169 protein-coding genes, 2 pseudogenes and 2 riboswitches are annotated in these 215,505 nt (G+C 47.4%); of the genes and pseudogenes, 131 read left to right on the plus strand and 40 right to left on the minus strand.

The genetic code is table 11. The features are described 5' to 3' along the window. Positions 1–283 precede the first annotated feature (283 nt). From ACFRAM_RS20145 to ilvA, 19 genes are all read left to right on the plus strand, one after another. Positions 284–1,486 carry an MFS transporter gene (locus ACFRAM_RS20145; protein ID WP_379467441.1) on the plus strand — a complete coding sequence of 401 codons (1,203 nt, stop codon included), beginning with the start codon at positions 284–286 and terminating at the stop codon, positions 1,484–1,486. 228 nt (positions 1,487–1,714) lie between these two features. Beyond that, entirely contained in the window at positions 1,715–2,938 is a 1,224-nt protein-coding gene (locus ACFRAM_RS20150) for an MFS transporter (protein ID WP_379467443.1), read from the plus strand. A gap of 132 nt (positions 2,939–3,070) precedes the next feature. After that, positions 3,071–3,289: a hypothetical protein gene (locus tag ACFRAM_RS20155; RefSeq protein WP_379467445.1), complete on the plus strand. Its 219-nt coding sequence runs from the start codon at positions 3,071–3,073 to the stop codon at positions 3,287–3,289. A gap of 158 nt (positions 3,290–3,447) precedes the next feature. Further along, positions 3,448–3,711, plus strand: a complete 264-nt coding sequence (locus ACFRAM_RS20160; protein ID WP_066379397.1) for a DUF1294 domain-containing protein — start codon at positions 3,448–3,450, stop codon at positions 3,709–3,711. A 53-nt stretch (positions 3,712–3,764) separates the two neighbouring features. Beyond that, the gene (locus ACFRAM_RS20165; protein WP_379467448.1) at positions 3,765–4,199 is read left to right on the plus strand and encodes a universal stress protein; all 435 of its coding nucleotides are present in this window, start codon (positions 3,765–3,767) and stop codon (positions 4,197–4,199) included. Positions 4,200–4,445: 246 nt separating this feature from the next. Beyond that, positions 4,446–4,547, plus strand: a riboswitch (purine riboswitch). A 222-nt stretch (positions 4,548–4,769) separates the two neighbouring features. Continuing rightward, positions 4,770–5,255: a 5-(carboxyamino)imidazole ribonucleotide mutase gene (gene purE, locus ACFRAM_RS20170; protein ID WP_379467450.1), complete on the plus strand. Its 486-nt coding sequence runs from the start codon at positions 4,770–4,772 to the stop codon at positions 5,253–5,255. After that, entirely contained in the window at positions 5,252–6,526 is a 1,275-nt protein-coding gene (gene purK, locus ACFRAM_RS20175; protein WP_379467452.1) for a 5-(carboxyamino)imidazole ribonucleotide synthase, read from the plus strand. The genes purE and purK overlap by 4 nt, the downstream gene beginning before the upstream one ends. Before the next feature lie 6 nt (positions 6,527–6,532). Further along, complete coding sequence (gene purB, locus ACFRAM_RS20180; protein ID WP_066379404.1) at positions 6,533–7,828, plus strand: adenylosuccinate lyase; 1,296 nt, start codon at positions 6,533–6,535, stop codon at positions 7,826–7,828. A gap of 726 nt (positions 7,829–8,554) precedes the next feature. Then, positions 8,555–9,445, plus strand: coding sequence for a phosphoribosylaminoimidazolesuccinocarboxamide synthase (locus tag ACFRAM_RS20185; protein WP_379467455.1), 891 nt, complete (start codon positions 8,555–8,557; stop codon positions 9,443–9,445). Between the two features lie 46 nt (positions 9,446–9,491). Next, positions 9,492–9,737, plus strand: a complete 246-nt coding sequence (gene purS / locus ACFRAM_RS20190) for a phosphoribosylformylglycinamidine synthase subunit PurS (RefSeq protein WP_066379412.1) — start codon at positions 9,492–9,494, stop codon at positions 9,735–9,737. 5 nt (positions 9,738–9,742) lie between these two features. Next, positions 9,743–10,432, plus strand: coding sequence for a phosphoribosylformylglycinamidine synthase subunit PurQ (gene purQ / locus ACFRAM_RS20195; RefSeq protein ID WP_066379415.1), 690 nt, complete (start codon positions 9,743–9,745; stop codon positions 10,430–10,432). Then, positions 10,410–12,656, plus strand: a complete 2,247-nt coding sequence (gene purL, locus ACFRAM_RS20200) for a phosphoribosylformylglycinamidine synthase subunit PurL (RefSeq protein WP_379467457.1) — start codon at positions 10,410–10,412, stop codon at positions 12,654–12,656. The genes purQ and purL overlap by 23 nt, the downstream gene beginning before the upstream one ends. Further along, a complete protein-coding gene (gene purF / locus ACFRAM_RS20205; RefSeq protein ID WP_066379420.1) occupies positions 12,641–14,137 on the plus strand; it encodes an amidophosphoribosyltransferase in 1,497 nt (498 codons plus the stop codon). Before purL ends, purF begins: the two co-directional genes overlap by 16 nt. A 786-nt stretch (positions 14,138–14,923) precedes the next feature. Further along, the gene (gene purM, locus ACFRAM_RS20210; protein WP_379467460.1) at positions 14,924–15,964 is read left to right on the plus strand and encodes a phosphoribosylformylglycinamidine cyclo-ligase; all 1,041 of its coding nucleotides are present in this window, start codon (positions 14,924–14,926) and stop codon (positions 15,962–15,964) included. Beyond that, positions 15,964–16,581: a phosphoribosylglycinamide formyltransferase gene (gene purN, locus ACFRAM_RS20215; RefSeq protein WP_379467462.1), complete on the plus strand. Its 618-nt coding sequence runs from the start codon at positions 15,964–15,966 to the stop codon at positions 16,579–16,581. The genes purM and purN overlap by 1 nt, the downstream gene beginning before the upstream one ends. Positions 16,582–17,180: 599 nt before the next feature. Beyond that, positions 17,181–18,728, plus strand: a complete 1,548-nt coding sequence (purH, locus tag ACFRAM_RS20220; RefSeq protein ID WP_175371686.1) for a bifunctional phosphoribosylaminoimidazolecarboxamide formyltransferase/IMP cyclohydrolase — start codon at positions 17,181–17,183, stop codon at positions 18,726–18,728. Positions 18,729–18,754: 26 nt separating this feature from the next. Continuing rightward, positions 18,755–20,020 (plus strand): phosphoribosylamine--glycine ligase, encoded by a 1,266-nt coding sequence (gene purD, locus ACFRAM_RS20225; protein ID WP_379467464.1) that lies wholly within the window; start codon positions 18,755–18,757, stop codon positions 20,018–20,020. Between the two features lie 322 nt (positions 20,021–20,342). Beyond that, complete coding sequence (locus ACFRAM_RS20230) at positions 20,343–21,659, plus strand: SEC-C metal-binding domain-containing protein (RefSeq protein ID WP_379467466.1); 1,317 nt, start codon at positions 20,343–20,345, stop codon at positions 21,657–21,659. Between the two features lie 202 nt (positions 21,660–21,861). Continuing rightward, complete coding sequence (ilvA, locus tag ACFRAM_RS20235) at positions 21,862–23,124, plus strand: threonine ammonia-lyase IlvA (protein ID WP_379467468.1); 1,263 nt, start codon at positions 21,862–21,864, stop codon at positions 23,122–23,124. A 206-nt stretch (positions 23,125–23,330) separates the two neighbouring features. Here the strand turns inward: ilvA and ACFRAM_RS20240 are convergent, their stop codons facing one another. Next, a complete protein-coding gene (locus tag ACFRAM_RS20240; RefSeq protein WP_379467470.1) occupies positions 23,331–24,281 on the minus strand; it encodes a hypothetical protein in 951 nt (316 codons plus the stop codon). Between the two features lie 57 nt (positions 24,282–24,338). Beyond that, on the minus strand, positions 24,339–25,001 hold the full coding sequence (locus ACFRAM_RS20245; protein ID WP_379467472.1) for a DUF1129 family protein: 663 nt from the start codon (positions 24,999–25,001) through the stop codon (positions 24,339–24,341). A 183-nt stretch (positions 25,002–25,184) separates the two neighbouring features. Here ACFRAM_RS20245 and ACFRAM_RS20250 point away from each other — a divergent pair, with 183 nt between their 5' ends. The 3 genes from ACFRAM_RS20250 to ACFRAM_RS20260 all read left to right on the plus strand — a co-directional run bounded on the left by ACFRAM_RS20250 (position 25,185) and on the right by ACFRAM_RS20260 (position 27,253). Further along, positions 25,185–25,385 (plus strand): hypothetical protein, encoded by a 201-nt coding sequence (locus ACFRAM_RS20250; protein WP_379467474.1) that lies wholly within the window; start codon positions 25,185–25,187, stop codon positions 25,383–25,385. Positions 25,386–25,560: 175 nt separating this feature from the next. Continuing rightward, positions 25,561–26,391 (plus strand): alpha/beta hydrolase family protein, encoded by an 831-nt coding sequence (locus ACFRAM_RS20255; RefSeq protein ID WP_066379456.1) that lies wholly within the window; start codon positions 25,561–25,563, stop codon positions 26,389–26,391. An 85-nt stretch (positions 26,392–26,476) separates the two neighbouring features. Next, entirely contained in the window at positions 26,477–27,253 is a 777-nt protein-coding gene (locus tag ACFRAM_RS20260) for a DODA-type extradiol aromatic ring-opening family dioxygenase (protein WP_379467477.1), read from the plus strand. Positions 27,254–27,470: 217 nt separating this feature from the next. Here the strand turns inward: ACFRAM_RS20260 and ACFRAM_RS20265 are convergent, their stop codons facing one another. Next, positions 27,471–28,859: a helix-turn-helix domain-containing protein gene (locus ACFRAM_RS20265; RefSeq protein ID WP_379467479.1), complete on the minus strand. Its 1,389-nt coding sequence runs from the start codon at positions 28,857–28,859 to the stop codon at positions 27,471–27,473. Between the two features lie 177 nt (positions 28,860–29,036). Between ACFRAM_RS20265 and ACFRAM_RS20270 the strand changes: the two genes are divergently transcribed. From ACFRAM_RS20270 to corA, 4 genes are all read left to right on the plus strand, one after another. Continuing rightward, a complete protein-coding gene (locus ACFRAM_RS20270; protein ID WP_379467481.1) occupies positions 29,037–30,131 on the plus strand; it encodes a DUF3048 domain-containing protein in 1,095 nt (364 codons plus the stop codon). A 317-nt stretch (positions 30,132–30,448) separates the two neighbouring features. Next, a complete protein-coding gene (locus ACFRAM_RS20275; RefSeq protein ID WP_066379897.1) occupies positions 30,449–31,066 on the plus strand; it encodes a DUF47 domain-containing protein in 618 nt (205 codons plus the stop codon). An 18-nt stretch (positions 31,067–31,084) separates the two neighbouring features. Continuing rightward, entirely contained in the window at positions 31,085–32,074 is a 990-nt protein-coding gene (locus ACFRAM_RS20280) for an inorganic phosphate transporter (protein WP_066379471.1), read from the plus strand. A 136-nt stretch (positions 32,075–32,210) separates the two neighbouring features. Further along, entirely contained in the window at positions 32,211–33,170 is a 960-nt protein-coding gene (gene corA, locus ACFRAM_RS20285; protein WP_379467484.1) for a magnesium/cobalt transporter CorA, read from the plus strand. A 330-nt stretch (positions 33,171–33,500) separates the two neighbouring features. Here the strand turns inward: corA and ACFRAM_RS20290 are convergent, their stop codons facing one another. Further along, positions 33,501–34,061, minus strand: coding sequence for a tyrosine protein kinase (locus ACFRAM_RS20290; RefSeq protein ID WP_379467486.1), 561 nt, complete (start codon positions 34,059–34,061; stop codon positions 33,501–33,503). Between the two features lie 362 nt (positions 34,062–34,423). Between ACFRAM_RS20290 and ACFRAM_RS20295 the strand changes: the two genes are divergently transcribed. The 6 genes from ACFRAM_RS20295 to ACFRAM_RS20320 all read left to right on the plus strand — a co-directional run bounded on the left by ACFRAM_RS20295 (position 34,424) and on the right by ACFRAM_RS20320 (position 41,370). Next, positions 34,424–34,714 (plus strand): YerC/YecD family TrpR-related protein, encoded by a 291-nt coding sequence (locus tag ACFRAM_RS20295; RefSeq protein WP_066379478.1) that lies wholly within the window; start codon positions 34,424–34,426, stop codon positions 34,712–34,714. A gap of 21 nt (positions 34,715–34,735) precedes the next feature. Continuing rightward, complete coding sequence (locus ACFRAM_RS20300; protein WP_379467746.1) at positions 34,736–35,494, plus strand: sirohydrochlorin chelatase; 759 nt, start codon at positions 34,736–34,738, stop codon at positions 35,492–35,494. A 359-nt stretch (positions 35,495–35,853) separates the two neighbouring features. Further along, positions 35,854–36,744, plus strand: coding sequence for a diacylglycerol kinase (locus ACFRAM_RS20305; protein WP_379467488.1), 891 nt, complete (start codon positions 35,854–35,856; stop codon positions 36,742–36,744). 738 nt (positions 36,745–37,482) lie between these two features. Beyond that, positions 37,483–38,940 (plus strand): 23S rRNA (uracil(1939)-C(5))-methyltransferase RlmD, encoded by a 1,458-nt coding sequence (gene rlmD / locus ACFRAM_RS20310; protein WP_379467490.1) that lies wholly within the window; start codon positions 37,483–37,485, stop codon positions 38,938–38,940. Positions 38,941–39,547: 607 nt separating this feature from the next. Beyond that, a complete protein-coding gene (locus ACFRAM_RS20315) occupies positions 39,548–41,152 on the plus strand; it encodes a TQXA domain-containing protein (protein WP_379467492.1) in 1,605 nt (534 codons plus the stop codon). A 14-nt stretch (positions 41,153–41,166) separates the two neighbouring features. After that, positions 41,167–41,370 carry a hypothetical protein gene (locus ACFRAM_RS20320; RefSeq protein ID WP_379467494.1) on the plus strand — a complete coding sequence of 68 codons (204 nt, stop codon included), beginning with the start codon at positions 41,167–41,169 and terminating at the stop codon, positions 41,368–41,370. A gap of 39 nt (positions 41,371–41,409) precedes the next feature. Here the strand turns inward: ACFRAM_RS20320 and ACFRAM_RS20325 are convergent. Further along, positions 41,410–41,697 (minus strand): annotated as a pseudogene (locus ACFRAM_RS20325) (LOG family protein); the annotation flags it as partial. 167 nt (positions 41,698–41,864) lie between these two features. On the opposite strand from ACFRAM_RS20325, the gene ACFRAM_RS20330 reads away from it, so the two are divergent. The 6 genes from ACFRAM_RS20330 (at position 41,865) to ACFRAM_RS20355 (ending at position 46,764) form a co-directional block, all read left to right on the plus strand. Then, entirely contained in the window at positions 41,865–42,179 is a 315-nt protein-coding gene (locus tag ACFRAM_RS20330; protein WP_379467496.1) for a MazG nucleotide pyrophosphohydrolase domain-containing protein, read from the plus strand. 217 nt (positions 42,180–42,396) lie between these two features. Further along, on the plus strand, positions 42,397–42,732 hold the full coding sequence (locus ACFRAM_RS20335; protein ID WP_379467498.1) for an LPXTG cell wall anchor domain-containing protein: 336 nt from the start codon (positions 42,397–42,399) through the stop codon (positions 42,730–42,732). A gap of 374 nt (positions 42,733–43,106) precedes the next feature. Next, the gene (locus ACFRAM_RS20340; RefSeq protein WP_379467500.1) at positions 43,107–43,679 is read left to right on the plus strand and encodes a GNAT family N-acetyltransferase; all 573 of its coding nucleotides are present in this window, start codon (positions 43,107–43,109) and stop codon (positions 43,677–43,679) included. Positions 43,680–43,931: 252 nt separating this feature from the next. Beyond that, entirely contained in the window at positions 43,932–44,906 is a 975-nt protein-coding gene (locus ACFRAM_RS20345; RefSeq protein WP_379467502.1) for an alpha/beta hydrolase family protein, read from the plus strand. 171 nt (positions 44,907–45,077) lie between these two features. Further along, positions 45,078–46,067, plus strand: a complete 990-nt coding sequence (locus tag ACFRAM_RS20350) for a tRNA dihydrouridine synthase (RefSeq protein WP_379467504.1) — start codon at positions 45,078–45,080, stop codon at positions 46,065–46,067. Positions 46,068–46,194: 127 nt separating this feature from the next. Further along, positions 46,195–46,764 carry an SF0329 family protein gene (locus ACFRAM_RS20355; RefSeq protein ID WP_379467506.1) on the plus strand — a complete coding sequence of 190 codons (570 nt, stop codon included), beginning with the start codon at positions 46,195–46,197 and terminating at the stop codon, positions 46,762–46,764. Between the two features lie 368 nt (positions 46,765–47,132). Here the strand turns inward: ACFRAM_RS20355 and ACFRAM_RS20360 are convergent, their stop codons facing one another. The 4 genes from ACFRAM_RS20360 to ACFRAM_RS20375 form a co-directional block, all read right to left on the minus strand. Continuing rightward, complete coding sequence (locus ACFRAM_RS20360; protein WP_379467508.1) at positions 47,133–48,347, minus strand: restriction endonuclease subunit S; 1,215 nt, start codon at positions 48,345–48,347, stop codon at positions 47,133–47,135. 3 nt (positions 48,348–48,350) lie between these two features. Beyond that, positions 48,351–49,904, minus strand: a complete 1,554-nt coding sequence (locus ACFRAM_RS20365) for a type I restriction-modification system subunit M (RefSeq protein WP_379467510.1) — start codon at positions 49,902–49,904, stop codon at positions 48,351–48,353. Positions 49,905–49,922: 18 nt separating this feature from the next. Further along, the gene (locus ACFRAM_RS20370) at positions 49,923–50,513 is read right to left on the minus strand and encodes a restriction endonuclease subunit S (RefSeq protein WP_379467512.1); all 591 of its coding nucleotides are present in this window, start codon (positions 50,511–50,513) and stop codon (positions 49,923–49,925) included. 158 nt (positions 50,514–50,671) lie between these two features. Continuing rightward, the gene (locus tag ACFRAM_RS20375; RefSeq protein WP_379467514.1) at positions 50,672–53,425 is read right to left on the minus strand and encodes a type I restriction endonuclease subunit R; all 2,754 of its coding nucleotides are present in this window, start codon (positions 53,423–53,425) and stop codon (positions 50,672–50,674) included. A gap of 607 nt (positions 53,426–54,032) precedes the next feature. On the opposite strand from ACFRAM_RS20375, the gene ACFRAM_RS20380 reads away from it, so the two are divergent. The 10 genes from ACFRAM_RS20380 to ACFRAM_RS20425 all read left to right on the plus strand — a co-directional run bounded on the left by ACFRAM_RS20380 (position 54,033) and on the right by ACFRAM_RS20425 (position 66,785). Further along, positions 54,033–54,263 (plus strand): hypothetical protein, encoded by a 231-nt coding sequence (locus ACFRAM_RS20380; protein ID WP_379467516.1) that lies wholly within the window; start codon positions 54,033–54,035, stop codon positions 54,261–54,263. 333 nt (positions 54,264–54,596) lie between these two features. After that, positions 54,597–55,295, plus strand: coding sequence for a nuclease-related domain-containing protein (locus ACFRAM_RS20385; protein ID WP_379467518.1), 699 nt, complete (start codon positions 54,597–54,599; stop codon positions 55,293–55,295). A 17-nt stretch (positions 55,296–55,312) separates the two neighbouring features. Beyond that, on the plus strand, positions 55,313–57,550 hold the full coding sequence (locus ACFRAM_RS20390; RefSeq protein WP_379467520.1) for an MrcB family domain-containing protein: 2,238 nt from the start codon (positions 55,313–55,315) through the stop codon (positions 57,548–57,550). Further along, positions 57,522–59,936, plus strand: a complete 2,415-nt coding sequence (locus ACFRAM_RS20395; protein WP_379467522.1) for a DUF2357 domain-containing protein — start codon at positions 57,522–57,524, stop codon at positions 59,934–59,936. The genes ACFRAM_RS20390 and ACFRAM_RS20395 overlap by 29 nt, the downstream gene beginning before the upstream one ends. 587 nt (positions 59,937–60,523) lie before the next feature. Beyond that, entirely contained in the window at positions 60,524–61,399 is an 876-nt protein-coding gene (locus ACFRAM_RS20400; protein ID WP_379467527.1) for an ABC transporter ATP-binding protein, read from the plus strand. Next, a complete protein-coding gene (locus ACFRAM_RS20405) occupies positions 61,396–63,861 on the plus strand; it encodes a M1 aminopeptidase family protein (protein WP_379467529.1) in 2,466 nt (821 codons plus the stop codon). The genes ACFRAM_RS20400 and ACFRAM_RS20405 overlap by 4 nt, the downstream gene beginning before the upstream one ends. Beyond that, positions 63,858–64,550, plus strand: coding sequence for a hypothetical protein (locus tag ACFRAM_RS20410; RefSeq protein ID WP_379467531.1), 693 nt, complete (start codon positions 63,858–63,860; stop codon positions 64,548–64,550). Before ACFRAM_RS20405 ends, ACFRAM_RS20410 begins: the two co-directional genes overlap by 4 nt. A 26-nt stretch (positions 64,551–64,576) precedes the next feature. Beyond that, a complete protein-coding gene (locus ACFRAM_RS20415; protein ID WP_379467533.1) occupies positions 64,577–65,179 on the plus strand; it encodes an RNA polymerase sigma factor in 603 nt (200 codons plus the stop codon). After that, positions 65,145–66,122 carry a hypothetical protein gene (locus ACFRAM_RS20420; RefSeq protein WP_379467535.1) on the plus strand — a complete coding sequence of 326 codons (978 nt, stop codon included), beginning with the start codon at positions 65,145–65,147 and terminating at the stop codon, positions 66,120–66,122. The genes ACFRAM_RS20415 and ACFRAM_RS20420 overlap by 35 nt, the downstream gene beginning before the upstream one ends. Positions 66,123–66,134: 12 nt before the next feature. After that, positions 66,135–66,785, plus strand: coding sequence for an ATP-binding cassette domain-containing protein (locus ACFRAM_RS20425; protein ID WP_379467537.1), 651 nt, complete (start codon positions 66,135–66,137; stop codon positions 66,783–66,785). 296 nt (positions 66,786–67,081) lie between these two features. Here ACFRAM_RS20425 and ACFRAM_RS20430 read toward each other — a convergent pair whose 3' ends face one another. Then, positions 67,082–67,447, minus strand: coding sequence for a hypothetical protein (locus ACFRAM_RS20430; RefSeq protein ID WP_379467539.1), 366 nt, complete (start codon positions 67,445–67,447; stop codon positions 67,082–67,084). A gap of 171 nt (positions 67,448–67,618) precedes the next feature. Here ACFRAM_RS20430 and ACFRAM_RS20435 point away from each other — a divergent pair, with 171 nt between their 5' ends. After that, a complete protein-coding gene (locus ACFRAM_RS20435; protein ID WP_379467541.1) occupies positions 67,619–68,311 on the plus strand; it encodes a helix-turn-helix domain-containing protein in 693 nt (230 codons plus the stop codon). A 400-nt stretch (positions 68,312–68,711) separates the two neighbouring features. On the opposite strand, the gene ACFRAM_RS20440 is transcribed toward ACFRAM_RS20435, so the two are convergent. Further along, positions 68,712–69,254: a TetR/AcrR family transcriptional regulator C-terminal domain-containing protein gene (locus ACFRAM_RS20440; RefSeq protein WP_379467543.1), complete on the minus strand. Its 543-nt coding sequence runs from the start codon at positions 69,252–69,254 to the stop codon at positions 68,712–68,714. A gap of 207 nt (positions 69,255–69,461) precedes the next feature. Here ACFRAM_RS20440 and ACFRAM_RS20445 point away from each other — a divergent pair, with 207 nt between their 5' ends. Beyond that, positions 69,462–71,381 carry an oxidoreductase gene (locus ACFRAM_RS20445; RefSeq protein WP_379467545.1) on the plus strand — a complete coding sequence of 640 codons (1,920 nt, stop codon included), beginning with the start codon at positions 69,462–69,464 and terminating at the stop codon, positions 71,379–71,381. Between the two features lie 141 nt (positions 71,382–71,522). Here ACFRAM_RS20445 and ACFRAM_RS20450 read toward each other — a convergent pair whose 3' ends face one another. After that, positions 71,523–72,935 carry a PQQ-dependent sugar dehydrogenase gene (locus ACFRAM_RS20450; RefSeq protein ID WP_379467547.1) on the minus strand — a complete coding sequence of 471 codons (1,413 nt, stop codon included), beginning with the start codon at positions 72,933–72,935 and terminating at the stop codon, positions 71,523–71,525. An 844-nt stretch (positions 72,936–73,779) separates the two neighbouring features. On the opposite strand from ACFRAM_RS20450, the gene ACFRAM_RS20455 reads away from it, so the two are divergent. Then, positions 73,780–74,898, plus strand: a complete 1,119-nt coding sequence (locus tag ACFRAM_RS20455) for a slipin family protein (RefSeq protein WP_379467549.1) — start codon at positions 73,780–73,782, stop codon at positions 74,896–74,898. A gap of 52 nt (positions 74,899–74,950) precedes the next feature. On the opposite strand, the gene ACFRAM_RS20460 is transcribed toward ACFRAM_RS20455, so the two are convergent. The 5 genes from ACFRAM_RS20460 to ACFRAM_RS20480 are packed head-to-tail and all read right to left on the minus strand — an operon-like array spanning position 74,951 to position 79,977. Beyond that, positions 74,951–75,682 (minus strand): aminoglycoside 3'-phosphotransferase, encoded by a 732-nt coding sequence (locus ACFRAM_RS20460; protein ID WP_379467551.1) that lies wholly within the window; start codon positions 75,680–75,682, stop codon positions 74,951–74,953. A 22-nt stretch (positions 75,683–75,704) separates the two neighbouring features. Further along, complete coding sequence (locus ACFRAM_RS20465; protein WP_379467553.1) at positions 75,705–76,190, minus strand: GNAT family N-acetyltransferase; 486 nt, start codon at positions 76,188–76,190, stop codon at positions 75,705–75,707. Between the two features lie 23 nt (positions 76,191–76,213). Continuing rightward, positions 76,214–77,077, minus strand: a complete 864-nt coding sequence (locus tag ACFRAM_RS20470; protein WP_379467555.1) for a hypothetical protein — start codon at positions 77,075–77,077, stop codon at positions 76,214–76,216. Positions 77,078–77,104: 27 nt separating this feature from the next. Beyond that, positions 77,105–78,913, minus strand: a complete 1,809-nt coding sequence (locus ACFRAM_RS20475; protein ID WP_379467557.1) for a DUF2201 family putative metallopeptidase — start codon at positions 78,911–78,913, stop codon at positions 77,105–77,107. Positions 78,914–78,915: 2 nt separating this feature from the next. Further along, on the minus strand, positions 78,916–79,977 hold the full coding sequence (locus ACFRAM_RS20480; protein ID WP_379467559.1) for an AAA family ATPase: 1,062 nt from the start codon (positions 79,975–79,977) through the stop codon (positions 78,916–78,918). Positions 79,978–80,209: 232 nt separating this feature from the next. Between ACFRAM_RS20480 and ACFRAM_RS20485 the strand changes: the two genes are divergently transcribed. The 3 genes from ACFRAM_RS20485 (at position 80,210) to ACFRAM_RS20495 (ending at position 82,695) form a co-directional block, all read left to right on the plus strand. After that, complete coding sequence (locus ACFRAM_RS20485) at positions 80,210–80,788, plus strand: RNA 2'-phosphotransferase (protein ID WP_379467561.1); 579 nt, start codon at positions 80,210–80,212, stop codon at positions 80,786–80,788. Beyond that, positions 80,785–81,576 (plus strand): TatD family hydrolase, encoded by a 792-nt coding sequence (locus tag ACFRAM_RS20490; RefSeq protein ID WP_379467563.1) that lies wholly within the window; start codon positions 80,785–80,787, stop codon positions 81,574–81,576. The genes ACFRAM_RS20485 and ACFRAM_RS20490 overlap by 4 nt, the downstream gene beginning before the upstream one ends. 231 nt (positions 81,577–81,807) lie before the next feature. Continuing rightward, entirely contained in the window at positions 81,808–82,695 is an 888-nt protein-coding gene (locus tag ACFRAM_RS20495; protein ID WP_379467565.1) for an MBL fold metallo-hydrolase, read from the plus strand. Positions 82,696–82,911: 216 nt separating this feature from the next. Here the strand turns inward: ACFRAM_RS20495 and ACFRAM_RS20500 are convergent, their stop codons facing one another. Beyond that, positions 82,912–84,108, minus strand: a complete 1,197-nt coding sequence (locus ACFRAM_RS20500) for an MFS transporter (RefSeq protein WP_379467567.1) — start codon at positions 84,106–84,108, stop codon at positions 82,912–82,914. A gap of 197 nt (positions 84,109–84,305) precedes the next feature. Between ACFRAM_RS20500 and ACFRAM_RS20505 the strand changes: the two genes are divergently transcribed. The 3 genes from ACFRAM_RS20505 to ACFRAM_RS20515 all read left to right on the plus strand — a co-directional run bounded on the left by ACFRAM_RS20505 (position 84,306) and on the right by ACFRAM_RS20515 (position 87,207). Beyond that, positions 84,306–85,049, plus strand: a complete 744-nt coding sequence (locus tag ACFRAM_RS20505) for a FadR/GntR family transcriptional regulator (protein ID WP_379467569.1) — start codon at positions 84,306–84,308, stop codon at positions 85,047–85,049. Between the two features lie 72 nt (positions 85,050–85,121). Next, positions 85,122–86,489: a uracil-xanthine permease family protein gene (locus ACFRAM_RS20510; RefSeq protein WP_379467571.1), complete on the plus strand. Its 1,368-nt coding sequence runs from the start codon at positions 85,122–85,124 to the stop codon at positions 86,487–86,489. 52 nt (positions 86,490–86,541) lie between these two features. Continuing rightward, positions 86,542–87,207 (plus strand): isochorismatase family protein, encoded by a 666-nt coding sequence (locus ACFRAM_RS20515; protein ID WP_379467573.1) that lies wholly within the window; start codon positions 86,542–86,544, stop codon positions 87,205–87,207. Positions 87,208–87,344: 137 nt separating this feature from the next. Here the strand turns inward: ACFRAM_RS20515 and ACFRAM_RS20520 are convergent, their stop codons facing one another. After that, a complete protein-coding gene (locus ACFRAM_RS20520) occupies positions 87,345–87,875 on the minus strand; it encodes a nuclear transport factor 2 family protein (RefSeq protein ID WP_379467575.1) in 531 nt (176 codons plus the stop codon). 145 nt (positions 87,876–88,020) lie between these two features. Between ACFRAM_RS20520 and ACFRAM_RS20525 the strand changes: the two genes are divergently transcribed. The 3 genes from ACFRAM_RS20525 (at position 88,021) to ACFRAM_RS20535 (ending at position 90,558) form a co-directional block, all read left to right on the plus strand. Next, entirely contained in the window at positions 88,021–88,917 is an 897-nt protein-coding gene (locus ACFRAM_RS20525; protein ID WP_379467577.1) for a helix-turn-helix domain-containing protein, read from the plus strand. A gap of 213 nt (positions 88,918–89,130) precedes the next feature. Further along, positions 89,131–90,114: a helix-turn-helix domain-containing protein gene (locus ACFRAM_RS20530; RefSeq protein ID WP_379467579.1), complete on the plus strand. Its 984-nt coding sequence runs from the start codon at positions 89,131–89,133 to the stop codon at positions 90,112–90,114. Between the two features lie 45 nt (positions 90,115–90,159). Then, on the plus strand, positions 90,160–90,558 hold the full coding sequence (locus ACFRAM_RS20535; protein WP_066379630.1) for a hypothetical protein: 399 nt from the start codon (positions 90,160–90,162) through the stop codon (positions 90,556–90,558). Between the two features lie 92 nt (positions 90,559–90,650). Here ACFRAM_RS20535 and ACFRAM_RS20540 read toward each other — a convergent pair whose 3' ends face one another. Beyond that, positions 90,651–91,259 carry a nitroreductase family protein gene (locus ACFRAM_RS20540; RefSeq protein ID WP_379467581.1) on the minus strand — a complete coding sequence of 203 codons (609 nt, stop codon included), beginning with the start codon at positions 91,257–91,259 and terminating at the stop codon, positions 90,651–90,653. A gap of 185 nt (positions 91,260–91,444) precedes the next feature. Between ACFRAM_RS20540 and ACFRAM_RS20545 the strand changes: the two genes are divergently transcribed. Beyond that, the gene (locus ACFRAM_RS20545) at positions 91,445–92,611 is read left to right on the plus strand and encodes a DUF4317 domain-containing protein (protein WP_066379635.1); all 1,167 of its coding nucleotides are present in this window, start codon (positions 91,445–91,447) and stop codon (positions 92,609–92,611) included. Positions 92,612–93,156: 545 nt separating this feature from the next. On the opposite strand, the gene ACFRAM_RS20550 is transcribed toward ACFRAM_RS20545, so the two are convergent. The 3 genes from ACFRAM_RS20550 to ACFRAM_RS20560 are packed head-to-tail and all read right to left on the minus strand — an operon-like array spanning position 93,157 to position 97,217. Beyond that, entirely contained in the window at positions 93,157–94,668 is a 1,512-nt protein-coding gene (locus ACFRAM_RS20550; RefSeq protein ID WP_175371612.1) for a sodium:solute symporter family protein, read from the minus strand. A gap of 43 nt (positions 94,669–94,711) precedes the next feature. Next, complete coding sequence (locus ACFRAM_RS20555) at positions 94,712–95,464, minus strand: SDR family NAD(P)-dependent oxidoreductase (protein ID WP_379467584.1); 753 nt, start codon at positions 95,462–95,464, stop codon at positions 94,712–94,714. A 25-nt stretch (positions 95,465–95,489) separates the two neighbouring features. After that, positions 95,490–97,217, minus strand: a complete 1,728-nt coding sequence (locus ACFRAM_RS20560; RefSeq protein ID WP_379467588.1) for a methyl-accepting chemotaxis protein — start codon at positions 97,215–97,217, stop codon at positions 95,490–95,492. 262 nt (positions 97,218–97,479) lie between these two features. Between ACFRAM_RS20560 and yaaA the strand changes: the two genes are divergently transcribed. Both yaaA and ACFRAM_RS20570 read left to right on the plus strand, forming a co-directional pair. Then, positions 97,480–98,232: a peroxide stress protein YaaA gene (gene yaaA, locus ACFRAM_RS20565; RefSeq protein WP_379467590.1), complete on the plus strand. Its 753-nt coding sequence runs from the start codon at positions 97,480–97,482 to the stop codon at positions 98,230–98,232. Between the two features lie 138 nt (positions 98,233–98,370). Beyond that, entirely contained in the window at positions 98,371–101,736 is a 3,366-nt protein-coding gene (locus tag ACFRAM_RS20570; protein WP_379467592.1) for a HEAT repeat domain-containing protein, read from the plus strand. A 109-nt stretch (positions 101,737–101,845) separates the two neighbouring features. Here ACFRAM_RS20570 and ACFRAM_RS20575 read toward each other — a convergent pair whose 3' ends face one another. Then, entirely contained in the window at positions 101,846–103,621 is a 1,776-nt protein-coding gene (locus ACFRAM_RS20575) for an ABC transporter ATP-binding protein (protein ID WP_379467594.1), read from the minus strand. Continuing rightward, positions 103,608–105,383, minus strand: a complete 1,776-nt coding sequence (locus ACFRAM_RS20580; protein ID WP_379467596.1) for an ABC transporter ATP-binding protein — start codon at positions 105,381–105,383, stop codon at positions 103,608–103,610. Before ACFRAM_RS20580 ends, ACFRAM_RS20575 begins: the two co-directional genes overlap by 14 nt. 260 nt (positions 105,384–105,643) lie before the next feature. Between ACFRAM_RS20580 and ACFRAM_RS20585 the strand changes: the two genes are divergently transcribed. Further along, positions 105,644–106,345, plus strand: coding sequence for an ABC transporter ATP-binding protein (locus ACFRAM_RS20585; RefSeq protein ID WP_379467598.1), 702 nt, complete (start codon positions 105,644–105,646; stop codon positions 106,343–106,345). A 13-nt stretch (positions 106,346–106,358) separates the two neighbouring features. After that, positions 106,359–108,842, plus strand: a complete 2,484-nt coding sequence (locus tag ACFRAM_RS20590; RefSeq protein WP_379467600.1) for an ABC transporter permease — start codon at positions 106,359–106,361, stop codon at positions 108,840–108,842. A 33-nt stretch (positions 108,843–108,875) separates the two neighbouring features. Here ACFRAM_RS20590 and ACFRAM_RS20595 read toward each other — a convergent pair whose 3' ends face one another. Then, positions 108,876–109,868: a DUF4003 family protein gene (locus ACFRAM_RS20595; protein WP_379467602.1), complete on the minus strand. Its 993-nt coding sequence runs from the start codon at positions 109,866–109,868 to the stop codon at positions 108,876–108,878. A 227-nt stretch (positions 109,869–110,095) separates the two neighbouring features. On the opposite strand from ACFRAM_RS20595, the gene ACFRAM_RS20600 reads away from it, so the two are divergent. After that, positions 110,096–111,472: a hypothetical protein gene (locus tag ACFRAM_RS20600; protein ID WP_379467604.1), complete on the plus strand. Its 1,377-nt coding sequence runs from the start codon at positions 110,096–110,098 to the stop codon at positions 111,470–111,472. Between the two features lie 176 nt (positions 111,473–111,648). On the opposite strand, the gene ACFRAM_RS20605 is transcribed toward ACFRAM_RS20600, so the two are convergent. Beyond that, a complete protein-coding gene (locus ACFRAM_RS20605; RefSeq protein ID WP_379467605.1) occupies positions 111,649–112,851 on the minus strand; it encodes a DUF5780 domain-containing protein in 1,203 nt (400 codons plus the stop codon). A 385-nt stretch (positions 112,852–113,236) separates the two neighbouring features. On the opposite strand from ACFRAM_RS20605, the gene ACFRAM_RS20610 reads away from it, so the two are divergent. From ACFRAM_RS20610 to ACFRAM_RS20650, 9 genes and pseudogenes are all read left to right on the plus strand, one after another. Next, a complete protein-coding gene (locus ACFRAM_RS20610; RefSeq protein WP_066379689.1) occupies positions 113,237–113,581 on the plus strand; it encodes a YojF family protein in 345 nt (114 codons plus the stop codon). A gap of 23 nt (positions 113,582–113,604) precedes the next feature. After that, on the plus strand, positions 113,605–114,261 hold the full coding sequence (bshB2, locus tag ACFRAM_RS20615) for a bacillithiol biosynthesis deacetylase BshB2 (RefSeq protein WP_379467748.1): 657 nt from the start codon (positions 113,605–113,607) through the stop codon (positions 114,259–114,261). A gap of 134 nt (positions 114,262–114,395) precedes the next feature. Continuing rightward, on the plus strand, positions 114,396–115,481 hold the full coding sequence (locus ACFRAM_RS20620; RefSeq protein WP_379467606.1) for a hypothetical protein: 1,086 nt from the start codon (positions 114,396–114,398) through the stop codon (positions 115,479–115,481). 275 nt (positions 115,482–115,756) lie between these two features. After that, positions 115,757–116,566 carry a DUF427 domain-containing protein gene (locus tag ACFRAM_RS20625; protein ID WP_379467608.1) on the plus strand — a complete coding sequence of 270 codons (810 nt, stop codon included), beginning with the start codon at positions 115,757–115,759 and terminating at the stop codon, positions 116,564–116,566. A 349-nt stretch (positions 116,567–116,915) separates the two neighbouring features. Beyond that, positions 116,916–117,659 (plus strand): annotated as a pseudogene (locus ACFRAM_RS20630) (ABC transporter ATP-binding protein); the annotation flags it as partial. Positions 117,660–117,745: 86 nt separating this feature from the next. After that, a complete protein-coding gene (locus ACFRAM_RS20635; RefSeq protein WP_066379920.1) occupies positions 117,746–118,357 on the plus strand; it encodes an ABC transporter permease in 612 nt (203 codons plus the stop codon). A 77-nt stretch (positions 118,358–118,434) separates the two neighbouring features. Continuing rightward, complete coding sequence (locus tag ACFRAM_RS20640) at positions 118,435–119,793, plus strand: LLM class flavin-dependent oxidoreductase (protein ID WP_379467610.1); 1,359 nt, start codon at positions 118,435–118,437, stop codon at positions 119,791–119,793. 45 nt (positions 119,794–119,838) lie between these two features. Next, positions 119,839–120,666: a DUF427 domain-containing protein gene (locus ACFRAM_RS20645; RefSeq protein ID WP_379467612.1), complete on the plus strand. Its 828-nt coding sequence runs from the start codon at positions 119,839–119,841 to the stop codon at positions 120,664–120,666. Between the two features lie 37 nt (positions 120,667–120,703). After that, on the plus strand, positions 120,704–121,627 hold the full coding sequence (locus ACFRAM_RS20650) for a DMT family transporter (protein WP_379467614.1): 924 nt from the start codon (positions 120,704–120,706) through the stop codon (positions 121,625–121,627). A 271-nt stretch (positions 121,628–121,898) separates the two neighbouring features. Here the strand turns inward: ACFRAM_RS20650 and ACFRAM_RS20655 are convergent, their stop codons facing one another. Beyond that, positions 121,899–122,978 carry a substrate-binding domain-containing protein gene (locus tag ACFRAM_RS20655; RefSeq protein ID WP_379467616.1) on the minus strand — a complete coding sequence of 360 codons (1,080 nt, stop codon included), beginning with the start codon at positions 122,976–122,978 and terminating at the stop codon, positions 121,899–121,901. A 331-nt stretch (positions 122,979–123,309) separates the two neighbouring features. Continuing rightward, positions 123,310–124,251 carry an MTP-1 family protein gene (locus tag ACFRAM_RS20660; protein WP_379467618.1) on the minus strand — a complete coding sequence of 314 codons (942 nt, stop codon included), beginning with the start codon at positions 124,249–124,251 and terminating at the stop codon, positions 123,310–123,312. 144 nt (positions 124,252–124,395) lie between these two features. Between ACFRAM_RS20660 and ACFRAM_RS20665 the strand changes: the two genes are divergently transcribed. The 7 genes from ACFRAM_RS20665 (at position 124,396) to ACFRAM_RS20695 (ending at position 134,906) form a co-directional block, all read left to right on the plus strand. Further along, positions 124,396–125,244, plus strand: coding sequence for a helix-turn-helix domain-containing protein (locus ACFRAM_RS20665; protein WP_379467620.1), 849 nt, complete (start codon positions 124,396–124,398; stop codon positions 125,242–125,244). A 373-nt stretch (positions 125,245–125,617) separates the two neighbouring features. Further along, positions 125,618–126,472 carry an ABC transporter permease gene (locus ACFRAM_RS20670; RefSeq protein ID WP_379467751.1) on the plus strand — a complete coding sequence of 285 codons (855 nt, stop codon included), beginning with the start codon at positions 125,618–125,620 and terminating at the stop codon, positions 126,470–126,472. 11 nt (positions 126,473–126,483) lie between these two features. Next, entirely contained in the window at positions 126,484–127,380 is an 897-nt protein-coding gene (locus tag ACFRAM_RS20675; RefSeq protein ID WP_379467753.1) for a carbohydrate ABC transporter permease, read from the plus strand. A 107-nt stretch (positions 127,381–127,487) separates the two neighbouring features. Then, the gene (locus tag ACFRAM_RS20680; RefSeq protein WP_379467622.1) at positions 127,488–129,110 is read left to right on the plus strand and encodes an extracellular solute-binding protein; all 1,623 of its coding nucleotides are present in this window, start codon (positions 127,488–127,490) and stop codon (positions 129,108–129,110) included. A gap of 157 nt (positions 129,111–129,267) precedes the next feature. Further along, positions 129,268–132,255 carry an alpha-mannosidase gene (locus ACFRAM_RS20685; protein WP_379467625.1) on the plus strand — a complete coding sequence of 996 codons (2,988 nt, stop codon included), beginning with the start codon at positions 129,268–129,270 and terminating at the stop codon, positions 132,253–132,255. Then, positions 132,252–132,920, plus strand: a complete 669-nt coding sequence (locus tag ACFRAM_RS20690) for an SGNH/GDSL hydrolase family protein (protein WP_379467627.1) — start codon at positions 132,252–132,254, stop codon at positions 132,918–132,920. The genes ACFRAM_RS20685 and ACFRAM_RS20690 overlap by 4 nt, the downstream gene beginning before the upstream one ends. Before the next feature lie 360 nt (positions 132,921–133,280). After that, positions 133,281–134,906 carry a hypothetical protein gene (locus ACFRAM_RS20695; protein WP_379467629.1) on the plus strand — a complete coding sequence of 542 codons (1,626 nt, stop codon included), beginning with the start codon at positions 133,281–133,283 and terminating at the stop codon, positions 134,904–134,906. Positions 134,907–135,051: 145 nt separating this feature from the next. On the opposite strand, the gene ACFRAM_RS20700 is transcribed toward ACFRAM_RS20695, so the two are convergent. Beyond that, positions 135,052–137,301 carry a helix-turn-helix domain-containing protein gene (locus ACFRAM_RS20700; protein WP_379467631.1) on the minus strand — a complete coding sequence of 750 codons (2,250 nt, stop codon included), beginning with the start codon at positions 137,299–137,301 and terminating at the stop codon, positions 135,052–135,054. A gap of 304 nt (positions 137,302–137,605) precedes the next feature. On the opposite strand from ACFRAM_RS20700, the gene ACFRAM_RS20705 reads away from it, so the two are divergent. The 3 genes from ACFRAM_RS20705 (at position 137,606) to ACFRAM_RS20715 (ending at position 141,079) form a co-directional block, all read left to right on the plus strand. Next, on the plus strand, positions 137,606–138,511 hold the full coding sequence (locus ACFRAM_RS20705; RefSeq protein ID WP_379467755.1) for an ABC transporter permease: 906 nt from the start codon (positions 137,606–137,608) through the stop codon (positions 138,509–138,511). 32 nt (positions 138,512–138,543) lie between these two features. After that, the gene (locus tag ACFRAM_RS20710) at positions 138,544–139,455 is read left to right on the plus strand and encodes a carbohydrate ABC transporter permease (RefSeq protein WP_379467635.1); all 912 of its coding nucleotides are present in this window, start codon (positions 138,544–138,546) and stop codon (positions 139,453–139,455) included. An 85-nt stretch (positions 139,456–139,540) separates the two neighbouring features. After that, positions 139,541–141,079: an extracellular solute-binding protein gene (locus ACFRAM_RS20715; protein ID WP_379467637.1), complete on the plus strand. Its 1,539-nt coding sequence runs from the start codon at positions 139,541–139,543 to the stop codon at positions 141,077–141,079. 87 nt (positions 141,080–141,166) lie between these two features. On the opposite strand, the gene ACFRAM_RS20720 is transcribed toward ACFRAM_RS20715, so the two are convergent. Together ACFRAM_RS20720 and ACFRAM_RS20725 are read right to left on the minus strand one after the other, a co-directional pair. Further along, on the minus strand, positions 141,167–142,177 hold the full coding sequence (locus ACFRAM_RS20720; RefSeq protein ID WP_379467639.1) for an SGNH/GDSL hydrolase family protein: 1,011 nt from the start codon (positions 142,175–142,177) through the stop codon (positions 141,167–141,169). A 39-nt stretch (positions 142,178–142,216) separates the two neighbouring features. Then, on the minus strand, positions 142,217–143,278 hold the full coding sequence (locus ACFRAM_RS20725) for a GntR family transcriptional regulator (protein WP_379467641.1): 1,062 nt from the start codon (positions 143,276–143,278) through the stop codon (positions 142,217–142,219). Between the two features lie 274 nt (positions 143,279–143,552). Here ACFRAM_RS20725 and ACFRAM_RS20730 point away from each other — a divergent pair, with 274 nt between their 5' ends. The 7 genes from ACFRAM_RS20730 to ACFRAM_RS20760 all read left to right on the plus strand — a co-directional run bounded on the left by ACFRAM_RS20730 (position 143,553) and on the right by ACFRAM_RS20760 (position 149,959). Next, the gene (locus ACFRAM_RS20730) at positions 143,553–144,575 is read left to right on the plus strand and encodes an SGNH/GDSL hydrolase family protein (RefSeq protein WP_379467643.1); all 1,023 of its coding nucleotides are present in this window, start codon (positions 143,553–143,555) and stop codon (positions 144,573–144,575) included. A 300-nt stretch (positions 144,576–144,875) separates the two neighbouring features. Then, a complete protein-coding gene (locus ACFRAM_RS20735) occupies positions 144,876–145,724 on the plus strand; it encodes a methyl-accepting chemotaxis protein (protein ID WP_379467645.1) in 849 nt (282 codons plus the stop codon). 40 nt (positions 145,725–145,764) lie between these two features. Next, on the plus strand, positions 145,765–146,613 hold the full coding sequence (locus ACFRAM_RS20740) for a P-loop NTPase family protein (protein ID WP_379467648.1): 849 nt from the start codon (positions 145,765–145,767) through the stop codon (positions 146,611–146,613). Between the two features lie 187 nt (positions 146,614–146,800). Beyond that, positions 146,801–147,697, plus strand: coding sequence for an AraC family transcriptional regulator (locus ACFRAM_RS20745; protein ID WP_379467650.1), 897 nt, complete (start codon positions 146,801–146,803; stop codon positions 147,695–147,697). A 40-nt stretch (positions 147,698–147,737) separates the two neighbouring features. Next, positions 147,738–148,610, plus strand: coding sequence for a phosphotransferase (locus ACFRAM_RS20750; RefSeq protein WP_379467757.1), 873 nt, complete (start codon positions 147,738–147,740; stop codon positions 148,608–148,610). Between the two features lie 272 nt (positions 148,611–148,882). Then, the gene (locus ACFRAM_RS20755; RefSeq protein ID WP_379467652.1) at positions 148,883–149,461 is read left to right on the plus strand and encodes a GNAT family N-acetyltransferase; all 579 of its coding nucleotides are present in this window, start codon (positions 148,883–148,885) and stop codon (positions 149,459–149,461) included. A gap of 9 nt (positions 149,462–149,470) precedes the next feature. Next, the gene (locus ACFRAM_RS20760; protein WP_379467654.1) at positions 149,471–149,959 is read left to right on the plus strand and encodes a P-loop NTPase family protein; all 489 of its coding nucleotides are present in this window, start codon (positions 149,471–149,473) and stop codon (positions 149,957–149,959) included. A 64-nt stretch (positions 149,960–150,023) separates the two neighbouring features. Here the strand turns inward: ACFRAM_RS20760 and ACFRAM_RS20765 are convergent, their stop codons facing one another. Then, positions 150,024–150,833, minus strand: a complete 810-nt coding sequence (locus ACFRAM_RS20765; RefSeq protein WP_379467656.1) for a pentapeptide repeat-containing protein — start codon at positions 150,831–150,833, stop codon at positions 150,024–150,026. Between the two features lie 305 nt (positions 150,834–151,138). Between ACFRAM_RS20765 and ACFRAM_RS20770 the strand changes: the two genes are divergently transcribed. From ACFRAM_RS20770 to ACFRAM_RS20785, 4 genes are all read left to right on the plus strand, one after another. After that, complete coding sequence (locus ACFRAM_RS20770; RefSeq protein ID WP_379467658.1) at positions 151,139–165,112, plus strand: S-layer homology domain-containing protein; 13,974 nt, start codon at positions 151,139–151,141, stop codon at positions 165,110–165,112. A gap of 172 nt (positions 165,113–165,284) precedes the next feature. Continuing rightward, positions 165,285–167,111 (plus strand): sensor histidine kinase, encoded by a 1,827-nt coding sequence (locus ACFRAM_RS20775; RefSeq protein WP_379467660.1) that lies wholly within the window; start codon positions 165,285–165,287, stop codon positions 167,109–167,111. Next, positions 167,089–168,240, plus strand: coding sequence for a response regulator (locus ACFRAM_RS20780; RefSeq protein WP_379467662.1), 1,152 nt, complete (start codon positions 167,089–167,091; stop codon positions 168,238–168,240). Before ACFRAM_RS20775 ends, ACFRAM_RS20780 begins: the two co-directional genes overlap by 23 nt. Before the next feature lie 35 nt (positions 168,241–168,275). Next, positions 168,276–168,755, plus strand: a complete 480-nt coding sequence (locus tag ACFRAM_RS20785; protein WP_379467664.1) for a riboflavin biosynthesis intermediates N-glycosidase — start codon at positions 168,276–168,278, stop codon at positions 168,753–168,755. A 34-nt stretch (positions 168,756–168,789) separates the two neighbouring features. Here ACFRAM_RS20785 and ACFRAM_RS20790 read toward each other — a convergent pair whose 3' ends face one another. Together ACFRAM_RS20790 and ACFRAM_RS20795 are read right to left on the minus strand one after the other, a co-directional pair. Further along, on the minus strand, positions 168,790–169,614 hold the full coding sequence (locus tag ACFRAM_RS20790) for a WYL domain-containing protein (protein WP_379467666.1): 825 nt from the start codon (positions 169,612–169,614) through the stop codon (positions 168,790–168,792). After that, positions 169,589–170,914 (minus strand): helix-turn-helix transcriptional regulator, encoded by a 1,326-nt coding sequence (locus ACFRAM_RS20795; protein WP_379467759.1) that lies wholly within the window; start codon positions 170,912–170,914, stop codon positions 169,589–169,591. The genes ACFRAM_RS20790 and ACFRAM_RS20795 overlap by 26 nt, the downstream gene beginning before the upstream one ends. 162 nt (positions 170,915–171,076) lie before the next feature. Between ACFRAM_RS20795 and ACFRAM_RS20800 the strand changes: the two genes are divergently transcribed. Both ACFRAM_RS20800 and ACFRAM_RS20805 read left to right on the plus strand, forming a co-directional pair. Beyond that, positions 171,077–171,856, plus strand: a complete 780-nt coding sequence (locus tag ACFRAM_RS20800; RefSeq protein ID WP_379467668.1) for a nucleotidyltransferase domain-containing protein — start codon at positions 171,077–171,079, stop codon at positions 171,854–171,856. Between the two features lie 7 nt (positions 171,857–171,863). After that, positions 171,864–173,090 (plus strand): RtcB family protein, encoded by a 1,227-nt coding sequence (locus ACFRAM_RS20805; protein WP_379467674.1) that lies wholly within the window; start codon positions 171,864–171,866, stop codon positions 173,088–173,090. Positions 173,091–173,287: 197 nt separating this feature from the next. Here ACFRAM_RS20805 and ACFRAM_RS20810 read toward each other — a convergent pair whose 3' ends face one another. Next, positions 173,288–174,052 (minus strand): class I SAM-dependent methyltransferase, encoded by a 765-nt coding sequence (locus ACFRAM_RS20810; protein ID WP_379467676.1) that lies wholly within the window; start codon positions 174,050–174,052, stop codon positions 173,288–173,290. 294 nt (positions 174,053–174,346) lie between these two features. Here ACFRAM_RS20810 and ACFRAM_RS20815 point away from each other — a divergent pair, with 294 nt between their 5' ends. From ACFRAM_RS20815 to ACFRAM_RS20870, 12 genes are all read left to right on the plus strand, one after another. Then, positions 174,347–175,030: an HAD family hydrolase gene (locus tag ACFRAM_RS20815; RefSeq protein WP_379467678.1), complete on the plus strand. Its 684-nt coding sequence runs from the start codon at positions 174,347–174,349 to the stop codon at positions 175,028–175,030. A 19-nt stretch (positions 175,031–175,049) separates the two neighbouring features. After that, complete coding sequence (locus tag ACFRAM_RS20820; protein WP_379467680.1) at positions 175,050–175,445, plus strand: iron chaperone; 396 nt, start codon at positions 175,050–175,052, stop codon at positions 175,443–175,445. Between the two features lie 203 nt (positions 175,446–175,648). Then, on the plus strand, positions 175,649–175,915 hold the full coding sequence (locus ACFRAM_RS20825) for a CD3324 family protein (RefSeq protein ID WP_066379779.1): 267 nt from the start codon (positions 175,649–175,651) through the stop codon (positions 175,913–175,915). 169 nt (positions 175,916–176,084) lie between these two features. Continuing rightward, positions 176,085–177,101: a phosphotransferase enzyme family protein gene (locus ACFRAM_RS20830; RefSeq protein ID WP_379467682.1), complete on the plus strand. Its 1,017-nt coding sequence runs from the start codon at positions 176,085–176,087 to the stop codon at positions 177,099–177,101. Positions 177,102–177,559: 458 nt separating this feature from the next. After that, the gene (locus ACFRAM_RS20835) at positions 177,560–178,414 is read left to right on the plus strand and encodes an AraC family transcriptional regulator (RefSeq protein ID WP_379467684.1); all 855 of its coding nucleotides are present in this window, start codon (positions 177,560–177,562) and stop codon (positions 178,412–178,414) included. A 135-nt stretch (positions 178,415–178,549) separates the two neighbouring features. Then, positions 178,550–179,416: a DUF6923 family protein gene (locus tag ACFRAM_RS20840; RefSeq protein ID WP_379467686.1), complete on the plus strand. Its 867-nt coding sequence runs from the start codon at positions 178,550–178,552 to the stop codon at positions 179,414–179,416. 34 nt (positions 179,417–179,450) lie between these two features. Then, positions 179,451–180,815: an ABC transporter substrate-binding protein gene (locus ACFRAM_RS20845; RefSeq protein ID WP_379467688.1), complete on the plus strand. Its 1,365-nt coding sequence runs from the start codon at positions 179,451–179,453 to the stop codon at positions 180,813–180,815. A 125-nt stretch (positions 180,816–180,940) separates the two neighbouring features. Then, positions 180,941–181,831 carry a carbohydrate ABC transporter permease gene (locus tag ACFRAM_RS20850; protein ID WP_379467690.1) on the plus strand — a complete coding sequence of 297 codons (891 nt, stop codon included), beginning with the start codon at positions 180,941–180,943 and terminating at the stop codon, positions 181,829–181,831. A gap of 82 nt (positions 181,832–181,913) precedes the next feature. Next, entirely contained in the window at positions 181,914–182,750 is an 837-nt protein-coding gene (locus ACFRAM_RS20855) for a carbohydrate ABC transporter permease (protein ID WP_379467761.1), read from the plus strand. Positions 182,751–182,762: 12 nt separating this feature from the next. Further along, positions 182,763–183,620 carry a metallophosphoesterase family protein gene (locus ACFRAM_RS20860; RefSeq protein ID WP_379467692.1) on the plus strand — a complete coding sequence of 286 codons (858 nt, stop codon included), beginning with the start codon at positions 182,763–182,765 and terminating at the stop codon, positions 183,618–183,620. Next, positions 183,617–184,819: a Gfo/Idh/MocA family protein gene (locus ACFRAM_RS20865; protein WP_379467694.1), complete on the plus strand. Its 1,203-nt coding sequence runs from the start codon at positions 183,617–183,619 to the stop codon at positions 184,817–184,819. Before ACFRAM_RS20860 ends, ACFRAM_RS20865 begins: the two co-directional genes overlap by 4 nt. Positions 184,820–184,821: 2 nt before the next feature. Continuing rightward, positions 184,822–185,340 carry a GNAT family N-acetyltransferase gene (locus ACFRAM_RS20870; RefSeq protein WP_379467696.1) on the plus strand — a complete coding sequence of 173 codons (519 nt, stop codon included), beginning with the start codon at positions 184,822–184,824 and terminating at the stop codon, positions 185,338–185,340. Between the two features lie 52 nt (positions 185,341–185,392). Here the strand turns inward: ACFRAM_RS20870 and ACFRAM_RS20875 are convergent, their stop codons facing one another. Next, the gene (locus ACFRAM_RS20875) at positions 185,393–186,580 is read right to left on the minus strand and encodes an MFS transporter (RefSeq protein ID WP_379467698.1); all 1,188 of its coding nucleotides are present in this window, start codon (positions 186,578–186,580) and stop codon (positions 185,393–185,395) included. Between the two features lie 134 nt (positions 186,581–186,714). On the opposite strand from ACFRAM_RS20875, the gene ACFRAM_RS20880 reads away from it, so the two are divergent. The 7 genes from ACFRAM_RS20880 (at position 186,715) to ACFRAM_RS20910 (ending at position 192,888) form a co-directional block, all read left to right on the plus strand. Beyond that, positions 186,715–187,053 (plus strand): winged helix-turn-helix transcriptional regulator, encoded by a 339-nt coding sequence (locus ACFRAM_RS20880; RefSeq protein ID WP_066379808.1) that lies wholly within the window; start codon positions 186,715–186,717, stop codon positions 187,051–187,053. A gap of 88 nt (positions 187,054–187,141) precedes the next feature. Beyond that, entirely contained in the window at positions 187,142–187,984 is an 843-nt protein-coding gene (locus ACFRAM_RS20885; RefSeq protein WP_379467708.1) for a class I SAM-dependent methyltransferase, read from the plus strand. After that, complete coding sequence (locus ACFRAM_RS20890) at positions 187,981–188,562, plus strand: hypothetical protein (protein WP_379467710.1); 582 nt, start codon at positions 187,981–187,983, stop codon at positions 188,560–188,562. The genes ACFRAM_RS20885 and ACFRAM_RS20890 overlap by 4 nt, the downstream gene beginning before the upstream one ends. A 17-nt stretch (positions 188,563–188,579) precedes the next feature. Continuing rightward, positions 188,580–189,509: an aminoglycoside phosphotransferase family protein gene (locus ACFRAM_RS20895; protein WP_379467712.1), complete on the plus strand. Its 930-nt coding sequence runs from the start codon at positions 188,580–188,582 to the stop codon at positions 189,507–189,509. Positions 189,510–189,604: 95 nt separating this feature from the next. Beyond that, positions 189,605–190,042 carry a HEAT repeat domain-containing protein gene (locus tag ACFRAM_RS20900; RefSeq protein ID WP_379467714.1) on the plus strand — a complete coding sequence of 146 codons (438 nt, stop codon included), beginning with the start codon at positions 189,605–189,607 and terminating at the stop codon, positions 190,040–190,042. Positions 190,043–190,201: 159 nt separating this feature from the next. Next, positions 190,202–190,308, plus strand: a riboswitch (TPP riboswitch). 115 nt (positions 190,309–190,423) lie between these two features. Beyond that, entirely contained in the window at positions 190,424–192,217 is a 1,794-nt protein-coding gene (gene thiC / locus ACFRAM_RS20905) for a phosphomethylpyrimidine synthase ThiC (protein WP_379467716.1), read from the plus strand. A gap of 86 nt (positions 192,218–192,303) precedes the next feature. Next, entirely contained in the window at positions 192,304–192,888 is a 585-nt protein-coding gene (locus tag ACFRAM_RS20910) for a hypothetical protein (protein WP_379467718.1), read from the plus strand. 71 nt (positions 192,889–192,959) lie between these two features. Here the strand turns inward: ACFRAM_RS20910 and ACFRAM_RS20915 are convergent, their stop codons facing one another. Together ACFRAM_RS20915 and ACFRAM_RS20920 are read right to left on the minus strand one after the other, a co-directional pair. Then, positions 192,960–193,319 carry a hypothetical protein gene (locus ACFRAM_RS20915; RefSeq protein WP_379467720.1) on the minus strand — a complete coding sequence of 120 codons (360 nt, stop codon included), beginning with the start codon at positions 193,317–193,319 and terminating at the stop codon, positions 192,960–192,962. Positions 193,320–193,394: 75 nt separating this feature from the next. Beyond that, positions 193,395–194,939 carry an acetate--CoA ligase gene (locus tag ACFRAM_RS20920; protein ID WP_379467763.1) on the minus strand — a complete coding sequence of 515 codons (1,545 nt, stop codon included), beginning with the start codon at positions 194,937–194,939 and terminating at the stop codon, positions 193,395–193,397. Positions 194,940–195,488: 549 nt separating this feature from the next. Between ACFRAM_RS20920 and ACFRAM_RS20925 the strand changes: the two genes are divergently transcribed. Beyond that, the gene (locus ACFRAM_RS20925; RefSeq protein ID WP_379467722.1) at positions 195,489–196,211 is read left to right on the plus strand and encodes a stalk domain-containing protein; all 723 of its coding nucleotides are present in this window, start codon (positions 195,489–195,491) and stop codon (positions 196,209–196,211) included. A gap of 128 nt (positions 196,212–196,339) precedes the next feature. Here ACFRAM_RS20925 and ACFRAM_RS20930 read toward each other — a convergent pair whose 3' ends face one another. Beyond that, the gene (locus ACFRAM_RS20930; RefSeq protein ID WP_083205578.1) at positions 196,340–196,468 is read right to left on the minus strand and encodes a DUF4023 family protein; all 129 of its coding nucleotides are present in this window, start codon (positions 196,466–196,468) and stop codon (positions 196,340–196,342) included. 236 nt (positions 196,469–196,704) lie between these two features. On the opposite strand from ACFRAM_RS20930, the gene ACFRAM_RS20935 reads away from it, so the two are divergent. From ACFRAM_RS20935 to ACFRAM_RS20995, 13 genes are all read left to right on the plus strand, one after another. Beyond that, positions 196,705–198,069, plus strand: a complete 1,365-nt coding sequence (locus tag ACFRAM_RS20935; RefSeq protein ID WP_379467724.1) for a NosD domain-containing protein — start codon at positions 196,705–196,707, stop codon at positions 198,067–198,069. After that, entirely contained in the window at positions 198,066–198,593 is a 528-nt protein-coding gene (locus ACFRAM_RS20940) for a nitrous oxide reductase accessory protein NosL (RefSeq protein WP_379467727.1), read from the plus strand. Before ACFRAM_RS20935 ends, ACFRAM_RS20940 begins: the two co-directional genes overlap by 4 nt. Before the next feature lie 24 nt (positions 198,594–198,617). Further along, the gene (locus ACFRAM_RS20945; protein WP_379467729.1) at positions 198,618–199,439 is read left to right on the plus strand and encodes an ABC transporter permease; all 822 of its coding nucleotides are present in this window, start codon (positions 198,618–198,620) and stop codon (positions 199,437–199,439) included. Next, positions 199,432–200,145, plus strand: a complete 714-nt coding sequence (locus ACFRAM_RS20950) for an ABC transporter ATP-binding protein (protein WP_379467731.1) — start codon at positions 199,432–199,434, stop codon at positions 200,143–200,145. Before ACFRAM_RS20945 ends, ACFRAM_RS20950 begins: the two co-directional genes overlap by 8 nt. A gap of 9 nt (positions 200,146–200,154) precedes the next feature. Further along, positions 200,155–200,718, plus strand: coding sequence for a peroxiredoxin family protein (locus tag ACFRAM_RS20955; protein ID WP_379467733.1), 564 nt, complete (start codon positions 200,155–200,157; stop codon positions 200,716–200,718). 154 nt (positions 200,719–200,872) lie between these two features. Next, positions 200,873–202,684, plus strand: coding sequence for a sensor histidine kinase (locus ACFRAM_RS20960; RefSeq protein WP_379467735.1), 1,812 nt, complete (start codon positions 200,873–200,875; stop codon positions 202,682–202,684). 3 nt (positions 202,685–202,687) lie between these two features. Next, positions 202,688–204,214 carry a response regulator gene (locus tag ACFRAM_RS20965; protein ID WP_379467737.1) on the plus strand — a complete coding sequence of 509 codons (1,527 nt, stop codon included), beginning with the start codon at positions 202,688–202,690 and terminating at the stop codon, positions 204,212–204,214. Between the two features lie 176 nt (positions 204,215–204,390). After that, positions 204,391–205,878 carry an ABC transporter substrate-binding protein gene (locus tag ACFRAM_RS20970; RefSeq protein ID WP_379467738.1) on the plus strand — a complete coding sequence of 496 codons (1,488 nt, stop codon included), beginning with the start codon at positions 204,391–204,393 and terminating at the stop codon, positions 205,876–205,878. An 82-nt stretch (positions 205,879–205,960) separates the two neighbouring features. Beyond that, positions 205,961–206,893: an ABC transporter permease gene (locus ACFRAM_RS20975; protein ID WP_175369764.1), complete on the plus strand. Its 933-nt coding sequence runs from the start codon at positions 205,961–205,963 to the stop codon at positions 206,891–206,893. Positions 206,894–206,917: 24 nt separating this feature from the next. Beyond that, entirely contained in the window at positions 206,918–207,835 is a 918-nt protein-coding gene (locus ACFRAM_RS20980) for a carbohydrate ABC transporter permease (RefSeq protein ID WP_175369755.1), read from the plus strand. Between the two features lie 101 nt (positions 207,836–207,936). Continuing rightward, the gene (locus tag ACFRAM_RS20985) at positions 207,937–209,256 is read left to right on the plus strand and encodes a glycoside hydrolase family 125 protein (protein WP_379467740.1); all 1,320 of its coding nucleotides are present in this window, start codon (positions 207,937–207,939) and stop codon (positions 209,254–209,256) included. Then, positions 209,253–212,405, plus strand: a complete 3,153-nt coding sequence (locus ACFRAM_RS20990; RefSeq protein ID WP_379467742.1) for a beta-galactosidase — start codon at positions 209,253–209,255, stop codon at positions 212,403–212,405. The genes ACFRAM_RS20985 and ACFRAM_RS20990 overlap by 4 nt, the downstream gene beginning before the upstream one ends. Positions 212,406–212,428: 23 nt before the next feature. Then, positions 212,429–215,167, plus strand: coding sequence for an alpha-mannosidase (locus ACFRAM_RS20995; RefSeq protein WP_379467744.1), 2,739 nt, complete (start codon positions 212,429–212,431; stop codon positions 215,165–215,167). Positions 215,168–215,505 lie beyond the last annotated feature (338 nt).

Below are 215,505 nucleotides of genomic sequence, written 5' to 3' on the forward strand. Positions count from 1 at the left end.
GTTCTGGGACAACTGGAGTCACAGGAGGGTTGAATCATACTAGCTGGAAAAGATGACATTATTCCGCGCAGAGCAGGAGGATATGAGCAGCGATCCAGGGATGTTGTGGAGCAACTGGAGTCACAGGAGGGTTGAATCATACTAGCTGGAAAAGATGACATCATTCCGTCAGAGCAGGAGGATATGAGGCAGCGGTCCAGGGACGTTGTGGAGCAATGGATGGGGTCTAGGGATAATCATCAGGGTATGGACAGCTTGAGATCTACATTTGGAGGGAAAGAAAATGGGAATAAATTCGGAAGGTTTGCAGCAAAATGCCGGAAGATTGACTCAGCCACGGGCGGTTTGGGCCGTGGCTTTTGCTTGCGTAATTTCTTTTATGGGACTTGGGTTGGTGGACCCGATTTTGCCAGCCATCGGAAAACAACTGCATGCTACGCCGAGTCAGGTATCACTGTTGTTCTCCAGTTATAATCTGGTGACAGGCATCGCGATGTTGGTTACAGGTTTCATTTCCAGCCGGATCGGGATGAAATGGACGATGATGACGGGGACGGCATTGATTGTCCTGTTCGCCCTGCTGGGCGGAATGTCAGGCAGCATTGGACAGCTTGTTGGCTTCAGAGCAGGCTGGGGTCTCGGCAATGCATTATTCATTGCCACGGCGCTTTCGGCCATTGTAGGTCTGTCGGTGCGCGGCTCGGCCAAGGCGGTTATTTTATATGAAGCGGCCTTGGGGCTGGGAATTTCGGTCGGACCGCTGCTGGGCGGTGAGCTGGGTTCGATTTCGTGGCGCGGGCCGTTCTTCGGCGTAGGCGCACTGATGGCAATTGCTTTTATATCCATAGGGCTATTGATGCCGAAGGTTTCAAAACAGAAAAGCCGGGCTTCCCTGGCTGATCCTTTTAAGGCGCTTAGACATCCGGGCTTGCTGGTGCTGGCGATTACCGCGTTTTTATACAACTTCGGGTTCTTCACACTGATGGCGTACACGCCGTTTGTAATGAATCTGGATGAGCATGGTCTGGGTTATGTGTTCTTCGGCTGGGGCTTGCTGCTGGCCTTTACTTCTGTCTTTGTGGCCCCGCGTCTGCAAAAAAGGTTCGGGTCGATCCGCTCCATGTCTGCCGTGCTGCTGCTCTTTGCCCTTACGCTGCTGGTCATGGGGATCTGGACCTCTTCACAAATTACGATGATTCTGGCAGTAATCATTGCCGGAGCTTTCCTCGGAACTAATAACACGCTTATAACAACCGCTGTTATGGAGGCGGCACCTGTAGAGCGGTCCACAGCATCGGCTGCGTACAGTTTCGTGCGTTTCATCGGCGGTGCATTGGCACCTTGGCTGGCCGGCAAGCTGGCGGAATGGTACAACCCGCATGTTCCTTTTTACATTGGGGCATTATTCGTTGTGGTGGCGGTAGCCATCGTCATATTCGGACGTAAGTATCTAACACATGTGGATACGGCATCTGCCGGACACTGAGAGATTATCTGTCGATATAGAGAGAAAGGGACCTGGAGCTCACATGAGCCGGGTAGTTGGAACATTCTTAGCAGCACCGACTTGACTTACTGTAAAATCCGAAGGGTATTAAGAGCTTTGCCCCATCATCTTCCAAACCTGAGAGGGATGTGTTTTACTTAAAGGGCCGAAGACGAACCCTGTGAAACACCAAGCCTTCGGACTATGAAGGATGGAGCAGGTGATGGTATGTCCGATCTGCGGCAGGCAGATCAACTTGCATCGGCAGGAACCTCAAAGCGAGGTCGGAACAGCCGATTTTTCTTTTTGATCATTGTTTATTTCTATTGGTTTTCTTCTTATATTTATGTTCCAGTGCTTTCACCTTATGTGGAGCATTTGGGTGCTTCCTACATGATGGTTGGCATGGTGCTTGGTGTGTACGGACTGATGCAGATTTTGTTCCGTCTGCCAATGGGCATTGGTTCGGATTACATGAACCGCAGGCGACCGTTTATTTATCTGGGACTTATTGCAACGGCCGCGAGTTGTTTTCTATTCATGTGGGGTGCAGCGCCTGGATGGGCACTTGCGGCACGAGCCGTGTCCGGCATTTCTGCGTCGGCATGGGTGGTGTACACGGTGATGTTCACGGGATATTTTTCTAAGGACGAAGCTGGAAAGGCGATGGGCATGCTGCAGTTTACTACAGTGATTGCCCAACTCACCAGTATGATGATAAGCGGCTATATTGTCGATCACTGGGGCTGGGGTGCACCGTTCCTGATCGGCGGTATTGTAGCTATCTTGGCCCTGCTCTTGGCCCTACGTTTGCCGGAGCAAAGGCTGGAGCGAAGCGAGGGCGCTATGCAGGTCAAGGATCTGGCGCTTGTCATCAAGGAACCGCTGCTGGTTAGGGTGTCGCTGTTATCGGCCTTGGCCCACTGTGTGCTGTTCATTACGATGTTTGGTTATACGCCAAATCAGGCGCTGAGCATCGGGGCAAGTAAAGAAAGTCTGGGCTGGCTGACACTGGCCTTCATGGTCCCGCATGCGTTAGCCACTCTCTATGGTTCTCGTATGTTCGGAAAGCTACTGGGTGACCGTGGGACGTTGCTGCTGGGTTTTGTCGGAACGGCATTGTGTACTCTATCCATCCCATTCATGCCGACGCTTGCCGCACTATGCATCACTCAAGTGGGCAACGGGTTTATGCAGGGACTCATTTTCCCGCTGCTGCTAGGTAAGTCGGTCTCGGGCGTTGATCCGTCTAAACGGGCTACGGCTATGGGTTTTTACCAGGCGGTGTATGCTGCAGGGATGTCGGCCGGACCGTTCGTAGCTGGCTGGATGAGCTCGGCGTATGGCCTTGAGGGTGGTTTTTGGCTAGGAGGGATTGCGGCTACGTTGGCTGCAGTGTTGTCCCTAGTGTGGATTGAAGGGAAAGTGCCCGCGAAAAAGGTTTTGCGCTGAGAGATGGCTGGCAGAATGTTAGAACGTAAGAGCTGAATGCAGAGTAGAGGAACAGGGACGTAAGTATACCAGAATGTTCGGAACTCCAGAACTCCAGAACGGTAGAAGCCTGAGAACTCAGAATGCTAGAACATGGAATGGTCGAAATATGAACTCGGAATGCTAGAACATCGTAACGGCCGAAGCATGAGAACGCGGAAAGCCGGAAAATCGGAACAGTCGAAATATGAGCACACGGAAGGCCGGAACATCGAGAAATTCCAGAATGTAAGAACTCGAAATGCCAGAACAACGGAACGGTCGAAACATGAGGACACGGAAACCCGGGACATCGGAATGGTCAGAAGATGAGATCTCCGAAAGTCTAGAGCACAGAAACGGTCGAAACTTGAGGACATGGAAACCCGGGACACCGGAATGTCAGAACGCTGGTGCGGATTATTGGTTTTTTGTGAAAAGGGTAATATAATAAGAAGTAGATAGGTTGCAAGGAGGAGGGGCCGGAAAGAATGGTCAAATTGGTCATGGTGTGGTTTGTGGTGATTAATGTTATCGGGTACGTGGTCATGTCCGAGGACAAGAACAAAGCCCGTAAAAGACGGGATCGGGTGCCGGAAAAGACCCTGTTTCTGTTAGCGGCCATGGGCGGAGCGCTAGGTGTGCTGATCGCAATGTACCGCAAGCGCCACAAGACGCGACATCTGTCCTTCAGGATCGGAATTCCGCTGCTGCTGCTTCTGAATGCCTTGCTCTACAGCTATTTTCTAAGATGATGGCATTATGAATCTCATGATTGCTATACAAAACAGAAAAAGAGGTGGCGTACATGTTATTCTCTAAAATTTTGCTCGCCTATGACGGTTCTAAGGCTTCCAATCAAGCATTGGAGCGCGCAATTGAACTGGCTAAGGTCACACCAGGTTCATCCCTGCATGTCGTACACGCATTTGATTTCCCTCGCTTTTTCATCGGGGAAGCTCTCGCGCCTCTGCCGGCTTCGGTGAATAAGGAATATTATGATCTCGCAGTGCAGACGACGGAAGAAGTGAAGGGACGTCTTGAGGCGGAAGGGCTGAATGCCCATGTAGAGCTGCTGCAGGGTTCACCTGCGGAGGTCATTTTGAATTATGCCAAGGAGAATGGTGCGGATGTTATTGTCATCGGTAGTCGTGGACTTGGTGGGATACGTGAATTTGTTCTAGGAAGTGTCAGCCATAATGTCGTGCAGAGTGCACGTATTCCAGTGCTGGTTGTTAAATAAATAGATTGCAGGGGAGGCCGCTGACGGCTTTCCCCTTTTTTGCGTACAGGTCTGTTCAGACCGTTATGGCCTTACAAACTTGAAGGTGGAGACTATCCATTCCTGTTAGCCTTTGTAAGAAAATAAATCTGTTTTTCAGAATAATAGCCCTTTATTACGAAAGGAAAGATACTCAAAAGCGAACGTTTCAACTTTTGTATTTTACAATGTTCGTGTTTAAGTTGACATGATGTGTAGGGCGTTGTTAAACTAAAGCTATGAACAGCTCGTATAAAGCCGGGGATATGGCCCGGAAGTTTCTACCCGGGAACCGTAAATTGCCGGACTACGAGGAGATGTGATGAAGGATAGCCGCAGCAGCACCGGGTCTGTGTAACATGCCGATGTTGTATGTGCTTTTCCCGCACCGGATGAAGCGTCATTCAGGGGCAGCGGGACCCGCCCTCATGTATTTCCTTGGCAGTCCGATCCTCCCGCAGCAAAATGCGTCTGGAAATCGGGCTTTTTTTTTCGGAATTATGGAAAACTAATGTGTACCCATCTTATTTTTACGGAAGGCAGGGTCAAATCATGTCTGTGCAAGTCGGTGTCATCATGGGCAGTACATCGGATTGGGAAACGATGGAGCACGCCTGTGCAGTGCTTGACGAACTGGAAATATCCTATGAGAAAAAGGTAGTGTCTGCGCATCGTACGCCGGACCTGATGTTCCAATATGCAGAGGAGGCGGTAGGGCGTGGCCTTCGCGTCATTATTGCAGGCGCAGGCGGAGCAGCGCATCTGCCAGGGATGGTGGCAGCGAAAACTGTACTGCCAGTCATTGGTGTGCCCGTGCAATCCAAGGCGCTGAACGGCCTGGATTCGCTGCTCTCGATCGTGCAGATGCCAGGCGGGATTCCGGTGGCGACAGTAGCGATCGGCCGTGCCGGAGCCGTGAATGCGGGCCTCCTGGCCGCGCAAATCATCGGCGCATTCGATCCGCAGGTACAGGATCGAGTGCAGCTCCGGCGGGATGCTATTACCGCCGGAGTGCTGGAAAGCAGCGACAGCTTATGAGGCCGGAGGCACAGAAGCTGCCCGCTGCAGATGTGGCGGGCGGCGCGGGGACGTCCGGATCGGCAGCGGCCCGGACTCTGCTGCCGGGCGCGACTATCGGCGTGCTCGGCGGCGGCCAGCTTGGCCGCATGCTGGCGCTGGCCGGCAGCGCCATGGGTTACCGCTTCGTGGCGCTGGACCCTGCGCCGGATGCGCCCTGCGGGCAAGTGACGCCGCAGATTACAGCGGCGTACAACGACCGGGACGCGGCGCGTGAGCTGGCGCGCCGCTCCGATGTCATCACGTACGAGTTCGAGAACGTCGACGCAGGCGTAGCCGCGCTGCTGGCGGAGGAATCGTACGTGCCACAGGGCAGTGCGCTGCTGTATACGACACAGCACCGCCTGCGTGAAAAAGCTGCGATCGAGGCTGCCGGCGTGCCGGTCGCCCCGTACCGCAAGGTGGGCAGCCTGGCCGAGCTTGAGGCCGCGGCTGCCGAGCTCGGTCTGCCCTGTGTGCTGAAGACAGCCACAGGGGGCTATGACGGCAAGGGACAAGCCGTCATCCGCGAGGCTGCCGAGCTCGAAGCGGCATTCCGGCAGGTAGCGCCGGGAGCCGCAGTGGCTGGCACGCCCGCCGGTGAAGCGGGCGCATCGACCGCAGCAGCCGTGCCGGAGCTGGTGCTGGAGAAATTCGTTGCTTTTCAATGCGAAATCTCCGTCGTTGCCGCCCGTAGCGCGTCTGGCGAGGTGAAGAGCTTCCCGCCTGCGGAGAATATTCACGTGAACAACATCCTGCACCTCTCTATTGTGCCTGCACGGGTGCCGGAAGAAATTCAGCGCAGAGCTTGCGAGCTGGCGGAGAGACTGATCACCGGATTGAACGCTGTAGGCCTGCTGGCTGTAGAAATGTTCGTTACGGAGGATGGTGAGCTGTTCGTCAATGAGCTGGCACCAAGACCGCACAATTCCGGGCATTATACTATGGACGCCTGTGCGACTTCGCAGTTCGAGCAGCATGTACGGGCGATCACCAATCTGCCGCTGGGAGACACGACGCTGCTGACCCCGGTAGTCATGGTCAATGTGCTCGGGCAGCACTTGGAAGGTGCAGTAAATACGGTCAGCGCTTATGATGAAATAGCCAATAAGCTGGGGGTTACCCCTAAGCTTCATATATATGGCAAGACAGAGAGCAAAAATGGTCGTAAAATGGGCCATATCAACCTGCTCTGCAAGGACACCGAAGACGGGCTGTCCTGGGTAGAGCAATCTAACCTTTGGAGGAACTGAAAAGATATGATCGAACGTTACAGCAGACCGGAAATGCGGGCCATTTGGACCGAAGAGAATAAATTTGCCGCATGGCTGGAAGTAGAATTGTGCGCGTGTGAAGCATGGGCTGAACTCGGCGTAATTCCGCATGAAGATGCGGCTAAGCTGCGTAAGGATGCCAAATTCGATATCGACCGTATTAATGAGATTGAGCTGGAAACCCGCCATGATGTGATCGCTTTTACCCGTGCCGTGTCCGAGAGCCTTGGTGCGGAGCGTAAATGGGTGCATTACGGCCTGACTTCTACGGATGTCGTTGATACCGCGCTAGGATATCTGTTGCGCCAAGCGAACGAGATTTTGGAGAAGGACATTATTAACTTTATTGAGATTCTGAAAGACAAGGCGATTGCCTATAAAGATACCCCGATGATGGGCCGTACACATGGCGTTCATGCCGAGCCAACTACCTTTGGTCTCAAAATGGCGCTTTGGTACGAGGAAATGAAACGGAACCTGGAGCGTTTCCGCCGCGCAGCTGATGGTGTGCAGTTCGGTAAAATCTCCGGTGCGGTTGGCACGTATGCCAACATCGACCCGTTTGTAGAAGAGTTCGTCTGTCGCAAGCTGGGCACCAGCCCGGCGCCAATCTCGACACAAACCCTGCAACGTGATCGTCATGCAGAATACATGGCTGCACTGGCACTGGTTGCGACTTCACTGGACAAGTTCGCTACTGAAATCCGCGCCTTGCAAAAGAGCGAAATCCGCGAGGTGGAAGAAGCTTTTGCCAAGGGACAAAAAGGCTCGTCGGCAATGCCGCACAAACGCAACCCAATCGGCTGCGAAAATATCTCCGGCCTGTCCCGCGTGATCCGCGGTCATATGGTTACTGCTTACGAGAACGTGCCGCTCTGGCATGAGCGTGATATCTCCCACTCTTCTGTAGAGCGGATCATCCTACCGGATGCGACCATGTTGCTGAACTACATGCTGAACCGTTTCGGGAACATCGTGAAGAACCTGACCGTCTTCCCGGAAAACATGAAGCGCAATATGAACCGCACCTTTGGTGTACCGTTCTCCGGCCGTATCCTGACGAAGCTGATCGACAAAGGCCTCAGTCGCGAGCAGGCGTACGATACCGTACAACCGCGCGCGATGCAGGCTTGGGAAGAGCAGACACAATTCCGCGACATCGTAGAAGCTACGCCTGAGATCACTAACGTGCTCAGCCCGGAAGAAATTGAAGATGCCTTCAACCCTTCATGGCACTTGAAGCATGTGGATACCATTTTCCGCAAGCTGGAGCTAATTTGATCAAATAGAAGTTATATGGATCCAACTGCTAAGTATCGGTAGGCGGACGCAGTACTACATGGTTTTGCCTACCGGATAGCGGTGGAAATGACGTAGGACTTCATGGGTTGTTTGTTAAGTAGCAGTAGAGAGCGGATGCATTGCTATAAGGTTTTGACTACTAAGCAGTAGTGCGATGAACGTAGGACTTCATGGTTTTTCCAGTCAAGTCGCGGTAGGACGGATACAGTGTCACATGGTTTTGCTCACCGAAAAGCAGTATAACGGACGTAGCGATTGCGAAGGATGCTAGCATTAGCTCGATTTGCAATTAACGGCAATATTGTACCTTATATCCCCTGTTTAGGGCTGAAAATGGGATATAAGAGCATATTTGTACCTTATTTTTGGTGATAAACGCTCCTAAAGGGGAATTTGACAGATTTAAGGTACAAAAATGCCCTTAATCTGAAATTGCCCCCTGGTTGCAACAAATTAAGGTACAAAAATGCCGTTATTTACGCGTCGAACCTGCTTTGTTTGCCGACACGCTGGCACTAATCACTGAAGTCCAAACTACAATTCGAAATGAAGCCCAATCTTCTTCGTAGTGCAATACCGAAATACCGTACATGCGGGTTACAAGAAGCAACGTAGCAGGAGATACTCTTTTTGCAAAGGTACTCTTTTCGCAAAATTACAGGCTTCGCAAAGTTATAGGATCATTCGTTCAAGGGAGGAAAGGTCATGACATCACCGGCCATATCCACAGCCGTGGAACTCATTGATGCGCCGCTGCTCTATAAAGGGAAGGTTCGTGAGCTGTACGATTTGGGGGACAACGTATTAATCGTCGTTACGGATCGCATCTCTGCGTTCGACTATGTGCTGGATCCGGCAGTGCCGGAGAAAGGTAATGTGCTTAACCGGCTGAGTGCTTTCTGGTTCGGCCAGACGAAGAGCTTGATCGAGAACCACGTGGTGCATATTGATGTGGATCAGCTTGGCGGTATCGTCAAGGATCGGGAAGCTTTGCGCAACCGTGTTATGGTGGCCCGCAAGGCGGAACGTATCGACATCGAATGCGTGGTTCGGGGCTGCATCACCGGCGGTGGCTGGAGACAGTACCAGGAGACCGGCAAGGTCAATGGTATTGGGCTTCCCGCAGGCCTGCGCAAGAATGCGCTGCTGGCGGAGCCGATTTTTACCCCGGCAGCTAAAAATGATGTCGGCCACGACGAGGACATTCCCTTCGAGAAGATGCAGGAACTGATCGGAGCGGAGCTGGCGCTTGAGCTGAAGGAGAAAAGCCTGAAGCTGTTCGCTTTTGCCAGAGAATATTGCGCCGAGCGGGGCATCATTCTCGCGGATTGCAAATTTGAGTTCGGTCTGCTGGATGGCAAGGTGATTCTGATCGACGAGATTTTTACACCGGATGCTTCACGCTTCTGGGCTAAGGACAATTACCAGCTTGATATTGAGATTGACAGTATGGATAAGGAGCCGGTACGTTCGTACCTTGCATCCTCTTCCTGGGACAAGAATAGCACGCCTGACCCGCTTCCAAGTGAAGTGGTAGAGGAAACCACCCGTCGTTATCTGGATATTTATCATCGTCTTACCGGCAAGTCTCTATAGATGCTCTACGGTATGCCCACAAACTTTTAGGAGGAACTACAAGCGTATGTTAAAAGCAACGGTCTATGTCACCATTAAGAAAAGTGTGCTCGATCCCCAAGGGGTAGCAGTTCAGGGTGCGTTGCACTCAGTTGGCTTTCAAGAAGTAGAAAGTTTGCGTATCGGTAAATATATGGAGCTGACTTTGGATACAAATGACCGCGCTGAAGCGGAAGTACGCCTTAAAGATATGTGTGAAAAGCTGCTTGCCAACACGGTGATCGAGGATTACCGCTACGAATTGGAGGACTAAAAGTCATGAAATTTGCGGTACTTGTCTTTCCGGGCTCCAATTGTGATATTGACTGCTATAAAGCGGTAGAAGAAAGCCTCGGTGAACCGGTTGATTATGTGTGGCATACGGCGACAGACCTGTCGGCCTATGATTGCATTCTCGTTCCAGGCGGCTTCTCTTATGGAGATTATCTGCGCTGCGGCGCCATTTCCAGATTTGCTCCTGTAATGGCTGAGGTGGCTAAAGCTGCTGAGCAAGGCAAATTCGTATTGGGTATCTGCAATGGATTCCAGATTCTTACCGAAGCTGGACTATTGCCGGGCGCGCTGCGCCGCAACGAGTCGATGAAGTTCCGCTGTCATGATACGGTGCTTAAGGTGGTTAACAATGGGACACCATTTACCGTGGATTACGCCGAAGGCGAAGAGATCGTTGTTCCAATCGCGCATGGCGAAGGCAACTATTACTGTGATGAAGAAACACTTGAGCAATTGAAAGCGAATGGTCAGATCGTATTCACATACAGCGACAATCCTAACGGTTCCGTGGCTGACATTGCAGGTGTTAGCAATATAGCAGGCAACGTGGTTGGCATGATGCCTCACCCTGAGCGTGCAGTTAACAGCCTGCTGGGCTCGGAAGACGGTAAACGGATGTTCACATCAATCTTGAAGACCTGGAGGGATCGTCATGGCGCAGCAAGTATCCGCTAAGGAACCGACCGCAGAACAGATCAAAGAGCAGAAAATTTACAGTCAATTCGGCGTGTCGGACAGCGAGTATGAGCTGATTACGTCCTTCATGGGCCGTTTGCCGAACTACACGGAAATCGGTGTATTCAGCGTAATGTGGTCCGAGCACTGTGCGTACAAGAACTCCAAACCGCTGCTTCGTCGTTTTCCGGTGACTGGACCGCGTGTCCTGATGGGACCGGGCGAAGGCGCGGGTATCGTAGATATTGGTGACAATCAGGCCGTTGTTTTTAAAATCGAAAGCCACAACCACCCTTCCGCGGTAGAACCTTACCAAGGTGCGGCAACGGGTGTGGGCGGTATCATTCGTGATATTTTCTCCATGGGTGCAAGACCAGTGGCGCTGATGAACTCCCTTCGTTTCGGTAAGCTTGAAAGTGACCGGGTAAAATATTTGTTTGAGCATGTTGTATCCGGGATTGCAGGCTATGGTAACTGTATCGGCATTCCGACCGTCGGCGGCGAAATTATGTTCGACGACAGCTATGATGGTAACCCGCTCGTTAATGCGATGTGTGTGGGCTTGATCGATCATGATAAAATCCAGCGCGGTGTCGCTAAAGGTGTGGGTAACCCTGTCTTTTACGTAGGGCCTCCTACAGGCCGGGACGGCATTCACGGGGCAACTTTTGCTTCTGTCGAACTGAGTGAGGAATCTGAAGCTAAACGTACAGCTGTACAAGTAGGCGATCCGTTCATGGAGAAGCTGGTTATGGAATCCTGTCTGGAATTGATCGACAGCGGCATCGTACTCGGTATCCAAGATATGGGCGCGGCCGGTCTGACCTGCTCCAGTGCAGAAATGGCTAGTAAAGCGGGCAACGGTCTGGAGTTGTATTTGGATCAGGTGCCACAGCGTGAAGAAGGCATGACGCCTTATGAAATGATGCTGTCGGAATCCCAGGAGCGGATGCTGTTCGTAGTTGAGCCTAAGGATGAGGCGCAGGCCCAGGAGATTTTTGACCGTTGGGGCGTAATCTGCCGCAAAGTAGGTAAGGTTACGGATGACGGACGTCTGAAGCTGTTCCATCACGGTGAAGTTGTTGGCGATATGCCAGTAACGGCGTTGGTCGATGAGTGCCCTGTGTATGACAAGCCATCTACTGTACCTGCTTATTATGAAGAAAATGCAGCGGTAGATACGCTGCGTTATGAAGAAGTGACGGATCTGGGCGGCGCACTCCGCAGCATTCTTGGATCACCAACCGTAGCAAGTAAAGCATGGGTATACAACCAATACGACTACATGGTACGTACTAGTACAGCGGTTCGTCCTGGTTCGGATGCGGCAGTAGTGACGATTCAAGGTACACGCAAAGGTCTGGCGATGACAACGGACTGTAACGGCCGTTACGTCTATCTTGACCCTGAAGTAGGCGGACGTATTGCTGTCAGCGAAGCAGCACGTAACATTGTCTGCTCCGGTGCAGAACCGCTGGCCATTACGGATAACTTGAACTTCGGCAGTCCGGAGAAACCGGATATTTTCTGGCAAATGGAACGTGCTGTTGACGGTATGGCCGAAGCTTGCCGTGTGCTGGATACGCCGGTTATCGGCGGAAACGTCAGCTTGTACAACGAAAATGCTTCCGGTGCGATCTATCCGACACCTGTTGTTGGTATGGTGGGTCTGATCGCCGATACTGACCATATTACGACCCAAGCGTTCAAGCAGGAAGGCGATGCGATCTTGCTGCTAGGTACGACCAAAGCAGAGCTTGGCGGCAGTGAGTTCCAATATGCGGTGCACGGTGTAACTGAAGGCCGTCCTCCGGCGCTGGATTTGGCAACCGAACGTAAATTGCTGGATGGCGTACTTGGCGCTATTCGCGGTGGATTGGTGACCTCGGCGCATGACTTGTCCGAAGGCGGCCTGGCTGCGGCGCTGGCTGAGAGCTGTATCAGCGGTGGTATCGGTGCTAACGTGAACCTGTCAGCGAATGGGCTTCGCCGTGATGTGGCGTTGTTCAGCGAGAGCCAATCGCGGATTATTTTGACAGCAACACCGGATCGGGCTGAAGAGCTGAAAGCTGCGATTGCTGCGGCTGGAGTTCCTGTAGAAGTCATCGGAACCGTTGGCGGAGACAGATTGCGTGTGAACTTGGACGACGTAGCCGCGCTTGATGAGCCGGTACCTGCGCTGAAGTCCGTTTGGGAGGATGCCATTCCATGTCTTATGAAATAAAGACCGGGAAAGAGCAGACGGAACCTATTCTGTGGACCGGCGACTTTTACAATGAAGGAACGGGCTCGGGAGATATTTTTGATACGTTAAAAGAAGAATGCGGCGTTTTCGGGGTCTTCGGACACCCGGAAGCTGCATCTATGTCCTATTACGGTCTGCATGCCTTGCAGCACCGTGGGGAAGAGAGTGCGGGCATTTGCGTGGCAGACGGACGCGATTTTAACTATCACCGCGGCATGGGATTGGTTAAAGAAGTATTCGACAAAGACAGAATTGCCTCGCTGGTCGGCGACATGTCCATTGGGCATGTCCGTTATTCCACTAGTGGTGACAGCCGATTGACCAACGCGCAACCGCTTGTGTTCAAATACCGTGACGGTGATCTAGCGATTGCCACGAATGGCAATATTGTCAACGAGCCGCTGATCCGGCGTCAGCTGGAGCAAAGCGGATCAATCTTCCAGACCACAAGCGATACAGAAGTGCTAGCACATCTTATTGCGCGCTCACCGAAGGATTTTGTCGAAGCGGCTAAGGATGCTTTGGAGCAATTGGTTGGCGGGTTCGCTTTTCTGCTGATGACCAATGACAAACTGCTTGTCGCATCTGATTCGCACGGCTTGCGTCCGCTGGTGATGGGGCGTGTCGGTGAAGCTTATGTGTTCGCCTCGGAATCCTGCGCTCTGGAGACCATTGGTGCAGAGTTCGTACGCGATATCGAGCCGGGAGAGCTGCTCGTGCTTGATAAAGACGGTCTTCGCGAAGACCGCTTCACTGAGCCGAAGCGTAAGGCACTGTGCGCAATGGAGTATATTTACTTCGCGCGTCCAGATAGCGATCTGAATGGCTCGAACCTGCACGCTGCACGTAAGCGGATGGGCAGCCGGATGGCATTGGAAGCTTTTGTCGATGCGGATATCGTAACTGGCGTGCCGGATTCCAGTATCTCTGCGGCTATTGGCTATGCTGAACAGACGGGCATCCCGTATGAGCTAGGACTGATCAAGAACAAGTACACTGGCCGGACTTTCATCCAGCCAAGTCAGGAACTGCGTGAGCAAGGTGTTAAGATGAAGCTCAGCGCCGTGCGCCGTGTCGTTGAAGGCCAGCGCGTCGTCATGATTGACGACTCTATCGTGCGTGGTACGACCTCACGCCGTATCGTTAATCTGTTGCGCGAAGCCGGAGCTGTTGAGGTACACGTGCGGATCACTTCGCCGCCGTTCAAGAATCCTTGCTTCTACGGAATTGATACGCCTGACCGCCGCGAACTCATCGCCTCCTATAAGACGATTGAGGAAATGTGTGAAGAGATTAACGCGGATTCCCTTGCGTTCCTCTCACCCGACGGGCTGATCAGCTCTATCGGTGGATATAACAGTAATGACTATAAAGGCGGGCTGTGCCTGTCCTGTTTTGATAATGATTACCCGACGCAGGTGGATTTCGGCGGAGCGGAGAAGGATGGCTGCTCCTGCTAGGGTTGTCCATCCCCCTAAATCCCCCTTGCTAAGGGGGACCCCGGAGGGCGCTGCCCTCCGGCCACCCGAAAGCTTGGTGGTAGGTGTTTGGTTTTAACTTGCTAAGGGTGCTGGGGTGCGGGTGCCCGCATTGTCCCTGTTTGCCTCCGGCAAAGGCGGGACAAGCTCTACGGCGTTCCGCCCCCTGGCGGCATGCTGCACGCCGGGGGATGGTTGGCGGCTTGGCTTCGCTCCAAGCGCTTGGGGCTCGAAAAGCTACTCCCTGTTTGCTGCGCAAATGCGGTGCGCTTTTCTCGCCCGTGGGTGGTCAGCGCTTGGCTTCGCTCCAAGCGCCGAGGGGCTCGAAAAGCTACTCCCTGTTTGCTACGCAAATGCGGTTGCGCTTTTCTCGCCAGTGGTTGGTAAGTGCTTGGCTTCGCCTCAAGCACCGAGGGCTTGAAAAGCTAGTTCCTGTTTGCTGCGCAAATGCGGTGCGCTTTTCTCGCCTAGTGAGGTGCTCGGCTTCGCCAGAGCACCGAACCCTTGCTGCTGTGCAAGGTGCGTACTGCGGCTTGCGGGCAGGGTTGCCCGGTGGTTTGGAAGTCATGGAGAGGAATTTTGGAGCTGTAGAAGCGTAGCGTTCGCCTTTATGATTGGATTTCTACCGCGAATAGCGGTTTAAATCAGGAAATCCAATCATAACAGCGATCGGAAGTCCAAACATTCATCGTAATGACGCCTGAAAACCACCTCCTTCCCTGCCGCCCCGCAAACGCACACTAAATTATAAAGATGAGGTGTCCAATAGTGTCGGAAGCTTACAAGAACGCCGGAGTGGATATTGCGGCTGGCAATGAAGCGGTAGAACGCATGAAAAAGCACGTAAAACGCACGTTCCGTCCCGAGGTCATGACTGAGCTGGGCGGATTTGGCGCGCTTTTCGGCCTCAATAAGGATAAATATGAGGAGCCAGTTCTGGTATCGGGAACAGACGGCGTAGGTACGAAGCTGAAAATCGCGTTCGCGGCGGATCGCCATGACACCATTGGTATTGATGCAGTGGCCATGTGCGTGAACGATATCGTGGTACAAGGCGCAGAGCCACTGTTCTTCCTCGATTATCTGGCCTGCGACAAGGTAGTGCCGGAGAAGATTGAAGCTATCGTGGCAGGTATTGCCGAAGGTTGTCATCAAGCGGGTTGTGCCCTGATTGGCGGCGAAACAGCGGAAATGCCTGGTATGTATTCTGAGGGCGAGTATGACATCGCAGGCTTCACAGTTGGGATCGCTGATAAAGCCAAGCTGGTTACCGGAGCAACCATTGCCCCTGGAGATACAGTTATTGGACTGGCTTCAAGCGGCGTACACAGTAACGGATTCTCGCTGGTACGCAAGCTTTTGCTGGAAGAGGACGGGTACGCGCTGGATGAGACGGTTGATGAACTGGGAGCACCGCTTGTAGATGTGCTACTGGCACCGACCAAAATCTATGTGAAGCCTTTGTTGTCGCTTCTGGAACAGCTTCCTGTGAAAGGGATGGCTCATATTACTGGTGGCGGATTCATCGAGAACATTCCGCGTGTGCTGCCAGACGGTGTGAATGTGGAGATCAACTATGGTTCGTGGCCGATTCTGCCGATCTTTAACCTGCTGCAAAGCAAAGGGAACGTAACTAACCGCGATATGTTCACCACATTTAACATGGGTGTTGGTTTGGTCCTGGTTGTTGACGCTGCGAATGGCGAGCAGGCGCTTGAGCTGCTCAAAGCAAGCGGCGAAGAGGCTTATATCATCGGTACTGTGACCGAAGGCGAGCGCATCGTTACCTTTACGGGGGCTGAAGTATAATGCAATTGAACCGCATCGCCGTGTTTGCTTCAGGTCAGGGCAGCAACTTTGCTGCGCTGACTGAAGCGCAAAAGGCAGGCAAGCTTGGTAGCGGGAGCATTGAACTGCTTGTCTCCGACAAGCCGGAATCAGGGGCGGCACAGCGGGCAGTGGAGGCGGGTATTCCGACACTGCTCCTGCGCCCGAAGGATTTTGCCAGCCGGGAGCTGTACGAAGCAGAGATTGTGGCCGAACTTCAGCGCCGGGACATCGGGCTGATTGTGCTGGCTGGATATATGCGGCTTATTACCCCCGTTCTGCTTACGCCATACGCAGAGCGGATTATCAATATTCATCCTTCGCTGTTGCCGGCATTTGCCGGAATAGACGCGATTGGTCAGGCACTGAATTATGGTGTGAAGCTGACGGGCGTGACGGTGCACTATGTGGATGGTGGCATGGATACCGGCCCAGTTATTGCCCAGCGAACGGTCGCTGTGGAGGATAACGATACGGCGGAGACACTCGCTGAGCGGATTCATCAGGTAGAGCATGGCTTGTATGCCGATGTGGTCGCTGCTTTTGCCGATGGGCGGATTGAACTGGTGGGCAGAAAGACGATCATTCGCGAAAAGTGAGTAGTTAAGGCGAATCGGTCGACTCCAAATGACATTTGAAGCTACTCTCCAGCGAGAGTGATATTTCTCGGGAAATATTGCACAAACTGCGAGTGATGTCGCATGGCAGGGGATACCGGTCGATGGTTTAACAGGAAATTCTCCCGTTAATGTGCCTCATTTCCGTGCTTTGGACGATTTAAATGGAAAAATTCCAGTTAATCGGCTCGTTTGTACAGCATTCGATGATATCGGACGAAATAACAGGAGATTTTCCCGGTAAGTTGTCAGAAAAGGTATGCATGGCTAAATTAACAGGAAGAAATCCTGTTAATTGGTAGGTGGTCGCGATTGAAGCTGTTATAACGACTGTTGTAGCTACTATTGAAGCTATGGTTATTGCGTGCGGTTAGCTGAGATCGTTCACCGTTGTAGCTACTGCTACTGGCCGCGACTACAATGCTTATGACAACTTAACAGCCTTTCATTTTCCAGCAAGACAGCTATTCTCACGTATTCAGATTCACCCCGTTTAGATTGTGGTCCCTTATTCTTTTCGTTTATCTTGGCTATTACGGCTTTATAAATTGCACGGAACATCCGGAGGAGGACTATTCAAAGTGAGTATCAAAAGAGCGCTGGTCAGCGTATCGGATAAACAGGGTATCGTGGATTTTTGCCGCGAGTTGTCTGCATTGGGCGTAGAAATCATCTCCACAGGCGGAACTAGCACACTTCTGGCTAAAGAAGGCGTGCCGGTCATCGGCATCTCCGATGTGACAGGGTTCCCCGAAATTATGGACGGACGTGTCAAAACACTTCATCCAGCCGTACATAGCGGCCTGCTAGCTGTTCGTGACAATGAAGAGCACACACGTCAAATGACTGAGCTTGGCTTGGATTACATCGACCTCGTTGTTGTCAATTTGTATCCTTTCGCAGAGACGATTGCTAAGCCGGACGTAACGTATGAAGACGCCATCGAGAACATCGATATCGGCGGACCGACGATGCTGCGTTCTGCGGCGAAGAACCATGCTTTTGTCAGTGTGGTAGTGGATGCCAGCGACTATGCAGCGGTGCTTGAAGAGGTTCGTGCAGGTGGAGATACGACACTGGAGACCCGCAAACGTCTTGCGGCAAAAGTGTTCCGCCATACGGCGGCTTACGATGCCCTGATTTCCGATTATTTGTCAAATGTAACCGGTGATCCGCTGCCGGAGCGCTACACGGTAACTTACGAGAAGATCCAGGATCTGCGCTATGGCGAGAACCCACACCAGAAGGCTGCTTTCTACCGCAAGCCATTGGCTTCGCTGGATACGCTGACAGCGGCAGAGCAATTGCACGGCAAAGAGCTGTCCTACAATAACATCAACGATGCCAACGCTGCCCTGCAAATCGTAAAGGAATTTGAAGAGCCGGCTGTCGTAGCGGTTAAGCATATGAACCCTTGCGGAGTGGGCGTAGGTGCAAGCGTGTATGAGGCTTACCAAAAAGCTTACAATGCTGATCCGACCTCCATCTTTGGTGGTATTGTGGCTGCGAACCGCATTATTGATGCGGATACAGCTAATCTACTGAAGGATATTTTCTTGGAGATTATTTTAGCGCCAGGCTTCACGGATGAAGCGCTCGAAATTTTGACCAAGAAGAAGAATATCCGTCTGCTCAAAATCGGCAATCTAAGTGCGGCAGCTGCGCGTAAGAGCAGCTTTGTCGTGACCTCCATCGACGGTGGTATGGTAGTTCAGGAGAGCGATGTGCACTCCATTAACCCGGATGAGTTGCAGGTGGTAACTGACCGTAAGCCTACGGAAGAAGAACTGAAGCAATTGCTGTTCGGCTGGAAAGTTGTTAAGCATGTGAAATCCAACGCCATCGTGCTCGCAGCTGATGATATGACAGTCGGCGTAGGCGCAGGCCAAATGAACCGTGTCGGTGCGGCGAAGATCGCGATTGAGCAAGCCGGAGAGAAATCCAAAGGAGCCATTCTGGCCTCCGATGCCTTTTTCCCAATGGGCGATACCTTGGAAATGGCTGCAAAAGCAGGAATTACAGCGGTTATTCAGCCGGGCGGCTCCATTAAGGACGAAGAGTCCATCAAGGTCGCTAATGAGTATGGCATCGCTATGGTCTTCACTGGCGTTCGTCACTTCAAACACTAGAGCTGGCTTGGGAGGATTTCATTGTTATGGATATTTTAGTGGTTGGCGGCGGCGGCCGGGAACATGCGATTATATGGAGCCTGTCCAAGAGCCCGCGCGCCGGTAAAATCTACTGCGCCCCCGGCAATGCCGGGATTGCGCAGCTGGCGGAGTGCGTGCCGATCGGCGTATTTGAGTTCGACCGGCTAACGGCTTTTGCGAAGGAGCGGGAGGTTGGTCTGGTCGTCATCGGGCCGGATGACCCGCTGGCTGGAGGGATTGTTGACGCTTTTGAAGCAGAAGGCATTCCGGTCTTCGGTCCGCGCCGCAATGCGGCAGAGATCGAAGGCAGCAAGACCTTCATGAAGGATCTGCTACACAAGTACAATATTCCGACAGCGGCGTATGAGAAATTTGACGATTATGAAGCAGCTGCGGCTTATCTGCAAGAGCAGCCACTGCCGATAGTTATCAAAGCGGACGGACTGGCAGCAGGCAAAGGCGTGACTGTAGCCTACTCCAGAGAAGAAGCAGACAAGGCGCTGGCAGATATTATGGTCAGCAAAGTATTTGGTGAAGCGGGCGCTCAAGTTGTCATCGAGGAGTTCCTGGCCGGGCAAGAGATGTCCATTCTGGCCTTTGTGGACGGGGAGACGGTGCGGCCGATGGCTGCCGCCCAGGATCACAAGCCGGTGTACGACGGTGACAAGGGGCCTAATACAGGCGGAATGGGTACTTATTCCCCACTGCCGCATATTGACGAAGCTATTATCCGCGAAGCGGTGGAGAGTATCATTGAGCCTACGGCGAAAGCCATGGTAGCGGAAGGACGCCCGTTCAGCGGGGTGCTGTTCGCAGGGCTGATGATTTCGCCGGATGGCAAGCCGAAGACGATCGAGTTCAATGCCCGCTTCGGTGATCCAGAGACCCAGGTGGTTCTGCCAAGGCTCAAGAGTGATCTGCTCGAAATCTTTCTGGCTGTAGTGGAAGGGCGTCTGGCAGACATAGAGATCGAGTGGAGCGAGGAAGCCGCAGTATGCGTAGTGCTGGCTTCTGGCGGCTACCCGGGATCTTACCCGAAGGGTGAACCGATTTCCGGTCTGGAAGAGGACGGAGAAGGGCTGGTCTTCCATGCGGGAACGGCCCGTGGTGAGGATGGAAGCTGGTTGACTAACGGCGGCCGGGTCCTGGGCGTCGTAGGACTGGGCGCGGATATTCGCGAGGCTCGCGAAGCGGCTTATGCCCGTGCCGAAAGGATCGCTTTTCCCGGAAAACAAAGCCGTAGCGACATCGCGATGAAGGCACTCGTCTAAGGAAAAAGGACTGTATCTAGCATTTTTTTACGCTATAAGTCCTAAAAAAGGACTGACAAGTGATAGAAAAAGTGCTATAATACAACACGTACGGGGGAAAATGTGCGGATATATACAGATAAAGGGGCCTTTCCGATCATGGAAAGGCCTTTTTTAAACATCAGCTTGTGCAAATTATGCTGTGCCGTTTTCTGGGGGTGCTTGAAATGTCATCTTACAGCACATATGATATAAAGGTTCCGTGCCGGAGATAACATACCAGGGCATGCAGCAGTGCGCTTGATGGCGTACATTCAGTCACAGATTTAAGGGGGAATTGGTTTTGAGTAAGGTTGGAAGAAATGACTTGTGCCCGTGCGGCAGCGGGAAGAAATATAAGAAGTGCTGTCTCGGCAAGGAGCAGGATGCAGTCGAATCCATACTGCGGCTCGTAACAACGGAAGAAGCCGCGGCGCAGGAGATTTCGGCAGTTGCCCTGCAAACAGAACAACCGGCAGCAGCACAGCCCGCAGAACGCCCGGAGAACAAGCTTACCCTGGCCAAGCTTAGAAAAATGGTATCCCGTGACCTAAAATGGGAGCATCCGTCCCATGAGCAATTGGGGTTGCATCTCATAGAGAGCATGAGAAATAAATTCGACAAGGAGCTTATTCAAGAGGCGCTTGTCCTGTGGAACGGCTATTCTCGTCAAACCAAACCTGCGGTCAAGAAGATGGGTTCCTTCTGTGCAGCGATAGAATATTTGCTGTCTGAAGAGTACGGCTTCCTTCTCACCCAGGCGGAACTGGCGATTAAATATGAGGTTACTGCGGCAACGATCTCACGTAAAGTGAAGGAAATGCTGAATTATATCGAAGAGTACGGTATGGGCGAAGCGCCTGACACATTGGCTGAACTGAGCAGCCTGGAAAGTCCGAAGGAGAAGGAGCAGGCGCTACTGGCAAAAGTGATGGAAACCCCGTCGGCCAAACGCCGGGTACAGCTTGCACGTACGATTCTGGAAATTTACCCAGACAGTCCGGACGCTTATCTTGTTCTGGCTGAGGAATCTGAGGATGAGGAAGAGGCCCGTGCTTTTCTAAAAGCTGGGATGGCTGCCGGAGCACGCGAGCTGGGCGAAGACTTTTTCAAGGAGAATAAAGGTCATTTCTGGGGGCTTGTAGAGACACGGCCTTATATCCGTATCTGTAAGAGTTATGCTGATTCCTCTTGGTTCGGCGGAAATGCCGAAGAAGCGGTTAAGACGCTGGAGCACGTGCTGGAGCTGAATCCGGACGATAACACAGGTGCCCGTTATTTGTTGGTAGCAGCCTACCTCTACAACAATAAGCTGGGTAAGGCGGAGCAGATTCTTAAGCTATATGGTAAAAATGATGCCGCGGCTTCCTATGCCTATGGCCGTATGCTGCTGGAGTACAAGAAGAACGGGCTGACTGCCCAGCTAAAAATGCTGTACCGTGTTGCCCGTAATGTGAACAAGCATGTGCCTGAATATCTGCTTGGCACCAAGCGGCTGCCGCATAATCTCCCGGACTATGTTGGGAGAGGCGATGCCAATGAGGCGATCGAATATGTCATCGTGAATTCACGCCTTTGGACAAGCGTGCCGGATCTGCTGAAGTGGATGTTGAAGCAATAGTACAGGAGTGATCGCTGAGGTGCCTATGCTGGCGTTCAGCAACGTATAAGAAGAGGTGTCTCGGGAGTCATGAACAGATGACTGCGGGACACCTCTTATTGTGTTTTCTACCTAAGAAAAACTGGCCTTGAAAAAAGTCTGAGGGAATAGTATGTTACAAGAAGCAAAACGATTAGACAGAGACAGTGAGGCGAGGAGAGTCATGAGAGAAGACGAAGACCGGATCTTGGGGATGGAAGATATTGTACGGGCACATCACGTGCTGCGCGAGGTCATTGTTCGTACGCCGTTGCAGCGTGATGCGGTACTGTCTGCCAAATATGATTGCGATGTGTACTTGAAGCGGGAGGATCTGCAGATTGTCCGCTCCTTCAAAATACGCGGGGCTTATAATATGATTCGTAGCCTGTCCCCAGAGGACAGAGAGAAAGGCATTGTCTGCGCCAGCGCAGGCAACCACGCCCAAGGCGTAGCTTACTCCTGCAAGGCGCTTGGAATTAAAGGCAAGGTCTATATGCCGAGCACCACACCAAGCCAGAAGGTGAAGCAGGTTCGGCGCTTTGGCGGGGAATTCGTAGAGGTCATTCTGAAGGGGGATACCTTTGATGATGCCTATGACGAAGCTTTGCAGGCCTGCATCGATTTCGGGATGACGCTGATCCATCCGTTCGATGAGCCGAGAATTATTGCCGGTAACGGAACGATTGGCATGGAGGTTATGGAAAGTCTGGACAACCCTGCCGACTTTATTTTCGTGACTATTGGCGGCGGCGGCTTGGCTGCAGGCGTCTCAACCTATGTCAAAACCGTTAGCCCTTCTACGAAGGTCATTGGTGTTGAGCCACTTGGTGCGGCTTCTATGAGTGAGGCCTTTAAGCAAGGAAAAGTAGTTACCCTGGATCACATCAACAAGTTCGTAGACGGTGCGGCTGTTAAGCGTGTAGGTGGATTGACGTACGATATTTGTTCACGTTCTCTGGATGATGTTGTTATGGTGCCTGAAGGTAAGGCTTGTACGACTATTCTGGAGTTATATAATGAAAATGCCATTGTTGTAGAGCCAGCAGGCTCCCTGCCTATCGCGGCGCTTGATCAGTACCGTGATCAAATCCGTGGCAAAACGGTGGTTTGCATCGTTAGCGGTGGCAATAATGATATTGACCGGATGCAGGAGATCAAGGAGCGTTCGCTGATCCATGAAGGTCTCAAGCATTATTTCATGGTGAATTTCCCGCAGCGTGCTGGTGCACTTCGCGAATTCCTGGCAGAGGTGTTAGGTCCGGAAGACGATATAACCCGTTTTGAGTATACGAAGAAGCATGACAAGGAGAACGGCCCTGCACTGGTTGGCATTGAGCTGTCCAGTAAGGAATCATATGCCCCGCTGATCGAACGGATGCAGCAGAAGGGCATGGATTATACAGAAATCAACAAGGATATGAATTTGTTCAATATGTTAATTTAATTGGATACGGCTGAGAGAGCTGTATGAGATATAAAAAAGCCCGTCCCACTTTTGAATAGTGGGACGGGCTTTTGCTGTTTGATGCCGCGTTTTATTGTTTTCTGAAGGCTTGTATTGCTCTTTGAAGCTTTGTATTGCTTGCTAAAGGTTTGCATTGCAATCCTGGTTTGTGGAGTCTTCAAGGACTATCTTCACACAGCTATACGCTAAGTTAGAGGGACTTCCTTGGATCTGTACTGCTCTACCTTGTCGTCGAGCAGATAGCCGTTCTCTTTCAGCAGCTTCATGAAGCCTTCGAGCTTCTGTAAAAAGGGGCTATTATCAGGGTTCTTGGCCGATAACAGTCCGGCATAGGCCTTCTGTGCCTCCAAATCCATTTCTAGATTATCGTAATGGAATAGAGGCGTGTTGTTCAGGCCATAGAATGTGCTGGCGATGTACTTCGCGTATAGCTGCTTCGCGGCCGTAATCCGATTTGACTTCGGATAGCTGCGTGTGAACTGCTCTGCCGCCAGAGCGCGGGCGGCTACCTCGGTCCAGGCGATGACCAGCCCGTTGTCCTTGGCAGAGGGAAGGTCAGACTCCGCAGCCATCATCGTTAGATAATCGCTGATGTCGTTCGTGACATAAACTTTGTACTTGCGGTAGGCTGCATAATCAATTACAGGAAAGTAAGTACCTTCTGCCGTCTCCAGCTTATAGCCGCTCTCTCCAGCGGTCTCCAGCAACGTTCGCAGGGCAGGATCTTTAACACTTTCAGCCAGCTTGACCATACTAACCTGCGGTTTATATACGGTAGCCAACTGGCGCTGCACATCACTTCTGCTGAATTTGTTCTCCCATGCCCCAAGAGCGGCCTTATGTAGGTTCTCAAGCTGCAAAGTCATCATTGTGGCCCGGTAAGAAGTCACGGCATACAAGTTGCTGTTCAAATATTTAATAGCCTGCGGAAGCTTGGACGACGACGAGAGCAGGGGCTGGGCAGCCTTGTATATAGCTTCCGAATGACTGTTGTCTGCGCTTGTTGTGGAAGTCTTGCCGGTGCTTTCCTGAGTGCTTGATCCGCTTCCCGCTGCATAAATAGATGCGGTGGGGATGGCTTGTACACCGATGGTAACCGCAAGAACGGCTGCTAACAAATAGGGCTTCTTGTTCATATGTGCTTCCTCCTGTCTATTTGAAATGGAGTAAGAGAAGTAAGAGAAGTAAGAGACTTATTTTTTCAAGAACAGCACTTTCAGGCCGACCGCTCCGGCAGCGAAAATAATCAGGCTGATCCAAGGGGAAATCGAAAAGACGGGCAGCAACGTATCCAGGTACGTACCGACAAATATCACTACAGCGGCTATTGCAATATAGATGCTTAGTCCCTTGAGGTCAAAACCCTTTGTCTGCGGTGTGTCGCTATCAGACAAGGCAGCCATCCACTTCATAAATAATTCAATGACGACAATGGAGCCAATACCTACGGCAATAAGGGTGAAGAGGCTGACCTGATTGAATATTCCCGATGAGCCGGTAGTCCATTGAAACAACAGGCCGAATGCGCCTAATACGCCGAAGAGGCAGGTCAGAGCCGCCCATGGAATCATTAGGTAGTAGCTCAGCTTACTTCTGGCGGGAGCCGGCGGTACACTCTCCACGATTTCTCTGAAATAGTCTTCCGGATGCTCCCCGAAAATTTGTTTGGCGTTCCTGCCTTTGCCTTGTTCTTGAACCAGCAGCTTGGCCGCTTCCAGGAGCAGTTCCTCTGTACGAAGAGCATCAACCCGGCTGGCCCGCATCGCGAGAATCATATCCTCAAAATACGAGCGGTTGAACGGTGTCAGCTGCTCGCGAAGTGCGTTGTTTTCCTTAATCATATCTTTAACTTTCATGGGGTGGATATTACCTCCAATATCATAAATCATGAATACCTTAGCCTAAAGTATACGTTTGACAAGCAGGTCAGTGCAAGGAAATGCGTTTCGACCTGTGATGCATAATCCTTATCAAAGCGTGAACACTGATAAGGTAATGGATTTGAACAAATACAGTACTTGGAAGGGCAGGGCGAGGTTATGGAACATGGTGATCAGAAGGAGCAGGACAGATTCATGGGCGATGGCTTCGAGCCTGAACCGACCCATGGCATGGTTGATTGGGGTGGTTCCGATGGCTTCAGTCTCTGGGATGCTGCCACGGGAACAACCGATAACTGGATGAAGGATTGGGAAGGCAGACAAGAAACGCATGACATGTTCCACAACAGTTACGACTGACGGGCCCTTTCAGCAACGGTGGCCTCTTTTGTTCCCGGTGAACAAGAGAGGTCTTTTCCTTTTCTATTGACAATAATGTTGGATACCGTATAATAAGAATATAATTCATACTAAATTTATCGGAATTACAAAATATATCAGATGCAGATATGTATTTTAGAAGGAGGACACGGCAATGGAACGCGCAATTGTAATCCGGCATAACCGGGAGGAACTAACCGCAAGCATTCATTATCCGACAAAAGAAAAAGGGACCACCGGGCGTTGCAAGGACCGGGTTCCTTTGGCGGTGATTTGCCATGGATTCGTAGGTAACCGGATCGGGGTGGACCGGATTTTTGTCAAAGCTGCCCGGGAGCTGGCTCAGGACGGTTACATGGTTATTCGCTTTGACTATGCTGGCTGCGGCGAGAGCAGCGGGAATTACGGCAGCGAGGATATGGAGTCCATGATCGCCCAGACTCGTGCCGTACTGGATTACGGGATTAGTTCCGCAGATGTGGACCCGCAGCGGGTAACGCTGATCGGACACAGTCTTGGCGGGGCCGTAGCTCTCTTAACAGGGATCCGTGATCGCCGGGTTAAGAACCTTGTCCTGTGGTCGGCGGTGGGCTACCCGTTCAATGACATTGTGAAGATCGTGGGCCGGGATGCATATGATCAAGCGGTGAAGACTGGTTCGGCTGATCATGCTGGCTATTCCTTTACCCCTGTATATTTTAACTCCCTGGCGGCGTTCCAACCATTCCAAGAGGCCGGCAAATTCAGCGGTGATGTGCTGGTCGTTCACGGGACTTCGGATGATGTTATTCCGGTAGACTACGCTTTTCTTTACCAAAAGCTATTCTGGACCCGGCCGGAGGGCCGGTGCGATAAAGAAATTATTTTTCAGGGGGATCATACCTTCTCCACTGGCCCGGCGCAGGAGCAATTGCTTAAGCGGACTCGGGAATGGATGAACGAGCAGGAGCATCTGCAGGAGGAGTGGCAGAACTGGATGATATAGAAAGCTCTTCTCTACTCGCCAAACAGGGGAAGAAGGGGTAAAATAAAGATGCAGGCCATATACTGGGTTAGGAGGTTGGCATCCTATGAAATTACCCGCATTTTTTATCGCGCATGGTTCCCCGTTGCTTGCCCAGGAGGATAACGAATATACCCGGTTTCTGGAGCGACTCGGCCGTGATTTAGGAAAACCCCGCGCTATCGTTGTATTCACGGCGCATTGGGATAGTCCGGAGCAGCTATTGACTGTGGATGTTCAGCATGAGGCGAAGCACGACTTCTACGGATTTCCTGAGGAAATGTACTCGCTGACCTATCCGGCTCCAGGCGATCCTGAGCTGAGCCGCGAGATCTCGGAGTTGTTCAAGGCACAGAACCTGCCGCATCAGCCGGTGCTTGGCCGTGGACTGGATCATGGCGTATGGGTGATCCTGAAGAAGTTGTTTCCGCAGGCAGACGTACCTGTAGTTGCGTTATCGGTAGACTCTCTGCGTTCCCCTAAGGAGCAATATAACATCGGACGCATGCTGGCCCCGCTGCGAGAGCAGGGCGTGCTCATTATCGGCAGTGGAGGATTGGTGCATAATCTGAGACTGCTGAGAGAAGATGATCAGCCCGAAGCATGGGCGCAGGAATTCGATGCCTGGGTCGCTAAAGGCCTCCAGTCTTGGGATCTCCCAGAGCTGTTCGCCTATGAGAAGAAGGCCCCTCATGCCCGAGAAGCTGTCCCCACCTATGGAAAAGAGCATTTTGTGCCCCTCTTCTATGTGATGGGAACCGCAGATGAGGGCAGACAGGCACAGCTAATGATCCAGGCTTATCAATACGGAACTCTTAGCCTGAATTGCTGGATGCTCGACTAGAATTGAATATGAGACCTTGAGAATAAATGAATACAGGGTGCAGTCGGAATTTGCCGGCTGCACCCTTTTTGAGTTGTTTTTATGGATTAACACTGGTGGGGGAGAGAATTGTTAATTTCCAACGCCATGACTATTAATAGTGATAGTCGTTTTTACAGGTTTCTCTGAATCATTGGATGGATTGGGAAGACCAACAACAGCAACAGCGCTAAGAATACTACATGTAGCCAAGAGAAAAGCCAATTTTCTTTTCATTTAACTTTTGCACCTCTCTAATTAGAATAGTATATCTATCTTGAGATTCTGCAGGTGCATGATGCCTGAATTGTTCGTATAATCCCACACATCTCAGTATTGCACTATCACACTTTATTTTAATAGAAGATTCCAAACTTTCCAATACTAGTAATATACCTTTTTGAAATTTTTTGTTGTTTAAATAATAAAGACCTAGTTCAGCCAGCAATCGTGTATGACGATCCATCGTGATCAAACTGTTCACTTCCCCAAAGAGTCCTTCTTGGTCTTTTAATCGAAGATGTGGATCAAAGCGTTCAAGAACAGGGTCTATATTGAAATGGTACGTATTCGAAGCCGCAACGATTCTGCATAATCCGACGAAAACCTCGTCTTGTCTGGTTGAGAGATAGTCAATGTATTCCGGCAAAACCTCAGCTTGCCCTCGCATTAATTTGTACATATAACGGTTTGCTTCAGACCATTCATGGAACTGATATATGATTTGCGCCTCTTCGTCAGAAGGGGAATCCACCCAATCTGCTGTGCCATATAAATCTGCATATTCCAAGGCCGTCTCATAATCTCCATGTTGACTGTAAACATTACCGAGCGATAAGTGAGCGTATAGGACGTAAAACACAAGGGGCTTGTTCGGTTCATTGTACGGATGACTTCGTCCACGGGATTGCTCGTATTGAATCATAGCTTTGTGTCCCATTTTTTGCGATAACAGCTCAACTGCCTGCCAACGATGGAGAGAGATATTCACATTGATCAATTCATTAAGCGCATCCAACTGGTACATTTCGTCCAGCCGGTCAATGTAGGGCTCAAATTGAATAGCAGCAAGCGTATTTAGATCCTGGTCTTCACATAAGTTAATGATGAACAAACGGTAATGACAAAGGGCCAGTCGTTCGGAATGTTGATACTTCTCAGTTTCGGCCAGACTTTCATAGAGAATCAACGCTGCCGCTCTCTTGCCATTCCTAAAGAATTCTTCAGCAGCCTCAAACAGCAAAGGTGCATAAGAGAGTCTGTCCAGCATCAAATGAACGGTCTGCCGAATATAATCCAATTTATTCAATTCTGCACAGCGATTAAGATACGGTCCTAACCTACGCCAATCTGGTGAAGAATGAAAGAAGCAGTCCTGAATGTATAGATCATAAAAATGTCCTTCTTCGAGCCGCATAGCTGACGTGATCTTGTCTAACTGTTGCATGGAGATTGTTTTTTTGTCGTTAAGAATATTGCTTAGTGTTCCAGTATGTAACCCGGCTGCTTCTGCAAACTGACTGACAGTTATCTTTTTCTCTTTTAAAAAGCTTTCTAATTGTGCGGTTATCGTGGTTGTCGGTTCCATATGAACACCACCCTCACTATAAACCAAAAATAGGAAACTTATGTATTCAATTTATATAATATTACTTATAAATACAGCGGTCAATCGTAGAGATCACTAATCCTAGCGAAACCAAGACAAAATGGACAGGCTGTGATTAAATGGAAGAAACGCTTGAAAGAGAGGAACGACCACCTTATGATATTGAACCGTGCTTCTTCCCGTTTGCTGTGCAGTTTTCTTCTTGCCGGGGGGCTGTTGTCCGCTTGTGGAACCGAGGCTGCACTGAATCAGCCGGTAGCAACTACTGAGTCTATCCCCGAGCCGACGGTGTCCAGTGAGCCTTCGCCATCTCCGGTACCTGTCGGAGGGCCAATATCCGGTTTGACGGGACTGCAAGTCCCGGAGGAAACCGCGCTGCCGCGGCCCTTATCCATAATGATCAACAATGCACCAGCCGCCCGTCCACAATCGGGGGTAAGCGAGGCGGATATTCTGTATGAGGTGCTGGCTGAGGGTGGGATTACACGTTTGATCGGTGTGTTCCAGAGTCATACTGGTGTTGTGAAAATCGGCCCGATCCGCAGCATCCGGCCATATCTTATTGATATTGGCGAGAGCCACGGCGGTGTGACCGTGCATGCGGGAGGCAGTCCTGACGCTTATGCCATTCTGCAGAGACAGAAGAAGGAAGACCTCGACGAAATCGGAAGGGCCGGGGCCTATTTCTGGCGGGACAAGGATCGTAAAGCCCCACATAATCTGTACAGCAACACAGCAAAGCTTAGGGAAGGGTCGGAAAAGCTAGGATATGCGCAGGATACGCCAGTGCCCGGTTATCTTTTCAACAATCCTGATGCCCAGCCAACCGGAGGACAAGTCGCGTTCGAATTCAACGTGAATTTTCTATTGAAGAGCTATGATGTCGGGTATAAATATAATGTCGAGCGGGCGACTTACCAGAGATGGGTGAACGGCAAGCCGCATCTGGATCTGAATAATGACCACCCCGTGGAAGCTGCGAATGTTGTCGTAATGGGGAGTGACCATAAGGTGCTGGATGATGTCGGCAGGCTCCAGGTCGATGTGGAACTTGGAGGAGAGGCGCTGCTGTTCCAGCGCGGAGAAATCATTCAAGGCCGCTGGTCGCGTAAGCCTGGTGATATCATTCGTTTTGTGAAGGATGGTAAGGAGGCACTCATGTATCCAGGTGTCACGCATATCCTGATTGTGCCCAATGCACCGTCATTCAACAGTCACATTACTTATCCGGGGGCGGAGAAAACAACTTAGAGAATAAGTTCATTCGTACAGGCGAACAGTAAGGTATGCCCCCAGCCGCTTGGCAGAGAAGGCAAGCTACTTGAAAAAGCGCATAACATAGCCTTTTATCAATCCAGTATGTCCCATTATTTCCGTGAATGTAGAAATATTATTGCTATTCAACGAATTTGTTATCATACTGTAAAAAAGTTGTCGTTTTTTACTTCTATCCCTTCCACTGTTATGTTAAGATAACAGAGTTGTCATTCATTTTCATGCTTTTTCATTTGGATGACTTCGCGTTTAGACCGTTATTTTATGTAATTTATGTAAAGGGGTTTAAAATGATGAAGTTGAGAAAAAAGGACATATTCTTTGAAACGCTGGAAAACATGGCGGATACCATTGTCCAAGCTGCGGATTATTTTGCTCAAAATATTACTAATCTTCAGAATAACGTGGAGAGCTTTGCCGCAGAGATGAAGAAGTACGAATCGCAGTGTGATACTTACACGCACACCGTTATCAAAGAATTGAACAAAACGTTCATTACGCCTCTAGAACGCGACGACATTATGGACCTGATCACGAGCATGGACGATGTCATTGATGGTTTGGAAGCTTCAGCCTCACGTTTCTATATGTATAACTTGCTTGACGCGGATGAATATATTGTGCAATTTGCAGAAATTCTCCGTCAAAGCGCCTATGAAATTCAAAAAGCGGTGCACCTGCTGTCCCAGAAAAAGCTGCTGGCGATCCGTGAGTATACCATTCGCCTGAACGATCTCGAGAACCAGGGCGATGAAGTGTTGCGTACTTGCACAAAAGCCCTGTTCGAAAAAGTGAAGGACCCGATTGAGCTGATCAAGCGCAAAGAGCTGTACGAACGGCTGGAGACGACGACCGATAAATGCGAGGACGTCGCTAACAAGCTGGAATCGATCATCATGCGTAACTCATAATAAGGGGCCTTCAAATATATGGATACATCATTACTGGTGCTTGGCATCGTTGTATTTCTCGCGCTAGCGTTCGACTTTATCAACGGTTTCCACGATACGGCCAACGCAATTGCTACCTCTGTATCAACGCGGGCGCTCCCGCCGCGTACAGCGATCATTTTAGCAGCTACCATGAACTTTGTCGGCGCCCTGATGTTTACCGGTGTCGCTAAGAAGATTGGTGGAAGCATCACAGACCCTACCATGCTGGATAACGGGATTCAAGTCGTTATTGCAACGCTTGTCGCTGCGATCATCTGGAACCTGGTAACATGGTGGTTCGGAATTCCTTCCTCCTCATCACATGCGCTGATCGGTGCTTTGGCCGGTGCAGTATACGTGGGAGCTGGTTCCGATCACATCAAATGGAGCGGTTTTATTGAAATCGTGGAAGGTCTTATCTTCTCTCCACTGATTGCTTTTGTTATTGGTTATATTGTAATGATTATCCTCAAATGGATATTTGCCAAACGTAGTCCGCATACCGTCAACAAAGGCTTCCGGACGATGCAAATTATTACGGCGGCGCTGCAATCCTTCACCCATGGTACGAATGATGCGCAAAAGGCGATGGGGATTATTACTTTTGCCCTAGTGACCTCAGGTCATCTGGACTCCATGGAAGTGCCACTCTGGGTTAAGATCGCTGCAGCGACAGCGATGGCGCTCGGAACCTCTGTGGGCGGCTGGAAGATTATCAAGACGATGGGCTCGAAGATTTTCAAAATCGAACCGATCAACGGTTTCGCGGCTGATATTTCAGCGGCTTCCGTTATTTTCTCAGCCACACTGCTGCATTTGCCTGTAAGTACGACTCACGCCATTACTTCGGCTATTCTCGGGGTTGGATCGGCCAAGCGTTTCTCCGCTGTAAAATGGGGTGTAGCTGGACGGATCGTAGTTACGTGGTTCATCACCATTCCTATCAGCGCAGTGCTGGCAGGACTAATCTTCAAAATTTTCTTCTAAAATCATAAGCAAGTGTTTAGATAAGAGCCTGGTCGACATTGGTCGATTAGGCTCTTCTTTTTTGTAGTTGGGAGGAAGGCCATCAATGCGGTACAATGAACAGAGAGGCTAAGGACAGAACGGAGGATTTCATCATATGATACGTACGATGGCGGTAACCCATCAGGGTGAGGTGCTGACAGGGCTGCTGCTGCAAGAGATCCAAATGGCGGATTACGCCTGGATCTGGGTTGATTTTGCAACACCTACAACAGAGGAGACTTCACTTCTGGATACTTACTTTCACTTTCACCCGCTGGCGATTGAAGATTGCATGCATGTGCTGCAGCGTCCGAAGCTGGACTATTATGAGAATGCGCAGTTCTTCGTGCTGCATGCGTTAAATGAACGCACATTGGAAGCGGAAGAGATTGACCTGTTCCTCAGCAAAAGCTTTCTCGTCTCCTATCATCATCAGGAAAAGACGGAGATGAATGAAGCCTGGGAGCAGGTGAAGCAGGAAATTCATAGCCGCAAAGGCTGGTCGGGCGGACCGATGGCTGCAGCGTATACAGTGATGGACAAGCTGGTGGATAAATATTTTCCAAGTCTATATAGCATCGAGGACGAGCTGGCAGATCTGGAGAGTATGGGCAGTAAGGAGTCAGTGGAGGAGTTAATGAGCCAGGTGTTCGATGTCCGCGGGCGTCTATTGAAGCTGCGCCGTACCATTGTACCCATGCGTGACCTGATGTATCGGATACTCAATTCACAGCATGTGCAGAGCAATGGGGAGGAACGGATTTATTTTGGCGACATCTATGACCACCTGTTGAAGCTGACCGATATGATCGAGGTGGACCGTGAAATGACCGCTGATCTCCGGGATAGTTATATCTCGTTAAACTCCAACCGGATGAACTCTATTATGAAAACACTAACGGTCATCACCACCATCTTCATGCCGCTGACGCTGATCGCCGGGATCTATGGGATGAATTTCAAGATCATGCCCGAGCTGGAATGGAACTTCGGCTATTTCGCCGTCCTGTTGCTTATGGTAGTCCTCACTGTGGGGATGATCGCCTGGTTCAAGCGGAGTGGCTGGTTCAAATAGGCTGATGGAGCAAATAGATGAGGCAGCAGCGTAAATGTCCTGGGACATACGCTGCTGCCTTTTTTGGATAAAGTGTCGGAACTTGGCGAAACGAGTGGTACCCAATAGGCAAGGAGCTAAAGAGGCAGGGTTGAAGTAGAGATAGCGCAGAAAGCATAGAGGGCCAGAGACCATAGAGACCAGCTATCACAGAGACCGCAGAAACCATAGAGACCATAGAGACCATAGAAACCGTAGAGATACTGTAGAGATCGCAGCGACTGTAGAGATCCACGGTGGTTAATACTGCGCAGAGAGTTGCCTCCCCCAGTCAACGATCAGTTATATCTGCTATTTACGACGGCGTTTGCGGGAGGGAGAGGAAGTGGCACGTTTGCTGGTGGAACGTGAAGATTTTTTGCGGCTTCCGGAGGAAGGCGACTTTTTTCTACGACGTTTGGGTCTGTACAGAGCGGCATCCTCTTCAGCGGCTAGCGCTCCGGAGGACCCTTTTCCTTTGCCAAAAGTCCCCATGACCAGCTTCACCATTGGGGCCATCTGCTGAAAGCTCGACATCACCTTCTGGACCTTGCCCATCGAACTCACGATTCCTTCAATGCCACCCATCCGGTCGACAAAGCCTTTGATCTGCTCCATGTTGGCTAGATTCCCTAGATTCCCTAGATTCCCAAGTCCACCGAGAAGTCCTCCTGCTTTGGTAGTGACCGCCTCGGCTGCTGGGGCCAGTGCCGCATCTGCAACCTCTGTTACATCCAAACTGGGTAAGAACCCGGTGTCTCCCAGCTCTGGTGTATGCCCGTAGGGACTGATTCCAGGATAGGGTGATGTATTCAGCGGATCAGCCAGTGAACGGTGACTCCGGCGGGAATGATTATAGTAATGCTCAGGCATAATATCACATTCCTTCGTTATTGGTTTGCTATAATGTATGTCATGGGCGAACATAAGGTATAGACAGATGCCCGGATTACCGGGATAGGAGCGGAAAAGGGCGTATGCCCATATCAGGAGTGTGGAAATGAAAAAACCGTGTCTGCGCTTGATTTTCGACGCTTTTGTAGTACTATAGGGAAGGCGGTTTAAGATCAGGGATGAAAAGGAGAGAGGTCTAGTTCTAAAAAAAACATGTACACCTGGGGTGGACAAATGTCCGTCGATTTCGTTCTTTACAGCGTGAAACCGTTAATGCTTGAAAAAAGCGCTCCAGTACAATATAGTTAGAGGCAGAAGTCACAATAGGGGATGATTAATTAATGCAGCTGAAGAAGCTAAACGATAAAAGTGTGGATCAATTATTCGAGGCTATTTTAACTTTAAAAAATATGGAAGAGTGCTACATATTCTTTGACGATCTATGCACGGTGAACGAGATTCAATCGCTGTCGCAGCGTCTTGAAGTAGCCCGCATGCTGGGCAAAGGCTCTACCTACAACCAGATTGAAGCAGAAACAGGAGCGAGCACAGCGACCATTTCGCGTGTCAAACGCTGCCTGAACTACGGCAATGATGGATATAAAATGACATTGGAACGTTTGGGACGCTAATTCGTGAGACCGGGCGTACTGATGATCAGTCACGGTTCACGCGATGATGCCTGGGTATCTATCGTGGATGAAGCCGTAAACGGCGTATCGCTGCGGGAAGACCTTCCCGTGGCGGTTTCTTTTTTGGAGCTGGTGGAGGGCCGTCTCATTCAGGACGGAATCAATGAACTGGAACAGGCAGGGGTCACGGATATCATGGTGGTACCCTTGTTTGTGTCGTCTGGAAGTACGCATATTGATGAGATAGCGTATGCGCTTGGAGCGAAGCCGGAGCCTGAACGAGAGACCGATCTGGAATGTTTCCAAGTGAGCGCCAAGGTTCACTTCGGCTATCCTGTAGATGATGACCCGGATATTGCCCTCATGATCTGGGACAAAATTCGCGAGCTCTCCAAGCAACCGGAGCAGGAAACGATCCTGCTGGTAGGCCATGGGAGTGTGCATGACGGCTTCCGGCAGCGCTGGGAGCGGGGCATTGCTTCCCTGGCTCAGCGTGTAGCTCGGGTAAGCGGCGTTGCGGCAGCGGATTATGCGCTGCTGAACCCGGACAGTGTGCGCAGCAAAGCAGAGTATTGGCAGCAACAAGGCCACGAGGTGTTGGTGGCGCCACTTTTTTTGAGTGAGGGTTACTTTACGAAGCGAGTGATTCCACAGCGGCTTGAAGGCGTAGGTTATCGCTACTCTGGGCGCACGCTGCTCCCACACCCCCTTTTTCCAAGATGGATTCAGCGGCAGGTAGAGGATTGGTTAGCGTCTGTGCGGGACTGTTCAGGGGAATAATGGGGCTGAGAGCTCTTGGTGATATGTGTAGAATAGCAGCCTAAGTGCTCGCCGAATTGTGGTGAAAAGACCTCTCGTTGCATACACATGTAAGATAGTTATATTGAAGCTAATAAAAGCTACAGCCTGTATATCCGCTTATTTCGCAGCTGTGCTGTGGCTTGCATTTATAATGGAACTTCAGTTTTTCGAAAAATGCGGCAAGTGTTTATGTATATAATAGGTTCTTCAGATGACGTGAGGTTTTTATTTGCCTTAGAGGAAATTTATGTTCGACAGTCGCCGACATTGATTGTAGGGCATTGAATTGGGTATAATCAGTTAGGTTATCTATTAAAAAAACAGGTGGCGTTCCGGTAATGAAAACTGCGAGATTGATTTATAATCCCACTTCTGGACGGGAAGAAATGAAAAAGCGACTCGCCGATATTCTGGACCGGCTGGATGTGGGCGGAATTGAAACCTCCTGCCATGCAACGACAGGAGAAGGCGATGCGACAGCAGCCGCTGCAGACGCGGTTGAACGCGGCTATGATCTGATTATCGCAGCCGGCGGCGATGGCACGCTGAATGAAGTGATTAACGGTATGGCAGAGAAGCCTAATCTTCCTCCGCTTGGCGTACTGCCACTAGGAACGACTAACGATTTTGCACGGGCGATGGGTATCCCGAAGAACTGGGAAGAATCCGTGGATATGATTATCCGCCAGCAGTCGCGGCTGATTGATCTCGGCAAAGCCAATGATCGTTATTTCATCAATATCGCCGGCGGCGGAAGCCTGACCGAGCTGACATACGAAGTACCCAGCAGGCTGAAGACGATGATGGGCCAGCTTGCTTACTATTTAAAAGGTATTGAGAAGATGGCGAGTCTGTCTCCACAGGAGCTGATCATCCGCGCCAATGGCCAGAGCGTCATTCATGACGAGTTCATGCTCTTCCTGATCGCCAATACCAACTCGGTAGGCGGCTTCGAGAAGCTTGCTCCCGATGCCCGGATCGACGACGGTTTGTTCGACGTTATTGCCGTGAAGAAATGCAACCTGGCCGAGTTCATCCGCTTGGTCAGCCTCACCATTCGTGGCGAGCACTTGCAAGATAGACGGGTCGTTTACTTCCGCACCGATGCCATGGAAGTCACCTCTCCGGGGCATGTTCAGCTCAATCTGGACGGCGAGCTAGGCGGTTCGCTGCCAGGGCATTTCCGTATTCTGCCCCAGCATCTGCGGATTTTTGCGCAGAATAACTGAGGTGGATGAGTAGAGTGGGCTGTAGGCTATAGAGGGATTCCAGTCGTTGTATGCACTAGCTTAAGGCTCAAAGCACAAAGCACTTATCTTGTTGTTGCCATAACCTTCATTAACGCCCACTTTTGCGCAGCCTGAGGGTTTGTTGATGAAATAGTGTGCATAACGTAGGTCGACTCTAAGAGCCGTTATGAGTTACGTGTGGATCTATACTTATAGTAACTATTCTAGTCGAGCTGAACGTATCGAATGGCCAAGTATGTGTAATAGTAGGCTGAATCGTTTGCAAATGGCTAACTATAAAAATTTAAACTGGGTGTTGTTAATGAACTACGCGTATGTTGTCTAAATGAATGTACGCTAATGGTAAAATGTTTGGTCGAACAAAACTAATACTCAACATCTGTGTGCTTCATACATCTAGAGTAGGTGAATAACGGGATTTATTCCCGTTAAAACCCTGCAAACTATTGTTTTCTGAGAAATAGCTGGAATAACTCCAGTTATTTCTGTACACATACCCGATTTCACAAGTTATACTCAATAATAACTGGAGCTTTTCCTGTTGTTATCTTCTCATATAAAGTTTAACGGAGCATTAACTGGAGGAATTCCAGTTAAAATTAATTTTACATGGCAGTGTACGGCCTCAGCATGGGGTGTCTTGCTCTAATCCATTTTGTATAACAGATATTTAGCGTCATTAATAATGAAGAATATGAAAGAAGTGAATGTGAACCAATGAGTAGACACCGCAGCGGCCGCAATACAAGCCGCCGGGACGGCACGGCCCAAGTGGCCGGACTGCCTGTGAACAAGAATGACGAGGTTATGCTCGATATCATCGGCATGACCCATGAAGGTGAAGGGGTAGGCCGCGTAGAGGGCTTTACCCTTTTTGTGCAGGGCGCTTTGCCCGGAGAGAAAATTCGGGCAAAGGTGCTCAAGACCAAGAAGCAGTATGGCTATGCCAAGCTGCTGAAGATTGAACAAGCGAGCGGCGATCGTATCGCCCCGCCTTGCGAGATCTATGACATGTGCGGCGGCTGCCAGCTGCAGCACATGGATTACGCCGCCCAGTTGGCCTGGAAGCGCCAACTGGTGGTGGACAACCTGGAGCGGATCGGAAAGCTGCAGGTGACTGGGGGGCGGAACGAAGACGCTCATACTGGCGGCATTATCGTTCGTCCTACCCTGGGTATGGACGAGCCTTGGCGCTACCGCAACAAAGCCCAAGTGCCGATTGGCGACTCTGAGGGCGGCCTAGTTGGCGGTTTTTACGCTCGCGGTAGCCACCGGATTATCGACATGGAGACTTGTCTGATTCAGCATGATGAGAATGACAATGTTGTCCGTCAAGTTAAAGAAATCGGCCGGCGACTAGGGATTACAGCCTATGATGAAGAGACTGGCAAAGGTCTGCTTCGTCATGTTGTCGTAAAAGTGGCTTTTGTCACCGGCGAAATGATGGTTGTTCTCGTCACTAATGGCGATCGCATTCCTCGTAAGGACGAGTGGATCGCAGAAATTCGCCGCGAACTGCCAGCGGTTACGAGTATCTGCCAAAACGTAAACACCCGGCAGACTAATGTGATTTTTGGAGACGTAACCCGCACCCTGTGGGGCAGTGACGTCATTTACGACTATATCGGGGACGTGAAATTTGCAATCTCGGCGCGCTCTTTTTACCAAGTGAATCCGGCGCAGACAGAAGTTCTATACGGCAAAACCGTAGAATATGCCGAACTGACCGGTAACGAGACTGTCATCGATGCCTATTGCGGCATCGGCACTATCTCCTTGTTCCTGGCTCAGCACGCCAAGCAGGTCTACGGTGTAGAGATTGTTCCTGAAGCTATCGAGGATGCGCGGGCTAACGCTCGCCTGAACGACATGAACAATGTAGTGTTCGAGGTAGGTGCATCAGAAGATGTAATCCCGAACTGGAAAGAGCAAGGCATCACGCCGGACGTCATCGTCGTCGATCCGCCGCGTAAAGGCTGCGACGCTCGGTTGCTGGAAACTATCCTTGCGATGAAGCCAGAGAAAGTGGTGTATGTTTCGTGTAACCCGTCCACTTTGGCACGGGATCTCCGCGTGTTGGAGGATGGCGGGTATCGGACGGTGGAAGTGCAGCCGGTGGATATGTTCCCGCATACGGTGCATGTGGAGTCGGTGGCGTTGTTGGTAAGGAAGTAGTTGTAAACATCTTTTAAAGTTCTCCCAAGGCTTATAAAGTTCACCTAAAGCCTAAATAGTCTTCTCACCAGCCGAGCGAAACTCAGGTATCCACTCCTGTTTTCCTCGGCTTCTTTTGTCGTTGGAGCGGGTCGTATGACCCATCAATGCCTTGATAATTCAAGCTTTTCTCCGATTTCCACTCCAAGGCGCTTCCTCTAACTCCATTCATTTCCCTTGTTATTCCCCTGCTTTTTCAACTCTACTTTATTTGCTCGTGTTGAAACAGGGGAGTGGGGTGAGAGGGGTCCAAGCCAAGTGGGAGAGGGTTTTGTGGCAATTTGATGGGAGGGGGGCGTAATAAGACTGTTTGGAAATTGCACAGTAATAATTTAAAGCCACACTTATCTGCAGAACCCAAGCTTTATCGGCTTGGGTTCTTAATCTTTGTATCATTGGAAGTATTAAGGCGGAGAATTGAACTAAGTGTTGGAGCAGCTATGCTACTAAAGAATCATATCCGATAAAAGCATTTAAAAAACGACATCGATACCCGATATAATTAAAAACGGAACACTTTCGAAGAGTGTTCTGTTTTTACTATGATCATAAAAGGGAGTGACCTCAAATGAATAAAATAAAAGTGAAGCTAGCCATATTTCTGATTATTCTGCTAGGTTCGACCTCATTTCAATCTATCCAAGCAGCTCCTACAGTTGTTGAGAAGTTTGAGGTCGTAGATCATTGGTTTCCTAATGTGCGAATGTACCCTATCATTGTTTTAGCAGAATATAATAACGGAGTTTATGAACGAAGGCCGAACAGAGCAGGTCTACCTGATGGTATTTTAGCTTATTGCTTTGACAAGTCGAGACAATATCCACTTACGAAAGATCTTTTCGGTTATCGTGCCGGTGAAGAGTTCTTTTCACCACTTAAAGAAATTAACAACTACACCATTAAAGGAAAGGTGATTAATGGGGATATGTTAAGAGCGATCCTGCTCAATGGTTTTCCAATGAAGAGTGTTGCAGATTTACAAGCGGCCACTGGTATTACAGGTTTGGATGAAGACATGGCACTTTGGGCTACCCAATATGCTATTTGGCATTACACTAATGGCGCGAGTTTGAATGACTGGCGTGGGCAGCATTATCCGCCAACACCAGCGGGAGAGGATTTGTTTAATTACTACATCAGTTTAGCGCCTATAGGGCCAACGTATACAGAAACGGATGTGGATGTATTTGATCAGCAATTATCATTTGATGCGAATGATAACCTTGTTGTATCAGTATCTTATAAAGCAACAGAAAAGAACGATGATGGAACTGTCATTTTACCATCAGTCCAGCTTGATACTGCTACGGAGGCTAGATATCCAAATGCGACTGTCGTTGAATCAACATACACCAATCCAAGTCTTAACAGTAAGACGATCACGATTACAATCGCTGATGGCGATTATGATGATACGGCTTCAAATGTAGATATTGGACTCCAATTTATGATGCGTCAATCTGTCAACGATGTGTTCATCACTTCGTCAGTGAGATATATCAATGATATTCAAGATTTTGGTGCGGTTGCAGCCAATGTATTGGATGTGCAGAGAAATGTTCTATTGAACTTTAAACTTCCCGTGTCGCCAACACCAGCACCAACAGCAACAGCAACAGCAACGCCAGCACCAACAGCAACAGCAACAGCAACAGCAACACCAACAGCAACGCCAGCACCAACAGCAACACCAACAGCAACGCCAGCACCAACAGCAACACCAACAGCAACGCCAGCACCAACAGCAATAGCAACACCAACGCCAACAGAAGAACCAGAACGGGTAGAAGAGCCAACGGCAACGCCGACGCTGACTCCAACAGAAGAACCAGGACGGGTAGAAGAGCCAACGGCAACGCCGATGCTGACTCCAACAGAAGAACCAGGACGGGTAGAAGAGCCAACGGCAACGCCGACGCTGACTCCAACAGTAGAATCAGAATGGCTAGAAGAGCCAACGGCAACGGCAACGCCGACTCTAACAGAAGAACCAGGACGGGTAGAAGAACCAACGCCAACGCCAACGCCACTTGAACCGACAAACGTAAATGAAAAAATAACCGTCCTTCCTAAAACGGGCGAGGAAAGTAAATCTTTATTTTATATTATAGGAGCGGTATTTATTGTCGCCGGTTTGTGGCTATTTAGAAGAGATAGCATGGGTAGAGGTTGAGTAAATGATGTGCTTTGAAAAAAAGGCCGAAAGCTACTCGAAAGAGGGCTGACCATCTAGAGACACTCATTCTGCTGATTTGCCCTACTCTACGTGTCGGAACAGATTATTACGGGGATGGCTTCTCTCTCAAGGATCATCGCGACCTTGCTCGTCTGCTGGCGAATAACAAAAGCAAGGCGATGGTGCTACACAGCTCGGAAAATGCGCTTGATTGAACGCATCGAGATCGAATTGGGTGGTGGAATTATTATCCACTATAATTTCGGAAATCCGTTGTCTACGGGGGCGTAATTCTCCCCTGTATTCACGTCAATATTAAGCACTCCACACATGTGGAATGTACAGTAAGACTTGAAAGAAAAGACACAGTCAATTAGACTGTGTCTTAGTTTTTCGCTAGAGGGTTGCTGGCTCCATGTAAATATTTCGAAAAACTCTTCTAATGTACCGGAACCACCTGGAAGCGCAATAAAGCCATCTGCTAACTCCATCATCTTGCTTTTTCGCTCGTACATGGCCTCAACAGTAATTAATTTTGTTAAGTTTTTTTGTGATATTTCTCATTCCACAAGTAGCCATGCTATAGAAGATCCATTGCTAGATCCACAAAAAAACAGCTATTTTATTCATTTAAATAACCCCATTCCGAAGAATATTATATACTTATAATTGTTGTTGAATTCTGCTTAATTCGTAGGGGGCACATAAATTGGACGTAAATGCATTTCAAGAATGGGTGAAGGATTATTATGAAGCACGAGGTTGGTCAGAACTCGATATTTTCATTCGCATAGGCTTTTTAGCGGAGGAAACGGGAGAAGTAGCACGTGCTATTAGAGCTTTAGAAATTGGTCGAGATCGTCCAGATGAAATCGTCGGGACATACGCTGAAAATAAGCAGGAGTTAATAGAAGAACTTGGTGATGTACTAGGGAATGTTATAGTCATTGCTAACAAGTACGACATTAGCATTGAGGATATATTTAAATCTCATCAAGAGAAGTTATTAAAACGTTATAAGTAGAAGTTCACAGTATTACAGAATTGTAGATTTACATATGAATTGGAATTACCCCGTCACCTTCCGTTATTTTAACGGTTAGCAAGCGGGGTTTTTTAAGGTGTTTTCGATAGACAGGCACAAATCCTTCTTCTATGCAAAACTATATCGCTTACAGCAATCTGGAGATGTTCTAAAATAGCACTAGGGTTGTTTGGGAGGGTACGGGAAAATAACATATGTGAGATATATCGATGATATTCAAGATTTTGGTGCGATTGCAGTCAATGTATTGGATGTGCAAAGAAATGTGCTATTGAACTTTAAACTTCCCGTCCCGACAACGCCAGCACCAACGCCAACAGCAACACCAACGCCAGCACCAACACCAACAGAAGAACCAGGACGGGTAGAAGAGCCAACACCAACGCCATTTGAAACGACAAACGTAAATGAAGAAATAACCGTCCTTCCTAAAACGGGTGAGGAAAGTAAAACTTTATTTTATATTATAGGAGCGGTATTTATTGTCGCCGGTTTGTGGCTATTTAGAAGAGATAGCATGGGTAGAGGTTGAGTAAATGATGTGCTTTGAAAAAATGGCCGAAAGCTACTCGAACCGTTGTCAGTCAAGGCGAAGCCAATGAACGTATTATGCAGCGAAGTCAGGAGCTTTGCAGAGTTACAGATTGATGACGAGAAAGCTTCGGGAATCCGTTGTTTGTGGGGGCGTAATTCGCCCCCTGTATTTACGTCAATATTAAGCACTCCACACATGTGGAGACTGTAATATTGATGGTTCGAAAATGAAGCTGTGACAGTGGTACTCAAAAGCTGCTATTTAGCTGCCGGGCAGATTGGTTTATTAACCTATATAGTGTTATTATTTTCATAAATGTGGTAATTTAATTTCTGATATTGATATCATCAATGGGAAAAGGGAGGAGTAACATGAATTCAGAGTTCGCATTCATTGATTTCCCTCAGTTAAAAACAGAACGGTTCATACTACGGAGGGCAGAAGAAAAAGATCGTTATGATATTTTCGAACTTTATTCAAAAGAAGCCGTTGCGGAATATATGCCATTCATACCATTTACTTCGGTCGAGAATGCGATAAATGAAATGAATTGGTATCAGAAAATTTTCAAGGAACAATCCGGCTTACGATGGATGATTGAAGATAGTGAGTCCAAAAAAGTGATTGGAACATGTGGATTTCTAAACTATGAGAAGATGCACAATCGTATTGAAATTGGTTATGACCTAAATCCTGATTTTTGGGGAAAGGGTATTATGACAGAGGTAGTGAAATGTATCATGCATTTTGGTTTTTTGACTATGAAGGTCAATAAAATTGAAGCGAAAGTGGAAGCAGAGAATGAGGCGTCGATCCGATTGATGTATAAGCTCGGCTTCCATAAAGAGGGTGTCTTAAGGCAACATGAGTTCGAAAAGGGCAAATATGTTGATCTTGCTGTCTTCTCTAGATTGAAAAGCGAATATGAACCTTCAGAGCAATAAAACGGCTTAAGTTGTCTCTTCTATTTTTCCAATATTGTGCATTTTTCACATGTGGAGTGTACAGTAAGATTTGAAGTATATGAATTGGAATTACCCCGTCGCCTTCCGTTATTTTAACGGTTAGCAAGCGGGGTTTTTAAGTTGTTTTCGATAGACCGGCACAAATCCTTCTTCTATGCAAAACTATATCGCTTACAGCAATCTGGATATGTTCTAAAATAGCACTAGGATTGTTTAGGAGGGTGTGAGGGAATGGAATATTATGGTCATTGGAGAAATAGAGCATTTTTTTTGATTCTAGTTATAATTATATTGATTACAGCCACGTTATCCAGCTGTGAAGCAACTGATCCACTGGATAGCGATATAGAGATCATCTCTAAAGAACGAATAGAAGTACCTGGTCAAAATCCGAATATTGATATATACAAGGTATTTTATAAAAGTGATAATATCAAAGTCCTAGCATATCTGACGGTTCCTAAGGCTACCGGAAAATATCCACTGGTAGTTCATCTTCATGGGGGATACGCTCTTGAACGTAAGGAGCTTTCTCATTACGATTTTGGCTTTACGTACGGTTTTAGTTATATGAGTGACGAAGTGGTTTACTTGTACCCCATCTATCGTGGATATTTGGAGAGCGATGGCCATGTGCAAGGTATTGCGGAGAATACACGGGATGCAGAGAATGGAATTAAAGTGGCAATGTCCACCGGAAGCGTAAAACCGGATTCGGTATACCTGCTTGGTGCATCGATGGGTGGCGGTGTGGCTTTAAGATTAGCTTCTGAGCGGCAGGATGTAAAAGCTGTTGTTGGTGTGAGTCCTTTTGTGGGCTGGGATGTCAATTTACGCTGGCTATATGAGCACCCGGACGCAAATTCACCTGAAATTGTAGAGGAAAATAGAAAGACGGGAGAATACGTGAGATTTGGCTTGATTAATGCTAATCCTGAATCAAAAGGGGATTATTCGATACTGGATCGAATTCCCGACATTAAGGCCCCGGTACTTCTGTTGCAAGGGACTGCCGATGAGAGTCTGATTTGGCAAACCGTTCAAGATTTTGCAGGTGATTTGGAAAAGGCAGGTAAAACCGTGAAGCTTGTTCTGTACCCGGATGGTCGGCATGGGTTAGCGGACAAGTATCAAGACCAGAGGAACCAAGAAGTGACGCAATGGCTTCATACGTACGGCATGCCCAAATCATTTGCCCTACAGTAGGAAAACGGGTAAGAATCAAACCAAGACGGGAGAGGGCTGTTCTCATCATGAGAATGGAATCAAATGTATCAACAGCAGCTTGTACACTCATTAGAATCAATTGTAAGATAAGATTAAATAATATTATTACGGGATAAGGATTTATCCTGGTATTTATAGAGAGGGTTTAAGATGATGAATAATTTTTGGCGTGAATTACCACGGCCTTTTTTTATACTGGCGCCGATGGAAGATGTGACGGATGTTGTGTTTCGCCATGTCGTTAGTGAAGCAGCCAGACCGGATGTGTTTTTTACGGAGTTTGCGAATACAGAGAGCTATTGTCACCCGGAGGGGAACCATGCTGTGCGCGGGCGTTTGACGTTTACAGAGGATGAACAGCCCATCGTAGCTCATATCTGGGGAGACAAGCCGGAATTCTTCCGTCAAATGAGTATCGGTATGGCGAAAGAAGGCTTCAAAGGCATAGATATTAACATGGGGTGTCCTGTAGCGAATGTAGCGGAGAATGGGAAGGGAAGCGGCCTGATCTGCCGTCCTGAGCTTGCAGCGGAGATCATCCAAGCCGCCAAAGCCGGCGGACTGCCCGTCAGCGTAAAAACAAGGCTCGGTTTCAGTGACATAGATGAATGGCGCGGCTGGTTAACCCATATCTTGAAGCAAGATATTGTGAATCTGTCCATTCATCTGCGCACCAGAGAGGAAATGAGTAAAGTAGATGCCCACTGGGAACTGATTCCGGAGATTAAGAAGCTTCGTGATGAGGTGGCACCAGATACACTGCTGACCATTAACGGGGATATTCCTGACCGTGAGACCGGCCTCAAGCTCGCTGAAGAGTACGGTGTGGATGGTATTATGATCGGGCGTGGTATTTTTCAAAATCCGTTTGCTTTTGAGAAGGAGCCGAAGGAGCATAGCAGTGAGGAACTGCTGGATCTGCTGCGGCTGCATCTGGATCTCCATGATCAATATTCGGGACTTGAGTCACGTTCGTTCAGACCTCTTCAACGCTTCTTCAAAATCTATGTCCGCGGATTCCGCGGGGCAAGTGAATTAAGAAATACCTTGATGAATACCAAATCAACAAGTGAAGTGCGTGCGCTGCTGAGTGAATTTGCAAGCAAGGCGCAGGATGAGTCAGAAGAGTATGGAGAATAAACTGGCGAAATTGTAGAAATTCGTGTGGAAATAGAAAAAGACGTACAAATTGAGGATCGGATGAATGGAGAGGGGAGCAACCCGGAGCCAACCAGCCTTTCCTCTGTTTGTATATGGAGGGGATCACATGTCCTGGAGCAAATTGAAGCAACAACTGGAGGGCTTTCTCAGTCCTGCGTTAGATGGAAGAGTAGAATATCGCGCACCGGGCTACCGTTATCTGCCTGATAAATCAGGGATTTGTTATATCACGGTGGATAAAAAGAACATTCTCAACATGAGTGATAAAACGAATCCTATCAGATGGTATCAAACAGAGCTGGAAATTAAGAATGATCCAGACATTCAAATTCCTATCACCAGTGACGAAATTGAAGCGGTCAGAAAAGATACCAAGGGGCCAGTGCCGGAGGATCGCCTAATAGTCATTGCCAGAGGCAGAAAAAGTACAGAACATGCGAAGGAGCTCTTGTCAGCACAGGCTGTATTAAGTAAATCGAATTTTACTGTTGTGGCTAATAAATTCCTAACTACTCCTATAGAGGAGAGCTTGGAGAGCAGTGAAATTCTATTGAATGTTTTGGCTTTGGTGGATAAAAGAGTTGGGAAGAAGCGGATTTTGGGTATGGCTGAGAAGATGGAATTGAAGCATCCGGTTGTGCGGTTTTTTTATGGGTTGAGGCGGGGTGGGTTGTGAAGGGAAGATCTTTTACCCGGGAATGAGCTTAGATGGGTAAGGGGGCATCTGGAGAGTGGATAGGGTAGTGATAATTAAGAATCTCACTATTGCGTGGCAAATGGTTGGGATTATTAAACCGAAGACCATTATTATATTCAAGTCGTCAGCTTCTCATTTGTTGGTGCGCTTTGTATCGAGGTTGTTCCCACTGAATGCTTTACACATGTGGAGAGTCTGCCTTTGTTTACCTGGTGAAAATAGCGTATCTTTATTATGAGACGGATGTTGTCAAGCAATTGACAACCATGATTCTTTTTATGATAAGGTGAACCTCTGAAAAACAAAAACAGCACTATTCCAGAATAAATGGAATGGTGCTGTTTAGATTAGATTAACATTTGATGCATGAGAGCATGTTTTTGTAAAATTAATGAGTTTAACTTTTTTTCTTCCCATAAAACTCTCTTTTCGAAAGTAGATAAGAATTCCCCAATTTTATTTTGTTCTTCTATAGAAGGTAAAGGCAATGATTTCTTTAAAAATTCTTTTGAATTTAAAGATGTCATCATTAATGTACTAGTTGTTGAATGCAGTAAAATTTTTTGCATAACTACTTCATTATTGATATATTCTTTAAGGAAATTTTGATTAAATACTTGTTTTGGTTTAAATACAATAAATACATGTGATACAATTCCATCTCCAATATTATTTAACACAAAACGACCGTATTTAAACTTTTTTGACTTATTACCTTCAAAAGCAATTTCGTTTTCTCTTAGAATATTGTAAGTCTTCATGTAGTCGTCACTAGATTCTTTAAGATCTTCCTTAAATCTCATAGAAGCTACAGAAATAATTTTATGTTTATCAAAACAAAGCGTAGTATTTTTGTCAGAGGATTTTTCAAAAAGACTGTTGATTTTTTTAAGCTCCCAATTTGGAAAATCTGATCGATCTTCATTTTTAAATCGTAATTCTTGATTAAAAATCTTCTGTATATAGCCTTTCTTCTGTTTTTTCAGCAAGTCGATTTTTTCTTGATGAAGTTTAATTTTTCTATCAAAATAATCCATGAATTCTGCGATTTTTTGTTGTTCAGTTTTAGAAGGCATAGAAACTTCAATTGAGCTTAAAATTGACTGACTAACATTAAAACGTGTACTTCCTCCTGCCTTAGAACCAATTTGGTGACGAATTCTAGGTGATTCTAAATTAAGCTTTAAAAAGTAAGGCTGGTACTCTCCTTGCTTTTTACCACGAATTACAAACCCACCAAATAAAGCAAACTTATTTTTATCTAAATAAACTGTGCTTTTACCGACATCTTCTCTAGTCTCAGAGCTACGAAGAAATAACAAATCTCCATATTCAACTTTATTAGTATCCTCAACCTTTTGAGAAACAGATACAGAGCCAATAATTTCGTCATATTTAATCGAATTATTATTCAAGATGTCTAATACATTAATAAATTTACGACCATGACCGTAACTGCCTTTGTCAGCGTTGATGCCATTATTAAATGACATTAAATCGCTAAGAAGAGTAATTTTCCAATCGCCATTAAAACCCTCAAATCTCAATTTAGGTGCATTCATACCTTACACCCCCAATTCTTTAAAGTACTTTTCTAGCTCACGATCCACTTCCGCAATTTCATCATCAATTTCTTTGAGACGTTGTTCTACTGCTTTTAAATCAATCGGTTCTTCTTCTTCAAATGTATCCACGTAGCGGGGGATATTTAAATTATAATCATTTTCTTTGATTTCCCCTAATGTAGCTGCGTATGAATATTTGTCGATTGATTCGCGACTTAAGAATGTGGCAAAGATTTTTTCAACATGTTCATCAGATAAAAGGTTTTGATTTTTTCCTTTTTCATATTCATTAGATGAATCAATAAATAATACATTGTCATCATGCTTACGACACTTTTTGAACACAAGGATACATGTTGGAATACTTGTACCGTAAAAGATGTTCGCTGGTAAGCCAATCACTGCATCCAAATAATTTTTTTCTTCGATTAAATATTTACGAATGACTTCTTCTGCTGCCCCACGGAATAGTACACCATGTGGTAATACAACCGCCATTGTACCATTATCATCTAATTGATGGACAAAGTGCTGAATGAAGGCAAAGTCTGCTTTTGATTTTGGTGCCAGTTTCGCATAGGCGCTAAGACGTTCATCGTCTTTAAATTTGTCATCAGCACTCCATTTCGCACTATATGGAGGATTCGCTACGATTGCTTCAAAGCGTTTCTCTAGATGTTGTGGTTCTTCTAATGTATCTGCATTTTTAATATCAAATCGTTGGTACGGAATATTATGGAGCAACATGTTCATTCGAGCTAAGTTATAGGTTGTTGATACCTTTTCTTGACCATAGTATTTGAATACTTTTGCTTCTTTACCTACACGTAATAGCAAAGAACCAGAACCACATGCACCATCATATACATCACGGATTTCTGTTTTCCCAGCTGTTACGATTTTTGCTAAAATTTTAGATACTTGTTGAGGAGTATAAAACTCACCAGCTTTTTTTCCAGCATTAGCCGCAAATTGCGAAATCATATATTCATAAGCATCACCTAAGATGTCGATTTCTACATCATCTTGTAGAAATGGTATTTCGGCGATGTTGATAATTACTTTACTAATTAAAATAGTACGATCCTTCACTGTACGTCCTAAGCGTGAAGAAGTTAAATCCATATCATCGAATAAATTGCGGAAATCGTCCTGGCTTTCAGTCCCTAAAGTAGATGATTCAATTGCCTTTACACCGTTTTGTAGCATCTCTACATCAAAGTCACCATTTGTCCCTTTTTCGATCTCCTCTAGAAAATGTGAGAACAGGAATTGAGGTTCTACTACATAACCTAGTTCATCAATCAGATACTCGGCTAAGTCCTCTCGGTACTCTTCGCTTTCCCATGCTTTTGCATAAGAAATGTTATCTTCCTTTAGCAATTCGTTTGCACGAGATTCTACCTTTTCTGATAAGTAACGGTAGAAGATTAACCCTAAAATATAATCCTTAAATTCGCTGGCATCCATTTGACCTCGCAAATCATTTGCCATTGCCCATAATTTTTTATGCAGTTCAGCTTGTTGCTGGCGTTGTTTTTCACTTGTTGTCATTGTATTTTCTCCTAATATTTAGTTATTGTTAATACTTTGAATTAATTTTTGCTGAATATGCAGCTGCTGTAATTCGCTTTTTTCAGCCATTAGTGATTCTTTTCTTTTTTTTAGCTGTGCGATTTTCCCAATAATAATTTGCTGCTGAAGAGGTGGCAAGTCCATTTCTAAGTCTTTTAAATGGGAGAGCTTCAATAATGAACTGACTATCCCTTCACTTAAAAATGCCAATTGTTTTTGAATAGAAGGGTGTTCATTAAAGTACCATTCAAAAAAAGCGTTATCTACATTACCTTTTAATTGAATTTTAATAAAGTTATTCGTTAATAATAATCCACTATACTTCCCAGGTAACAAAGCAACCTTTTGCGTATGAGTGTGTAGAATCAAACTGTTTGTGTTCGTTAGCAATTGGGGTATTAATTTTTCTTTCGCTACAGTAATTTCAGCATTTTTTTCATTTGAAATCCTATAAGTTAAACCAAGTGTTTCATTAAATTCTTTTAACGAAAGAGATTTAACTTTTACTGTTTCAATATCAGAAGAAAATGTTTCTAAACGATTTGTAAATGCACCTTGTGTAAATTCAGCAATTTGATAAAGTTTCATCGTACACCTCCTTGATATTTTTTAATATATCGTAAGTGATGGGTTTATTTTAAATGATATTTTTAAAAATATCAACAATAAAACAGATTTTTTTATATTTTTAAAAAATAATATAAAAAAAGCGCCGATTAGCGCTCTTTAATCAAATGAAATATAGTTTATGCACCATACTTTTCAGTAAAGTCATGGATAAATGATGTAATAGCTTTAATTGTTTTATTCTTTTTCAAGAAAGATCCGGATAAAGAATCCATAATTGTATTTTTTTCAATTAAATTAGAATACTCATATGTAGATACTTGTTCACGTAATATGTTATCTTCAATATCTACTTCTTTCGCAAATGCTGAGAGCTCTTGCTCACTCATTTTTTCTTCGTAACGATTGTATGCATCGCTGACAGATTCATCAGGCGCTAACGTTGGTGCAACCTTATCTAAGAAACTTTTAATCAGTTCTATTTTGAGACGTAACTTTGGATCGGATGCATGGTCTAATTCTTGTTTGATAAAACGAATCTCTTTGTCACGTTCCTTTTCGTTTTCTGTGTTAAGGCTCGCAATCAGATTTAAAATGTAGCTGACATTAATCTTGTCTGTATGCATAAGCTCTAACTCAAAGTCGATGTCATGCAGAATGGACTCTTTTGACACTTCACTACGTTTAAACTCCTCGTATACTTTGAAGTATTTGCTTTTGTAATCTTCATATGATTGTTGTGAAATCGTCAGTTCAACTTCATTAAATTCAAAATCAGAAAATGACTGTAAACGTTGGAGCATTTTCGTAACATTTTTAAATGCGACGATGAATTTTCGTTTATCTACTTCACGTTCTAGTTCATCTACTTCTTCCGGTATAACTGCAATTTCTCTCAGGTTTTTTACTGCTTCTTTAAAAATTTGTAGATATTCGTCGTAGCTACCCATTAATACAGTATCAACATTATCAGTTCTAGAAAATAGTTTAATTGCATTATCTGTATTGTCTTTTAAATTTCGATAGCAAACAATGGTACCATATGGCTTGGTTGATTTCTCAACTCGATTGGTACGGCTGAACGCTTGAAGTAGGTCATGGTACACCATGTTTTTGTCTACATATAAAGTGTTGAGTGGTTTGCTATCAAAACCAGTTAAGAACATTTTCACAACAAGTAAAATGTCAATCTGTGCATGTTTCACTTTCTTAGAAACATCGGAAAAGTAACGATCCCAGGTTTCTGTTGAATAATCAGTGTTGTACATATTGTTATAATTCAAAATCATACGGTCTAGTGCTTCTCGGGAATGTTCTCCAATACCATCGCTTTCCTCATTTTGTCCGTATGAATAGATACCAGCTATATTTAAATTATGGTTCTTCTTTCTAAAGATATCATAGTACTTAATAAGAGTTGGAATAGAATCGACTGCAAACAAGGCACAATAACCTTTGCTCTTTGAACGTCGAATATGGTTATCTAAGATATGGTCTGCTACAAGGTTAAGGCGTCGCTCGTCATGCCACACTTCATCCGTATTAATTGCTTGTACTTTTGTATCATCATCTTCATTGATATTAGCATTGAAAGTACGAATATATTCAACAGAGAACCCAAGTACGTTGCCATCGCGGATCGCATCTTTGATGAGATAATGATGTATACACTTCTCAAACAGGTCAGCAGTTGTACGTCCATCTTGGCTCTTATTCTCGACAAAGCGAGGTGTTCCTGTAAAGCCGAAGTATTGAGCATTTTGGAAATGACGGTCGATTTCTTTTCGCATATCACCAAATTGACTGCGATGGCACTCATCAATGATAAATACCACATTCTCTTGCTTATATGGGGCCATAACATTTTCGTATCTTGGATTTTTAATAGCGTTGTTCATCTTCTGAATTGTTGTTACAATAAAACGCTTCATTGGGTCTTTAACTTGTTCAATGAGTATTTCTGTTTTGTCTGTACGGTCCACTGCACCTTTTTGGAACCTATTAAATTCAGCAATAGTTTGGCTATCTAAATCTTGTCGGTCAACAAGGAAGAATACTTTTTTAATACTTTCTTCGTCAGCTAGGATTTGTCCAGCCTTAAAGGAGGTCAATGTTTTCCCTGACCCTGTTGTGTGCCAAATGAAACCATTATTATTTGTTTCGGTAGCACGCTTTACAAGTGCTTCTACTGCATAAACCTGGTATGGACGCATGACCATTAACGCTTTATCTGTATCATTAATGACCATGTAACGACTAATCATTTTTGCTAGTTGACACGGTTGTAAGAATGTTCGACTGAAGTCTTGTAAGTTTGTGATTAGTTCATTCCTCTCATCTGACCAGAAAAATGTAAAGCCAAATTGAACATCGTAATCAGAGTTCGAAAAGTATTTTGTATCGACCCCATTACTTACGACAAAGATTTGTAGGAAACGATACAAACCGGAAAATGTGTGACGACGATAACGTTGTATTTGATTGAATGCTTCTTTAAAGTCTAGTCCTCGCCTTTTTAATTCTATTTGAACGAGTGGTAAGCCGTTAATAAGGATGGTCACGTCATAGCGGTTTGTGTACTTACCAGCTATCGTTGTTTGCGTCGTGACTTGAAAAAGGTTCTTACACCAATCTTTTGTGTTTAGCAATTCTATGTATAGTTGCGTACCGTCTTCACGTTCAACTAACAGTTTATCGCGTAAGATCTTTGCAGAATCATAAATGCTCTTTCCTTCGATTAATGTAAGAATTCTCTTGAATTCTATATCTGATATCGGTTGATTATTTAGTTTATGTTCGTTGAATAAATTAAGTTGTTGCTTGAAGTTGGCTAATAATGCGTCATAGTTCGCTATCTTAACCGCTTGGTATCCTTGATTTACAAGTTGTTTATGTAAATTTTTCTCTAATTCTGCTTCTGATTGATACCCCATGTTGCAACCCCCTTAATTCTATCTCTTTCTAGTATACTTAAAATCGTATGGCTGGTCTTATTTTTATGTATTTTTCCATATATAGCTTGTAATTAATACTCTCTTATAAATTCGCTTAGAGTCCTTTCAAGTATAATTGTTACGGACTAATTTCCAATGATACTTCAAAGCTGGATAGAGAGGATAGAAGCCTTTCCGACCCAAATTCGCCTCTATTTAAAGAATGTTTGCCTTTGTGGAAAAGCGGGACCCATTTAAGGCAACTGACCATTACTTAGATGGATACTTTTTCACGTTTCAAGACTATGAGACATTTTTCCCGAAGTATCAAGCTGAGAAGGATCGTATAATTCTCAAAAGGAGAGAAGTTGTTCGTAACAAGTTACTTAAGGTAAATAATTTAATGAAAAACCCTGTGTAAAACATGAATTTACACAATTGGTCTTCGAGAAGAAGACCTGAACTTATAACTTCTCAAATCAGTCCTTCAAAACATAACTACAAGTGTTTACCATGAATTTGCCTTCGTTATGGTAAGCACAGTAAAGATGCATTAATTGGGGGAAGCAAGACAGAATCCCATGAAGGCTTTATTAGGCATGTGTGTATGCAGATATCAGTAGTTAGTAAGGAGGTAGAAATTGGTTTATTACACGAAATTGCTGCTAAAGGCTGTATCGATAGGGATTACCTTAAGGATAATATCGAGCGACTCAAAGATAAAATTCATCATGAAATAGAAAAGTTAAAAGAGGGACAATTTGTATGGCATATATATGTTCCAAGCCAAGATATGTCTGTCCATTCTTTTAATATTGATAAAAGAAGATCCCAATAAGTTTACTGATTTTTACATGAAATGCGACAGTGAAGGATTAGAATTATTTTGTATTTTTCGCATAAATCCAGATGAAGAACATCTTAAGACTCCAGAAAATCTTATTAAGATAGCAAAGATTAAAATAGCAAAGTTATATCCCTTGTATAGGTTAATTACTTGGAGAATAACCATCAGATAAAAAAGTGAGGAAGGGAAGATTCCTTTCCTTTTTTAATTTAAAATGTTGCTCATCCAATAAGTGAGAAGACTTCTAGTCATAATCTTAATAAAGGTAAACCCTACCATATTGTCGAATAACCATACATATTGTAAATCTAGATAGATGAGGTTTTGCTATTTAAAACACTATTGTCTTTCTTCAAGAAATCCGACACTAAGCCGCCACAGGCTGTGCGTAAGGTACTAACTCCCAAATCAAAGCTGAAGGTTGCTGCTACAAGAATTGGAGAACTGGGCGAGCATAAAATCAATATCCAGCTTGACCAGCTACCTAAGGAGTGTAAATCGTTAAGCGATCTATTGCTCCCTAATCCCAAATCTCGAACAGGTTACACTCAAATCGATCATATTGTTATTTCCCCGTACTGCTTATTTGTCATTGAAACGAAAAACTACAATGGAGAAATTAAAGGTGGGCGAACTGATCAGTACTGGTCAGTGAGTAACCGTTACAAAATGTACAATCCGCTTAAGCAAAACTATGGACATATTAAGGCGGTTGAGAGTCTTCTTAAGGGTATTCCTAAGGTGAAATCTGTATCGATTATTTCATTCACAATGAGATGTCGTTTTAGCATAGATCCGGAGCTTCGCCAAATTCAGTCCAATGAGCTTGTCGTTTATGATGTAGAGTTAAGTGAATTTATCTCCAGAAAACTGCTCCGTTTAAAGACGGAAAACCCAGAACCGTTAGTTTCTCAAATGCAAATTCAATCGATCTATGACCAACTGAGCCAAGCTAATATTAAAGACTCAGAGATTCGTAATCTCCATATCGAGAAAATTACATCGACCACTAAAAAACGTTAACAAGCCTGGAGGACAACATGCCATTACCGGAGTCAATCACACAGATTTTCAAGCGAAAACAAAAGTCATACAAGATGGTCCTGATCCTATCCCTAATTGAAGAATTGAGAGAGACCAACCAGGGAAGAGTTTCGTTCGATCGCGTTAAGGAACGGTTTCTTAACTACTTTATAGCTGAGCAAGAAAGAGGTAACCGGGTCGATCAGCCACCAGGGCGGGAGCTATGGAGAGATGCATCCAAAAGTCAGCTTAAAGATATCATTAACAGTCCTGTTAGTGCGCTTTCTCAAGTTTTGTTTGTGAATTCAGAAGATAACACCATAGGTTTTCATAGCCAGATTCAAAGACAGCTAGGAGAAGAGGAGCTTTCGGAATTGGAGAGGCTTGCCAATGATGAACTGGAAGCTTATCACTCTGCTTTGCAGCATTTTTCCTTACAAGGTTACCTTGAAGGGATCATGTCAGAGTATACTTCTGCCAAAAGAGAGACATTTGCGGGGCATTCCCTAGGTACCTTGTTTCGGCAGACTCTTCCTTCTGAGCTTAGAAAGCTACCTTTTTTAGATGAACAATATAAAATTCAAGGATCGGTTGGACAAGGGAATTGGGCAACAGTTCCTTGGCTTGCAATACTGGATAAACGGATCACGGAAACGACTCAACGTAGAGAGTATGTTGTGTATCTGTTCGCTGAGGATATGAGTACTGTCTATCTTACGTTCAACCAAGGGGTGACTGTGCCCATTCAAGAGATGGGACGTAGAGAGGGCTATGCTTATCTGCGTAATCGTAAGCAAGAGATTCGGGCACACCTGCCTCTTACATATATGAATAAGGATGAGGATATCAATCTGGTGAGTAGTGGTCTAGGCCAAGACTATCAGGTATCTACTGTCGCTTATATTAAGTATGAAAGAGGAGCCGTTCCGAATGATGCGCAACTGATTCGAGACCTTGAAAATGTTATAGAGGATTACCGTCTATACGTGGAAACTGTGACCTCTACGAATAATGAAGCTGATGACGAGGAAGTGGAAATATTGCCACGACAAACAGAGCCCCTGAAGGATGAACAGGTAACCAATATCCTCCACCAAATCCAATCCCACATCCGCCGCAAAGGCTTCTTCTTCCCCGAGCACCTCATTGAGAACTTCTACCTCTCACTGAAGACCAAGCCCTTTGTCATCCTGGCGGGCATATCCGGCACAGGGAAGACTCGGTTAGTGAAGTTGTTTGCAGAGGCGCTTGGGGCAACGGGAGATAATGGTCAGTTTACCTTGATCCCGGTGCGGCCGGATTGGAGTGATCCTGCGGATCTGCTGGGGTATAAGGATCTGTCGGGCAGGTTCAAGCCGGGTCCACTCACGGAAGTGTTGGTAGAGGCGCGGCAGCCGGAGAATGCGCATAAGCCTTATTTTATCTGCCTGGATGAGATGAATTTGGCCCGGGTGGAGCATTACTTCAGTGATCTGTTAAGTGTGCTGGAGACGCAGGATTGGCAGGAGGGGAAGATTCGCACGCAAGATCTTATCTCTTCTACACTGCTGGATAAGCCAGAGGATCAAGTGAAGTATGGCAGCCTGGGTATCCCGGAGAATGTGTTCTTGATCGGGACGGTGAATATGGACGAGACGACGCATCCTTTTAGCAAAAAGGTACTCGACCGCGCCAACACACTGGAGTTCAATTACATCAATCTGCAGCAGTATCCGGACATGAGTGAGCAGGAAGAGACGGATGATACCGCTGATCTTGCTGAACTGAACCACCTGTTTTTGCGCTCCGATTATTTGCAGCTGGTTGATGCTTTTGATGTTAATAAGGAGCTTGTGATCCGGACTACGGAAAGGTTGGTTAAGATTAACGCCTTACTGGAGGACATTCACGCTCATGTAGGCTTCCGAGTCCGGGATGCGATTTGCTTCTATATGATTTATAACGAACGGTACAAGCTGATGGGTGAGGAAGAGGCCTTTGACTGGCAGCTGCTGCAAAAGATTTTGCCACGTATCCAAGGCAGTCATTCTTCGGTGCGACGGGTCCTGCTGAACCTGATGAAGGTTGCTCTTGGCACCGGATCTGGTGTTACAGTAGACATCTCTAAACTTATGGACGATGCTTCTCCTCTCTATATGAAATGGGCTGCTGGCCAAACTCCGCCTACGGCTGTACATCCGCAAAGCGCGCGTAAATTGGCTTTTATGCTTAGGAGGCTGGAGGAAGATGGATTCACCTCATACTGGCTCTCTTAAACAGGCGGTGGAATTGCTTCGTGTGGACACGGAGCTTTTTACGCTTTTCATTCAAGGACGGCCCTATCATCCTACGGTAGAGACCTTGCAGCTTCATCGGTCCCCGGATCAGGAGTGGGTGAATGCGCAGCTTGGACTTGTATGGTCCGAACGGCTGGGTGATGTTCAGATCAAAGTCTTTTCCCCTGAAGCTTACGGGATGGTGGAGTGGAGTCCGGGGGAGGCTGCGTTTCCATGTTTCTATGAGACGCAGTCGTATGAGCTGGTGATTCAGAAGAAGACCTCTGTGGACCTTTCTTTCTACCATGATAATGTGCTGCTGCGGCAAGCGCTCAAGCCTTTAGGTGATTCTATCCTTGCGGGTGCGCTGAATTTCGGGAATGAGGTCGGCCTGACGGAATGGGAAATCCGGGGTGAGGGGCAGACGCTGCTGCGGGTAGAGATGGAGATTTTCCCCTCGAAGATGGATTACAAGCTGGATTACCAGAATATTTTGAATGAAGTGAATGAGCAGATTTATAATTTAGCCTTTGATTTTTTGCGCAAAACCTACCAATTAACAGGCCTGCGGGAGACGCAGCATCAGAGCCTGACGGAGTTTTTCACTATCCTACAGCATGTATTTAGACAGCTCTTGGATGCCGTCGAGCGAATTAACAGGAATCCGAATTACGCGCTGCTCCAGGACCGCCGGCTGGTGGATGCCAATCGGGTCAAAAAGGCCGGAAGAGAGAATATCCGCGAGCTCGCCAAGCATCCTGAACGGCTGAGAGAAGACAAGAACCATGGATTCTTAAGCATCGATGGCCGAAGCTACACTGCTACACATTTATTGGAGACGCACAGACGCCTCGCCTATGATACGAATGAGAACCGGTTCATCCGCTGGATGCTGGAACGTATTCATGGGAAGCTGAAGGAGCTTAAGGGTCGCTGGAAGCTAAACAACCGGACCTCAGATGCATTACTCCTTAGAAAAATTGACGCTATGCTTACACAACTGGAGCGGGTGCTTAAGATGGACTTCTTGCGTGAGGCTGGGATGCTGAAGCAGATGTCCATTACGCTTGTGCTGCAGATGGCGCCTGGATACCGCGAAGTCTATCGCTTTTACCTCATGCTACTTAAAGGCCTGTCTATTCAGGGTGAACTATTCCGCTTATCCATGAAGGATGTTGCTCAGCTCTATGAGTATTGGTGCTTCCTCAAGCTGAATCAGCTCCTGGGGCAGAAGTATAAGCTGGTGAAGCAGGATATTATTAAGGTGAACCGGAACGGGATTTTTGTGACGCTGGATCAATCGCGCAGTGCGCAGATGGTGTACGAGAATCCGGTGAACGGAGAGCAGTTTATCTTGTATTACAATGCGATACCTGACTCGGATAAGACACCGACGCTCAGTCAGCGTCCGGATAATGTACTAACACTGAAGAAGAAGGATGCTGGCAAAATCAAAGAATATAAGTATATTTTTGACGCCAAATACCGCTTGAATCCTGCTTATGATGATACTTCTTACCAGAAAAAGTATAGACAGCCTGGGCCTGAAGAGGACGACATTAATACGATGCACCGCTATCGGGACGCCATTGTGTATCAAGAGAAAGGCTCGGGGGAATATGAACGAAGCATGTTCGGCGCGTATGTGTTATTTCCGTACCCTGACGAGGAGCGGTATAAGAGCCACCATTTCTATAAAAGCATTGAGCTGCTGAATATTGGCGCCTTGCCGTTTCTGCCAAATTCCACAAGCCTAGTAGAGCAATTCCTGGATGAGATTATTCAGGATAGTCCGGAAAAAGCTTACGAACGCTCCACACGTCCACGCGGGACGAAAGAGTATTATGCCAATCAGCTTGCGGGCAAAAATGTGCTTGTCGGCTCTGTCCGGGGACCGGAGCAGGTGGAGGCGGCGAGAGAGCATTCTTTTTACCATGTGCCGTTAAAGAACCTTTCGGACGTGAAAATCCTCACCCAGATCGAGTACGTGGCGATGTGCCAATCGCGTAAAAAGTTCTTTGATCCTGCCAAAACGGGCATTCACTTCGTAGGCAAAGTTGCAGATTGGAAGGTGCTGCGGCGTAAGGAGATTAAGGAAATCCCTTGCCGCCCGGGGACGGAGGAAGATTTGTATGTACGTATTAGGGTTGAGGAATGGGAGAAGGTAGCGGTTCCCGTTGCACTAGGAGGACAAGGGATTCTCACGGTGCTGTATACGAGCAAGTACATTCTGGACCGGGCGCTTGAAATTGCGGAGCTTCGCCTGGAGACGGAGGAAGATCTTCGGGAATGGCGGGAGAAGCGCCGCAAGGGCAGAGTGAAGGTGAAGCTGGATCATGAGCAGTATGTAGATTTAGGGAAGGTTGTGGAGGTTCGGAATATTTAAAGCTAGGGGAAATGAATAAGGTTTGCCGATTATCCGAACAACTACGCACCATACACTCAGGATCTACAATCGTAGCCTAGGCAGGCAGATACACCACTAGACCAACGTTATTGATGATCTGCTGTAGGATACGGCGAACCGTATATCAGAAGCGATACTTGCATGTGGAGTCGGTGGCTTTGTTGGTGCTGAATGGTGTCACCACACAATAAATTCATGCTATTCGCAATTGAACAGGAGTAGTATCAGAAAGCCACATATATCTTCTAATAGAAGCTCAGGCGAGTTCAACGCTTGGGCTTTTGTTAGTGCGCTCAGAATGGGCGTCATTTCTAGGGTGAAAATCCTTAAGGGGGGCTGGCGAGCGCCTACTATTAGCCAAGAGCAAAGGTGTCTGCCGTGAGGTGGAATCTGAAGGAAGCCAGCGGCAAATCTCCGGCCTGAGGAATATGGACTTCATCTCAAGCTAGCGTTTTGGAAAAAATGGTTACCTTTTTTAAACTTTTTAGCAGGGAGCGTCGTTATACTGTTCGACAATCTACTCGTGCGCGCGGGAGTTGGCCAAGTACGAATGGGGGCAGCCAATCATGCAAGTAGTAATCCAGCAATTATGCAAAAAATATGGTAGCAAAGAAGTGCTGAATGGTATTAACCTGACACTAGGCACGGGAATGTTCGGCTTGCTTGGGCCCAATGGGGCGGGGAAATCAACGTTGATGCAAATATTGGCGACAGTAATACCGAAAACATCGGGAGATGTACAAATCGGTTCTTGCAAGCTTGGGCGCGATGAACGTGAAATTCGTGGCTTGCTTGGCTATCTGCCACAGGAGTTTGGGGTTTATCGTAAGCTGACAGGGGCGGAATATCTCGATTATGTGGCGTCCATGAAGGGTATTACAAATAGCAAAGTACGGAAGGAAGCAGTAGCTGATATGCTACGCAAAGTCAATCTAGAAGAGAAGCGCCATGTGCGTATAGGCAAATATTCTGGCGGGATGCGGCAGCGTATCGGTATTGCCCAGGCGTTGCTTGGAGATCCGCAGTTCATTATTGTGGACGAGCCGACGGCAGGGCTAGATCCGGAAGAACGCATGCGATTTCGTGATATGCTGGCCGAATTGGGCAAAGATCGAACTGTGCTGTTGTCTACACATGTCGTCGCCGATATTGATAATAACTGTCAGAGTATGGCGATTATGAGCGGGGGGCGCATCGTATTTCACGGTACGCAAGACCAATTGCTCCAGCGTGTGCATGGACAAGTATGGACGGTTCAGGTGGGTGATGAGAAGCTCGCTGAGCTCAAGAAAGCCGCAGCTATCGTGACGGCGAGGCGTTCGGGAGCCGGGTACGAGGTGCGAGTTCTTGCCAGCTCTATGCCGTTGCCTGGAGCAGAACAAGCAACGGCAGGGCTGGAGGACGGATATATCGCGGTCATGAGAGCGGGGAACAGCCAATGAGCCTGATTCACTATTACAAAACCGAGTGCAAGCTGCTACGGCGCGGCCCGGGCTTGTATCTGATGTTGGCAGCTATGGCAGGCATTTTGTATTTGATGATAAAGACCGTCGATGCACAATTGGATCGTGCAGTATACGTGATGGACATTTCTGAGGTGTATTGCCGTGCGGCCATCATTATTTTGCCTTTACTGGCAACGGCCATTGCACAGCGTGACGAAGAATGGAAGACAGCGTCCATGATGGCCACTTTTCCGTATCGGACATGGGAAATGGAGGCTGCACGATTGCTCTGTGCAATAACGCTTCCGTTAACAGCTGCGCTAGTGCCGCTGGGGGCTTATGTATGGCTGGTCGTAAATGATGGCAGCTCATGGGGAATGCGTGAATGGTATACCTGCGCTGTATTGGCTTCCTTTGCTATCCCGATGTTATTGGCAACTGTAATTGCCTACTTGGTAGGCATCCTTATCCGCAAGCGATACAGTTATCTGATCAGCTTCGTTCTGTTGTTGGGGTTGGCAATCATTTTACCGGAATTTTTTAAGACCGATCGTCCTGCTTTTTCATTACCCCCTCATTTGCAGATTTGGTTCGATTATTCACTAGTCAAATATATTGGTAGTTCCTATTCACGTATGTGGGGATTCATCTATGATCCGGCATTTTGGCTGCATCGCAGCATGGTTGCTGCTATAGCGGCAGGAATGGCCTTGGCTGTGCTACTTATAGTATGTAGGCGCAGGCGGGAACGGGGCATGGCATGGCTGATCTACCCCACGATGCTGGTTCTGGGTGCAGCATTGTTATGGGCAGGTAGTGCGATGTATGGACATTTGCAGGAACGGGTCGGTATTGCGGATGCCAATGAACGTTTCTATGGCGAACGTCTTACTTCAGCCAATGAGATAACGCAACAGCGTGAATTGGAGCAATTGTTCGTTGCTGGATTTGCAGCGGGCAAATATACGGAGGCGGATATTGAGAAAATGTCTCGTATCACCATTAATACAGAGGGGATTACCAGCAATCCGCTCTCGGTATCGCATATTAAAGATCTGCTTGTCGGAATGAAGTTCCAGGATCTGCACATTAACAGTTATAAGCTGGAGCTGGAATTACTTCCGCGTCATGGGCTGGAAATACAGGCGACGATGCAAGCGAGAAATGGACAAGCGGATAAGCTAGGGCGATTCCCCATCATGCTACGACATATATTTGACGTACAAGAAATGAAGGTGAACGGTAGTGCTGCTGCCTTTGAGTGGGAAAAGGCTACAGATGTACTATGGATCACTCCTGATACGGACGTTATGCCAGGCGAGCATCTGGAGATCGAGATGACGTATCGCGGTACCCTAAATGATTGGCGGCATTATTATTCCGCTGCTCCTAGCAGGGATCGATGGGAGCAGATCGCTGTTGTCGACGATAACAGGCTGTTCCTGCCAGCCTTCTACGGCTGGTACCCTGTTATCGGCAATAGCCGGCTATCGGAATTGCTTACCGATCACTACGAATGGGGGCGCCACGCTACAGATATTCTGGGCACACAATTACCGCGCCCTATGGCGGGCTTTGAGGTTGCCATAACAGGGCCAAGTGGCTTGAAACTGTTCTCCAACGCCTCTCTCGTTACTAGTGAGAAGGCTGGAGAAAAGGGGGCTTCAGTAACGCGCTTGGAGGTGGATGAAACAAGTGGACTTACATTATTTGGGGGCGATCTGCATCTTGCACAAGCGACAGCAGGCGGCAAGACGTTGCGTCTGCTGACATCCGGTCAATTGCCTGCCCGTTCTGTCGAGGAAGCAGCTCAGCTCGCAGCCAAGCAATACGTCGAAGCAGCGCATACCTTGGAAATGCTGGATGGAAAAGCTGCAACGAGCTTTCCCCAGACGGTCACGATGGCGCTTGCCGATTACCCGTTTTATAGTTTGAATGAGTCTAGTTTGAAAACCAGGGGTATGGTAGATGCAGCAGTGGCAGGTCCGGAAGCTCGCGATACCCATTTTGTATCTATTTCATCTTCTTTTTCCTTGTTCGATTATTTTGGGGCGGAAATTGAACAAGGAAAAAACGGGAACATACAACTGAGAACGGGCCAATACTGGCTTGATTACAGTGCCAAACGCAGAAAGATTAGCAATGCGAGATTGTACTATTTTAACAGCCAATATATATTGAACAACTTTTTTCAGGCCTATATCGAGCGCAAGGTGGCGGGAGAGGAACTGCCTGGTCCATTGCTCGAACCTGGTAACTCAGTTTTAGACGGCAGACCGAATCAGGTTAATGACCTTATGAGCAACATATACAGTCAGTACGGCATCGAAAGTGTATACGAAGTCATCAAGCTCGTCTATAACAGTATCGGCACAGAGCAGCTAGGCGAGGATAGCGATGAGCAAATGGAAGAGCTTCTGCGAAGCTATTTGCAAAGGAAAATGGAGGGAGGAAAATGAAGGTCGCCCTCATCCTGTTGTCCCGTGCAAAATATGCATGGCGCATACTATGGGGAGGCTACTTGATTGCTATAGCTGTTATTGCAGCTTTAATAGCAGCTGGTTGCCTCATACTGCCAATGGTGCTGCGAGCTCCAGGTTTTTATCAAGTCAAAGTGGCTTTTATTTTTGTTCTGCCCTTACTTGCGATTGCCTTGAGTGCGGGCTTGTTCGCCGATGATTTCAGTGAGGGTACTTTTGCCCACCATTTCAGCTATCCGTATTCAGAGGTACTCGTGTTCGCCGAGCGGATAACGGTCGCTGCGCTATTACTTGTCATCTATGAAGCAGCGTTGCTCTGGGCCATTGACCGCTGGGTGATCACTTTAAGTGCGGCACAGCTGGCTTACATAATCAAACATAGTCTCGGTGTGAATATGTTTGTCAGCGGTCTGGCGGCATTAGGTAGTCTGCTCGGGCGCAATATGACTGTCGGGCTGGGAGTGGGGGCAACGGTGTGGCTGCTAGAGTATTTTATGTCCAGTATGCCGCTCAATCGTTATTATTTATTTCAAGCCGTCTGGCCGGTGAGCCGGTTCGCAGATCAATCTCACAATGCCATTGCATTATTTGTGTCAGCTGGAATACTGCTCTTCTGCTGTTTGTTTCTATTAAGGAGAGGCAGAGGTTGGCTCGTGCGCAAGCAATAGTGCCGAGTGAGAAAGGAGGGGGTCAAGTGGACAGCAGGACTGTTGTTACGGATGAGCAACTGCTCGCGCAATACAAGCAAGGGAATACTGCCGTGCTGGAATTGTTCGTCTATCGGTATCATCAGATCATCTATGCGTATTTATACCGTCTGACCAGCAAGCGTCAGCTCGCGGAAGATTTGGTGCAAGAGTGCTTTGTCAGAGTATTCACGGCTTTACAAGCAGGCCGGTTGCCTGAACGGTTTCGACCATGGATTTATCGAATCGCGACGAATCTGTGCCGTGATGTATGGAAGTCTGGGGCTTATCGTTATGAAGTGGCGGCTAAGGATACCGGAGTGTATGATGCGGCTGATGGTGGTAAAGATACGGTAGCGTCTTTTTTAGACAAGCAGTATGAGCGGGAAGCCGTCATTGCTGCCCTTGGCGCTTTACCTGAGGAGGAGCGGCAAATTGTTATTTTGCGTTTTTACGAGGATCTCAAGCTGGATGAAATAGCTGAGCTGCTGGAAATACCGCTTGGGACGGTTAAGTCCAAGCTGTATCGGGCATTCAGGCGGCTAGCTGATACATTGCAGAAAGGGGAGGATCAGGATGAGCTACATTTCCGGAAGCGGGAACGCCAATAACAGCAGTCGCGACAGTCAACTGCATAGAGAATTACAGGAGCAGCGGCGGCTGGAGGAAAAGGGCGAAGCAGCAGCGGATGAATGGGAGCATGACCCGTTCGGAGCCGTATTCAATCAATTGAATCGCTATACCGTTGACGGCCCTAGCGGCCAGCAGACCAAATCCCTGCTGGCGCTAGCCGCTGCATATGCTACACAGCCTGAGCGGAAGATTGCCGGACCCTTATCCAGGCGAGTGGCAAGGCATGACAAACCTGGGCGGCAACCAGTTGTCCAAATGTCTTTGCTTGTAAGACTTATGCAGCGTATGGCAGCCCAGGCAAGGACGATGCATTGGCTGTTCTGGATTATATCAGCGCTTATGGTTGGCACAGGAGCAGCCATCGAGCGGCTGGCTGCAAATGCATGGTTTAATAGCCCGGCCAAACCGGATGTATTCCTCTTTACGATTCTGTTGCTTTCTATAGCCAGTGTGGCCTATTCACTTAGGTCTATGCATACGCCAATGAGTGAGCTTGAGGCGACCTTTCCTGTTACGTCGGTAAAGCTTATGGTGGCCAGAATAGGAACTATACTACTGTATGACCTCCTTCTAGCGCTGTTGTTTTATGGAATACTGGTCATGACAGGTACCAGCAGTGAATTCGGATCTGGTACTGCTGTACTAATTACAGATCTATTACTGCCGATCTGCCTGAGCACGTTCGCAGCGCTGGCTGCGATGCTTCGCTTCGGGACATGGCCTGGTACCGCAGCTGTGCTCGCAGTGGGCGTCATCCAGTTTTCCGCAGGCGAGAGGCTTGGCGTGTTTCAACTGTTCAGCGAATACGGATCTGCTCACTGGCTTGCAAGCAAGCTTGTTGCTGTTAGCCTGGCAGTAGCGCTTGGTGTTTGTACAAGCCTGTTGCTACGCCATCGGCATTATTACAAGCAATATGAATAGGAGGGAAAAGCGGTGCGAGGAGCTGAGCTGAAACTGACGGGGGTCGAACTTCATGCAGATAATGGTCATTTGCTGCTAGGGGATGTGAATCTGACTCTACCGCCAGGCTGGTATGGTCTGGAGGGCGCTAATGGCAGCGGAAAAACAGCATTGCTCAAAACGATAGCTGGCCTATACCAGCCTGCACGCGGCCGGATTATCTATCAGATTCATGGCATGGCGTTATCAGGGAATGCTTTCAAGCCTTATCTAGGCTACAAGCCCCAGCAGGCAGCGTACTATGACAATATGACCGTCGAGGCATACTTGCGTTATGTGGGTGAGATGAAGCTGATGCCACGGGCAATCATTGAGGAGCGATCTCGCGAGCTATGTGAACGACTCGGGCTTTCTGCCGAGTGGAAGACGCTTGTTCAGCGGTTGTCAGGCGGCAACAAGCAACGACTTATGATTGTGCAGGCTATGCTTGCTGATCCTTGGTTTCTGCTGCTGGATGAGCCTCTCTATGGTATGGATATCGAGATTCGTTTCCTGCTGCTAGAGGCGTTGTACGAAATGACACCTGGCACAGTCGCTATCTTTTCAGGCGCATTAGAGGGCCTACAGGGAGATTGGCTGGATGCTGTGATCAAACTGGAAAATGGTACGGCGGCGCTGCACTGATGCAGCGCCGTTTTCTATCTTAAATCATCCTGCTACGGCAGCGAAGCTTACCTGGCGGATAACCGGACGCTTGTCTGAGCCTTTTGCTGAAGACATGGATAAAGTCGGCCTTTAAGTCATATCTACTAATAAACGACAAAAATCTACAACTTTTGACCTATCTCGCCGATATTTAGCATAGAGGGTCTATTAAGGTCAGTGAGTTATGAGCCTGTGGATATCCGAACTGAATTTAGCAAGCACCAATGAAAAAAACCGCCACATCGGGCGGTTTATTCGCTAATGAATATTTTATATTAATTTGTTTCCGGACCATCAAGGTAAGCCTGAGCATCTTCAACAGTATCGAAGAACTTGATGAATCCTCCAAACATCCTTTTCTGTTGCATTCTATAAATTGAGCTAGTTGTGACAGTGGCCCAACTCTTCTCCGTTGAAAGTCCGTACTTTACGACAAGTTCATTGGAGGTGGATAGTTCTTGCGCTACATCTTGGGAGAGAACTTTGGCTTCGGATAAATCACCAATGGCAGTAAATCCAGGTTGTGCTTTTTTAAGGTTGTCGGTAAGTTCATCGACATATTGTTGAGCATTATCCTTGGTAACCGAGTAGATTTTGATATACAGCCTATTCTTTTCTTGATCGTAATTGATTGTGAACATTATGTATTCCTCCTGATTGTCTTATAAATCAACTGAACTAAGTATAGGGTATGAATGATTAATCATTCCACGGACTATAAGTCACATAGATTGAATTTCCCCAAAAGTATTTCAAGCATGCATAATCAAATCTTTATTTTACATATAGAAGAGGCTGTTGGAGGTTGTTGTATGGATATACTTGCTGAGTTTGGAAACAGGGTTAAGGAACTGCGTGCGCGTAGCGGGATCTCGCAAGAACTGCTGGCGCATCGCTCCGAACTGGATCGGACATATATAAGTGGGGTGGAACGTGGTATGCGTAACATCAGCTTAGTTAATATCGAGAAGATTGCAGACGGGCTTAACGTCCCAATGAATTACTTGTTTTCAAGTGAGCGGTTTTCAAGCAATCCTGCTTTTTTAAAGAAAGATGTTGAAGTCCCAATCTCCGAACGATTCAAGTATCATTTGGACTGTGACCAAAAGTTACTTACTATCCAGATACAAGGATTACTAACCGGAGCAAATGTGGATTATGTATCGAAAATATGGAGAGGCATTGTCTCTAACTTTGCGGAGGGAGAATTAAGTGTTTTCGTTGATCACAGAGACATGAAAGCATCGGACGGCGATCCTGTTGTTTTTTCTCCTGAAGTAGTTGAGAAAGCGGTTTTGCTTCAACAGAGTGTGATAACGTGCAGCAAAAAGGCTATAGTACTATGTAATTCGGAATTCATGGTACATCAATTGAATTATATGACAACCAGAAGTGGGGTATGGGATAAGACTAATCCCTTGTACGGCAAGGATAAAGAAATGGTAGGTCAGGCTTACGAATTATTAGATGTTCATGGGAATGAGTTAATTAAACCTATGAAATAAATCGAGTGATTGCTGGCGGTTTATTTTCTGCCTAAATACCAATTTCAGTCATATCAATGCCTAAAAAGTCATGTTACGAGCCGAGCGAGAAGCGGGGATTCCCTCCTGTTTTTCCTCGGCTCTTTCTCTGCTAAAAAGATTACAAGTTCGGAAATACAAAATAAGTGTTTTGTATTAAAAGAAACAAAAGCGTTAATTTGTTTCTTTTAATAGGTTACATAACGGAATAGACTGGAATTGCTCACGGCACAGAATTGTATATTGAACCCATTCGAAAGGTGGAAGACACCCTTAGAAAAGGAGGTAATCAGCCCTTGCGCGTATGATGTGCGGACACAGCAGCTGCGGCCAATTATGTGAAAAATGTCACAATTACAACCATAGAGTAACAGGAACTGAATCAGTTATGTGGTTGTGCAGCTGCATTAAGTCCGCTTTTTAGAATATCAGGCATATTGTTGCAAAGTAACTCTGCTAATTCCTGCGGAGAGAGCTCCATATCCGAATTTACCCAGCTAATGAGGATCTGAACGGTGCCTGCGCAATGATAATCAATTGCGAATTTAAGCTCCGTGGATATTTCTTGAGTTTTGTTTCTTGAAACATAAGTGGCGGTGCAAAAATCCTGGTAATACTTTTGTATAAACTCAATAAATGAGTTTTGTCCTTTGTATTTTATGGCGTTCTGGAAAAAGGGCTTTCGCTCGTAAATGAACTCAGCGGATTTGTTGCATATCTGCTCCCAGCTATCTTCGGAGTGAAAGAGTTCTTCTTTTATATAGGAAGCGTAGTACCAGTTCATCAAATCGTATTTATCTTTAAAATAACGATAAAACGTCGCACGTGATAGATCGCTTTTTTTCAGAATCATGTCGGTGGAGATTTGATCGATGCGGTGATCCTGCATTAAATCAAATATGGCATTATACAGATGCTTCTTCACGTTCATATTGTTTACCTTTACAATTTGTTGGAATTTAAGCCGTGCTGAAATGTCGAATAATGTCACCATTATATTGTGTTTAGGTATGCATTGTAAAGCAGGATAGCAGTCATGACCGTTTATGCTTAATCGAGATCAGGCTCTAGGTAGAGCGCAGCAAAGGGAAACACTAAGACTGTTGTAAATTACATCATAGGAGGCATACTTATGTACGAAAATTTGTTTCAGCCTATTAAAATAGGTCAGGTAGAATTGAAAAACCGTCTAATCGTTCCACCCATGGTGGTAAACTACTGTACCCCGGATGGTATGGTTACTGAGCGCTTTATCCGCTACCACGAGGCTCGTGCCAAGGGCGGCTGGGGCCTGATTACGGTAGAGCAGAGTGTGGTGTGTGTGGAGGGAAAAGGACATCCGGGACAGCCCGGCCTTTGGTCTGACGATCACATAGAGGGACTATCACGATTGACAGAGCGAGTCCATGCAGCCGGTGCCAAAATCTCCATACAAATCAACCATGCCGGTCGGGCGGCAAGCAGTTATATCACTGGCTCCCAGCCAGTAGGACCCTCGCCCATTAAGGGGATCAGCAGTCTAGAAACGCCGCGTGAACTGAGTGTCGCGGAAATTCAGGAAATTGTACGTCAATACGGGGAAGCCGCGCGACGTGCCAAAGCGGCCGGTTTTGACATGATTACCGAACATGCTCATGCCGGATACCTCATTGCTTCATTCCTTTCCTCTACCAGCAACAAGCGCACGGATGAATATGGCGGTACCCTTGCAAACAGGGCTCGTCTTGCGCTGGAGATTCTAAAGGATATGCGCGCCCAGGTGGGGAGTGAATTCCCCATTTTGTACCGGTTTTCGGCTGAAGAATATGTGGAGGGCGGCTTGACCATACGGGATACCGCTGCTCTGGCAAGATTGATGGAAGACGCTGGGGTCGATATGATGGATGTTTCAGTAGCCAATGATGCCCCGCCTTATACCGTGCAGCCCGCAGCGTTGCCACATGGTTTTGCAGCAGAGTTATCCCGGGAGATCAAAAAAGTGGTATCTGTTCCGGTAGCAGTGGCGGGACGAATTAACGATCCGCTTGTTGCAGAGAGCATTCTGGCTTCGGGTGATGCCGATTTAATCTCCATGGGTAGAGCGTCTATAGCTGATCCGGAGTTTCCTAACAAAGTGAGAGAGGGACGGCTGGATGATATTAACTACTGCGTCGCTTGTCTACAGGGCTGTGTAAAAAGCGCCGCTTCCTATTCCCCAGTCTCCTGCTTAGTCAATCCTGTCACAGGACGTGAGGAAGAATTTACTGTAGAGCCGGCTGCGCAGCGTAAAAAAATATTGATTGCCGGCGGAGGTGTGGCAGGCATGGAAGCCGCAATCGTCGCAGCTCAGCGCGGCCATGATGTTCATCTCTATGAGCAGTCTGACAGGCTGGGGGGGCAATGGCTTCTAGCTGCTGTTCCTCCTACCAAAACGGAGCTTAACTATTTTACCATCTGGCAAAAGAACCAGCTAAAAAAGCTGGACGTAAAAATCAGCTACAACGCACTTGTGGATCGCAACCTGGTGTTGCAGGAACAGCCGGATACTGTAATTATTGCCACTGGTGCCAAACCAATCGTTCCTCGCATCAAGGGAGCGGACAACCCAAATGTGGTACTGGCTTTTGACGTTTTAGCGGGTAAGGAAGATGTTGGGAACCGAGTGGCAGTAATCGGCGGCGGTTTGGTAGGTACAGAAACAGCTGACCATCTTGCCTTACATGGAAAACAAGTGGTTCTGATGGATATGCAGGATGCTATCGCCAAAGATGGCTTTGTGTTTAATAACCACTACCTGCTTGAAAGTATTGATAAACATCATGTAGAGGTGATCACCTCCGCGAAAGTGCTGGAAATTACTCCTGATGCTGTGATATATGAAAAGGGTGGCGAACCACTCCGGGTAGAGCAACTCGATACTATCATTCTTGCATTAGGGGCTGTACCTGTCGATACGTTGAGCCAGGAATTTAAGGATATGGGAATTGACGTGATGGTTGTGGGAGACTCCGCAGTGGTTAAACAAGCCATTGATGCGATAAAGGACGGATTTGAAGCCGGATTAGCAGTATAGGTATAGTCGATATGGATAGATAAAAACGAAATTCAGAGAGGTTGCCTCAAAAGAAAAATATGAGGCAGCCTCTCATTTATTAAAATGAGATATTGAAGAAACAGGATGGAAATCACGACTCCATAATAGCTCCTAAAGAAATCATGGAACAATCTCAAAAATAGTGCCTTGGTTAGCATCGGCCACCCTCATCGAACCATACACCCCTAAAAATAGCCGGGATTGATTCAGATTTGTTCCTAAACTAACGTAATAAGCGGTTTGCGATCCGAAATTATAATCCGTTTCAATAATATTGAAATCACTTTGTTTACAATCGGTTCTTACCTTGGTATAAGCTAAAACTCCCCTAATAGGAGGCGCTGATTGTTTTCGGGCAAGATCGATAAACACGACGCTTCCCTTTAAATCGGGGATTTCATTTCCGTTATAGGCCTGAACTCCTGTGAGTGCAGTTCCTGCAAACTTGCCTGGGCGGGGATCTTCATGATAATAACTGATTAAAGGCGGAAGACGAAGCACTGAAGTAGTCACAGCCTCATCGAAATAGGCAATGTTTTTCTCTTTTAAAGTCGTATTTCCAGGGCAGCCTCTCGGTACGGCAGTCGGTAAGGCACCTTCCCACCCTCGCCAGCCAAAGTTAATAAATCCTTCTTGGTCAGGTGCAGACCCCATCATAGAAGCTTGAACAAGCTGAGTCACCGGTATGGGTTGATAATGAGCGAATGAAAAAACCGATTCGACCAGATCCTGTCCGACATTCCCTACGTATTTAATATACTTATTATTAAACCTTTGAAATGAAATTCCTGTTAGATTACGTCCTCCCTTGGCAATGACCGTAAGCATTTCCTGAATAGGTTCGGGCAGCTCATGGAAACGTGTAACAACGGTTGGATTATCAATAAAAGTATGTATGCCTACATCAATTTCAATTACTTTTCCTGCGATTTCCATAATGTCCTGGCTTAGATTAAAGGGGTCATAGGCTGATCCGCCATCTCCGGTCGTTAGAACAAGTTTTCCTGTTTCAGGTGAGAAGTTTAAGGTATTAATGCCATTATGATTTAAAAAGGGCCTTCTTATATTAAGTAATGAGCGCCGTTTTTGAGGTTGACCATTCGATTGTAGAATCCATTCTTCAACGGTATCGATATGATCATATTTTACGTCTCTATTGTCCCACTTTAGATTTAAAGTGCTGGGATCACACGGGTTAGGCTTAAAAGATTCAGAAAAAGCAACTGGACCTTGGCTTCCAGCTACAGAGTAATGGAGATAGAACAAACCGTTATAGTAAAACTGAGGATGAAAAGCTAGACCGATCAACCCTCGTTCATCGTATCCCCCACCGGAAGTGCCTAGTTTTAAGACTCGCTGGCGAATATCTAAAAATGTCCCGATCACTCCGTTCCTAATATAAAAGATCTCTCCGACCTGGGTTACAATAAACAAGCTTTCTACGGAGTCTCCCGGAAGGATAGCTGTCTTTAAAACAGTAGGCATATTTATCCCACTAACAATAGGCCGTAGACTAACTTTTACTTTTTTCAACGAAAACCCTCCCGGTTGTTGGCATCTTTTTAAGAATATGATGTGATCTGTTTTATTAGTACCGGGTCGGGGTTAGAGGGCAGGCTCCGTAAGCTTCATCTTTGTTGGCAGAATCACTGAACAACTCGTCTTACTAGTACCTGAAGATACGGGATTTTAGAAATATGAATCAGATATAAAAATCTATTTGAGCTGACTGATTGTCAACGAATAAGTAACTTTAAATTGGAAAACACCTGTTTTAAAACGGGTGTTTTTTTACTTTTATCGAAGATACCAGCTATCAACTTAAGCAAAAGGGGATCATTCGAAGGGCAAACTTTATCCCCGTCGTAATACTTTCACCATGTTCCTTTAGGTTGAAATGAGCGATTATAGAACCTGCAAGACACATTGGTTCTTATTCGGACGGACGTAACGAGGCAGGGATATCCGATTTATCCCGCAGTGCCGTACATGATATGTTACGGTATCCTGTATGATCCGGATCGGTATGAATCCACTATTCGGGGTTCGATTCCCCAATCGCCTAGGGAGCGATTCTGGTAGAATACTCGACTTCCAATCGAGCAAAAATTGAGCAAAAGAAAGACCAAAGGATAGAATCCCTAGCGGCTAGTTTGAGCGCACTGTAGGCTGGCTTTGTAATCTGTGGATACCGCTGGAACGAAACTCCGGGGAATTCGCTTGGACGGAGGAGAAATAAGGACGACTGAAGTTTGGTTAGGCCTTTTCCCCAATATCCTTGAGGATCACTGCAGGAAAGTCCAGCTAAAACGAGATTCCGCCAAAGCCACAGTGGGATTCTCCATCCAATGGTCGCAACCATTAAGGGGGAACGAAGATGTTAAACAAAGTAACCATTCAAGCTGACCAACGCGGTCTGCTCTTTCATAAAGGAAGTTATGTGAAGACACTCCTTCCAGGAACTTATAACTATTTATCGTGGTTGCAAAGCACAGTTGTTGTACTGAATATCGCCAAACCTTTCATTGTAGAGGGAAAAGACCTGCAGTTGTTCCTTCATGATGAAGACCTAGTGCGGGAGCTTGAAATCGCACGGGTGCAAGACCACGAATATGTTCTGCATTACGAGGACGGGCAATTCGTACATCTGCTTAAGCCTGGTGTCTATGCCTTCTGGAACATACTTAAAAAACATACCTTTTTGCATGTAGATACCAGACAGCCTGAGCTGTCTGCCGAGGTAGATCGTTCCATTTTACCGAAGCTCACCGCCCATGTGCACGCCTTCGAAATCGGAAGTAACGAATCTGGATTTTTATTTTATGATCACGTTCTGCAACGAGAGGTTTCTCCCGGAAAGTATTACTTCTGGAAAGGACCAGTGTCGGTTATGGTCAAAAAGATTGATTTAAGACAACAACAAATGGATCTTATCGGCCAAGAGATCATGACAGAAGACAAGGTTACGCTGCGGTTGAACTTCGTTTGCCAATATAAGATCGTAAACCCGCTGCGCGCTTTGGAAATGAAATCGTTCGACGAGCAAATTCATATCCAGCTTCAGCTCGTGCTGCGGGAGTATGTCGGAACGCTTAAATTGGACGATTTGTTGAAACGGAAGGAGGATGCTGCGTCGTTCATCCTGTCTCGTATGAGCGAGAAGGCTGAAGAGTTCGGCGTACAATTCCTGAGCGCGGGAGTTAAGGATGTTATTTTGCCGGGAGAAATGAAGGAGATCCTAAATACCGTTTTATTGGCGGAGAAGAAGGCCCAGGCTAATCTGATCACTCGCCGGGAAGAGACGGCATCTACTCGCAGCCTGCTGAATACCGCGAAGCTGATGGACGAGAACCAGACATTGTTCCGACTGAAAGAGCTGGAGTTCTTAGAGAAGATCTGCGAAAAAGTCGGAACCATCTCTTTAACGGGTGGTGGGGATCTGCTTGAGCGGTTGAGCTCTCTTATTGGGGAGAGAAAGGCGGCAAGCAAATCATAATAAAAAAAGAGGGGCCATGGCCCCTCTTTTTTGTCAAACTCAGAACACGGATTTATTCCGTCAACCGAACCAACTCCGTAAAGTATTTCAATCCCTCTTCATCAATATCACTGCGCCCATAAGCATCCAAAAACAAATCTCTATACTGATCAGTCTTTAGATTATAGTTCAGCGTCCATATTCCCCAATATAAATCGTAGTGTCTATCGCCAACCCCGCCATATCCCAGATCGATAAACCCGTTAAGCGAAAAGTGATCCATGATGATATTCGGCAAGCAGTAGTCCCCATGAATGATCACATTGTCTGCGGGGGAGTAATTAAACGTATTTAAGAGACTATAGTCACTTCCCTTTACATGCGCCTCATTTAAAATTCCCTTTGTTCTATGGTTGTAAGGACATCCCGAAGTGGGCAGTGAATGCAGCATTCTTAGATATTCCCCGAACACGGATACCAACCGGCGTGGGTCCTCTAGGTGATGTACGGCTGCTCCATCCTCACCGTTTACCGCTTCTGTAAGCAGATAGTCATAGTGAGAATCCGATTCATAAGCTATGGTATCTGGGGCAACATGATGGTTATGTAAAAAAGAGGTCATCGTATATTCGCGTTCAAGCGAGTCTCGTTCGCTTATTTTCAGAAAAGCACGTTCATTGCCCGAAACGAACAGAGTTTTTGCATTTTCGGAAGAGCTGCTGTCATAAAGGGTTGCCCCTTTTAGATATTGCCTGATAGCTGCGGGTACGGTCTCAATATCAAAGGAAATCTCCGTACGTTTCATATTCTAACGCTCCGTTCTAGTCTTATACTCTACCAATCCCATAAATCGCTTGTTCAGCGCCGTATCTTATGACTTTACGATCTAATTTCATGCCAACTCTTTCTAATAGCTTACAAGATGAATGGTTAGCCGTTTGAGTCTCAGCAATAACTCTGCTTAAATTCAATTCATTGAATGCGTAAGTAATGACTTGGTCAACGGCCTCTTTCGCGTACCCATGGCCCCAAGAATGAGGGAGAAGCTCATAGGAGATCTCAGTATCTTGACCGTCAACATGTTGTTCCAAAGAAACTAAACCTATAAATACATTATTGTGTTTCAGCCGAATGGTCCAATAATTTGAATCTGTCTCAGAACGTTGTAATGTATCTAAAAATTTGTTTAATATATGTTCCTCTGGAATTGCTCCACCCAAGTACGTTCTTACTTGTTCGTTCACATAAAGACTTTTCACATCTTGGTAGTCACTGCGTTGTAGTCTGGTTAAATTGCATCTGTGTGTCTCCAAAAGAGTTCGCCTCCGTGAAATCATTAAATTCCTCTTTCTAATCTTTCCTCCCAGTCTAGCCACAGTCTGCTTTCCCAATTTGACCAAACCTCTTTTACTTTGTTGATTAGCCATTCTCCGCCAATAGTTATTGAATTTTCATGGGAGGCGTAGATAACCCAGTCCATTTCTTTACTACACCAGAAACCCTCCCCATTAAATGCATAAGTAGGAGTAAATGCTGAGAGCTCCAGTTCATATTCAGGTGAAAATTCTAATTCCCTTAACTCATAAACATGATTAACCCCATGTTCTTTTAAAAACTTACGGAGTAGTTCGTAGCCAACTTCTGAATCAAAGTAGTCATCCATAAAAGCTAGCGTGAGTTCATTCTGACTACCATCAAGTGGTATCCAGGGCCCTCTCGTTTTTATAGCCCATATATCATTTAGTTGAGTCCAAAGTAATTCAATTTCTGGCACGGATAACTTGCGTCTGTAGAATAACGGTGGTTGGCTCATGACTTTTGCTGCAGATACATTCTCAAGATAAGAAACAAAGCTACTTCTCTCTTCGGACATTGTGTTTCTTGTAACATTATCATCGTCATTTGCTTTTGTCATAAAACTAACAGCTTCATTTATAACTTGAGTGATCTTGACTTTTGCCTTTGAAAAAGAGTCAAAGTCTTCGGGTATATATCTTTCCAATTCAGCTAATATAGCTTTCAAAACAATATATCTGGGGAATAATTTCTTGGCTTCAAGAGAGTGGTCAATTCCGTCGGGTTCCCGATCCCTACCTTGATCGATTAATCTACTATACTTTCTGCCCCAATAATCAATTTTTGTTATGCAATATCTCCTTGCTAACGAATGCAGGCCTCTTGTTAGCGATGCTTCAAGCATGTGTTCACCTCATTAAAATCTCTCATTTCAATCCATACGAAAAACCTTCCCCTTGGGCACAAACGGCAAGCTTTGTCCCTTGGGAATAAGAAAGGCGTGCTCCCGGCGAATGGTGACTCTATCACAGAAGCCGTCTGTGATGATCAGCAAGGGGCCGTTTTTGGGGAAATCCTCTGCACGCTCTAGCAGATCGATTCCCGGTTGGAGGATGGTGCCCCCGCGGCCTTTGACGGATATGCGATCGGCGATGACCTCTGGGGCGAGATACCCTTGGTCGTAGACAGTAGCGTCGCAGAACACTACACGTACCAGTGGAACATCTCTAGATAAGCTATAGCTGGCGATGGCACCCAGAGCTTTGCCAAGTAGCTTGGTATCCATGGAACCGGAGGTGTCTAGTACCACTCCGAACGTACGGCCATCTTCGTCCCCGGCGTCTGGTACCCAGCGAGGTCTGGGAATGTCGGGGGTGGAGGATTGTCTGCGGCTGATTCTGGAATAACTCCGAACCTTTTCCACTGGAGAGAAGTAGTGATCGAACCATTTCGCAAGCTCTATATCCCATAGGATAGGGGGCTGAGACAATGCACGAATTTCTTCTACAAGACCTGCCGGAAGTAGCCCGCGATGCTGATCATAGTGATAATCAAGACCTTGGCTGAGACAATTACGGTAAAAATCATCAAGGGCAAGTCCATCATTCCGCTCCCACCAATCAGGTTTACTCGGCGGTAGGATATCTCCAAGGCCCATTCCCCGAAAGGTAGCGACTTTACGATACAACCTGAGGTCGTTAACGATCCGGTCATAGATCGATTCGGCAGATAAGCCCTTTAATTCTGGATCATAAAGCCCGCCAATTCTAGGGAAAGCACCTAATCCCATCTCCATCAACCACTGATTGATGACATAATCACAGGCCACATTCCATAAATACGGATCACGTCCGTCAGCGCGGGCATGGTGTCTTAACCCGACATGCAGAAATTCATGCGCCAGCACAAACCGGCATTCCTGCTCATCGAGGCCTGCGGCGGGATTCATGTAGATTTCTTTGGCCTCGGCATCTACAGCGGCGACAGTGATGGACAATCTATTGCATAGAATGGGGTCCTCAATAATGGTAAAATCGGCAGCCATCGCTCCCATAAGCGGATAACTGCTGATGAACCAATTGCGGGCTTTTAGGGCGGGCGTGAGGATTTCTTTCTGAGCGCCCAGGTATGCTTCGTATCCTGCGGTCACATTGACTGCACTGGTGACAGCCATGGATAAACCCTTCCCCAGACAATCCTGCCAATTCACTTGACGGTTGCTCCAATAGTAGCCCGTATCGCGGGAATTCAAGAGCATGTCCTGAAATCCGTGCCCGGCAGAGCCGAGGTTGTGGAAGGAAGGAGGGAGCCCCCGCTCCACGAAGGTGTCATACAACTCTTCTTCGCTTTTAGCAGCCAATTCTACTCGTCCGTCCATACCTGCAGGCGGTCGCCCAAGCTTCATGTCATACAGAAATTTTGCAATAAAAGCATCGCATGCCGCATTCCATAGATCCTGACGTTCCATCACCCGGAAATGTCCAAACCCAAGATGAAGCAAGGCATGGGCAAGAATGTACACCCATTCCTCCGGTAGACCTCTTCGCTTAGGATGCACATGAATAAAACCATCACTAGTGGTGACAGCCCAGCCGTGCTCTGGACACTGATTACCTTCCCGGCGAATAAAATGAGCGTGTAGGGCAAGCGGAGCGAACATGGGATGTTCGGTAATGTATTGAAGACCTTCGTTATAGGCTTTGGTAGCGGGATCAAGTTCTCTGGATTTAGGTTTCGCCATAGTTATACTTCCTTCTTCTGAACAAGTCGTGGCAAGTCACGGACAATTTCAACAAGGAACCAATCCGGCAGGCTCTCACCGTTCTCATTTCGCGCAACCGTAAGCTGAGCGATTTCGAGACTGATGGTGCTTAAGTTTTTAATCAGAGCCTTGGAACGGTGGGCAAGTCGCTTGTGATGCTCAGTAAGATTGGACTTGGATTCCGGCAGCTCTTTAATAAGATGTGCACGGAAGGACTGTGCCATAAAGTACAGCACATCCCGATCCTCTGGTTCATGAGGCCAATGGAGTTCACCTTCCAGGATGGCATTCAATTTGTATTTGTTATTCGTTTGTTTGTAGAATGCTTTGAATTGCCCGGCATGATGAGGAGATAGACAACCCGTGGCCAGAATATCCAAAATTTCAGGCTGCAGGCCGTCACCGTATTCTTTTAACGCATCACTTAGCATATGCCAGGATCTTGGTGTGGAGAAGGGTTCTTCGTGTTTCGGAGGTTGAACCCAAAGATGGTCTGGACGAGTCTCTATATATTGGATCACTAGCGGGTGGATTTCATTCTCATAGGCCCACGCTAACCATTCACGGTGAGATACTCTCAATTGCACATGAAACATGCGGTTGATCAGTGCGGATGACATGGGTTTGACGATAGCGCTATCCTGCGCACGGTTTCCCGCACCAATGACGATAGAGCCCTCTGGAAGGTGGTATTCCCCGACACGTTTTTCCAGGATCAAGCTATAAAAAGCTTTCTGAACCTCATGAGTACAGGCGTTGAGCTCATCTAAAAACAAGCAATAAGGCTCGTCGCGAGCGATGATGCTTGGCGGACAGAACCTGCTTTTTCCATCTATAATTTGTGGGACGCCAATGAGATCCTCGGGTGCAAGCTGACTACCCAGCAGTGAGACACAGGGCAGGCCCACCTGATCGGCGAATTGCTGGACTAAGGAGGATTTTCCGATTCCCGGAGGTCCCCAAATAAAAACTGGACGTGCGACGGCGATATTTAATAATAAATCCATGATCTGTTTTGATGAGACTGTTGTAGAGATATTCATTATTGATTGTTGATTCCTTCCATATTTAAACGTTAAAGTAATGATACCACAAGATAATTGTGGACCTGGTGATAAAGAATGGTTATAAATTAAAGATTCATAGGTTAACCTTGCTTAGATACAGGCTGTATTTTCAGCTTTAATCAAAAATTACCGCCCGCTAAGGTGGCATCAGAGTATAATGCGGTTAATGGAAGTTAAAGTGAAAAAGGAATTTAGGAAGTGAAGGTAAATGTTAAATCAAGCTGCAGAAAAAAGCTTAAGCAAGTTAATGACCAAGATTCTCCGTCATACTCCTGGGGAGTTTGGTGTAGTTCTGGATTCTGGAGATGGATCGTGTCGGCTGAGTGTCTTATTAGAGGCGATTCAAGCCCAGCCAAAGTGGTCGGGAGTTACGTTAGCGGATATTGAGCAGGTGGTTTCTCAATCGGACAAACAGCGTTTTGAAATTAAGGATGACCGGATCAGAGCGAGGTACGGTCATAGTCACGATAAAATTCAGTATGCCCCCGGTGAGCCTCCGGTGCTACTGTATCATGGTACGAATCAGAAGGCTCTCCCTGCAATTCTGCAGGAAGGGTTGAGCCCGATGAGCAGGCAGTATGTTCATTTATCGGAAGGGACTCATTTTGCAACATTGGCCGGGAGTCGCAGGGGAACGTTAGTTATCCTTAAAGTGGACACGCAGCGCGCACAGCAGTTAGGCGTTAACTTCTATTACGCTGGAAATGAAGTTTGGTTGGCGGAGCATGTGCCGCCTGTGTGCTGCTCGGTCTTAGAATCTGATGAACAAGAGGTGCAACAATCATGAATCAACCTATCATTGATATCGGCGTCAATCTGATGCACCGTTCGTTTCACCAAGATCGTGAGCAAGTGGTGGAGAGGGCAGCGGCTAAGGACGTTAGTCCGCTTATTATTACAGGAACAAGTCTTAGGAACAGCGTGGAAGCGGCCCGTTATGCTGGTCGTTACCCGGGGAAGCTCTATGCTACAGCGGGTGTGCATCCGCATGATGCCAAGAGCTGCAATGAAGTTACGATTGCGAAGTTAAAGGAATTAGCGGCACTTCCGCAAGTGGCAGCGATAGGTGAATGCGGTCTGGATTATAATCGTGATTTCTCCCCGCGGGATGTGCAGCGAAAATGGTTCAGGGAGCAGGTTAATCTGGCTGTTGAGCTGGACATGCCGTTGTTCCTGCACGAACGGGAAGCAGCTGCGGATTTTAAGGCTATTCTTAAGGAACAGGCAATCAACAAAGCGGTTGTCCATTGCTTTACCGGAACCCAAGCAGAGCTCATCGCGTATCTGGAGATGGGGCTCTATATTGGTATTACTGGCTGGATTTGTGACGAACGAAGAGGGAAACATTTGAAGGAACTGGTGAAGCTGATTCCGCTGGACCGGCTGATGATCGAGACGGATGCCCCATTTTTGACCCCGCGCGATTTAAAAGAAAAGCCGGTGGATGGGCGGAACGAGCCAGTCTACCTGCCACATATCTTGGAGGCCGTAGCGCGTTGTATCGGTCAGCCCGTGGAAGAGGTCGCCAAGGTAACGACAGAGACAGCGGTAGCGTTTTTTAATTTGAAGAGATAGAGAAAGGTTTAATATGGTTGATGCAATGCTAGTGATGAATACTAAATCCAACAAGTAAATCTTGTTGGATTTTTTTGTTGAATATAATTTTCAAACCTTAAAGCGACAAATCCTACCGAGTTGTTTAATACACAACGGAACTGCAATGTTGTTGGTTGATAAACAATAACGCAGACTGATATTATGACAAGTGTATTTTAAATAACAGTTGTTGTTTAAGGAGGAGTAAACATGAGTACGAATTATAAACCCCAAGCTCAAGTTCCTAGCGTTTTTCATAAAAAAATCGGTGGTATTATCGTTACGGTATTATCAGACGGAAATTTGGAATTACCGTTGGATGCTTTCTTCGAACTAGAAAAAGACGAACCCATTCAAATATTGAGAGAACACCTTCAAGCTGTGCCTCCATACATGAATACAAATGGATTTATTGTTAATAACAATGGGAATATTACTTTAGTGGATACTGGATTTGGATCTAGTTTTGGGCCAGGGGCAGGCCATCTAATCGATAATCTAATAGCTGCTGGCTACTCAACAAAGGATGTCGATACCGTACTTCTGACTCATATGCATCCGGATCATGTGAATGGTTTATTGTTGGCAGATGGAACGAGAGCGTTTCCTAACGCCAAAGTCATTGTACATGAGAAGGAATACGGATTTTGGATGAAGGACAATGTTGAGGATCATTTCCAGGACGATTTAGGAAAAATGAGTGTCCAAATGGCTCGATCAGCGCTCGCTCCGTATAAAGGTGATATTGTGACTTTTTCCGATTCCGTTGGTATTCCCGGGATAAGCCCAATAGAGGCCCATGGACACACGCCTGGCCATACCGCATATCTAATAGAATCTGAAGGAGATAGATTGTTAATTTGGGGGGATATCATTCAGAATGCGACCATCCAGATGTCACAGCCAGAATTGAAGTTTGCCATGGATATTGATGCTGACCAAGCGTCAAGAACACGCATTAAATTACTCGATTTTGCATCAGAGGAAAGAATCCGCGTAACAGGCATGCATATGGATTTCCCTGCTTTCGGGTACGTCAAAAAAGAAGGTAGTCGTTATACTTATGTACCAGAGCAATGGAGAGCTAATGACCTATGAGAAGAGTTAGAAGTTAATAACTGACAGTAGCAGTCAGAAGGCTGACGAAAGTATAGCTTCGCTCTAGGGAAAACTTATAGATTAGCGAAGGACCGCTCCGCTAAAACGCTGGACTTGGAATTTCGGCTCCAAGATGTAAAAACATTTTGCTTTTACTTAGTCCAAAATATAAACAGCCTGTTGAGTTTCCTCAACAGGCTGTTTGAGCAATATGTATCAAAGTTTATCGGTGGCTCCGGGTACTTTGATAAACATTGCCGTAATCAGTCCCAAACCCATCATAACGGCAAAGGTGAGAAAAGGGAGGGAGGCTATGCCAGACTTCAGCAGGCGTGCGGTTGCGAGTGGACTTACCCCGGCCCCGGCAAATAGAACAAAGGTATACATGGAAGTGGCGATGGCCCTGTTCCTGCTTCCTATTTCCCCAACCAAAGAGATGATGGCTGGTACAACCAGCGAGATGCCGCCTACAAAAACAACACTCATGAGCATATAGCTGCTTAGCTGTTGAACCAACCCCATGCTCGCTAAGCCCACGATGGCCAGTGTTAGGCCGATGCGCAGCGTCGGAAGTGTGCCCCATTTTCCAAATAGATTACCGGCAAAAGGGCAAATCAGCATACCAATGATGCCGAGTGCGCGCACACCGAATAATTGTATGCTGCTAAGCCCAAATGGTGCTTTCTCAAGAACAGTACCCAGCACGGTATACATCCCTACAAAACAGAACAGGATCAAAGCAGTAATTCCGTAGCACAGCAGCAAATTCGGGTTGGACCACACCTGTTTCCATTGTTTAGCATATGTCCGGGCATTCCAAGAGGGCCGATCCATTTTCTCTCTGGGCAGCAGGGTGATAATAAGCCCCAGGGTCAGCAGATAAGCGAAGCCCAGGACTACAAACACTTGATGCCAGCCCAGCAAATCCGTGAAAAAACTTCCCCATAGCTGTCCGACAATCCCGGCCATTAGAAATCCGGTGCTGACCACCCCGATGGCTGTCCCTCTTTTGGAAGAAGGAAAAACTTCACCAATGTAGGTTAAAGCTACGGGGGAGAACGCCGCAGCAGCGATCCCCTGCACGCACCTCAGGAAGATCAGAAGGTTGAAGCTGGAGATAAAGCCCACAGATAAAGTGGCCAAGGACAAAACAGCAAGCCCGATAGAAATCACTGCTTTTCTTCCTAACCAATCGGATATCGGACCGTGAATTAAGCAGCCAATTGCGTAAAAAAGAGAAAAGGAGCTTCCGAGTACAGCAGCCTTCTCGGACGACAGGTGAAAGCTCTGTGTAATAGTGGGAATCAGCGGTACGGATACATATAACGAAGAAAGAACAATCAACCCTGACCAGAATAGTAAGGCGATAAGCCGCGTGTAATTAGGCTCTCTGATGAGTAAGTTAGTATTCATAGAATCGGCCAGCTCTCCTTTGAAGGGGAAATCCATAAAACAGATCATTCAATAGATCATCTGATGTTTGATTTTGTCTAACATAACTTTTAGGAAGGTGATTTGTCAATAATATATGTAATGTAACATTACATAACTATGAAAAAATAGCTTGTTTTTTACGATATCACTCACTATAATGTGAACCATAAACCGAAATGAATGAAAATGTGTTAGGTAAAATAACATATACAAGAGGCGGTGGTCCTATTAGCACCTATGCAGGTTTTAAAACTGTTCAGCGTCGAAAGCTGGTGGATGAAGTGCTTGACCAGTTACAAATGCTGATTGGCACGGGAGAATATAAAAGCGGCGACAAGCTGCCGGCTGAACCCGAATTGATGCGGCTGCTCGGCGTTGGTCGATCCACCATTCGTGAAGCGGTCAAAATTTTGGTTCACGCCGGACTGCTGGAAGTCCGCCAGGGAGACGGGACGTATATCCGTTCTTCCTCGACAGTCATGAACGGGGTCCGGCAGACACTGGCTCCGCATAACTACGCTCAAATTCTCGAGGTGCGCCGAATCCTGGAAATTGAAGTGTCAGGTTTGGCTGCAGACCGAAGATCGGAGGAAGATCTTGTGCGGATGCGCCAATACCTGAACCAGAGAAACGAAGCTTTGGACAAGGGGCGGTATGCCGAATATGTAGAGGCTGATCTTTCTTTTCACATTGCCGTCGCTGAATCGTGCCACAACGAAGTGCTGCTGGAAATGTACAAGGTCGTGGCTGAAGGGCTCAAGGCGATGCTGAGTCAGCTAATTTTGGATACCCGCCATTATGAAGATAATACGGCCTATCACGAAGCGATTTTTGCAGCGATACAAGCGGGTGACAGTGCTGAAGCCAAACGGCAGACGATCTGTAATCTGGAGGCTGTGGCCCAAATTCGGATTTCCTAAGCTCTAAACATCAGATGATATGTTGAATAAGGATAACTTGTCCCGCCAACCACATCAAAGGAGTGAGAAAGTATGAGTCAACTTCACGAGGAGAACCAGGTTTTGCAGGTGGGCATTGAAGAAAAGCTTTCTTTCGGAGCCAATTTGACTTACGGGTTTCAGCATTTGCTTGCTTTAACAGGTATATTCCTGTTTCCGGTGTTAATTGGACAAGCGATGAAGCTCGAGGCCAGCACCATTGGTTATATGATTCAGGCCTGTTTTTTGACCACGGGGCTGGTTACCATTCTCCAGTCAGGTAAAATGCTGAAGCTCCCTGTCGTTCAAGGACCGACTGCCGCCTTTTTTGTAGCTGTATTATCTGCGGGTACTAGCGTAGGGTTGGGCACTGCGTTTGGCTCTATGGCAGTTGCGGGTGTGATTTTCATGCTGCTGACCATACCGATCCGCAAATTCGGATTGATCGGACATGTTAACAGGTTTATCTCACCACCGATTGTATATGGGACCCTGCTCATTATCATTGGCGCTCAGCTCGCGAACATCGGCCTGAAAAACTGGTTCGGCAGCGCCAATGAGGGAATTAACTTCGCCGCTGCTGGCGTTACCGTGATTTGCGTGCTTGTTCTGATGATTGTTGGCGGTAATACGTTGCTTCGCCGGGGTGCCCTGTTATGGGGGATTGTGATTGGTACCGTATTTTACTCGATTTTCGGAACGGCTAACTTCTCTGCAGTTGGATCAGCCGGTTGGTTCAGCCTGCCGTCGATCTTCCCCTTTGGTTTTGGTATCTCCATTCCTGTAGTGATTCTAATGCTCCTTGCCTTTCTTCAAGCTTCAGCTGAAGCCGTCGGCATGTATACGCTGCTTACCAAATGGGGCGGACAGACCATGGATTCCGAGCGCGTGAACCGTGGGTTGTTCGGCGAATTTCTCGGCTGTACGATAGGCGCTGTGTTTGGTGGGCTGGGTACAACTTCGTATCCGGAAAATATCGGGATTGTGCGGGTATCCGGCATCGGAAGCCGCTTCGTTACAATGACAGCAGGTGTTATGGCGATTATTCTCGGTCTGATTCCTAAGGTAGGGTTGTTCATCGCTTCTCTTCCAGGCCCGGTCCTTTCGGCAGCTTCAACGGTGTTGTTTGGCATTATCGCAGTCAGCGGTATTCAAATGGTCAGTAAGGTCGTTTGGGACGAATTGAATCTGGTTGTCGCCGGTTCTTCCTTCATTATCTCGCTGGGTACGATGTATCTGCCTGCAGAACTGACCTCAAAGCTGCCGCTAGCAGTTCAAAGCATTGTTACCCAGCCTATGCTGGTGGGGGTTGTCCTGCTCATCGGATTAAATACGGTGGTTAACATCTGGATCAGACCGTTAATGGAGCAACGATCCAGCGGGGTTAGAACGAAGACGGAAGTCCCGACAGAGGTTGCCTGACGACGGGTTGTCGTCTATAAATTCAATTTACCCAAGTAGAGGAGCTGAGCATATGAGCTTTAAAAATAAGGTGAGATGGGAGATCAATCCCACTAGAACTGCAGTGATCGTGGTCGATATGCAGAATGTATTTTGCCAGCCGGATGGCGCACTTTATGTTCCCCGCACCGACAATATTATTGGGAATATTCAGGAACTGACTGTAGCCGCTCGTGAGGCAGGGATACCGGTCATTTATCTTCGCCATATCGTACGGGGAGACGGCAGCGATACCGGTAGGATGAAGGATATGTATCCGAATGTGGATGAAATATTGAAAAGAGGCACGCATGGAGTGGAGATTATAGACGAACTGGAGCCGCTTCCTGGTGACATTATCGTGGATAAACTGTTCTACAGTGGCTTTCATGATACCGATCTGGATACTATTTTAAGAAAACATGATGTCGATACGCTTATTATCTGCGGTACAGTGACCAATGTGTGCTGCGAAACCACGGTTCGCGATGGGGCGCATCGGGAATACAAAATTATTTTTCTAAGCGATGGCAATGCAGCAATGGATTACCCGGATATGGGCTGGGGGGCCATTGTAGCCGAAGACATTCAGCGTGTAACGCTGACAGTGATTGCCTATGAGTTTGGACAAGTCTCGCCAACGGGTGAAATTATTCAAGAGATTCGGGAACGAGCCGGGCACTTGATTGCAGGGAAGTAAACCACTATAAATTAAAACACCTGTCAATACTGGGCAATAAGAGTCCGGTATTAACAGGTGTTTTTAGTTGTTGAGGATAAATCGAAGCGAAGTTACAAGTAAATTGAGACTCAGAGGAAAAGGGTCATGCGGGCGATTTAGCTATGTTGAGGTTTAGTTTCAACCCATGCAACCTTGAGATCTCTCTTTTTGAAGAACCAGGTATTGTTAATTTTGACGAACTCGTCGAAATATCTGATCGTTGCCACCATCAAATTTTTGTTATCTCCATCAACGGTTAAATGGTGAGCGAAACAATAGGTTGTCCCAGTTGCTGTATCACCAGACAAGTTAATCTTGCTTTGTCCATTAAAATGCATAGTGGAGGTATAGGTGTTCAGGTTGTCAAAAACAGGGAACAAATCTTGTCTACTATTAATGACTTGATCTGGTTCTGCCTGACGTTCATCCATAAATACTCTAAACAGCGTATCTTCAGTGAATAGAGCCATTTGACCTTCAGCATCTCTCGTGTCTGCACAAAATGCATAGGCATCAACAAGATCGCGGATGGCATCACGGTCAGCAATTTCTTCAAGGGATAGTTTTTTCACAGTTGTCATTTTTCCCACACCTTTTCCTTCATATTTGTGTATCTGTTCTTTCTGCATATATTTTGCTTGTTGCATAACTTCTATCCTTATAGTAACCGGGCTGAAGTTTTAAAGCTTTGTTGTACAGGTCATTTTTGTTGTCAATTCGGCTCATTCGAACGAGCATTGGATTGTCTTGCTGCCTTTGTGTTATCTTTTACTCAGATAAGGAGTGAGGTGAATGGGGTCAGTAATTAGAAAGGCTGTGAAAATGCCTCAGAGTATAGCTAGCGTTAGCATGTTGAAGTTAAAAGGATTATCGGTCATGGGAGCATGCGGCTATTCGGATATCAAGACCGGAAGGATGTATCTGCAGGACCATGTTTTATTGGTTGTTCTGGAAGGGGTCTACATCGTCAGATACGGTGAGCAGAAATATACGGTAAGGAAAAATGAAATGTTACTTTTGCATAAAGGCATCGCCGTTGAGTATGAGAAGTATGGGGAAGAGGATTCGAGGCATGTCTTGGATTATATGATGTTCTTTCTGAAAGATGAGTTGCTTCATGAGTTTATGAAAATATCCAGTTTTCCTTCTTCTGAGCCTGTATCACCTGCTCCGACTGCTGTTCATTCGGTGAATGAGCGCCTGCTAAGCTATGTTGCATCACTCAAACCCTATTTTGAAAAACCGGAGGCCATTCAAGACGAATTAATAAAACTGAAAATGCTGGAGCTTCTATTTGATATATTGGATGCGGACAAAGGGTTATTGAACCAAATTCTGCAGCTCAGGCAGCAACGTCCTACAAGCATTGTAGAGGTGGTGGAAAAAAATCTGCTTAACCCGGTATCGCTTCAGGATCTGGCTTATCTCTCTGGCAGGAGCTTATCGACCTTCAAACGAGAATTTCGGAAGATCTATAATGAGCCTGCCATTCAATGGATTCGTAACCGCAAGTTAGAGAAAGCCAAGGAGCTATTAACCCATTCGGGAATATCCATAACGGAGGTCTGTTACGCCACAGGCTTCGAGAACGTCTCGCACTTCTCAAAAGTCTGGAAGAAGAAGTACGGAATTCCTCCATCCGCCATGAGACAGCGTAACGTTGCCGGAGTTTCTATTGCTGAGGGATAATGTGATATTAGGCACGGAATGGTACTTCCGTGTCTTTTTGCTATTCTATAATGGATTCGAACTTAACTACGCTCTGGCGTGAATTGAAAGAATAATGGCGTGAAATGTCGTTAAAATCGTGTGACCTAAAGGATATAATGTTTAACATAAGGGAAGTTGAATATATAGACGCAATCATGACTAATTGTATCTTTGAAATAGTAGGAGGGATATATGTCTAATAGTAGAGTTGTAATAGATAGGAGATTTGATGATTTAATCGAGAAAATTGGAATATCAACTATAGAGGCCCTGAAAAAATCCGACTTGCCTGAAGATTTATTTACTCGTCCAATATCTTCATTAACAGCTATCGAATATATAAGATTCATGGAAGCACTTAAAGAACTGTCCATTGATGAGTGCGCTCCAATAAAGATTGGTACATTAGAAAGTATAGAAACATTTTCTCCACCTGTTTTTGCAGCTTATTGCAGTAAGAATGCATTAACTTGTATGAAAAGAATAGCAACATATAAAAAACTTACAGGCCCGTTAGTATTTCTAATTAACGAAAATAGAGATTACATAACTTTAGAGATCGTTTTTGAGAATGAAGAACATGAAATACCAGAGTTTTTAACTGCATTAGAAATGGTGTTTTTAGTACAGCTTATGAGAAATGCTACAAAAACTCATATTATACCGATAGAAGTGATGACAAAGCATAAGATAGATCATGATGATTATGAGAAGTTTTTTGGCGTAAGACCTAAAATAGGACCAAGAAACGTACTGACTATATCAAAGCAAGATGCACTTTGTCCTTTTATAAGCCAGAATGATGCCATGTGGGAGTATTTCGAACCAGAATTAAGAAGACGGCTTAATGAATTAGACGTAGATGACACTTATGCAGCTAGAGTTAGAAGTGCACTCACAGAGCTTTTACCGGCAGGAGAAGGAAGTATAGATAATGTATCATCAAAATTAGGCTGCAGCAAAAGAACGCTTCAAAGAAAATTAAATGAAGAAAATACTACATTTCAGAAGCAGTTAAACCATACTAGAGAACTACTGGCAAGGCATTATTTAAAAAATTCGGGGATGTTATCTGATGAGATAGCTTATCTCTTAGGATATCAAGATTTAAATTCATTTGTAAGAGCATTTCATATGTGGACAGGTATGACGATAAGTGAATATAAAAGACAATAAATATATATAGTTTATTTAGAATAATTGAAAAAGGATGAGGTCTCTATGTATACATTTGATAATCAATTACCCAAAACAACTACCTATTGGAAAGAAGGAGGGATTTTTTATATTAAACATGCAAGCTTTCGTGTAACCATTGAGGAAGCATATGCTATTGCGGAATTGTTAAAAGCATCTGTTAAGGATCAAGACACAAAGGCAATTGTGATAGATAACCGTGAAGCAAGTGGGGTTTGGACACCAGAAGTTAATAAAGTTTGGGATGATACAACGGTTGGAATTAGTGATGAAATACCAAAGAAGTTTATTACATTAACGAATAGTGTTACAGCTGCAATGCAGATTAATCGTATTTCTAGAAGAACTGGTAATGAAAATAGGTCTAAAGCGTTTTACAGTGATTTTAATGACGAGGTAAAAGCATTTATAAACGCAGAGTAGAAATCCCAACCTGAGATTTACGCATCCTTACATATACGCAAAAATAAACGGTCTTCATCCTTGATGGATAAAGACCGTTTTTAGGTGGAAAATTATTTATAGCTTCCCTCGAAAACTACTTCGCTAAGCAATTTTCGGCCACTTGGAACCTCTCTCTCCTGAATCGGAGCAGGCAAACTACTCTTATCTCCTTGATAGCCAATGGCAATGACGGCATGGAGATCGTACTGTTCAGGCAAGTTCAAGGCTGCTTTAGCTTGCTGGCGGTCGAATCCGCCAATGGCATGGGTTGCAAGTCCTTTCAGCGTTGCTTCCAGTGCCAAATAGCCCCAAGCAGTTCCTGCATCAAATGCATGTGCTCCATTAGGATCGCCGTTCTCACGTTTGGTATCGGAAGCTACGAGAACGAGCACTGGCGCTGTGGACGCCCAAAGCTGGTTGAACTCGCCCAGAAACTGATGAAATACAGCCAATTGTTCCTCCGTTTTAGCCACTACAAACCGCCATGGCTGATCGTTATATGAGGAAGGTGCCCAATGAGCGGCCCCCAAAATCGCATTCAAATCTTCTTCGGATACTTTACGATTGTCAAATGCGCGGGGGGACCAGCGGTTCAGAAACAATGACGATACACCGTTCTCATCATTGCGGTAAGGCTGAACCTCTGCCGAAATCTCTTCTAAAATACGAGTTGAGCTCATTTAAAACACACCTTTCCTATGCGTATTGTTTGATTTTGTTTTATTGTATCATGTTAAGATAGGCAAGGCAAAAGATTTCTATGCATGGCCTAAAGCCCTTCTAAGTTCGTCTTATATAGCGAAGGTTTGTTATATCATTTATACTGATAAGGCCAATTTAATTCGTAGGAGTTGTTTAACGAATCATGATAAAGAAAGAAGTCGCGCATATACGCAAGCAGTTTAAGTTGGATCACGATTTGCTGAATATTTACGACATTCTCAACGTGTATATTATGAAGGAAAGCAACGAGATCTATCACTGGGAGCGCCAGCCGTTTGGACTGGTGGACAGAGAGAAGCAGGAGCTGTATATGGGCAACTTCAAAAAACTGCTGACCGGCGAATTGGATCAGAAGTTGTTCGAGTTGAAGTTTCAAGCGGAAGCCGAGGAGCCGACGCAGGTAATGCTTCACCAAGCGTTAGTGACAGGTGATCCGGATGAATGGCAGGACTTGATGCTGCTGTTGGTAGATAGAATGATGGCGGATACCCATTATGAACGGGATACGGTGGTTACTTTCGTTCGCGGACAGTATTACCGGCCGACCAAAGAAAGAAACGATGAAGCTGAGGAAAGCGAGAAGAACGAGATGTTCGCGCATCCGTTCATTTTATGTAGCGTGAATTCCACGGAGAAGCAACGGAAAGCTCTCTTATTTGATTATGTGGAGAAGGAATATAAATACAATGTCATTGTAGATCCGATCGTCAAGTTAAGTACGCCGGAGCAGGGCTTCTTTTACCCGAGCGTGACGGACAATTATTCCGATGTGAACCGTATTCTGTATTGCACGGGAAAATCGAACTTTCCAGATCCGCATTTCATCGAGCAGGTCTTGAATGCCGAAAGATCCGTGACGGCACTGGAAGAGAGAGCTATTTTTGAAGACATCGTGAAGGAAGTGGCGGGGGAACAAATTGATGCAACCACCCTCGCACAGGTGTATGAGGAAATCTATCAGGTCATCGAAACTAACGAAGACCAGGAAGAGCCTCCACGGCTCGATTATAAAGATCTGGAACGCGTGCTGACGGTAAGCGGCGTAGAGAATGTGACTTCAGAGAAAGTGGAACGGGCGTTTGAAACGATCGTCGACAATAAGCATTATGAGATGAAGGCGAGCAGCGTGATGCCGAAATTCACTACCAAATCGATTAAGATCGATACAAAGGTAGCCACGATTTCGATCAGTCCACAGGATTTAAAGTACGTGAAGCAGGTGAATTATCAAGGGAGACGCTGCATCTTGATTGAGGTTGACGAAGATGCCGTGATTGAAGGGTTTACGCTCACTACAGAGACGCTGTAAGTTTTGTCGTCAAGGAATGGAGGGGAGAGCTGAGGAAGCGAAGCGCTTGTCTGAAAGCTTTCGGTAGGGAGGTTTGCCCCCATAAGCTGAACTGTCTCCGGATTTGAAGAGCAGGTGTGATTCGGTGAAGTCAGGGCTTTAGAGGCAAATCTAGTTCCTCCTCTCCTCTTTCCTCGTCTTCTTAAACGTGAAAAAGGGCTCAACTTTCCAACTAACAGCATTTTTGTATCTTATATTTATTAGATTGAGGTAAATAATAGAAATAACAGCATTATTGTATGTTAATTTAGGGAAAATCACACTTAAAGGCGTATTGTGGAACATTTAAGGTACAAAATTGTCCTTAGTTACCATTATCTCTTAATTGTTGAGCGTTTAAGATACAAAAATGTCGTTAATTACACTTCAGGAGTCTTTACTAAAAGAGATCACATATCTCGGATCAATAGGAATTAGATTCATCATAAAAGAAGGGCTGTCACCGGATCTTGAAGATTCGGTAACAGCCCTTTTTAGCTGAATTGAACTATGATAACAGGTTTCTGCTAAGCCTTAGCGTGAGTGCTAAAACCGGAATTAATGTCATCTGTACCACTCACTTCATCCAGTGAAGCGTCCTTCTGTTTGTTGAACATTTCGAGGACAGCAGGCGTCGCCGGGAAGATGAAGCTGAACAATACAATGGTAATGCCCGACAGAACCACACCGGAAATGCCCGGCATCATCCAGAGTTCGGTCACCAGACCAAAGAATCCAGTGGATTCGGTAGTCCATCCCGGTACCCCGGTGAAGGAAGTGATGATGTAGTAGAGCAGACCGACGGTGATGCTGGCCCACACGGCAATGGTGGAGACTCTCCGCCAGAATGGACCTAGAACGAGCGGCCAGAAGACCGTGACGAAGATGATATCCCATGCGAGGTAAGCCAGATCAATGATCTGCTGAAAGTTAATCGCCAGGATGAAGCCGATAACGGCACTAACCGCAATTCCGATCCGTGAGACACGAAGCAGCTTCTTTGGTTCAGGGTTTGTATTGATGAAATCCAGATAAATGTTCTTAGTGAACACCCCGGAGGAAGCGACGAAGCAGGCGGCTAGCGTCGACATTCCCATGGCGGCCAGCGCAGTCAGGAAGATCGCGGAGACTAGCGGCGGGAAGTAACCTTGGGCGAAGGCCAGCATGAGGTTCTCCGGATTTTGGCTGCCTGGGTAAATAAATTTATAAGCTTCACCTAGCATGCCAGGAATCCAGCTAATTAGAATTACAATGACACCGGAGATAATCATCCCCCGCTGGGCAATCTTCGGATTCTTGGCTCCCGCTACCCGCTGCCCTAAGTCAGCTGCAGGAATATCACCGAAGGCCAGCACTAGATACAAGCTCCAGAATGTAGCGCCGCCTTTATTGAATAGTGTACTTACGTTCCACCAATCGGGATGGAAGATGTTGTCGTGGTACGAGTAAATGACTGCAACGGTAATCCCCAGGATTCCCACAATGGAGAGAAGGCCTTGGATGACTTCCGTATAAGCAACAGCCCATAGTCCGCCAATGATGGAATATAGCGCCGTCAGAAGCACGAACAACAGTGCAGCCGGGATAAAAGGAAGATCGAAGATCGCTTGGATGATGTAGGTTCCTCCGACCGTCAAAGCCCCCGCATTAAAGAAGCCGAAAGCGACGGTCATTACAGTTCCTGAGTAAGCACCTAGCTTCTTGCTGGCATAGCGCAGGCCGTAATAGTCGGCAATGGTCCAGCCCTTCAATCTGCGCAGAGGCCGGGTCCAGATGAACGCACCCAGTACCATACATGTTCCAAGTCCGGCCATCGTTGCTGTTCCTTCAAAGCCGCCGGTGGTATAACCGGACCCGATAGCGGCGAAGAAGAATGGTGCGGCCAGCATGGCAGCCAGGAGACTGCCGGCTACGACGTAGAGCGGCATGCTCCAACCCGCTACGAGCAGGTCTTCTGCGGTTTTGATTTTTTGGTACCCTTTGAAGCCAATGTAATAAATAAACACCAAGTAAATGAGAAATACAATTATAGCTGTCATGTGTTGCTCCTCCAGTGATTACCGATGAGATGACTTGAGAAAATTAGTTCATAACACTGCCGCCATTGGCACCGAGCACTTGCCCTGTGTAGAAATTGGCATCATCGGAAGCCAGGAACAGAACGGACTTGGCGATTTCCTGCGGCTGTGCCAGACGCTTCAGCGGGTATTTCGCCGCTTCTTCCTCTTCGTAGCCTTCACCGAAGTCAGCTAAGATGTCGGTCAGTGTTCCGCCTGGAGCTACTGAGTTCACGTTAATGTGCGGGGCAAGTTCCCGTGCCAAAGCTTTGGTGAAAGAAGTGATTCCGCCTTTGGCCGCAGAATAATGCGTGAATTCTTCACAACCGAGACTCGCTAAGTCTGAGGAGATATTAATGATTTTGCCGGCTTGGTTATCCCACATGCGGCGGGCAGCTTCCCTTGCATTATAGAAAGTTCCATATAGATGTACTTTGATCATCCGGTCCCACTGCTCATCGGTCATGTCACGGACCGTTACGGCCTGGGCAATCCCCGCATTGTTCACGAGGATATGGAGTGTTCCGAATAGCCGGTCGAATGCCTCGAACATCTCACGTACCTGGGTGGAATCACTGACATCCGCGTGGTGAATCTCGGCCTTAACTCCATATGACTCGGCTTCTTTCTTCACTTCAAGTGCTTCCTGATCATCGCCAATATAATTGATCATCACGTTCGTTCCGGCCTTGGCGAATTCGAGCGCCACTGCTTTTCCAATTCCTTTGCTTGCGCCTGTAATCAGCGCTTGCTTTCCTTTTAGCCCTGCATAACTCATCTATGATCGCTCCTGTCTACTAAAATTAAACTTTGAATTGTTGAATTAATTCCTGAAGTGACTGCGAAGTAAGGCTTAAGGATTCGGTAGCTTGGGCTACTTCCTGGATGAATTGCAGCTGAAGCTCGGAGGAGCTGGAGACTTGGTCGGAGCTCTTGGCAATCTCACCCGAGACATTTCTAAGCTCTGTCATCGAAGCCGTAACCTCTTCAGAAGAGGCGGAAATTTGCTGGGAAGACGCAGAGATTTCTTGCATTTGCATAGATACATTCTTGGTCGATTCGAGAATCTGATTGAAGGACTGAGATGCTTCTTTCATCAGTTCAAGGCCTCTATGAACTTCCTCTTGTCCCTCTTGGGCTATGATCTGGGACTGAGTGGTGCTCTGTGTAATACTTCCCAAATGTTCAGCAATTGTATTTGCAGAGCGGCCTGTTCTTTCAGCGAGCTTTCTGATTTCAGTAGCAACGACTGCAAATCCCCTGCCATGTTCACCCGCACGCGCAGCTTCAATAGAAGCATTGAGCGACAGCAGGTTCGTCTGTTCTGCCACATCGGTAATGAGATTTGTCATTTCATTAATCTCAATAATTTGGGAATTGAGTACTTGAATCACATCGGCAATACGGGTAACGGATTCTGTAATATTATTCATCTGATTCTGCAATCTATCTAAGGAGTCATATCCGTTTTGAGCACTAGCAGCCATTTGTTCAGATTCCTCTGAAGCAGAAGAGGTGGATTCAGCAATACGCTGGATGCCGATCGCGGTCTCCTCCAGTACAGTTACAGTTTCTTCGGTAATTTTAGAATTCATGAGAGTCTTCTCAGCGATTTCTGTCATATCACTGTTCACTTTTACAGAGTAGGATTCAGTTTCCTGGGAACTAGCAGTGAGCTGCTGAGAGGAGGTAGCTACATGCTCTGAAGAGTCCTGGATATTCAAGATCAGAGTACGCAGGCTATGTTGCATTTTGACAATCGCCGTATTAAGCTGGCCGATCTCATCATTTGAATCGTAGCTTAGCGGACTGCTGCTTAGGTCTCCTTCGGCGATACGGTTAGACACATTTACAATAGATTTCAACGGTTTGAGTATCTTATTGATAGCGGCATAGATTACAAGAGCTATAATGATCAGACCAATAATTGTAATTAATAGCTGTTGGTTCCGAGCCTGGTTGGATAACTGATTTATGTAGTCGGCAGAATAGTCTATACCGATTACAGCAATAACTTTTCCATCCTGCTTAATAGGAGAGAATACGGTTCTCCATGTGCCGAACGGATCTTTGAATATATCAGTGACTTCGGATTTTCCGGTAGAGTATACCTTTTTAGCAGCATCTAAGTGGATGGGAGCAAGGTCGGCGAACAAAGCACCTGGCTTATAGATATCATTCAAATTGGAAGTGTACGCTTGAGTGGTCACTTGATCATTCTTTAAGCTCCAAATATAACTCCAGCTCATTACACCTTGATCTTTCTGTATTTGGTCAAGCTGTTTCTGTAGACTTGTGAAGTCAGGATTTCCTTCTCCGTTCTTGCTGAGTAGCTGACTAACCTGATCCGGATTAACCTGCATGCTAGTCAAAGTACCTACACTAAGAAGCTCACTTTTCAAGTCATTCGAAAGGTTGGTTTTAAGAATGTTCAAACTGAAATAGGTGACTCCGGCAAAAATTAAGACAACCATGACAATTACAATCATGGATACCTTATACTTTAAAGATAAATTTCTAACTTTTTCCACGATTTCCTCTCCTTTTAAATGATTTCTCTCTCTTATGTATCGTTTCTCTTTTTAGTTATCGACATTAATCTTCCTAATAATTAGAAAGGTAGGTCTAAAGGTTGAAAATATCCCAGTATTCTTCTTGGAAGGAGAAAAAAATAAGTATATTTAAAATCTCCCTTACTGAACACAACTTGCAGCTCTCAATATGCCTACGAAGATTAAGTATGATACGATAAGATATATTTAAATTCCCCGTGGGGTAAGAAAAGGGAGCATCATGAGAATTATTATTTCGCCTGCCAAGAAGATGAAGAGGGACACGGATTTCTTGGATTGCCGCCAGATGCCGCAATTCATAAGCGGGTCACAGACTCTTCTGGCCTTATTACAAAAATTGAATTATGAAGAAGCCAAATCACTATGGAAATGCAATGATGCCATCGCCACGCTGAATGTGGAGCGGATTCGGGATATGGATGTAACACAGAATCTGACACCGGCTATCTTTTCTTATGAGGGTATCCAGTACCAGTACATGGCACCTGGGGTACTTCAAATGGAGGAGCTCGAATATCTTCAGCAGCATTTACGAATATTGTCCGGGTTCTATGGGATTGTCCGGCCATTTGACGGGGTTGTACCGTACAGGCTGGAGATGCAGGCTAAGCTTAGCGGACCTGGTTTCAGCTCGATCTACGAGTTCTGGAACAGGAAGCTGGCGGATCAGTTATTTTCGGAGAGTGACATTATTCTGAATCTGGCCTCTAAGGAATACAGCAAGTGCATCTCCCCGTATGTTGGCGGAAACGTTCGAATGATTAGCTGTGTATTCGGGCAGGAAATTGGCGGTAAGGTGGTTGAGAGAGCGACTCTGGTCAAGATGGCTAGAGGTGAAATGGTACGCTTCATGGCCGAGCGCCAAATCACCTGTGTGGAGGATATCAAAGGCTTCGACGGGTTTGATTTCAGCTTTGATGATAAGCTGTCGGATGAGAATACGTATGTGTTTATACAAAAAAAGAATGAATAGAGTAAGTAGTACATTAAAGGTAATCTTGAAGGCGGCTCTACAACCAGCTTCAGGGTTACCTTTATTTATAAAGGAAATGTATGGCAGAATAGAGAATAAAGTGTGGATGGAATAAGAACAGGCGTATTAGGAGGACTTATGATTTTTAAAAGAGATCCATTGGACAAACAGAGCTTACTTAAAGAATTGGATTCACTAGGCTATTCCGACAGACTTAAAAAAGTAGCGAAATTAGGCCGTGATCATCTTGGATCTGCCCAGTACTCCCAATTACTGTCCTCTTTGCTGGAGGATGGTGTTTATGAAGCACGTCTAGCGTTAATCGGTGCCATTGCAACACAGGATACCGCTATTGTTCTATCAGGATTGCGTCATCCCATGGCAAGTATCAGGAATACTGCTGCGGGTCTTTTGGCAAAAGTGGCTTCAGATGCTGATATTGAACGTGAGCTTCCCCATTTGTCGCATGATTGCCGCCGCAAGCTGCTGCACAGTATTTCACAGATTAACCGTCAGGAATTGGCGGAACGCTTATTGCCTGTAGTGTACGCCCGTTGGGGCGCGGAGGAGGCAGCAATTGTTCTGCAGGCCTGTAATACGGAAACGGTTAGTAAATGGCTTGCTGATATTGGATATGCCATAAAAGACTGGAAGAAATTATCCAGCAGGCATCTTGACGTAGTTGCGGAATACTTTGTAACCTCTCTAGAAAGTACGCCACCGAGGGAAAAGGGAGCTGTCTGGTGGAGGTTCTCATCTGCTATGGAGCTCCTATGCAATCTGAAGGCGGATTTGGTATTGGGTTGTGCGATGAAGCATGGACCCGTGGGCAGCATACATCCTGCGTTAAAAGAACAACTTGGCACGCTCGTACGCCAAAATCCTAACGAGGTGTATCAGTTGCTGATTCAGACGGAGTCGCGGAGTGATCTGACTACTTATGGTGTTCCTGAAGGGGTTCTAAAAAGAAAAAAATATTTATCCATTGATCAATGGATCGCGATAGCGAAATTACTCGCAGATCACCCTATGCATTTAGCGAATCTGCTTCGTAATATGGCACCTTCTAACCGCAAAGTCATTTTTGATGCCGTATATGAGGAAGATAAACGCCAAGAGCGTATTTTTCCGGAAAGCTTACTCTACGTATTACCACATGCCTTGCGTGACAAGGAAGCCACCCGAATGCTGGGCCTTCGTGAAATCAAGGATGACCCGGATCGAACAATCAGAATTACGGCTTGCCGATCCATTGCTCATTCAAGAGTGGGGCTTGAACAAGCAACACGGGTATCCAGCGCAGATCAACGCGGCACGGCGCTTATGCAGTTGATCAGAAGTACAGTTCTATCGAGACAGGGTATGAATGAGACTTTGGTGTACCTGGGCCGGATTCGAAATGAGCAGGACCCTGTTCGGGGATATGTGTTTAAAGAGCTTTCGGAAAGTCCTGCGTCTGTGTTCACGGATGACCATGTCCAAGAGCTTACTTTGCTAGTTGATAGTGTTATAGATGCCAGAGATACTTCCTATGGTACGAAGTTTTCCGTTCAACAACTGGCCTTTGCTATTCTGCGGCATAACATGATGCATCCTCACAGTGAGCTGTTTAAGTTCTCTATGAATACGATCCAGAAACTGGCCAAGCAGAATGGGCAGCTTTCACTTCCATCACTCGAGAAGAATTTCCCCCGGGGAGTAGAAGAGATTATCTTCGAAGAAATGTATACATTAGCTGTACAAGCCATCGGGAGAGAAGACTACAATCTGGTGCTTAGCCTGGCTAGCTCATTCGGTAAAAGAGGCTATGGCATCATAAAACTTCAGAATCTGTTAAAGGAAGCAACGAGAGCAAAGGCAGATTCTACAGCTATACAAGCGGCCAGACATTGGCTTGCGCCACATATAACGCGTGATGCCAGAGTTAAGGAATTATTGGCTTTGGATAAATCGTATATTACGATCCATGAAGTGTTTCAGCATCTGCATCTGAAGCGTCAAGAATGGCTCGATCCTTTTATTTCGGGGGCTGTTATTAAGGGCAAGTTCCTATCAGGTAAAACGATCTATCCTGTACCGGCTACGGACGGATTCTACAGGTGGCTGCCGCGTCAGCAACAAGCATTAAGCTCCTTATTAGAAAAAATAGCATTCGATGCCAAGCGCAACCTTTGGGAGCGTGCACGAGTGATTAAGATCATGGCAAGGATGCCGGATCTTGTCCCGGATAGGTTACTTGAGCTTGTACAGGATAAGGAAATAACTGTAGTAGAGGCTACGCTTCATGCCCTTTCACTCATGGAAGAACCGGAGAAGGCACTTCCCATTCTAATGGAGAATCTGGATGGGGATCGGGCCCGTGTGGCCATGTACTCGATACCTAGATGCATCCGCAGAGTGAATCCGGTGTTGCTGGTTTCTATGCTTAGGGAGCTGTTAGACCGGGACAAGCTGAAAATCACAGTAAGAAAAGAGGCCGTCCGGTTACTGGGAGCATATAGAAGCGAGGATAGCATTCCGCTATTGATGAACGAGTTCGAGAAACCAAACGCACACAAGGATGTAATCATAGCCATAGGGCATGCTGCGAAACAGCTTTTAGATGATGAACGTGCTTGGGATATTTTAAGCGCAATGGCTTCTTCATCGGAAAGTGACATCGCAGGAAGTTTATTATCTCAACAGCCTAATGCTATTCCGCTAGACTATAGACCGCGCTATCTAGGGTTAATCATTGAAATTGCAAAGAACCAAGATGCGTTTATTAGCAGATATGCTTTCTTTTCTATGATGCGGTGGACAAATGGAAATGAAGGGGTTATTGCAGCTGCCACTGCTCGGGCTATTGCGGATTTAGAAGACAGCACCCGATGGGAATTTGCTATGAACACGCTGATAGAAACATGCCGCGATGGTGAGGTCAATGAGGTTGTAATCGATGTTTGTCAGAGACTGGCAGGTATGGCGATAAATAATGAATGGAATGCAACTACCAGAAGAGATTTGCCTCATCGGCAGCGTCTCTTGAAATTGGTTGATCAGTTGAACGCTTTACCAAAAATCACACGAATGCACTTGATACCTTTGTATACGGGTCTGATTGACTGTCTGGCACCTGATGAGACTTTACAGCAAGCTGTGATGAAATTGTATATAGCAGTAATAGACTGGAATAAGGCGGAGGAATCGGCAGCTTATCTGAATCGGATGATTAACTGTATCTCAGATCAGCCCCAGCTATTAAGCGATGCCTATAAGCAGGTCGCTCATAATTTAGAAGACAGTGTAGGGTACTGGAGTCCGGAGACTTTATTGGAAATTGTAGATGTGCTAGGGTCTGAAGGTAGTTACGAATCTCAGTATATTGGACTTTCGTTGCTTGAAGTTGCCGGAAGTGCGCTATTATGGAGTTCAGAGCCTGCAGAGCGTTTGAGGTTGTACAGAAATCACCCGAACATCGCGGTTCGCTCACTTGCGCTAAATGTTTGGACGGCGATAGATTGACCATCGAGAATGGAACTATATTTTTTCAGGAAAATAGCACAAAAAAGCTCAGGCTGCAAATTAAGCCTGAGCTTTTTTGGTGCTTGTTCAATTAAGTGCCTATCTTCAATTATGCTTCCATCTTCTGCGCCGTATAGAGCCGGTGATAGAGTCCCTGCTTTGCGATCAGCTCATCATGCGAGCCGCTTTCTGCAATGCCTTTGCTTGACACATACATAATGCGGTCGCAGTTTTTTACGGTGGAGAGACGATGCGCGATAATAAACGAGGTACGCCCCTTGAGCAGTTCATTGAGGCCTTTTTGGAGCAAGCGTTCAGTCTTGGCATCAATGGAAGAAGTAGCTTCATCCAGGATGAGAATACGCGGATCTGCCAAAAGTGTTCTCGCGAACGAAATGAGCTGCCGCTGTCCCTGAGACAGCTTGGAGCCGCGCTCGTTAACTTCTGTCATATAGCCTTGCTCAAATTCACGAATGAATTCATCCGCGCAAACGGCCTTTGCCGCGGCGATCACTTCTTCTTCGGTGGCATCCAGTTTACCGTAACGGATATTGTCCAGAATGGTACCGGAGAATATGAAGCTGTCCTGCAGCATGATCCCCATTTGGCTACGAAGGGATTTCAGTGTGATCTGTGAGATATCCTGGCCATCAATCAGAATCTTACCGCTTGAAATGTTATAAAAGCGTGAGATCAGATTGACGACTGTTGTTTTGCCTGCACCTGTTGGTCCTACTAGAGCGATGCTTTCTCCCGCTTTGACCGAGAAGGAAATATTCTCAAGGATGTTGAGCCCAGGGTCATAGGCGAAGGTTACATCGTCGAAAGTGACATGGCCCTGTACAGCTGGCAATGTCTTCGCATTCGGAATATCGCTGACCGTAACCGGCTCATCCAGCGTTTCGAAGATACGCTCTAAGTAGGCAACGGCGTTGATAAAGTTATTGTACAGGTTCGAGAGGTTCAGAATGGGCTGCCAGAAACGGGCAGCGTAGCTACTCATCGCTAGAATGACGCCAAGCGTTATGTTTTGCGGACTAAGTGTCAACAGACCCACTAGAAAAATCAGTGCTGTAACGATCGTAGACAAGTTGTCTACTGAGAACGGAATCAGCATGTTGTAACGTAGAGCCTTCATCCATTCCGTACGGAAATTGCCAGCCAGACGCGTGAAGATCCCCTCATTGCGCTGTTCGCGGGAGAACATCTGCGTTACACCAATGCCGCTGATGCTCTCTTGTAAATACGCGTTCAGATTGGAGCTTTTATTAGACACAGCCTGCCATGCCCGGCGCTGCCGGGTTTTGATCAGCATCATGATGCCGAAGAACACAGGTAACCCTGCCAGGATGACGAACGATAGGCGCACATCGACGGCGAACATGAAGGCAGCGATAAAGAGCAAGTTCACGATTTCCAGAATGAAGTTGATAATACCGTTGGACAACACATCTGAAACCGAATTGACGTAATTCACGACCCGTATAAGGATCTTACCCTGCGGCCGGTCGTCGTAATATTTGAAGGGCAAATCCTGCAGATGCTTAAACAAATCGGTACGGATATCGAAAATAATATCCTGCCCGACACTTGTCATGATGCGTGAGCGGACGGTAGCCAGATAAACGCTGACTACAATGGTCACAAGCATCAGGGCAGACCAGCCTAGCAGCGCAAGCTTGGCTTTTGCCGGAATGGTCACGTCAATGACATGCTGCATGATCAGCGGTGCCGAGAGTGAGATGGCCGCCGAAAGAGCGCTGAGTACAAACGCTACAATCATAGGTGTCTTCTTCCGTTTGATATATACCATCGCACGCCGGAAGTGTTTTATGTTGAACGGCGATTCCAGATTTTCATCGACGTCGAATTTATTCCGTGCCATTTACGCTCACCTGCCTTCCAATACCCTCGTTCTGCAGTTTAAATACATCGTAATAGTACCCTCGTTTCGCCAGCAGTTCGGCATGGGTACCTTCTTCAATCAGCTTCCCGCCATCCACAATGAGGATACGGTCAGCCTGCGCAGTAGTAGACACCCGCTGCGCGATAATAATTTTCGTACAAGGATAATCGAGCTCGCGTAGACTTTTCTGAATATGTTCCTCCGTCTCCAGATCGACAGCAGAGGTCGTATCATCCAGAATCAGGATTGGACGGCGGACCGCCAAGGCCCGTGCCAGTGCAATACGCTGCTTTTGTCCTCCAGACAATCCGACTCCGCGTTCCCCAACAACGGTATCGTAACCTTCAGGCATTTTGGTAATGAAGTCGTGTGCGGCTGCGAGTTCGGCATAACCTTTCGCATCCTCTTCCGGAAGATCAGGATCGCCATAGGCGATATTTCCGTCGATGGTATCGGAGAACAAGAGTACATCTTGGGTCGCCATGCCGATATTACCGCGGAGTTCATCCAGCTCGAGCTCTCGAACATCGATATCGTCTACCAGCACACGTCCTTCGAATACATCGTAGAAGCGAGGGATCAAGTTGATGATTGTTGTTTTGCCTGATCCCGTCGAGCCCATGATTGCAATGGTTTCACCCGGTTCAACGGTAAAGCTAACATCGTCTAACACGAGAGCGCTGTCATATTTGAAGCGGACATGATCGAACACAATGCGGCCTTCATAACGGCGTTTCTCTATGGATGTATGCTCGTTGACAATATTGGGCTTAGCATAATAGACATCGACGATTTTGGACAAGCTCGCGAAAAAGCGCTGAATATCGTTGATAATAATGCCGATGTTGCGCATAGGGTTAGATACGGCCCATATGAGCGAAGAAAAGGCTGTGAATTCACCAAAGGTGATCCGGCCATCCATAAGGAAGTATCCACCGGCTAACATTAGGACTACGTTGAAGCCTTGCGCGAAGGATTCCAAATAAGGAAAATAATCAAGCCATACGAGGGCGGCCTTTTTGTTCGCCGTGGAATAGTTGACATTCTTCTCCGTGAATTTTTGGATCTCGAACTCCTCGCGGGCAAAAGCTTTAACTACACGGTTGCCTGAAATATTCTCCTGAGTAGTCGTGTTAAGCTGGGACAGTCGCTCGCGCAGGTCGATATACATGGGACGGACGCGTTTGGCGAATATGTAAGCCACGATAAAGATTGGCGGTGACAGGATCAGCATCCACAACGTCAGCTGCGTATCTATTGTGAAAAAATAGATAACGGCAGCAATGAAGATTGTTAACGATTCGATGATCGTCTTGAAAATCCATGCCATGGAGTGTCTGACCATGTCCAGATCGCCAGTCATCTTGGTCATAAGATCGCCAGTGCGGTTATGGTCGTAATATTCCCTGTCTTGCCCCTGGATCTTGTTGTACAAATAAATACGGATGTTGTACATCATGTTTTGCGAGGACTTTTCATACTGCATGGTCGTAAAATAAGCGAGCCCTGTACGCAGTAGAGAAAAACCAATCATGCCCAGGCAGAGCATTATCAATAGTTGCCGTTCTTGTGTAAGATTCTGCAGCGCGTTGTCACCAGCTATAAACGTATCGACAATGCGTTGACTGATGTATGGGTTCACGATCGTGAGACTGGAGCCCACCACCGAGAGGCAGAGCGCCATAATATAACGCGTCCGGTTTCCCTTTAAGTTCTGCCATAGCCATTTAAGTTCGAACATCTGATCACCTGTTTCTGATTGTTCTCTCACCCTTGCCTGAAAAGAGTGGCTAAATCAAAGTGATTATAACATTATCAAACGCCCAAGTATCGATTACGGAAATATTTTTCTTGTTACAATCGATGGAACTTTTTAAGAAGATCGTTTGTTCCTTGGTTTATAAGGTGATGCTACAATGACAGCGTTCTTTTCCATAACGAGCATTGGATAGATAGTGAAGAAGACAGGGCTTGGTTCGGCCAGAGACAGGAGGATGAGGGATGGGCTTTATTACAGTAAATGGGGAATACAAACGTTACAAGATGGGTGAGACTGTGATTGTCGCCAACGACGGGATTGATTTTGAGATTAATAAGGGGGAATTTGCGGTCATTGTCGGTCCAAGCGGTGCAGGCAAATCGACCGTGCTTAATATTCTTGGCGGGATGGATTCTGCTGACGAGGGCCAGGTCATGGTGGACGGTACGGATATTGCCAAATATAGTGCCAAGGAGCTGACAGGCTACCGCCGTATGGATGTGGGTTTTGTATTTCAGTTCTACAATTTGGTGCCCAATCTGACCACGCTGGAGAATGTCGAACTGGCGTCCCAGATTTCCCCGCGTGCCTTGGATGCACGTAAGGTGCTGGAGGATGTGGGACTGGGTGAGCGGCTTGATAATTTCCCGGCTCAATTGTCCGGCGGTGAGCAGCAGCGTGTCGCCATTGCCAGAGCGTTGGCCAAGCAGCCGAAGCTGCTGCTCTGCGATGAACCAACAGGCGCGCTAGACTACAACACCGGCAAGCAGGTACTGAAGTTGTTGCAGGATACTTGCCGCAATACCGGGACTACGGTCATCGTAATTACACATAACCTGGCGATTACGCCAATAGCAGACAGGGTCATTGAGATCAATAACGCTAAGGTACGGAAAATGGTTACCAATCCTTCGCCGGTATCCGTTGACGATATCGAATGGTAGGGAGAAGAAACGGATGAACAAACGCGCGTTGTGGAGTGATATTTTTCGTGAAATTTGGCGCACCAAGGCCCGTTTTATTTCGATTTTTGCAATCATTATGCTGGGCGTCAGTTTTTTTGCCGGGGTCAAGGCGACTGGGCCGGATATGCTGGATACAGCCGAAACGTTTTACCGGAAGCTGCGACTAATGGATCTAAAGGTGCAGACTACCTACGGACTGACTGAAGACAACATAAAGCTGCTAAGTAATGTGCCAAGGGTCGATGTGGTCCAGCCAGGTTATAGTGCGGATGTGTTCACCGGCGACAAAGCTTTAATACTTAAAGTCTACTCATACGACACCGAGAAACCGTTAAATCAGTACCATATTATTAAAGGACATCTTCCCAAGCATTCGGGAGAAATTGTACTAGATGACCGGCTTGATGGTGAGTATGGGCTAGGGGACAAGATTACGTTCACGGGAAACGGTAAGGATGCAGAACTGTCCAACAACTTCGGGGTACTGGATTATAACGTAGTGGGTTTTGTCCGGAGCCCCCAGTTTATCGAGAAGAAGAGCCGGGGAACCAGCGGGATCGGCAAAGGTAAGGTAGACGCGTTTGCAGCCATCCCGGAGACAGACTTCAAGCTGCCGGTGTATACAGAAGCGTATCTGTCCTTCACAGATACCTCCGCGTTGAAGGCCTATACGCCAGAGTATGAGGCGCTGATGAAGCAGCATACCAAGGATGTAGAACAGGCGCTGTCCGCCGGGCTGGCTTCCGCGAAGAAGGATTTGGCCGAAGGGGAGCGAAAGCTTGCAGAACTGGCTTTGCCCAAGATCTATGTCACTGACCGCAATGATAATCCGGGGTATGCCGAATATAAAGACAATGCTGACCGGTTGTCGGCGATTGCGAGCGCGTTTCCGGTGTTCTTTTTCTTGATTGCAGCACTGGTCAGCCTCACGACGATGACGCGAATGGTGGAGGAGCAGCGCTTACAGATTGGTACTCTTAAGGCGCTTGGGTATGGTAACCGTGACATTATAGCTAAATTCCTCGTCTATGGTACGCTTGCCAGTCTGGCGGGTTCAGTTGTGGGGCTCGCGTTGGGTTTTACCCTGTTCCCGACATTTATTTATAATGCGTATAGTTCGCTCTATAACCTCCCGGATATTATCAAAAGGTTCTATCCTGCGTATTCCATCATCTCCATCCTAGTGGCGTTAATATGTACTACTTTGACGGCCTGGATTGCTTCCCGTGTAGTGCTGCGCAGCAATGCTTCCATTTTGATGCGTCCGAAGGCGCCGAAGAACGGGCAGCGGATTGTACTGGAGAGGTTCTCTTTTGTCTGGAAACGGCTGAGCTTTGTCCAAAAGGTAACCGCACGGAATCTGTTCCGCTACAAGCAGCGGATGTTCATGACTGTGTTCGGTGTGGCCGGCTGCACGGCGCTGATTCTGACTGGATTTGGTCTCAAGGACTCGCTCGGCAGTATCTCGGGACGGCAATTCGGGGCAATTATGAAATATGATGTCCTTGTAGCTCTGCATGCGGATGCGTCCCCTGATGTAGTGGATGCCTATAAGAAGTTGATCACTGACGAATCTGCCATAACCGGTACGCTTGAAGTGGCACAGGAAACGATGACCGCGCGGGCCAAAGGGAGAAATGATCAGGATGTGAATCTGTTCATTCCTGTATCCGTTGATTCTTTGGCACAATTTGTGGAGCTGAGGGATCGATTAAGTGGAGAAAGGCGGAAGCTTACGGACAAGGGTGCTATCGTCTCGGAAAAGCTGGCTAAACTGTACGGGCTTGAGCCTGGTGGCTACTTGACCGTGGTGAACAAGGAGAACGAAACGTTCAAAATACAGATCGCGGGGATCACAGAGAACTATGTGATGCACTATGTGTATATGACCCCAGCGTATTTTTCTTCCGTATTCGGGAAGGAGCCCGTGTTTAACACAGAACTTCTGAACTATACCGTGCAGGAAAAAGCCTCAGAGGATACATTCGGCGAGAAGCTAACGGATAGTGAGCGTGTTGCTGCCGTTAGCTTCTCCAGCAGCTTAGGCACTGCCTTCGACGATATCATGAAAAGTATGAACGTTGTGACCTGGGTGCTCATTGTGTCGGCGGCGGCACTGGCTTTTGTCGTTCTCTACAATTTGAGCAATATTAATGTGTCCGAGCGGATCCGGGAGCTGGCTACGATCAAGGTGCTGGGTTTTTATGATAAGGAGATAACGATGTACATTTATCGGGAAAATATTTTGCTGAGCGTAATTGGTATCGTGGCTGGGTCGGGTCTCGGTATCCTGTTACACAGCTTCGTGCTGAAGACGGCCGAGCTAGATGCAACCTTGTTCGTTCCGATCATCAAATGGCCCAGTTATATTTATGCCGCACTCTTAACGCTGTTGTTCTCGGTCATTATCATGGCTTTCATGCATGTCAAGCTCAAGCGGATTCATATGATTGAGGCGTTGAAGTCGGTGGAATAGAACAGTCCATACCTTCCTTCCCGTCAATCCATTTTAATCTGAAGAGGAGGAAGCTACTGCGGCAGCTGATGCAGCTGTAGCCCCGGCTATAGCTGCCTGTTGTGCAATCACAATATTGGTAATGCTGGTGGAGAGCATCGTGGTGATCATGCCATTTCGCACATCATCCACATATTTGAAGGCCAGCAGCGAGGCGGAGAGCAGCAGCAATTCCTGCTTGCTGATGGACCAGCTGCCGAGGCCTTTTTGGGTGCGCAGAAATTCGTATGTCTCTGAGACATCCGTAACGATGTCCTCTCTGTTGCTGGGAAGCAAAGAGAGCACGCCAAGCGAAGAAAGGGTATATTCCTTGTCCAGACGGATCCCCCGTGCACGGAAGTCATCGCGTAAAGCAAGAACACGGGCCGCTGCCTCTGGGGCTTCTCCTCCAAGAATCAGGACCTGCGTCAGGGCTTGCACACTGTTCCCCGATAAAAACTCAGGTTTAAGCGTAGAATAGAGTTGCTCCATACGATCGATACCTTTTTCAATGTCGATATCGGAGAGACCGAGCATGGCAGCAAAGATATAGTCATCCTGTCCGGTAAGGAAACGGTGCTTCGCCTTCATACTGTCGTAAAATTGCTTTGCGCGTTCTACCGTACGGGGATATTGATCCGATGTCGCATGGGCAGCGATCTGATAGGCGGAAATGACGAGATAATCAGAGGCTCTAAATTTGACTTCCTTCATTAACTCATACACGGTCAGTGTGTTTGTGAGTTGTTTTTCTTGATCAGCAGAAAGAGAGAGCAGAGCAGCTATGCTGATAATCGAATTACCCCTGAAAGCAGAGAACCATCCGGTATTCTCTTTAATAAGTTCATAGCTTGCGCGGATCGCTTCATCATCGGCAATTTTGTTCTCTGCCGTGTATAGCAATGCCGCCAAACGGTTAACCATTACATTTTGCCAGGCGAACGCTTTTTTCAACTTCAGTGCGTTTTCTGCGAACAATTCAAGCTTAGCTGTGTACTGCTCTTTCATTAGATACACTCCTCACCTGTACTATGCTTTATTTGATACACCCTTCCAAGATCCGTTGATGTATATTCATTTTACCAGATCATCTTACATTTTTATCCTTTATTTTACGCTATGAAAGCGAGAGAAATGATTTACAAAAAAATTGCAAGCGACTATGATATTTCTATGCGTACTAATTTCCTTTTTTATCTATTTCATGGGGTCAGAGGGGACAAATGGAGGTCTAAATGAAGAAGCATGACAAAGTCATATCCATCATTTTTGTACTGATTATGGCGGGTATGGCTATTTTCTGGGCAGATTCAAATCATAGTTGGACAGTGCTAGGCACTATCGCCACAGTTGCCTGTTTCGCACTATTCGTGTTATTAGGTCTGCGCACGATACCTGTTTTATCAGAATATATTCTGACCAGCAAGCAACCGGAAGAGATGCGAGTCCATAGAATCGAACCCGGGAGAAAACAGACTTGGTTGAAGATTATTGGCTGGATGTTAATTAGCCGTGCGCTTCTCCTGATCATTGGTTATGTTTTTCTAATCATACAAAATGGTTATTCCGGCGGTCTCTTCAGTAAGGTGATGGAGACATGGCATATATCGGGGACCGATGCTGCATCCTATCTTGGTATTGCGGAGAACTGGTATGTGACAGAGGGAGATGCTAAATTTCACCTCGTGTTTTTCCCCTTTTTACCCAATCTGATAAAAGTGGTTGAGATATTTACCGGGAGTTATCTTGCGGCAGGATTTGTTATCTCTATCCTCAGCTCGATCGTTGCAGCTCTATTTGCTTATGAACTTGCCCGAATAGACATGTCGCAAAGAAATGCTCTACGAGTTGTAAAGTATATTTTTATATTTCCAGCAGCATTCTTTTTCCTAATTCCTATGACGGAATCGTTATTTTTGGCACTTTCTCTGATGTGTATCTATTTTGTGCGGAAAAAGCAATGGCTCATCGGATGCTTGTGCGGTGCACTGGCAGCCTATACGCGTTCTCCGGGGATACTTCTGGCAGTACCGGTCGCTATTGAATTCGTTCGGGAGTTGCTAGGTACATATAAAGTTGTAAATAGAAGGGCATGGATAAGCAGACTTGTTGGTGCGTTTGCCTGTCTCTTCATTATATCGCTGGGGCTGCTAGCCTATCTTTATATTAATTATGAGGTTACAGGTAACGCATTTCAGTACAGCATCTATCAAAAAGAGCATTGGTTCCAAAAGCTCTATTTCTTCTTCGATACGGTAAGATATCAGATGGAATATGCTGTTCGTACTTTTATTGAGGGAGATAGCCGTAATTTTCTTGGATTATGGTTGCCCAATTTGTTGACTATATTCTCCGCTCTGATCGTAATATATATGGCTGCGAAGAAACTGAATCCAGCATATACAGCGTATTTTATCGTGTATTTTGCGTTTGTGGTTGCTCCTACTTGGTTGTTATCCGCTCCGCGCTACTTTATCGTTGTGTTCCCGTTAGCTTTTGCAGCCGTAGCGCTCACAGAGGAGAAATCTAAGGATGCTGCGCTTACGGCAGTATCTGTTATCGGTGGTTTGCTATATCTCGCATTGTTTGTAGCGGGGTATCCTGTGTATTGATAGGTTCTAAGCGGCGATCTGCTGCCGGTAGTTCTATCGGTGACCGGTCGCCGGGTGTTATGGAAGTGTTGGTCATTACGCGTGTAAAATAAAATGCGCTGGCAGAGAAGGGAAGACCTCTCTCGCCAACGCATTTTATTTTATAGTATGAGTGGGATAGGATTTCGAAGGTATAGTTATCGGCTTAAGGGCTTTTCTTGATGCTCCTCAATCCAATACGGATAATACTCGTTCTCCCATGTTGTACCGTCATAGTATTCTACACTTTTTACACAGGCAAGCACAGTTGTTATACCATGGGTGCTGTCGAGGCCCCAGCCTTTTCCTGAACCAAAGGTAGCCTTTGGTACAATGTTTACATTTTGAGCGAGTCCTACAAATTCTAAGGAACTATCTCCATATTCTCGTTTAATCTTTATAGGAAGCCCGTTATTATCAAAGCCCAGCATAGAAACATCCATGTTTTTAACCACTTTATTAGTGTTATTCCGTGTTATGACTTGAATCATATCAGGATATAGCGATTTGTAGGTATCATCTTGAACGATTATAGATGTTTTCTCTACAGTTACCTCTTGATTTTTTTTGGCTTGTTCCATTTTCTCTTTGCGTTGGAGGGCTAGTTGTTCTTCATTTTGTTTTTCATAGACTGTTTTTTTAGCCATCAAATCAGAATCAGTAGACATGATGAATAATCCTTCATTTATAACTTTGATAGCTTCATCATACTTATGATCTGTTGCGAGTTTTTGAGCATCATCTAAAATAGATGTTTTATAGGCAGAAAAAGTATCCTTAATTAAGGTTTGGGCCTTCGAATAGTTAGCTTCGTCAACCTTGCTGACCTTCTTTAATTCCGTTAGGGCATTTTTCACATCGTTATTTTTCAGGAGTTCTTCTCCGGTCTTAAAGGCCGTTCTTGAACCATTCAATTTATCTATATCCGATTGAGCGGTTCTCACTTCCGAATTCAAAAGATTCGTTTTCTTAATGATTTCCAGTTGGTTTAAAGCAGTGTTATAATCGATCTTTTCGTCAGTATAATCTTTTTTAATTTGTTCTAAGCTGGTTTGAAGATAGATTTCGACTTCTGATTCCTTTTCTAAATCGCCTTTGATTTTGTTTTCATAAACTTCTATCGCATTTCCGTATTTATTATCTTTAATAGCATTCTTGAATGCATTCACAGGTCTGTTGTTTAAGGTCAAGAATATCAAGGCAATGATGATCAAAGCTCCAATAATACTACTGCTTAAAATCCACGTTTTTTTGTTTTTTTTCCTTCCAGAAGCTCTACTCATAGTCCTGGCTCCACAATTGTTACAGAATAGGCTATCCTCGGGCAGCTCAGTGTTACACTTACTACAAAGCATGTTCATTCCCCTTTTATTTTACTTGCCTGTTTAAGTTCTTCTTCAATCTTTTAGTGAATAATGTCGAATTAGGTCTTAAGTTGTAGGCATATAATACCATTATACTTAAATAAACAAAATCATCCAATTAATTTTAGCGAATTCTCTTTAAAATAAGACACAAATTACCACTATCCTGGTGGAAATCTATTTGAAGATTTATTAGAAATAGATATTGGATACCTTTCCCTAGTATTCAGAAACATCCATTGAATTACATAGCATCGCAAGTTATACTTTGATGAGAAATAAGTCACACTTATATCATGTAGGTCCGTTCTGCAAAGGGTTGGATCTTATTTCTTATATGTACATTCAGCTATACAATTCAGTCAGAGATGGAGGCGTAACATTGCAGCTAATCAATCAGTCAGAAATACAACAAAGAATCGACCGGTTTAAAGATCAGGATATGTATATCCATCTTGAGTTGACAATGGGGGCATATGCTGCTCATTTGGATAGCTCTAAGCATTCGGCTTCTACTTTCATCACCAATGCTGTTATTCAATATTCTCACGGGTCGATTTCAGGAGAAGGACCTTATCGTATCGGTTTGAAAATGTCGCAAGGTTGGGTGTACTCAGAAGGTTTAACTCACTATGAAGAGAGTGAGACAGATAGATTGATCATGGCAGGGCACGACAGTCAAGGCAAGCTTATCGTATCTTTACAATTAAGCCGGGAGCCTTTCTAATGCATGAGGAGATGAAGAATTCAGTGGAGAGACATATTCTTGTTGTATTGCCACACCCGGATGACGAGGCCTTCGGTGTAGCAGGTACCCTGGCGAAGCATATACAGAATGGAACTCAGGTAACTTATGCCTGCCTGACACTAGGCGAAATGGGCCGGAATATGGGGATTCCACCGTTCGCTAATCGGGTAACCCTTCCCGAGATACGCAAAAAAGAGCTTGAAGCATCTTGTGAGGCCATTGGCATACAGGATCTAAGAATGCTTGGTTTCCATGACAAGATGATTGAATTTGAGGATCAGGACTTGTTGGATAGTCAAATTGACGCGCTCTTGAAAGAGCTTAACCCTTCGTTAATCGTTACGTTCTACCCGGGTTATAGCGTTCATCCCGACCATGATGCCACTGGAGCCGCAGTTATCCGTACGGTTGAAAGACTACCTAAGGCAGAGAGACCTCCTGTTCACTGTGTGGCCTTTGCCCGGAATACGGAGCAAGAGATTGGCAAACCTAATGTTATCATTGATGTCAAAGATTTTCTGAAGCCTAAAATGGCATCGATTCAAGCGCATAAATCACAATTCCAAGCGGCAGAGTTAGTGGGCAGCAAAGAATTGAATGATGAAGAGATTCAAGCGCGTTTTGGAACAGAGCATTTCTGGATTTATCCTTTTAAATAAGGAAGTCAAAACATATAGTAAATTCAAACAACCAATCGCCGGAAATCAATCGGTGATTGGTTGTTTAATTTCGCCTTGGGTAAAAGTGGTAAGATTGATTGTGTAGAGAACAAGAATAGATAAGGATGATGACTTTGACCATTGAGGACCGACTTAAAACGCTTAGAGAGGAACTAGTAAAAAAAGAGTTTGATCTGCCAATCACCTATACAAACATATCTTATAAGGAATTAGTTAAAACTAAGAATTTATCTTATATGGAAGGTGCCCGACAGCTGAAATTAAAGCATGTACTATCGGACGCTGAAGTTAACATGGTTAATAAAGTATGTGAGGCTATTGAGAGTTCACTCCATAACTATTATGATGGTTTCCCATCCGAAGCATACCAGCTATTAAAGCCAGCTATTGATCAACTGAGCTGTTACTTCGATAGTTTTTACTTATTTAACAGAAATCGAGACCCACGGTTATACAGAATTAGAAGAGATAAGACTCCACTTACAAATAAAAAAGACCTATTTCATATTCCGTTTGAAGAAAGGACGCTTGTATCCACACAGCGGTATAGCATTCCAGGATTTCCATGCCTCTATTTAGGAAGTTCTGTCTACGCATGTCTGGAGGAATTGAGAACAGTAAGTAACACGCAGCATGTATATGTTTCTTCGTTTAGAAATGATCGTGGAATGAATTTTATCGATCTGGGCTATCCCCCTAGAGTAGCGACAAAAGCTTCATATAAAAAAAGTGATACCGAAAGTTACGATGCTTTAAAAGCACTGTATCTCTGCTGGCCATTAATGGCTGCATGTTCCGTTCAGGTAAAGGATGATGCGCGCCCATTCAAACCGGAGTATATTATCCCTCAGCTTTTGTTGCAATGGGTAAGGAACTCGACCCATTTTAATGGAATTCGATATTTTACATCTAGAAGCAACAGTTATGTTCAAAGTGTACACTTGTATCAAAATTATGTTTTTCCAATAAAAGAAAACAAGGAGTATGGTTACTGTGATAATCTCGTAGAACATTTTACACTAACCGATCCTATTAGTTTTGATCAGTATCGATCAGACTATAATAAGGAGCCAAAAAATTTTGGCATGGGAAGGAAAGGAACAATTGATGATAGTGGTATACAGACCGATTATCGGCTAACTTACTATTCTTACTTAGAAGAAAAACTGGCGGAAATTAATTATTCAACGTTGTATTAAACCATCCTCCAGCTATAAATGTACAGTCATTTGAAAAGCTCAAGCGCCGCACTCCCCTAATCGGCTCTAGGGCTTATTTTTTTCTATATAGATTATTTCAGTTCTAGTATCGGGACTGCTTTATCATTAGTTTTACATGGGTTAATGTATTAATTTTTAAATTCTTATTGGAAAAGTAGGTTTTTTATGTTGAATATCTGAAATTTGCATGATATTATCTAAATGCAATAATTCATTACCTATATTTGATATTATTTAGAAGGAGGAGAGTACACATGTCTAATAAGAAGAAATTGCAGTTTGATTCAAATCCAAGACGAGTAAGAGTGGAGTTTGAAGGGATTACGATTGCGGATAGCAAGAATGTGATCACGGTTCATGAGAGAGGGCATCTTCCGGTTTATTATTTTCCCGAGAGTGATGTTCGCAAGGATCTGTTCGTAGAGTCGGAGCATCATTCCCACTGCCCATGGAAAGGTGCAGCATCGTACTGGAGTATCAAGGTTGGGGACCGGATTTCAGAAAATGCAGTTTGGAGCTATCAGAATCCTATTCCCGAGAGTGAGCCGATCAAAGGATATGTTTCATTCTATTGGAATCAAGTAGATGCCTGGTTCGAAGAAGATGAAGAAATCTTTGTTCACCCGCGTGACCCTTATAAAAGAGTAGATGCGCTGCAAAGTTCTCGGCATATCCAGGTAGTCATTGATGGTGTAACGGTAGCGGATAGCAAACGCCCGATCATTGTATTCGAGACAGGTGTCCCTGTTCGTTATTATTTACCGAAGGAAGACGTGAAGCAGGAGTTCCTGCAGGAAAGCGACTTGGAAACGAGATGCCCTTACAAAGGAAAGGCTTCTTATTGGTCCGCTGAAGTGAATGGTACCGTTCATGAGAACATTGTGTGGAGTTATCTCAATCCGATTCCCGAAATTCCTAAAATTAAGGAATATCTCTCCTTCTATAATGAACGTGTAGAGATTTATGTTGACGGCGAGAAAGAAGGAGAGACTTCTTGGTATCGCTCCGCATTGGATTTTTTTAATGCTAATGAGATTAAACCTGCGCTTGTGGAAAGTAATTAATTCTTAAGGATAACTGCATAGTAGTCTAATATGGCTGACCTGATCACAGGAGGTCTTTTTTTTTATGCCCTATAACATAAATCATTTTGTGATTTGATAATTTTAATCCGATGTGTTTACTTGTTTTTAATGATTGACAAAAAATTATACGTAATATAATATTGCATTAAAGTATTACATTACAGTATTGTATTATCGGATGTTAATAATATAAGAGACTAACCTTACAAACGGAGGTCTCATTTCCCTTGCAGCTACATGAGGGAGATGTGATCTTTTTTTATATTTAAAACCAACTAAAATTATGAATTAAGTTGGTATATTTTGAAAAGAAGGATGAGTGATTGATATGGGTGTTGGCGTAGCCGCAGTACAGTTCAAGCAAGTGACCAAAAATTATGGTTCGGGTAATGTGTTGGAGAATTTTGATCTAACCATACCTACTGGTCAAATCGTTACCATTATCGGACCGTCAGGTTGCGGGAAGACAACGCTGCTTAAAATGATCAATCGCTTGATAGAGCCGGAGTCTGGTTCTGTATTGGTAGAAGGGCAGGAGGTCAGCACGCTTAATCCGGTTGAGCTGCGGCGGAATATTGGTTATGTCATTCAACAGATCGGATTATTTCCTCATATGACCATTGAACAGAATATCTCTATCGTTCCAAGACTTAAGGGTGAGAAGAAGAAAGATTTGGTTCAGCGTACAGAAGAACTTCTGCAATTGATTGGTCTCGATCCACAGCAATTTCGCAGCCGTTACCCGCATGAGCTAAGTGGTGGACAACAACAGCGCATCGGTGTAGCTCGTGCACTTGCTTCCAATCCTTCTATTATTCTTATGGATGAACCTTTTAGCGCATTAGACCCCATTAGCCGAGTACAGCTACAGAAGGAGCTTATTAAGCTGAATGAAAAAGTGCAGAAGACCATTGTGTTCGTAACACATGATATCGATGAGGCACTTAAAATAGCCGACCAGGTAATTCTGCTAAAGGATGGATTTATTATTCAGACAGGAACACCTGCGAATTTACTGGAAGCACCTGCTTCTGACTTCGTTCGTGAATTTCTAGGTGCAGAGCGGTTTGAACAATATTCAATTTGATCTCGATTATCAATGAAAGGGAGTGGTTATGGGTGGATCAATTTTGGAATACCTTGCAAGCAGATTGGCCTATGATTTTACAGAAGATGGGGGAGCATATCAATCTGTCACTGATCTCGGTTCTGATTGCTTGCCTGATTGCAGTACCGACCGGAATTATTCTTACTGCCTATAAACGTGTAGCGAACACAGTCATAACAACGGTATCTGTGATTCAGACCATTCCCAGTCTCGCATTATTCGGATTTATGATCCCATTTCTGGGCATTGGAACAAAACCTGCGATTATCGCGTTAACGCTGTATGCGTTACTTCCGATTCTCCAGAACACCTATGTAGGTATCGGGGGTGTGAATCAGGCGTTAATTGAAGCCGGTACGGGAATGGGAATGACCAGATGGCAGATTCTATGGATGGTTCAACTTCCTATTGCGCGCAGCGTTATTATGGCCGGTGTAAGGCTAGTTGCGGTGCAAACGATCAGTATGGCTACTATTGCTACTTATATTGCTGCCGGAGGACTGGGCGATATTATTACCAGAGGGATCGCGATGATCAATACGGTAACTATTATGGAAGGTGCCATCCCTGTATCGCTACTCGTTATTGTCGTTAATTTATTGTTGCTAGGACTGAATAAGTTGCTTACGCCAAAAGGCCTGCGTCAATATACCAGAAATTAATATTTAATAGCGAAGGAATGGCTGGAGAATCAAGGCCTGCTGTAATTAACAGACAGTATAAGGGATGGTGTATAGAGATGAGTAATAACAAACGACAAATGGCACTGGGAGCGATGATGTTCTTTCCAGCAGGTGAACATATCTCCAGTTGGAGACATCCAGAATCGGATGCGGCCGGTCTGCTTGATTTTAATTACTACAAGCATATTGTGCAGACTGCTGAGCGCGGGAAATTCGATATGTTCTTCTATGCAGATGAACTATATGTTTGGGACAGATTTCAGTCAGGAATCACTGCGGCAAACAGCATTCGTCCAGAGCCATTCACACTACTATCTGCGCTATCTGCAGTCACAGAGCGAATTGGTCTTGCAGCAACCGTATCAACGACATATAACGAGCCGTATCATATTGCCCGCAAATTAGCCACGCTGGATCACTTAAGCAGTGGACGTTCAGGATGGAATATCGTAACTTCGCAGACGGATGAAGAAGCCCGGAACTTCGGTAAAGATAAACACTTGGAGCATGAGAATCGTTATGGAAGAGCTGGGGAGTTCGTCGATGTGACTCAAGGGCTGTGGGATAGTTGGGAAGATGATGCCATTGTATTGGATAAGGAATCAGGTGTTTTTGCGGATAAAGATAAGCTGCATAATTTGAATTATAAGAGTGATGAGTTCCAAGTTCGGGGTCCATTGAATGTATCACGGCCTCCGCAAGGGTATCCTGTATTGATTCAAGCAGGAGCTTCGGAAGCAGGCAAGGAGCTGGCAGCCGCATCAGCAGAAGTTGTATTTGCACCAGGTACAGCCTTTGGGCCGTTTGGAACGGTTGAGGATGGGATTGAACTATACGAGGATATCAAGACAAGGTTAGCTAAATACGGTAGATCTCGTGATGATCTGAAGATTCTACCGGGCTTTATGCCTGTTATTGGACGGACGGAGGAAGAAGCGGCCCAGCGGTTGGCGATTGTGGAGGATCTTACGCCTGAGAACCTGGGACTTGATCTGCTCTCTCATTATTTGGGTCATGATGTATCACAGTATCCATTGGATGAGCCATTGCCCTTCACACCAAAGCTGGAGGGCTTTAATCAGAGTAAGAGCAGTTTAGCCAAAATCATTCAATTGCTGGAGCGGGAGACTCTGACTATTCGCCAGCTCTATAAACGTCTTAACTCGCGCGGAGTAGCCGGAACACCTTCGCAGATTGCTGACCAGATGGAAGAATGGTTCGTCCGTGGCGCAGCGGATGGTTTTAATGTGATGTTCCCGCATTTGCCTGGCGGTCTGGATGACTTTGTGAACTTGGTTGTCCCTGAATTGCAGCGGCGCGGAATCTTCCGCGAAGATTATGAAGGAACGACCCTTCGTGAACATCTGGGACTGCGTCGCCCTGCTAATCGTCATAGTGTGATCGCTACGCGTTAATCTGATATTGAAGACAATATAACGGATAGATGGGAGATGGATTAGATGGCACATTATGACCCGCAGTGGAATTTAAATGATGAATTCGATGGCGATTGGCAGCTTAGAGCCGAAGTGAGTCCGAAATGGATTCGTGTAAAAATAGGCGAGACATTCGTGGCCGATAGCAGACGTGTGCTGATCGTTACGGAGACCGGCAAGCTGCCGGTGTACTATTTTCCCAAGGACGATGTCCGGACCGAGTTTCTTCAAGAATCGACTCATCGCAGAGAGGACCTTCACAAAGGGGAAGCCGTCTATTGGAACATTGGAGTCGATGATACGCTTGTAGAGAATGCCGTCTGGAGTCATCCTAATCCTTCCCAATCCAGTGCCATTATTGCGGGATATATTACTTTTATCTGGAAAAATAATGATATTAGATGGTTTGAAGAAGAGGAAGAAGTCATTAACCATGCCAGAGATCCTTATTCGAGACTGGATGCCATTCCGAGTTCCAGACATATAAAAGTAATCGTAGGCGGCAAGGTTGTCGCAGATAGTCAAGATCCGGTGATTCTGTTTGAGACAGGACTGACTCCGCGCTTTTATTTGCCTAAAGAGGATATTAACTTTGATTATCTAGTGCCATCAGATACAGTGACAACCTGCCCTTATAAAGGATCTGCCACATATCATTCTTTCAATAGCGATGGAGTGATTGCTGACAATGTGGTGTGGAGCTATCAGGAGCCACTGCCAGAGGTTCATGAAATAGCGGGTAGATATAGCTTTTATAATGAAGAAGTTGATGCGATCTACATAGATGGAGAGAAATGGTCCCTGCAGGGGCAAGACCGTTTACCTTACAAATCAATCGCTCATAAGCAATGAGATGTGCTTCTTCAGTTAATGTAGGGGAGTGCATCTAATGTCGAGTTATAGATCGGCTATTGTTGGACTTATTGGGGCAACTCTCTGTTGGGGATTAAGCTATATCATGAGTGCATATCTGATAAATTTTTTCTCTCCTGCATTTCTATCCTTTATACGCATGGTTTTGACATGGCTGCTGGTCCTGTTGTTGCTGTATCGTGCCGGAAAATTAAGATGGCCAACCCGGCCGGAATGGCTACTTTTGACGGCTAGTTCGTTGTTTGGCACTTTGATTCAGCAACCACTCTATTTCTCAGGTCTCAAGCTGTCCTCAGCAGCCAATGGTTCCTTGATCTATGCGGTAGCACCATTGGTAGCCATCTTCATGGAGCGCCTATTTTATAAGGTTTCGTTGACTGCAGGAAAGCTGGTTGGAGGCCTACTTGGTGTAGTGGGTGTTGTTATTATTATCAGTTTTGGCGGAGGGAAGTTCAGTCTATCATTAGGTGACTTGTATTTGGTACTGGCGATGCTGGGGATGACGATCGGTATGATGTTCACGCCACTGCTGGTGAAGACGATGTCACTGACAGCTATTAATATTATTTCTGGTGGATTAGGTGCTATTCTGATATCTCCTATGGTAGCAATAGAGTCGTATAATGGTGGTTTGATAGCAACAAATAATGCTTATATCTGGTTAATGCTACTTCCGTTAGCCTTGATTACAGCAACCTCGGGGATATGGTGGACAAGGGGCGTAGCGGTCACAGGGCCTGGGACAGCTTCCATGTTCATGAATATCCCGCCGTTTATCTCGCTTATCCTGGGGCATTTTTTATTGGGAGATGAGATCTACGTCACTCAATTGCTGGGCGGAGCCCTGATTCTAATTGGAGTTTTCATCTCTAATCGCAATGCTTCCAAAAAAGTTGTGCAGGTGAATGAGACAACGAGTACAACTGAAGCTACAACTTAAATGAATCGAAAGCCTCTCCTTAGTTTTTTGCTGGGGAAGGGCTTTTTGTATGGAGGCCTGTTAGAGAGAATCCGAGCACATAATTCTTCATCCTTTTCCCACCTTCATGTTTTATAAAAGAGCTGGAAGCAGGATAGTTGATGACATTTTAACATGAAAACGCAAAAAAAGACGTCCGGAAATTGCACACTGGAGCGTCTTTTTTGTGATTTGGCGTAGTATTGTTCAGTGTTCCAGGCTGGACTCAAAATCGAATTCGTGATCTCAGACTTTAACCTTGAACTGGCTTGATGGAGTCACGTATGACCAAGCTTGTAGGCAACATGACCTTCTTATTGCCGTAAGACGAGCCTTCGGTAATCCTGAACAACAAATCGGCACTTTCATAGCCGAGAACATCGAAATATTGCTTCACTGTGCTCAAGGCGACCTTGGCGAATTTGGCGCTCTCGAAATCGTCAAAGCCCATTAGTGATAATTGGTCGGGGATACGAATGCCAAGTGCGGTCAGCTGTTCGAGCGCTTCGAGGGCCCGCTTGTCGTTGGCGCAGAACAGCGCGGTCAGCTCTCCATTTTGTACAAGGCGCGCAAGCGCAACATAGTCTAATTTCTTGTCCAGGAACAAGAACGAATCCTGTAACGGCACGGACGAATTCGACATGGCGTTGCAATAACCGTTGTATCTGTCGACCTCCGGGCTTAGGTGGTAGTCGTAAGCTGCAAATCCGATCTTTCGATGACCTTGCTTTATCAAATATTCTACCGCTTCATAGGCCCCGTCATGATTGTTACATGTGACGACGTTGACCGGATATCCGGAAGGGGAACGATCAAGCATGACGAACGGAATCGATTTACTGCGAATCTCCCCGAGATAGCTCTTCGCAGCGTCGGGATCAGAGGAATAGATAAGTAATCCTCGCAGTTCCGTTTGAATCAGCCCCAGAACGAGCTCGCGTTCCTGTTCGAAGTCGTTCTCCACAAATTCTACGATCAGTTTGCAACCATGCTTGCCCAGAAAGGACTGAATGCCCCGCATGATCTGCATATATGAGCTATCGTACAGGTCGACGCCGGAGATGACAAAAGCCACCAGATTGGAGGTCTTCTCTGAGACGGCTGCCTGGCTGGCAACAAAGCTTCCCTTCCCCCTCACGCGGTAGATCACGCCCTCGTTCACCAGCTCTGACAGCGCTTTGCGCACAGTGATGGAGCTGACATCCAGCAGCTTGGAAAATTCTGATTCGCTAGGAATCCGATGGTCCATTGTAAATTCCTGATTCTCGATCTGGGATAAGACATAGTCTTTTACCATCTGGTACTTTGGCAGAGCCAAGTCCTTCTTGCTCAAGTAGGTTCACCTCGTTCCAACATTTCTTCTATTGTAGCGCACATCGCTTTAAAAAGTATACGTACTTGTAGCGCATCTCGAAAAAAAATTGTCGGATGGGTAGGTGATTTTCAGGAATTTAGCAGGATAGGGGCGAAATTATATAAAAACTTTGAATTTCGTGATGCTCTGTATTACTATGAGATCAAATAAAGTATGTGTTTTAATTTACTTATCATAATAACTTCGAGGGGGTGCTTTACAAAAAATGAATGGTACTATACCACACCGTAATGTGACATAAAAAATGAGCCGCCGGGATAACCCAACAGCTCGATGCTTGGAATTTTATCTATAAGGTTACAATGGCGCCTTCACCCTCGAACGGGTAGTCGATGACGATGCGTCCTGCTTCGGTATCGCCGATACCGCTGTACAGATTAACCTTGCCGTCAGGCCGCATTTCAATACCGGCGGTGAAAGCACAGTCGTTCAGATGCGCCTTCTTGGCGGGGCCATCCGGATAACAAGGACGGGTGCCGATGATTTTCAAATCCGAGAATTGATTAGTTTGCGGATCGAGTACGAATGACATGTTCATATAGGTTGCTTGATCTCCCTGAGCGTAGCAGATATGGCCGATGACGCCAATCTTTCCGCTCTCTAGTAAGTATGCCTGGTTGCAGCCGCCCCACTCATCCTTACGGAACAGTCCATTGATATTTGGTGCGTTCTCAATGACTTCCGGAGACAGTGCGTCCAGGCTGTCAATGATTGTGAATCCCACTAAGGATTCGCTTCCATATTGCTTGCGGATTTCTTCATTGCGTGGTCTTGAGAAGACACCGATCTTACCGTTTCGAAGCTCTACCAGCCGAATGTCCTTCATATAATCTGGACCGGTCGTGAAGTAGCAGAGGTCATGAAGATCATGCCCTTTGTAGAAATAACCGTAGAACGTATCGAGCTGACCTTGATTGAAACGAACATGTGTCCCGCCCAATACGAGCTGTTTGTTGACTACGCTAATATAAGGGTCTTCAAGCTGATAAATCATCGTATCCGGCACGGCTGTCCACTCGTCTGGACCGCTCTGTTCAAACAGGCGAACCCAAGACCTCGCCCACTCATCGCGTTTTTCCACGCGTCCATAAATGTAGCGCTTGCCGTTCCATTCGAACGGAATTGAAGGGTTGTAGACATCGAAGCCTTCGACTCCGTGGAAGACAAGCTTGGCACTTTCATAAATACGTTTGTTTGCTTCGAATTGCTGACGCAGTTCCAATAAGTTCATTTGTGGTAAATCTCCTTTCAGGCTTCAGTAACAACTCTATCCTAATCAAAAGTCTTGCTCTAAATCTTGCTCCATTTTTGAATGCATTATGGTATTTTGACATCGAAGAAAATTGCCACTGTACAAAATAAGGGGGAATTGCACATGTTGAAACTTCTTGCGGCAGACGGTATTGATTCTGAAATTCAGGCTCACTATCGACTGATCGCTTCGGTGCGCGATACGATCGGCATGCATACTCACGACTTCTTTGAGCTGTTTCTTATCTTGAAGGGTAGCGTTGTGCATATCATTAACGGCAAACGGCAGTTGTTGCAGGAAAATACACTAGTGTTCATAAGGGATCGGGACGTTCATTACTATGAACAGACGACGGATAGCGACTGCCAATTCATCAATTTATCGTTCAATAGGGAGGTCCTGGACGATCTGGTTGCTTTTTTGGGAGAAGGGTTCCCAAGCGAAAGGCTGCTTGAGCCGGTCATGCCGCCGTCGACTGTGCTGTCCAAAATGGAAAAGGAATATGTGCGGTACCGGCTGGACCAGCTTAGTTTGATTCCGCAGGAGAAGAAGCTGGCTGTTAAAGCGGAGGTAAGAGCTATATTGACAGATCTGTTCTCCCGGTATATCAAGGCAGAAGCCGATCCGGTTGAACTAACCGGACAGCCTGAATGGTTTAAGGATCTATGCAGAGAGGTGAGAAAGAAAGAGCATTTTACGCAGGGGACGGCTGCGCTTGTTGGGCTGTCGGACAAATCGCATGCTTACCTATGCAGAATGTTTAGAAAGCATCTCGGGATGTCCCCGACCCAGTACATTAACGAATTGAGAATGTCCTATGCCGAGAATTTGCTGCTGAATACGGACATGGAAATCGTGGAAATCAGCTTAGAGATCGGACTCGAGAACGTCAGTTACTTCTACGACTTATTCAAGCGGAGGCATAGTTTAACGCCTCATCGATATCGCCAATTTGGGATAGTCCAGAGATAGTATACTAATTATTTTATGTATTTTTTTATTGACGGATGAAATAGTATGTGTTATTTTTTGCCTAGCATAATAACTTTCAGGCACCATGAGCATTACATTTGTCTGGGACGGTAGCCGGAAGCTATTGCGTACCCGACGAACGTAAAACAAATAACCTTTGGAGGCGGTGATGAATGCGCTTACATATAATGCGAATCAAATAACCAGGTTCATGTGTCTACGAGCAATATATCAGCTATAACCGATCACGACATGTTAACAGTTAGGAGGTGCTTCTTTGCAAGTAACCAATAACAAGTTAGTGGCCAGTAACAGGCTAGTGGCCAATAACAGGCTAGTGGCCAGAATCGTCAAGCACCGCTATCTCTATCTTATGGTGCTTCCCGGCTTTCTGACAGTGTTAATCTTTAGTTATTTTCCTATGTATGGAATTTTAATCGCTTTCAAAGATTTTAACGCTTCCAAAGGGATATGGGGAAGTGAGTGGGTAGGGTTAAAGTATTTCACTTCTTTTTTTAACGATCCCATGGCGTTTAGAGTTTTAAAGAACACATTGCTTCTTGGTTTGTATACCTTGTTTTGGTCATTTCCGGCGCCAATTATATTGGCTCTACTGTTTAATGAACTGAAAAACAAGCGTTTTAAGAAGGTTGTGCAGACGGTTTCTTATTTCCCGCATTTTATATCGGTCGTCATTGTTGCGGGGATGCTTAAGGAGTTTACAGCGAGAGACGGTTTGTTTAACAGTATCGTCACCTTCTTCGGCGGAGACCCGGTCATGTTTCTTCTCGAGCCGAGCTTTTTCCGGACCATTTTCATCTCTTCTGGCTTATGGCAGGGCGTCGGATTCGGCACGATCATCTACCTTGCTGCATTAAGCGGAATTGATCCTACGTTGTATGACGTAGCCGAAGTAGACGGCGCAGGCCGATGGAAGAAGGTTGTACATGTCACATGGCCGTCGCTCAAGTCTACCTCTATTATTTTGCTGATTTTTGCCGTGGGAGGAATCCTCGGGAGCGATTTCCAGAAGATTATTCTGCTCTATTCGCCTGAGACTTACGAAGTAGCAGATGTCATCGGCTCCTATGCTTATCGTCAAGGTATATTGGGCGCCCAATACGAGTACACAACGGCAATTGGATTATTTATGTCGGTTATATCTTTTATTATTCTTTACTTGACCAATTGGATGAGCCGAAAAGTTTCCGAGACGAGTTTGTTTTAGGTGGTGAGATGTTGAAAAAGGATAGCATAGGCTCCAGAGCTTTTGACGTTGTAAATATTGTTTTCATGATATTTATCCTGATTGTGGTACTGTACCCGATTCTAAACATTATCGCTACATCGCTAAGCGGCGCACGTTACATCTCCTCTGGAAGCGTGACGATTTGGCCTAAGGGATTTAATCTGGAAGCGTACAAGACGGTATTTCAAGATCCATATATTTTTAAAGGGTATCTCAACTCGATCATTTATGCGGTCGGCTCTACGGGCATCATGCTGCTGTTTACGGCACTAATGGCGTATCCGCTAACGATTCCCGGATTTGCGGGCAAGAAATTTTTTACCCTTTTCCTAATGATTACGATGTTTTTCAGCGGCGGCTTAATTCCGACCTATCTGCTTATGCGTAGCCTGCATCTGTTAGATACAGTATGGGTTATGATTCTCCCCGGCGCGATTAGTGCCTACAATGTGTTTCTGTTTCGAACATTCTTTCTGAATATTCCTTCCGAGCTGAAGGACTCCGCTTATATCGATGGAGCGAATGATGTGGTAGTTCTTTTCCGGATCGTACTGCCGTTGTCGAAGGCGCTGTTTGCAACCTTTGCGCTATTCGGTCTGGTCGGAAGCTGGAATAGTTGGTTTGATGCTTTGATTTATTTGCGGGATCAGGATAAATATCCTTTGCAGATGGTGTTAAGAAACTACCTGTTCACCTTGGATACGACTGCGATTCAAGGACGGGTGGGCAGCGGTGCGGTTGCCATTAATGCTCCGGGGGAAGCGCTTGATCCGCAGGCGGTACGAATGAGTGTCATTATTATTACGATGTTTCCGATCATGTGTATCTATCCGATCTTCCAGAAGCATTTCACCAAAGGGATATTCGTAGGCTCCATCAAAGGCTGAGTTGCGGATAGCCAGCGGTGAAGGAGGTAAGTGGTAGAGAGATCATGATAGGTATTGAATAGTAGATTTGGAAAAGTAGTTCATTGAGCTAATTGGGGGGACGTTGAATGAACAAACTGGCAAAAATGCTTGTCCTTGGGTTGGTCATGCTGATGATTTTTTCTGGGTGTTCGAATAATTCCAAAAATTCAGTTTCCAATGAGGATAACCAAGAAGTAGTGCGTTTCTCGGTAACGCTGCCTGCGAGCGGTGTGGATAATCCGAATAGCCTGGTAGGCAAGGAATGGCACAAGAGTATGGAAGCCTATATGGGTAAGAAAGTAGAAATTAAATATAACTATATTCCGGCTTCTGAGTACGACGAGAAGGTCAAGCTCATGATCGCAAGCGCCGATCTGACAGACTTCTTCATAACACCGTTATTTTATGATGTGAGCCAAATGGCCGGGCAAGGCCAACTTCTCGAGTTAGCCCAATATAAAGATTTAATGCCGAACTATATGAACTACATTAGCAAGGTGAAGAATGGGATGAAGCGGGTTACGAATTCCGACGGAGAGATGTACGCCTTTAAAGAAACCTCCACGCCTAGGTTCCCTGAGGATCGAGGCATGCTTATTCAGAATACGGCTGCTTACCGCTATGACGTGTTCAAGGAGAATAACATCAAAATTCCGGACACGCTCGATGAATTCTATGAGGCTGCCAAAAAAGTTAAAGAGCTCTACCCCGACAAATATCCCGTCGCAACAAAATTTAACAGTCTAAGATCGTTGTTTTCTGCGAACCACATCCGGGATGAAATCTTCTGGGACGGAGAGAAATATGTATACGGGGTTCTGGAAAAGGGATATAAAGATGCGCTCCAATTTGCGAATAAGCTGTATTCGGAGAAGCTATTAGATCCGGAATACACGATTGATACAGATGATACGGTGAAAAGAAAAGCGCTGAATGGCGACAACTTCATGTGGCTAACGCAGTGGTTTACGACTCCGGCTGAGTACACTAGAACGGCCGACGATGGCAAGATTTTCGCTGTTTCGCTGTATCCTGACAATCCGGATTACGGGAAGGCCTGGCAGGAAGTTGTGAACGCCAATACTCCTGATTTGGGCTGGGGGGCATACGCTATCAACTCCAAAGCCAAAAATCCTGAGGAATTGATTAAATTCATCGATTATCAATATTCAGATGAAATGATCAGGCTCATCACTTGGGGGATTGAGGGCACGACTTATACCATCGGGGAAGACGGTCTTCCGACCTTTGTCGACTCGCTGAAAAATGCCAAGGATCCGTGGTTGGAAGGTGATAAATACGGCATGCGCGCAAGTCGAAACCATAACCCTGGATTACAAATGGTTAGTGACTCAAGAGCGTTCGTAGACTTTGCTGCGACAGACTATACGGTATTTAACGGCAAATACGAAGAGGTGCCGATTGAGAAATCGGAATTCTTGACGAGTCTGCCATTGCATGACAACGATTATATTCCTTCCTGGTTGAGTGAGCCGTCGATTCAACTCACGGGCAATGAAAGCCAGCGGATTTCGGAGATTATGAATCCGGTTAAGACGTTCGTTACCGAAGAGCAGGCCAAATTCGTAGCAGGCAAGAACAGCTTCGATACTTGGCAGGCATTCATTGATAAAGTGCAAAAAATGGGAGCTATTGATGAAGCTCTGAAAATTTATAACGATGCTGCACAAAGAGCAACAGCAAATTAATAGAGATCGTCCTCCGTGGCCGGCAGCCACGAGGGCGGTATGTCGTATAGCGCTAGGATCAAAGATTATGAAACCATAGGATGTGAGAAGAACCTTGAAAGAGAAAAAAGAGATTTTATTCCATGTTGAAAAGCTGCTAAATAAAAGAGATCAATTTATGATTACAAAGCTCTCTTCAATCGATTTTTCCGGTTTTATGACAAAGGACCAGCTGTTCATTCATGAAATGGATGGACAACCTTTCCAAAGCATTACCCCGGGCCAGCATTGGGGAGAAAAATGGGGATACGGCTGGTTCCGCTCGACAGTTGTCGTTCCTGAAGAGGCCAACGGCAAACGGCTTGTGGCTATGTTCGACTTTGGATCGGAAGCGACCGTGTATATTAACGGCATCGTGAGCGGCGCAAAGGACCTTAACCATCATTACCTAACTTTAACCCGTTCAGCGAAAACAGGCGAACAATTCGAAATTGTTGCAGAAGCGTACGCTGGTCATGCGGATTCCCGGCCGATATTTGGAAATTCGCAGCTCTGCATTTTTGAAGAGGAAGTGTACCAATTTTTCATCGATTTGGAATGCTTGTACGATCTGCGCAATCATCTTGATCCCAAATCCCTCCGCGTTGCGGAGATTGATCGTGGTCTGACTCAGGTGTTTGCGACAATCGACCTGACTCTGCGTCAGGACTTGTTGGGAGAGAACGTAAAGCAGTGCCGCAAAATTATGGAGCCGCTCTTGGCCTGCGTGAACGGTTCAACGGCACCAACCTTGTACCTTATGGGACAGTCCCACTTGGATATCGCCTGGCTGTGGCCGATTGCGGAGACGGAGCGGAAGATTGCGCGGACGATGTCTAATCAGCTTGCGCTCATGAACGAGTATCCCGAGTATCGTTACACTCAGAGTCAGCCGTATTTGTTCCAGACCGTCAAAACATTGTATCCGGAGCTGTATGATCGCATCAAACAAGCGGTGAAGGAAGGCCAAATTATTCCCGAAGGTTCGATGTGGGTGGAGCCCGATACGAATTTACCGAGTGGCGAGAGCCTGATTCGCCAGGCGTTGCACGGTAAGCGGTTCTTCAAGGAAGAATTCGGTGTGGACAACGAGATGCTGTGGCTGCCTGACGTATTCGGCTATGCCGGAAACCTGCCGCAAATCATGCAGGGTTGCGGGATCAAGTATTTCGCGTCTACAAAATTGTTCGGTACCTACGATAATATAGCAGATCCGTTCCCGCACAATACGTTCATGTGGGAGGGGATCGACGGTTCGCAAGTTTTGACGCATCTGATGAACTATGGCGATTACTACCCGATTCGCATCAATCCTTCGTTCTTAATCGATCAGTGGAACGATCGCGTTCAGCTTGAAGGCATTTCTACGCGGCTCACCCAGTTTGGACACGGAGACGGAGGCGGAGGTTCTAATCGTGATGATATCGAGTTTATGCGTAGGCTCGGTAATTTGGAGGGCGTTCCCAAGACGAAACATGGCTCGCCGATTGAATTTTTTGAGGATCAGATCGAAAAGGGCATACCGGATGCAAAATATGTAGGAGAGCTCTATTATCCTGCTCACCGCGGGACTTATACGACACAGGCAATCATTAAAAAGCTGAACCGGAAGGCAGAAATCGGTTTCCGCGAGTTGGAGCTTTGGGAAACTGCGGCGGTATTACTTAATAACCGGACCTACCCTCACGAGGAGCTGGACCGTCTATGGAAGATTCTGCTGCTGCATCAATTCCACGATATTTTGCCGGGCTCATCGATCCATCGTGTTCATGAAGAGGCGCAGATTGAGCTGAAGAAATTGAATGAGAATGTGTATGACATGGCTTCAGACGCCAGAGATGCACTCACGGATGACGATGTCTCCCGCGTTACCGTCTTTAACTCGCTCTCCTGGCGAAGAAAGGAACTGGTCGCGTTACCAGCTGGCGTCCAAGGGATCGCGGACGAGAACGGAACGGTTCTGCCGGTGCAATTGCATGAAGGGGTTCACTATACCGAGGTTGAAGCTCCTTCGATGGGCTGGTCGACTTACAAGGTTGAATCTGAAGTGGCGGATGTTTCTGCTGCGTCGACAATCATTGCCACAGAATCGCATTTGGAGAACGAGTGGATTTCAATTGAAATTAACGAACAGGGCGAGTTTACGCGTATTTTTGACAAGGAGACCGGCATGGAATGGGCAGCGGATCACTGCAATGTCATGCGGATGTATCGGGATCAGAATTCGGATTTTGATGCTTGGGAGATCGATCGGCGCTACCGCTTGGCACCCATCGAGCTGAACGCAACCGCCAAGGTATCTGTTACCGCAAACGGCCCGCTTTTCGCGAATATTCGGGTTGAGCGTGAATTGAACCATTCGACCATGATCCAGGATATCCGGCTACGTGCCGGCAGCCGCCGGGTGGAATTCCATACGACAGTTCACTGGCGCGAGAAGAATAAGCTGCTAAAAGTGGATTTCCCTGTCCGTGTTCATACGAACGAGTCGTTGCAGGAAATTCAGTTCGGTTACGCCAAGAGACCAAATCATGCTTCGCGTCCACATGATGCGGATCGTTACGAAGTGGTTCAGCACAAGTGGTCTGCGCTGGCAGAGGCAAATCGCGGCTTCGCATTGCTGAACGACTGCAAATACGGCATATCGGTCAACGATAACACGATGAGTCTAACACTGCTACGGGCTCCGACATGGCCGGATGAGACATCCGATCAAGGGGAGCACCATTTCACCTATGGTTTTACGTTCTGGAACGGCGCGTTCATGGACAGTCCTGTTGTGCAGGAAGCCTATGAGCTTAACTATCCTGTAAGTCTCGCATCAGGAGGAAGCCAGGAGGGACAATCGCTGCTCAGTATCGATCAAGCCAATGTGATCGCGGAGACAGTCAAAATTGCCGAAGACGGATCAGGCGACTTCATCGTACGTCTTTATGAGAGTAAAGGGGCCTCTGTAGCTAGTAAGCTTCATATCGGTTTGTCTGTTGCGGCGGTTCATGAGGCAAATATGCTGGAGGAGAAGAATGGGGAAATACCTTACGAGGGCGGCGGAGATGTATTGCTGCAGTTCCGTCCGTTCGAAGTGAAAACGATTCGTCTCCAATTGAATGGGAGGAATGAAGGATGAAGCTAGAAGGAGGACAACGCCTGGTCCTGATCGGCGATTCGATCACGGATTGTGAGCGTAGATATCCTTACGGAGAGGGGTTGTTCCAAGGTGTCGGTAAAGGATACGCCGCACTTGTGGAAGGAATGCTACAGGTGGCATATCCGGAGCTCTCCATTCGTGTGACCAATATGGGTATCGGCGGCAATACGGTTCGGGATTTGAAATCCAGATGGCAGAGTGACGTACTGGATCTGAAACCGGATTGGCTAACGGTCATGATTGGCATCAACGATGTATGGCGGCAGTTCGATCAACCCGCGATACCGGAATCACATGTGAATCTTGAAGAATATGAGCAGACCCTGGAAGAGCTGGTGCGTTCGGCCCTCCCTGGCCTGCAAGGACTCGTGATCATGACGCCGTTCTATCTGGAGCCGAATGCCGAAGATCGCATGCGGAGCCGGATGGATGAGTTCGGACTTGCAGCCAGAAGGGTTGCGGAGCGTACAGGTGCGTTGTTTATTGATACGCAGGCGGCTTTTGCCAGTCATTTTGACTACGTCCATCCTACTGCGCTGGCGTCCGACCGGGTGCATCCTAACTTGACCGGTCATCTATTAATCGCACGCGCACTGCTGGAGGAGATCGGCTTTGATTGGTCGCGCATGCGTGTCGGCTCGTGATGTCAGTTGCCTTATTTGGTAGTATTGCTACTTTATCTTTGCCTTGAGGTGGATAGCTCGATTCATGTAAACATCCGTGCAGCTTGTGCGGATGTTACTCACAAAGAATAATGTATACGCTTACATAAAATATCTACTTGTCTATCTTGATCCGTAACATCTTTGTATCACCCTTTAAGCTTTTGAAAGGAGGTGGTTAGAAGGGAACTCTTTAACGACGAAGCGGTCGGCCCCTGATGTTGCATCTTGCTGCGAAATTGAAGAGTAGTCTCAGGCAAGAACTATCGTTTGGACAAGTGGTGACCGGTAGCACAATGATTTCATGCTATGTAATACGACAAAAGCCGGGAGGTAAACGAAATGGAAATGAAACAGTGGAAAAGAGCGGGGATATGGACTAGCATCATGCTAATGGTTATGACGGCGCCTGGTGCCACGTTCGCAGCGCAGGCGGGGGAGAGCAATGCCAAGCAGAATGTGAACAGCGCAATAAAAAAGACCCATCAGCCATTCATGATCAAGATCGTGGATGCCGAAACAGGCCGGGGCATTCCCCTTGTTGAGCTGAAGACGACGAATAACATTCTGTACTACACAGACAGTGCCGGTGTCGTGGCTTTCAACGAGCCCGGTCTCATGGATCAGTCGGTCTTCTTCCATCTGTCGAGCGACGGCTACGATATCCCCGCAGACATGTTCGGCAACCGTGGACAGGCCGTACAGATTTCACCCGGGGGCAACATTACGATCGAGATGAACCGGGTTAATATCGCCGAACGGCTGTATCGGATTACAGGCCAAGGCATCTATCGCGACAGCGTGATGCTTGGTCTGAATGCGCCGATTCAGGAACCGCTGATTAACGGTCTGGTCATGGGGCAGGATTCTGTGCAGATGATCAAGTATAACAATCGGCTGTACTGGTTCTGGGGCGATACGGACAGGCCTGCTTATCCGCTGGGAAATTTCCGCGTGACGGGAGCGACTTCTAAATTGCCGCAACACGGCGGGCTGGATCCGGATGTTGGTGTGAATCTGAACTATTTTACGAAAGACGACGGTTTCGTCAAAAGCTTGGTACCGCAGCTACCTGACGGCGCCGGAATCGCTTGGGTGTTCGGATTAATGACCGCCAAGGATAACACCGGACGTGAGCGCCTGCTCGCCGGCTACAGCACGCATAATCCTGCACTCAGTGCCTTCGGTATTCTTGTCTTTAACGACAATACTAAGGAGTTCGAGCAAGTCGTCCAGTTCCCTTCCAAAGACGATTGGCGCCATCCAGGCGGTCAGTCGACCTATTACGAGGAGAATGGGCTGGGTTACTGGCTCTTTACGGAACACCGGATGCCGAATTTACGCGTTGCTGCCAGCTATGACGCCATCATCGATTATACCCAATACGAATCGTTTACACCCCTGACGCTGGGAACAACATACAACGGAGCTCAAACGTCGTTGGATCAAGACGCGAACGGCAAGCTCGTATGGGGCTGGAAAAAGAACACTCCACCGCTTAGCCAGAGTCAAGAGAAGGAACTGATCGATTTAGGGCTGATCCAAGGTGGTGATCCCCGCTATTATCAATTGAAAGATGCTGATACCGGCGAAGATGTTGAAATTGCCTCAAGCTCCATCGAATGGAACGATTACCGGCAGCGGTACGTGATGATCGGGCAGCAGTTGAAAGGCAAGACTTCGTTGCTGGGTGAAATCTGGTACGCAGAAGCTCCTGCGCCTCAAGGCCCTTGGAGCACTGCCAAAAAGATCGTAACGCACAACGGGTATACTTTTTATAATGTGGCACAGCACAAAAACTTCAGCAAGGATGGCGGCCGGATTATCTACTTCGAAGGAACTTATACGAATACGTTCACAGATCATGTCCCTACTTCAAGGTATAACTACAATCAAGTCATGTATAAGCTCGATTTGGTGAATCTGAAGCTAGGGATTGAGCCGGTTCAAGGAACGACCGGTAAATAGAGCGTCAGACCATAATTATTATCGAAAAGGACCTTTCCGAAAAGCGCAGTGGGCTTTGACCGGAAAGGTCCTCTTTGATTTGAGCCTGTCCTGCCGGGTAGCTTCGTAACCTTTCACTTTTCCATGACAAGCAGGAAGGGCTTTGCTATCCGGAGGCGTCCCCGTGGATTTCACGATACTGCTTCGGGGTAAGATTCGTGAACTTCTTGAATGCGGAGAAGAAATGCCCTTTGGATAAGAAGCCGCATTGATCTGCGATCTCTAGCACCGAGAGCTGGCTGGATACCAGTTTTTCTTTCACTCTTTCGATTCGTTCCTGAAGGATGTATTCGGACAATGACATGACCATAATCTCCTTGAATAACTGCCTTATATAGCTCACGGAGAAGGAAAAATTGTCGGCTACCTGTTCGATCGATAATTGTGCATCCTGCAAGTGGTTGTCCACGTATTCTTTGATCTCCAGAACCATTTCTTCCTTGCGGTTTGAGGATTTCGGAGTTTCGGTCTCGGATGCGAGCATCGTGACGATACTCTCCAGCCAAGCTTGAAACTCGGACAGTGTGCTGTACCGCTCCAGCAGTTGATGGATGCTGCTAATTTCGTGCAGGACGCTGGATTTGTTGAAGCTTTTGAGCAGATCGTAGGTAAAATAGGTCAGGTTAAGCTTCCAGTCACGATAAGGCAGCTCATGGACGTGCTTCATCTGCTGGCGTAGCAGAACGACGGCGGTTTCCGGTCGGCCGCGGCGGATCGACTTGATGATCTCGGTCGTCTCCAGCGCCTCGGACGCTGAAGGATATCCGGCCATAAACTCTTCATAATCACTCTCCAGAAAAATTTGCTTTTCTCCGTTAAGAAATCGCAGCATCGTCAATTCGTAGATATGATCATATACGTTTCGGATATTGGCGCCGAAATCATAGGCGTTGCTAACTGCGATGGTGGTATCGACGCTCAGAATGCGCGCCACCTGAGTATGCGTCTCTTCCAAAAGGTGTTGTAGTCCAAGCTCGTCCAGCTCATGGGCGCCGATGATCAGGATGAGATGGTCGCCCCCCATATCCAAGCCTTCGGCCGCATAAGCGCCGGTGCCAATCACTTCTTCACTAATATTGCGTATAGCGTACTTAATCAATTTCCGGGAAGGGAAATCGTAACGTTCGCAAAAGCTTGTATAAGCTTCGATCCGAAGGACGGCCAAAAACAGAACTTTACAGGAGGTCAGCTTGGTCCGGTTCTGAATATATTCGTAGCTCTTGGTGCCCGGCGTCCCGTGCAGCACCCACTGGGCAAGAAACTCCGTCCGAACGAGCTCGGATTGATTGCGCATGGATACATGAAGCTGCTCCACATTGTTTAGCAGCATATCGATGCCGTCGTTGATCCATTGGATATCCGGCTTGGCATCAGCCGTGGAGTCTGCAATGGCCACCTTCATCTTCATCTTTTCCAGCATAAAGGTGATGGGACGCAAGGAATGCCGCGAACTCCAGAAGAACAATCCTGATAGAATTCCCAATAGCACCAATGTATACGCTATCAATTTTTGCTGAAATGAGGTGATATGGCGAGTTAAAGTATGATACTCGTTGGAGTAGTATACCGACCAATTTTCGGTTGTCAGCTTAGCTGTATTAACGAACCATCTCTGATGTGGGAGCTGAAGCTGAAAATCGCTGCCTTGCTGCTCTCGCCCAGCTTGATAAAGCTGTTCGGTCAAAGCGGGATTGGGCGTCCCTAATAGGAGCTGTCCTTGCTCGTTCAGAATCCGAATGTCTTGCTCTGAAGAAGCGGTTTGGCCGAACAGAAGCTTCGACAAGAGTGGTTTATCAACCAGAAGCACTAGATAGAAGTCAGACGGCTTCTCAGGAGTTGCAGGCAAAACAAGGGCGAGGCAGTCTGAACCATCCAGCGAATGATTAATGAAACGCAAATATTGGCGTTGGAATGATTTTACCCGCTCCAGCATGCCCTGATCGGCAAAGGCATCATGACGGATGATTCCGACTTTGGAGTCGACGACAAGATTGTTCTTCAAATTAATCAGATAGGATCGCTGTATGAGTGATTCGGTAGACATGAAATTGGATTGGGCGACGAGTGCAGCATGGTCGATGAGCGGGTCTTTGCTTGTATTGAAGAACCAGTTTTGAATGTTCTGATCGGCGTACATGCTGAGCCCGTAAGCTTTCAAATTACCGAGAATCATTTCGGTCTTTGAAGCCAGGTTGTTGACTTCGTTCTGCGAATTGCTGCGTACCTCCAGCATGGTGTATTTCGCGAATTCCGCAGACAGCAAATAGACGAAAGGTATAATTGAACAGATCAGAACAGTGGTGAGTAATAGAAAGGTACGAAAATATGTCTTTTGTAATATTGGTTTGAACTTCATATAATTCCAGAACTCCTTGCTTAATGATTATCTGTTTAAGGGTATACCTTAACTGCCCCGTATAGAGAAACTAACCGCGACATCCTTACTCAACCATATCCTGACCTTCCTGTGAAGTCCTGATTTTGACAAACTACAATTTAAGATAATACTGGAAACTGAATTACCGCGCAATCCTTAAGTTTAGTACTCTCTGTGACACAATGAGGACTATTCCAGAACCATCGATCCACACATAATAAACACTGTCAGAACATGACCGCATCACACAGACCAGATAGAAGGGAGTGATACAACATTGAGAATGCTGCAGGATTTATTAAAGAACCGGAACTTGTATTCGATGGCGATACCAGGAATCATCTTTCTTGTTGTCTTCTCCTACGTTCCTCTGGTCGGACACCTGCTGGCGTTTAAGGACTTCCAGATCAGCAAGGGCATATGGGGTAGTGATTGGGTGGGACTGGACAACTTTCGCTTCTTTTTCTCCAATCAGGATTGGGTTCAAGTTACGGTCAATACCGTTTATTTAAATGCGCTGTTCATCATTTCCGAGATGTTCTTTGCACTTATTCTCGCGCTTTTCTTGAATGAGATCCGCTTGAAATGGTTTAAGCGTACGATCCAATCGGCCGTCTTCCTGCCTTATTTTATTTCATGGGTCGTCGTAGGCTACATGGCATTCATTCTCTTCAACAACACGGACGGTCTGATTAACCGTGTTCTGGATAGGAGTGGACTTCATACCGTCGATTGGTTCCAAACCCCATGGGTATGGCCAATTATTCTAACCTTAACACGGATCTGGAAGAGCGCTGGTTATTTCTCTATCATCCTGCTTGCTGCCATTACCGGTTTCTCCGCCGATTATTATGAGAGCGCACGCTTGGACGGAGCTACCAGGCTGCAGCAGATGAGATTCATTACACTACCGTTGCTGAAGCCGCAAATCATCATTCTCGTACTTTTGGGTGTTGGGCGAATCTTCTACGGAGATTTCGGGATGATCTACGGAATTATCGGAGATAACGGGATTCTATTCCCAACGACCGATGTCATCGATACATATTCATATCGGGCGTTAAGGCAGCTTGGCAATTTTAGCATGTCATCTGCTATCGTATTCTATCAGTCTATTATGGGACTTATCGCTGTTGTTTCGTTTAATGCACTGGTTCGGAAAATCGATAAGGACTCCAGGTTATTTTAAATTCAGGGAATGTAAAGGGAGGTGAATATCCTATGAATCGTCCAGTTGCTCTGATCCCGCCCGCACAAATCCGCCAGAAAGGCGGTTTCTCCGATAAAATGGTAATGCTGTTGTTCGGGCTGTTTCTGGTGCTGTTTGCGCTGGCTTGTTTGCTTCCGTTCTGGCTAATGGTCATCAATTCGTTCGCCACCACCCGAAGCTTGGCGCTCTACGGATACTCGATATGGCCACAAGAGTTCACGTTGGAGTCGTATCGCTTTCTCCTTCAAGGTAAGCAAATGTTTACCAGCTATAGTGTCACCATTGCTGTAACCGCTATCGGAACGGTTATTGGTCTCGTTGTCACCATGTTGTTTGCTTACGTGCTGGCCCATCCGAAGAACCGATACGGCGGCTTTCTCTCGTTCATGACCTACGTGCCGATGGTATTCGGCTCGGGGCTCGTCGGCTTCTATCTTCTGGTCGTTCAATGGCTGCATCTGAAAGATTCACTATGGGCGCTTGTGCTCCCCTATGTCATGAATCCGTTCTTTGCATTTATCTTAGTCTCTTTCTATCGCTCTCTGCCGTATGAGCTGAACGAGTCGGCTAACATTGACGGTGCTGGAGAGTGGACAATCTTCTTCAAAATTATCCGGCCAATCTCAACGCCGGTTATCGCGACGATCAGCTTGTTCTATGCGCTGCAATATTGGAATGATTGGTGGCTGTCGCTTCTTTTTATTGATAACAGTGATATGTACCCGCTCCAGCTGCTTCTTCGGCAGCTTATGTCACAGATGCAGCTCACGTCGCTTAATCACGGTAATGTGCTGACACTGCCGCCGGCGGAAGGGGTCAAGCTGGCCACGATATGCCTGACGATCGGCCCAATTATATTGGTATATCCGATGGTCCAGAAATATTTTGTCAAAGGTCTGACCCTCGGCTCGGTGAAAGGTTGAATAAGGCCTGATACGCATTGCTGCATGTATCGTTATTGACTGGTCGGCCGCTTAATAAGATGACTATTTGAAGGGAGTAATTTATATGGCCAAATTAAAACGCAATTTCTTGGTGGTTGCGCTGCTCGGAGTAGCAGTCACTTTATCCGGGTGCTCCGGCGCTGGTGGAGATGCTTCTGCTCCTAGCGATTCTGCAGGAAATGGCGGTGCATCCCTTGAACCGGTTACGTTGGAGGTTGTTATTCCAGGCGCGAAGGGGGCTAACTTCAACGAGGTGCTGGCAGAGGTTAACAAGAGGCTACAAGCCGAGATCAATACTCAGGTTAAATTTACAGTCATCGACTTTGCCGATCTAAGTCAGAAGACCAACGTAATGCTGGCTTCGGGGGAGAAGGTGGATTTGATTTTTGATGCCCCGTGGCTGCATCTGGAGACGATGGCTGCTCAGGGCTATTATGAGGAATTAAGCGAACTTCTGGATAAATACGGTCCTAATGTGAAGAAGACAAGACCGCAACAAATGTGGGATGCAAACAAAATTAACGGCAACATCTACGGCGTTCCCTTGGGAAGCGCCTATACCCAGCAGAGATCGGTCTTCATTCGAAAGGACTTAAGGGAACAGTTGAACCTGCCGCCCGTGAAGACGTATGAGGATCTGAAAGCATATCTCTACGCCGTTCGTGACAGCAACTCCGGTATCACTCCGCTTCTCGCAGGCGCAGACGACGTCACCTACAGTTGGGTCAACTGGCTGATCCGGGACGATACCAGCGTCAACATTCGCCCTACGAATTTTGCAGGAGCCAGCCTGATGCTGTATTACAAGGGGAACGACGGGCAGGTCTACAATTTCTTTGAAACCAAGGAACCTAAGATCTGGTCCAATATTCAGGATGTCCGCAAGCTGTTCGTTGACAAAGTCATGTCTCAGGACGTGCTGACGAATAAAAGCGGACCCGGAGAAATGCAGCTCCAGAACAAAGTCGCCGCCACGCCGCAAATGGTCTTTGGCGTTCCGAAATCATACAACGACCAGTTGAAGCAGGTTGTACCTAATGGAGAGCTGGAGGCCGTTCGTCTGTTTGATATGACCGCTGGCAAGAATCTTTCCAACTTTAAGATGGATAATTTCATTAGTATTGTAAAGACAAGCAAACATAAAGACCGTGCGATGATGTTTCTCGATTGGGCGAACCGGCAGGAGAATTATGATCTGCTAGAGCATGGTATTGAAGGTGTGAACTGGAAACCAGTCGGCGAGCATCAATACGAAACACTGAACAATGATGGCGGCATCGTCTCGTTTCAGCTCATCCTGAACCCGACATTAGAACGGGAGTGGGTCGGCACGGACGCTGAGACTCAAGAGTACAGCCAATTTATTACGAAAGCTGACAATTTCACGAAGGACGTTATGACCGGCTTTACCTTCGATCCGACGCCAGTGAAGAACGAAGTAGCCCAGTTCTCGACCATTCAAGCAAAGTATTATAGCGGATTATTTAATGGTGCGCTTGAACCGGACGACTATTTTGCCAAGTTTAAAGGGGAAGGCGAAGCGGTGCTCAAGAAAATTCAGAATGAGCTGCAGAGCCAGGTCGACGCCTTCTTGGCCAAATAAAAGTGTAGTTGCTCATCTGAACAACGATTTAGCAAAAAAAAAGGACTGATTCTTTTGAATCGGTCCTTTTTTGCGGGTTGTTATATGTTAACGACTGACTGAAAATGATGGATTGGACAGGGAACAAACTTGGCGGATCGTCCCGGCTAATTTCTCGGCCATTTGCTGATGCTTCTTGATGGAAGGGTGTCCACTGCCCCCCATGCCTTCTTCCAGCCGTTGAATGAGCGGAAATTCCACAAAATGAATGTGAGCATCGCCTTCTTCGTTGAGACTGTTTACTAGAGCCTTTAGATAGGGACCAGGATCAAGGGTCATCGGACCGATTGCACAGAATAATTCAGCAGACGGATATCTTCCGCGAATGAAATTCGTCAATTTGCGATACTGTTCTATATAATCCGAAGGCTGGATGGGCGCGGACCAATCATTAGTCCCGAGATTAATGACAATAAATTCAGGGTCAAAGAGATCCATTGCTTCTTGATCAAGATAAGGACAGATGGTTTCCATAAAATAATCCGACATGCGCCCTTCCTTGCCACCGCCGAAATTCTGATAACAGCCAGTGCCAGACGCACCGACAATCAAAGTTTCGGCATTCAAAAGTTGACCTGTTAGCGAGCTGTAAGCAAGTGCGATATTTTCGCGCGAAGCGTCGCAATCACAGGGGATCTGAGCCTCGTTGCCAAAGCCGCATGTGATCGAATCGCCGATGATGAGCAGCCGATGGGGAAGAGGGGATGGCGGGCTCAGAAAAGTTCCGTTTTCTGTCTTCAAATCGGTAAATTTAATGCTGCCAAATGCCGCTTCCGTACGTTTTTGCAGGGTTAGCGTATGAGGCACGTCCTCAAGGTCATCCGCAAGCTGGTACAGCCTTTTTTCCGGATCTATTCTCACTACCCGTACCGGAAGATCGTCGATATAGACGTTTACCCAGCTTTTTCCCTCACCGTTGATATCCTCGATTTCGGCATAAATTTCCCGCCCTTGAAAGCGCACGGTTATCGCACTTCCAGGAAGAAAACAGGAGATGCCATCCTGCTCTTGATGAAAAAGTCCGTGTCTCAAACTCAAATTCAAAAAGTCGAATTTCATAAAGTCTTACTTCCTTTCAATGATGAAATTGAGTAAACATTATGCGTAAGGGTTCTCACATGTAGACTCCCGGAGCACCAAAGAAACACCAGATAATATTTTCGAATTGCCTCCATAAGTTTTGCCTTGAATAACCTGATTCAGTAAATTCGCAGCATTTCTGCCGATTTCCTCGAAGTTCTGCCGAACGGTAGACAATCCGAGCGACAGGTTACTAGAATGGTCCCAATCATCGAATCCCATAATGGATACATCCTGGGGGATGTTGACGCCGCGGTTGGTCAGTAGCTCGATCATTTCAATGGCAAGCTTGTCATTGGAGCAAAACAAAGCAGTGATATCCCGCTTCAAAATACTGCCCGCTAGTCGGTCATAATCCATGTGGGTCAATAAATGATCATCGGTTACCGGTAGCCCTGCCTGACGCATGGCGTTGGAAAACCCTGCGAACCGCTCCTGCTCGGATTGAAGGAAAAATTGAAAGCTGGCAAATTTTATTTTGGTGTGCTTCAGACGGATCAGCTCCCGGGTAGCCAAGATCGCCCCGTCGTAATTATTGCATCCGGAAAAATAGCATGGATGATCCACGTTATATCGATCAACCAACAGATAGGGGATATTGTTCTGTTCAATTAATAGGAAGTTATCCTTGCTTTGGATTGGATCGAATGGATAGATCAAGATTCCGTCGACTTTCCGGTCTAGCATTTTCTGAATGGATGCTTGTTCAACGGCCAAGTTTTCGTTACTCCATTCCACGATTAAGGAGTAATTGAAGTCGGCGGCCACTTGTTGGGCGCCTTTGATGATTTTCATATACGACACATCGAAATTATCCTCTGCCGATAAAATGAATGCGATCAAATGACTCGAATTGTCCGCTGCTTGAACTCCATTTACAAAAGAGCCCTTCCTTTTAATTCGGGTGATTGTGCCCTCGTTTGCTAGTTCTGTCATCGCTTTTCGTACCGTTATTCCGCTTACATGAAATTGCTTCATAAGATCTTCTTCAGTGGGTAGTTTATCGCCAGGACGAAGCTTGCCAGCTTGAATCTGATGCAGCAGTGCTTGTTTAACCGTCTCGTACTTCGGTTCGTTCACAATAATTCTCCTCTATTACAGTCTGGTGATATAAATCAGACATCTCTTATTCTTTTCATAAAAGTATACTTTATTATTTTATTAAAATCAAACTATTACTCTTGATATGCGTAATAAACAGTATAGATTTTCTTCTGATATTACCTTTATAATTGACTTGATTTATATGTGATGATATCATAATTATAGATTTATAAATTAATAAAGTATACTTTATTATGTTTTTTTCAAACGTGGTTTCAGAAGTTTACGTGAAGCTGGAGGGGGAATTACTTTGGTATTTAGCTTTAGCAAATATACCAGACTGATGGGGAGATTTGATCTAACCGAGAAAGAGTCTCCGAAATGCGGATGGGTAAACAGCGCTGTTTTTCTTACCTTCCGTGGTACGGCCATCTCTATGACGGCTGAGGGTTCCGGTGGTCAGGATTACGTTGAAATCGTAGTAGACGGTGTCGCTCGCAATTGGATCAATCTGAAGCAGGGGACACATGAGTACGTAATTGAACAGGGGCTATCTGAGGGTGAGCACACGTTAGAAATCCACAAGCGAACGGGTATTCTAACCGGAAGTATTGTGTTCCATTCTTTTTCGCTGCCTGATGGTGGAGCCTTCCTCGCCCCGCCAGCGGCAAAGCCTGTCCGCCTTGAATACTTTGGGGATTCCATCACCGATGGAGCAGGGATCGGTCATCCGCATGTGCTCGCTGAAGCTCCGCATCTTGATGACGGATACATGTCCTATGTCGGAATCAGCGCCAGAATGTTGAATGCGGAATATCACACGATGGCCATTTGCGGAATCGGCGTTTGGCAGGACGCGATAGGAGGCAATCAAAGATTGCCGGAACATTTTTATGGAACGCTGGGCAAAGGGACAGAGCCATGGGATTTCAATCAGTATACTCCTGATGGAGTTGTCATTAATTTGGGACAGAATGATTATTCGACGCCAATTGATGACGAGGAGTATATTGCGGCTTATATTGAATTCATACAGGCTATTCTGGAAAAATATAAAGATCCCTATATCTTTTGCTGTGTTGGAACGATGAATAATAACTATCTGGCCAGTGTGAATAAGGTGGTATCCTATTTCAAGCAAAAAGGAAATGCGAAAGTGCTTGTGGTCGATCTAGGTCTGATTCATCCAGAGATAGAAGGTTGGGGCGGCCGATACCATCCAGGCTATCAAACGCATTATCGAATGGGCTCGGAGCTTGCTGGTTTTATTTCCGCCAAGACTGGTTGGGAGCTACTTAAGCGTCCATTGATCGCAACTGAATGTGTGTTTTAAAATCAGTGAGCATGAGATCTATAAAAGTTGAGAGTGTCTGGACCTGTCATGGGGTCAGGCACTCTTTTGCGTATAATGTACGCTTCTCAATGTTCTCCCACCAAAATGCTGTTATGCGATTTGAATAAAAAAAGAGTCTATCTAGGTCTGTACTCCCTGTATTTACCTCCATATTGTACCGATAATATATAAATATATTATTAATAAAATTTGTTCTATATTCGGCTTTATGGGCAATATTGGGATTGTATATAATGATCTTGTAATCCAGATTACAACAATTAACTGGGGGAAATAGCGATGAGTGTTGATCAAGGAATCATGTTTACAGCTATGGAACAATCACTTGCGATGATTGCTTTTGATACCTACGGGAAAGTGCTATGGGCGAACCCTATTTTCGCAGAAGTAATGGAACACACAGTGGATGCTTTGCCAGGGATGCAGCATAGTAGTTTTTGTCCTTCTGAATTTGCAAAGAGCCGGGAATATGCAGACTTTTGGGATAATCTACGCAATGGAGTAGCCTTTCATGACAAGGTACAACGGGTTACACGAAGTGGAAGAGTGCTCTGGCTGGAGGCTTTTTACACACCGGTGTTAGATGCAGAAGGACACGTGCAAAATGTGGTCAAAATTGCTACAGATATCACGGCCCGCCAACAGGTGCTGGTGGATAGTTCGAATGAATTTATGTCGGTTGTTACGGCAATGACTGCACGGACGAACGAAGTGCATCATGCTTCACAAGGCATTGTTAATGATATTGAAATCCTTAATAAAGAGTCACAAGTTGTGAAAACCAACGTGGAAACGATAAGCTCTGTAGCTTCTTTAGTCAAAGAGATCGCCACTCAATCGCATATGCTGGGGCTGAATGCGGCTATTGAGGCGGCCCGGGCGAATGAATATGGGCGTGGTTTTGCTGTAATTGCTGAGGAAGTTCGCAAGATGGCGAATACCAGCAAAAATTCAGCGAACGAAATTTCTAATCAACTCGATGAAATTCTAAAGTCATTATCTGTTATGATGAATATGGTAAATAATGTGACTGAGAAGATAGAGAACAATTCAGACTCAATTAACCAACTCAAAGATTCCTATGGCCATATTGTGCAGACTGCTGAGAAACTCTCAGCTATTGTCTGATGATTATAAATACAAAGTAAGAGTGCGAGGAGGTAATTCTATGAAACCCAAAGTAGTCCTCATTGAAGGTTTACCCGGCTCCGGGAAAACAACAACGGCTAGGCTCGTTCATGAAATTGTTACGGAGATGAATGTGAAGTCTCAGCTTTTTTTGGAGGGGGATTTGGACCATCCGGCAGATTACGATGGCGTGGCCTTCTTTGAGAATAACCAATGGGATGAATTATTGAGCACCAATGAAGAGTATAGAGCGTTATTGAGCCGTCATGGGATTCAACAGGGTGACGGTGGTGTTTTCCTGGAATATCGCAAGTTAAAGAATACATACGGAGCTGACTTCCCTGACGAGTTATTGAACATCGTGTTCCGAAATGATGTGTACGAATTACCGCTGGAACCACATAAGAAGCTGATTACAAAGCGATGGAAGTCTTTTGTGGAAAATGTTCTGACTGGCTCGGAGACCTTTGTGTTTGATTGTTGTTTTATTCAAAACCCTGTGACGATGGGGATGATTAAGTATGGTGCTGAGAAAGAAGATGTTATAAGTTATGTTACGGAACTGAGTGCCACTGTAGAGCGTCTGAATCCATTGCTGATTTACGTGGAGCAGGATGACCTGGAGCATGCGTTCCGTAAAGCTGTTCAGGAAAGACCGATAGAATGGTCAGAAGGATTTATTGAATATTATACAAACCAAGGTTTTGGGCTGAAGAATGGGTGTAAGGAATTGCAAGGAACACTCCAGGTTCTAAAGGCAAGACGTGAATGGGAAGAAGATATATTTAATAGATTACCTATCGCCAAGTACAAGGTGAATAACTCTTCGTATGAGATAGATGAATATAAGCAAGTGTTGGCGGGGATCGTATCGCAATATTTTAGATAACAGGCACAGAGTGACTTTTATTCGCTGCAGTGCAAGCTAGCTCTTACCTGCGCATAAGCTGTGGGGCAAGGGCTATTTTGTATATTGTAAATACGATGAAGCAAAAAAGGAGAAGTGAGGCCATTATGAGAGTAAAGAGAGCGCAGAGCTCCGAACTAATCGTATGAGGGATAATGAGCAAGAGAGAATGGACCATGTCGTTCAATATATCAAGGAGAACAGCCATAAGAAGCTCAACTTGGAGCTATTGGCGGGTGTTTCACATTTGTCGAAGTATCATTTTTCGAGAATATTTACAGCCAAAATCGGTATGACTCCGGTGGCATTTGTGAATAGAGAACGCTTACATAAAGCTGTTCGGCTGCTGGCTGAGGGCAGCCATAAGACGATTCTGGAAATCTCAATTCAGTGTGGTTTTGAGTCAGTATCGACGTTCAATGCGCTCTTCAAAAGACATTATGGGCAAACGCCAAGCGAAGTTCGTAGCCGTGCCAGGAAGAATAGCAATTATTCAGCAATCTTTAGCAATAAGCAAGCAGAATTACCCCCTGTGGAAAGATACAATAACCATAGCACTGGTAATCAACTACTCAAGAGGGTTTGGGATAACATGATCACTACTCGGGAATTGCCGGGGTATGAAGTGGCGTATGTTAGACATGTCGGGAGCTATCTGGATACGCGGGATGCATGGGATAAGCTGGGGCAATGGGCGAGTGAGCAAGGACTGGCACCAGGACAGCACTCTTTTATCGGCATATCTTTAGATGACTCGATTTTCATAGATGAAATGGCCTGCCGGTACGATGCCTGTGTCTCATTGCCCAGTGGATTTCAGCAGCACGGACATGCCCTGCACATCCAATTCCAGACGTTATCTGGTGGACTGTATGCGGTATATCCCTACTACGATACTGTAGAAAAGTTTGTGCTGGCTTATCAAAATGTGTTTAGCCTCTGGTTGCCTGATAGCCAGTATGAGGTCGACGATCGCCCCTGCCTGGAGTTCTGTCTGAATGATCCTGCGCAGGACTCGGAAGGGAAAGTTAAGGTTGAATTATACGTTCCGATAAAGCACAAATGAAATAAAAAGATGAGCAAAAGGAGGATCATTATTGGGGAACGTGATTACTACTGTGAATTGGATTGAAAAAGAGGCCGCGCTGGCCGCGCTCTTGGAAAGAGCAGAGACACTTAGCGCGCAGCCTTTGAATCAGGGGTTTGAAGCCGAGGTTCTACAGATACATAGTGATCAAGAGCGGTTCGTCTTGAAAATATGGAGCAAGGAGTCCAAACCGGATGTAGGTGCTCAGTACCATTTGCTTAAAATCCTTCATGAACGGGGAATCGCTGTTTCCAGGCCGATAGGTTGGGGCATCGATTCCGCTGGGGATCAGGTGTTGTTAACGACCTTTGATGGGACACCTATTGAAAAAGTGAATGACAAGACTACAACTGAGGTGGCTGGATTATTATCCAGGTTGCACGAAGTCGATGTTTCCAAGCTGGGAGAGGCAGCGGGTCTTATTCCTAAGTATGATTTTCTCAATTATTTTTTCCCCGGGGCCAGTGAATTCCCAGATCTCTATGACACGGCAGTTTCCCTCATTCCATTGACCCACATGAAGCAGGATCAGATTATACATGGTGATTTTCATTCTAATAATATCCTGGAGAACAACGGACGATATACCGTCATTGACTGGACGAATGGACAATTTGGGGACCCTAGGTATGATTTTGCATGGACTTATATTCTGCAGAAAATCTACTTGTTGCAGTCCCGTGCTGAGGCGTTTCGTTCAGCTTATCTATCCGATAAGGCTATTCCTAGCGAAGAACTGGAGGCCTTTGAAGCGCTGGCTTGTCTACGCTGGATATTGCTCAGTAGAAGGAATGGAGTTCCCAAGAGGAGCGGAACGGCTGAACGGGTCAAGCAGCTGATTCATAACAACCCGTTTCTGAAAGAACGGAAGTTTAGTGATTTTTCTACTTAGATGAAAAAAAGATATTAAGGAAAAGCGAAAAGGAACGAAGGGGGAGGGTTTGGAACTGTAGGAGCGCAGCATTCGTCTAAAAGCTTTCCATAGGAAAGCTCGCATCGGAAGCATAGGCTCTTCTCAGATTTCAACCGCTAAAAGCGGTTATTAAAGAAGAAATCTGGGAACAACAACGACCGAAAGTCCAAACATTCCACCGTAGTGACGATGGAGCCTTACGTCCATATCTTAAATTCATCTTACACAGAAAAATTGAAAGGGGTGACGGAATGAACCTTGAGGCGTTTTTTGGGCAGTTTCCCGTGCTTAGGTCCGATGAATTGATATTAAAAAAGATAGAAGATGTCCACGTGGACGATGTTTTTGGAATCTACAGCAATGATAAGGTGTTTGAATACTGCGGCATCCTCCCCAAGCATAACAAAAACACGGTGAGCAACATAATCGGGCATTTTTCCAGAGATTTTCACAAGCGATCAAAGATCAAGTGGGGGGTCTTCGCTAATGCGGAACCTGAGCGCTTGCTGGGAATTATTGAAGCCTTCGATTTTAATCAGAAGGTGAATATGGTGACGATTGGTTACTTTTTGGATGAGGCCCATTGGGGCAAGGGTATTGCCAGTGCTGCTGTGAAAATATTGCTTCATTTCCTGTTTGTCGATGTCAAAGTTAACAGAATTCAGGCAGAAGTGATGCCCCGAAATGATTCATCCAAGAAGGTCTTGGTGAAGAATGGCTTCTTGAAAGAGGGTACGCTTAGACAGGCAAGCCTGTGGGCGGGGAAAGGGATTGTGGATTTGGACATCTATAGTATTTTAAAAGAGGACTATTTAGCAATGACAATCTAAGGAGACCCTATGAAAAAGGTTCTAATCATTGGGATTGTAGCTAGTGGTAAAACTACATTAGCCAAGCAATTATCTGAAAAAATAAATATTCCTTGGTATGAGCTGGATTCTATTGTTCATCATCAGACGGCAGAGGGGCGAATTAAACGTACAGCACATCAGCAGCTTGAAGTGATCATGGATATTGATAAGGATGGACATTGGATATTCGAAGGAACGGATCGCGAATCCTATCAATGTCTATATGAGATGGCAGATACCATTATATTTCTGGATACACCGCTATGGAAGCGCAGAATCCGAATATTCGTCCGCTTCCTTAAGCAAAATCTCGGTTTAGAAAAATGTCATTATAAACCTGATCTTACTATGTTAAAAATGATGTATAAATGGACGAGGGATTTTGAGCGTAATAGAGACTGCTTTGAAGCCAAGCTGCAGTTTTTTCAAGATAAAGTTATCAGAATATATGATAATAAAAACTTGAATTTTAGATGAAGGCAATCCTCACAAAGGAGGCTGCGTTATGCTCTCGCCGATAGGTGGGGGCTTTTAATTTTCATCAAGAAGATATCCAATGGGCAGGCATGTTTAAGTAATGAGGTAACCGGGTATGTTTATTCCCTTTTGCCGAGTTAACTTGAGCTTGTGTCAGAAAAATACTTCCCGTGAGATTAGCGCCAGATAATTCAGCATCTCTTAAGTCCGCACCAATAAAATCTACCTTTTGCAAGTCGGCATCCCGTAAATTGGCTGCGATTAGCAATGCCCCTCTAAAATTCGACCCTCGCAGGTTGGCACTTCTTAAATTTGCACCTAAAAAATCCTTACGCAACTTGTTTTTCTTCTGACTTTGAATATAGTCCTTTCGAATAAATTCGCTTGTGGCAAGTAATAACTGATTTACAGTTTCTCGATGAGCAGGTATGTCTAATTTGAGAATATCTTCGGGATCAAGATTGGTTAGGGACTCTATAGAATTAAATGCGTTTTGCAGTTCATTTCGGATGGAGCGGGTTTCTTCCAGTTCTAGTGCTTGATTTAAGTAGAAAAGCATCTCATGCAATTGTTGGACGATAGGAAATACTGCAAACATTGCCTTCGACGACTCCGGATTCTCTCTCCAATTCGCTCCCTTGAAGATCTCTTGAGAGACCTGTTGTCCTGCACCAAAGCATTCATAAGCAACACACCCGTTAAAACCGCGATCTCTCAAATGCTCATGTATACTGCAACGATGATCTGAACCCATATTACGACAAGGTGTTCCGCTATCTTTATCAAAAGCAAAATCTGCTGATTTGGCATACGGCAAAGCCACACAACATAACCCAAAACAATGTTCACAGTCAGACTGTAGTCTACTATTCATACAACACTTCCTAAATTAAATTGGAATATTATACGGACAATAATATAGATCCATATTTTGTGATTAATAATAACCTAAGAAGGATCTTTTTAAAAGTTAGGTTTCAAGCATTCTGCAAAATAATTATCCCATTCGACAAAAATCGCGAAAGCTTGATGCTACGCGGTTTTTGTCTCTTTTTTATTTAAATTTTTCATTATTCTTTTATTGACCCTCTGTAGACTTATATATGGAAGCTATGAATTCCGTCTATGAACAAGAAAACCGGGCAAGCCCAATACATGCAGTAGGGCAAGGAGCGTTTTATGAAGGGGGAAATCATTTTGGGACAGCATTTTGCGAGAAAATGGAAGATCATTGTGTTCAATTGGCTTTTGATTGTAAGTATGCTCGCGGGGATGCTGGAGCCTGTTATTGGTCTCGGCAGCAAAGCTGAGGCGGCAGGAGCGGTGACTTCAATCCCGGCGGATATCGCGGGCCATTGGGCGCAGCAGCCGCTCAGTGAATGGGTGGATAAAGGGCTCATTAAAGGCTTTGAGGATGGCACCTTTCGTCCGAATGGAATCATCACGCGTGTAGAATTCGTTACGCTGGTGAATCGGTTGTTTGCTTATAAAGGGACAAGCGATGTGACCTTCAAGGATGTGCCAGCCGATGCCTGGTTTGCTTCTCAGGTCAGTGCAGCTGTGCAGGCTGGCTATTTGAAGGGGTTCCCTGACGGGACCTTCCAGCCGGATAACTCACTGTCCCGTGTGGATGCGGCGGTGATGGTCTCGAAGCTTGTTCCTCTCCTCCTCAAGGAGGGAGAGAATCCGCTTGAGGCGTTCAAGGACAAAGGCAGTGTGCCTGCCTATGGCCGCGATCCGCTAGCCGCCCTGCTGGAGGCGGGCTACATCAAGGGCTTCCCGGACCAAACCGTTGGTCCGGGCAAGCCGCTTACGCGGGCCGAAGCTGTAGCGCTGCTGGACCGCGTGATGAAACCATCGGCGGCGAGTGCCAATGAGGGTGTCGTTCCAGCGGCCAAGACGCTGGAATCAGGAGGCACTTATGGGCCGGTGACAGGCACATTTACGGTCGCCGGGGACCTTACCGTCAATGCGCCGGGCACCACACTGCGTAATTTGGTGATCCAAGGAAACCTGGTGATCGGCCAAAAAGTCGGGGAAGGCGATGTCTACCTTGATCATGTGACCGTGCTGGGGAAGACCTCGATCAACGGCGGCGGGGAACATAGTATACATATTGATGATTCTCAGCTCCAGACCGTTGTGGTTAACAGGGTGGATGGCCGGATTCGGGTGGTCGTCGGAGGAACGACAGTCATCTCACAGATGGATGTTCAATCGGATACCAGTGTCGAGTCGAACGTGGTATCATCCGGCGGTGGTATAGAAGGGATTACGATTTCTGCCACCGGAGAAGTTACGTTATCCGGGAACTTCACTCTGGTTGAGGTCAAGAGCAATGTGAAGCTGTCCATTAACTCAGGAACGACTAGTCGCATCATTGTCGATGAGGGTGTTCAATCCTCAACGATTATGTTGAACAAAGGCGTAAAGGTAGACAGTATTGAATTCCGCGGCACAGCCAGCGTCAAGGGCGAGGGCGAGATTGTCAAAGCGCTGGTGGATGCGCCGAATGTTGTCTTCGAGACCAAGCCGGGCAGCGTGGAAATAACGGAGCGCGGAAAATCCTCCCCTACACCTTTGCCTAGTGCCGCTGCCGGTGGTAACGGTGGTGGAGGTGGGGGCGGTGGTGGAGGCGGAGGAACAACTCCGCCGACCCCGAGTCCGCCATCCAATACAATGGTGGAAGTAACGGTGACTGTTCCGGCCACAACAGGCTTCCGGCTGAATTTCAGCACTCCCGTTACGAATCTTACGGCTGCGGATTTCTCGCTTAAAGATTCTAAGGGCCGTGCCCTGGAAGTCGGGTTCGTGGGTTCATTAACGGAAGGAAGCTCCTACCGGGTGACAGCTGACTTAAACGAAGGCGAGATTTATTCCGTCGCACTGGCTAAGCCAAGGTACGACTTCGGGGTTCCGGTAACCTTCAGTGTACCGGTCACAACGCCACAAGATATTGCTGTCACGAAGATAGTACAGAACATTAGTACCGCAGGCTTCAGGGTATCGTTCGACAAGCCGGTTACCAGCCTGCAGACCCCGAATTTCTCACTCACACGTACTGGCAACGGTGAGAAAGTCGCGATTGGGGAAGCCACATCGAACAGTGATGGCACGGCCTATGACGTAACTGCCGCCCTGGAAGAGGGCGTCACGTATTCATTGATGGTTACGAAGCCAGGTTATGGCTTTGGACCAGCCGCAACAATTTTTGTGCCCGTTACCGATCCTGGCACGATTTCTGTAACTGCTGAGGTATACGAAATCAGTGAAGATGGCTTTAAAGTATCTTTCAGCCCAGCGGTGGCTGGAGTGGACGCTTCGAACTTGATTCTTTTAAATAAGGCCAATCAACCCGTTGCAATCGGCGGAGCGGCAAGTGCTGACGACGGCAATTCCTATACGGTGGCTGCGGCGTTGACGAAGGGAGAAACCTACAGACTTCTTATCGAGAAGAGCGGCTACAGCTTCGGAGAGGCGTTGGAGTTTGCCGTGCCTGGCGAGGAGACGACGACGGTAACGCCTTTGGCGAAGAACGTCAGAACCTACGGTTTTCTCCTGACGATGGACAAGAAGCTACCGGAATTGGATGCATTGAACTTCGTTCTGAAGAACGGGCGAAAAGAGAGCGTAAGCATAGATATGCTCAGCGCGGTGGTTGTCGGTAAGGAATACGAGGTGTGGTCCACACTGGATAAGGCCGACACGTATACCCTCTCACTGGACAAGGAAGGATACGCTTTTACAGAGCCTGTCGTCCTGAAAGTAGAAGCAGAGAAATTACAATCTTCCGTCGGCTGGGTCACGCATAGCGGCTTTGAGATTGTGTTTCAGAACCCTATTTCCGGTCTTGTTGCCGGTGACCTTAAGCTGGAGGATACCCGTGGTCAGTCTGTCAAGGTTGACGGTGTTCAGTTCAGTGCTGACGGCAAGTCAGCGGTTGTATCGGGAGATCTATCTGCAGAAGGGGTTTATCGCTACCGCCTGGATACAGAAGATGCGCGGTACTTCGAAGGAACGGTCAGTGTGCCTGCAATAGTGGAGATCAACAAGCACACGACCTATGAGGGTTTTCCAGGCAGCTATACCGGACTTAAGGTTCATTTCGCCTTGCCGGTGCCGGGCCTAACCGCTGATGCTTTTAAGCTGAAGGATGGAAGCGGCAATCCCATCGCTCTGGATTCCGTTACGAGCGATGATCATGGCAAAAGTTATTTGCTGCAAACGTCACGGATCAACTCGGGTGGCCCTTTCGTACTTGCAGTTACAGCTGCGGGGTACAGTTTCGGTGATCCGGCGACACTAGGAAATGCTACCCTGAACGTCTGGAACGCCGGACGGCAGCCGACACAGTTCATGGCGGGTCTTAACCCGGCTGTGCCAGGCCTGACCAAGGACAATTTCTCTGCGAAGGATGCCGCAGGCAATGAAGTAGCCATTACCAATGTGGCGTGGGACAGCGGTCAACGGATGTACATTGTTACTTTTGCCGGATCAGGGGGGCAGAGCTATACCGTCTCGGTAAAGGTAAACGGATATGACTTCGGGGCTCCGAAAACGATTTGGGTATTTGCCCAGAATAAGATTATTGAGCCTTCTTATACAGGGTTTAGATTAGTACTGGTTCCTCCTGTTCTGATCAATAAGGAGTTTGGATTTAAGCTGACGAAGCCGGACGGCACGCCAGTCGCTATTCAATCGGTCGTGACGGAAGATGAAGGCTCCAGCTACTGGATCTCGGCTAATTTGCAGCCGGACACCTATCAATTGACAGTGGATACGGAGATGGATAGTAATATTTTCACAGTCAAGGTTCCCGTGCTTGCGACAGTCTCGGTGAACCAGATTGCTAGTAGCGGAGTTAACGTGAAGCTGAATTATGCGCTGGATGGTCTGAACGCCAGCAACTTTGTGCTTGTCAATGCGGTTACGGGTGACCCTGTTGCCATCCAGTCTGTATTGACAGAGGACCAAGGCAGCAATTATCAGTTGGCGGCCAACTTGCCGGGTGGAAAATATAATCTGAAGCTGACCGGTCATTTACCGGCTGCCGGGGTTGATTTTCAGGTGGCGGATACGATTCACGCGGGGGCAACGAAGGTATCCAATATCACGAATGCGGGCTTTGATCTCTCATTTGAGAACCCCGTGCCCGGCCTCCTCCCGTCCCATATCAGCATCAAGGATGCGCAGAATAACAAGGTGAGCGGACTGACGCTATCGACAGTTGATAACGGCGCAACCTATCATGTGCGTGTAGCTCTCGTTAACAACGCGGACTATACGATGACGCTGCACAAGGATTTTATCGTCTTTGATTCACCCGTCACGTTCCACGTCAACCGATTTATCTCGGCCAGTACGGCAGACGTAACGAGTGACGGACATCTGACCTTGAAGTTCACACCTGCTTTCCCGGAGATCGAGAATTACTTGGGCTTGTCGATCACGGATGAAGCCGGCACTGTGTATTATCCCAATCTGTTCGAATCGGCGGACGGCGGCGCGACCTATCAGCTCTATGTGCCGAGCCGGATTCAACCGGGTACAGCTTATCAGATTAAGCTGGACAAGGATGAATTCTCGATGAATCCGGTGACGTTTATCACTCCGCCGGTACTTACCGTTAGCGAGGCGAATGTTTCGGGATTGAAGCTCAGACTGGATACACCTATTCCAGGGCTGGATAAGAAACATTTTATCGTGAAAAACGATGCTGGTGAGACTCTAGCACTGACTTCGGCAACTACAGACGACGCAGGAGCTACCTACCTGCTTCAGGGTACGCTGGAGAGCGGCAAGCATTATACCGTTCAGTACAAGTCGGATCTCGCGTACCAGATCAATGACCTGGTACCCTTTACGATTATCAAAACGGTCAAGGCAACCATTAGCAGCGTTACAGCCTCCGGCTTCAAGCTCCAGTTCAGCTCCAGCGTCCCTGGCTTGACGCCGCAGCAGGTCATTTTGCGTGATCCGCAGGGGAATGTGATCCAGGTATTGTCTTCTTTGAAGACTACGGATCAAGGCTTAAGCTATCTGGCTGCGCTGGATACTGTCTTGCCTGGTAAAGGCTACACTCTAGATTTGGCCAGAGACGAGTTCAAACTGGAGGCTCCTGTAGCCTTTGATATTCCGGTCACAGCCAAGGTCAGTCTGGTGAGCACAGCGGTGAATAAAATCATTGTATCTGTCTCTCCAAGTCTGCCAGGTCTGACCACAGATCATTTCTCGCTGTTTGACAGCAAAGGGAAAAAGATTGCCATTAGAGTAAGCAATCCCGGCAGCGGATTCTACAGCATCGAAGGCGAATTTAATCCGGCGGAACTGTATACGCTCCAGACGGTCTATCCCGGTTATGTATTCGGAGCACCGCTGTCTATCGGGTTCAAGCTGTGGGTCGATGGCATCATTCATGCTGCTTCCACAAAGGGCTTCAGACTGGCATTGGTCCCGTTCGTGCCTAATCTCAGTGCGACTGACATTACAGTCACCGACGAGGCGGGAAATACCGTGGCGGTTCAATCCCTCCAGCCTGTGAGTGCGGCTGTGGACTACTACAATGTCAGTGTACCGCTCTCCGGCGGCAAAACTTACCAAGTGACCATTGCCGACAAAGCTCCGTATGCCTTCGGCAAGCTGGACAAGATTAAGCTGAACTCCCGCACGGCCACCGTTGACGGGCTGTCCGTGAAGGGCTTCAAGCTGCACATGTCATCAGCGCTCAGTCTGGGAGGTTCCGAAGTCGTTCTGGTTGACGATCAGGGCCGGGAAGTTGCTATCGATTCGTTCGTCAGCCGCAATGCCGGGCTGACTTATGAGATTGAGGCAACGCTCACGGCAGGCGTGCATTATTCACTGGGTCTTAACAAGCCGGAATATGATTTCGGAGCCAGCATTCCGTTATTGGTGCAGCCAGTTGCGGCCGCGTTTGAGGGAATGGAGAGAGGCAACAACCATGCCTTTATGCTCCGGTTCGATCATGCGGTACCGGATATGCTGCCAAGTGAATTCAAGCTGCAGCGGGATGGCATTCAAGTTGCCACTGCCTCGAAGGTGTCCACAGAGGACGGCGGCAACACGTATAAAGTGGAATATGACTTCCGCGGCGCGGCGCAATATACGGTTCTTCCGGTCAAGGACGGATACGACTTCGGCAAGCCAGTCGTCGTTGACGTGCCGGTTATCGTAAGCTCCACCGTGCTGCACACGGGAGCCTCGTATATCGATATCGGTCTGAATCCGGTAGTGCCGGGCTTGACCGCAAGTGACTTCACGCTGAAGGATAGCACCGGGCAAGCCTTGGCTGCCACGTCCGCAGTAACGGAGGATGGCGGTGCAACTTACCGGATCAAGTCCTCCTTCATCGGGGGCAAGACGTATACGATTGCGCTAGCCAAGAATGGTTATGATTTTGGTGATGCGGTTTCTGCTGCGCTTCCGAGCGTCATCAAGGGCGAGATTGGAGACATCGGGGACAAAGAATTTACGATTCTGCTTACCCCTGCTGTCGGAGGCCTACAGGCCAGCAGCTTCATCCTTCAGAATGTCGGTGGTCAGACCGTGCCGCTTACGTCCGTCAAAGCGTTGAACGGTGGATCGGGTTATACCTTGTCTGCGGCGCTGACGGCAGGAGACACCTATTCGGTGAAGCTGGCAGCGGGCGGTTATGCACTAGACGCTCCGCTTGTCGTGACGATGCCGGTACCGGTCGGACTGACGACGGAGAATATTCATAGTGAGGGACTGACGGTCAAGCTGAACCGGGCAGTTCCCGGCCTCAGCGGCGGGAATTTCCGGTTGGCAGATGCAGAGGGGCAGGCCGTCCCTGTCACTACTGCGACAACGATGGATGGCGGCCTGACCTACACCGTTCGAGCGGCCTTGCAATATGGAGGCACGTACAGTGTGAAGATGACGAAGAACGGCTATGATTTCGGAATAGGCTTGCCGTTCACCGTGCTGAAACGTGTTACGAAATCGGTGACGGCGCTGTCTGGGAACGGGTTCGTATTAAGTCTGCAGACGGCCGTTCCTGATCTGAAGACAAGCAATGTGATGTTGAAGGACAGCACAGGAGAGTCTGTGATCATTGATCCCCTGGTAACCGCGGACGGCGGCCTGACCTATGAGGCGGCAGCCAAGCTGACGGAAGGAACAGTGTACACGTTGTCCGTTAACGCACAAGGCTATGATTTTGGCCCGCCGGTTCAGCTGGATGTTAGGGAGATGCCGGTTTTGTCCGCTTCGGACATTACGACCGCGGGATTCAATCTGAATCTTAGCGTGGCGATTCCGAATCTGAGTTACACGAAGGTGTATTTGACCGGGGAGGATCACCAGCTGATCAAGCTGGATAGCAGTAAGTTCTATGATCCCAATCAGAACACCGCCAAGGCAGGCAGGACTTATACCGTACGCGTGCCTCTAGTGGTTGGGCAGACTTACATTCTGTCCATTAATGATCCAGCGCACCCGACGAAAGGTCCGGTTGAAGTTATTGTGCCGGTTGCGGTCAGCGCTAAAGTGACGAAATCGGATGCAAGTGGAATCACGTTATTGCTTGGTCAGGGAAAACTTGATCTCCAGGCTGCGGATGTTGAAATCCTGTCTGCAGGGGGCGATGCCGTAGCTGTAACAGGCGTCGCTGCCGGTGAAACGGCGGGAATCTACACCATTCAAGCTGCACTTGCGGAAGGCAACACGTACACCCTGCGCTTGAAGAAACAAGGCTACGACTTTGGGCCAGCGGTCAGCGTCTATGTTGCGTATCAGGTGACAGCCAAGTTGATTGGTATCAACGAGAATGGTTTTACTCTCAGCTTGAACATTCCGGTACCGGAGCTGGGTCTGAACCTGCTTGACGCCGGAACCAAGGTTACGATTAGCTCAGCAAATACGGCCGATTACGGTCAAACGTATCAGGTGAAGGCCAACCTGGCCTACAATAAAGAATTCAAGCTCAAGCTTAGCAAAGCCGGTTATGAATTTGAAAATGAGCTGGTTGTAAATAACATCAGTTCACCGCCGCAACTGGTCAACGCCGTGTCTAACGAAAGTGGCACTCAGGTTATCCTTACGTTCGATAAGCTGCTGGAAAGCGTCATGGCCAGTTCCTCCTTCTCAGTGAAGATTGACGGGCAGTGGCAAAGCATGGTGAATGCTGCGCTAGGGAATGACAAGACGCAGATTATTTTAACCTGGAATGCTTCGGGCCGTGGAATAGGCTCTACTTCAACCGCGTGGGTTGCTTATACCGGTGTGAACAGAGTGAAGGCGGTCAATCAGACGTATCTGGCCACGTTTAACGAGATGCCGGTGACGAATGTAGCAACCATTCAAGGCTTGGTTATGAGCTATGCTTATAAGAATGATGCGGCCTATCCGGCGAGGGTGCTGCATGAGCAATACGGCAAGACCGCTCTGGAGACTGCACAGCTGCTCAGGGACGGAGGCTTTAAGCCTGCGAATATTTACAAAACGCTGGTTACGGAGTATACGCTGAATCGCAGTGATCTTGCTCCAATCCTCTATAAGCTGGATGCCGACGCCATAACTATATTCGAAGCCTATGATTCGATAAGAAGATCTAATAGTGCTTTTGGTTCCGAACTCATTGGCGAATTAATCGGAGCGGGTTATACAGCAGATACGCTCGGCCCTGCACTGCGGAAATTTGGTTATTCCAGCAAGGATCTGACCGGCTACCTGAAGTACTACAAAGTGCCGGCAGGGCAAACCGCAAGCATTCTTCGGACTCATTATAGCGAGACAAGCGGCGGGACTGCTGCATGGCTGCAATTTGCCCGTTATGACAAGAAGGATATCGCCACTGCCGTTCAAGCCGCCTACGGATTAAGCTCATTTGATACGGTGCAGGCCCTTCAAGAAGGTCAGCAAACGGCAAGAGACACGGCTGCTCTTATTAAAGACTTGTATGGTGCGGATGCCATTACGGCGGCTACGTGGCTGTCCCAAAGCGGATATCCCGATCATGAGGTCGCGGGTGCGATTGCGGAATTCTATAATTTTGCAAGTGCAGAAGAAGCGGTTCAGGCCTTCCTGGGCGCAGGCTTCTCCGTGCCGTATCTGTATTCGATGCTTAGAAAAAAATATCCGCAGCCAGAGGGCGCAGTTGCGCTGCTGAATGCGAAGATTACACCAAGAACGGTAGCGGAGGCAGTTAAATCAACTGGTGACGGGGCCGGGGTCATGATCAGCGCACTGGTACGCAAGAATTATGGTGTGAAAGAAATTGCAGGCATCGTCAACGATCTGTGGGTAGCCGCAGGTGTGAGCCTGAGCGACGTAATGGCTCAGTTCGCAGCCAGCGGGTTCGATCTCCCGGCAAGAGCCGCTCTGCTGCGGGAAGAGTTCGGAGCAGACATTGGTACTGCGCTGGGCATTTTATACCCAGATGCACGAAATGCAACGATGAAGTATTTGCTTAAGGCCGGCTACGATCACGTTAGTCTGACCGATTATTATCTCAGACATGTGTATTCCGGCAATCGTTACGAAGTGTTCCGGCAGCTCCGGCTTGCCGGGCAGACAGCGGCCAAATCACTGCAAAGCGTTCATGATGCCGTGATCCAGGCCGGAGAGTCCTTCACTCTGGATGATGCCATGAAGCTTTTCTTCAATGACTATACGAACCGTTATGAGGCAGCCGATGTCTTGGCGGCCATCCGGTCAGTCTTCGCCGGGGATTTACAGGTCAAGCTGGATGTGGAGACCGTCGCCACAGCGATGAGCAACGTACAAATGTGGGACAAGTACGCGATCGGCAAAGCTCTGATCAGTCAGATGGGCGTAACCCTGGAACAATGGGTGGAGCTGGAGCGGACTAGCGCATTCGCCAGATTTGGCTGTGCATGCTCCGTTGCTACTGTAGTCAAGGACGTTCAGTATTTATTCGCAAAAGCTACGCTGCCTGATATCACTGTAGCCATGAGTATGTCCAAGCTGTACACGCTGGACCTTATCATCGAAGGCACGATTAATTTCTACTCGACGCAAGGGATCAGAGCTAAAGGGATGCCGTATCTGCTATCGGCATTGAAGAATGCGGGATACTCCTTCGAAGAAGTGGCTGCCGCCTTCGACAGCAAGGGATGGAATGAGTGGATTATGGCTTTCAGCAGTTATGGCATTGCTGCAAGCGATGTTACCGCCTATCTGAAGAGCACAGGACTGCCAATGGAGCAGGTTGTGGGGCGGCTGGCTCCTTATCCTCTGAAGGACAGGGCGCTTGTACTGCGTGAGGCCTATGGTCTGGATTCCAGCGCAACCATGCAGGTGCTGCTTCAGCATACACAAGAAGACCAGGAGACCATCGGCAGGGCGCTGGCCTGGGCGTATGGCAGTGATCCCATCACGTTATGGATTCAGACACTCCGGTCGCAAGGGGCATCGGCAACATCCGTGATTAATACTCTGGCTGCACGCTACCGCACGTATTGGGATTCCGAGATGGTCGGTCCCGCACTTGTCCAGGGCGGCTTTAGCCAGGAGGAGGTCATGAAGGGACTGATTGTTCATTCCTCTAACCGCAACAACCTGCAAGCGACGATTGCTTTGCTGCAAAAGCTGTATGGACAGCAGCAGGTCACCATCGCACAGATTCTTAAAGCTTCCGCGATTGAATCGCCTGCTGAAGGAATTACTTTCTTGCAGAAGGGCGGATACAAGCTGGGTGATATTGCCCGCGCTTTGAAGGACTATTACGGACTGGAGGCTGGAAAAGCGACGCAACTGCTCGTCACAGCCTATCCTAACAGTCAGAATATGATCCTGACAGGCATGGCCAGTGTCTATGGTCAGACCCTGGAGACGACAGTATTTGAAACCTTGCAGGCGCAAGGGATCAGCAATGCCGACGAAGCGATAGACTATTTGCGCAACGCAGGCTTTGGAATCAAAGAAATCTCCGTCGTGGTCAAAGAGAAATTCGGGCTAACCGCGGGCCAAACGGCGGCAGGCTTTCTGAAAAAGCCGGTAGGCGACAAAAATTCCCTGATCACAGCGATTGCTACTGCCTATAATCTGCCTGTGGAGACGGCCCTTTATAGTCTGCTTCAAGAGCAGGGAGTTACTTCTTTTGCAGAAGCCATCTCCTTCGTATTCCAGACTCACTTTAGTCTGGCTACCAGCATCAAGCTGGCTAAGGCGTATGGTCTATCGGCAGGCGGAGCCTTGCAGGCTCATCTGAATTCTAATCTGTACCGTCAATCGGATGTAGTGGCGGGTGTATCCGATATTTATGGAAGCACACAGCAGTCTAACATCGCGGATTCGCTGAAGGCAGGCGGTATGAACACACTTGACACTGCTGTGCCGTTCCTGCAGAAGATGCGCTATGACCTGGAGGGCATTGTCCGTATAGGCAAGGAGCATTATAGCCTGACATCAGGAGAGACCATCGCTGCATTGATGACAGAGGGTTCGTATGACCGGCCTGAAATTGAGGGGGCTGTAACCAAGATATACAATCAGTCACTGGAGCAGACGAAGCTGGAGTCACTGAGCTCACTGGGAATTACCGTATTCGCTGATGCCCTGCCGAAATTGCAGCAAGCCGGATTCACGTTAACCGATCTCGTGCTGGCAGCCAAAACCTACTATAAGTTAATGGCTGGCGAAACGACGTATACGTTAATGCAAACACAGCAGTATCCGGCAGCAGACATCCTATCTACAGTTGCGCAGGAATACGGCAAGCCGGTTCAGCAAAGTCTGGATGAGCTGCTGAAAGCGAGCGGTATTCCCTCGATTGCTGAGGCTGCACCTTACCTGCGTACCATGGGTTACACTCTGCAGGATGTAATCGAGGTGTCCAAAAATTATTACGGCAACACGTCCAAGGCTTCGATAGAGGCACTGATGGCTCTTCATTTTGAAGATGGAGATGTTATAGAATGGACGGTCCATCATGCCTACGGGGAGGATTCACAGGAAGCTGTAGGCCGTTCACCGCAAAAGGTGCTGCAGGAAGCTGAGATTACGGAAGAGAAGGCCGCGGTTACTTATCTGTGGGAAGCTGGCTTTTCCCTGATTGAGATTGCAGACATGTTCAAGAACCACTACGGAAAATCGTCCGTGGAAACGGCCGGATTGCTCATTGCAAATGGAACGTTCTCAGCGACGGCGATCCTGAACAGTCTAAATACCGTCTATGGCTCAACGTTTGATGCAGGCTTAATGAATACTTTTAAGACGGCGGGGCTGTTCACGAGTGTGGATACTGCCGCTCTCCAGCTGAGCAATGGCGGTTATCGGTTGACGTATATTGCCGAGATGCTGAAGAAGAGTTACAGCAAGACGAGATCAGAGACAAAGGCTATTCTGACGGCACTGGGTCTGTATTCGGCAACGGCGATCCAATCGGCGGTAGAGCAGGTCTATGACGCAGTTAACACATCGTCAGGTACCCTGCAGGATGTGCTTGATCTCTACGGGATCACGACGGCCGAAGGTGCCACAGCTTTCTTGATCAAGCAGAACGCTCCGGTTCAGGATATCCTTCAATATTTGAAGGATGCTTACAACATGGGGGCTGATCAGGCGACAGAAATGCTTGCTCCATCCTACAAAGGTCCGGAACTGGGGCTTGCCGTATTCAAGGTGTACTATAATGATGCCAATGTCGGTTATCTGGCGAAGATCCTTCCGGCAGGCAGCACCTCGTCTCCGGGCAGTGTCGCCAGCTTTATGCGAGGCAAGTTCAAGGATACGGATATCGTGCTGGCTTTGAAGGTGCTCTTCAATCTGGATGAGCTGGGGGTAATGGACGCGGTGTCTACGACAGTGATGACAGCAGAACGCCTCCGTGCAGCCGTTCGTGAGGTGTTCGGAAGTGATCCTTTATTCGCTTATCTGAAACGGATGAAGGAGCGGGGAGCTAACGCGAACGACGTTGCCGCAGAGCTGGATATCCGGGGATTGCTGGAGCCAGCTCCATCGAGCTACTTGGTCAATACACTGTTGGCGCTGGGCTATGACAACGCTAGCGTGCTGAAGATGCGGTACAATTATTACAACGATTCCCGCAAGAATGCAGGCACTGAGGAAGAACAAGGCAAGCAACTGGTTCAGCTTGGTGTGGATACACCGGCGGCCATTGTGCAGTACCTAAGAAAGTGGAATCTGCTGCCATACAAGGTCATCAACATTGTAAAAGCAGGTTTGCCTAATGCTGCCATGACGGATATTGCACTCGCCATGCGTGAACAAGGATACGGCACCCAGGCTGTCATGGGTGGTCTAGATGCGGTAGGCCAACGAGGCGATGATATTGCTGCGATTCTGAGAAAGCTGGGATTGTCGGCAGTGGAAGCCTTAAGCTTCCTGAGTAACCGCTCGTCGGATGATCAGCTTCACTGGCTGATCCGCAACGGCTATACACCTGCTGAATATATCAGGTACAGAAATGTCGGGAGCGACAATACCATTGCCATTCTGAAGGCAACGGGCATGTCGGCAGACGATCTGGCGAAGCTGCTCTCCAAGAACCTGAATATGGGCTACTATAAGATTGCCAAATCGCTATACGATGGCGGATTTAAGACGATCAAGGAGGTGGCAGCTGCGCTGCTTGCCGCAGGCTGCCGTCCAGGCTGGGTTCCAATGTATCTTCAGGAGATCGCAGGCTGGACGCTCAAGGAAATTGCCAAGGCTATGCTGGAATCGAATCTGATCACGCTCACGGATTTGGTGACGGCGCTTCAGATAGCCAATGGCAACAACTTGAAGTATACGTTCCAGATTATTAAAGAAGTCTCGACCCGTGAGAGACAGGCTTATTATGACGGGCTGAACTCCGCAGAACGCAAGCTGCTGAACAACAATGAGATTGCACTGATTGTGACTGCCTCAGCCTTGCGCCATGCGAACATCAGTCTTTCCAAAATCACAGACCAGCTAAAAAATGACGGTGTATATGAACCGGAGATTGCGCTGAAAGTGTTGTTCTTATCCGGATTCAATGTGCTGGATGCTACGGATACTGTGTGGGATGCCTATCGTGATGTGATCGGTGCGATGATTATTCTGGCTATGCTCAAAAAAGCTGGAGGTGCGTATATCGCCGATTTCGGCAGATATTACACGCTGATCTCCAAGGTTACCAAAATCGTATATGAGCTGAGTAAATAAGGTTTGTCGCAAAAGTCTTTCAGAAGGCCGATCCGGTTACGGGTCGGTCTTTTGAAAATAAAAGAGGGATTACACGGCTCTTCTCCTTGCGTTTATAATGGAACAAACGGGGAGCATTCTTCCCCTGTTCAATATGTAGATTGCAATCATTTGATATAAGGGAGACGCAGCCGTGGACACAAGATTATGGATGTCGGTCACACTTTTTTTCGCAGCAGGACTAATGCTGTTCGTCTCTTTCCTGTCTTACCAGAAGCGCCATCTGCCTGTAGCCAAAACGATGATTCTGATCATGCTGTCAGCGGCATTCTATTCGCTGGGGTACGCCTTTGAGGTGTTGAGCCGGAGTCTGGAGCAAGTGAAGCTGTCGCTTCAAGTCGAATATCTGGGCATCCCTTTCATTTCGACGCTCTGGTTCTTTCTCGCCCTCCAATTTACAGGAACGGGATTCCGCTATCGCAAGGTTCTTGCTCTGATCCTGTTCGCTGTCCCCATGACCGTTTTTATCCTTCATCTCACCAATGATTGGCATCACCTGGTATATGAGCGCTATATTCTGAATACAGAGTCTTCCATCCCTCTCTACACCACGGTGAAGGGCCCTTGGTATAAGGTCCACACGGTCTATAATTATTCGGTTGTACTATGCGGTGTTTCGCTGTTTATCCCCATGTACTGGAAGGCTTTGCCGATGGTGCGGAAGCAGATTGTTGTTCTGCTGCTTGGTGCTGTGGCCCCCTTTCTGCTCAATACGTTCTTTTGGTATGGCACGAATGTTGACCTGACGCCGTTCGGGTTTGCCATTTCAGGTGTGGCTTTCGTATGGGGCATTCTGCGGTTTAATTTACTGCGGTTAACGCCGCTTGCCCTCGCTAAGGTGTTCGAGACGATCAGAGATGGGGTAGTGCTGCTGGATTATGATGACCGAATTGTCAGTTACAACAGCGCTGCTATAGAAGTGCTACCGGAGCTGGGATCGACGAAGCATTATCCGGTGGAGATGGAGAAGGTGCTGGGGAATAGCCCTGAACTGCTTGAACGTATTCGGGCGGCAGGAGATGGGGAGGAGCGCTTCCCTTTTCAGCGGTTTCATGACAACCGCAACATGTACTATAACTGCAGCGTGTCGCTCATCTACGATTCGGGCCGGATTCTGATTGGCCGGATTCTGATGTTCAATGATATTACAGAGATCAAGGAAAGTGAGGCCCGGCTGCGCGAGAATGCCCGGGAGTTGTCCGAGCTTAATGCGTTTAAGGACAAGCTGTTCACGATCATGGCGCATGATATCCGTGATCCGATTGCCCTTCTCGTCAGCCTGACCGAGCTGCTGGATGATGAATTGACGGCTGCCGACTTCGAGAATGCCGAGTTGGTGCGTGAGCTCAAAGGGCAAGTCCAGAGCACCTTTCATCTGGTTGATAATTTACTCGATTGGTATCGCAGCCAAAAAGGCAAGGTAGCCTTTCGTCCCTTAGGCTGGAATTTGCAGCAGGTCGTCCGGCAGGCTTTGCTGCTGGCTGGACCGAAGGCGGATATGAAGCAAATTGAGCTGACGGAGGATATTAACGAGAAGCTGGTGGTCAGGGCAGACAAGGAGATGTTGGATCTCATTCTGCGAAATTTGCTTTCCAACGCAATCAAGTTTACGGGGATCGGCGGCAAGATTGATATCGGAGCTGTGCTGAAGGGTGAGCGGATCATTATCTCTGTCACTGACAACGGAGCCGGAATTGATGAAGAGACTTCCGAACTGCTACGGCTGGAGGAGCCATTCTTAAAGGCCATGTCTGGCGTAGAAGACTCCGGGGACACACGATTTGGATTGGCGCTGACCCGTGAATTTGTCCGCATTCATGGCGGCAGCCTTTGGTTTGAGAGTACAGCAGGCTGCGGAACAACCTTCTCATTCTCCTTGTCAGGCTCGCAGGGTGTGCCGGAGAGGTTCGATAATAGTGATATGGAGGAGGAAGCCTATGAAAGTTATTTTGGTAGATGATGAGCCTACAATGCACTTGATTTTGCGGAAAATGCTGGTCAAGCTGCCCGGCGTTCAGGTCGCAGGCGCTTTTACAGACACACGTGCTGCGACCTCTTTTCTACAGGACAATACCGATGTTGGACTGGCTTTCGTAGATCTCTCTATGCCGGGTGAGAGCGGAATGGAGTTCGCCGCCAGGATGGAAGCTGCAGCTTCTCCTGTACAAGTGGTATTTGTGACGTCACACAAGGAATTTGCCCTGGAGGCTTACGAATTGTCTGTGGTAGATTATTTAGTGAAGCCAGTCTCTCAGGAGAGGCTGGAACGGACAGTAAATCGTGTGCTGGCGAACCAGCGGAGCATTCATTCCCCGGCGCAGGTCACTCCTGCTGCTTCTGCTATTGCCAGCCGGAATATCCTTACGGCGCTGGGGGACGTCTCGGTGAGCAATGAGGCTGGACGGGTCAAATGGACCTCACGGAAGTGCGCGGAACTGTTCGCTTATCTGCTGCTGTACCAGGGCAAGCGAATCCCGCGTTCCAGGCTGGTGAAGGATATTTTTGGCGGGATGCACCAGACGAATGCCGAGAGCTACCTGAATACCACTGTCTATCAATTACGCAAATCGCTGGAACCGCTGGGGATGCGAGAGTCCGTCCGTTCGGAGAATGATGGCTACGCGCTCGAATTAAAAGATACAGTGATTGACTACGTGGAATTTGAACAGCAAGTGAAGAGCTTGCAACGTATGGATACGGAAAATGTAGAGCGGGCGCTGAACATTGAACGAATATATACGGGGGATTTGTTCGGTGACAAAGCCTATGTGTGGGCTATCCATGAGACAGAGCGGTACGCGGAATTATATACCTCGTTTGTAAAAAAACTTGCCGGAGTACTAATTAAGGCGGGAGATACCGCTGCTGCGTCGAAGCTGCTGCTTAAGCTGAACGAGCGTAATCCGCTGGACGAAGCAGTGGTTGGCCAGCTCATGACGATCCGGCAGATGACCGGAGATAAAAAAGGGCTGAACGCCCTTTACACCGATTATGTCCGGCTGCTCACCCGGGAGCTGGGCATCCGCCCGTCCCAGGAATTGATTCATCTGTATGATTCATTGATTAGCCGATTGGGTGATCGAAAATAAAGTGGCTGCAAAGCAGAAAGTGAGGAAGACAGAATATGAACCCGGCAGAAAAAATCATCAATTTCTACGAAACAGATAAAGCTTATGGCTGTTTCTCCAATTTTGCCAAATATCCAATCGAGTTGGAGGGCAAGACCTGGCCGACATCGGAGCATTATTTTCAGGCGAAGAAGTTTGCAGGAACGGAACACGAAGAACAAGTGCGGCTGGCACCGACCCCGATGGAGGCAGCCAGAATGGGGAGGGAACGCTCCAGGCCCTTAAGAACGGATTGGGAACAAGTTAAAGTTGAGATTATGTTAGAGGCGCTGACGGCCAAAATCGGACAGCACCCTGAGGTCAGGAACATTCTTGTATCCACCGGCGACTGTATATTGATCGAACACACGAAAAATGATGCTTATTGGGGCGACAATGGAGACGGGACGGGGCAGAACATGCTGGGCCAACTGTTGATGCAGATCCGTAATGGCCTGGAAGAATATCAACCATCGGCCGAGGGAGAGACAGACTAATTCTGCTCCCTTCAGACGCAAAAATCAGGTGTCATTACGACGATAATTCCTCTTCTGAAGGCAGCACACCGTAGAGCTTCAGCGCTTTGATCGCCGATTCCTGCATCCGCTTCTTAAGGTAACTGCCCTTCACGACCCGGACCCGCTTGCCGAGAAAACGGAGCTTGGAGAGCAGATAATCGCTGTCGTTCCCGGTCAGAATGATACTGACACTGTAAGTGTCTTTATCCGCATCGTATGCAACGTCCTTTTCAAAGCTGGAGAAGGCGTATAGAATGCGAGACAGCTCCCGGTTATAGTCAGGGACGATTTCAATGACAACCTCAAATTTACGTGTGTCGCGCCTCAGGCTGATCTCATGAAGAATACTCTCATACTTGGAGGCAGCTATAGCTTGATGTGATACGCTGACGATCTTGCTCAGCTTGGTGCTCATAAGCGAGTGCCGCCGTAGGTGGTACCAGAGCAAATACCACTCCCGTTTGACCATGGAGTACTCCAGTTTGTAAGGCACTCCTGTGAGCCCCTCTTGAACACTGCCGCGTTTGGTTCCGTAAGTCAGTTGGACCGCTTCTTTAGCCATGATATGGCGGCGCAAGGTACGGAGAAGCGGGTGATACACCTGCTTTTCCCTGCTGCGGGCTTTTTGCACCAAGTGGTCAGCTGTATCCATCAGAGGGTCAGACTCCAGCAGGGAGACCAGCTTCTCCAGCGTCCCGGCAGTGAACGCATCCTTGGCTGCGGGGTGCTCAAGCATGGTCTTCAGCCAGGCTCTTTCGTGGGAAGTGACCATGAAGGTGCCGTTGTCGTCCAGACGGGAGATGATCTGATAGTTAAAAATTTTCTCGAAAAGGTTCATAGTAGGCCAATATCTCCTTCCATTCAGCGATCATTTCACGGCGTAGCCTCAAGGGTTCAAGCACTTCACAGCTGGACCCGAAGCTCCGCAGCCAGGGCTTGATCTCGGTCGTCCCATTCACGGTGATTTCGTAGATAAAAGAATACGGATCTTCGTCCACGATCTGTCCCCACTGTCCTTGCAGCAGCACCCGCTCTCTTACGAAATTCGGTTCAGAATCTCCAGGGCTGTAGAACCTCGCCCGCACCGTGACCGGCAGTCCAGTATCAATCAGCCAGCTATACTTCATTTTCTCGTCAAGCTCGCAGCGCTTGGCCTGGAACGCTTCCTCACTCAGAGGCTGATCCTCAGTCTCCATCCGCGTAATCCCTTCCATACGATACTTGCGAATGCCTTCCCGGCCGCTCGCGAGCAGATACCACCTTCCGTATTGATGGTCATAGACGACCTTCAGCGGGAGTGTCTTTATGGCGGAGCCTTCGCTCTCGCGTTCGAACAATGGATTGGTGTTTTTGGAGCCATAGCTTTTCTCGGACTTTGGCGAGTAGTAGAGAAAGGTGACTCTGTGGCGCTGGCGAATGGCGTTCAAAAGAGTGAACAAGTGGGCTTCGTCCAAGATCCGTGAGTAATAATGATACTTATATAAAAAAGCTTCGATAGCTGGCTGCTCCACCTGATTGCGCAAAAGATGCTTTTTCAGTCCGTCACGCAGCAGATAGCCTTGCACAGAAGGGACCTGGGTGTTCGCCATGACATCCACAAAATCATACAAGTCGATAAGCTCTTCATGGCTTAACTGCTGCACCAAGTCGTTATGTACGCGGTAGCGGAAAGGACGGGCGGCCCCTTCTTTGCGGATGACCCCCACCTCTTCCAGGTATTTCAGATCCGAACGGATCGTCTTCTCATCGGGCTGGGGAACACCTGCGGGCAGGCTGCTACAGCACATATCCAGAAGCTCCATCGCAGTCATCGCCTCTCCATTCATGGCACCCAGCAGGAGAGAGAGGCGCTGGCTTTCGGTTTCTTTTACCGACTTGGCACGAAATAGAAATAACAGCATGGGATCGGTAGAGTCATAGTAGCTGTACTTTAGGGTCTCAGCAAATTCTTTGCCTTGTTCCTCCGGGAGGTGCTGATAGGTAGAGCTCACGATATCCTTGAGCCGGCGGATGGTTTTGTCAAAGGTATGCACGGAAATACCCAGCCGGTCAGCGAATTGCTGTCTGTTGAACGCGCCGCTCGTGAGCGCAAGCATACGCAGGAATTGGATTTCTTTATCAAAGCTTTCCTTGGCCACCTGGATTCCCCGTTTCATGAATGTCTTCCTTTCATTGTAACAGGGCAAGGGTAGGGGCGGAATGGTAAACTGCTCTGTGATCGTAATACTTTTGCCATGTTCGAACTTCCGAAAATAAGCGAAAATGTACATAGTAACGGAGCTGAACAGGAGGAGAGCCTTATGCCGGAGGTTAAATCAATCATAATAGAAGAGTTGAAAAAGATCGAAAGGGAAGAAAACGTCCGTATTCTGTATGCCTGCGAATCAGGCAGCCGGGCCTGGGGATTTCCTTCCAAGGACAGTGATTATGACGTAAGATTTCTATATATCCGGCCGCTGGAATGGTATCTGTCCATTTTTGAGAAGCGGGATGTCATTGAACGGCCAATCAGCAATATGCTGGATATCAACGGCTGGGATTTGAAAAAGGCTCTGAATTTATTCCGCAAATCCAATCCGCCGCTGCTGGAGTGGCTGCAATCCCCGATTGTCTATACGGAGAATGAATCGGTCGTCCGGCAAATCCGCGATATCTCTTCCTTCACGTTCTCCCCAAGATCGTGCATGCACCACTATCTGCATATGGCCAAGGGGAACTATCGTGATTACCTGAAGGGCGATCATGTGAAAATAAAGAAGTATTTCTATGTGCTTCGTCCTGTGCTGGCCTGCGAATGGATCGAGCGTTTCCATACGATGCCGCCTATTGAATTTCCAGTGCTGGTGGAAACCCTGCTACCGGAGGGCAGCTTGCTTAGAGCGGCCGTCGATGATTTGCTGATCCGAAAAAGAGCAGGTGACGAGATGGATTACGAGCCGAGAATTCAGCCTATTAATGAATTTTTGGAGGAAAGAATCAGCTACTACGAACAGACGATATCCGAAGTGGAGACTGCCGGGGGCGGTCAGGATAGGCGGCTCGATGAATTGTTTAGAACAATAGTAACGTTACAGGGGTGAAAGAAAGATGGCATATCAGAATATTGACGGTGTACGTGTCTGGGGAAAGCCTGACGAGGGAGCGCTTGCTCAGGCGAGAACCTGCTCGAAGACAGGGAACGTGGTTCAGACGCTGCTTATGGCAGATCATCATAAAGGGTACAGCCAGCCTATTGGCGGTGTCGTTGTCTATGACGGGCAAATCTCGCCATCCGGTGTGGGCTATGATATTGGGTGCGGCAATAAAGCGGTGCGGACGCAGCTATCTGCGGCTGATGTAAAACCTGCGCTGGCCCGGGTCATGAATGATATCGCCCGCCAGATTTCTTTTGGCATGGGCCGTATCAATAACGAGAGATTGGATCATGAGCTGTTCGACGATCCGGACTGGGATGTGTACCGGGCTGTAGGAAAAGCAGAGCATGACAAGCTGAAGACGCTGGCCCGTGATCAGCTCGGAACCGTTGGAAGCGGGAATCATTACGTGGATCTCTTTGAAGACACCGAGACAGGACGGCTGTGGATCGGCAATCATTTTGGCAGCCGGGGCTTCGGGCATAAGACTGCGAGCGGTTTTATCAACCTGGCAGCAGGACGTGAATTCTTAGCCAACGCGCCGGGTGAAAAGATGGATCAGCCGCCGCTCCTGCTGGATTTGAACAGTGAGCTGGGGGATATGTATTATCGTGCGATGAAGCTGGCGGGGCGTTATGCGTACACAGGGCGGGATTATGTAATCCGCAAAGTGCTGTCCATCCTGGGAGCAGAAGCTGATTTTGAAGTGCATAACCATCATAACTACGCCTGGAAGGAAACCCATGACGGGAAAGAGACCGTAGTGGTCCGCAAAGGCGCTACACCGTCTGCGCCGGGGCAGATGGGTTTTATAGGCGGGAGCATGGGCGACATTTCTGTGATCGTTAAAGGGAAGGATACCGCAGAGAATCGGGACGCTTATTATAGCACCGTTCACGGGGCTGGACGGATCATGAGCCGGACACAGGCCGCAGGCAAAATGAACTGGAAGACCCGTACCCGCAGCGGCGGACAAATCTCCAAAGCGCAAATGCTGGACGCGGTGCAGGCATTCAATGTGGAGCTGCGCGGAGCAGGGACGGATGAAAGCCCGTTTGTATACCGGAAGCTCCAGGAAGTATTGGATGCTCACGCGGAGACGATTGAGGTTATGCATGTCTTGAAACCGATCGGAGTGTGTATGGCGGGGGCGGATGAATTCGATCCGTATAAGGATTGAGTATGAGCTTGTAGGGATTGCTGTGAGTAAATGAGGATTAACTATGTGCGTAGTGATTAAGCATGACGTACGAAGATGAAGCATATTGTCCTATAAGGAAGGACCTCAGCTCCCACGATTTCGTGGAGCTTGAGGTCCTCTTTTGCAAACGGATCATCATTCCCGAGGGAACTTTAGAGACTATAGAGTATCAGAGATCAATTAATGGCAGAAATGCGTCTCGCAATGATCATAAACCGCGCTGAATTCGTCAGTATGCCTTGTTCTCTTTGATTCTCTTCAATGAATCGCCCAAGAATCCGAAAATCCTCTTCGTTCTGACCGAAGCCAGGAACAATCGGCGTATGCTTCAACAGAAATATAAGGTCTTCAGCGGTCTGATAATACTCATTAATGTTATATTCGAAGGATTGAACATCCGAAAATCCTGCTTCGCTTAGCTCGGTTAGATATTGCTGCTTGAGGGTGCCAACCGGTGTCTCAGAAGCTTGCCCTCTCCCAAACGCTTCTTTAAGGTTCATCTTATCGGTCTCAGCCACTTGCTGGGTCAGGAATACGCCTTCCCTGGATAGGACACGAGCAACTTCCTTGGCAGAGAAAGGAGAATGTCTGCATGAGATAACGTTAAAGAAAGGTGCCGGAAACTCCAACTGATCAGCATTCATCTCCAGAAAACGGACATTACTTTTGCCGGAGTTGGATAGATTTCTGTTTGCTGTCTCCATCATGCCAGTTGACTGGTCAATGCCGACCAGTAGCGATGCCGATTCAGCTATGGATAAAATGGCTTCCCCGCCACCGGTTCCGATATCCAGCAGGAGGTCGGAGGATTGGCATCTCTTCGTGACTTCACGGTAGAAGTCCCAGGGTGCTTGTTCGGACACGCATTTCACACTGCTGAAATCCCAACCGTTTAATACACCGACTCTATCATAAAAATCCTTGTAATTTACCTTGTTCATTCTTAAATTCCACCTTCCAATGAGAATAAAATAATAAGGAGTCTCCGTTGACTATTGCTCAAGATTGCACTGGGTCAAAAGGGCAGACTTCTCCCTTGACGGCTGGTACGCGTTTTATCCAGCCCGGTAGCTACCTATCTCGAACAATGCGGAAAGACATCCATTTCACCCCAAATTAGAAGATTTTTCAATTATAAAATTCGGCGAATGAGAGATCAAGAGGTAGAATGATTATAGTGGTTTTAGGCGAAGCCGAATGGACCCTAATTTAATTTCAGGGGAGTGATACATCCAATGATACGTGCTGTGCTTTTTGATCTGGACGGAACACTGCTGGACCGGGATTCATCCTTGAAACGATTTGTTGAAATGCAGCATCAACGCTGGGGTCATTGCCTTGGGCATATTCCGAAGGAAGCTTTTATCAACCGATTCGTGGAACTGGATGCACGGGGCTATGTGTGGAAGGATGCAGTCTATCAGCAGCTGATCGATGAGTTTGAGATTCAAGGGACGACTTGGGAAGAATTGCTCGAAGATTATGTGTCTCAGTTTCATCAAGCCTGTGTGTCATTCCCTAATTTGCTCGAGTTGTTAGAGGAGCTACAGCAGCGGGGAATAGAGCTAGGGCTGATAACCAATGGCTTTACCGCGCTGCAAATGAGCAATATCCAAGCCTTGGGCATTGAACGGTATTTCTCGGCCATACTGGTATCAGAACAGGAAGGTCTAAGAAAGCCAGATCACCGAATATTTAAGTTAGCAGCAGAGCGGCTGGGCGTAGCGCCCGAAGAGAGTATATACGTAGGGGATCATCCGATGAATGATGTGCAGGCCTCCAGAGAAGCAGGGATGATAGCAATTTGGAAAAAGGACGAGTACTGGGATTCCCCGGTGGAAGCTGATGCGGTCATTAACGACCTGTCCGAACTCGTAGGAATTCTGGAGCATTTTATCCACTTCGAACCATTGAAGTGAGCTTTGAAAGGAGAACAAGATGGACACGAATACAGACAAGCCAACTTTTGCGACGATAGATGAGTACATCTCGTTGTTCCCCGCCGAAATTCAGCAGACCCTCCAGACGTTAAGAGGCGTTATCCTCGACGCTGCACCGGAGGCGGTGGAGAAGATCAGTTATCAGATGCCGACCTTTGCGCTGCAGGGCAATCTGGTACATTTTGCCGCATATAAGAATCATATCGGATTCTATCCGGGAGCCAGTGGAGTTGCGGCCTTTAAGGAGGAGCTGTCAGGGTATAAGGGAGCCAAAGGCTCCGTGCAATTTCCCATTGGCCAACCATTGCCCTATGAACTGATAAGCAGGATTGTAAAATTTAGGGTTGCGGATAATGCAAAACGAGGAGAGAATAAAGGGAGGAAGAAAAAGTAATTATGTTGCAGGTTAAGGAAGGGAGGGGCACCACATGGCTAGATTAGATCAGCGCTCTATGCAGAGTTTATTCTATAAACAACAAGCGGTTGTTTGCATAGAGCCAAATAGAAATAAGTAACCGCTTTTAATGACAGTGTTCATGTTTATAGAATAGACTTTGCTACCTTTAAGATTTCAACATTTAAAGGAGCGGAGCTATTATGAAATATGTAAATGCTGACCTAATCTTCCCGGAAGCCTTGCTGAAGGAAGTACAGAAATATGTCCATGGCGGGATGGTGTACATCCCCAAGCCGGATGGCGTGCGCAAGAAATGGGGCGAGAAATCCGGCAGCCGACAATATCTGGATCATAGAAACGAGAACATTCGTCTAGAATTTTCAACCGGGGTCACGATGGACCAGCTGGCCGACCGGTTTTGCCTATCCAGAGATAGTATTAAGAAGATTGTATATGCAAAAAAGTAGTCACATAAAGCCGCATTGGAACTTATTCTGATGTGGCTTTTTGTTGTGTAAAATACAGTTTTTAATCATTTATTGTATATTTCCGGGTGACCCGTCATTGCTATAATGACCAACAGAACAGGGACCGCGTTATTGATCTTAGGGCACAACACACCGGGAGGAGATATGTATGGATAACTTTTTCAAGTATGACACAGTGCAACATAGACGTTCTTTACTGAACAAAGCCAGGACGATAGTTTTGTCGGCACTCATGCGTTACGATATCGAATGGGAGCGTATCGAGTTTGTTCAGTTATCGGACACCATCACGTATAAAATAGAGACGAAATCCACGGGCCATTATTTACTGCGTATTCATTCGGACCTCCTGAGCAAAGAGCAAATTCAATCCGAGCTAACGCTGCTACAGGCTCTTAATTCAGGTGATGATCTGACGGTCCCGGAAGGAATAGCAAGCCGTGATGGCTCCTACGTATTGGACATTGAGGTGGCGGGTGAGCATCGTCGTCCCTATTATGTGACCATGATGCGTTGGGTAGAGGGTAGCCATGTAGAAGGTGATTTTACAGACAGCTTGGCTTCTAAAATGGGTATGCTGATGGGCAGGCTTCATGAAGCCGCTGAGAAGTTTGACCCGCCAGCAGACTTTACCCGTCCTGTATGGGGTGCCGGCAGCTTTCGGTCTGAATTGACTAAGCTGGAACAGCATTATTCCGTGTTTTTGTCGGAGGAGGATTGGAAAGGCTATCAGGCGGCGGCTGAAAAAGTCTGCACACAACTCGAAGGGATGCTCAGCAACGATCATAACTATGGACTTATCCATGGCGATTTGCACAGTGGTAATATCGTTATTCTGGAGGATGAGCCCTACCCCATTGATTTCGGAAGATGTGGCTATGGCTATTACCTATACGACATAGCAGCGGCGTTGTTAGAGCTTTGGCCGAAGCACCGCTGGATGTTCATCCAGGGATATGAGAGTGTAAGGAAGCTGGAGGAGGACTATGTCCGCGAATTAGAATGCTTTTTCATCATGGTTATGATCGGAAATTATGCTCATCATGCCTCTAATCCGCTGGAGACAGCAAGTCTGATTGAGGAACAACCCTACGCTCTGGCTTACATCAGGGAATTCTTGAGCGGTCGATCATTTCTGTTTGAGGTGGTCGATCCTATTAGCTGAACCGCTTGATATCGCTCACCGGAGAGAAGCCGAACAAGCGCGCAGAAGCTGGATCAGCTGCGCGAAGAACTGGAAGCGAATATGGCCATCAGCTTCCGGACTGATTTTGAATAAGTAGAGGGCACCATCCTGTGCAGCAGGATAGCAGTCAGTGTTCTAATCAGTTAACTCATGATTGGCTGAAGCTAGCTGAAAAGCCATAAAACCAAAAAAGACAGCGAGTCCCGATAACGGAGACTCGCTGTTTTTTTATATTTGGCTAAAGTTCATGGTATGAAATGACTCGGTCATCTCCGTTAATGAGTTATAACAGATGTGCTGTCCTGTGATGCATGAATATCGTAACAGTTGGAGTATATTCCAGGTCGAGCAGCAAAGTGGATTTACAAATGTTTTACAGCTCATTGACGCGGCGCGCATATATGGCTGATAGATTGGGGGGACAAGGGGTGATGGCTATGAAAAATTTTACAGAAACGGTCTCCACGACATCTCAGCCTGTTCTGGCAAGTGACAACCTGGGTTGGGATAAGCTCAAGGTCTCACAATGGTACAGTCCGCAGCAAGCGTTTAGTCCCTCGCCGGAGCCCAAGTACTTGGTAGGAATCCATTGTACGGCTTATTACGAAAATTATTATACGATTCATATTACCCCATGCAACGAAAGCCTCCTCTGCCCTTGGGGCAAGACGTCGTTATATTTCCTGAATATTGAGATTACTCCTTCTGTGATTGAAGAGGTCGCCCGTGAATCCGGATTTTTGACGGAAGGCCACATTCAATTAGACCGCAAATTCCATGTCAAAGATTCCAAGCTCCTGCAGTTAGGGCTCTGGATGCTGGAAGAATTGCAGAATGGCGGAGCGAAGGGGAAAATATACAGCGATTCACTGTCCAATATGCTAATCATTCATTTACTGCAGCACTACTCCTCTGTCATTCCCCAACATTCTAGCGGCAAAACGCTTGCGAACCAGGAGATTTTCCGCGTGATTCAATACATGCGGGAAAACCTGGAAGAAGATGCTCCACTGACTGAGCTGGCCGCGAAGGCTAATATGAGTCAGTCCCACTTTATCCGTGTCTTCAAACAGCAGACCGGTTTTACTCCTCATCACTATTTAATCCGCCTCCGCATTGAACGCTCCAAATTCCTGATCCGATCAGGGAAGGTAGGTTTGAAGGAAATTGCTGCTCAAGTCGGTTTTGCCGACCAAGGGCATTTTACCAGAGTCTTTAAACGGGAGACTGGATTGACTCCGAAGTTGTATGCCTATCAAATTTCTGCTAAACCAGGTTCTATGTCGGAATAAATATGCAAATGAGAGTTTTATTCAAGGAAAGAAGTATTTTGTTCAATAGGAGGGGGATAGGTCAGCCCTAGAATGAGATTAAGGTCAGGCGTAAGGACGTGCTGGGCCAAGATCATTCTAGGAGGAGAGAAGAACATGAAAGTTGCGAGGTTTTGGGGTCTGGTTGTTGCGGGAGTGATGGTGTCCAGTTCAGTGTCTATGTCTTCGGTACTTGCAGATCCGGTAGAAATGGAAAATCCGGGAAGTGATTTTGCAATTACAGCAGCCGCTGAACCCTGGCATGAAGTGTCCAAGCAAACCTTCTGGCTGTTAGATGCCCTGGAACGGGGGCAAGGGGTAACGACGGATGGGAACGCATGGATTTTCAGCTCACCTTATGGCCTGCTTCGTACAGCACTGGACGGCAAGACGGTAATCGCACGTAATCCTTTGGCGATTCCACCCCACCTGAGCGCACTTGGTGGCGATCATATCGGGGATATCTCTTACTACAACGGGACGCTCTATGTTCCTATTGAAGATGGAAAAAAATACGAACATCCTTATATCGCTCTTTTTGATGCCAATACCTTGCAGTATACCGGAACTTCTTACGCGCTGCCGCTGGATCTTCATCCAGGAGGAGTCCCATGGGTTGCTGTGGATGCTGCCCGCGGGCAGGTATACACGGCGAAATGGAACAATGCTGATGTGTTAAACGTGTTCAGCCTTGACGACATGCACCTGATCAAGACGGTTCCGCTTAGTCAAAGCATTGACCGGGTTCAAGGTGCTGCGATGTACAACGGATCTCTCTATGCTTCTTCAGATAATAAGACTCAGACGCTCTATCGGGTCGATGTGGATAACGGCAATGTGTCAGTTGCACTGGATCGTAATTTGCCCAGTGGTACCGAAGCCCAGGGCATTGCAGTGCTGCCGACGGCCGATGGAGCCCAGCTTCACATTCTCGATGTAGGTTCCAACCGTGTTACCGTAAACTTCCGTCACTATTCTTTCTAAATCCAAACGAAGCTTAACAAAGGAGCCTACAGAAATGATGAAGCAATCGAAACTGATATTGTTCTTGATGGGATGTACTCTACTAGCCACAGGCTGTGGTCAATCTAATAATAATAGTGTTACAGAAGCTGCTGCAGACCCTACCGCGAAGCCGGCTGCAAGTGCAGAAGCTACTGAAGCGCCGAGCACACAGAACGTAGAAATTACCTTTTATTATCCGGTTAACGTCGGGGGGCCACTGACCAAAGTCATCGATACTATGGCCAAATCCTTCATGGAGACGCACCCTGGGATTAAAGTGAATCCTGTATACACCGGCAATTATGGCGATAATACAGTGAAAATTCAAGCCGGTGTTCAGGCCAAGCAGCCGCCGGATGTAGCTGTAATGATGTCCACGGAATTGTACAGCATGCTCGATATGAATGCTATTGTTCCGCTGGATGAATGGATCGCCAAGGATACAGACGTTAATATGGATGATTTCTATCCTGCTTTTATGGAAGATACGCAAACTGAAGGCAAAACCTACAGCCTTCCGTTTCAACGAAGCACAATTGTCATGTACTACAACAAAGAGATGTTCAAGGAAGCCGGCTTAGATCCTGAGAAGCCACCGACAACCTGGGCTGAGCTCGTATCCTATGCCGGAAAGCTGAACAAAGACGGTCATGCTGGTCTGGAAATCCCGGGCAATGACGACTCCTATTGGATGTTTCAAATGCTTGCAAGGCAAAATGCGACAGATCCTAAGCAAAATATTATGTCCGATGACGGTAAAAAAGCGATGTTCAACACACCTGAGAATGTGGAATCCCTCCAGTTTTGGCTGGACCTGTCCCGCAAAGATAAGGTAATGCCAGAAGGTGTAATTGACTGGGCTACCGTACCGACTGACTTTATTCAGGGCAAGACAGCAATGATGATGCACACAAGCGGTAACCTGACGAATGTCAGAACAAATGCCAAGTTCGATTTCGGTGTGGCTTTCCCGCCTGCACAGAAACAATTTGGATCACCTACGGGCGGCGGCAACTTGTACATCTTTAAAGACACTTCGCCTGAGAAGCAAGCAGCAGCCTGGGAATTTGCTAAATATATGACTGCTCCAGAGCAGGCCGCACTGTTCAGCAGCTCCTCCGGCTATGTGGGCGTACGCAAATCAGCCTATGATACAGAAGCCATGAAGAAGTACACGACTGATTTCCCGCAAGCACTGGTTGCACGCGATCAACTGCAGTATGCATTCAGAGAGTTGTCCACGCATAACCACGGTAAAGTGTCGACGGCGATCACGAATCAGATTCAAGCCGCTTTAGCCGGGCAAGTGGACGCTGCTGGTGCACTGCAGAAAGCGCAGGAAGAAGCCGATCAGGCTCTAGCCCCGTTCAATAAGTAAAGAAGGCAACGGATAAAGACAGAGTGATTTTGGAGTACGCCGGGAGGGTCTCAGTCCCAAGCGTACTCCATTCTATACCGTGAATTGGAATGATCCAGAGCCCGTGGCAGAAAGGACGGAAAGGCATGCTTGCCGGATGGAGTGAAAAGCTTAAACGAAATAGTTTTGGCTGGGGGCTGGTGTTGCCCTCACTGCTATTTCTCTGTTTATTTACCTACTACCCAATGTTGAAATCCGTGTGGCTTAGTTTATATGAAAAGAATCTGGCGACTCCTGAACCTGTGTTCGTCGGGTTGGGGAATTATGCAAACCTGCTTAAAGATCAGGTGTTTAGAAAAGTGGTAGCAAACAATATTTGGTTTGCTGTCGGAACGGTTCCCGTTTCAGTGGGACTCGCGTTTGTCATGGCGCTGTTTGCCGACAAGGCGATTAAGGGACGCGGGGTTGCCCGCCTTGCATTTTTTTATCCGAATATGATTCCAATGATCGCCGTGGCGAACATTTGGTTGTTTCTGTATACACCGCATTTCGGGCTGTTCGCCAGGTTTGCCGCCTGGATCACGGATCAGCCGGTCAATCTGCTGGGGAACCCCGATACCGTAATGGGGGCGCTTATTGTCATGATGGTCTGGAAGGAAGCTGGCTACTTCATGATTTTCTATTTGGCAGGGATGCAGCAGATTCCGAAAGATCTGTATGAAGCCGCAGCGGTCAGCGGTGTTGGCACATTCAACTCTATACGGCGGATTACCATTCCGCTCACGATGCCAACCACGCTGTTTGTCATGGTGGTCGCGATCACCAATTCCTTTAAACTGGTCGATCATCTATGGATTATGACCAAGGGTGGTCCGAACAATTCCAGCAACTTACTCTTGTACTATATCTACGAAAATACCTTTAACTTCTACGATCAGGGAATGGCTGCTGCGATGACCGTTGTGATGATCGGTCTGTTGCTCATTATCTCGTCCCTCCAGTTCTTTGGGTGGGATCGTAAAATTCATTACGAATAGGACGGGGCTCATGGACAATCCATTAAAGCTGTCACTTCTGCCAAGGCAGAAGAAAAGCAGGTTGGCAGAAGAAGAGCGGGCTATGCACCGGGATCGGCGGTTCGGTCGAAGACTTCTTCAAGTGCTGTGGCATGGCATCGGCTTCGGCGTGGTGGCGCTCTGGATCATCCCTTTTTTATGGGTGGCCAGAACGGCCTTTTTGCCGAAAGCCTCGGCTGTGGATACAGGCTGGTCCTGGGGGTGGACGCTCGATAACCTAACTCGGGTGTGGCAAGCGGCACCCTTTGGGCAATTCTTTTTAAATACGTTATTGGTCTGTACTGGCGTTCTCGCTGTTCAGTTAGTTACGTTGACCATGGCCGCCTACTCATTTGCGCGGGTGCGCTTCGTGGGCAGAGAGTTAGTATTTATGTTGTTTTTAGTGCAAATCATGGTACCGCCCGATGTTCTAATCTTCTCTAACTATCAGATTTTAAGTGACATGGGTCTGCTGGATACCAAGATCGGGATTATGCTGCCTTACTTCGCATCAGCCTTCGGTGTCTTCCTGCTACGGCAGTCTTTCAAGCAATTGCCGTATGAACTGGAAGAGGCCGCACATGTAGAAGGGGCTTCACGTCTGCGCATTCTGGCGCAAATTTATGTTCCGTTATCCCGGCCGGTATATGTGTCATTTGCGATCGTCTCTTTCAGCTTCCACTGGAATGATTTCTTATGGCCGCTGATCGTGACCAATTCCGAAGAGAACCGGCTGTTGACCGTAGGTCTGGCGATGTTCGCGAAATCTACGGAGTCAGGGGCGCAATGGAGTGATGTAAGCGCGGCGACGCTAATTGTATCGGCACCTCTTATGCTGGGGTTCTTGTTGTTCCAGCGTAAGGTGATAGGCAGTTTTATGCACTCAGGAATCAAAGGCTAAGGGGGACTCAGATTGAAGTTAGCTATAATTGGAGATTTGCATTACCCGGATGAACTGACCAGCGATGAGCCTTCGATAGCCGCTGCCCGTGATGCTTATTATGAACGCTTCATGGATCTGTTCTTATCCCTGGAGGCTGATTATTATATTTCGATTGGTGATTTAACACATGCAGGAGAAGCCGCCGAATTCAAGTATGTCATGCGTCACATCGAGAAGCGTGGTCTACGCGACCGTTTTCTTCATGTGCTAGGTAATCATGATACGTATACGCATCCGAAGAGCGATATTCTTGCGTTAACCCGGTTGAAGAGATATGAAGTGATCGAGGAGCATGACGCAAGAATTATACTGCTAGATACCGCTCGTGAAATCCGGGAGGATTGGAGCGGCACCATAGACGAGGAACAGTTGAACTGGCTGCACAACCAATTCAGACAGGACCCGGACAAGCCGCTGATCGTGATCGGCCATCATCCGCTTTATGGGACAACTGCAAGATCGACCGAAAGCATGATGTCACTCGATCCTGACCTCACGGTTTGGCCGCTGTTTGAACAGTGGCAGGGAGCCGGATTTTATTTTAACGGACATAATCACGTGAATTCCATTGTTCAACAAGAGCACTGGCACTTCATCCAGACGGCAGCTGTGCCGGATGTACCCTCTGTGCGAATGGTGAACATTATAGACCAGGAAGTTAACGTAGAAACGATCAGCTTCGCCAGTGATGCCTTCTCTAACTGGGCGTCAGTCTTTACCCCACACATGTACGATTATGAGAGACATCCCGGCTGTGAAGGTGACACGTCAGCGCTGGAACTCTTCGTCAATGCCCAAACAGCCCGTAAAGGAGTTGCACCGAAATGAGTCGTAAGCCTGTAAAATTAGCCATTGTTGGCGGGAATCGGGGGGCCAGCTTTATGAACGCCCTATCCTCGCTCTCTGACCGAATTCAATTGACTGCAACCTGTGATTTGAATGAATGGGTGCTTCTTCAGTGGAAGGAGAAATTCCCTGAAATCCGTACCTATCGAGATTATCATGAAATGCTGAAAGACCCCTCGGTGGATGCTGTTTTTATATTAAGTCCGATGCATCTGCATGCCAGACAATCCATCGACGCACTGAATGCTGGCAAGCATGTGCTGAGTGAAGTCATTGCTACCCGAACGTTAGAAGAAGCGTGGGAGCTGATCGAGACCGTAGAGCGCACGGGACTTAAGTATATGATGTCCGAAAATTATTGCTTCTCCCGTTCCAATCTGACGATCAAGCATATGGCGGATCAGGGGATGTTCGGTGAGATTACATACCTGGAGGGCGGGTATATCCATGACCTGCGCCACTTGATCCACCATCCGGATGGCTCGCTTACTTGGCGGGGCCAGTTGCATCAACAATTTAATGGAATTAATTATCCGACACATTCCATTGGACCGATTGCGCAGTGGATCAATCTGAACAAGGAGGGCGGAGACCGCTTGAAGCAGGTCTCTACCTTTGTATCCAAATCGAGATCGCTCCAGCGCTACTTTAGCGAGCATTTTGGCAAGGATCATCCGGCTGCGGGGAACGGATTTTGGCAGCAGGGCGATAGTGCAGTAGCCATTTTGCAGACTGAGAAGGGTGTGCTGATTGAATTACGTGTGGATTGGACCTCCGTAAGGCCCCACAATAAAACGCATTATTTACTGCAAGGTACCGAAGGCGCCTTTATTACAGGCCGTCATCAGCAGGAAGATGATTTGATCTGGTTCAAGAACCGGTCGCCTCAGCATGTAGAGGACGGGTCGGAGATGTGGGAGCCTCTGCAGAACTACCAGCCGCAGTATGATCACCCGACGTGGAAACAATGGGGGGCATTTGCGGCAGGGACGAAGCATGGCGGGGGTGATTTTCTAGTATTGGAGGAATTTATTTCGGCCATCCAGGAGGACCGGGAGCCTTCAGTCGATGTGTATGATGCGGTTACTTGGAGTTCGATTTTCTCCCTATCCATGGAATCGGTGAAGGCCGGCGGACAAGCCATTCCCTTTCCGGATTTTAAGTCGAAGAGGGGGGAGTAACGATGGGACAAGGACTGTCGAAGCTTATTATGCAGAAGAAGACGCTAGACGATTTACCACCATTTCTATGTCCAACGGGCTTTCGAATGATGCACTATCAGCATGGAGATGAACGCAACTGGGAGGACCTCATCCGTCATTCTTTTACAAGAGACGTGAAGTTTGCGGATAAAATTGGCGATGTAGTCCCGCTCTACTCCGATCGCTTATTATTTCTCTGTAAGGGAGACCAGCCTGTCGCTACTGCCACTGCCTGGGAGACAGCAAGTCACAGCTGGTATTTGCATATGGTGGGTGTGATGCCCGAGTATTCCGGGAGAGGCTTGGGATTTGCGGCAAGCCTTGCCGCCCTGCATAAGATGCGGGAAGAGGGCGGGGGAACTGCCTATTTGGAGACAGATGATTTCAGGTTGCCAGCTATTCAAATTTATCGAAAATTGGGCTTCACACCAGTCCATGTAGATGAGAGTCACCCTGGAAGATGGGAACGGATTCTTCAGCAACTGGGTCCCTCTGTTTAACTGTAAGAAAAGCTTCCCTTCAGGGAGGCTTTTCTTCTTATGAGGGTGAACGTTAAGCCTTGTGCCTCTTCTCTACACGTTGTCCCCATAGCGTAACTAACAACCCCACCAGCGTCACCAAAGCGGCTACCCAGGTCAAGGATTGAAGTCCCAGTGGACTGTCCAGTACGATTCCTCCGAGCCAAGCGCCGCCTGCACCACCAAGATTAAAAGCGCCGATATTGAGTGCGGAGGCCAGGTTGGGTGCAGCACTGGCTTTATCGAGAACACGGATCTGGAACCCGGGTACCGTACCAAAGGCGGCGAATCCCCAGATGAAGATCGTGATCACTGTAGCGATTTTGTTGTGGCTTGTGAAAGTGAACAGGGTCATCACAACAGCAAGAAGGATCAGCATCCCGATCAGGGAAGGCATCAGCTTCCAATCTGCTAATTTTCCACCTGTTATATTCCCAAGGGTTAAGCCAGCACCGAACAGGAGCAGCAGAATCGTCACGGTGCTTTCCTGGAAGCCGGCAATTTCCGTCAGGAAGGGGGAAATGTAAGTGAAAATAACAAACACTCCTCCGAATCCCAGAACCGTCATCAGCAGGGTGAGTAGAACCTGAGGATTACGCAGAACACGTATTTCTTTTCGAAAACTGGGTGTCTCCTGACTCTTCAGCTTCGGAACGAATATGGCTAAGGTGATCAACGAGAACAGACCCAGCAGAGACACGACCCCGAATGTCGAACGCCAGCCATGACTTTGTCCGATCCAGGTCCCTAATGGAACGCTGAGTATGTTCGCTAGAGTGACGCCGATGAACATCATAGCGATCGCAGTAGCTTTTTTATCCGGACTGACGATACTGGCGGCGACGATAGAACCGATCCCGAATACCGTGCCATGAACGACAGCAGACAGAATACGTGCAATCATCAGAACTGTATAATCGCTGGCGACCATGCTGATCAAGTTGGCACCTACGAATAGGGCCATTAGCGCCAGGAGTAGCGTTTTCCTGGGTAGACGGACTGTTAATGCGGTCAGTAACGGCCCGCCAATGGCCACCCCTAATGCATAGCCTGACACCAGCAGCCCTGCTTTGCTGATAGAGATATGGAGATCATTGGCTACGTCAGGCAGAAGCCCCATAATAACAAATTCAGTTGTACCGATAGCAAACGCACTGATCATCAAAATATAGATGGCTATGGGATAAGATGTTTTGGCATTGTTAGTCGTAGTTGCTTGCATATACTGTACTCCCCTCTTGCTGTTGATTATAAGAACGTATTTGATTATGCTTGAATGGTAGAGTTCTGAGAAGTACGCACTTTATTTCGCGTTAGTTTCTTTGAAGTAAGTGTAAGTGAAGGAGGCAATGCCGAATGAGACCTACTGAATGTGATTATGCTGCGAACGTAACGCTTGGAATCATTGAGGGAAAATGGAAGCTATTGCTTCTCTGTCATCTGCGCAATGGCACCAAACGATTCAGTGAGTTCGCTCATCTGATACCCGGGATCACACAGAAAGTGCTGACCTACCAGCTAAGAGAGTTAGAGGCACACGGACTGATCAAGCGTGAGGTGTATCCGGTCATTCCGCCCAAAGTGGAATATTCATTAACCGAATACGGGGAAAGTTTAGTTCCATTGATGGATTTGATGAATCTTTGGGGAGAGAATCATAGGGAACGAAATAAGCCAACGGAACGGATCTGTTAATGATAGATAGAAGAATAGGCAGGAGGGCTCTGGAGTCGGGAGAATGACTTTCGGGGCCTTTTTTGGGAGCTAATGATAGAGGTGACTGATGATTGAGACAATTGTAGACAGTATGGGAGTCAGCGGGGAAGGTGCCGCTATTCAGAGGATTCAAACGGCGCACCGCCTGAAGCTGATTCAATTCTGGGAGATCCCGCAAGGCGCCAAGGTGCTTGAGATTGGCTGCGGCCAAGGCGATACGACTGCGGCACTGGCGTACACCGTTGGCGCTTCTGGACGTGTTCACGGGATAGATATTGCTTCCCCTGATTATGGCTCACCGCTCACCCTGGGCGAGGCTTGCAGCAGGCTCATGGCGTCTGAGCTTGGGAGACAGATCCAGATCCAATTTGAGACAGATATTCTGTCGCCGGAGGTGGATTTTTCGGAAGGAGCCTTTGATTATATTGTGTTTGCCCATTGTGCATGGTACTTTCAATCCGCTGAGCAATTAAGGAAGACTCTGTCCAAAATCAGACCATGGGGCAAAAAGCTATGTCTGGCCGAATGGGATATTCGTGTATCCATTCCTGAACAGCTCGCCCATTACAACGCGGTCATGATTCAGGCCCAGTGTGAAGCCTTCAAGCAGAGCAGTCTGTCCAATGTGAGAACGCTGTTCTCTCCGCTGGACCTGAAAGAGATCGCCCGAAGCGCTGGCTGGCACGTTGAACAGGAGACTTCGGTGTATTCCCCTGACCTGCAGGATGGAGAGTGGGAAGTGGCTATGACCTTGGAGATGTACCCTGAGGAGATTGCAGCGATCACTGAGATTCCCGGAAAGTTCAAGGAACTGATGCTGTCGCAAATCGGGCAGTTGAAGGAACGGGCTGAAATGGGAAAAGTTAAACCGTTGTCTGTATTTACTTTTACGGCAGGAGGAACCTCATGACTCAATTCCATTACATCGGCTCACCGGTGGAGCTGCCGCTCGGCGAGAGGGGAAGCGTACTGTCTTCCAAAACGCGCAGCGAAATGTTAGCCTCCCCGGAATATCAAGCGAAGCGCGAGGAGCTTAAGCAACAGGGCATGGTTCCACTGGAGGAAATTTTCGATCTGTCCCATCTGCGGGACGAGGACTGTCTCGTATATGATACGGAAGAAGATGCCGGGGGTATATATATTGAAGCGCTGGGCTACTGGAATGAGGAGATCCGCAAGCATTTTCAGAGCCCTTATATATACAAAATCTCTCCGAATTGGGGTAGTTTCACGGCAAAACCAGCAGATCAGGAGACTCGCCCAGATTCAGAGAACGCCTCACTTAAATGCTGCCGGGAATTGTTCAAGCTGATGCAGGATTTTGGCGTACCTGGTTCTGTATTCGAGCTATACAGCTGCTGGGCGGACGAGGAGGGTGACCTGCGCAATAAGAAGTATGACCGTGTAATTGATCTCTCTACATTTAGCCTGGAGCAGGGATTTGACTTGCTGGAAAAAGAATATATTGTGGTGAATCTTCCTACGTAGATACAGGAGGGATGCAGGTGGAGCGGTTGTTGGGTATTCCCGGCGCGAGCGCATGGACGAAGATAGAGCCTGTCCTCAAGGGCTGGTCTAATGATAAAAAGTATTATATCGAGGACACCGGCGGCCGCAAGCTTCTGCTGCGGGTGTCGGACGGGAAGAATCATGCACAGAAGCAAGCGGAGTATGAAATGATTCGGATGGTCAATAAGCTCGACTTTCCCATGTCGCGGGCAGTAGATTTCGGCGCATGGGGTGAAGGAGCGGAGCGCAGTACATATATGCTTTTGACTTGGGTGTATGGCCAGCCGCTGGAGGACTGCCTGCTGTCTTTGGCAGAAGAACAACAGTATGCACTTGGTGTTGAAGCCGGAAGAATCCTCAAGCAGATTCATGCGATTCCGAACAACTGTGACCTGGCAGATTGGGAAAGTAGAATGCAGGCCAAGATATTACAGAGAGTGCAGGAGTATGAGAAGGACTGCCCCTTCCGGGTTGCAGGTGACGTGATGGCGATTGCTTTTGTCAGGGAGCATATCGGGGCGATTTCTCAAGTGGAAAAAGTGTATCAGCACGGCGACTTCCATATCGGAAATCATATTTACACAAGTGAGGGCCGGATTGGCGTCATCGACTTCAATCGCTGGGATAACGGCGATTATGCTGAAGAATTTTACAAGCTGCAAGCATTCGACCGGGAGCGTAGTATTGCTTTTACACGAGGGAAGCTGGATGGTTATTTCGGCGGGCCTCCCCCTGAGGATTTCTGGATCAGACACGCCTTGTATGTGGCCTATACTTCGCTCTATTCAATCCAATGGGCGATTCCGTTCGGAACGGCTGATATTGAGGGGATGCAGGCGCGCTGCCGGATGGCGTTCGAGGACTATGATCACTTTCAAAGATTGGTCCCGCATTGGTATGCGGAAGGAAGAGCCCGGGGACGGTAAGACGGGATAATTATTTGTTTGTCCAAAAGATTGATATTGGGGACAGCGGTACGGTAGAATTGGTACAGATTGATTATAGAAGGGAATTGTGACTTTTGAACAACGAAGAAGTGCAGCAAGAGCTGCCGGAAAATTATGAGCAGTTAAAGAAGGAAGCGGGTCGTTCCGCGGATTGGAAAGCCCGCCTGGCGGCAGTGGAGGAGCTTGGCCTTACACCGCATAAGCAGGTTATTGATATTTTGAAGCGTTTGGTGGAGAACGATCCTGTATATACCGTACAAGAGGCGGCTTACCGTGCGCTGGTGGCTTTTGGTGAAGAGGTTCAGGAACCGTCCAAGAACAAACCTGAACTATTTAAGGGCTTATCCAAGATTCTGCTGAGAATCAAGAAGAGTCTGCCGAAAGACCATTCATATGAGGACTTCAAAGAGAAGTTCAAGAAGATGAGAATCGACATTTACGACGCTTACGAAGGTGAAAAAGGCGCCGATTTTGACCAATGGCTGGAGAGCAAATGGCAATCGGCTAAATAGTTTTATGCAGGAACTAACCCTCTCTGACAGGAGAGGGTTTTTGGCGTTATCCGTCTGCTGGCTGGTTATCCGCTCTTAGCACAAAACATCCGGCCTTATGGCGGCAGCGGGTGTTGACGAATTCCAATTATACCGTTAACTTATATATTAACTAAATAAGATAACCACTAGGGGAGCCTGAATGGGCTGAGACGGGAAAATTGCATTCCCGGACCCTTGAACCTGATCTGGATCATACCAGCGTAGGAAAGTGGAGACGGGACTTTTTTTCTGTATAGCTATGTCTTTTTGCTGGCTGTTCATGGATAAAGCCGCTCCACATGGAGCGGCTTTTTTGGCGCTTGTCTTATTTATATCCCATAGTACAGGAGGATGCATAAGATGGCACATGAACACGAGCAGGACAAGAAACGAGAGTATGATAAGGTGGACCTTTCAGCTTTTCCGGGTAGTCGCAAGGTGTATGTGGAAGGGCAACATCCCGATATCCGGGTACCCATGCGGGAGATTGAGCTCAGCCGCACCGAGGGTATTGCCGGCGAAATGGAGAATGTCCCTGTACGTGTCTATGATACTAGCGGACCTTATACAGACAGCGAGATTGAGACCGACATTCGTCAGGGGCTGCTGCCTCACCGTAAGTTATGGATTGAGCAGCGTGGGGATGCCGAATGGTATCAGGGACGGACTATTAAACCAGAAGATAACGGACATGCGATGGGAAAATCGGCCGTGGAGGCGTTCCCGGGATTGCAACGGCACCCGCTTCGGGCAAAAGCTGGCCGGAATGTTACACAGCTGCACTACGCGCGAAAAGGTATCATCACTTCTGAGATGGAGTATATATCCATTCGGGAGAATGTTAGTCCTGAATTCGTTAGGGATGAGGTAGCGAGCGGACGCGCCATTATTCCAGCTAATATTAATCACCCGGAAAGTGAGCCGATGATTATCGGGCGCAACTTCCTTGTGAAGATCAACGCGAATATTGGGAACTCTGCTGTATCCTCTTCCATCGAGGAAGAAGTGGAGAAAATGAGGTGGGCCACCCGCTGGGGTGCTGACAACATTATGGATCTCTCTACCGGCAAAAATATTCATCATACCCGGGAATGGATTATCCGCAATTCTCCAGTGCCGATCGGTACTGTGCCGATCTATCAGGCTTTGGAAAAGGTGAATGGAAAAGCAGAGGATCTGACGTGGGAAGTTTACCGTGATACGCTGATTGAGCAGGCGGAACAGGGTGTGGATTATTTTACAATTCATGCTGGGGTGCTGCTTCGTTACATCCCCCTGACAGCCGGACGAATGACGGGTATTGTCTCCCGTGGCGGGTCGATTATGGCGGCCTGGTGTCTGGCCCATCATCAAGAGAACTTCCTTTACACGCATTTCGAGGAGATTTGTGAAATTATGAAGGCCTATGATGTCGCCTTCTCTCTGGGAGACGGGCTGCGGCCGGGATCTATCGCTGATGCCAATGACGAGGCCCAGTTCGCGGAGCTGGAGACGCTGGGTGAACTGACGACATTGGCTTGGAAGCATGATGTTCAGGTCATGGTGGAGGGTCCGGGCCATGTGCCGATGCATCTGATCAAGGAGAATATGGACAAGCAGCTTGAGCATTGTCATGGAGCGCCTTTTTATACGCTGGGTCCCTTAACCACGGACATTGCACCGGGCTATGACCATATTACTTCCGCTATCGGGGCAGCCATGATCGGCTGGTTCGGGACGGCGATGTTATGCTATGTCACGCCCAAGGAGCATTTGGGACTGCCGAACAAGAACGACGTGCGGGAAGGTGTGATTGCTTACAAAATTGCTGCCCACGCCGCTGATCTGGCCAAAGGCCATCCAGGTGCCCAAGAGCGGGATAACGCGCTGTCCAAAGCACGCTTTGAGTTCCGTTGGCGGGATCAGTTCCATCTGTCGCTCGATCCTGAGAGGGCACTGGAGTATCATGATGAGACGCTGCCAGCGGAAGGCGCCAAGACGGCCCATTTCTGCTCCATGTGCGGCCCGAAATTCTGCAGTATGCGTATTTCTCACGATATTCGCAACTCTGGAAGAGTGCAGGATGATCCCATGCAGGAGCAGGAAGCCATCGTTGCTGGGATGCGCGAGAAATCTGCTGAGTTCAGAGTGGGCGGCAGCCAGATATATCAATAGAGGTGACGTCAGGAGTTGCATCGGCAGGCACATTGGGGATAATAGAGAGTAGATAACACTACCCTACAGATGCAAAGGATGAAGACATGTCAGTTCAAAATTTAACGCGAAAGTTTCAGGAGTACCTTCAATTATCGGACAGTCTACGGCCCGGATACTCTGCCAGCCTGGGAACGGGACAAGCGGAGAGCGAGGCGGGAATAGCGGCAATTGTGCCTGAACTGCCAGAACTGTTAGCGGCCATATATAATACAGTATCAGGTACAAGCAGCGAGGAAGAGGAACCAAGTCTTATTGAGTTTGTGCCGGGATACCGCCTGATTCACAGAGACGAATATGAGCAGGAGATGAAGGTGCTGGCAGGGATACTGGCAGATAAAGGCCATCCGGTAGAGGGAATAGCTCTGCCCCTCCTGACCAATTATGGAAGTGATTTCATCTGCTACTATCGATCTGCAGATGGTACAGAGCGGATTTGCGATCTGCTTCACGACTTTGGAGATTTAGTGGTAATGTATGATTCTCCTGCTATGTTCCTGGAGACGCTTAGCGAGTTCTACCGCCAAGAAGTGTATTTCCTCGATGAAGACGGTTATCTAGACTGCGATCTGATCAGGGAAGGCGAGGTAGGAGCGGAAATGAATCCAGATGCCTCCTATTGGTCGGAGTAGCGGAGGACAAGTAGTTTTCCTATGTTTACAGAGAAAAAGCAGCCCGATGGGGCTGCTTTTTTTATAATGATTCAAGTCTGCTCTGCGGCTTGTACCCATACCAGATAGAATATTTTGTCGTTATCGACGTATTCTTCATCTGCAAAAACCTTTCGATCTCCAAAGCCGGCCGTATTAGCCCGAACTAATTCAAACAGTAGAGCATAGGCCAGTTTGGAATCGGTCGTTCTATATCCGTCATAGTCGTATCCGATTTTATTATACGCGTCGCTTGATACCCATTCGTAGGCTTCACGGGTCGTCTCAAACTCCATTTCTTCGTTGTACCAGCGTATAGCCGGGTCTATTCTAAGAGGAGTTCTAGTCTCCCGGGTTTTCAAGAAAAAAACTTCCTGATGCGTACCCTCATTGAGATCTTCGTTCGTCCCCATTCCAAGCCACCTCTCTTTCCATAATTCATTGTATAGAAAGAAAATAAAGAATAGACATTATTCAGACATTCTCACTTACTCCGCAGCGCTCTGCTCCTGCTGGCGCAGTTCCACCCGCCGGATTTTTCCGGAGGCTGTCTTGGGCAGGTCGGTGACAAATTCGATTTTGCGCGGATATTTGTAAGGGGCGGTGATCTCCTTGACATGGGTCTGGAGTTCCTTAACCAATCCGTCTGTGCCCTCATGTTCATCCTTGAGTACGATAAAGGCTTTGACTACATGGCCGCGAATCTCATCAGGACTAGCGACAACGGCACATTCCTTGACAGCGGCATGCTTCATAAGTGCATCCTCTACTTCAAAAGGGCCAATCGTATAGCCCGAGCTGATGATGATGTCATCGCCACGGCCTTCGAACCAGAAATATCCGTCCTCGTCCTTGCGCGCCCGGTCTCCGGTGACAAAGTACTCACCATGCGAGGCGTTGGCCTTACGGTCAGGGTCCTTGTAGTAGGTTTTGAACAAGGCTGGCATGCTGAGATGCACGGCAATATCTCCAACAATTCCCGGCGGCAGCGGAATACCATCTTCGTCAATAACCTCTACGAGGCCCGGCGCGATGGATTGACCCATGGAGCCAATTCGGACAGGCTTGTCCTTCAGCGCAGCAATAATCAGTGTGCTTTCGGTCTGGCCATAGCCGTCACGAATCGTGATATCGAAGTGCCGCTGGAAGGTATGAATGACTTCCTGATTCAGCGGTTCACCAGCGGAGACGGCGCAGCGGAGCTGAGACAGATCGTAGTGCTCCAGCCCTTCTGTCTTGGCCATCAGGCGGTATTCTGTCGGCGTACAGCACAAGACCTGAATGGCATGATCCTGTAGCAGCTGCAAATAACGCTTCGGCCCAAAAGTGCCATGGTAAACAAAACCGGTTGCCCCGTTGCCTAGTACGGACAGGAAGGGGCTCCAGATCCACTTTTGCCAGCCCGGCGCGGCGGTTGCCCAGACAGTATCCGACTCGCGAATGTCGAGCCAAAGCGAGGACGTAATTCTCAAGTGGGCATAACCCCAACCGTGACTGTGCACGACTGCCTTGGGATTGCCAGTTGTACCGGAGGTGTAAGCCAATATAGCGATATCGTCCCGATGGCTGGCCGCTGCCGGATAGACATCCGGTTGACCGACCATGAGGCCCTCCAGATGTACCCAGCCAGTGGCCTCTTCCTGATACTCAGTCGTTCCGGTCACGGCCAGTCGGTAATCAAGGGCAGGCAGATCGTCAGCGATGAGATCTACTTCATTAGTAGTATCGGACCAGGCGATTACAGCTCTGGCTTCCGAGTGCCGCAGCCGATAGGATAGATCCTTGGCGCGCAGCATCTCAGATGAAGGGATGACAGCTAGTCCCAGCTTCAGACAGGCCAAATAGATTACATAAGCAATGATTTTTCTTGGAACCATAACGAGTACGCGGTCTCCCTGGTGAAGACCTAGATTCGACAATCCTCCAGCAAGGCGGTTGGCCTGCTTGCGCAGTTCCCCGTAAGTGATTTCCTCGTAGTCTCCGTTTTCACTAAGCCATTTCAGTGCTATTTTTTCCGGGGGATGGTGTTCCATTTCCGAAGTCAAATTATACGTTTCAGGTGCGATCCAATGTGGATTGTTCAAGTTGAACCCTCTCCTAATGAATAGAATGTGTGCAGCAGATTCACTAAGTATATCACGATATCTTAAATTCCAGATGCTGGAATCATCCTCTCCTGGCTTGTTTAAGGAGGATATTTTGTGACTATATAAGACGAACAAAAGAAAGTAACAAAAAGCGAGAAGGAACGAAGGGGAATGGTTGGAACTGTAGGAGCGAAGCGCTCGCCTGAAAGCTTTCAGTAGGAAAGCTAGCATCGGAAGCATAGACTATCGCCAGATTTCAACCGCTAAAAGCGGCTTATAAATAAGAAATCTGGGAAAAAGAGCGACCGGAAGTCCAAACATTCACCGTAGTGACGACCGAGTCTTACGTGCGGATCTTAAGTTAAGCTTAAATAGTCTTACGCTCCACCGTGAAATACTTCTTTACATCATGGATACAGTTTAGAAACAACTCCTTGGTTTAATAAGACTAAGAAATGCAGAACAACAAATCAATCTTCAAGGAGACGATATCAAATGAAAAGCAAAAAAATGATCATAGCAACAATGGTGTTCGGAATGGCAGTGACAGGATCAGCAGGGGTATATGCAGGAACGAATTTAGAAAAGATCAGCGCGTACCTTAATCATGGCCTTGGCTTCAAAGTCAACGGATCTGCTTATACACCGGTTGATGGCAACGGCAACAAGCTGGCACCAATTACGTACAAGGATACAACTTACCTGCCGGTTCGGGCGTTGGCGGATGCACTGAAAGTGCCAGTTACTTTTGACGGTAAAACCAATCAGGTCATCATAGGCAAAAATGACGGCGGTTCTGCACCAAGCAATGGTGGATCGACTACCCAGCTGTCGGCGATTCAATACACCGCTGCGCAAAAAGAAGCCATTCAGAAGGCCTTTGCCCAGTTTAAAGGTTTTGAGACGGCTTATGCCCCAACACAAATGACCAAAGGCGATGCCTTCGATAAAGTAGCTGCCTCCGATGACGGCGTGAGCTTCCTGTTCAAGCATATGAGAATCGTGATTTCGGCTAGAGATTATTCAGGCGGTTATGCCAGCCAAGCAGTTCAACTGTCCAATGGCGTTAAAGCCAAATGGTACAGTCCTTCCAGCGACACACAACTGCTGGGCTTCAACCTGAATGACCGAGTGGTAACAATCAGTTCCCCAGATAAGAGCCTCACCAAAGCACAATTGGAGAAAGTGGCTGTAGGCGTTGCAAAACTAAGCAAATAATACGATTAAGCTTCACCCCATAAAAGATTCAGCCCATAAAACAGCCCGGCATATCCCTTCACGGATAGCCGGGCTGTTATGAGTATTCGGGAAGGCTGTAGTCCAACTACTGCACTCCCCGAATACTTTTATTTTTTGGTACTATGCTGCTTGTTGGGTAGCTTTGCTTCAGGACTGCCTTGTCCCCGGTGCTTGCTTTTCTCCGCTTTTTTCTGCGTGTCATGCAGCTTTTCCACATACTCGTGGGTATCATCCATCGGTCCTTGCGCCTCCTCACCTTGATAAACTTGCTGTTACTGTAACCAGATCGGCTGCAAAACATACATATCACACGTTAGACACACTCTCTCTGTAAATATAGCTACATCGGGCCATAGGGAAATAGTGTCTGCTTAGGTATACTATGGGCTGAACCGGAAACGCTTTATTCTGTGCAACAATTGTGCAGGTTTTTTATTTTCCAGACGGAGCTAAGGAGTGTACCGAAGTCCAAATGATGAAATATAGCCATTCCCGTGCCAGCCGACAGTTTCTGGTTCTGCTCCTGCTTCCTTTATTGGTTGTAGATCTATTGTTTCCATTGTACTCACAGCCTGCCTATGCGGATTCCGCATCATATCCTCCGGGGCGTTCTCTTCAAGATATCATTGATGCGGCCGAGCCCGGTGATACCATTGATCTTCCTCCTGAAACGTATCAAGGACCTGTCGTGATCCGCACAAGAGTCACCCTTCGAGGGGGAGGCTCCGCTACGCTGATCAATACCACAGGGGATCCGGCCATTACGATTCTCGCAGATGGTGTGACCCTGCAATCGATAAATGTTCAACATGATCAAGACGGTAAAACTACGGCGATTCAGGTCAAGGCCAATGAAGTGACGCTGGAGGGACTAGCCATTCATACGGGTGGGTATGGCATCATGCTGCGCGACGCCGACCGGGCGAAGATTATCCATAACCGTATCCGCTGGTTCATTCCACAAGGTCAGCCAGCAGGGGAACGGGGAAACGGCATCGATCTCTATAATTCCCACGGCAGTCAGATTGGCAATAATGAAATCTCCTATCTACGAGATGGCATTTATCTGGAGAATAGCCGGAACACGACTGTTGACGGGAACAGGTTAACTTATTTACGCTACGGCATCCATTGCATGTATATCAACGGGTCGAAGATTACCAACAATGTTGGGGAATACAATACCACCGGCGCAATGGTGATGGGGGTGACGAATGTGGTCGTCTCGGGTAATTCTTTTGCCAAACAAAGCCGGAATGTGCATTCTCAAGGGATCCTGCTGTACGATGTGCGAACCTCTTCTATTACTAATAATCTAGTTGAAGGAAACAGGGTAGGCATATATATGGAAAAATCTGCCGAGAATAAATTGAGAGACAATGTGGCACTCCGCAATTTCATAGGCATTCAGCTCAGTCAGGCTGCGGGCAATCAATTTCACCGAAATGGATTCATCGCTAACGTTATTGATGCCGAAGCCGTAGACAGCACAGAGAACGTGATGGACGGGAACTATTGGGATTCCTTTCAGGGGCTGGATGTGGACCGGAATGGAATCAGCGATATTCCGTATGCCATTAATCCATTCTATCAGCGGTTAATTTCTCGTAATTCCGCTTATCAGCTATTTTTTCAATCTCCAGGAATGAATTTTCTGAGTGACATGTTTGCAGGGGATAAAGCGAATGGATCAGTTGATCAGGCACCGCTGATGAAGTTGGATACAAAAGCACCCATAGGGACTGTTCGGAAGGATGGAACTGTGATGGTGACCGGCTGGCTGCTGCTCTTTGTCTCGGTTATTACAATAATATATTTGGGGGTATTACGATCATGAAAGTAAGAACAAGTGCCGGACTACTACTGCTCAGTCTACTGATGCTGGTGGTATTAACCGCTTGTGGTGCGAAGAAGTATGAAGCACTTCCTATCAATGAAGAAGTTGACGTCTGTGCCATCTGCAATATGCAGGTCAAGGATGATGCCTTTGCGACACAGCTAACGACGAAGGACGGCAAGAATTACAAGTTCGACGATGTGGGCTGCATGAATCAATGGAAGAAAGAGAATGGGACGGACAAGATCGGGATGGATTTCGTACGGGATTATAACGACAAATCGTGGATTCAGTTCAGCAAAGCAAGTTATGTCTACGATGCAGCCTTACGTACGCCAATGGCCTACGGAGTGATCAGCTTCAAGGACCGGGCATCGGCCGAAGCCTTCGTCAAGGAGCAGGGTGTAGGAACCATTCTGAGTGCAGACGATCTTGCCTCACATGAATGGAAACAAAGCTCCGCCATGGACATGGACATGAATCATGGGGAAGGCCATATGAATGAAGGCATGGGACACAAGTGATTTTTAAAGGCTGGAGAGGTGACTATGACCGATATACTGCAAGTGGCCCGGAGGGAAGTCAAAATGGGTTTCCGCAATCCCTGGGCCTATTCTTTTTTGGTCCTGTTTTGTACGTTCAGCTTAGGTCTGCTAATCATTAATTCCCAGAATATCGTTCAGGGATATTCTGCGATAACAGGTTCTATGCTTAGTCTGGTGTTATATCTGCTGCCGCTGATGACGCTGTTTCTGGGTTCATTCTCTCTGACTGCAGAGAAGGAGGAGGGCAGTTGGCAGCTCCTATCCACCTACCCCATAGGAACGCTATCCTTCATCATCGGCAAGTACACTGGTCTGGCTGTTGTGCTGCTGGTGATCATTGGCTTCGGCTATGGGCTGATGGGTCTGATCAGTGGCCTGCTAGGCACGAGTTTTGACAGTTCCACTTATTTTCTTTTCCTGGCCTTCTCGGCAGGTCTGGTTCTTCTGTTTCTCACCCTTGCCTTATTTATTGGTTCATTATCGCGAAACCGCTGGCAGGCGCTCACGATCTCTGTATCCATCTGGTTTTTCGCCGTGATTGGCTGGCCGACACTTTTAATTTCTATATTAGGCATGGTTCCTTATTTATGGGTTAAGCCACTGCTTGTAGCTGCGACATTCATCAATCCTGCTGAGCTAGTACGTCTGTTTGTAGTCGTTAAGCTTGGGGGCGGGTCTGTGCTAGGTCCTGAATACTTCCAGTGGGTAGAGTGGATTCAGCGTCCGAACGGGAATTTATTGTTTATGGGCGTGTGCCTGCTCTGGATTCTGTGTTCTATTGTTGGCGTGTACCGGATTTGGGAGGGGGGGCGTATCGGTGGATGAAGCTATGGTCCGGGTGACTGGACTGACCAAAGTTATCAAGAAGCAGCCTCTTGTAGAAAATATCGCCTTCAATCTTCCGGCAGGGAATATCCTGGCGTTATGCGGAGGCAATGGTGCGGGAAAAAGCACAGTGCTGCGGATGATCGCCGGCATTCTTCAGCCAACCTCAGGCGACATCACTGTAGGCGGTCTTCGCTGGCATACCCAGCGCAAACAGTTTGCAAAGCAAATTGGCTACATGCCGGACGACTATCAGTTTAACCAGGGGCTAACGGCGGAAGAGGTATTATCCTTCTGGGCTGCCTTGCGGCGCGTCCCCAGACGACGGGTCACAGAAGTGCTGGCTCTTGTAGGCCTGGAAGAGAAACGCAGGAGTCTAGTGAATACCTTCTCCAAAGGCATGCGTCAGCGTGTGCTTTTTGCCCAGGCGCTGCTGGGTGAGCCTCCACTTCTTATTATGGATGAGCCGACAAACGGACTGGACCCGTTCTGGATGAATGAGTTCGCCGGGCTGCTGCAGAACATTCGTGAGGCGGGACATACGGTCATCTTTTCCACACACCAGCTGGAGATTGCCGAACGGGTAGCGGACCGGATATTGTTTCTCAGTGGGGGACGTAGCGTCGGGGAGGGTCCGACAAGGGATATACGGGACCAGCACGGCTCCCTGTATGAAGCTTTTAACCACAGTCTAGGGTTGAAATGAGGTAATCTTGTGCGGAATCATCATCAAAAGCTTCGTCGCATGCGCACTATCTTAATCAGTTTGGCTGCGATTGCTGCAGCAGTATGGGCCATTGTACAATCTGTAATTCCTGGGGAAAAGGGAGCTGACTCCGCAGTGATCGCTCAGGCAGCCGCCCCTGACTTTGAGGCCGTCACGGCCGAAGGCCGGCAGGTGCGGCTCTCTGACTATCGCGGTCAAGTGGTGTTGATCAATTTCTGGGCTTCGTGGTGCAAAGCTTGTGTGACAGAAATGCCGTTAATTCATGACGTTTCCCGTGCCCGCAGTGGCGAGATGACGGCTTTGATGGTTAATGTGGGGGATTCCAAAGGCACCATCTCCGAATATATGAAGAGTCAGAATTTCTTGTTTCCGGTTATTATAGACGTTACCGGCCGGGTCTCCGGCCTGTACGGCATTTCTGGCTTGCCCGCTACCTATATCATAGATAAGGCGGGAACAATCCGGAAGGTGGTCATGGGCGAAATTGCGGATCAAGAACAACTGAATATTTGGCTGGACGTTGCCGCCAAAGCTCCGGAAATTCCAATGTAGTCCCTGCATGATCTTTAATTATTGCAGGGAATCTTTAATTTTTGGGATAGTTTGCAAGACGGGCATTCCCGCAAGCGCTATCATTTTCGTGATATAATATAGGGATAGCAGTGCAAATAAGCGCGCGATTACATCAAAGGACAGGAGGATGATCATGCTTCCGGGGAAGATCTACAGAAAGTATTTTCAACATAATGTATTCATCAAGATCATCCTGTTGTTCTCGATCGTTGCGGTCGTCACCATCATTACGTTCTCTTACCTGATGTTCAATCTCATGTCTCAGGCGGCAGTACAGCGGCAAATGGAAATTCAGAAACGGGCGGTGGAGAGTGTCAGTCATTATATCGGGCAGAAGTATGACCTGGTGCAGTCTATGATGATCGATATTTACCGGGACAGTGAGCTTACCTCGAATACAGCGTACCTGTTGGAGCATCCCTATGAGAGTTATGTCCGTTACCGGTTGGACCGGTATTTCAGCGAGAGCAATTCAACCACCGACACCGTGCAGTATTTCAGGAACAAGCTTGAGGATAATCCCGACATCCGTAGCCTAATATTATATAGCGCAGCAGAGCAGCAGCTCTATGTCTATAATACGCACAAGCAGTTTGAGATTATCCCTACGAATGCAGCCCATTCCTTTGTTCCCGATGCCATGTATGTGGAAGAAGCGGGTAATGTCTCCATCCCGAATATTTGGGTACGCAATAGCATTGCTCTTGCCGACACACCGATGTTCTCAGTGCGAAGTCCCATTAATAACAAGCTGTCGCTGCGTAATATTGGTCAACTGCTCGTCTATTTCGACGCTGAGCGGGTGTGGGAAGGGATGGGCAACGATAGGCAGGATTTCAAAGGAACCATCCTGGCGCTGTCGGCCGACGGCGACGTGCTGTTCGATTCGTCAGGTAAATATTACGGGGCCAAATATCCCAATATGGAGCTGGTGAGTTCCGCCTACACGGATGGCGAAGAAGTTAACGGCATGACGATTACGAAGCTGACACACGGCCAGGGAGGCTTCACAGTGCTCAGCATCGTACCGAAGGAAGAGATAGCGGCGACTTATCGCGGCTTGCGGAATATGATCATTACCATCTGTCTGTTCTGTAGTGTGTTTGCCATTATCACAGCCTCATTGATCATCAGCAGTATCGCCAAACGGACGCAAGGCATTATCAAATTCACGCGGAAGGTCAAGAACGGGGATCTGGATGCCCGGATTACTGATGTCAAGGAAGATGAATTGGGCCAGATTTCCAAGAGCTTCAACGATATGTTGGATGAACTCAATATTTACATTGATCGGGTATTCAAGGCGGAGATCAAGCAGAAGCATACGGAGATCGCGGCGCTGGAGGCCAGAGTGAATCCCCATTTTCTATATAATACGCTTGAGGTTATCCGTATGCGGGCCATTTCACAGGGGGCCGAGGATGTCGGCGAGATGATATATAGCTTGTCGGTACTATTCAAAAGCTACGTGCATCCCAAGCCCAAACATACGCTGAAGGATGAACTGGAAGCTTGCCGGCTGTATCTTGAGCTGTTCCGTATTCGTTATAAGGACAGGTTTTCTTACGAACTGCGTTGCGAGCGGGAGCTAGAGGGAACAGTGGTCATGAAAATGTCGCTGCAGCCCATTATCGAGAATTACATTCTGCACGGCATGCGGGCGGACCGCAACGACAATCACATCACTGTTGCTGTAACTAAAGAAGGAGATATCCTTCGTGTTATAGTAACAGATAACGGGCGTGGCATTTCTCCAGCTAGACTGGAGGAATTGCAGCAAAGGCTTCATCAGACGGATGAGTCATCGGAGTCCTTCGGTCTGCGTAGCATCCACGAGCGATTGAAGCTGATGTATGGAGCGAAGTATGGCCTCGAACTGAACAGCGAAGAGGGTAAGGGTACGACAGTGACGGTGTATTTCCCCGATTTGGGAGAGGATGAGTGAGCCATGTACAGGATATTCATTGTGGATGATGAACCGTTCATCATCGAAGGGCTGTATGATATTGTCGATTGGGCCAGCTTTGAAATGGAGATCGTTGGTCAGGCGGCTAACGGGCAGGAAGCGCTGGAGGCCTTGAAGTCAGTGCGGGCGGACATACTGATCACGGATATTTCCATGCCGCTGATGAATGGTCTGGACCTCATCCGTGCAGTCCGGGAATTCCAGCCAGAGCTTAAATTCATCATTTTAAGCGGTTATGATGAATTTGGGTATCTAAAGGAAGGAATGGCTCTCGGTATTGAAAATTATCTCTTGAAGCCCATTAATCTGAAAGAATTCAAGGCTACACTTAGTACCGTCGCCGAGAAGCTGAATGAGTCCAGAGCAGACTATAAACTGAACGAGCACAGCATTTCAATTCTAAGAGATAATGTCATGCACCGTTGGCTAAGAAATCAGATTGCTCCGCAGGAATTTCAGGAGCGGGCCGGCTTTCTGGGCATAGTCATCGATAAGCCGCTGACACAGGTTGCATTGCTGCGGTCTGAGCAACGCCTAGCTGAAGCGTTTCCTGTGGTACTTGAGGTTCTGCATGGTATTCCCGGCGTCATTCCGTTTCAGGATATGGATGGGGACATCGTGCTGGTGCACATGCTAAGTGAATACCAACGCGGCAAGGAAGCAGCAGAAGCTATTCATCGGCAATTGCTGGCCACTCCGGCGCTAGCTGCCTACGAGCAACTGTATCTTTCGATAGGAAGCGTACAGGAAACCGAGGACAATGCAGCACTGAGCTATACGCAGGCGAAGCGGGCGCAAGAATATTTTATGTTGTTCCCCGAACACAGTTATATCTGCTATGAGGATTTGCAAGAAAGGCAAGAGGAGGCCAATCTGGAATTTCCAGTGAACTGGGAAGAAGACCTCAAGCTGATTATGGCGAAGGACACGGAGGGGCTGCTGCAAAGGATTGATGATAATTTTGAGCAATTGCGTAGGGTGGAGGGGATTACACCCCAGCTGATCCAGGATATCGCCACGGAATGGCTAATCCGCTTCAAGATGCAGCTCAAGGAGATCCGGCATGCGGAGGAACCTGAGTTTTTTAAAGAAGGGCTTCATAAAATCCGCGCGACATCATCCATCGCCGATTGGGCGGATATTTTGAAAGAAGCGGCCGTGTACACTATAGATGCACTGATTCGTGATGTGAAAAGCCCTGTAGTCCAGCAGGTGCTTAACCATATTCATCAATCCTACAGCGAAGACATTTCACTAAAGACCCTTGGGACACAATATAATATTCATCCGGTGTATCTGGGGCAATTGTTCCATAAGGAAGTTGGAGAATCGTTCACGGAGTATATCAACAAGTACCGGATTGAGAAAGCCAAGGAGCAGCTGCGAACCTCTCCGCTCAAGGTTCACGAGATCGCCCGCAACGTGGGATATTGGGAGACTGGATACTTTTACAAGCAATTCAAAAAGCATGTAGGGATTTCCCCTACGGAATATAAAGGACTTGTTTAGCTTACGCGCTAAGCAAGTCCTTTTCTTTATTTTTTACACCTTTTATTTAGTTTAGCTTCTGTTTGAAAATGCTTTCATAAATTACAGTATAAATAGTCCTTAAAGGAAATATCGCGAGGTATAATTCCGGGTTATGCAGCGATACTGAGGTAAACATAAGGGGAGGTTATACAAACATGAGCAAGAACAAAAAAAGATTATCTCTGGTACTGACATCCATGATGGCACTCTCGCTTGCGCTCACCGCTTGTGGAGGAGGCAATACCAACAATGAGAATGCTTCCGGGAACGGTGGTAAATCGGAGAAGCCAGTTGAACTGATCTGGTACACGATCGGGCCTCCGCAAAAGGACCTGAACATGGTTGTGGACGAAGTTAACAAATATATTCAGCCTAAGATCAACGCAACGCTGAAAATGAACATGATTGATTTCGGTGACTATACACAAAAAATGCAGGTGAAGGTCGCTTCCGGTGAGCCGATGGATATTATGTTCACCAGCTCCTGGGCTTTCGATTATGTGCAAAATGCCCGCAAAGGCGCGTTCATGGAACTGGATGACTTGCTTGAGAAATACGGCAAAGGCATCAAAGACACCATTGACCCTGCGTTCCTAGAAGGTTCCAAAGTAGACGGTCATAATTATGCGGTTCCTGCGAACAAAGAGCTTCCAGCTCAAGAAGTATGGCGCTTCAACAAAGACCTGGTGGACAAGTACAAGCTGGATATCGACAAAGTGGACTCCTTGGAGAGCCTGGAGCCTCTGCTGAAGACCATTAAGGAGAAAGAGCCTAACATCACACCTTATGCGATGGTGAAGGATTACATGCCGGTATTGCCGTTCGACTACATCATCGAGAAAATGCCGATGGCTGTATATATGGACACCAAGGATTATAAAGTCGTGAACATTCTGGAAACGCCGGAATTGAAAAAGAGTCTTGAAACCGTTCGCAAATATTACAAGGCAGGTTACATTTCGCCTGAAGTAGCCACAACGACTTCTGTAGACGATCTCTACAAGTCCAGCAACTGGTTCATGGATCGTGCAACGAGCCAGCCGATGGCGGACAACCTGTGGTCGGCGAGCTACGGTTATCCGGTAGTCTCCAAACCAGCAAGCAAGCCGTACATTTATAACTGGTCCGTTATGGGTTCCATGCAGGCTATCTCTGCTAACTCCCCTAACCCAGAGAAAGCTATGGAATTCTTGAACTTGCTTAATACTGATCCGGTACTTCGCAATATGATCGACTCCGGGATCGAAGGCGTGCACTACGAGAAAGTTGGAGAGGACCGGATGAAGAACCTGCCGGAATCCAAGAACTACGATATGCCTACCTTCTCGCTCGGTAACATCATGCTTAACTACCTGAACGAAGAAGACCCTGCTGACAAATGGGAAATCTTCAAGAAATTCAACGATTCTGGTGTGAACGCTCCGCTGCTCGGATTCAACTTTGACACTTCGAAAGTAACAAGTGAGATCGCTGCTGTGCAGAACGTGAAGGAAGAATTCTGGGCGCCGCTGATGACGGGAACCGTAGATCCGGATGAATACCTGGCCAAGGCCAATCAGAAATTTAAAGCCGCTGGACTCGATAAGATCATTGCTGAAGCCCAATCGCAAATTGATGCTTGGAAAGCAGCGAACAACAAGTAATAAATCATTGGAATAGAAGACGCGGGCGGGGCGAGACTCTTGCCCGGTCTTCTTTACCATTCAGGAGGGATTCACTGTGAGAATGGCCCGAGAATTTTTCGGAAATATCAACAAAAACAAGGTTATGCTGTTTATGGTTCTACCGGGTACCCTTTGGTTTCTCTTCTTTTCATATCTACCGATGCTAGGAACGGTTATCGCTTTTAAAGAGTATCGCTTTAGTAGAGACGGATTTTGGGCCAGTATCGTCAACAGCAAATGGGTGGGGCTCGACAACTTCAAGTTCCTGTTTACCACCAATGACGCCTATATCATTACACGCAATACGCTGCTCTATAATGCGGCATTTATTATAGTCGGACTAGTTTTGTCTGTTCTGATGGCAGTCGTGCTATCGGAAATCGTTAATAAAAAGCTCGCTAAGTTCTATCAGACCGGAATGTTCCTGCCTTATTTTCTGTCATGGGTTGTCGTCGGCTACTTTGCTTTCAGCTTCCTCAGTTCCGAACGCGGCATGCTGAACCAGATTATGGGCTTTTTCGGTGCGGAGTCTGTGCAATGGTATTCGGAAAAGAAATATTGGCCGCTGATCCTCATCCTCGTATATCTATGGAAAGCCGTGGGCTACAACAGCGTCGTCTATCTGGCTGCCATTATGGGGATCGACAAGTCGCTCTATGAAGCAGCGATGATCGACGGAGCCAGCAAGCTCCAGCAGATCCGCAGCATTACGTTGCCGCTCTTAAGACCGATTCTTACCATTATGACCCTGCTTGCCGTGGGGAAAATCTTCTATGCCGACTTCGGCCTCTTCTATCAGGTGCCTCGTAATTCCGGTACCTTGTACAGCGTCACGAACGTTATTGACACCTATGTTTATCAAGGTCTTAAGAGTACAGGTGAGATCGGCATGAGTACGGCGGCAGGTCTTTATCAGTCGCTCGTCGGGTTCACGCTCGTCATGTTCTCGAACTATATAGTGCGCAAATACGACAAGGACAGCGCATTGTTCTAACTCAACTGAAAGGAGTGTGCCCATATGTCATCAATTACGCGTAAAGAACGCGATTTTCATCAATTGTCCAAACCATTGAATGTGTTATTTAATCTGATCGCTGGAATTTTTGCTTTCCTCTGCGTATTTCCGTTTCTGTTCGTTGTCATCATTTCCTTCACTGATGAAGGGGCGCTGGCGAGAGACGGCTACCGGTTATTCCCGTCCAAATGGAGCCTCGGAGCATACCGTTATGTTTTTGAGTCCGGGGATATGCTGCTTCGTTCCTATGGCGTGACTATTCTAGTTACTGTACTTGGAACGATCGTCAGTCTGCTATTTATGTCTTTTTATGCTTATGCTATTTCGCGTAAAAGCTTCCGGTACCGCAATTTCTTTTCGTTCCTTGCTTTCTTCACCATGCTGTTCAACGGTGGTTTGGTACCAACTTATATCGTAGTAACTCAATTGCTGCACCTGAAGGATACCATTTGGGCGCTGGTGCTACCGCTGGCGGTCAACGCCTTTTACATTATGATTCTGCGGACCTTCTACACCACCAGCGTCCCTGACGCCATTATTGAATCCGGTAAAATCGACGGAGCAGGCGAGTTCCGGATTTTCCTCACCCTGGTGCTGCCGCTGTCACTGCCAGGTCTGGCAACGATTGCGTTGTTCAGCACACTGGGATACTGGAATGACTGGTTCAACGCCTTGCTCTATATAGATGATCCCAATCTAGTGCCGCTGCAATCCATGCTGATGCGGATTGAGACCAGCATGCAGTTCCTGTTACAGAATTCACAGAACAGCTCGCTCAGCATCGAAGCACTGCGCTCCATGCCGCAGGATACATCGCGGATGGCGATGGTCGTACTGGCAACAGGGCCAATTATTTTCGCTTACCCGTTCTTCCAGCGCTACTTCATACAGGGACTTACGGTAGGTGCGGTGAAAGAGTAATTCAACTGGAAGTCCAATCATTTTCTGCGCTGTTACCCATGTAAATTTCCTGAGCTCAATCTTTATCATTACGATAGCAAATATAAAGGAGAGTATATTCCTTGGAACAATTCAGACTACCCAAAATAGCGATGCCACAACTTACTCTGCCAAAGGCAGTACAGGAGGTGCTGGCAGAAGCCGAAGAGAAGCTGGCGCACCGTCCGAAGCTGCTGCAGATGTTCAAGAACTGCTTCCCAAATACGCTGGAGACGACCACGAAGCTGCTGGATGACGGAACTACCTTTGTCATTACCGGGGATATTCCCGCTTCTTGGCTCCGCGATTCTGTGGAACAGGTTATTCACTACGTACCGCTGGCGAAGAATGATCCAGACTTGCAGCGTATCATCGGAGGGCTGATCAAACGTCATATTCAGTACATTCATGTCGACCCTTATGCGAATGCATTTAACGAATCGGCTAATGATTGGCACTGGAATACAACCGACGTGACCGAAATGTCGCCATGGGTGTGGGAGCGGAAGTTCGAGATTGACTCCCTGTGCTTCGTAATCCGTCTGGCGTATACGTATTGGAAAGAAACAGGACTTACCGATTTCTTCGATGCCGGATTCAAGTCGGCCCTGCGTCTAATCTTCGATCTGTTCAAAAGAGAGCAACATCACTTTGAGCAGTCACCATACCGGTTCAGCCGCAATAACGGCATTCCCGAGGATTCCCTGCGCAATAACGGACTTGGCATGCCGGTCAACTACACCGGCATGATCTGGTCAGGCTTCCGTTCCAGTGACGATGCCTGCGACTTCCACTACAACATTCCGGGCAACATGTTCGCTGTTGTGACCCTTCGTCAGATGCAGGAATTCGCAGAATGGGTCTTCCGTGACCTGGATTTCCTGGCCGAGCTGAAGGAACTGGAATTTGAAGTGGATCACGGCATCAAATTGTATGGCATTTACCGCCACCCGGAATTCGGTCCAATCTATGCCTACGAGACAGACGGCTTCGGTAACTACTGTCTGATGGATGATGCGGGAACACCGGGACTGGTCTCCATCCCTTACCTGGGATATACGACAGCGGATGATCCGATCTACCAGAACACAAGACGGTTCGCGCTCAGCAAAGAGAACCCGTTCTACTTTGAAGGCACAGCCGCCAAAGGCATCGGCAGCCCGCATACGCCGAAGAACTACATCTGGCATATGGCTTTGTCCATGCAGGGCATTACGGCACAAACTACTGAAGAGAAGCTGGAAATGATCAAGCTATTGGAAAACACCGACGCTGGAACAGGATATATGCATGAAGGCTTCCACGCTGACGACCCGTCTGTCTTTACAAGAAGCTGGTTCGCCTGGTCGAACAGTCTCTTCTCGCAGCTTGTCTACCGGGCGATGAAAGAGGGGATTTTGTGAGCACGGCAGGGGTAATTGTTTTCTGTGACCCGCTGTTTCCGGGAGAACTTGCACCCGGAGCAGTGCAGGGTATTGAGACAGGCTTGCTGGCTGTCTCCGTGGCATCCGTGAATGCCCACGAGCTGGCGCAAGCACTGGATGCTGCACAGGCAGGCGGCGTCTTCATTAATCTGCATGCGCCATATTTTCCTAAGGCAGCATGGCCTTCTATTGTCGCCTATCTGCAAAGAGGCGGGGGACTAATCAACGCTGGCGGCGCACCGTTCAAACATCCGGTGCGCTGGGAAGCCGGTGAATGGCATATTGAAGCGGAGCAGACGGCTTACCACCGTCAGCTTCATATTCATGAAGCATTGCGGGTAAGTAGTGGGGAACGGGCCAGCGAGTATGTCTCACACCAGGATATTCCACTCTTCGCCGGGCAGGAGCAGTTACTGCCGGTTGCGGATACCTGGAATCTCGTGCCGCATGTTACGAAGAGCAGTGATCTGCCGGAGCAAATGGGCTCCAGCGGACCAATGGATACACGGATCTATGCACTCTTGAAGGGTGTATCAGATCAAGGGCGGGAAATCTCGGCCCCAGTCGTTCTGTGGGAGCATGTTGGCGGACCCTTTAAGGGTGGACGCTGGCTGTTCATTAACCAGCCGCTCGGACAGAGCTTCTGGGAGAACGGTGGAGCGGCTGCTTTGGCAGGCTGGACTGCTTTTGCGGCCAAAGGCGTTACGGAGCTGTGGTTGAAGCCGAATTATGCTTCCTACGAGCCGGGCGAACGCCCTGTGCTCAGCCTGCAAAGCCAGCGACTGAGCAGTCACACTTCTTCTGCGGAAGTTGCAAAGTGGAAGCTGTCCTTCACTCTTAATAAAGAGGGTGAGGAAGCGGTATTCAACCATGAATGCACGGTTGAAGTTACCCGCGAGCTGAACATCCTGCGGATTCCGGTTCCGGTTGAGCTTCAGCCTGGGCTGTACCGGCTGGTTTGCCGGGCTGAATCAGAGGATGGCGAAGTGCGAGTGCTGCGTCAAGGCCTGTGGGGCCATGATGAAGCTTTGCTTACGCAAGGTGAGCCAGTTTCGGCTGGCAGAGATTATTTTGTGAAGAACGGAAAGCCATTGCCGGTGGTGGGTATGACCTACATGACTTCTGACGTGGCGCGCAAGTTCTTGTTCTTGCCGAACGCTGACGTCTGGGACCGCGATATGGCACAAATGAAGAAAGCGGGAATCAACTGGATTCGTACCGGCATCTGGACGGCTTACCGGAATGTAATGCAAGTAGATGGACACGCCTCGGAGGAAGTGCTGCGGGCCATCGACGCCTTCTTCCTGACTGCGAAGCGGCATGATCTGCAGGTGACGTTCACCTTCTTCTCCTTCACACCGGAGACTTGGGAGGGCACGAACCCGTATCTGGATCCCCGCAGCGTGGAAGCCCAGAAGCGGTTCATTCGCTCGATAATCTCCCGGCACCGCTCCACAACTCATGTGGATTGGGATCTAATTAACGAACCGTCGATGTTCGATCCGCCGCGGATCTTCTCGGACGGACCTAGCTCAGCCAGAGATATCCATGAGATCAAGGCCTTTTCCGCTTGGCTGGAACAACGTCACGGGAACATCTCAGCTTTGCAGGAGCACTGGAACATGACACCGCTGGAGCTGCCGGACTTCGCAGCTGCCCGTCCTCCTGAGCAAAGCGATATTAACTTTAGCATCCAGGATATTCATTCAGGCAAACGCGGCACGCGCTGGCTGGATTACTGCCTGTTCTCGATGGATATGCATAATGTCTGGGCGCAGGAGCTGTACGGAACGATTAAAGAGCTGTGTCCGAATCATATGGTTACTGTCGGACAGGACGAGGCACTAGGAGCGCAGCGGCCATCGCCTTTCTTCTATGAAGAGGCTGTGGATTACACGACTGTCCACACCTGGTGGTTGAATGACAGTCTGCTGTGGAGCGGCATCTTCGCCAAAACGGCGAACAAGCCGAATCTGATCCAGGAGACCGGCATTATGTACGTAGAGACACCGGACGGACGGGCCAAGCGGAGTGAGGAAGAGCTGCGGTCCATTCTGGAGCGCAAGTATGCCTATGCTTTTGCTACTGGCGGTGCTGGTGCTGTGCAATGGATCTGGAATACGAACTTCTATATGGATAATGCCAACGAATCACAGATCGGTGCTGTCCGTGCGGACGGTACCGAGAAGCCAGAAGCAGATGTATCCTATGATTTCGGCCGTTTTATCGGCGAAGCCGGAGGAATATTCGACGGACGCAAGCTGGAAGACATTGCAGTTATTTTCCCGTATTCCAATGACTTCTCCAACCGGAAGCTGGCTTATGATGCCACAACACGCCTGACACGGATTATGTCTTACCAACTGCATTTACCTTTCCGTGGAGTATCGGAATATGATTTGGACGCATTGGAAGCCCAGCCGCCGAAGCTGATCCTGCTGCCAAGTGCACACAATATCGACAATGAGGCCATGAAGAAGCTGCTGTCCTTCGTTGAGCGTACTGGCGCGACCTTGGTGGTGACTGGCAGTCTTGGCCTTGACGCATACTGGCAGCCAACAGACCGATTGGATCATCTGCTGGGTCGCCGGGAGCTTCATAATGTACGTAGGGAAGAACGGCTGAACCTGAACGGAGTGTTGTTCCCAGTCTCCTACGGACAGCGTAGGATTGCAGAGCTTATTAAAGAAGTGTCTGTGCAAGAGGTTCCGAACGCCACTGCTCAATCTGAACAAGGCGATGCTGTAGTAGAGGTAGCTATCGGGAAGGGACGCCTGATCTGGAGCCCGCTGCCGCTGGAGCTGAACGAACGGGATGAGCCGATTGCGGCACTGTACAGATATGCGGTGAGGATTTCCGGGGTTCAAGAGGATTTGCAATGGCACAACGGTGGTGATCTGCCGGGAGTGTACGGCCGGAAGCTGAATTTTGCAGAGGGCGCCCTGTTTGTGTTCGTCTCCGAATATGCCTGGGACACAGAGGTAGAAATCAAGGATGTTAGCACGGGTACCGTATATAGCTTTATTTTGGACAAAGAACGCTCGGTGCTGTTCACGGTGGATGCAGAAGGACGCTTGCAGTCCGTGTACAGACCGGATGAAGTAACAATTTCTAGCCGCAAAGGCTAAGGTGAGAGGAGAGATAGGGGTTCATGGCTAAAAAAAGAACAGCGCATATCGTATCCCACACGCATTGGGACCGGGAATGGTATTTGCCTTACGAGAAGCATCACGTTCGTCTGATTCAACTGGTGGATGCACTACTGAAGAAGCTTGATGAGGGATCGGCCTTCAAGAGCTTTTATCTGGATGGACAGACAATCATTCTGGAGGATTATCTCCAGGTTCGCCCGGAAAACAAGGAGAAGCTGGAGCACTATATCCGTGAAGGGCGAATTCTGATTGGACCTTGGTACATTCTGCAGGATGCATTCCTGACGAGCAGTGAAGCTAACGTGCGCAACATGCAGATCGGGCACCAGGATGCTGAGAAATTCGGAACACCGTCCAAAATCGGTTATTTCCCCGATACCTTTGGTCTGACCGGACAAATTCCTCAGCTGATGCTGCAATCCGGGATCTCCAACGCGTTCTTCGGACGTGGCGTGAAGCCGACCGGCTTCAATAACACGGTCTCCGACGGCGATTATGAGTCCTCCTACTCCGAGCTGATCTGGGAGGGACCGGACGGCTCCAAAATTCTTGGTATCCTGTTCGCGAACTGGTATTCCAACGGCAACGAAGTTCCGGTAGAGGAAGGGGCTGCTAAGGAATTCTGGGATCGCAAGCTTGCAGATGCTGAGAAATATGCTTCGACCAGCGAGCTATTGTATATGAACGGATGTGACCACCAACCGCTGCAGACCGATCTTCCGGAAGCAATCGAGACAGCGAAGGCGCTCTACCCGGATACGGAGTTTGTTCATTCCAACTTCCCGGATTATCTGGATGCCCTGAAAGACAGCCTGAAAGACGAGCTTTCTTCTGTAAAAGGTGAACTGCGCAGTCAGCGCACGGACGGTTGGGGCACCCTGGTCAACACGGCCTCAGCACGTGTCTATTTGAAGCAGATGAACCAAAAGGGTCAAACCATCCTGGAAAAAGTGGCAGAACCGCTGGCCTCCATCGCTCAGCTTGCAGGACAATCTTATCCGCATCATCTGTTCACCTATGCCTGGAAGACACTGATGCAGAACCATCCACATGACAGTATTTGCGGCTGCAGCGTGGATGAAGTGCACCGGGAAATGGTTACCCGTTTTGATAAAAGCCGCCATGTTGCCGAAAGCATTGTAGAAGACAGCGGCCGGTTTATCGCTGAAGCCGTTGATACTTCCGGCTATAGTAAATTCGGCAATGATGCGGTGCCATTTGTCGTTACGAATACAACAGGCTGGAACCGTACCGGTACAGTCAGCGTGGAGTTGGATGCAGCACGGTTGTATCTGCGTGAAGGCTTCTCTCTGGAGGAGACCGCCCGCCGCATGCAAGAGGTTTCCCTTGATGGACATCAATTGGTGGATGAGAACGGCACCGCTGTATCTTACACCATTGAAGACCTCGGGCTGAGCTTCGGCTATGACTTGCCGGATAATCAATTCCGCCAGCCTTACTCATGCCGCAAAATCAAACTCACGTTTGAAGCTTCAGATGTTCCTGCGCTTGGTCTACGTACCTATGCCTGGGTGAAGTCGGCTGAGCCGGCTCCAGCAGTTGTTTCCTTACTGAAGGGAGCAAGAGTGCTTGAGAACGACGGAATTAAAGTGGAGATTGCTGATGACGGCACGTTCACCTTGCACGATAAGAACAATAATACTTCTTACAATGATCTTGGTGTTTATGAGAATACCGGCGATATCGGTAATGAATATATGTACAGACAGCCGGATGGTGAGACTCCGCTGACCACCAAAGGACTGCAAGCAGGCATCCGTGTGCTTGAAGATACCTCTTTCCGGGCTGCGATTGAAATCGTCCATGACTGGGAAATTCCTGCTTCAGCTGATGAATTGTTGGACGCAGAGCAGCGGGCCCTTGTCTACTACCCGGAACGTAAGGCGCAGCGCAGCCGTGAGACCGTTACATTGAAGCTTCGTACCGTGCTTTCGCTCGAACGGGAGGGCAAAGGTCTGTCCATCGAATCTACTATTAATAACAACGCTAAAGATCACCGGGTACGGATGTTGTTCCCGACCGATCTGGTAACTGATGTGCACCATGCAGATTCCATGTTCGAAATTGCTACCCGGGATAATGTACCGGCGAGCGAATGGTTGAACCCGAGCAATACCCAGCATCAGCAGAACTTTGTTGATGTCAGCGGTGACCAAGCCGGACTCACGGTAGCTAATTTGGGGCTCAATGAATACGAGATCCTGCGGGATGGCCGCAATACAGTGGCTGTTACCCTGTTGCGCAGCGTGGGCGAGCTAGGGGACTGGGGCTGGTTCCCGACTCCGGAAGCTCAGTGCTTGGGCGAGCATACGGTACAGCTGCAACTGATCCCGCATAGCGGGGATGGCATTGCGTCCGGTGCGTATACTGAGGCCTATCAATTCCAGGTGCCGTGGACTGTCCTCCAGACAGGAGTTCATGAAGGTAAGCTTGCCTCGGGCTATACACCTTTCCAATGGAAGGGTACAGCGGCGGCATTTTCTTCTCTAAAAATGAACGAAAAGACTGGCGACTTGTTGGTTCGCTGGTACAACATGGCTGAGCAGCCTGTAGAGCTGGCTCTGGATGTCCTTGTTCCGCATGAGCATCTGTACGAGACCAATATTCTGGAAGAGCGCACGGCGCCGCTTGCAGATCCTGGACATCGTCCGTATTCATTGGAGATCCGTCCATACGGGATTGCGACTTATGGAATTAAGACTCGGAACGGACAGTAATAACGAAGTACGGAATTATAACCTACAAAGCCAGTTTCCATCGTGGATGGAAACTGGCTTTTCTAATAAATAAAGATCTGACTTTTTGAGATGTAGAGATTGAAGGATTAATCAAGTGGGTAATGGGCATAGTAGGGGAGATCACAGCTCAAGAACTGGTGAGCTTAATGATGGGTTTTCCTATAGAAGAAACATAATTCCGGGATAAAAGGTTATGAAGTGGGTTATTTTAAATAAAATAATAAAAACACTTGCAATGGTCTTCTATACATGGTATATTCTAATTCCGGCCAAGAAATAACGATGCCGAGCTCGAAAATGAAGTTCGAAAAACGAAA

It is taken from the genome of Paenibacillus sp. NPDC056722 (assembly GCF_042790635.1).
GTDB lineage: Bacteria > Bacillota > Bacilli > Paenibacillales > Paenibacillaceae > Paenibacillus_AQ > Paenibacillus_AQ agri.

Excerpts from the sequence above, each read along its gene's own strand:
- purL (WP_379467457.1), top strand. The coding sequence starts at position 10,410 with ATGGCGCAGCAAGTATCCGCTAAGGAACCGACCGCAGAACAGATCAAA.
- ACFRAM_RS20290 (WP_379467486.1), bottom strand. The coding sequence starts at position 34,061 with ATGCCTGAGCATTACTATAATCATTCCCGCCGGAGTCACCGTTCACTG.
- ACFRAM_RS20370 (WP_379467512.1), bottom strand. The coding sequence starts at position 50,513 with ATGAAACTTTATCAAATTGCTGAATTTACACAAGGTGCATTTACAAAT.
- ACFRAM_RS20255 (WP_066379456.1), top strand. The coding sequence starts at position 25,561 with ATGGAACGCGCAATTGTAATCCGGCATAACCGGGAGGAACTAACCGCA.
- ACFRAM_RS20250 (WP_379467474.1), top strand. The coding sequence starts at position 25,185 with ATGGAACATGGTGATCAGAAGGAGCAGGACAGATTCATGGGCGATGGC.
- ACFRAM_RS20600 (WP_379467604.1), top strand. The coding sequence starts at position 110,096 with ATGAAGAAGCATGACAAAGTCATATCCATCATTTTTGTACTGATTATG.
- ACFRAM_RS20595 (WP_379467602.1), bottom strand. The coding sequence starts at position 109,868 with ATGAAAGAGCAGTACACAGCTAAGCTTGAATTGTTCGCAGAAAACGCA.
- ACFRAM_RS20855 (WP_379467761.1), top strand. The coding sequence starts at position 181,914 with ATGCACCGGGATCGGCGGTTCGGTCGAAGACTTCTTCAAGTGCTGTGG.
- ACFRAM_RS20840 (WP_379467686.1), top strand. The coding sequence starts at position 178,550 with ATGAAAGTTGCGAGGTTTTGGGGTCTGGTTGTTGCGGGAGTGATGGTG.
- ACFRAM_RS20830 (WP_379467682.1), top strand. The coding sequence starts at position 176,085 with ATGGATAACTTTTTCAAGTATGACACAGTGCAACATAGACGTTCTTTA.
- ACFRAM_RS20685 (WP_379467625.1), top strand. The coding sequence starts at position 129,268 with ATGATTACAAAGCTCTCTTCAATCGATTTTTCCGGTTTTATGACAAAG.
- ACFRAM_RS20810 (WP_379467676.1), bottom strand. The coding sequence starts at position 174,052 with ATGAACAAGGTAAATTACAAGGATTTTTATGATAGAGTCGGTGTATTA.
- ACFRAM_RS20395 (WP_379467522.1), top strand. The coding sequence starts at position 57,522 with ATGGATTCACCTCATACTGGCTCTCTTAAACAGGCGGTGGAATTGCTT.
- ACFRAM_RS20930 (WP_083205578.1), bottom strand. The coding sequence starts at position 196,468 with ATGGATGATACCCACGAGTATGTGGAAAAGCTGCATGACACGCAGAAA.
- ACFRAM_RS20815 (WP_379467678.1), top strand. The coding sequence starts at position 174,347 with ATGATACGTGCTGTGCTTTTTGATCTGGACGGAACACTGCTGGACCGG.
- ACFRAM_RS20870 (WP_379467696.1), top strand. The coding sequence starts at position 184,822 with ATGGGACAAGGACTGTCGAAGCTTATTATGCAGAAGAAGACGCTAGAC.
- ACFRAM_RS20510 (WP_379467571.1), top strand. The coding sequence starts at position 85,122 with ATGAGTCAACTTCACGAGGAGAACCAGGTTTTGCAGGTGGGCATTGAA.
- ACFRAM_RS20995 (WP_379467744.1), top strand. The coding sequence starts at position 212,429 with ATGGCTAAAAAAAGAACAGCGCATATCGTATCCCACACGCATTGGGAC.
- ACFRAM_RS20800 (WP_379467668.1), top strand. The coding sequence starts at position 171,077 with ATGCCGGAGGTTAAATCAATCATAATAGAAGAGTTGAAAAAGATCGAA.
- ACFRAM_RS20340 (WP_379467500.1), top strand. The coding sequence starts at position 43,107 with ATGAATTCAGAGTTCGCATTCATTGATTTCCCTCAGTTAAAAACAGAA.
- thiC (WP_379467716.1), top strand. The coding sequence starts at position 190,424 with ATGGCACATGAACACGAGCAGGACAAGAAACGAGAGTATGATAAGGTG.
- ACFRAM_RS20430 (WP_379467539.1), bottom strand. The coding sequence starts at position 67,447 with ATGTTCACAATCAATTACGATCAAGAAAAGAATAGGCTGTATATCAAA.
- ACFRAM_RS20435 (WP_379467541.1), top strand. The coding sequence starts at position 67,619 with ATGGATATACTTGCTGAGTTTGGAAACAGGGTTAAGGAACTGCGTGCG.
- ACFRAM_RS20715 (WP_379467637.1), top strand. The coding sequence starts at position 139,541 with ATGGCCAAATTAAAACGCAATTTCTTGGTGGTTGCGCTGCTCGGAGTA.
- ACFRAM_RS20245 (WP_379467472.1), bottom strand. The coding sequence starts at position 25,001 with ATGAAAGTTAAAGATATGATTAAGGAAAACAACGCACTTCGCGAGCAG.
- ACFRAM_RS20805 (WP_379467674.1), top strand. The coding sequence starts at position 171,864 with ATGGCATATCAGAATATTGACGGTGTACGTGTCTGGGGAAAGCCTGAC.
- purF (WP_066379420.1), top strand. The coding sequence starts at position 12,641 with ATGTCTTATGAAATAAAGACCGGGAAAGAGCAGACGGAACCTATTCTG.
- ACFRAM_RS20690 (WP_379467627.1), top strand. The coding sequence starts at position 132,252 with ATGAAGCTAGAAGGAGGACAACGCCTGGTCCTGATCGGCGATTCGATC.
- ACFRAM_RS20575 (WP_379467594.1), bottom strand. The coding sequence starts at position 103,621 with ATGGCACGGAATAAATTCGACGTCGATGAAAATCTGGAATCGCCGTTC.
- ACFRAM_RS20820 (WP_379467680.1), top strand. The coding sequence starts at position 175,050 with ATGGACACGAATACAGACAAGCCAACTTTTGCGACGATAGATGAGTAC.
- ACFRAM_RS20345 (WP_379467502.1), top strand. The coding sequence starts at position 43,932 with ATGGAATATTATGGTCATTGGAGAAATAGAGCATTTTTTTTGATTCTA.
- ACFRAM_RS20745 (WP_379467650.1), top strand. The coding sequence starts at position 146,801 with ATGGACCATGTCGTTCAATATATCAAGGAGAACAGCCATAAGAAGCTC.
- ACFRAM_RS20155 (WP_379467445.1), top strand. The coding sequence starts at position 3,071 with ATGGAATGGTCGAAATATGAACTCGGAATGCTAGAACATCGTAACGGC.
- ACFRAM_RS20975 (WP_175369764.1), top strand. The coding sequence starts at position 205,961 with ATGGCCCGAGAATTTTTCGGAAATATCAACAAAAACAAGGTTATGCTG.
- ACFRAM_RS20650 (WP_379467614.1), top strand. The coding sequence starts at position 120,704 with ATGTCGAGTTATAGATCGGCTATTGTTGGACTTATTGGGGCAACTCTC.
- ACFRAM_RS20885 (WP_379467708.1), top strand. The coding sequence starts at position 187,142 with ATGATTGAGACAATTGTAGACAGTATGGGAGTCAGCGGGGAAGGTGCC.
- ACFRAM_RS20580 (WP_379467596.1), bottom strand. The coding sequence starts at position 105,383 with ATGTTCGAACTTAAATGGCTATGGCAGAACTTAAAGGGAAACCGGACG.
- ACFRAM_RS20265 (WP_379467479.1), bottom strand. The coding sequence starts at position 28,859 with ATGGAACCGACAACCACGATAACCGCACAATTAGAAAGCTTTTTAAAA.
- purQ (WP_066379415.1), top strand. The coding sequence starts at position 9,743 with ATGAAATTTGCGGTACTTGTCTTTCCGGGCTCCAATTGTGATATTGAC.
- ACFRAM_RS20925 (WP_379467722.1), top strand. The coding sequence starts at position 195,489 with ATGAAAAGCAAAAAAATGATCATAGCAACAATGGTGTTCGGAATGGCA.
- ACFRAM_RS20470 (WP_379467555.1), bottom strand. The coding sequence starts at position 77,077 with ATGCTTGAAGCATCGCTAACAAGAGGCCTGCATTCGTTAGCAAGGAGA.
- ACFRAM_RS20680 (WP_379467622.1), top strand. The coding sequence starts at position 127,488 with ATGAACAAACTGGCAAAAATGCTTGTCCTTGGGTTGGTCATGCTGATG.
- rlmD (WP_379467490.1), top strand. The coding sequence starts at position 37,483 with ATGAGTAGACACCGCAGCGGCCGCAATACAAGCCGCCGGGACGGCACG.
- ACFRAM_RS20525 (WP_379467577.1), top strand. The coding sequence starts at position 88,021 with ATGGGGTCAGTAATTAGAAAGGCTGTGAAAATGCCTCAGAGTATAGCT.
- ACFRAM_RS20965 (WP_379467737.1), top strand. The coding sequence starts at position 202,688 with ATGTACAGGATATTCATTGTGGATGATGAACCGTTCATCATCGAAGGG.
- ACFRAM_RS20355 (WP_379467506.1), top strand. The coding sequence starts at position 46,195 with ATGTCCTGGAGCAAATTGAAGCAACAACTGGAGGGCTTTCTCAGTCCT.
- ACFRAM_RS20735 (WP_379467645.1), top strand. The coding sequence starts at position 144,876 with ATGAGTGTTGATCAAGGAATCATGTTTACAGCTATGGAACAATCACTT.
- ACFRAM_RS20475 (WP_379467557.1), bottom strand. The coding sequence starts at position 78,913 with ATGGCGAAACCTAAATCCAGAGAACTTGATCCCGCTACCAAAGCCTAT.
- ACFRAM_RS20520 (WP_379467575.1), bottom strand. The coding sequence starts at position 87,875 with ATGCAACAAGCAAAATATATGCAGAAAGAACAGATACACAAATATGAA.
- ACFRAM_RS20270 (WP_379467481.1), top strand. The coding sequence starts at position 29,037 with ATGATATTGAACCGTGCTTCTTCCCGTTTGCTGTGCAGTTTTCTTCTT.
- ACFRAM_RS20670 (WP_379467751.1), top strand. The coding sequence starts at position 125,618 with ATGGTGCTTCCCGGCTTTCTGACAGTGTTAATCTTTAGTTATTTTCCT.
- ACFRAM_RS20660 (WP_379467618.1), bottom strand. The coding sequence starts at position 124,251 with ATGAACTTATTGGAACTGCGTCAGCAATTCGAAGCAAACAAACGTATT.
- ACFRAM_RS20420 (WP_379467535.1), top strand. The coding sequence starts at position 65,145 with ATGAGCTACATTTCCGGAAGCGGGAACGCCAATAACAGCAGTCGCGAC.
- ACFRAM_RS20605 (WP_379467605.1), bottom strand. The coding sequence starts at position 112,851 with ATGAACATGCTTTGTAGTAAGTGTAACACTGAGCTGCCCGAGGATAGC.
- ACFRAM_RS20240 (WP_379467470.1), bottom strand. The coding sequence starts at position 24,281 with ATGAACAAGAAGCCCTATTTGTTAGCAGCCGTTCTTGCGGTTACCATC.
- ACFRAM_RS20915 (WP_379467720.1), bottom strand. The coding sequence starts at position 193,319 with ATGGGGACGAACGAAGATCTCAATGAGGGTACGCATCAGGAAGTTTTT.
- ACFRAM_RS20280 (WP_066379471.1), top strand. The coding sequence starts at position 31,085 with ATGGATACATCATTACTGGTGCTTGGCATCGTTGTATTTCTCGCGCTA.
- ACFRAM_RS20545 (WP_066379635.1), top strand. The coding sequence starts at position 91,445 with ATGATAAAGAAAGAAGTCGCGCATATACGCAAGCAGTTTAAGTTGGAT.
- ACFRAM_RS20455 (WP_379467549.1), top strand. The coding sequence starts at position 73,780 with ATGTTAAACAAAGTAACCATTCAAGCTGACCAACGCGGTCTGCTCTTT.
- ACFRAM_RS20920 (WP_379467763.1), bottom strand. The coding sequence starts at position 194,939 with ATGGAACACCATCCCCCGGAAAAAATAGCACTGAAATGGCTTAGTGAA.
- ACFRAM_RS20260 (WP_379467477.1), top strand. The coding sequence starts at position 26,477 with ATGAAATTACCCGCATTTTTTATCGCGCATGGTTCCCCGTTGCTTGCC.
- ACFRAM_RS20720 (WP_379467639.1), bottom strand. The coding sequence starts at position 142,177 with ATGAAATTCGACTTTTTGAATTTGAGTTTGAGACACGGACTTTTTCAT.
- purN (WP_379467462.1), top strand. The coding sequence starts at position 15,964 with ATGCAATTGAACCGCATCGCCGTGTTTGCTTCAGGTCAGGGCAGCAAC.
- ACFRAM_RS20635 (WP_066379920.1), top strand. The coding sequence starts at position 117,746 with ATGATTTTACAGAAGATGGGGGAGCATATCAATCTGTCACTGATCTCG.
- ACFRAM_RS20375 (WP_379467514.1), bottom strand. The coding sequence starts at position 53,425 with ATGGGGTATCAATCAGAAGCAGAATTAGAGAAAAATTTACATAAACAA.
- ACFRAM_RS20865 (WP_379467694.1), top strand. The coding sequence starts at position 183,617 with ATGAGTCGTAAGCCTGTAAAATTAGCCATTGTTGGCGGGAATCGGGGG.
- ACFRAM_RS20145 (WP_379467441.1), top strand. The coding sequence starts at position 284 with ATGGGAATAAATTCGGAAGGTTTGCAGCAAAATGCCGGAAGATTGACT.
- ACFRAM_RS20515 (WP_379467573.1), top strand. The coding sequence starts at position 86,542 with ATGAGCTTTAAAAATAAGGTGAGATGGGAGATCAATCCCACTAGAACT.
- ACFRAM_RS20300 (WP_379467746.1), top strand. The coding sequence starts at position 34,736 with ATGATCAGTCACGGTTCACGCGATGATGCCTGGGTATCTATCGTGGAT.
- ACFRAM_RS20755 (WP_379467652.1), top strand. The coding sequence starts at position 148,883 with ATGAACCTTGAGGCGTTTTTTGGGCAGTTTCCCGTGCTTAGGTCCGAT.
- ACFRAM_RS20315 (WP_379467492.1), top strand. The coding sequence starts at position 39,548 with ATGAATAAAATAAAAGTGAAGCTAGCCATATTTCTGATTATTCTGCTA.
- ACFRAM_RS20945 (WP_379467729.1), top strand. The coding sequence starts at position 198,618 with ATGACCGATATACTGCAAGTGGCCCGGAGGGAAGTCAAAATGGGTTTC.
- yaaA (WP_379467590.1), top strand. The coding sequence starts at position 97,480 with ATGAGAATTATTATTTCGCCTGCCAAGAAGATGAAGAGGGACACGGAT.
- ACFRAM_RS20400 (WP_379467527.1), top strand. The coding sequence starts at position 60,524 with ATGCAAGTAGTAATCCAGCAATTATGCAAAAAATATGGTAGCAAAGAA.
- ACFRAM_RS20625 (WP_379467608.1), top strand. The coding sequence starts at position 115,757 with ATGTCTAATAAGAAGAAATTGCAGTTTGATTCAAATCCAAGACGAGTA.
- ACFRAM_RS20540 (WP_379467581.1), bottom strand. The coding sequence starts at position 91,259 with ATGAGCTCAACTCGTATTTTAGAAGAGATTTCGGCAGAGGTTCAGCCT.
- ACFRAM_RS20380 (WP_379467516.1), top strand. The coding sequence starts at position 54,033 with ATGCAGATATCAGTAGTTAGTAAGGAGGTAGAAATTGGTTTATTACAC.
- ACFRAM_RS20880 (WP_066379808.1), top strand. The coding sequence starts at position 186,715 with ATGAGACCTACTGAATGTGATTATGCTGCGAACGTAACGCTTGGAATC.
- ACFRAM_RS20705 (WP_379467755.1), top strand. The coding sequence starts at position 137,606 with ATGCTGCAGGATTTATTAAAGAACCGGAACTTGTATTCGATGGCGATA.
- purB (WP_066379404.1), top strand. The coding sequence starts at position 6,533 with ATGATCGAACGTTACAGCAGACCGGAAATGCGGGCCATTTGGACCGAA.
- ACFRAM_RS20405 (WP_379467529.1), top strand. The coding sequence starts at position 61,396 with ATGAGCCTGATTCACTATTACAAAACCGAGTGCAAGCTGCTACGGCGC.
- ACFRAM_RS20695 (WP_379467629.1), top strand. The coding sequence starts at position 133,281 with ATGGAAATGAAACAGTGGAAAAGAGCGGGGATATGGACTAGCATCATG.
- ACFRAM_RS20780 (WP_379467662.1), top strand. The coding sequence starts at position 167,089 with ATGAAAGTTATTTTGGTAGATGATGAGCCTACAATGCACTTGATTTTG.
- ACFRAM_RS20835 (WP_379467684.1), top strand. The coding sequence starts at position 177,560 with ATGAAAAATTTTACAGAAACGGTCTCCACGACATCTCAGCCTGTTCTG.
- purE (WP_379467450.1), top strand. The coding sequence starts at position 4,770 with ATGTCTGTGCAAGTCGGTGTCATCATGGGCAGTACATCGGATTGGGAA.
- ACFRAM_RS20590 (WP_379467600.1), top strand. The coding sequence starts at position 106,359 with ATGAACAAACGCGCGTTGTGGAGTGATATTTTTCGTGAAATTTGGCGC.
- ACFRAM_RS20845 (WP_379467688.1), top strand. The coding sequence starts at position 179,451 with ATGATGAAGCAATCGAAACTGATATTGTTCTTGATGGGATGTACTCTA.
- ACFRAM_RS20350 (WP_379467504.1), top strand. The coding sequence starts at position 45,078 with ATGATGAATAATTTTTGGCGTGAATTACCACGGCCTTTTTTTATACTG.
- ACFRAM_RS20495 (WP_379467565.1), top strand. The coding sequence starts at position 81,808 with ATGAGTACGAATTATAAACCCCAAGCTCAAGTTCCTAGCGTTTTTCAT.
- ACFRAM_RS20160 (WP_066379397.1), top strand. The coding sequence starts at position 3,448 with ATGGTCAAATTGGTCATGGTGTGGTTTGTGGTGATTAATGTTATCGGG.
- ACFRAM_RS20550 (WP_175371612.1), bottom strand. The coding sequence starts at position 94,668 with ATGACAGCTATAATTGTATTTCTCATTTACTTGGTGTTTATTTATTAC.
- ACFRAM_RS20295 (WP_066379478.1), top strand. The coding sequence starts at position 34,424 with ATGCAGCTGAAGAAGCTAAACGATAAAAGTGTGGATCAATTATTCGAG.
- ACFRAM_RS20875 (WP_379467698.1), bottom strand. The coding sequence starts at position 186,580 with ATGCAAGCAACTACGACTAACAATGCCAAAACATCTTATCCCATAGCC.
- ACFRAM_RS20765 (WP_379467656.1), bottom strand. The coding sequence starts at position 150,833 with ATGAATAGTAGACTACAGTCTGACTGTGAACATTGTTTTGGGTTATGT.
- ACFRAM_RS20700 (WP_379467631.1), bottom strand. The coding sequence starts at position 137,301 with ATGAAGTTCAAACCAATATTACAAAAGACATATTTTCGTACCTTTCTA.
- ACFRAM_RS20760 (WP_379467654.1), top strand. The coding sequence starts at position 149,471 with ATGAAAAAGGTTCTAATCATTGGGATTGTAGCTAGTGGTAAAACTACA.
- ACFRAM_RS20935 (WP_379467724.1), top strand. The coding sequence starts at position 196,705 with ATGATGAAATATAGCCATTCCCGTGCCAGCCGACAGTTTCTGGTTCTG.
- ACFRAM_RS20890 (WP_379467710.1), top strand. The coding sequence starts at position 187,981 with ATGACTCAATTCCATTACATCGGCTCACCGGTGGAGCTGCCGCTCGGC.
- purD (WP_379467464.1), top strand. The coding sequence starts at position 18,755 with ATGGATATTTTAGTGGTTGGCGGCGGCGGCCGGGAACATGCGATTATA.
- ACFRAM_RS20490 (WP_379467563.1), top strand. The coding sequence starts at position 80,785 with ATGAATCAACCTATCATTGATATCGGCGTCAATCTGATGCACCGTTCG.
- ACFRAM_RS20640 (WP_379467610.1), top strand. The coding sequence starts at position 118,435 with ATGAGTAATAACAAACGACAAATGGCACTGGGAGCGATGATGTTCTTT.
- ACFRAM_RS20360 (WP_379467508.1), bottom strand. The coding sequence starts at position 48,347 with ATGAATGCACCTAAATTGAGATTTGAGGGTTTTAATGGCGATTGGAAA.
- ACFRAM_RS20150 (WP_379467443.1), top strand. The coding sequence starts at position 1,715 with ATGTCCGATCTGCGGCAGGCAGATCAACTTGCATCGGCAGGAACCTCA.
- ACFRAM_RS20970 (WP_379467738.1), top strand. The coding sequence starts at position 204,391 with ATGAGCAAGAACAAAAAAAGATTATCTCTGGTACTGACATCCATGATG.
- ACFRAM_RS20850 (WP_379467690.1), top strand. The coding sequence starts at position 180,941 with ATGCTTGCCGGATGGAGTGAAAAGCTTAAACGAAATAGTTTTGGCTGG.
- ACFRAM_RS20530 (WP_379467579.1), top strand. The coding sequence starts at position 89,131 with ATGTCTAATAGTAGAGTTGTAATAGATAGGAGATTTGATGATTTAATC.
- ACFRAM_RS20825 (WP_066379779.1), top strand. The coding sequence starts at position 175,649 with ATGAAATATGTAAATGCTGACCTAATCTTCCCGGAAGCCTTGCTGAAG.
- ACFRAM_RS20555 (WP_379467584.1), bottom strand. The coding sequence starts at position 95,464 with ATGAGTTATGCAGGGCTAAAAGGAAAGCAAGCGCTGATTACAGGCGCA.
- ACFRAM_RS20785 (WP_379467664.1), top strand. The coding sequence starts at position 168,276 with ATGAACCCGGCAGAAAAAATCATCAATTTCTACGAAACAGATAAAGCT.
- ACFRAM_RS20665 (WP_379467620.1), top strand. The coding sequence starts at position 124,396 with ATGTTGAAACTTCTTGCGGCAGACGGTATTGATTCTGAAATTCAGGCT.
- ACFRAM_RS20460 (WP_379467551.1), bottom strand. The coding sequence starts at position 75,682 with ATGAAACGTACGGAGATTTCCTTTGATATTGAGACCGTACCCGCAGCT.
- ACFRAM_RS20910 (WP_379467718.1), top strand. The coding sequence starts at position 192,304 with ATGTCAGTTCAAAATTTAACGCGAAAGTTTCAGGAGTACCTTCAATTA.
- ACFRAM_RS20365 (WP_379467510.1), bottom strand. The coding sequence starts at position 49,904 with ATGACAACAAGTGAAAAACAACGCCAGCAACAAGCTGAACTGCATAAA.
- ACFRAM_RS20410 (WP_379467531.1), top strand. The coding sequence starts at position 63,858 with ATGAAGGTCGCCCTCATCCTGTTGTCCCGTGCAAAATATGCATGGCGC.
- ACFRAM_RS20500 (WP_379467567.1), bottom strand. The coding sequence starts at position 84,108 with ATGAATACTAACTTACTCATCAGAGAGCCTAATTACACGCGGCTTATC.
- ACFRAM_RS20960 (WP_379467735.1), top strand. The coding sequence starts at position 200,873 with ATGCTTCCGGGGAAGATCTACAGAAAGTATTTTCAACATAATGTATTC.
- ACFRAM_RS20570 (WP_379467592.1), top strand. The coding sequence starts at position 98,371 with ATGATTTTTAAAAGAGATCCATTGGACAAACAGAGCTTACTTAAAGAA.
- ACFRAM_RS20445 (WP_379467545.1), top strand. The coding sequence starts at position 69,462 with ATGTACGAAAATTTGTTTCAGCCTATTAAAATAGGTCAGGTAGAATTG.
- ACFRAM_RS20485 (WP_379467561.1), top strand. The coding sequence starts at position 80,210 with ATGTTAAATCAAGCTGCAGAAAAAAGCTTAAGCAAGTTAATGACCAAG.
- ACFRAM_RS20585 (WP_379467598.1), top strand. The coding sequence starts at position 105,644 with ATGGGCTTTATTACAGTAAATGGGGAATACAAACGTTACAAGATGGGT.
- ACFRAM_RS20165 (WP_379467448.1), top strand. The coding sequence starts at position 3,765 with ATGTTATTCTCTAAAATTTTGCTCGCCTATGACGGTTCTAAGGCTTCC.
- ACFRAM_RS20740 (WP_379467648.1), top strand. The coding sequence starts at position 145,765 with ATGAAACCCAAAGTAGTCCTCATTGAAGGTTTACCCGGCTCCGGGAAA.
- ACFRAM_RS20980 (WP_175369755.1), top strand. The coding sequence starts at position 206,918 with ATGTCATCAATTACGCGTAAAGAACGCGATTTTCATCAATTGTCCAAA.
- purK (WP_379467452.1), top strand. The coding sequence starts at position 5,252 with ATGAGGCCGGAGGCACAGAAGCTGCCCGCTGCAGATGTGGCGGGCGGC.
- ACFRAM_RS20790 (WP_379467666.1), bottom strand. The coding sequence starts at position 169,614 with ATGAACCTTTTCGAGAAAATTTTTAACTATCAGATCATCTCCCGTCTG.
- ACFRAM_RS20940 (WP_379467727.1), top strand. The coding sequence starts at position 198,066 with ATGAAAGTAAGAACAAGTGCCGGACTACTACTGCTCAGTCTACTGATG.
- purS (WP_066379412.1), top strand. The coding sequence starts at position 9,492 with ATGTTAAAAGCAACGGTCTATGTCACCATTAAGAAAAGTGTGCTCGAT.
- ACFRAM_RS20535 (WP_066379630.1), top strand. The coding sequence starts at position 90,160 with ATGTATACATTTGATAATCAATTACCCAAAACAACTACCTATTGGAAA.
- ACFRAM_RS20185 (WP_379467455.1), top strand. The coding sequence starts at position 8,555 with ATGACATCACCGGCCATATCCACAGCCGTGGAACTCATTGATGCGCCG.
- ACFRAM_RS20710 (WP_379467635.1), top strand. The coding sequence starts at position 138,544 with ATGAATCGTCCAGTTGCTCTGATCCCGCCCGCACAAATCCGCCAGAAA.
- ACFRAM_RS20305 (WP_379467488.1), top strand. The coding sequence starts at position 35,854 with ATGAAAACTGCGAGATTGATTTATAATCCCACTTCTGGACGGGAAGAA.
- ilvA (WP_379467468.1), top strand. The coding sequence starts at position 21,862 with ATGAGAGAAGACGAAGACCGGATCTTGGGGATGGAAGATATTGTACGG.
- corA (WP_379467484.1), top strand. The coding sequence starts at position 32,211 with ATGATACGTACGATGGCGGTAACCCATCAGGGTGAGGTGCTGACAGGG.
- ACFRAM_RS20275 (WP_066379897.1), top strand. The coding sequence starts at position 30,449 with ATGAAGTTGAGAAAAAAGGACATATTCTTTGAAACGCTGGAAAACATG.
- ACFRAM_RS20480 (WP_379467559.1), bottom strand. The coding sequence starts at position 79,977 with ATGAATATCTCTACAACAGTCTCATCAAAACAGATCATGGATTTATTA.
- ACFRAM_RS20505 (WP_379467569.1), top strand. The coding sequence starts at position 84,306 with ATGAATGAAAATGTGTTAGGTAAAATAACATATACAAGAGGCGGTGGT.
- ACFRAM_RS20390 (WP_379467520.1), top strand. The coding sequence starts at position 55,313 with ATGCCATTACCGGAGTCAATCACACAGATTTTCAAGCGAAAACAAAAG.
- ACFRAM_RS20770 (WP_379467658.1), top strand. The coding sequence starts at position 151,139 with ATGAAGGGGGAAATCATTTTGGGACAGCATTTTGCGAGAAAATGGAAG.
- ACFRAM_RS20645 (WP_379467612.1), top strand. The coding sequence starts at position 119,839 with ATGGCACATTATGACCCGCAGTGGAATTTAAATGATGAATTCGATGGC.